This is a genomic window from Dietzia sp. MNB45 (assembly GCF_051994785.1).
Taxonomy (GTDB): domain Bacteria; phylum Actinomycetota; class Actinomycetes; order Mycobacteriales; family Mycobacteriaceae; genus Dietzia; species Dietzia kunjamensis.
Window position 1 is genome coordinate 112,974 of record NZ_CP163397.1, and the last position, 227,440, is coordinate 340,413.

Annotated in this window: 200 protein-coding genes, 1 tRNA gene, 6 pseudogenes and 2 other annotated features (2 of these 209 only partly in view); of the genes and pseudogenes, 123 read left to right on the forward strand and 84 right to left on the reverse strand. The window is 70.3% G+C overall.

What is annotated here, in order from left to right:
- The 3 genes and pseudogenes from AB5G72_RS00555 to AB5G72_RS00565 form a co-directional block, all read left to right on the forward strand.
- On the forward strand, positions 1-503 hold the 3' portion of the coding sequence (locus AB5G72_RS00555) for an arsenate reductase ArsC (RefSeq protein ID WP_096907160.1). 127 nt of this gene lie to the left of the window's left edge; the window shows 503 of its 630 coding nt (coding positions 128-630); the start codon falls outside the window, past its left edge; its stop codon occupies positions 501-503.
- Between the two features lie 46 nt (positions 504-549).
- Complete coding sequence (locus AB5G72_RS00560) at positions 550-1,740, forward strand: MFS transporter (protein ID WP_440220692.1); 1,191 nt, start codon at positions 550-552, stop codon at positions 1,738-1,740.
- Positions 1,727-2,284: pseudogene (locus tag AB5G72_RS00565) on the forward strand (FAD-dependent oxidoreductase); the annotation flags it as partial. The gene AB5G72_RS00560 and the pseudogene AB5G72_RS00565, both read left to right, overlap by 14 nt.
- 23 nt (positions 2,285-2,307) lie before the next feature.
- On the opposite strand, the gene AB5G72_RS00570 reads toward AB5G72_RS00565, so the two are convergent.
- Positions 2,308-3,590, reverse strand: a protein-coding gene (locus tag AB5G72_RS00570; RefSeq protein WP_440220693.1) for an IS3 family transposase whose coding sequence is annotated in 2 segments (ribosomal slippage) — positions 2,308-3,317 and positions 3,317-3,590 — 1,284 coding nt in all. Because the reading frame shifts where the segments join, the coding sequence is not laid out codon by codon here.
- Positions 3,187-3,321: a sequence feature (AL1L pseudoknot), on the reverse strand. It overlaps the preceding gene by 135 nt.
- A gap of 56 nt (positions 3,591-3,646) precedes the next feature.
- On the opposite strand from AB5G72_RS00570, the pseudogene AB5G72_RS00575 reads away from it, so the two are divergent.
- A pseudogene (locus AB5G72_RS00575) lies at positions 3,647-4,135 on the forward strand (pyridine nucleotide-disulfide oxidoreductase); the annotation flags it as partial.
- 140 nt (positions 4,136-4,275) lie between these two features.
- On the opposite strand, the gene AB5G72_RS00580 reads toward AB5G72_RS00575, so the two are convergent.
- The 5 genes from AB5G72_RS00580 to AB5G72_RS00600 all read right to left on the reverse strand — a co-directional run bounded on the left by AB5G72_RS00580 (position 4,276) and on the right by AB5G72_RS00600 (position 7,960).
- Positions 4,276-5,280, reverse strand: a complete 1,005-nt coding sequence (locus tag AB5G72_RS00580; protein WP_017838569.1) for an arsenic resistance protein — start codon at positions 5,278-5,280, stop codon at positions 4,276-4,278.
- Positions 5,281-5,382: 102 nt separating this feature from the next.
- Positions 5,383-5,979 carry a cadmium resistance transporter gene (locus AB5G72_RS00585; RefSeq protein WP_017838570.1) on the reverse strand — a complete coding sequence of 199 codons (597 nt, stop codon included), beginning with the start codon at positions 5,977-5,979 and terminating at the stop codon, positions 5,383-5,385.
- Positions 5,976-6,335: a Cd(II)/Pb(II)-sensing metalloregulatory transcriptional regulator CmtR gene (cmtR, locus tag AB5G72_RS00590; RefSeq protein ID WP_031265411.1), complete on the reverse strand. Its 360-nt coding sequence runs from the start codon at positions 6,333-6,335 to the stop codon at positions 5,976-5,978. The genes AB5G72_RS00585 and cmtR (AB5G72_RS00590) overlap by 4 nt, the downstream gene beginning before the upstream one ends.
- A gap of 108 nt (positions 6,336-6,443) precedes the next feature.
- Positions 6,444-7,298 (reverse strand): cytochrome c biogenesis CcdA family protein, encoded by an 855-nt coding sequence (locus tag AB5G72_RS00595; protein WP_371517683.1) that lies wholly within the window; start codon positions 7,296-7,298, stop codon positions 6,444-6,446.
- Between the two features lie 41 nt (positions 7,299-7,339).
- Complete coding sequence (locus AB5G72_RS00600) at positions 7,340-7,960, reverse strand: TlpA disulfide reductase family protein (protein WP_440220694.1); 621 nt, start codon at positions 7,958-7,960, stop codon at positions 7,340-7,342.
- Positions 7,961-8,266: 306 nt separating this feature from the next.
- On the opposite strand from AB5G72_RS00600, the gene cmtR (AB5G72_RS00605) reads away from it, so the two are divergent.
- From cmtR (AB5G72_RS00605) to AB5G72_RS00630, 6 genes are all read left to right on the forward strand, one after another.
- Positions 8,267-8,629: a Cd(II)/Pb(II)-sensing metalloregulatory transcriptional regulator CmtR gene (gene cmtR, locus AB5G72_RS00605; protein ID WP_063973160.1), complete on the forward strand. Its 363-nt coding sequence runs from the start codon at positions 8,267-8,269 to the stop codon at positions 8,627-8,629.
- The gene (locus AB5G72_RS00610) at positions 8,626-10,620 is read left to right on the forward strand and encodes a heavy metal translocating P-type ATPase (protein WP_031265412.1); all 1,995 of its coding nucleotides are present in this window, start codon (positions 8,626-8,628) and stop codon (positions 10,618-10,620) included. The genes cmtR (AB5G72_RS00605) and AB5G72_RS00610 overlap by 4 nt, the downstream gene beginning before the upstream one ends.
- A 208-nt stretch (positions 10,621-10,828) precedes the next feature.
- Entirely contained in the window at positions 10,829-11,206 is a 378-nt protein-coding gene (locus AB5G72_RS00615) for an ArsR/SmtB family transcription factor (protein ID WP_042330374.1), read from the forward strand.
- Positions 11,207-11,212: 6 nt separating this feature from the next.
- Entirely contained in the window at positions 11,213-12,154 is a 942-nt protein-coding gene (locus AB5G72_RS00620) for a cation diffusion facilitator family transporter (RefSeq protein ID WP_017838579.1), read from the forward strand.
- Positions 12,155-12,524: 370 nt separating this feature from the next.
- Positions 12,525-14,567 (forward strand): cytochrome c oxidase assembly protein, encoded by a 2,043-nt coding sequence (locus AB5G72_RS00625; protein WP_268099851.1) that lies wholly within the window; start codon positions 12,525-12,527, stop codon positions 14,565-14,567.
- 86 nt (positions 14,568-14,653) lie between these two features.
- Positions 14,654-15,295 carry a hypothetical protein gene (locus AB5G72_RS00630; RefSeq protein ID WP_017838581.1) on the forward strand — a complete coding sequence of 214 codons (642 nt, stop codon included), beginning with the start codon at positions 14,654-14,656 and terminating at the stop codon, positions 15,293-15,295.
- A gap of 60 nt (positions 15,296-15,355) precedes the next feature.
- On the opposite strand, the gene AB5G72_RS00635 is transcribed toward AB5G72_RS00630, so the two are convergent.
- Positions 15,356-16,051, reverse strand: a complete 696-nt coding sequence (locus tag AB5G72_RS00635) for a M23 family metallopeptidase (protein WP_440219921.1) — start codon at positions 16,049-16,051, stop codon at positions 15,356-15,358.
- 479 nt (positions 16,052-16,530) lie between these two features.
- Between AB5G72_RS00635 and AB5G72_RS00640 the strand changes: the two genes are divergently transcribed.
- Positions 16,531-17,301, forward strand: a complete 771-nt coding sequence (locus tag AB5G72_RS00640) for a M23 family metallopeptidase (protein ID WP_440219920.1) — start codon at positions 16,531-16,533, stop codon at positions 17,299-17,301.
- A gap of 761 nt (positions 17,302-18,062) precedes the next feature.
- Here the strand turns inward: AB5G72_RS00640 and AB5G72_RS00645 are convergent.
- Entirely contained in the window at positions 18,063-18,440 is a 378-nt protein-coding gene (locus AB5G72_RS00645; RefSeq protein WP_017838585.1) for a hypothetical protein, read from the reverse strand.
- A 446-nt stretch (positions 18,441-18,886) separates the two neighbouring features.
- Between AB5G72_RS00645 and AB5G72_RS00650 the strand changes: the two genes are divergently transcribed.
- From AB5G72_RS00650 to AB5G72_RS00665, 4 genes and pseudogenes are all read left to right on the forward strand, one after another.
- Positions 18,887-19,087, forward strand: a complete 201-nt coding sequence (locus tag AB5G72_RS00650; protein WP_017838586.1) for a hypothetical protein — start codon at positions 18,887-18,889, stop codon at positions 19,085-19,087.
- Between the two features lie 14 nt (positions 19,088-19,101).
- A complete protein-coding gene (locus AB5G72_RS00655) occupies positions 19,102-19,269 on the forward strand; it encodes a hypothetical protein (RefSeq protein WP_159981201.1) in 168 nt (55 codons plus the stop codon).
- Positions 19,266-19,541, forward strand: a pseudogene (locus tag AB5G72_RS00660) (SURF1 family cytochrome oxidase biogenesis protein); the annotation flags it as partial. The gene AB5G72_RS00655 and the pseudogene AB5G72_RS00660, both read left to right, overlap by 4 nt.
- A 142-nt stretch (positions 19,542-19,683) precedes the next feature.
- Positions 19,684-20,061 carry a hypothetical protein gene (locus AB5G72_RS00665; RefSeq protein WP_268092360.1) on the forward strand — a complete coding sequence of 126 codons (378 nt, stop codon included), beginning with the start codon at positions 19,684-19,686 and terminating at the stop codon, positions 20,059-20,061.
- 181 nt (positions 20,062-20,242) lie between these two features.
- Here the strand turns inward: AB5G72_RS00665 and AB5G72_RS00670 are convergent, their stop codons facing one another.
- The 6 genes from AB5G72_RS00670 to merA form a co-directional block, all read right to left on the reverse strand.
- Positions 20,243-20,890, reverse strand: coding sequence for a vitamin K epoxide reductase family protein (locus AB5G72_RS00670; protein WP_017838588.1), 648 nt, complete (start codon positions 20,888-20,890; stop codon positions 20,243-20,245).
- Positions 20,874-21,518, reverse strand: coding sequence for a DsbA family protein (locus tag AB5G72_RS00675; RefSeq protein ID WP_017838589.1), 645 nt, complete (start codon positions 21,516-21,518; stop codon positions 20,874-20,876). Before AB5G72_RS00675 ends, AB5G72_RS00670 begins: the two co-directional genes overlap by 17 nt.
- 114 nt (positions 21,519-21,632) lie before the next feature.
- Positions 21,633-22,871, reverse strand: coding sequence for a Dyp-type peroxidase (locus tag AB5G72_RS00680; protein ID WP_440219919.1), 1,239 nt, complete (start codon positions 22,869-22,871; stop codon positions 21,633-21,635).
- Positions 22,872-22,877: 6 nt separating this feature from the next.
- The gene (locus AB5G72_RS00685; protein ID WP_440220695.1) at positions 22,878-23,441 is read right to left on the reverse strand and encodes a copper chaperone PCu(A)C; all 564 of its coding nucleotides are present in this window, start codon (positions 23,439-23,441) and stop codon (positions 22,878-22,880) included.
- Positions 23,442-24,048: 607 nt separating this feature from the next.
- A complete protein-coding gene (gene lspA / locus AB5G72_RS00690; protein ID WP_440220696.1) occupies positions 24,049-24,612 on the reverse strand; it encodes a signal peptidase II in 564 nt (187 codons plus the stop codon).
- 81 nt (positions 24,613-24,693) lie between these two features.
- Positions 24,694-26,088, reverse strand: coding sequence for a mercury(II) reductase (gene merA, locus AB5G72_RS00695; protein ID WP_440220697.1), 1,395 nt, complete (start codon positions 26,086-26,088; stop codon positions 24,694-24,696).
- 92 nt (positions 26,089-26,180) lie between these two features.
- On the opposite strand from merA, the gene AB5G72_RS00700 reads away from it, so the two are divergent.
- Positions 26,181-26,570 (forward strand): heavy metal-responsive transcriptional regulator, encoded by a 390-nt coding sequence (locus tag AB5G72_RS00700; protein WP_440220698.1) that lies wholly within the window; start codon positions 26,181-26,183, stop codon positions 26,568-26,570.
- Between the two features lie 96 nt (positions 26,571-26,666).
- Here AB5G72_RS00700 and AB5G72_RS00705 read toward each other — a convergent pair whose 3' ends face one another.
- Both AB5G72_RS00705 and AB5G72_RS00710 read right to left on the reverse strand, forming a co-directional pair.
- Positions 26,667-27,041 carry a CueP family metal-binding protein gene (locus AB5G72_RS00705; RefSeq protein WP_083249563.1) on the reverse strand — a complete coding sequence of 125 codons (375 nt, stop codon included), beginning with the start codon at positions 27,039-27,041 and terminating at the stop codon, positions 26,667-26,669.
- Positions 27,038-27,304 carry a hypothetical protein gene (locus tag AB5G72_RS00710; RefSeq protein ID WP_069388921.1) on the reverse strand — a complete coding sequence of 89 codons (267 nt, stop codon included), beginning with the start codon at positions 27,302-27,304 and terminating at the stop codon, positions 27,038-27,040. The genes AB5G72_RS00705 and AB5G72_RS00710 overlap by 4 nt, the downstream gene beginning before the upstream one ends.
- Positions 27,305-28,100: 796 nt before the next feature.
- Here AB5G72_RS00710 and AB5G72_RS00715 point away from each other — a divergent pair.
- Together AB5G72_RS00715 and AB5G72_RS00720 are read left to right on the forward strand one after the other, a co-directional pair.
- A complete protein-coding gene (locus AB5G72_RS00715) occupies positions 28,101-29,336 on the forward strand; it encodes an ISL3 family transposase (protein WP_182611187.1) in 1,236 nt (411 codons plus the stop codon).
- A 285-nt stretch (positions 29,337-29,621) separates the two neighbouring features.
- Positions 29,622-29,906, forward strand: coding sequence for a ribbon-helix-helix protein, CopG family (locus tag AB5G72_RS00720; RefSeq protein WP_154829639.1), 285 nt, complete (start codon positions 29,622-29,624; stop codon positions 29,904-29,906).
- Positions 29,907-30,404: 498 nt separating this feature from the next.
- Here AB5G72_RS00720 and AB5G72_RS00725 read toward each other — a convergent pair whose 3' ends face one another.
- A complete protein-coding gene (locus AB5G72_RS00725) occupies positions 30,405-32,552 on the reverse strand; it encodes a heavy metal translocating P-type ATPase (protein WP_440220699.1) in 2,148 nt (715 codons plus the stop codon).
- Positions 32,553-33,064: 512 nt separating this feature from the next.
- Here AB5G72_RS00725 and AB5G72_RS00730 point away from each other — a divergent pair.
- The 12 genes and pseudogenes from AB5G72_RS00730 (at position 33,065) to AB5G72_RS00785 (ending at position 45,290) form a co-directional block, all read left to right on the forward strand.
- Complete coding sequence (locus AB5G72_RS00730; protein WP_440220700.1) at positions 33,065-34,585, forward strand: molybdopterin-dependent oxidoreductase; 1,521 nt, start codon at positions 33,065-33,067, stop codon at positions 34,583-34,585.
- A gap of 2 nt (positions 34,586-34,587) precedes the next feature.
- On the forward strand, positions 34,588-34,851 hold the full coding sequence (locus tag AB5G72_RS00735; RefSeq protein WP_154829636.1) for a hypothetical protein: 264 nt from the start codon (positions 34,588-34,590) through the stop codon (positions 34,849-34,851).
- Positions 34,852-34,896: 45 nt separating this feature from the next.
- Complete coding sequence (locus AB5G72_RS00740; protein WP_440220701.1) at positions 34,897-35,637, forward strand: Crp/Fnr family transcriptional regulator; 741 nt, start codon at positions 34,897-34,899, stop codon at positions 35,635-35,637.
- Between the two features lie 135 nt (positions 35,638-35,772).
- Positions 35,773-36,009 (forward strand): heavy-metal-associated domain-containing protein, encoded by a 237-nt coding sequence (locus AB5G72_RS00745; protein WP_154829634.1) that lies wholly within the window; start codon positions 35,773-35,775, stop codon positions 36,007-36,009.
- A gap of 48 nt (positions 36,010-36,057) precedes the next feature.
- A complete protein-coding gene (locus AB5G72_RS00750) occupies positions 36,058-37,980 on the forward strand; it encodes a heavy metal translocating P-type ATPase (protein ID WP_244294194.1) in 1,923 nt (640 codons plus the stop codon).
- A 683-nt stretch (positions 37,981-38,663) separates the two neighbouring features.
- Positions 38,664-39,710 (forward strand): oxygenase MpaB family protein, encoded by a 1,047-nt coding sequence (locus AB5G72_RS00755; protein WP_241504849.1) that lies wholly within the window; start codon positions 38,664-38,666, stop codon positions 39,708-39,710.
- Between the two features lie 561 nt (positions 39,711-40,271).
- Positions 40,272-40,451: pseudogene (locus tag AB5G72_RS00760) on the forward strand (TetR family transcriptional regulator); the annotation flags it as partial.
- A 295-nt stretch (positions 40,452-40,746) separates the two neighbouring features.
- A protein-coding gene (locus AB5G72_RS00765) for an IS3 family transposase (RefSeq protein ID WP_440220693.1) occupies positions 40,747-42,029 on the forward strand; the annotation gives its coding sequence in 2 pieces (ribosomal slippage) (positions 40,747-41,020 and positions 41,020-42,029; 1,284 coding nt in all).
- Positions 41,016-41,150 (forward strand) — a sequence feature (AL1L pseudoknot). It overlaps the preceding gene by 135 nt.
- Positions 42,030-42,670: 641 nt before the next feature.
- Positions 42,671-43,675: a dioxygenase family protein gene (locus AB5G72_RS00770; RefSeq protein ID WP_440220702.1), complete on the forward strand. Its 1,005-nt coding sequence runs from the start codon at positions 42,671-42,673 to the stop codon at positions 43,673-43,675.
- Between the two features lie 63 nt (positions 43,676-43,738).
- The gene (locus AB5G72_RS00775; protein ID WP_440220703.1) at positions 43,739-44,002 is read left to right on the forward strand and encodes a twin-arginine translocase TatA/TatE family subunit; all 264 of its coding nucleotides are present in this window, start codon (positions 43,739-43,741) and stop codon (positions 44,000-44,002) included.
- A gap of 26 nt (positions 44,003-44,028) precedes the next feature.
- Positions 44,029-44,808 (forward strand): twin-arginine translocase subunit TatC, encoded by a 780-nt coding sequence (gene tatC, locus AB5G72_RS00780; RefSeq protein WP_440220704.1) that lies wholly within the window; start codon positions 44,029-44,031, stop codon positions 44,806-44,808.
- Entirely contained in the window at positions 44,796-45,290 is a 495-nt protein-coding gene (locus AB5G72_RS00785; protein ID WP_440220705.1) for a preprotein translocase, read from the forward strand. The genes tatC and AB5G72_RS00785 overlap by 13 nt, the downstream gene beginning before the upstream one ends.
- Positions 45,291-45,405: 115 nt before the next feature.
- Here AB5G72_RS00785 and AB5G72_RS00790 read toward each other — a convergent pair whose 3' ends face one another.
- Entirely contained in the window at positions 45,406-46,215 is an 810-nt protein-coding gene (locus tag AB5G72_RS00790; protein WP_154829612.1) for a helix-turn-helix transcriptional regulator, read from the reverse strand.
- Here AB5G72_RS00790 and AB5G72_RS00795 point away from each other — a divergent pair.
- Positions 46,160-46,333, forward strand: a pseudogene (locus AB5G72_RS00795) (MBL fold metallo-hydrolase); the annotation flags it as partial. The gene AB5G72_RS00790 and the pseudogene AB5G72_RS00795 overlap by 56 nt on opposite strands.
- A 288-nt stretch (positions 46,334-46,621) precedes the next feature.
- Here AB5G72_RS00795 and AB5G72_RS00800 read toward each other — a convergent pair.
- Entirely contained in the window at positions 46,622-48,349 is a 1,728-nt protein-coding gene (locus AB5G72_RS00800) for an AMP-binding protein (protein ID WP_440220706.1), read from the reverse strand.
- Between the two features lie 175 nt (positions 48,350-48,524).
- Here AB5G72_RS00800 and AB5G72_RS00805 point away from each other — a divergent pair, with 175 nt between their 5' ends.
- Positions 48,525-49,379, forward strand: a complete 855-nt coding sequence (locus AB5G72_RS00805) for a tyrosine-protein phosphatase (RefSeq protein ID WP_440220707.1) — start codon at positions 48,525-48,527, stop codon at positions 49,377-49,379.
- A gap of 31 nt (positions 49,380-49,410) precedes the next feature.
- On the opposite strand, the gene AB5G72_RS00810 is transcribed toward AB5G72_RS00805, so the two are convergent.
- Positions 49,411-49,764, reverse strand: coding sequence for a hypothetical protein (locus AB5G72_RS00810; RefSeq protein WP_440220708.1), 354 nt, complete (start codon positions 49,762-49,764; stop codon positions 49,411-49,413).
- 252 nt (positions 49,765-50,016) lie between these two features.
- Between AB5G72_RS00810 and AB5G72_RS00815 the strand changes: the two genes are divergently transcribed.
- Positions 50,017-51,159: a DNA gyrase subunit A gene (locus AB5G72_RS00815; protein ID WP_440220709.1), complete on the forward strand. Its 1,143-nt coding sequence runs from the start codon at positions 50,017-50,019 to the stop codon at positions 51,157-51,159.
- A gap of 37 nt (positions 51,160-51,196) precedes the next feature.
- On the opposite strand, the gene AB5G72_RS00820 is transcribed toward AB5G72_RS00815, so the two are convergent.
- Both AB5G72_RS00820 and AB5G72_RS00825 read right to left on the reverse strand, forming a co-directional pair.
- On the reverse strand, positions 51,197-54,628 hold the full coding sequence (locus AB5G72_RS00820) for a UvrD-helicase domain-containing protein (protein WP_440220710.1): 3,432 nt from the start codon (positions 54,626-54,628) through the stop codon (positions 51,197-51,199).
- Positions 54,625-57,549, reverse strand: a complete 2,925-nt coding sequence (locus AB5G72_RS00825) for a PD-(D/E)XK nuclease family protein (protein ID WP_440220711.1) — start codon at positions 57,547-57,549, stop codon at positions 54,625-54,627. The genes AB5G72_RS00820 and AB5G72_RS00825 overlap by 4 nt, the downstream gene beginning before the upstream one ends.
- A gap of 136 nt (positions 57,550-57,685) precedes the next feature.
- Here AB5G72_RS00825 and AB5G72_RS00830 point away from each other — a divergent pair, with 136 nt between their 5' ends.
- Both AB5G72_RS00830 and AB5G72_RS00835 read left to right on the forward strand, forming a co-directional pair.
- Complete coding sequence (locus tag AB5G72_RS00830; RefSeq protein WP_440220712.1) at positions 57,686-58,357, forward strand: hypothetical protein; 672 nt, start codon at positions 57,686-57,688, stop codon at positions 58,355-58,357.
- Between the two features lie 60 nt (positions 58,358-58,417).
- Positions 58,418-58,491: transfer RNA gene (locus tag AB5G72_RS00835), tRNA-Asp, on the forward strand.
- Between the two features lie 55 nt (positions 58,492-58,546).
- Here the strand turns inward: AB5G72_RS00835 and AB5G72_RS00840 are convergent.
- Both AB5G72_RS00840 and AB5G72_RS00845 read right to left on the reverse strand, forming a co-directional pair.
- On the reverse strand, positions 58,547-59,404 hold the full coding sequence (locus AB5G72_RS00840; protein WP_440220713.1) for a T3SS (YopN, CesT) and YbjN peptide-binding chaperone 1: 858 nt from the start codon (positions 59,402-59,404) through the stop codon (positions 58,547-58,549).
- A 4-nt stretch (positions 59,405-59,408) separates the two neighbouring features.
- Complete coding sequence (locus tag AB5G72_RS00845) at positions 59,409-59,999, reverse strand: HD domain-containing protein (RefSeq protein ID WP_213185822.1); 591 nt, start codon at positions 59,997-59,999, stop codon at positions 59,409-59,411.
- 210 nt (positions 60,000-60,209) lie between these two features.
- Here AB5G72_RS00845 and AB5G72_RS00850 point away from each other — a divergent pair, with 210 nt between their 5' ends.
- From AB5G72_RS00850 to AB5G72_RS00860, 3 genes are read left to right on the forward strand one after another with little or no spacing between them, the layout of a single operon-like run.
- On the forward strand, positions 60,210-60,518 hold the full coding sequence (locus AB5G72_RS00850; RefSeq protein ID WP_313314338.1) for a hypothetical protein: 309 nt from the start codon (positions 60,210-60,212) through the stop codon (positions 60,516-60,518).
- Positions 60,515-61,492: a WXG100 family type VII secretion target gene (locus tag AB5G72_RS00855; protein ID WP_440220714.1), complete on the forward strand. Its 978-nt coding sequence runs from the start codon at positions 60,515-60,517 to the stop codon at positions 61,490-61,492. The genes AB5G72_RS00850 and AB5G72_RS00855 overlap by 4 nt, the downstream gene beginning before the upstream one ends.
- A gap of 7 nt (positions 61,493-61,499) precedes the next feature.
- Positions 61,500-61,727, forward strand: a complete 228-nt coding sequence (locus AB5G72_RS00860) for a hypothetical protein (RefSeq protein WP_007626596.1) — start codon at positions 61,500-61,502, stop codon at positions 61,725-61,727.
- A 9-nt stretch (positions 61,728-61,736) separates the two neighbouring features.
- Here the strand turns inward: AB5G72_RS00860 and AB5G72_RS00865 are convergent, their stop codons facing one another.
- A complete protein-coding gene (locus AB5G72_RS00865; protein ID WP_067715405.1) occupies positions 61,737-62,795 on the reverse strand; it encodes an NAD(P)-dependent alcohol dehydrogenase in 1,059 nt (352 codons plus the stop codon).
- 192 nt (positions 62,796-62,987) lie between these two features.
- Here AB5G72_RS00865 and AB5G72_RS00870 point away from each other — a divergent pair, with 192 nt between their 5' ends.
- Genes AB5G72_RS00870 through AB5G72_RS00880 form a run of 3 tightly spaced genes read left to right on the forward strand, consistent with a single transcriptional unit; the run spans position 62,988 to position 66,084 of the window.
- A complete protein-coding gene (locus AB5G72_RS00870) occupies positions 62,988-64,646 on the forward strand; it encodes an AMP-binding protein (protein ID WP_440220715.1) in 1,659 nt (552 codons plus the stop codon).
- Between the two features lie 13 nt (positions 64,647-64,659).
- Entirely contained in the window at positions 64,660-65,670 is a 1,011-nt protein-coding gene (locus tag AB5G72_RS00875) for an LLM class flavin-dependent oxidoreductase (protein ID WP_440220716.1), read from the forward strand.
- Between the two features lie 30 nt (positions 65,671-65,700).
- Positions 65,701-66,084, forward strand: coding sequence for a DoxX family protein (locus tag AB5G72_RS00880; protein ID WP_208636670.1), 384 nt, complete (start codon positions 65,701-65,703; stop codon positions 66,082-66,084).
- A gap of 42 nt (positions 66,085-66,126) precedes the next feature.
- On the opposite strand, the gene add is transcribed toward AB5G72_RS00880, so the two are convergent.
- Both add and AB5G72_RS00890 read right to left on the reverse strand, forming a co-directional pair.
- Positions 66,127-67,119: an adenosine deaminase gene (add, locus tag AB5G72_RS00885; RefSeq protein WP_440220717.1), complete on the reverse strand. Its 993-nt coding sequence runs from the start codon at positions 67,117-67,119 to the stop codon at positions 66,127-66,129.
- Positions 67,116-68,585: an alanine/glycine:cation symporter family protein gene (locus tag AB5G72_RS00890; protein ID WP_440220718.1), complete on the reverse strand. Its 1,470-nt coding sequence runs from the start codon at positions 68,583-68,585 to the stop codon at positions 67,116-67,118. Before AB5G72_RS00890 ends, add begins: the two co-directional genes overlap by 4 nt.
- Positions 68,586-68,640: 55 nt before the next feature.
- Between AB5G72_RS00890 and AB5G72_RS00895 the strand changes: the two genes are divergently transcribed.
- Positions 68,641-69,531, forward strand: coding sequence for a patatin-like phospholipase family protein (locus AB5G72_RS00895; RefSeq protein ID WP_259820540.1), 891 nt, complete (start codon positions 68,641-68,643; stop codon positions 69,529-69,531).
- A 57-nt stretch (positions 69,532-69,588) separates the two neighbouring features.
- Here AB5G72_RS00895 and AB5G72_RS00900 read toward each other — a convergent pair whose 3' ends face one another.
- Positions 69,589-69,738 carry a hypothetical protein gene (locus AB5G72_RS00900; RefSeq protein WP_172812132.1) on the reverse strand — a complete coding sequence of 50 codons (150 nt, stop codon included), beginning with the start codon at positions 69,736-69,738 and terminating at the stop codon, positions 69,589-69,591.
- A 237-nt stretch (positions 69,739-69,975) separates the two neighbouring features.
- On the opposite strand from AB5G72_RS00900, the gene AB5G72_RS00905 reads away from it, so the two are divergent.
- From AB5G72_RS00905 to AB5G72_RS00920, 4 genes are all read left to right on the forward strand, one after another.
- Positions 69,976-70,155, forward strand: a complete 180-nt coding sequence (locus tag AB5G72_RS00905; protein ID WP_185952000.1) for a hypothetical protein — start codon at positions 69,976-69,978, stop codon at positions 70,153-70,155.
- Between the two features lie 92 nt (positions 70,156-70,247).
- Positions 70,248-71,942 carry a nitrite/sulfite reductase gene (locus AB5G72_RS00910; RefSeq protein ID WP_067715396.1) on the forward strand — a complete coding sequence of 565 codons (1,695 nt, stop codon included), beginning with the start codon at positions 70,248-70,250 and terminating at the stop codon, positions 71,940-71,942.
- The gene (locus AB5G72_RS00915; protein ID WP_335672494.1) at positions 71,939-72,721 is read left to right on the forward strand and encodes a phosphoadenylyl-sulfate reductase; all 783 of its coding nucleotides are present in this window, start codon (positions 71,939-71,941) and stop codon (positions 72,719-72,721) included. The genes AB5G72_RS00910 and AB5G72_RS00915 overlap by 4 nt, the downstream gene beginning before the upstream one ends.
- Positions 72,718-73,584 (forward strand): NAD(P)-dependent oxidoreductase, encoded by an 867-nt coding sequence (locus tag AB5G72_RS00920; protein ID WP_440220719.1) that lies wholly within the window; start codon positions 72,718-72,720, stop codon positions 73,582-73,584. The genes AB5G72_RS00915 and AB5G72_RS00920 overlap by 4 nt, the downstream gene beginning before the upstream one ends.
- On the opposite strand, the gene AB5G72_RS00925 is transcribed toward AB5G72_RS00920, so the two are convergent.
- Entirely contained in the window at positions 73,581-74,366 is a 786-nt protein-coding gene (locus tag AB5G72_RS00925) for a lysophospholipid acyltransferase family protein (protein WP_440220720.1), read from the reverse strand. The genes AB5G72_RS00920 and AB5G72_RS00925 overlap by 4 nt on opposite strands.
- Before the next feature lie 81 nt (positions 74,367-74,447).
- On the opposite strand from AB5G72_RS00925, the gene AB5G72_RS00930 reads away from it, so the two are divergent.
- Together AB5G72_RS00930 and AB5G72_RS00935 are read left to right on the forward strand one after the other, a co-directional pair.
- On the forward strand, positions 74,448-75,140 hold the full coding sequence (locus AB5G72_RS00930; protein WP_253002931.1) for a sirohydrochlorin chelatase: 693 nt from the start codon (positions 74,448-74,450) through the stop codon (positions 75,138-75,140).
- Between the two features lie 142 nt (positions 75,141-75,282).
- Positions 75,283-75,627: a histone-like nucleoid-structuring protein Lsr2 gene (locus tag AB5G72_RS00935; RefSeq protein WP_440220721.1), complete on the forward strand. Its 345-nt coding sequence runs from the start codon at positions 75,283-75,285 to the stop codon at positions 75,625-75,627.
- A 286-nt stretch (positions 75,628-75,913) separates the two neighbouring features.
- Here the strand turns inward: AB5G72_RS00935 and AB5G72_RS00940 are convergent, their stop codons facing one another.
- Complete coding sequence (locus tag AB5G72_RS00940) at positions 75,914-76,105, reverse strand: hypothetical protein (RefSeq protein ID WP_167492353.1); 192 nt, start codon at positions 76,103-76,105, stop codon at positions 75,914-75,916.
- Between AB5G72_RS00940 and AB5G72_RS00945 the strand changes: the two genes are divergently transcribed.
- The 6 genes from AB5G72_RS00945 to thpR are packed head-to-tail and all read left to right on the forward strand — an operon-like array spanning position 76,077 to position 79,954.
- Positions 76,077-76,811 (forward strand): TetR/AcrR family transcriptional regulator, encoded by a 735-nt coding sequence (locus tag AB5G72_RS00945; RefSeq protein ID WP_440220722.1) that lies wholly within the window; start codon positions 76,077-76,079, stop codon positions 76,809-76,811. The two genes, AB5G72_RS00940 and AB5G72_RS00945, sit on opposite strands and share 29 nt — an antisense overlap.
- Complete coding sequence (locus AB5G72_RS00950) at positions 76,811-77,668, forward strand: thioesterase family protein (RefSeq protein ID WP_067715376.1); 858 nt, start codon at positions 76,811-76,813, stop codon at positions 77,666-77,668. The genes AB5G72_RS00945 and AB5G72_RS00950 overlap by 1 nt, the downstream gene beginning before the upstream one ends.
- A complete protein-coding gene (locus AB5G72_RS00955; RefSeq protein ID WP_440220723.1) occupies positions 77,665-78,516 on the forward strand; it encodes a maleylpyruvate isomerase family mycothiol-dependent enzyme in 852 nt (283 codons plus the stop codon). The genes AB5G72_RS00950 and AB5G72_RS00955 overlap by 4 nt, the downstream gene beginning before the upstream one ends.
- A 14-nt stretch (positions 78,517-78,530) precedes the next feature.
- The gene (locus tag AB5G72_RS00960; RefSeq protein WP_440220724.1) at positions 78,531-78,938 is read left to right on the forward strand and encodes a fluoride efflux transporter FluC; all 408 of its coding nucleotides are present in this window, start codon (positions 78,531-78,533) and stop codon (positions 78,936-78,938) included.
- Positions 78,925-79,311 (forward strand): fluoride efflux transporter CrcB, encoded by a 387-nt coding sequence (gene crcB / locus AB5G72_RS00965; RefSeq protein WP_182635187.1) that lies wholly within the window; start codon positions 78,925-78,927, stop codon positions 79,309-79,311. Before AB5G72_RS00960 ends, crcB begins: the two co-directional genes overlap by 14 nt.
- 52 nt (positions 79,312-79,363) lie before the next feature.
- Positions 79,364-79,954 (forward strand): RNA 2',3'-cyclic phosphodiesterase, encoded by a 591-nt coding sequence (gene thpR, locus AB5G72_RS00970; protein WP_440220725.1) that lies wholly within the window; start codon positions 79,364-79,366, stop codon positions 79,952-79,954.
- Between the two features lie 13 nt (positions 79,955-79,967).
- Here thpR and AB5G72_RS00975 read toward each other — a convergent pair whose 3' ends face one another.
- The gene (locus AB5G72_RS00975) at positions 79,968-80,633 is read right to left on the reverse strand and encodes a hypothetical protein (RefSeq protein WP_440220726.1); all 666 of its coding nucleotides are present in this window, start codon (positions 80,631-80,633) and stop codon (positions 79,968-79,970) included.
- A gap of 91 nt (positions 80,634-80,724) precedes the next feature.
- Here AB5G72_RS00975 and AB5G72_RS00980 point away from each other — a divergent pair, with 91 nt between their 5' ends.
- Positions 80,725-81,351: a nucleosidase gene (locus tag AB5G72_RS00980; protein ID WP_283468064.1), complete on the forward strand. Its 627-nt coding sequence runs from the start codon at positions 80,725-80,727 to the stop codon at positions 81,349-81,351.
- Positions 81,352-81,439: 88 nt separating this feature from the next.
- Positions 81,440-82,987 carry an HNH endonuclease signature motif containing protein gene (locus AB5G72_RS00985; RefSeq protein WP_440220727.1) on the forward strand — a complete coding sequence of 516 codons (1,548 nt, stop codon included), beginning with the start codon at positions 81,440-81,442 and terminating at the stop codon, positions 82,985-82,987.
- Positions 82,988-82,992: 5 nt separating this feature from the next.
- Here AB5G72_RS00985 and AB5G72_RS00990 read toward each other — a convergent pair whose 3' ends face one another.
- Together AB5G72_RS00990 and moaCB are read right to left on the reverse strand one after the other, a co-directional pair.
- Positions 82,993-83,445 (reverse strand): molybdenum cofactor biosynthesis protein MoaE, encoded by a 453-nt coding sequence (locus AB5G72_RS00990; protein ID WP_163375253.1) that lies wholly within the window; start codon positions 83,443-83,445, stop codon positions 82,993-82,995.
- Positions 83,442-84,497, reverse strand: a complete 1,056-nt coding sequence (moaCB, locus tag AB5G72_RS00995; protein WP_440220728.1) for a bifunctional molybdenum cofactor biosynthesis protein MoaC/MoaB — start codon at positions 84,495-84,497, stop codon at positions 83,442-83,444. The genes AB5G72_RS00990 and moaCB overlap by 4 nt, the downstream gene beginning before the upstream one ends.
- 85 nt (positions 84,498-84,582) lie before the next feature.
- On the opposite strand from moaCB, the gene AB5G72_RS01000 reads away from it, so the two are divergent.
- A complete protein-coding gene (locus tag AB5G72_RS01000) occupies positions 84,583-85,668 on the forward strand; it encodes an NADH:flavin oxidoreductase/NADH oxidase (RefSeq protein ID WP_069388761.1) in 1,086 nt (361 codons plus the stop codon).
- 7 nt (positions 85,669-85,675) lie between these two features.
- On the opposite strand, the gene AB5G72_RS01005 is transcribed toward AB5G72_RS01000, so the two are convergent.
- Complete coding sequence (locus AB5G72_RS01005; RefSeq protein WP_440220729.1) at positions 85,676-87,994, reverse strand: fatty acid desaturase; 2,319 nt, start codon at positions 87,992-87,994, stop codon at positions 85,676-85,678.
- A gap of 102 nt (positions 87,995-88,096) precedes the next feature.
- On the opposite strand from AB5G72_RS01005, the gene AB5G72_RS01010 reads away from it, so the two are divergent.
- From AB5G72_RS01010 to AB5G72_RS01025, 4 genes are all read left to right on the forward strand, one after another.
- A complete protein-coding gene (locus AB5G72_RS01010; RefSeq protein ID WP_440220730.1) occupies positions 88,097-89,125 on the forward strand; it encodes an AraC family transcriptional regulator ligand-binding domain-containing protein in 1,029 nt (342 codons plus the stop codon).
- Positions 89,122-89,742, forward strand: a complete 621-nt coding sequence (locus tag AB5G72_RS01015; RefSeq protein ID WP_440220731.1) for a class I SAM-dependent methyltransferase — start codon at positions 89,122-89,124, stop codon at positions 89,740-89,742. The genes AB5G72_RS01010 and AB5G72_RS01015 overlap by 4 nt, the downstream gene beginning before the upstream one ends.
- Complete coding sequence (locus AB5G72_RS01020; RefSeq protein ID WP_440220732.1) at positions 89,739-90,401, forward strand: TenA family protein; 663 nt, start codon at positions 89,739-89,741, stop codon at positions 90,399-90,401. Before AB5G72_RS01015 ends, AB5G72_RS01020 begins: the two co-directional genes overlap by 4 nt.
- 94 nt (positions 90,402-90,495) lie before the next feature.
- Entirely contained in the window at positions 90,496-90,651 is a 156-nt protein-coding gene (locus AB5G72_RS01025) for a DUF6131 family protein (RefSeq protein WP_096906278.1), read from the forward strand.
- 105 nt (positions 90,652-90,756) lie between these two features.
- Here the strand turns inward: AB5G72_RS01025 and AB5G72_RS01030 are convergent, their stop codons facing one another.
- Both AB5G72_RS01030 and AB5G72_RS01035 read right to left on the reverse strand, forming a co-directional pair.
- Positions 90,757-91,245: a BLUF domain-containing protein gene (locus AB5G72_RS01030; protein ID WP_440220733.1), complete on the reverse strand. Its 489-nt coding sequence runs from the start codon at positions 91,243-91,245 to the stop codon at positions 90,757-90,759.
- An 83-nt stretch (positions 91,246-91,328) separates the two neighbouring features.
- Positions 91,329-92,579, reverse strand: a complete 1,251-nt coding sequence (locus AB5G72_RS01035; RefSeq protein WP_440220734.1) for a molybdopterin molybdotransferase MoeA — start codon at positions 92,577-92,579, stop codon at positions 91,329-91,331.
- 139 nt (positions 92,580-92,718) lie between these two features.
- Between AB5G72_RS01035 and AB5G72_RS01040 the strand changes: the two genes are divergently transcribed.
- The 6 genes from AB5G72_RS01040 (at position 92,719) to AB5G72_RS01065 (ending at position 100,101) form a co-directional block, all read left to right on the forward strand.
- Entirely contained in the window at positions 92,719-94,122 is a 1,404-nt protein-coding gene (locus AB5G72_RS01040) for a uracil-xanthine permease family protein (RefSeq protein WP_440221532.1), read from the forward strand.
- A 68-nt stretch (positions 94,123-94,190) separates the two neighbouring features.
- A complete protein-coding gene (gene moaA / locus AB5G72_RS01045; RefSeq protein ID WP_440220735.1) occupies positions 94,191-95,246 on the forward strand; it encodes a GTP 3',8-cyclase MoaA in 1,056 nt (351 codons plus the stop codon).
- A gap of 31 nt (positions 95,247-95,277) precedes the next feature.
- Positions 95,278-95,541 (forward strand): MoaD/ThiS family protein, encoded by a 264-nt coding sequence (locus tag AB5G72_RS01050; RefSeq protein WP_227022118.1) that lies wholly within the window; start codon positions 95,278-95,280, stop codon positions 95,539-95,541.
- A 3-nt stretch (positions 95,542-95,544) separates the two neighbouring features.
- Entirely contained in the window at positions 95,545-96,354 is an 810-nt protein-coding gene (locus AB5G72_RS01055) for a molybdate ABC transporter substrate-binding protein (RefSeq protein ID WP_163375270.1), read from the forward strand.
- A 38-nt stretch (positions 96,355-96,392) separates the two neighbouring features.
- Entirely contained in the window at positions 96,393-99,053 is a 2,661-nt protein-coding gene (locus tag AB5G72_RS01060) for a multicopper oxidase domain-containing protein (protein ID WP_440220736.1), read from the forward strand.
- Positions 99,054-99,186: 133 nt separating this feature from the next.
- A complete protein-coding gene (locus AB5G72_RS01065) occupies positions 99,187-100,101 on the forward strand; it encodes a VOC family protein (protein ID WP_253002952.1) in 915 nt (304 codons plus the stop codon).
- 19 nt (positions 100,102-100,120) lie between these two features.
- On the opposite strand, the gene bluB is transcribed toward AB5G72_RS01065, so the two are convergent.
- The gene (gene bluB, locus AB5G72_RS01070; protein ID WP_132062249.1) at positions 100,121-100,729 is read right to left on the reverse strand and encodes a 5,6-dimethylbenzimidazole synthase; all 609 of its coding nucleotides are present in this window, start codon (positions 100,727-100,729) and stop codon (positions 100,121-100,123) included.
- A gap of 87 nt (positions 100,730-100,816) precedes the next feature.
- On the opposite strand from bluB, the gene AB5G72_RS01075 reads away from it, so the two are divergent.
- Positions 100,817-100,954 carry a hypothetical protein gene (locus AB5G72_RS01075; protein ID WP_167457859.1) on the forward strand — a complete coding sequence of 46 codons (138 nt, stop codon included), beginning with the start codon at positions 100,817-100,819 and terminating at the stop codon, positions 100,952-100,954.
- A 59-nt stretch (positions 100,955-101,013) separates the two neighbouring features.
- Here the strand turns inward: AB5G72_RS01075 and AB5G72_RS01080 are convergent, their stop codons facing one another.
- From AB5G72_RS01080 to AB5G72_RS01130, 11 genes are all read right to left on the reverse strand, one after another.
- Positions 101,014-101,994, reverse strand: a complete 981-nt coding sequence (locus AB5G72_RS01080; RefSeq protein ID WP_119193038.1) for a tellurite resistance/C4-dicarboxylate transporter family protein — start codon at positions 101,992-101,994, stop codon at positions 101,014-101,016.
- A gap of 58 nt (positions 101,995-102,052) precedes the next feature.
- Positions 102,053-102,874 carry a respiratory nitrate reductase subunit gamma gene (gene narI, locus AB5G72_RS01085; RefSeq protein ID WP_119193031.1) on the reverse strand — a complete coding sequence of 274 codons (822 nt, stop codon included), beginning with the start codon at positions 102,872-102,874 and terminating at the stop codon, positions 102,053-102,055.
- The gene (narJ, locus tag AB5G72_RS01090; protein ID WP_132062245.1) at positions 102,871-103,593 is read right to left on the reverse strand and encodes a nitrate reductase molybdenum cofactor assembly chaperone; all 723 of its coding nucleotides are present in this window, start codon (positions 103,591-103,593) and stop codon (positions 102,871-102,873) included. The genes narI and narJ overlap by 4 nt, the downstream gene beginning before the upstream one ends.
- 4 nt (positions 103,594-103,597) lie before the next feature.
- Entirely contained in the window at positions 103,598-105,253 is a 1,656-nt protein-coding gene (narH, locus tag AB5G72_RS01095) for a nitrate reductase subunit beta (RefSeq protein WP_067715004.1), read from the reverse strand.
- The gene (locus AB5G72_RS01100; protein WP_440220737.1) at positions 105,253-109,026 is read right to left on the reverse strand and encodes a nitrate reductase subunit alpha; all 3,774 of its coding nucleotides are present in this window, start codon (positions 109,024-109,026) and stop codon (positions 105,253-105,255) included. Before AB5G72_RS01100 ends, narH begins: the two co-directional genes overlap by 1 nt.
- Positions 109,023-109,931 carry an MFS transporter gene (locus AB5G72_RS01105; protein ID WP_440221533.1) on the reverse strand — a complete coding sequence of 303 codons (909 nt, stop codon included), beginning with the start codon at positions 109,929-109,931 and terminating at the stop codon, positions 109,023-109,025. Before AB5G72_RS01105 ends, AB5G72_RS01100 begins: the two co-directional genes overlap by 4 nt.
- 6 nt (positions 109,932-109,937) lie before the next feature.
- Positions 109,938-110,303: an MFS transporter gene (locus AB5G72_RS01110; RefSeq protein ID WP_440220738.1), complete on the reverse strand. Its 366-nt coding sequence runs from the start codon at positions 110,301-110,303 to the stop codon at positions 109,938-109,940.
- Positions 110,304-110,533: 230 nt separating this feature from the next.
- The gene (locus AB5G72_RS01115) at positions 110,534-111,811 is read right to left on the reverse strand and encodes a globin domain-containing protein (RefSeq protein WP_440220739.1); all 1,278 of its coding nucleotides are present in this window, start codon (positions 111,809-111,811) and stop codon (positions 110,534-110,536) included.
- An 87-nt stretch (positions 111,812-111,898) separates the two neighbouring features.
- The gene (locus AB5G72_RS01120; protein WP_120285249.1) at positions 111,899-112,363 is read right to left on the reverse strand and encodes an RrF2 family transcriptional regulator; all 465 of its coding nucleotides are present in this window, start codon (positions 112,361-112,363) and stop codon (positions 111,899-111,901) included.
- Between the two features lie 123 nt (positions 112,364-112,486).
- Positions 112,487-114,265 (reverse strand): NTP transferase domain-containing protein, encoded by a 1,779-nt coding sequence (locus AB5G72_RS01125; protein WP_440220740.1) that lies wholly within the window; start codon positions 114,263-114,265, stop codon positions 112,487-112,489.
- A complete protein-coding gene (locus tag AB5G72_RS01130) occupies positions 114,262-114,849 on the reverse strand; it encodes a TetR/AcrR family transcriptional regulator (RefSeq protein ID WP_253002960.1) in 588 nt (195 codons plus the stop codon). The genes AB5G72_RS01125 and AB5G72_RS01130 overlap by 4 nt, the downstream gene beginning before the upstream one ends.
- Before the next feature lie 80 nt (positions 114,850-114,929).
- Between AB5G72_RS01130 and AB5G72_RS01135 the strand changes: the two genes are divergently transcribed.
- Entirely contained in the window at positions 114,930-116,552 is a 1,623-nt protein-coding gene (locus AB5G72_RS01135) for an MFS transporter (protein ID WP_244294177.1), read from the forward strand.
- Here AB5G72_RS01135 and AB5G72_RS01140 read toward each other — a convergent pair.
- From AB5G72_RS01140 to cysK, 5 genes and pseudogenes are all read right to left on the reverse strand, one after another.
- Positions 116,530-116,849, reverse strand: a pseudogene (locus tag AB5G72_RS01140) (rhodanese-like domain-containing protein). The gene AB5G72_RS01135 and the pseudogene AB5G72_RS01140 sit on opposite strands and share 23 nt — an antisense overlap.
- 49 nt (positions 116,850-116,898) lie before the next feature.
- The gene (gene fdhD, locus AB5G72_RS01145; protein ID WP_154829495.1) at positions 116,899-117,720 is read right to left on the reverse strand and encodes a formate dehydrogenase accessory sulfurtransferase FdhD; all 822 of its coding nucleotides are present in this window, start codon (positions 117,718-117,720) and stop codon (positions 116,899-116,901) included.
- Entirely contained in the window at positions 117,668-118,990 is a 1,323-nt protein-coding gene (locus AB5G72_RS01150) for a glycosyltransferase 87 family protein (RefSeq protein ID WP_154829493.1), read from the reverse strand. Before AB5G72_RS01150 ends, fdhD begins: the two co-directional genes overlap by 53 nt.
- A gap of 92 nt (positions 118,991-119,082) precedes the next feature.
- Positions 119,083-119,691, reverse strand: coding sequence for a serine O-acetyltransferase EpsC (epsC, locus tag AB5G72_RS01155; RefSeq protein WP_253002963.1), 609 nt, complete (start codon positions 119,689-119,691; stop codon positions 119,083-119,085).
- The gene (gene cysK, locus AB5G72_RS01160) at positions 119,691-120,626 is read right to left on the reverse strand and encodes a cysteine synthase A (protein WP_440220741.1); all 936 of its coding nucleotides are present in this window, start codon (positions 120,624-120,626) and stop codon (positions 119,691-119,693) included. Before cysK ends, epsC begins: the two co-directional genes overlap by 1 nt.
- A 173-nt stretch (positions 120,627-120,799) precedes the next feature.
- On the opposite strand from cysK, the gene AB5G72_RS01165 reads away from it, so the two are divergent.
- Complete coding sequence (locus AB5G72_RS01165; RefSeq protein ID WP_440220742.1) at positions 120,800-122,608, forward strand: AMP-dependent synthetase/ligase; 1,809 nt, start codon at positions 120,800-120,802, stop codon at positions 122,606-122,608.
- 61 nt (positions 122,609-122,669) lie between these two features.
- Here the strand turns inward: AB5G72_RS01165 and AB5G72_RS01170 are convergent, their stop codons facing one another.
- On the reverse strand, positions 122,670-124,460 hold the full coding sequence (locus AB5G72_RS01170) for an AMP-dependent synthetase/ligase (protein WP_154829487.1): 1,791 nt from the start codon (positions 124,458-124,460) through the stop codon (positions 122,670-122,672).
- Positions 124,461-124,610: 150 nt separating this feature from the next.
- Between AB5G72_RS01170 and AB5G72_RS01175 the strand changes: the two genes are divergently transcribed.
- The 7 genes from AB5G72_RS01175 (at position 124,611) to AB5G72_RS01205 (ending at position 133,266) form a co-directional block, all read left to right on the forward strand.
- Positions 124,611-125,822, forward strand: coding sequence for a GAF domain-containing protein (locus AB5G72_RS01175; protein WP_082923828.1), 1,212 nt, complete (start codon positions 124,611-124,613; stop codon positions 125,820-125,822).
- 227 nt (positions 125,823-126,049) lie between these two features.
- The gene (mdo, locus tag AB5G72_RS01180) at positions 126,050-127,321 is read left to right on the forward strand and encodes an NDMA-dependent methanol dehydrogenase (RefSeq protein ID WP_067714967.1); all 1,272 of its coding nucleotides are present in this window, start codon (positions 126,050-126,052) and stop codon (positions 127,319-127,321) included.
- 121 nt (positions 127,322-127,442) lie between these two features.
- Positions 127,443-128,516, forward strand: coding sequence for a MadB family AAA-type ATPase (locus tag AB5G72_RS01185; protein WP_067714965.1), 1,074 nt, complete (start codon positions 127,443-127,445; stop codon positions 128,514-128,516).
- Positions 128,513-130,045, forward strand: a complete 1,533-nt coding sequence (locus AB5G72_RS01190; protein ID WP_440220743.1) for a VWA domain-containing protein — start codon at positions 128,513-128,515, stop codon at positions 130,043-130,045. The genes AB5G72_RS01185 and AB5G72_RS01190 overlap by 4 nt, the downstream gene beginning before the upstream one ends.
- Positions 130,046-130,070: 25 nt before the next feature.
- Positions 130,071-131,234, forward strand: coding sequence for an iron-containing alcohol dehydrogenase (locus AB5G72_RS01195; RefSeq protein ID WP_241727798.1), 1,164 nt, complete (start codon positions 130,071-130,073; stop codon positions 131,232-131,234).
- Complete coding sequence (locus tag AB5G72_RS01200; RefSeq protein WP_440220744.1) at positions 131,231-132,598, forward strand: GAF domain-containing sensor histidine kinase; 1,368 nt, start codon at positions 131,231-131,233, stop codon at positions 132,596-132,598. The genes AB5G72_RS01195 and AB5G72_RS01200 overlap by 4 nt, the downstream gene beginning before the upstream one ends.
- Positions 132,595-133,266 (forward strand): MadR family response regulator transcription factor, encoded by a 672-nt coding sequence (locus AB5G72_RS01205; RefSeq protein ID WP_440220745.1) that lies wholly within the window; start codon positions 132,595-132,597, stop codon positions 133,264-133,266. Before AB5G72_RS01200 ends, AB5G72_RS01205 begins: the two co-directional genes overlap by 4 nt.
- A gap of 60 nt (positions 133,267-133,326) precedes the next feature.
- Here AB5G72_RS01205 and mftM read toward each other — a convergent pair whose 3' ends face one another.
- Complete coding sequence (gene mftM / locus AB5G72_RS01210) at positions 133,327-134,160, reverse strand: mycofactocin oligosaccharide methyltransferase MftM (protein ID WP_182635368.1); 834 nt, start codon at positions 134,158-134,160, stop codon at positions 133,327-133,329.
- Positions 134,161-134,374: 214 nt separating this feature from the next.
- Between mftM and exaC the strand changes: the two genes are divergently transcribed.
- The 3 genes from exaC to AB5G72_RS01225 are packed head-to-tail and all read left to right on the forward strand — an operon-like array spanning position 134,375 to position 137,062.
- Positions 134,375-135,898 (forward strand): acetaldehyde dehydrogenase ExaC, encoded by a 1,524-nt coding sequence (exaC, locus tag AB5G72_RS01215; RefSeq protein WP_440220746.1) that lies wholly within the window; start codon positions 134,375-134,377, stop codon positions 135,896-135,898.
- The gene (locus AB5G72_RS01220) at positions 135,898-136,380 is read left to right on the forward strand and encodes a DUF779 domain-containing protein (RefSeq protein WP_194307384.1); all 483 of its coding nucleotides are present in this window, start codon (positions 135,898-135,900) and stop codon (positions 136,378-136,380) included. The genes exaC and AB5G72_RS01220 overlap by 1 nt, the downstream gene beginning before the upstream one ends.
- 46 nt (positions 136,381-136,426) lie before the next feature.
- Positions 136,427-137,062, forward strand: a complete 636-nt coding sequence (locus AB5G72_RS01225) for an HD domain-containing protein (RefSeq protein ID WP_096906265.1) — start codon at positions 136,427-136,429, stop codon at positions 137,060-137,062.
- Here AB5G72_RS01225 and AB5G72_RS01230 read toward each other — a convergent pair.
- Complete coding sequence (locus AB5G72_RS01230; protein WP_440220747.1) at positions 137,059-138,633, reverse strand: glutamate synthase-related protein; 1,575 nt, start codon at positions 138,631-138,633, stop codon at positions 137,059-137,061. The two genes, AB5G72_RS01225 and AB5G72_RS01230, sit on opposite strands and share 4 nt — an antisense overlap.
- 104 nt (positions 138,634-138,737) lie before the next feature.
- On the opposite strand from AB5G72_RS01230, the gene AB5G72_RS01235 reads away from it, so the two are divergent.
- Positions 138,738-139,382, forward strand: coding sequence for a maleylpyruvate isomerase family mycothiol-dependent enzyme (locus AB5G72_RS01235; RefSeq protein WP_440220748.1), 645 nt, complete (start codon positions 138,738-138,740; stop codon positions 139,380-139,382).
- A gap of 25 nt (positions 139,383-139,407) precedes the next feature.
- Here the strand turns inward: AB5G72_RS01235 and AB5G72_RS01240 are convergent, their stop codons facing one another.
- Entirely contained in the window at positions 139,408-140,529 is a 1,122-nt protein-coding gene (locus tag AB5G72_RS01240; RefSeq protein ID WP_440220749.1) for a glycerate kinase, read from the reverse strand.
- Positions 140,530-140,636: 107 nt separating this feature from the next.
- Positions 140,637-141,371 (reverse strand): hypothetical protein, encoded by a 735-nt coding sequence (locus AB5G72_RS01245; protein ID WP_317469862.1) that lies wholly within the window; start codon positions 141,369-141,371, stop codon positions 140,637-140,639.
- A 224-nt stretch (positions 141,372-141,595) separates the two neighbouring features.
- Between AB5G72_RS01245 and AB5G72_RS01250 the strand changes: the two genes are divergently transcribed.
- Positions 141,596-143,110, forward strand: a complete 1,515-nt coding sequence (locus AB5G72_RS01250; protein ID WP_440220750.1) for an AAA family ATPase — start codon at positions 141,596-141,598, stop codon at positions 143,108-143,110.
- Between the two features lie 51 nt (positions 143,111-143,161).
- Here AB5G72_RS01250 and AB5G72_RS01255 read toward each other — a convergent pair whose 3' ends face one another.
- Positions 143,162-144,313: a DUF4185 domain-containing protein gene (locus tag AB5G72_RS01255; RefSeq protein ID WP_069389262.1), complete on the reverse strand. Its 1,152-nt coding sequence runs from the start codon at positions 144,311-144,313 to the stop codon at positions 143,162-143,164.
- Positions 144,314-144,423: 110 nt separating this feature from the next.
- On the opposite strand from AB5G72_RS01255, the gene AB5G72_RS01260 reads away from it, so the two are divergent.
- A complete protein-coding gene (locus tag AB5G72_RS01260; protein WP_227022115.1) occupies positions 144,424-144,987 on the forward strand; it encodes a hypothetical protein in 564 nt (187 codons plus the stop codon).
- A 49-nt stretch (positions 144,988-145,036) separates the two neighbouring features.
- Here AB5G72_RS01260 and AB5G72_RS01265 read toward each other — a convergent pair whose 3' ends face one another.
- Entirely contained in the window at positions 145,037-146,323 is a 1,287-nt protein-coding gene (locus AB5G72_RS01265) for a DUF4921 family protein (RefSeq protein WP_440221534.1), read from the reverse strand.
- Positions 146,324-146,558: 235 nt separating this feature from the next.
- Here AB5G72_RS01265 and AB5G72_RS01270 point away from each other — a divergent pair, with 235 nt between their 5' ends.
- The 7 genes from AB5G72_RS01270 to AB5G72_RS01300 all read left to right on the forward strand — a co-directional run bounded on the left by AB5G72_RS01270 (position 146,559) and on the right by AB5G72_RS01300 (position 156,303).
- Positions 146,559-148,163: a hypothetical protein gene (locus AB5G72_RS01270; protein WP_440220751.1), complete on the forward strand. Its 1,605-nt coding sequence runs from the start codon at positions 146,559-146,561 to the stop codon at positions 148,161-148,163.
- Positions 148,164-148,426: 263 nt separating this feature from the next.
- Entirely contained in the window at positions 148,427-153,028 is a 4,602-nt protein-coding gene (gene gltB / locus AB5G72_RS01275) for a glutamate synthase large subunit (RefSeq protein ID WP_120285057.1), read from the forward strand.
- Entirely contained in the window at positions 153,021-154,493 is a 1,473-nt protein-coding gene (locus AB5G72_RS01280) for a glutamate synthase subunit beta (protein ID WP_440220753.1), read from the forward strand. Before gltB ends, AB5G72_RS01280 begins: the two co-directional genes overlap by 8 nt.
- An 88-nt stretch (positions 154,494-154,581) precedes the next feature.
- Positions 154,582-154,950, forward strand: coding sequence for a hypothetical protein (locus AB5G72_RS01285; protein WP_440220754.1), 369 nt, complete (start codon positions 154,582-154,584; stop codon positions 154,948-154,950).
- A gap of 25 nt (positions 154,951-154,975) precedes the next feature.
- Positions 154,976-155,275: an RNA-binding S4 domain-containing protein gene (locus tag AB5G72_RS01290; protein WP_235027950.1), complete on the forward strand. Its 300-nt coding sequence runs from the start codon at positions 154,976-154,978 to the stop codon at positions 155,273-155,275.
- Positions 155,275-155,829 carry a hypothetical protein gene (locus tag AB5G72_RS01295; protein ID WP_440220755.1) on the forward strand — a complete coding sequence of 185 codons (555 nt, stop codon included), beginning with the start codon at positions 155,275-155,277 and terminating at the stop codon, positions 155,827-155,829. Before AB5G72_RS01290 ends, AB5G72_RS01295 begins: the two co-directional genes overlap by 1 nt.
- Before the next feature lie 111 nt (positions 155,830-155,940).
- The gene (locus AB5G72_RS01300; RefSeq protein ID WP_253002981.1) at positions 155,941-156,303 is read left to right on the forward strand and encodes a hypothetical protein; all 363 of its coding nucleotides are present in this window, start codon (positions 155,941-155,943) and stop codon (positions 156,301-156,303) included.
- 64 nt (positions 156,304-156,367) lie between these two features.
- Here AB5G72_RS01300 and rraA read toward each other — a convergent pair whose 3' ends face one another.
- The gene (rraA, locus tag AB5G72_RS01305; RefSeq protein ID WP_120285049.1) at positions 156,368-156,850 is read right to left on the reverse strand and encodes a ribonuclease E activity regulator RraA; all 483 of its coding nucleotides are present in this window, start codon (positions 156,848-156,850) and stop codon (positions 156,368-156,370) included.
- 133 nt (positions 156,851-156,983) lie between these two features.
- On the opposite strand from rraA, the gene AB5G72_RS01310 reads away from it, so the two are divergent.
- The 3 genes from AB5G72_RS01310 to AB5G72_RS01320 all read left to right on the forward strand — a co-directional run bounded on the left by AB5G72_RS01310 (position 156,984) and on the right by AB5G72_RS01320 (position 160,864).
- Positions 156,984-158,150, forward strand: a complete 1,167-nt coding sequence (locus tag AB5G72_RS01310; RefSeq protein WP_120285047.1) for an amidohydrolase family protein — start codon at positions 156,984-156,986, stop codon at positions 158,148-158,150.
- Entirely contained in the window at positions 158,147-159,664 is a 1,518-nt protein-coding gene (locus AB5G72_RS01315) for a phospholipase D-like domain-containing protein (protein WP_440220756.1), read from the forward strand. The genes AB5G72_RS01310 and AB5G72_RS01315 overlap by 4 nt, the downstream gene beginning before the upstream one ends.
- A 141-nt stretch (positions 159,665-159,805) precedes the next feature.
- Complete coding sequence (locus AB5G72_RS01320; RefSeq protein ID WP_440220757.1) at positions 159,806-160,864, forward strand: hypothetical protein; 1,059 nt, start codon at positions 159,806-159,808, stop codon at positions 160,862-160,864.
- Between the two features lie 134 nt (positions 160,865-160,998).
- Here the strand turns inward: AB5G72_RS01320 and AB5G72_RS01325 are convergent, their stop codons facing one another.
- Positions 160,999-161,886 (reverse strand): oxidoreductase, encoded by an 888-nt coding sequence (locus AB5G72_RS01325; protein ID WP_440220758.1) that lies wholly within the window; start codon positions 161,884-161,886, stop codon positions 160,999-161,001.
- 55 nt (positions 161,887-161,941) lie between these two features.
- Positions 161,942-162,736, reverse strand: coding sequence for a MerR family transcriptional regulator (locus AB5G72_RS01330; RefSeq protein WP_182635727.1), 795 nt, complete (start codon positions 162,734-162,736; stop codon positions 161,942-161,944).
- A 136-nt stretch (positions 162,737-162,872) separates the two neighbouring features.
- On the opposite strand from AB5G72_RS01330, the gene AB5G72_RS01335 reads away from it, so the two are divergent.
- Positions 162,873-164,438, forward strand: a complete 1,566-nt coding sequence (locus tag AB5G72_RS01335; protein WP_440220759.1) for a succinic semialdehyde dehydrogenase — start codon at positions 162,873-162,875, stop codon at positions 164,436-164,438.
- A 232-nt stretch (positions 164,439-164,670) separates the two neighbouring features.
- On the opposite strand, the gene AB5G72_RS01340 is transcribed toward AB5G72_RS01335, so the two are convergent.
- Together AB5G72_RS01340 and AB5G72_RS01345 are read right to left on the reverse strand one after the other, a co-directional pair.
- Positions 164,671-165,330, reverse strand: coding sequence for a copper resistance CopC family protein (locus AB5G72_RS01340; protein ID WP_440220760.1), 660 nt, complete (start codon positions 165,328-165,330; stop codon positions 164,671-164,673).
- The gene (locus AB5G72_RS01345; protein ID WP_182659431.1) at positions 165,327-166,172 is read right to left on the reverse strand and encodes a DUF6474 family protein; all 846 of its coding nucleotides are present in this window, start codon (positions 166,170-166,172) and stop codon (positions 165,327-165,329) included. The genes AB5G72_RS01340 and AB5G72_RS01345 overlap by 4 nt, the downstream gene beginning before the upstream one ends.
- Before the next feature lie 111 nt (positions 166,173-166,283).
- Here AB5G72_RS01345 and AB5G72_RS01350 point away from each other — a divergent pair, with 111 nt between their 5' ends.
- The 3 genes from AB5G72_RS01350 (at position 166,284) to AB5G72_RS01360 (ending at position 169,747) form a co-directional block, all read left to right on the forward strand.
- Entirely contained in the window at positions 166,284-167,981 is a 1,698-nt protein-coding gene (locus AB5G72_RS01350) for a TM0106 family RecB-like putative nuclease (RefSeq protein WP_440220761.1), read from the forward strand.
- Between the two features lie 139 nt (positions 167,982-168,120).
- Positions 168,121-168,672: a hypothetical protein gene (locus AB5G72_RS01355; protein ID WP_440220762.1), complete on the forward strand. Its 552-nt coding sequence runs from the start codon at positions 168,121-168,123 to the stop codon at positions 168,670-168,672.
- Between the two features lie 325 nt (positions 168,673-168,997).
- Positions 168,998-169,747, forward strand: a complete 750-nt coding sequence (locus AB5G72_RS01360) for a hypothetical protein (protein ID WP_208636648.1) — start codon at positions 168,998-169,000, stop codon at positions 169,745-169,747.
- Between the two features lie 120 nt (positions 169,748-169,867).
- Here the strand turns inward: AB5G72_RS01360 and AB5G72_RS01365 are convergent, their stop codons facing one another.
- From AB5G72_RS01365 to AB5G72_RS01375, 3 genes are all read right to left on the reverse strand, one after another.
- Positions 169,868-170,635 (reverse strand): SDR family NAD(P)-dependent oxidoreductase, encoded by a 768-nt coding sequence (locus AB5G72_RS01365; RefSeq protein ID WP_440220763.1) that lies wholly within the window; start codon positions 170,633-170,635, stop codon positions 169,868-169,870.
- A 77-nt stretch (positions 170,636-170,712) separates the two neighbouring features.
- Positions 170,713-172,761 carry a neutral/alkaline non-lysosomal ceramidase N-terminal domain-containing protein gene (locus AB5G72_RS01370; protein ID WP_440220764.1) on the reverse strand — a complete coding sequence of 683 codons (2,049 nt, stop codon included), beginning with the start codon at positions 172,759-172,761 and terminating at the stop codon, positions 170,713-170,715.
- A gap of 199 nt (positions 172,762-172,960) precedes the next feature.
- Positions 172,961-173,563 (reverse strand): superoxide dismutase, encoded by a 603-nt coding sequence (locus AB5G72_RS01375; protein WP_119193492.1) that lies wholly within the window; start codon positions 173,561-173,563, stop codon positions 172,961-172,963.
- Between the two features lie 158 nt (positions 173,564-173,721).
- On the opposite strand from AB5G72_RS01375, the gene AB5G72_RS01380 reads away from it, so the two are divergent.
- A complete protein-coding gene (locus AB5G72_RS01380) occupies positions 173,722-174,168 on the forward strand; it encodes an NUDIX hydrolase (protein WP_407335466.1) in 447 nt (148 codons plus the stop codon).
- A gap of 10 nt (positions 174,169-174,178) precedes the next feature.
- On the opposite strand, the gene AB5G72_RS01385 is transcribed toward AB5G72_RS01380, so the two are convergent.
- A complete protein-coding gene (locus AB5G72_RS01385) occupies positions 174,179-174,382 on the reverse strand; it encodes a hypothetical protein (protein WP_253002992.1) in 204 nt (67 codons plus the stop codon).
- Between the two features lie 74 nt (positions 174,383-174,456).
- Here AB5G72_RS01385 and msrA point away from each other — a divergent pair, with 74 nt between their 5' ends.
- Positions 174,457-175,134, forward strand: coding sequence for a peptide-methionine (S)-S-oxide reductase MsrA (gene msrA, locus AB5G72_RS01390; protein ID WP_440220765.1), 678 nt, complete (start codon positions 174,457-174,459; stop codon positions 175,132-175,134).
- A 149-nt stretch (positions 175,135-175,283) separates the two neighbouring features.
- Here the strand turns inward: msrA and AB5G72_RS01395 are convergent, their stop codons facing one another.
- The gene (locus AB5G72_RS01395) at positions 175,284-175,487 is read right to left on the reverse strand and encodes a cold-shock protein (protein ID WP_007629661.1); all 204 of its coding nucleotides are present in this window, start codon (positions 175,485-175,487) and stop codon (positions 175,284-175,286) included.
- Between the two features lie 201 nt (positions 175,488-175,688).
- Positions 175,689-176,057: a DUF488 domain-containing protein gene (locus AB5G72_RS01400; protein ID WP_154829425.1), complete on the reverse strand. Its 369-nt coding sequence runs from the start codon at positions 176,055-176,057 to the stop codon at positions 175,689-175,691.
- Between the two features lie 60 nt (positions 176,058-176,117).
- On the opposite strand from AB5G72_RS01400, the gene AB5G72_RS01405 reads away from it, so the two are divergent.
- The 4 genes from AB5G72_RS01405 (at position 176,118) to AB5G72_RS01420 (ending at position 179,853) form a co-directional block, all read left to right on the forward strand.
- Positions 176,118-176,960, forward strand: a complete 843-nt coding sequence (locus AB5G72_RS01405; RefSeq protein ID WP_253002993.1) for a DUF4328 domain-containing protein — start codon at positions 176,118-176,120, stop codon at positions 176,958-176,960.
- Positions 176,961-176,963: 3 nt separating this feature from the next.
- Positions 176,964-177,794 (forward strand): glycerophosphodiester phosphodiesterase family protein, encoded by an 831-nt coding sequence (locus tag AB5G72_RS01410; RefSeq protein ID WP_440220766.1) that lies wholly within the window; start codon positions 176,964-176,966, stop codon positions 177,792-177,794.
- An 88-nt stretch (positions 177,795-177,882) separates the two neighbouring features.
- A complete protein-coding gene (locus AB5G72_RS01415; protein WP_371607083.1) occupies positions 177,883-178,794 on the forward strand; it encodes a DUF5926 family protein in 912 nt (303 codons plus the stop codon).
- A 165-nt stretch (positions 178,795-178,959) separates the two neighbouring features.
- Positions 178,960-179,853, forward strand: a complete 894-nt coding sequence (locus AB5G72_RS01420; RefSeq protein WP_440220767.1) for a hypothetical protein — start codon at positions 178,960-178,962, stop codon at positions 179,851-179,853.
- 10 nt (positions 179,854-179,863) lie between these two features.
- Here AB5G72_RS01420 and AB5G72_RS01425 read toward each other — a convergent pair whose 3' ends face one another.
- The 3 genes from AB5G72_RS01425 to AB5G72_RS01435 all read right to left on the reverse strand — a co-directional run bounded on the left by AB5G72_RS01425 (position 179,864) and on the right by AB5G72_RS01435 (position 183,102).
- Positions 179,864-181,345, reverse strand: a complete 1,482-nt coding sequence (locus tag AB5G72_RS01425) for an LCP family glycopolymer transferase (protein WP_440220768.1) — start codon at positions 181,343-181,345, stop codon at positions 179,864-179,866.
- A gap of 202 nt (positions 181,346-181,547) precedes the next feature.
- Positions 181,548-182,387, reverse strand: coding sequence for a CPBP family intramembrane glutamic endopeptidase (locus AB5G72_RS01430; protein ID WP_069389643.1), 840 nt, complete (start codon positions 182,385-182,387; stop codon positions 181,548-181,550).
- Positions 182,388-182,409: 22 nt separating this feature from the next.
- Positions 182,410-183,102, reverse strand: a complete 693-nt coding sequence (locus AB5G72_RS01435; RefSeq protein WP_440220769.1) for an APA family fibronectin-binding glycoprotein — start codon at positions 183,100-183,102, stop codon at positions 182,410-182,412.
- 67 nt (positions 183,103-183,169) lie between these two features.
- Here AB5G72_RS01435 and AB5G72_RS01440 point away from each other — a divergent pair, with 67 nt between their 5' ends.
- Genes AB5G72_RS01440 through AB5G72_RS01450 form a run of 3 tightly spaced genes read left to right on the forward strand, consistent with a single transcriptional unit; the run spans position 183,170 to position 185,291 of the window.
- Entirely contained in the window at positions 183,170-183,709 is a 540-nt protein-coding gene (locus AB5G72_RS01440) for a hypothetical protein (protein WP_440220770.1), read from the forward strand.
- A 20-nt stretch (positions 183,710-183,729) separates the two neighbouring features.
- Positions 183,730-184,662, forward strand: a complete 933-nt coding sequence (pheA, locus tag AB5G72_RS01445; protein ID WP_440220771.1) for a prephenate dehydratase — start codon at positions 183,730-183,732, stop codon at positions 184,660-184,662.
- On the forward strand, positions 184,659-185,291 hold the full coding sequence (locus tag AB5G72_RS01450; RefSeq protein WP_206474415.1) for a histidine phosphatase family protein: 633 nt from the start codon (positions 184,659-184,661) through the stop codon (positions 185,289-185,291). Before pheA ends, AB5G72_RS01450 begins: the two co-directional genes overlap by 4 nt.
- Positions 185,292-185,318: 27 nt before the next feature.
- On the opposite strand, the gene AB5G72_RS01455 is transcribed toward AB5G72_RS01450, so the two are convergent.
- Positions 185,319-185,669: a metallopeptidase family protein gene (locus AB5G72_RS01455; protein ID WP_067714854.1), complete on the reverse strand. Its 351-nt coding sequence runs from the start codon at positions 185,667-185,669 to the stop codon at positions 185,319-185,321.
- Complete coding sequence (locus AB5G72_RS01460) at positions 185,666-186,784, reverse strand: septum formation family protein (RefSeq protein WP_440220772.1); 1,119 nt, start codon at positions 186,782-186,784, stop codon at positions 185,666-185,668. The genes AB5G72_RS01455 and AB5G72_RS01460 overlap by 4 nt, the downstream gene beginning before the upstream one ends.
- Positions 186,785-186,831: 47 nt before the next feature.
- Between AB5G72_RS01460 and AB5G72_RS01465 the strand changes: the two genes are divergently transcribed.
- Positions 186,832-187,275, forward strand: coding sequence for an ankyrin repeat domain-containing protein (locus AB5G72_RS01465; RefSeq protein ID WP_067714851.1), 444 nt, complete (start codon positions 186,832-186,834; stop codon positions 187,273-187,275).
- Between the two features lie 60 nt (positions 187,276-187,335).
- Entirely contained in the window at positions 187,336-188,598 is a 1,263-nt protein-coding gene (gene serS / locus AB5G72_RS01470) for a serine--tRNA ligase (protein WP_440220773.1), read from the forward strand.
- Positions 188,599-188,676: 78 nt separating this feature from the next.
- Here the strand turns inward: serS and AB5G72_RS01475 are convergent, their stop codons facing one another.
- A complete protein-coding gene (locus tag AB5G72_RS01475) occupies positions 188,677-189,192 on the reverse strand; it encodes a PaaI family thioesterase (RefSeq protein ID WP_407335476.1) in 516 nt (171 codons plus the stop codon).
- 62 nt (positions 189,193-189,254) lie between these two features.
- Between AB5G72_RS01475 and AB5G72_RS01480 the strand changes: the two genes are divergently transcribed.
- Together AB5G72_RS01480 and AB5G72_RS01485 are read left to right on the forward strand one after the other, a co-directional pair.
- Positions 189,255-190,076: a lysophospholipid acyltransferase family protein gene (locus tag AB5G72_RS01480; RefSeq protein WP_440220774.1), complete on the forward strand. Its 822-nt coding sequence runs from the start codon at positions 189,255-189,257 to the stop codon at positions 190,074-190,076.
- Entirely contained in the window at positions 190,073-190,906 is an 834-nt protein-coding gene (locus tag AB5G72_RS01485; RefSeq protein ID WP_440220775.1) for an HAD family hydrolase, read from the forward strand. Before AB5G72_RS01480 ends, AB5G72_RS01485 begins: the two co-directional genes overlap by 4 nt.
- Before the next feature lie 180 nt (positions 190,907-191,086).
- Here AB5G72_RS01485 and AB5G72_RS01490 read toward each other — a convergent pair whose 3' ends face one another.
- A complete protein-coding gene (locus tag AB5G72_RS01490; RefSeq protein ID WP_440220776.1) occupies positions 191,087-193,264 on the reverse strand; it encodes an N-acetylmuramoyl-L-alanine amidase in 2,178 nt (725 codons plus the stop codon).
- 409 nt (positions 193,265-193,673) lie between these two features.
- On the opposite strand from AB5G72_RS01490, the gene glf reads away from it, so the two are divergent.
- On the forward strand, positions 193,674-194,876 hold the full coding sequence (glf, locus tag AB5G72_RS01495; protein WP_253003005.1) for a UDP-galactopyranose mutase: 1,203 nt from the start codon (positions 193,674-193,676) through the stop codon (positions 194,874-194,876).
- 79 nt (positions 194,877-194,955) lie between these two features.
- Here the strand turns inward: glf and AB5G72_RS01500 are convergent, their stop codons facing one another.
- On the reverse strand, positions 194,956-196,341 hold the full coding sequence (locus AB5G72_RS01500) for a hypothetical protein (protein WP_440220777.1): 1,386 nt from the start codon (positions 196,339-196,341) through the stop codon (positions 194,956-194,958).
- 64 nt (positions 196,342-196,405) lie between these two features.
- On the opposite strand from AB5G72_RS01500, the gene AB5G72_RS01505 reads away from it, so the two are divergent.
- Positions 196,406-197,854, forward strand: a complete 1,449-nt coding sequence (locus tag AB5G72_RS01505) for a DUF5129 domain-containing protein (RefSeq protein WP_440220778.1) — start codon at positions 196,406-196,408, stop codon at positions 197,852-197,854.
- Positions 197,855-197,875: 21 nt separating this feature from the next.
- Here AB5G72_RS01505 and AB5G72_RS01510 read toward each other — a convergent pair whose 3' ends face one another.
- Positions 197,876-198,610, reverse strand: a complete 735-nt coding sequence (locus tag AB5G72_RS01510; RefSeq protein ID WP_154829398.1) for a peptidylprolyl isomerase — start codon at positions 198,608-198,610, stop codon at positions 197,876-197,878.
- A 174-nt stretch (positions 198,611-198,784) separates the two neighbouring features.
- On the opposite strand from AB5G72_RS01510, the gene AB5G72_RS01515 reads away from it, so the two are divergent.
- From AB5G72_RS01515 to AB5G72_RS01565, 11 genes are all read left to right on the forward strand, one after another.
- The gene (locus AB5G72_RS01515; RefSeq protein ID WP_440220779.1) at positions 198,785-200,785 is read left to right on the forward strand and encodes a glycosyltransferase; all 2,001 of its coding nucleotides are present in this window, start codon (positions 198,785-198,787) and stop codon (positions 200,783-200,785) included.
- Positions 200,769-201,404, forward strand: coding sequence for a phosphatase PAP2 family protein (locus tag AB5G72_RS01520; protein ID WP_069388758.1), 636 nt, complete (start codon positions 200,769-200,771; stop codon positions 201,402-201,404). The genes AB5G72_RS01515 and AB5G72_RS01520 overlap by 17 nt, the downstream gene beginning before the upstream one ends.
- A complete protein-coding gene (locus tag AB5G72_RS01525; RefSeq protein WP_154829393.1) occupies positions 201,401-202,438 on the forward strand; it encodes a decaprenyl-phosphate phosphoribosyltransferase in 1,038 nt (345 codons plus the stop codon). The genes AB5G72_RS01520 and AB5G72_RS01525 overlap by 4 nt, the downstream gene beginning before the upstream one ends.
- 16 nt (positions 202,439-202,454) lie before the next feature.
- The gene (locus AB5G72_RS01530; protein WP_440220780.1) at positions 202,455-204,548 is read left to right on the forward strand and encodes an arabinosyltransferase; all 2,094 of its coding nucleotides are present in this window, start codon (positions 202,455-202,457) and stop codon (positions 204,546-204,548) included.
- A gap of 196 nt (positions 204,549-204,744) precedes the next feature.
- Positions 204,745-205,869 (forward strand): alpha/beta hydrolase, encoded by a 1,125-nt coding sequence (locus tag AB5G72_RS01535; RefSeq protein ID WP_440220781.1) that lies wholly within the window; start codon positions 204,745-204,747, stop codon positions 205,867-205,869.
- 240 nt (positions 205,870-206,109) lie between these two features.
- Positions 206,110-208,068, forward strand: a complete 1,959-nt coding sequence (locus AB5G72_RS01540) for an alpha/beta hydrolase-fold protein (protein WP_440220782.1) — start codon at positions 206,110-206,112, stop codon at positions 208,066-208,068.
- The gene (locus AB5G72_RS01545; protein ID WP_067714813.1) at positions 208,065-208,559 is read left to right on the forward strand and encodes a DUF732 domain-containing protein; all 495 of its coding nucleotides are present in this window, start codon (positions 208,065-208,067) and stop codon (positions 208,557-208,559) included. The genes AB5G72_RS01540 and AB5G72_RS01545 overlap by 4 nt, the downstream gene beginning before the upstream one ends.
- Positions 208,560-208,736: 177 nt before the next feature.
- A complete protein-coding gene (locus AB5G72_RS01550) occupies positions 208,737-209,702 on the forward strand; it encodes a cutinase family protein (RefSeq protein ID WP_440220783.1) in 966 nt (321 codons plus the stop codon).
- Between the two features lie 174 nt (positions 209,703-209,876).
- Positions 209,877-211,823, forward strand: a complete 1,947-nt coding sequence (fadD32, locus tag AB5G72_RS01555; protein ID WP_067714808.1) for a long-chain-fatty-acid--AMP ligase FadD32 — start codon at positions 209,877-209,879, stop codon at positions 211,821-211,823.
- A 91-nt stretch (positions 211,824-211,914) separates the two neighbouring features.
- On the forward strand, positions 211,915-216,981 hold the full coding sequence (gene pks13, locus AB5G72_RS01560; RefSeq protein WP_440220784.1) for a polyketide synthase Pks13: 5,067 nt from the start codon (positions 211,915-211,917) through the stop codon (positions 216,979-216,981).
- Positions 216,978-218,531, forward strand: coding sequence for an acyl-CoA carboxylase subunit beta (locus AB5G72_RS01565; RefSeq protein ID WP_154829383.1), 1,554 nt, complete (start codon positions 216,978-216,980; stop codon positions 218,529-218,531). Before pks13 ends, AB5G72_RS01565 begins: the two co-directional genes overlap by 4 nt.
- A gap of 27 nt (positions 218,532-218,558) precedes the next feature.
- On the opposite strand, the gene AB5G72_RS01570 is transcribed toward AB5G72_RS01565, so the two are convergent.
- The 4 genes from AB5G72_RS01570 to AB5G72_RS01585 form a co-directional block, all read right to left on the reverse strand.
- Positions 218,559-219,086, reverse strand: coding sequence for a copper chaperone PCu(A)C (locus tag AB5G72_RS01570; RefSeq protein WP_147368232.1), 528 nt, complete (start codon positions 219,084-219,086; stop codon positions 218,559-218,561).
- Between the two features lie 64 nt (positions 219,087-219,150).
- Positions 219,151-222,516: an arabinosyltransferase domain-containing protein gene (locus tag AB5G72_RS01575; RefSeq protein WP_440220785.1), complete on the reverse strand. Its 3,366-nt coding sequence runs from the start codon at positions 222,514-222,516 to the stop codon at positions 219,151-219,153.
- Between the two features lie 22 nt (positions 222,517-222,538).
- A complete protein-coding gene (locus AB5G72_RS01580) occupies positions 222,539-225,916 on the reverse strand; it encodes an arabinosyltransferase domain-containing protein (RefSeq protein ID WP_185951036.1) in 3,378 nt (1,125 codons plus the stop codon).
- 67 nt (positions 225,917-225,983) lie between these two features.
- A protein-coding gene (locus AB5G72_RS01585) for a galactan 5-O-arabinofuranosyltransferase (RefSeq protein WP_440220786.1) crosses the window boundary here: on the reverse strand, positions 225,984-227,440 show its 3' portion. The gene runs 490 nt beyond the window's last position; the window shows 1,457 of its 1,947 coding nt (coding positions 491-1,947); its start codon lies off the right edge, out of view; its stop codon occupies positions 225,984-225,986.

A 227,440-nucleotide genomic window follows, 5' to 3' on the forward strand; every position in this document is an offset into this window, starting at 1 on the left:
CGCTGGCTCGCACGGCGACGATCAAGCGGTACCTCGCGGCGCTCGCCCGAAATTTCGCCTCCGACAGGCTCCGTGCACTGGCGTTGTCGCAAGGGAAGATCCAGTCGGACGTCCCGCAGGTGTTGTTCGTGTGTGTCCACAATGCCGGCCGCTCCCAGATCGCCGCGGCACTCCTCAAGCACTACGCCGGTAGCGGCGTCGAGGTCCGGTCAGCTGGCTCACTCCCGGCCTCTGAGGTCGACCCTGTCGTGGTGGAGACCTTGGCATCGCGCGGAATCGACATGGCGGGGGCGTTCCCGAAGCCACTGACTGATGACGTGGTGCGGGCTGCCGACTACGTCATCACGATGGGGTGTGGGGATGCCTGCCCGGTGTATCCGGGCAAGAACTATCTGGACTGGGACCTTGTCGACCCCGCGGAGCAGACTCCGGAGATCACCCGCCAGATCGTCGACGACATCGACGATCGAGTCCGCGCCTGGTGGGCCACGGTTCACAGGTGACCCGCCGCAACCCGGTGGTCACACGTCGTGTCCGGCATCGGATCCAATGACGGAACGAGACGCGACACCGCCTGGGATCGACCGCCCCCGGGGCGGACTCGCGGCTCTGTGTATCGCGCAAACTACCAGCTGGGGCCTACTTTTCTACTCACTGCCCGCGGCTGTCGCGCCGATCTCCCAGGACACCGGCTGGAGTGGCACCGCCATCACCGGCGCACTGTCAGCTGGTCTCACAATCTCGGCAGTCGCCGGCCTCAAAGTCGGTTCCGTTCTGGATTCCCGAGGGCCACGCACGGTGATGACCCTCGGGGCGGTCATCGGTGTGGCTGCCCTGGCGCTGGTGGCGTGGTCTCCCAACCTGCCCATGTTCTATCTGGCCTGGCTCGTGGCGGGGTTCGCCCAATCGGCTGTCCTCTATCCACCCGCGTTCGCTGTCATCACCCGCTGGTACGGCCCGCGACGAGTCGGCCCCCTGATGACGCTGACACTCGTCGCCGGGCTTTCCTCCACCATCTTCGCCCCGCTCACTGCCTCCCTGATCGAGCAGTTCGGTTGGCGCACCAGCTACCTCATCATGGCCGGCATCCTCGCCGCCGTATCTGTGCCCCTGCACGCCTTCTTTCTCAACTCCACCTGGTCAGACACCGCCAGCGAGCCGACCGTGCAGCAGTCCCGAACCGAGATCCGCCAGGTCACCAGAACCCGCCAATTCCTCACCCTGCAAGTAGTGATGACGGCAGCCACGTTCACGCTATTCGCCGTCACGATCAACCTCATCCCACTGTTGCTGGAACGAGGAATCGACTACTCGACCGCAGCACTGGCCTTCGGACTGGTGGGCGCAGGACAAGTCATCGGCCGACTCGGCTACCCACCACTGACCCGAAGAACCACACCCCAACACCGCACACTGGTGATCCTCGGCGCCGGTGCACTCGGCCTGTGGGGACTGGCAACAACTCCCGGCTCGACCTGGCTGCTCATCGCTCTGGCCGTAGGTACAGGCGCGGCCCGCGGCTGTCACACCCTTCTCCAGGCCACCGCCGTCTCCGACCGGTGGGGCACCCAAAACTTCGGCGCCATCAACGCCCTATTCAACGCACCAATGACCGCCGTCACCGCACTCGCCCCCGTGTCCGGACCCCTATTGGCCAGCCTCATCGGTGGATACCCTGCAATGGCAGTCATCATGGCCGTCCTGCTCACCGTGGCCGCAGCACTAAGTGCCCGAACGTGAACAGGAGCTGACCACCATTTCGGACACAGACTGGACCCCGGAGCACCACGAGGCAATCATCATCGGCGGTGGGCAAGCAGGTCTGGCCACCGCCTACTACCTGCTGCGGTCAGGCGTGGACACCCTCGTTCTGGATAATCAACCCAACCCGGGTGGGGGCTGGTTACACGTCTGGCCGTCCCTGCGCCTGTTCTCCACCGCTGAGTTCTCCAATCTGCCGGGCTGGCCGATGCCCCCTTATGACGGGTTTCCACCGGCCTGCCATGTCGTGGACTATCTCGCTGCCTATGAACGGCGCTACCGGATTCCGGTCCAGCGTCCCGTCACGGTCAACGAGGTGATCTACGAGAAGGGCACCTACCACGTCTGGGCGGGCACGAAGTCGTGGACGACCGAGAACGTGGTCGCGGCCACCGGGACGTGGTCCGCCCCCTTTGTTCCCTCCCACCCAGGAACCTTCGCCGGCACGCAGTGGCATTCCGCCAACTACCCCGGTACAACTCCCTTTCGAAGTACCACAGTCGCGGTCGTGGGCGGCGTGAACCGCCCCAGGTTTTCCGCCGCGCCCTATGTGGGTTGCAGCTCTCGGTTGAGAGCGGCGTAGTAGCTCTGCTCGAACTCGATGGGCGGAACGTAGCCCAGGCTCGAGTGGAGCCGGTCATTGTTGTACCACTCGACCCATGCGGCGGTCGCGTACTCGACGTCGGCGAGCGTCTTGTACGGTCCGTCGTGGAAGATCGACGAGCGGATGCACTCGGCCTTGTATAGCCCGTTGATCGTCTCCATGAGGGCGTTATCGTAGGCGTCACCGACGCTGCCGATCGACGGTTCGATCCCCTCGAGGGCGAGGCGTTCGGTGAACGCTACAGATGTATATTGGCTGCCTGCGTCCGAGTGGCTGATCAGCGATTTCGGCTCGACCGGGTGTCCCTCGCGGTCGCGTTGCCACAGCGCCATCCGCAGCGGCGTCATCACCAGATCCGTGGCCATGGTGGTCGCCGCATTCCAGGCAACGATGCGCTGGGCGAACACGTCGACGATGAACGCGACGTAGGCGAAGCCGGCCCACGTTCGGACGTACGTGAAGTCAGCGACCCACACCCGGTCCGGGCGATCTGAGGTGAAGTCCCGGTCCAGCAGGTCCGGCGCCCGCACTGCGTCCGAATCTGGGGAGGTCGTGTACACCTTCTTTGCCCTAACCACCCCGGATAGGCCCAGCGTGCGCATCGCCCGGTCCACCGCGCCCGGACTCGCTGCGGGTAACCCGGCCCGGCGGACCTCGGCGAGCATTTTGCGGCGCCCGTACAGCCCGGCTGGCTGCATCTTCCGGCGCCCCTGCGCATCGGGCTTCCACACCAGCTGCCGTATGACGTCCTCCACCTCGGCGTCGCTGACGACCCTCGCTGCGATTGCCCGCCGGGGTGAGGTCCACATCCGATAGGTGCGTGCGGCGATCTGCAGACCTGCTTTGCGCAGGCCACGGCAGACCGACTCGACCGCATGACCCTCGGCTCTCATCTGATCGATGAATTCGCAGATCACCGGTTGCGGGGGTCGAGCTCCCCCGCGAAGAAAATCGAGGCCCGGCGCATGATCTCCAGGTCCTCGGTCAGCCGCCGGTTCTCTGCCTTGAGGCGCTTGATCTCGGCGCTCTCCTCGGTGCTGACGCCGGGGCGTGCGCCTGAGTCGATGTCGGCCTGCACAGCCCACCTGCGGACCGTCTCCTTGCCCAGCCCCAGACGGCGGCCGATCTGGTCGCAGCAGGCCGTCAGCGACGCGTACTCCCCGCGGTGCTCGGCCACCATCCGCAGTGCCCGCTCCTTGACCGCGGGATCGATTTTCTTCGGCATACAACCATCCTCCTCGACTCGAAAAGGAGGCGGCGGGAAACCTGGGGCGGTTCAGCGCGAACTCCGGCGCCCAGATCGCCGCAGAACTCACGAGCGTCGCCGAGGTGACCTGGTACACCCGTCAGCCACCACGCTGGATGCCCGACGAGGTCGACGGACGGGTGCTGTTCCGCCGCAACCGACTACGTGCCCTTGCCCTGCAGCGCGGCGAGCCCGACCCCGGGACAGACTCAGCCTTAGGAGACATCGTCGTCCTGCCAGAGGTGCGCCGCGCTCGGGACACCGGACGGCTGCAGGCCACGCCGATGTTCACCTCACTGGATGAGATCGACGCCGATCACCTGATTTGGTGCACGGGTTTTCGCTCCGCGATCGGGCCGATACGCCGGTTGCTCGACCACGGTCGACCAAAGCATCCGGGCCTCCATGTGGTCGGCTACGGCGACTGGACCGGTCCCGGAGCGGCAACGATCACCGGTGTGGGGCCCTATGCCAAACAGGCTGCCCGGAGAATCGCCGCATCAGTTGGCAGAACCGTGAAATAGGCGCAGCCACCACCAGAGTGATCTCCCTCGGGGGTGAGGGGAGTGCGAGCTATGCCGCCAGTTCGGCGGGGCTCGGATCCCTCCCGTTGGTTATTACGCGCCCTGGGCTGGTGTCGGTCCCCACAGGGCCTGTGCGGACATCAGGGCGGGTTGCCCTTGGGAGCTGGCGAAGTTGTTAGGGAGCGGGCTCCAGGGTGGTGTGGAATGAGGCGGGGTATGAGCCGGACGTAGGTGACCATGCCGACGAGTTCGACGAGGGTTTGGGTGACCACGACGACCGCGACCAGGGCAAATGGGTCGGGCAGGGCCAGGGCGAGGGGCAGTATGACCAGCGAGTTGCGGGTCGCCCCGGAGAAGACCAACGCCCGTGTCGACGGGGCATCCTGGCTGAAGACCCGGCCGGTGAGGATTCCCAAGGGGATCATCACGACCAGGAAGCCGACATAGACCGGGATGACCCGCAGCAGTGAGGACAGATCCGTCCGGACGGCGTCGACTTGCGAGGCAATCACGACGGCGAGGGTGGCCATCATCAGCGGCACCATCAGTGACTCCATCGCGTCCATGAGCTTCCGGGCGGAGGCGGACCGTGCGGCCAGGTACTGCGTGATGGCCGCCAGAACCAAGGGTGTGACGATCAATAACAGGAAGGCCTCAAGGAACGGGGCGACGTCCAAGACCTCGAACAGGCTGGGGCCCATAAATAGGCCCAGGTAGGCAGGCAGCAACAGCATCTGCACGAGCATCAGCAGCGGGGCCGCGGCCAGTAGCCGGTCGTGCGCGGAGCCAGCTAACCCGGAGAAGACGATGACGTAGTCGATGCACGGGGCAAGCAGCACCAGCAATACACCCAGCAGCAGGGCCTGGTCGTCAGCGACGAACCGGGAGAGCCCGTAGACCACGACCGGGACGATGGCGAAATTCAGCACCAACAGCCCGGCCAGGAACCGGCCGTCACGCAGCGCGCGACCGAGCCGGGTCAGCGGCACGCCCAGGAATGTGGCGTACAGCAGCACCATCAGTACCGGGTTGATTGCCTGCTCCAGACCCGGGGCGGCGGAAGGGGTGGCCAGCCCGAACACGGCACCGACCCCCAGGGCCACCAGGTACAGGGGTATCTGCCACCGCTCCAGCCACGTGATCATTGTTCGTCCTCCTCGGGACAGGGCCTTGCCTTCGGCCTCACGTCGCTGACGATCCTGGTCGGCAGTGGCAGTGAGAGTGGGCGGCGGGAGGGCCGGCCGTGATTAGAGTCCGAAGGCTCCGCCGCTGACCAGGATAAAGATGCCCAGGCCGATCAGGACAATGGGGAACAAGATGTGTTCCCAGCGTTCTAAAGCCTCGGCGACTGGCCGACGGGTGGCCACGAACTTGGCCAGGCCCACCAGGACCGAGACCAGAACCAGGAACACGACGCAGTAGGCCACCACGGCTCCCGGGCCGACGCTGAGGAAGACTGGGACGTAGACGCCGATGTTGTCCCCGCCGTTGGCGAAGGTCACCGCGGCCACGGTCCACACGGTCACGTTCTTACCTTCGATTTTGGCGTCGTCGTCGTCATCGTCCCCACGCCAGGCCTGCCACGCGGCCCATAGTCCCAGGCCTAATGGGATCAGCCCGAAGTACGGGATGGCCTCCGAGGGCAAAAACGTCCCGGCGCCCAAGGCCACGAGCACAGCGGCGCCGAGGATGCCTAGGAATCCAAGGTACTGGCCGACCAGGATGCGTGCGGTGGTGCCGCGTTGGCCTGCGCCGCGGGCGAAGAACAGTGAGAGGACGATGATGTCGTCGATATTGGTGGCGATGAACAGACCGATCGCCTGCAGGGCTGAGGACAGGATCACCCCTGCACCTCCGTGGCGTAACAACCCGGCACCGAACAGGCCGGGTCCAGGCAGGAGGCGTTTTCATTGACTGCGAGGGTGACCTCGACCAGGGAGGCCAACGCCCGCGCCAGGTGCGGATCAGCGATCTCGTACCGGGTCTGGCGGCCTTCGGGCACGGCGACCGCGATGCCACAGTCGCGCAGGCACGCTAGATGGTTCGACACGTTCGAACGCGTCAGTTCCAGATCGCGGGCCAGCTCCGCCGGGTAGGCCGTCCGCTCCAGCAGGGTCAGCAGTATCCGCGACCGGGTGGGGTCGGCCATCGCCCGCCCCAACCGGTTCATCACATCCACACAAGACGATATAGTCAGCATTCACTGAACTGTACAGTAGGCGCTGAACTGACTGGGCGTCTGAACAGGTTAGACATTTCTGGGCTCTGTGACTCGGGCGCTACCGCCCCGGAAGGGCCGCGCAGAAGGTTAAATCGGCAGCGTCGTGCCGGTGATTGCGAAGTCCCGTAGCCAACTGATGAACAGTGCCCACACGCCACTGAACAGTGCTATGCCCACTGCGATGAGTAGGAGGCCGCCGATGATCTGGATTCGTCGAGTGTTGCGTTGTAGCCAGCCGACGGTTCGGATTGCCCAGGTGGAGCTCCAGGCGACGAGGATGAATGGCAGCCCCAGCCCGAGGCAGTAGGCGACGATGAGCATGACACCGCGCGTGCCGCTGAAGCCGCTTCCGGCGGCGACGGACAGTGCGGCGGCGAGCGTTGGTCCGAGGCAGGGTGTCCAGCCGAGGGCGAACACTCCGCCCAGGAGAGGCGCGCCGACCCAGGTAGAGACAGCCTTCGGCTGGAATCGGGTATCTCGTTGCAGCACCGGTACGAAGCCGATGAAGACCAAACCCATGAGGATGGTGATGACCCCGCCGATGCGCTGGAGCAACTCCTCGTGTGGTGCGAGGTATTGAACCGTTCCGAGGACCATTGCGCTAAGCGAGACGAACACAACGGTGAACCCGCCAACGAAGAGCAGAGATGCCCCGACGACCCGGTAGCGCGAGCGTTGTCTGGCCTTCTTTTCCTCGAGAGTGATCGTTCGCGACTCGCTGTGGCGCTGTTCGGCCTGCGCCACGGTGACCGGTGGTCGCTCGGCGCCGACGACGCTAGCGAGGTAGGCGAGATAGCCGGGGATGAGCGGGACCACACATGGCGAGGCGAACGAGACCAGACCGGCTAGTAGGCAGGCGCCGAGGGCGAGCAGAAGGGGTCCGCTGGCCGCTGTCTGTTGGAACGCCGAACCGATACCCTGCGCGAGCACCAGGCCGTCCATCGGCGGCATGGCACCGGCGAAGACGAGGTCGGCAACATTCGTCACGGCGTGGCACTCTCCTCGTCGGCCACCAATTCGGCGATGACGTCCCGAAGTTGGTAATCGGTGACCGCCGCCAAATACACGGCGGCCACCCGGTGTTGCCGGTCAAGCACGAGGGTTGTCGGCACGATCGAGGTGGGAAAGCCGCGAAGTGCACCTACGGCCGCGTTGGACGGGTCCCAGATCGACGGGTAGGTAAGGCCGTTGTCGCGCACGAAGTCGACCGGCTTATCGCGATTGGGATCACGCACGTTGATCCCGAGCACGGTGGCGCCCTGGGATTCGAACTCCTCCTGAAGGCGCTGAAGATCGTCGACCTCGGTGCGGCAAGGCCCACACCATTGGCCCCACGTATTGAGGATCACCACCTCGCCCTTGTAGTCAGCGAGCCCGATGGTCTGGTCTGGGTCAAGCAGATCCGGCCCGGCGAGTTCGGCAACCGGTTTCCGTTCTTCCTCGGGGTAGTGGATCTCCAACTGTCCATCTGGACTGACGAACTCAAACGTGCCGCCCTGCGCGACCGCATCGGTGCCACTCCCACAACCTGTAAGGACTAGAGCGCTCGCACACAGAGCCCCCCACAGTCGCGCGCGGAAACCGATTGCTCGACTACTGCCCATGCTTTTCACTCCGGTCTGCGACGGGTCATTGCCCCCTCGGCTCCGAACCGGCGGTGCCGCACGGGGTGGCTCTCTCGAACACCAGTGACGTGACCGGCACTGGCGAGATGTTCCCGCTGTCCGATCGTGCCATAGCCACTATCCGCCCTGTTAAACGCCCCAGAACGGCGCGGCAAGCGGGTGGGTTCCGGGGGTAGGCCAGGTACACCTGTGCCCATTGACTGTGTTGGCCTTGCGGTTTCGTCGTCTTTAGATGCGTGGTCACACCGCCAGGGACAGTTCACTGAGTCCTGTACTATTCAGTGCATGCTGACTGTTGCTTCGCGTCAAGGTGTGATGAACCGACTCGGTCGTGCGATGGCCGACCCGACTCGTTCTCGAATTCTCATGAGGCTGCTGGATGGGCCCGTGTATCCCGCCGAGATTGCCCAGGAGCTGGGGTTGACGCGTTCAAATGTGTCGAATCATCTCGCCTGTCTCAGGGATTGCGGGATCGTCGTGGTTGAACTCGAGGGTCGGCAGAATCGGTACGAGATCGTCGATGCCCATCTGGCACGTGCGTTGAACGCCTTGGTCGAGACGACTCTTGCCGTTGACGAGAACGCGCCCTGTCTGGACATGCAGTGTCCGGTCGAGGGTTGCTGCAGTTCGGAAGGGGGTCGGCGGTGACAACGTCCGCGTGTGGTTGTGAGCCGGCCGGGCCAGTGGCCGGCCCTGACGAGTCCGCTTCGTGGTGGCGCAACGGTGCCGTCCTCATCCCGGTGTTCTCTGGCCTGACGCTCCTGCTGGGTGTGATCCTCGAGTGGCTCGCCAACGGCCCCGGGGCGGAGACTGCAGCGGCGTGGCTGTTCTGGACCGCTCTCCTTCTGGGCGCCTCGCAGTTTGTTCCAGGCGCGGTGCGGGGTCTGCTCGTCCGGGGTCGGTTGAGTATCGGGCTGCTGATGACGATCAGCGCCGCCGGTGCGGTCGGGCTCGGGTTCATCGAGGAGGCCGCCGCTCTGGCCTTCTTGTACTCCATCGTCGAGGCGCTGGAGGATCGGGCGATGGACAAGGCCCGCTCGGGCTTGCGGGCCCTGTTGGCGCTGATTCCCTCCAGTGCCACCGTCCTCGGCGCCACCGGGGGCACCCGCACCGTGCCCGTTGAGTCTCTGGAACGCGGCGATGTGCTGCGTCTGGTCGCCGGCGAACGTTTGGCCACCGACGGGATCGTTCGTGTCGGGCAGAGCAGCCTGGATGTCTCGGCGATCACGGGTGAATCCATTCCCGTCGAGGTCGGGCCCGGTGACGCGGTGTTGGCCGGCTCGATCAACACCTCCGGCGTCCTGGAGGTCGAGGCCACCGCCGCAGGGACAGACAATTCCTTGACCACAGTGGTCGAACTGGTTGAGCAGGCACAGACAGAGAAGGGGGAGCGGGCACGTATCGCCGACCGCCTGGCCCGCCCGCTGGTGCCGGGTGTTCTCATCCTGGCTGCTCTGGTCGCCCTGATCGGCTCGATCTTCGGAGATTCCGGACTGTGGATCGAGCGAGCACTGGTGGTACTGGTCGCCGCTTCGCCGTGCGCACTGGCGATCTCGGTGCCGATTACGGTCGTCTCCGCGATCGGTGCGGCCAGCAAGTTCGGGGTGATCATCAAATCCGGTGCCGCGTTCGAGCGCATGGGCTACCTCCGGCATGTGGCAGTGGACAAGACCGGCACCTTGACCCGAAACCAGCCCACCGTCACGCAGGTCCTCACCACTGGCAACGCTGCCCAGGACGAGGTCCTGAGCTGGGCGGCCGCTCTGGAAACCCACAGCACCCACCCGCTGGCCGCAGCGATCACCGCCGCAGCTACCGAGGTCCCCGCCGCATCGGCGGTCACCGAGTCCGCGGGCGCGGGAATCGCCGGCCTTATCGATGGCGCGCACATCGCCGTCGGCAGCCCGCGCTGGCTCGACCCAGGTCCTCTGGCAGATCACGTTCACGCGATGGAGGCCCGCGGCATCACCGTGGTGGTCGTCCACCGCGACGACCACCCGGTCGGGGCCATCGGGGTGCGCGACGAGCTGCGTCCAGAGGCCGGCGAGGCCATGACGTCGCTGGCGTCGAGGGGTATGGGCGTGACGATGCTTACCGGCGACAACGCCCGCACCGCTGATGCACTGGCCGTCGAGGCGGGGATCACCGACGTGCGTGCCGAGCTGCGTCCGCAGGACAAGGCGCAGGCAATCGCCGAGTTGCGTGCCGACGGCCGGGGGCCAGTGGCGATGATCGGCGACGGTGTCAACGACGCCCCCGCGCTCGCCTCGGCGGACATCGGAATCGCCATGGGGGCCACCGGCTCCGACGCAGCGGTCGAGTCGGCGGATGTCGCGTTCACCGGCGATGACTTGCGACTGATCCCGCGCGCCATAGACCACGCCCGCCGCGGTCGTCGCGTCATCAATCAGAACATCATCCTGTCCTTGGCGATCATCATCGTTCTGCTTCCACTGGCGATCACCGGAATTCTGGGACTCGCAGCGGTCGTCCTGGTCCACGAGGTCGCCGAAGTCTTCGTGATACTCAATGGCCTGCGTGCCGCACGCACCAGGCAGCTCGAGCGACCCTCGAGCCCAAGAACTGCCGACCGCGACGACAGCCGGCACATGCACCAGCTGGCACCGCTCCCTCATTGACACTGTGCCCGCGTGCCCCGCACCGCACACCGCCGGAAAAAAACGACGGCAACCATCACAACACTCGGTATCGACCGGACGGCCTTGCGCTGCGCCCCGGCATCGACGGGAGGGCATCAGCTGCCAGGCACGACTGAGCAAGAACAATGCGTACACCGATGGCCGAGACCCACCCGAACTTATCGACGGTTCGTGCTAACATCGCTCTATGGCGATCAATTATGGGGTGCCCGATTCAGTGACGTTCGAGGATCGAAACACCTATGCAGCGTTGTTCCATGCTCTGGCAGAACCAACTCGACTGGCGTTGTTGGAGCATCTGGTCAGTGGTGAGCATCGGGTTCGGGATCTGGTCGATCACATGCATCTGGCACAGTCCACGGTGAGCAAGCACCTGGCTTGCCTGCGGGATTGCGGGTTAGTCAGAATGCGGATCGAGGGGCGCTCCTCGTGGTTCTCGCTGGCTGAGCCGGCCCGGCTGGCGGACCTGGTGGAAGCCGCCGATGCGCTGTTGAGTGCGTCCGGGGTGTCGCCGTCGCTGCGCGATCACCAGGACCACCCCGACCTTGACCTCGGGCAGGAGTGAGTCGAGATGGGGCATAGCCACGGTCACGACCATGGAAGTACTTCTCCCCAGGCCGATCGCGGGACGCGTCGTCGGCTGCTGATCGCGTTCTGCATCACCGCGATCATCGTGGTGGCCCAAGCGGTGGGCAGCGTGGTCACTGGCAGTCTCGCGTTGTTGACCGACACCGCTCATGCATTGGCTGATGCGTCGGGATTGTTGGTTGCGGTCATAGCCGCGACGATGATGCTGCGTCCACCGAGCAGTAAACGGACCTGGGGATTCGCCCGGATCGAAGTCATCGCCGCACTAGGGCAAGCTGTCCTGCTGATCGTCGTCGGTAGCTATGCCGCGATCGAAGGCGTCCGCAGACTCTTCGAGCCGGCGGACGTGCCCGGTACCGAACTGCTGGTGTTCGGCGTGATCGGCCTGATCGCCAATATCGCCGCCATTGTGGTGCTGGCCTCCAGGCGAGGCGACAACTTCAACATGCGGGCGGCATTTCTGGAGGTGCTCAACGACGCTTTGGGGTCGGTGGGGGTGATCGTTGCGGCGATCGTCATCAACACCACCGGTTTCCAGCGAGCCGACACCATTGCCGCGCTGTTCATCGCCGCCTTGATCATCCCGCGCGCGTTCACGCTTCTGCGGCAGACGGTTCGGGTGCTGATGGAGTACGCGCCTACGGGGCTCGATCTGGATGAGGTTCGGGATCACATACTGGAGCTGGACCATGTTCGGGACGTGCACGACTTGCACGCATCCATGATTGGGACCGGCCTGCCGGTCATCTCCGCGCATGTCGTGATCGATGATCAGTGCTTCGAATCCGGTCACGCCCCGCAGATCCTGGAGGAGATCCTCACCTGCGTCAAGGAGCATTTCCCCGTCTCCATTGACCATGCCACCATTCAACTGGAGACTGCCGCCGTGCGTGACCGTGAATCTCCCGCAGTCCGACACGCTTGACCCGCTACGAGCCGGAGATGAACGGTTCACATTTCTGCACGATGGGTAGTGCGGGTCCGGCCAGCGGACTTGCTCGGCGCGGCGGCAGGAAAGGGATCGGCGGGCGCGGAGACGGCCACCAATGCGGGTGAAGGTACGACCCTGAAGGCCTCGGCAGGCTGGCCGACCCACGCGATCACCGCCCGAACCCGAGACTGTCTGATCAGCTGAGGCCCGGAGTCCGAGAGAGCGGCGGCCGAGTGGGCGCATGCGAGCAGGCCCGGTAGTCCGCCGGCAGGTGGACGGCCCGCATGAAACGTCGCCGGTCACGGGGGTGCGCAGAGCAGGCGCGAATCGGACCCCGGGATACCCGCTTCCTACGATAGGGATCATGTCGCCGTCGTCGAAGGCACCCTCGTCCAAAGCTTCCGCCACCGCCAGACCGCTGCGTACCCGCGGTGTGGTGCCGGTCGTGGTGCTGCTCGCGGTCGTGGCGGCAGGTGTGGTGGTCCCGCTCTCGCGAATGTCCACGGACCTGGCACTCGAGCTCCTCGGCGTCCCGAACCCGGGCCTGCTCACCACCGCCGGGCTCCCGGCGGTCCGCGCGATCGCCGAGCTGCTGGCATCGGTGGCGGTGGGAATGGCGCTGTTCGCCGCGTTCTTCACCCCGCCGCAGAAAGACAAGACCCTCGACGTGGACGGCTACCGCGCACAGCAGATCTCCTCGTGGATCAACATCGCGTGGGCGATCGCGGCGGCCCTGCTCATCCCGCTGACCCTGTCGGATGTGTCCGGGCGCACGCTCTGGCAGTCCCTGCCGCCGGACCAGTGGATCGTGGCGATCACTCAGATCGAGGTGGCGTCCTCGTGGCGCTGGGCCGCGATCATTGCACTGGTCGCCGGGATCGGGCAGCGGCTCACCGTGAGCTGGCGCTGGTCGGTCATCTGGCTGGGGGTCACGGTGCTCTCGCTCCTGCCCGTTGCCGCGACGGGCCACGCCTCGGGCGGCACCGCCCACGACATCGCCGCCAACTCGCTGATTATCCACCTGTTCGCTGCCGCGTTCTACGTCGGTGGGCTCGTCGCGGTGATCGCCCACGCGATGCGTGGCGGGGGCCGGGTAGCGCTTTCATTGCGCCGCTATTCGGTGGTGGCCACGGTGGCGATCGTCGCGCTCGGGCTGACCGGGATCATCAACGGGCTGGTCCGTCTGCACCCCGCCGACCTGTTGTCTTCGACCTACGGGCTGCTGATTGTGGCCAAAGCGTTGTGCCTGGCACTGTTGGCGGTGTTCGGGCTGGCGGTGCGCCGGCGCATCATCAACCGCATCGAGGGAACGTCGGCCAACGCCCCGGTGGACCGCGGCACGCTGCTGCGCATCGGACTGGTCGAAACGGTGATCATGGCGGGCACCCTGGGTCTGTCGGTCTCGCTCGGCCGCACCCCGCCCCCGGCACCGCTCTATGTGCCCACCCGGCAGGAGTCGCTGCTGGGTTTTGAGTTGCCGGGGCCGTTCTCCTTCGAGACGGTGTTCGGTCTGTGGCGCTTCGACCTGGTGCTGGGTCTGGCCTCGGTGATCCTGCTCGGGCTCTACGTGTGGGGGCTGATCACCCTGCGCCGACGCGGCGACTCCTGGCCGGTGGGACGAACCGTGGCGTGGGTGCTCGGGTGCGTGCTGCTGTTCCTGACCACCAGCTCCGGTATGGGGATGTACATGATGGCCGACTTCGCCAGCCACATGGTCGGGCACATGCTCATCTCGATGCTCGTTCCGGTCCTGCTCGCCCTAGGCGGGCCGCTGACACTGGCACTGCGGGCGCTCCCGGCGGCGGGCCGCGGCAACCCGCCGGGACCACGCGAGTGGATCGTGGAGTTCATCAACAACCCGCTCTCCCGATTCCTCACCCACCCGATCGTCGCCTCGGTGCAGTTCGTGGCCGGGTTCTACCTGATCTACTTCGGAGGGTTCTACGAGACGCTGGCCTCCGAGCACCTGGGCCACATGTTCATGAACGTGCACTTCCTCATCAGCGGCTACCTGTTCTACTGGGTGATCATCGGCGTGGACGCGGCGCCGCGGCACTTCTCGCCCTTCTACAAGCTCATGGTGCTGCTCGGTTCGCTACCGTTCCACGCCTTCTTCGGCATCGTGCTCATGAACTACAAGACCGTGCTGGCCGAGAGCTGGTACTCGGGGATCGGGCTGCCCTGGGTCCCGGATCTGCTGCAGAGCCAGCAGGTCGGCGGCGGGGTGGCGTGGGCGGCGGGGGAGATCCCGCTGTTCATCGTCATGCTCGCCCTGGCCTGGCAGTGGTTCCAGACGGACATGCGTGAGGCGCGGAGGGGGGAGCGGCAGGCCGAGCGGGACGACGACGCCGAGCTCAAGGCCTATAACGACATGCTCCGCGAGATGTCCCAGACCGACCGGAAGTAGGGGACAAGCGGACCCTCGTCGTCGAGGATGGTTCCCTCACACCCCCTTGTTCGTCCCCCAGGCACGTCGGCGATAGGAGCGAGCCCGTGAACGAGATGGCCGCCCGCCGCAACATCCCCAACCCCACCAACCGGCGGGTGCGACAACCCGGTGGTCTCCACCTCAGTGGCGAGCAACCCCGCTACCAGGACCACGACACCGATCACGGCGAGGGGAAACAGAGAATGGGCGACGAACTGAGTCACAGCGCACGTAATCAGGCCGAGTTCACACGCTCGCACTGGCGGGCGATGCGAGAATTCGTGCTCGTCGGCCTCACCGCCATCATCGCGGGCGGCCTTGTCGCCGCGGTCACCGGTCCCACCGGTTTCGATGAGGGTTCCTGGGTGGCGGCCTACCTGGTGCTAGTTGCGGGGGTGGCCCAGGTAGGGCTGGGCGTCGGACAGGCACTGCTTACTGGCGGCACACTGTTCGGTCGCCTGCGTGTTGTCCAGCTTCTCGCCTACAACTTGGCCAACAGTGCGGTACTCGGTGGCACCCTGACCGGCTCCGTGATCGTGGTGGCCGCGGGCGGTGTGCTGTTGCTGATATCGCTCACGTTGTTCCTGGCCACTGTGCGTCACGCGCGCCCGCGTACGTGGTATCTCGTGCTCTACCGGATTGTCATTGCCAGCCTCGCAGTGAGTGTGCCGGTGGGCGTCGTCTTGTCAGTTGTTCGTCACAGTTAGAAGCCCAGTGTGGGGGAGCCAGGGCCTTGTCGGCCAGCCTGCGCCGTCAGAGTTCCGGCGTCATAGGGCGCTGCTGCTTGACCCCGAGTTGACCATGATGCCCCGTTCTGCCAGCCATGCCGACGGATCGACAGCCCGCGAGCCGCCGTCGGCCCATACCTCGAAGTGCACGTGTGGGCCGGTGGAGAAGCCGCGGTTGCCCATCACGCCGATTTGCTGACCAGCGACGACAGTGTCACCGACCTGAACGGTATTGCTCTCATTGTGGCCGTAGACGGTCATGAAGCCGTCCGGCGACATGATCCGAATCCAGATGCCGAAACCGGAGGCCGGGCCTGAATCGATGACGATTCCGTCGGTCGCGGCGAACAGCGGTGTGCCGATGGCGTTGGCGACATCGAGACCCGAATGGGACGTGCCCCATCGGGGGCCGAAGGAGGACGTTGAGATGCCCACTGCCGGGAGGGCCACAATGGGACGCCGCGCCTGCTCCTCGGCAATCTCACGCTCGTAGTTGAGTTCGGTGCCCCTCTGCAGACTGGCGACGAAACCCGCGGCGGTGGGTCCCGGCTCGCCTGACACGTTCGCGTCATCGGAGGTGAGGGGGAGCGGAGCCGAGGGGGTCGCGGCTTGGGCATCTTTGGAGTGTGCGTCATCGGTGCTACCGGCCGGGGGCTCGTCGGTCGCGAGGAGGACGATCTGCTGATCACTGGTGGGCGCCGCCGCGGCAATAGAGGCACCCGCGGCCAGGGCCACGACCGCGGCGATACTGCGGTGGTTGTTCGGTGAAGGCCGGCGATGGGCTCCGCGGCGGCGCCGCGGGGGGCTGGTCGACTGAGAGGCGTGCTTCGGTCCTGCTCGCTTCTCCACTGCTACCGAATCCCGTCGTCGTCTAACCGTAATCGTTTCGTGACCTGACCCCGGTTAAAGGTAGTGGCTGACCAACCGGGTCGCAAGGCAGATGCACGGCCGAGACGACCGTCACAGAGAGGACCAGTGAGGTGACAGCTCCGCCAGGGTTAGGCGCTGGCTGAGCTTCCGAGGTGGAGACGACTTCTCCCCGACCGGGAGTCGATCTGGGCGCACTGGGGCTGGCGATGATCACGAATTACGCGCTGAGGGGTGACACGATCGATACCGAGTTGTTATATTGGGTCGTGTTGCCGACGAAATCGGTCACCCGCATCGCATAGACGTCGCGGGAACACATCACCCCGAACGATGGAGACAGCCCCATGATCGACTCCACCCGGACCGTGACCGTCGCAGAGCTCACCGAGCGTTTGGGCGTGCGCAGCGCGACTTTGGCCGGCGGCCGCCATCGTGTGGCCAGCGAAACCGCGACGGTGTCGCGGTTTGTTGGTAGCGCCGTCGTCGGCGTAGCCCTCTCGGGCGGCCTTGGTCTGGCTTTCGCGCCAGCCGCCGCCGCTCAACCCGTCGCGATCGATCAGGCCCAGGTCGTCGAGGCGATCCAGGCCGCGGCCGAGCAGTTCGGCATCGGCCCCGCCGAGATCCAGAGGATCGGGGAGCAGTTCGGCCTCGCCCCAAGTGAGGTCCGGCAGTACGCCGCCGGGCTCGGGCTCGGTTCCCTCGGCGACAGCGCCGGTAGCCCGCAGATCGGCGGCGCACATGCCCCTACGGAGGCCGTGATCACCTCGGGGTTCGGCTCGCGTTGGGGCAGCTTCCATAACGGCACTGATTTCGGTGCGCCGATTGGTACGCCGCTCTACGCCGCCAAGAGCGGCGTTGTCGAAGCCGCTGGCCCCGCCGCCGGGTACGGCATCTGGATCCGCATCCGCACAGATGACGGCGAACTGCTGGAATATGGCCACAACGACCAGAACTACGTCAGCGTCGGCCAGCGGGTCAACGCCGGTGAAGTGATCGGAACCGTCGGCAACCGCGGAGACTCCACCGGCCCCCACCTGCACTTTCGCGTACAGACCGCCGCCGGTCAGTGGGTCGACCCGGTGCCGTGGCTCGCGGCCCAAGGAGTCCTCGTCTAGCACCGTCCACTTCGGGCGTGCCGACCGCCTCCCCGCGGGGGAGCGCGTGCTGGTGTTCGCCAATTTCCGGGCCGGCGTTGCAACCCCGCGCGGTAGTGCATTTCTTCGGGGAATCCCCGACTTACTAGATCTCAAACAAGCCCCTGCAGGTCACGGCGTTGCGCCCACTCCGAAATGACTCCAGAACCGGAGAATTCTCCGGAACGCTGGCAGGAGTGGTTCCTGGTTTCCGGCCGCGTGCGCGACGTGGAAGCGTGTCCCGGCTGGGAGCGAAAACCGGGGTTCCGCGGACCGTCTTGATATCGCGGTCATTGAGCTGAGTCGTACGGGATTCGATCAGCAGGCCGGTGACCGGACCAGATGCTTACCGCCTCCACCGGCGGCGTCGAGTTGGTTGCGGTGCTCCTCACGCAGATGCTGCCGGGCTCGCTCGTGCTGCAGGAGTTGTGGGCCGACGGGACTCCGTACGCGCCGGGCGTGCGGTACCTCAACGGGCTACCCGGTACGTCGAGGTCGTCCTGCCGTACACGTCGGGCCTGGCCCCCGGTTCGATGGCGACCAACGTGGTGGTCCAGGACGGCTGCGAGCAGAACCTCTCCGAGCACGTTGCCGTGGCCGATCCCCGCGCCCCCGACTACGTCCTGAACGCTCTCGACCCCGGCAACCCGCGTCAGCCGCGGTGCGAGGCGAGCGCCCCGATTCACGATCCGCGGGAATCTTCCTCCCGATGTTCACCCCACCGCGAAAGGCCGGGGTCTTTGTCAATTTGCTTTTGGCCCCGTTTCGCGAGTGGTCAGGATCTGACGAAGGCCCGCCACGAAGTACACGACGAGCACGATCAGCATGATCCCGCTGACGATTACCGCAGCAGGCCGCTCTGCATCTCCGGCGAACAACGCGCCGAGGTCGGCAAGCGGCATGAGAGATCCCAGTGCCCCGAGCACGGCGATGACGAGCGCTGCGATCATCACCCCTCGGCTGGCGTTCGGGACGCGGCTCGCGATGAACGCCGCGATGAGCAGCAGCACACCGATAAACGCCGGTATCAGCGAGGTGGCACTCTCCATCCCGGTGGTGAAGTAGGCGATGAGTCCGGTGGCGGTGAGGATGCCGCCCGTCCACGTGGTCAATGCGATCATTGCTGATCTCCTAGGTCGGTATCTGATTGCAGCTAGGCTGGCACGCCCGTTGCTCTGCGAGCAGTCATCGGCTCCAACGACGCCTAATCAGGCTACGGTCCCGGACGCTGCTGGGGGCGAGACTCCAGGGCGCTCTTCAAGTGTCCCATTCGGTCATGAGTCCCGCGTTTCTGCTTGGGGGGTTAGGTGACACGGGCAGAGTCGACACGAATTGCTAGACCTCAACATGCCCGTGCAGGGCACAGCGTTGCGAACACCCCGGAATGGCTTCAGAACCACCGAATTCTGCGGAACGCCGGTCAACCGGAAGGTGCTGGCGGCCCAGTAGGTAGGCGCCCAGCGCAGCCACGCCGGGCCCGTAACACACCGGGGCTCTGGCCTCGGCCGGGAACGCAGCGGTAGTCACTACTCCGCATGAACATGCGCGCCGCTGGGCGCGGTGCTCGATGGCGAGCATGTTCGATCGGCGGGAGGTCGAAAACCTGACGACGCTGATCACGGACCACCAGGGCACCGGACAGGTCGTAAATGAGGTGCGCGCCCCCCGGTCAGCCCAGTTTTCCGACAGGCCCGTGCAGCCGGCTCCCGTCGCCGTGGTGATGCGCAGGGTGATCGGACAGCCGGCACGATTACTGTTTGGCAGGTGAAACGGTTCTCTCGCATGCTCAAGCCGGGATGGTTGATCACCCTTCTGTTCATCAGCCTCTTCGCCTACCTGTGCTTCACGATGCTTGCCCCCTGGCAGTTGAACAAGTACGAGGATCTCAAGGCACGCAATGCCAGCTCGTTGAGAGCAGCGTGGCAGGGCCGGTTCCGTTGGACGAAGTGATCCGGCGGGAGGGATCTCTCGGTGATTCCGAGTGGCATCTGGTTACTGCGCGCGGAAGTTACCTGCCCATGGAGGATGTCCTGTTGCGGATGCAGTCCGTCGACGGTGAACTCGTGTACCAGGCACTTCGTGCATTCCGCACCGACAGTGGTGACTCCCTGCTCGTCAACCGCGGATGGGTCCGCGTCGGCGACGACAACGCGGTCCCGGACTTCCCGTCCGCGCCGACGGGCCAGCTGACCATCATCGCCCGCCTCAGGATCCCGATGGATGCTCCCGCCCAACCCATCGTTCTGCACGATTGGAACATGGTGCGCAACATCGACCCCCCCCGTCATCGGGGACCTCCTCGGCACCGACTTGTCGCCCTATTATCTCCAGCTCGCCGGTGGGCAGCCCGGGTCTTTGGAACCGATGCCAGTGCCGTCCACCGAGTCGGGTCCGTACTTGTCGTACGGACTGCAGTGGATGGCCTTCGGGGTCCTCGCTCCCATCGGCCTGGGCTACTTCGTGTGGAGCGAGATACGTCAGCGCCGTCGTCTGGACGACGAGGACAACGATGCCGCCGCGGCGCGGCCACGCAAGGGCGGGAACCGGGCAGCAGGTCCCGGGCAGGACACCACAGCGTCGCAGGCCCCGTCGGGCCCTCCCGCGGCCACGGTTGGAGACGATGGTCCATCGGACGAGGCCGCGGACTCAGACCGGCTCGTAGCGGCGGCCATGCGTGATCGCTACGGTGACCGGTTCGCATCCGAGTATCGACGCAGCTCGCGTGGAGGCAACCGCGCCTGATCGTCTGCGACAGCAGTCGATAGCTGTACGAGGAGTTGGACAGCGGGCGGGGGACCGGGTCCGAGAGCCATCCGGCGTGCGCTGCTTTGATCTGGGAGCGCCTGCGCAGACTGCGGTGTGCCGCCCCCGAGTGAGCCGAGGACTGACTCGCGGAACGCGATCTGCTGTTCGGCGAGCGTTTCTAGACGAGGGTGGTCCAGTAGTCCCAGAAGCGGTGCGTGATGAGCAGCAGGACAAGTAGGTACCAGGCGGTAAGTATCGCGCCCCGGTATTCGGTAACTACGGCGATGAGGCGCGCAAGACCCGCCGAATCGCTGCGGCGTAGTGGCTGAAGATTGCACAGGGTGCAGTACCAGAAGATCGGTATGGTCACCGCCCAGACGATCATGCAGTACGGGCACAGGGCACCGATGCTGTACAAGCTTTGGTAGATGAGCCAGTGGATGAACACCACCGCGAAGGTGACGCCTACTTGGATGCTGGCCCACAGCCAGCGCTGAAATGCTCCCCCCGCCAGGAGCGCAGCACCCAGGGCCGTGGTGGCGGCGAATCCGGCGATGCCGATGATCGGATTGGGGATGCCAAAGGCCTCGGCCTGCGCGGTGGTCATCACCGACCCGCAGGACAGGACAGGGTTGATGCTGCAGGACGGGACGTAGCCCGGGTTCTCGATCAGCGCGATCTTCTCCACCAGCAGCACTACCGCCGCGACCAGGCCGATGAGCCCACCAACGATCAGCACCACCGCGAGCCTGCGGTGGGGGTACTGATCCGGGCCGGCGTTGGTGGAGTGTGCGACCGGGGTGGCTGAGCTATTCGAGGGCAGCATTGATGCTGTTCTCGAGATCGGTGACGCTGGTCGGCTCGAGGCGCTCCCCGTCCAGGAAGAAGGTCGGCGTGCCACTGACCCCGAGGCTCTGACCGTCCTGCTTGCTCTGCTCGATGCGCTCGAGGGTGGCCGGGTCGTTGTATGCGCTCTCGAAGCGCTCCATATCTAACCCCAGTTCCTCGGCATAGCCGAAAAATGTGTCCATTTGCGGGGTTTGTTGGTGGCCCCACTGCTCGGGAGTGTCAAACAACTTGCGGTACATGGCCTCGAACCGGCCTTGCTCGGCGGCGGCCTCGGCGGCCAGGGCCGCCGCCATAGAGTTGTCGTGCAGGGGCATGTGGCGCACCACGAACGTCACCCGGTCTCCGTACTGCTCGCGGAGGTCCTCAATTGTCGGATAGAGCGCGATGCAGGCTTCGCATTCGAAATCGAGGAACTCAACGAAGACGGCGTCACCGCCCTCAGACAGTCGGGGACTGTCCTCACGCACCAACACTCCGGTGCCCGGACTGTCATCAGGACGTGCCTGCTCGGAGCCGGAATCGTTCCCGGCAGCCAGTAAGGCCACCACCAGGACGACCAGCGCAGCCGTGATCAGCGCTAGCGAGAGCTTCAGATTCTTACTCAACAGATTGTCCGCTTTCTAACTCATGCGTGCCCCGACGTGATCACTGGATGATAATCGGGCAGCCGTTGCTTCGGCGGTGAGGCGGTGACCATGACCCCCGGTGGTTGCGTGCGGCTATCCCTCCAATGCGCTCTCTCCGACGTAGCCGCCCTCGTGGCACCCCGGTGGGATCGCGAACACGGCGGAGCCGATCGGAACCGTCCAGGTGTTGAGCATGTCCTGCTCTGCCAGTCGCTGCTGGATCGGCACGAACTGGCGTACCGGGTCGGCCTGGTAGGAAGCGAACAACAGACCGGAGTTGCTGATCTGGCCGGACTCCGGGACATCGTCATAGTTGTACGGTCGTCGCAGGATCGTCTCGGCCCGGACCCGTGGCCGGGCCCGGGCGATGTGTGGCTCGGTGGGGATGACGGTCAACCCGGTGCGGTCCATTGCCTCGAAATCAGCGGGGTCGTGTTCTGTAGTACCGGTCAGTGGCGCGCCCGAGTCGAGTTTCCGTCCGATCGAGAGCTCACGGGAGCTCCGTTCGATCTCCTCCCAGGTGTCCATCGTCATCCGGATACGGCGCAGCACCAGGGAGGTGCCGCCCCGCATCCATCGCCGGTCGGCGCCATCGGAATAGAGCAACTGGTCGTAGTCGGCATCGGCCGGTGAGGGATTGGCGGTGCCGTCAATCTGACCGAAGAGGTTGCGTTGTGTCTGCCCGGACGGGTCGGTGCCCACGGCACGGCGGAACCCTCGCTGCGCCCACCGCTGAGTGACCGCGTCGCGAACACCTGAGGACAGAATTCGGGCCGAGTGTGCGACGGTGAGCGGGTCGTCGGCACAGACCTGCAACAGCAGATCGCCGCCGGACCACCGGTCCTCGAGCCGGTCGATCTGTGGGAAGTCCGGCAGCGGCTGCAACCACTCCGGGGTGCGGCGGCCAAGCCCGACCTTGCCGAGCAGCTCCGTGCCGAAACCGATGGTGACCGTCAACCGGGACGGTCCTTCAGCCAACTCGTGTTGCAGGTCGGCGAGACCGCCGCGCCCCTGCGTGAGCCGGGCCGCGTCCTGGGTCCAGGCTCGCAGTACGCCGATGAGGTCGGTGCCGCGAACACCCTCTCGCAGATCGAATGCCACATACGCCGCATGCGCCTGCGGCGCCGTGGTGACGCCGGACTGACGGTCACCATAGAAGGGCTCGGTGGCCGCGCCGACGGCCCGGGAGTTGGCCACCGCGTCGCGATCAGGGGTCCGAGCAGTGGCGGTACGCTCACCAACTCCCCACCCCGCCGCACCTCCGGCGACGGCGGCCCCGCCGACCAGGAAGGATCTGCGATTCAACGCCGAGCGATGGTTTTGGTCGCCCATGTCCCGTCACTCCCCGCCCTGGTACTGCTCATTGCCCCCCTCGAACGACCGTGCCGAGGCGACGATCTCGCTCGTATCGCCGTTCTCCAATGTGAGGGTCACGGTGACTTCCTGGCCCGTGCGGATCGCTTCGTGCACTCCCATCAGCATGATGTGATTCCCGCCAGGCTCGAACACAAGCTCTCCGCCCGCCGGGATGACAAAGCCGCCCTCTCGCGCCCGCATCATCGAGCCACCCGCCGCCCCCGAGACGGTCTCATGCAACTCGGCCTCACCGGAAACCGCGGAGGTCACCTCGACCAGGCGGACATCCTCATCGGATTGATTCCGCACGATCCCAAACACCGGTGCCATCGCGCCACCGTCGCCGTGCGCGTTCGAATCACCGGAACCGGGGTCACCAGTGACCTCGCCGTGGTCAGTACCCCCATTGACGTCAGTGGCCTTGACCCACGCATCCTCCACCACAAGGGGCGCCGCGCCAGCGGTCGCGGCTGCGGTCGTCTCCGTCCCGGTCTCGGTGTTCTCCGAGGTGCACCCGGCCAGGCCCAGGGCGACCGCGGCGATCACCGCGACGAAGGGAGTCCTACGCATAGCTCACTCACATCCATCTAGCTCCACGCACTTGAACCGCGACCGCCCCTGTTGTCCAAACGGAGCGTCGCACCGGCGTGGAAAAGTTACGGCGCAGTTCGGACTGCAACGGCTAGCCAAGAGTCTATAATGTGGCGCTTCGGTCCGGCCCACCGGTCGTGGCGTGCGGTGGAAGAGACAGAGCCGGGCCGCATCGGCCGGGTACGGCCGCGTCGTCACCTAGTCGGACAGGTACGACCGAACTAGAGGCGAGCGCGACGTCATCGACTGGCTGCCGACCAAGCGGGCTCGCGCTCTGCGGGCAGGGGATAGACCTGCCGGGTCAGCCGCTGCCAGGCATCTGCCGCAGAATATCGGTGCAACTCGGACTCTCTGTCGCGGAAGGCGCGCAGGTCCTGACATCGCGCGTCGTGATCGTCGCTGACCCGCCACCAGATCTCACCCCACCTCCCGACTGATCCGGGCGCGCACCGCTCAGGCCGCGCAAGCGGTGGAACCGGTGCTCTGATGGTGGCGCTAGGAGCGCACCCCGACAGCGGCCACCAGGCCGAACAAATATAGAGCCAACGCTGCTACGGCCACCTCAGTGGTCATGAGGTCCCCTGGCTTGCCGGGCCGAAGCTGCTGGCATCTCCAAGGCCTCGGCCTTGTCGCGACCGGTGAGGGTGGCCACGATCAGCACCACGGCGCCACCGGTGATGAAGACATCGGCGAGGTTGAAAGTAGGGAACCAACCGGTGTGCAGGTAGTCAGTCACCACCCCGTCGGGGGCGCGATCGATGAAGTTGGCCACAGCTCCGCCCAAGACCAGGGCCAACGCCAGTCGTACTGTGCGCGTTGCTGTGCCGGTGGCCCGCCAGGTGAAGAGCGCCAGCGCACCGATGATGAGTCCAGTGATGCCGAGAACGACGCCGGCGGGAAGGCCAGCGCCGAGGCTGAACGCCACCCCGGAGTTGAAACCCAGGCGCAGCTGCATTGGTCCCAGATCCACCGTGTGGCCGTCGGCCAGTGCTCCGCCCGCCCAAGCCTTAGCTCCGAGGTCCGCCGCGGCCAGCAGCATGACGGAGACGACCAGAACAGTTCGCGCCAGGGCACCTTGTTCGCTTTGTCGGGGTGGTTCAGTAGCGGGATTAACGTCCTTCGACATGGCATCATCCTCCTCGACTCGAAACCGAGACGGCAAGATACCTCGAACGCGAATGACCAAGCCCCCACGTGGAGGCGGTGTTCAGGCGCAGCAGGAGGTGGGTAGTTCGGTGTGGAAGGTGCCTGCGACCAGGCGCAGGACTTCAGAAGTGGTCAAATACGGGGCCCAGATGTCGGCAATCTGGCGGGTGGTCATCCGGGCTGTGATGGCGTAGGTGGCCGCGAGCATGATTTCTCCGGCGTGGTCTCCGATGGCGCTGAGTCCGAGGATTCTTCCGGTTTCTGTTTCGGCGACCATTTTGATCGCCCCGCGGGTGTCCTGGTCGACTAAGGCGCGCGGCAGGTCCTCGAAGCTCATCACCCGGGATTGGCATCGGTGCCCGGCGGCCCGGGCTGCGGCTTCGGTGAGCCCGGCGGTGGCCAGTTGGGGGCGGGAGAAGATCACCGCTGGCAGTCCGGTGTAGTCGACGACCTCGCCTGGGCCCTGCGGATCGGTGCGAAGGGCATTGGCGGCGGCGGCTTTTCCGGTGGCAGCAGCGACGTAGACGAACTGGGGTGCCGAGGTGGCGTCACCGGCGGCGAAGACGCGCCGGTTGGTGGTGCGTTGATGCTCGTCGACAAGGATGAATCCGTCCGGGTCGGTGGTGATTCCTGCGGCTGGCAGGTTGAGGCGGTCTGTGGAAGGGAGACGCCCGGTGGCCACCAGTAGACGCTCTGCGCAGAGGTTGCGGCCCGAAGCGGTGCGGACTGTGACCTGTGCGTTCTGCCGGTCGACAGAGGTGGCGTGCTCCTCGACCACCGTGATCCCGTCCTGGGCCAGGGCCTGGCGAAGGATGGCGACCATTTCCGGCTCGGCAGCAGGGGTGATCCTGCCGATGATGGTCACCCGGGTGCCCAGATGGGCGAAGAGTTGGGCCTGTTCGATACCGACGTAGCCACCGCCGATGACGATCATGGAGTCGGGCAGTTCAGTTAATTCCATGGCGGTGGTCGAGGTCAGATGCTCCACCTCGTCCAGCCCGGTTACCTCCTTCGGTAGTGCCGGTTCTGCTCCGGTGGCCAGTACCACCGAACCGGCCGCCACCGGATCCCCATCGATCACCAGAGTGTCGGGATCGAGGAAGGAAGCCTCCCCACGGCGGATTTCGAAGCCATGGGCGTTCGCGACGTCGGCGTACTTGGTCTCTCGCAGTCGAGTGACCAGCTGGTCCTTCTGCTTGACCAGCGCTCCCAGATCAACGTCCCGGGCGAGGGTGGGGACCCCGGGGAAGGGATTGGTCAGTGCGGCCTGGCGGGTGCCGGCAGCGGCCAGCAGCGTCTTGGACGGGACGCACCCGATGTTCACGCAGGTGCCGCCGATGGTGCCGTGCTCGATCACCAGCACCGTCCTGCCGGCCTGGCGAGCGGTGATAGCGGCCGCCATGGCTGCCCCGCCGGAGCCCACCACCGCCAAATCGAATTCGAAACCCGGTTCCATCAGATGGCCCCTCTCTTTCTTCGCTCATTAGGATGGACCTTCCAGCGCACTGGAAGGTCAACCCAGGCGGTCTCGAAGGAGCGGTAATTTCAATGAGGATCGGCGAACTGGCTGCCACGGCGGGCACCTCTCCGAAAACCCTTCGCTTTTACGAATCCGTGGGCCTTCTCCCGCCCCCACAACGAACCCTCAACGGTTACCGTGACTACCCCGAGCACGTCATCTCCCGGCTCGATTTCATCCGGCGGGGCCAGAGCGCGGGACTATCGCTTGCCCGCATCGGTGAGATCCTCCGGATTCGCGATGACGGACAGGCACCTTGCGCTCACGTCGACACGCTCCTGGTGACTCGACTGGACGAGATCGACCAGCAGATAGCCGACCTCTTGCAGCTGCGTCAGGCAGTCGCCCAGCTCCAGTCCGCCAATCGCACAGTGGACCCTGCGACCTGCCAAGCCGAGACGATCTGCCGCTACCTCTGACTGTCGGTGCTGTGGCCCATTCGGGACGCACCTGGCTTCCCTGCCGGCCGGTGGCCACGACCCGGCAGGGGGTGTTGATGCGGGCAGTGGGGGTTGTCAGGTGAGTCTCATGGTGGTCAGGCAGGTGAGGTCCAGGTCCCCGGTGGCGATCGGAACAGTGGCCGATTTGTCGTCGCAATCAATGGTGAGCGTGGCAGTGATGTCTCGCGGTAGCCAGAATCCGAGGAAGCCGTTGTCATAGGTGGTGCGTGGTTCGTCGATGAGGGTGTCTCCGGTGGCGGTATCGGTGACGGTGACCTGCACCTGGTGCGGATGGGCGGGGCCGGGCAGGTGCGGCAGTATCTCTGGGGCCGCCCACCAGGCATATAGCCCGGATGCCGCGGGTAGCGTGGTCAGGTCTCCGAGCGGGTGGGTGGTGGAACTCAGAGCCGCGATCGTGGCCGCCGGGCCGAGGGGGTCAGGGGCGGTCATGCCAGTAAGCCTGATAATCCGTCGGTGGCGTCGAGGTAGCCGACATCGCGCAAGGCCGCCTCGAGAATCCGGACATATGGAAGGCGCAGTTCAGCAGCCATGCCGTTGAGGGTCGTTCGGGCCGGCAGGCCGCGCAGGCCGTGGGTGCGCCACAGGTGCAGATTCTGGCGGGTGATCCCGATTCGGCGGGCCAGCTCGGCCTCACTGACGCCGTAGGCGCGCTTGTGGGCGTCGATGAGCTCGACCAGGTGAGGAGTCTCCATAGCTCCGAGTGTCCAGGTGCGCCACAGGTATCGTCAAGGGATAGTTAACGCTTGCGACAAGTTCTAGTGGGAGGTCTGCGTATCTGCCTCGTGCGTATTCGCGGCCACCGGCGGGGGATCGGCAAAGAACTCATCGATCATCGCCGGTAGTGGACCCACCCAGAGCTATCCGGCAGCAGCGGAAGACCTGAAGGGCCGTTTCATCTGCTGAATCGGTGATGCATCTAATGAGACTGCCTGGAAACCTGTGCAGGTCATCGACGTTTCGGAGACCGCCATTCGACCGTCTCCAGATGCGGTGTCCGAGCCATGAGCCGGCGTTGACGCTATCCGTGAGCGGGCGACATCGCAGGTCGGGGCTGGCATTGGAGCTGTGCACGAGAGGGAGGCTGAAGGGCCGAGGATGATTCGTCCGATGCAATACGCAGACTTCCACTTTACATAACATAAGTTATCGGCGCGTTGAAAGCGCAGTTCAGGGGGTGTTCCTGGCGCTCCAAAACCGTGATACGGTTTTGGAGTGATCTACGCGTCCGCACGCCGGCACGGCATCGCAGACACGGAGATCCGGGCGGTTATCGGGCTCTTCGCATCTGAGCGTGGGTGAGGACGACACGCCGGTGAGGCGGTAGGGAGACGAGAGGGTCGAGGCCCTGAAGGATTGGAAGTACCACTACATCCGATCCTGAAAGGGCCTCGACCCATGTCTGAGCCTATCGGGTGCTGCCGGTCTGCCACCGGAACCGCACCTGCGCCCCGTTGTGTCCGCTGCGATCTTCTCGTCGGGCTCGACGACGTGTACGTCCTTGATGCGCGTCTGCGTGGCGAGCACCTGGAGGTGACCGTCGAATCCGAGCCGGGACCGGTCGGATGCCCGGACTGCGGCGCCGCCGGGGTGGGGCATGGACGGCAGGTGGTGCGTCTGGTCGACATCCCCGCGTTCGGCCGCCCCGTCACGATCATCTGGCGCAAACGCCGCTTCGTCTGCCCAGGCGGGGCGTGCGAACGTGTGACGTTCGTGGAGAACCTGCCTGGGCTTGCCTCGCCGCGGCATGCCACCACGGCCCGCGTCGTGGAGTGGGCAGTGGGACAGCTGCGCCGGGAGCACGCCACCGTCAGCGGACTGGCTCGTCAGCTCGGTACCGCGTGGCACACGGTGTGGACGCCGGTCAAGGCTGCATTGGAGGCGTTGGCCGATGATCCGGCCCGCTTCGACGGCGTCCGCACCCTCGGCGTCGATGAACACATCTGGCACCATGTCTCCCGGCGTAAGCGCGGCCCCAAGGAACTGACCGGGATGGTCGACCTCACCCGCGACGGGGACGGCAAAGTACAGGCCAGGCTGCTCGACCTCGTGCCAGGCCGCTCCGGGGTGGTGTTCGCAGACTGGCTCACCGCGCGGGGCAAGGGTTTCACCAGCGGCGTCGAGATCGCCGCGTTGGATCCGTTCCACGGCTACAAGCGAGCGATCGATGACGAACTCGAGGATGCCACCGCTGTTCTCGACGCTTTCCACGTGGTCAAGCTCGCCCTTGGCGCCGTGGACGAGGTCCGCCGGAGGTTGCAGCAGCAGATCTGCGGTCACCGCGGACGTAAAGGCGACCCGCTTTACGGGATCCGCACCATCATCCGCTGCGACCCCGACAGGCTCACCGAGCGCCAGTGGCGGCGGTTCGACGAGGCCCTGGCCGCCGACCCCCGACACGAGGAACTGTTCATCGCCTGGCAAGTCGCCCACGAACTCCGACAGGCCTACCACCACAAAGACCTGCCTGCCGGGCGCAGCGCTGCGGAGAAGGTACTCGCGACCTTGCCATCCTGCCCGATCCCGGAAATCGCCCGACTAGGACGAACGCTCCGCAAGTGGAAGGCCGCCTTCCTCGCGTACTGGACCACCGGCCGCTCCAACAACGGAGGAACCGAAGCGATCAATGGCCTCATCGAACTCCACCGGCGCCTGGCCCGCGGCTACCGCAACCGCGACAACTATCGCCTGCGGATGCTCCTCATCGCCGGCGGGCTACGGACCTGACCCCACGCTCAGATGCGAAGAGCCGGTTATCGAGCACCCGATCGTCCGCTATCGGCTGGCGCCTCGCGCAGAGCCGGACGCGCAGCTGGTGCGGATGATTGGAGACCCGGCCGGTGGGCCGCTGGTCGAGGTGGTCGCAGACCGGGTTCATGCCGATGAGCTGCACGTGTTCCACGCGATGCTGCTGACGTCGGCGGTGGCGCGTGAAGTACTCGAGGCCACCGGAGGATTGCTCGACTTGTCCGACGGCGTTAGTCGCCGTCAGCGAACACAACGGGAGGGATCATGAGTAACGCCAGAGACCGTGAAGCGCGCTACGAGCGGCTAGCTGATCTCGTAGAAGCTGGCGACTACGAGGTGGTCGACCGTTCTGTCGAGGTGCGTCCGGACTACCAGCCCGGCAGACCACGCCGCGGGGACGCGACCGAGGAGACCCGGCCCCTAGCAGTCCGGCTGACCGAGGCCGATCGCGATCGTTTGGCGGAGTACGCCGAGCGGACAGGGCAGCCGATGAGTGCGGTCATCCGAGCGGCCATTGACGAGTACCTCAGTAACCATCCAGCCGCCTAAATCTGCGAGGCGATCGACCTGAACGCAATCGCTTTCCCATCCGCGCATCTTGTTGCAAGAGCTGATCGCTAGGCCTCTCACGTTCCAACAGCGAGCTTGAGAGCCGGCCACCTGCGCCGGAGGGGATCGGACTCGGGGCGGACGGTGGTCTCGCGTGTCCAAGGAAATGGGACGCAGTGTTCGATCCGCGTTCCGCGGGTGTCGCACGTGGCCCTCATTAGGACACTTCTTCTGTGCTGCACGACCATGCAACATCGGCATGAGCGGGTATAGACCGCCGACCTGCACCAATCCTTGACCGGGGGCTGGGGCGCGGGGCGTCGCGTTAGGCGATCATCAAACGAGACGCCGTCTGGAGGCTTGAGCAACTCGCCCGGGTTGTCGGACAAGATGTCAGTCGATGGCGGCGAGGAGGTCGGCGCAGGCCTTCTTGCAGTGGCGGCCGATATCAGGGCCACCACTGCGGTAGTGCTCAGCCGGAGGCCGGTGGACATGTTGTCAGGTGTTTTCCTGTCGATTCGGGGTCGAGACTGTGGCCGTTTGGGGGCGTAGGTCCAGCCGGCGCAGCAGCTGAGCGTTCGCCGCGACGACGACCGTGGACAGGGACATCAGGATCGCGCCGACGGACATCGGCATTACCAGGCCGATGGGTGCCAGGATGCCCGCCGCCAGCGGGACGGCGAGCAGGTTGTAGCCGCCGGCCCACCACAGGTTTTGGACCATCTTGCGGTACGCGGCGTCCGAGAGTGCGCGTACACCGACGACCGCGCGGGGGTCGTCGGATGCCAGCACCACGCCGGCCGAGGCGATTGCCACATCTGTGCCGGCACCGATGGCGATGCCGACGTCGGCCTGGGCCAGGGCCGGTGCGTCGTTTACGCCGTCGCCGACCATGGCGACCGCGCGTCCCTCGTCTTGGAGCTGTGCGACCTTTGCCGCTTTGTCCTCGGGCCGGACGCCCGCGAAGTAGCGGTCGAGGCCCAGTTCGGCGGAGACCGAGGCGGCCACGGCGTCGGGATCACCGGTGATCATCGCGACCTCCAGCCCGTTGGCGTGCAGGGCTTCGATCGCGGCCTTCGACTCGGGGCGCACTTCGTCGACCAGTCGGAGCGCACCGGCGACCGTGCCGTCGACCAAAATGTGCAGGATGATCGCACCGTCAAGCCGCCACTTCTCGGCGATATCGAGCTCCTGACCACCCTGCTGTTGCAGCAGGTAAGGTCCACCGACCTGGACGGTCCGGCTGTCTACGGTGGCTTCGACGCCCACCGCCGGTGAGGAACTGAAATCGGTGGCAGGCCGGATCTCGAGGTCGCGGTCTCGGGCGGCGGCAACGATGGCCTTAGCCAGCGGATGCTCTGAATCGGATTCCGCAGCCGCCGCCAGGGCCAGTAGCTGATCTTCGTCCCATGGTCTGTGGGCTTCGACGGCGGTGACGGCGGGAGTGCCCTTGGTCAGGGTGCCGGTCTTGTCGAACAGGACCGCGTCGACGGTGCGCATGCCCTCCAATGCCAGGCGGTCCTTGATGAGCACGCCTCTGCGGGCGGCGCGCTCGGTGGCGATCGAGACCACCAGTGGGATCGCCAGACCTAGGGCATGGGGACAGGCGATCACCAGGACCGTGATCACGCGGACGACGGCCTGATCCGGGGTGCCGACCAGAAGCCACACCACCGCGGTGAGCAGTGCCGCCCCGAGTGCGAACCAGAACAGCAAGGCGGCCGCACGGTCGGCGATGCGCTGTGCGCGGGAGGAGGAGTTCAGGGCGTCATCGACGAGTTTCTGGATCCCGGCCAGGGCGGTGTCGTCGCCGACGGCACTGATCCGCACCCGCATGCCGGAGTCGGTGGCCACGGTGCCGGCAACCACAGTGTCGCCCTCGCTACGGCGGACCGTGCGGGACTCGCCGGTGATCATCGACTCGTCGATGCTGGCCGTGCCCTGCGCGACCACGCCATCCGCCGGAACACTTCCTCCGGGGCGGACGATCACCACGTCCCCGACCTGCAGATCTGCAGGCGAGACCGTGACGATCGAATCGCCCTCAACCCGCTCAGCCTCGTCGGGCAGGAGGGCTGCCAGGGAGTCCAGGGCCGAGCTGGTCTGGGCGAGTGAGCGCATCTCCACCCAGTGGCCCAGCAGCATGATGACGATCAGCAGCGCCAGCTCCCACCAGAACTCCAGCTCGTGACCGAGCAGCCCGATGGTCGAGCCCCAGGAGGCGACGAAGGCGACTGTGATGCCGAGACTGATCAGCAGCATCATTCCCGGCTGCCGAGCCTTGATCTCGTCGTACCCGCCGGTGAGGAAGGGCTTTCCTCCCCAGATGTACATGATGGTGCCCAGGATCGGGGCGACCCACCGTCCCCAGCCGGTTACCTCGTACCCGAATAGCATCCCGAACATCGGGGAGAACGCGACGGTCGGGATGCCCAGCGCGAGCATGACCCAGAACAAGCGCCGGAACACCTGCACATGGCCCCCGTGGTCGTGGCCGGCGTGCCCGTCGTGGGCGCCGTGACCGTGATGGGCGTGACCGCCGGGCACACCTTGGGCATAGACCGTGTGTTTGCCCTGGCCGTGATGGGCGGCTGCAACCTCACCGCTAAGCCCGCGACGATCAGGATGGTCGTGGGGTTTGCTCATCGGTCCGTCTCCCTTTCCGCGTCACCGAGGGGCCCGATTCGCATGGGGGAAGTCGGCGTCGAACAGCACGCGCAGGACTCCTGGACCGCGATGAGCGGAGGTATCTGAGCTCGATCAGATGTCATCGTGTTCCCCGTCCTCGATGTGCTTGATCTTCGGCGTTCACTTGTCGCTAACGATACCCCCTGGGGGTATCTCCCCGTGTCGAACTCGATCTCGAGGGTGTGCATTGATCGGATAGTGACGGTGTTGTTGAGAAGCCCACCGTCCGCGAGTGCGAATGTGTGTCCAGATAGATGCTGTAAGGCAATGACGTGATCGCCGACCTCGCGCCGCGCGCCCGCCATGCGAGGTGGCCCGGGCTTCGGCGGGGCCGGAGAGATGGCGACCGATCTTGCCCGAATCGGGTGGCGCTGGACCGGGCGTTTGTTAACGGTGTGCCGTATATGGTCAACGTCGTCAGGGACGTAGAGGCCATATACCCCCGGTTGGACCTTTGGAGTGTGAACGGAATGATCAACCCCGACTTCCCCCTGTGGCTGCGTGCCTCCCACCTGATCAACTTCATACTGATCGGCATGCTGCTGCGGTCGGGTTGGGAGATCTTGTCCTCGATGCCGCGGCTGTGGTGGCGCAACGACTGCAAGCCGGGAACCGAGTGGCTACGGTTCACCCGTCGCAGGCTGCCGAAGGAGGAGGGCGTCTACACCTCCCTGATGGACGAGAAGTCGCTGTCTCCGCTCATCGGGCTGCCGGGCCGGGAGAACATCGGGCTCGGACGACACTGGCACGGCCTATCGGTGATGTTGTGGGTCCTCAACGGCCTGATCTACGTGGTGTTGCTGTTCGCCACGGGACTGTGGCAGCGCATTATCCCCACCTCTTGGGACGTGTTCCCCGAGGCGTGGGAGTCCATCAAGATGTACCTCGGTCTTCGGGCCCCGGCGATCGAGCACTTCGACCCGTACGACGCCGCGCAGATGCTCGCCTATACCGTGGTGATCTTCGTCCTCGCCCCGCTGCTCATCCTCACGGGCGTCGCCATGGCGCCAGCGGTGCGCTCGCGGTTCCCCTGGTACTTCAAGCTCTGGGGCGGCCACCAGGGAGCCCGGTCGCTGCACTTCATCCTGATGGTTCTGATCACGGCGTTCATCATCATGCACGTCGGCCTGGTGTTCCTCGTGCACGCCGAACACAACCTCGTGCACATGGTGTTCGGCACTACCGACACCTCCCGCGCCGCCCAGGCCTTCACCATCACCATCGCGACCATCGTCGCGGTGGTGGTGTTCTGGATCGCGCTGAGCTACTGGTCACTGGCCGACCGGGCCCGGGCGCAGCGGTTCACCGCCGGCGTCACCGAGATCGGGCGGCGGATCTTCCTCAACAGGCTGCGGCCGCGGATGGGCCGACAGTCGACTTATACCGACGAGGACATCTCGGAGTTTCACTGGACCAACGGCCTACCGCCCACCGACGACGAGTCGCCCCAGTGGGTGGCGGCCCGCGACGACGACTGGGACGGCTACACCGTGATGGTCGGCGACGACACCACCGGCGCCGAGAAGGTCCTCACCCTGGACGATCTACGAGCCCTGCCCCGGACCTCCTACGTGGCGATCCACACGTGCATGCAGGGCTGGTCGGCCACCTCCCGCTGGACCGGTGTGCGGCTACGAGACCTCCTGGACGAACTCGGCCCCAGGCCCGAGGGCGGCAATTACGTGCTCATCGACTCGTACGGGCTGGCCCAGAAGATGTACGACAACCGACCGCGCGAGCCCTTCTACGCGGTGATCGATGTGGAGACCGCGTACGAGGACGACACGATCCTGGCGTACGAGCGCAACGGCCACCCACTCGAGACGCACCTCGGCGCCCCGGCTCGCCTGCGGGTCGAGTCCAACCACGGCTACAAGCACGTCAAGTGGGTGCGCTCGATCCGGTGGATCGCCGACTACGCGGAGTACGGTGATGGCCGGGGCGGGACCCGCGAGGATTCCGCGCTTCAGGCGTTCAACGGAAGGATTTGACCGTGCCCGAGATCGTGTCGTGTCGCTTCGAGGTCAGCGGCGTCCGCACCGACAGAGACGTCAAGAAGGCACTGCAGGCGCTCTACGACATCTTCGCCGAGCACGGCTTGGGTCAGGCCACCTTCGAACTGACAGGGACCGACCACGCCCAGCTGTACGTCAAGCACCCGGACACGGTCCGCCCGGACCCGGCGATCATCGATGAGGCCCTCGCCCGCGTGGGTGACTTCCGGGTGGTCTCGTCCCGGATTCACCCCTCGGACTGAGTCGGCCGAACGGCCGAGACGTCGTCGAACGGAAAGAGTCCTGGGATGTCCCGAAACCCGGTCCGGCGCAACTGCTCCCACCCGCACTCGTGCTCGGATGAGGTCCGGATGCGGGTGCTGGCTGGTTCCCCGCTGACCCGGGAACTCTCGCCCGATGACCGGCGCGATGTGAACGGGCACCTCACCGCGTGGTCCTGGGCGGAGGGGGATCCGCTGGTGCTCGCCGGGGATGAACTCTCCGGCTCGTACCTCGTGGTCTCGGGTCGGGTGCGCGTCACCCGTGACACCGTCGATGGACGCGAGATCACGGTCGACATCGCCGCCCCGGGGGATACCGTGGGGCCACTGCGCACCGAGCCCGCCGTGGCCACCGAATCCGCCTGGGCGATGGAGACCACCTGCGCACTGTTCCTGCCCGCCGACTCCCTCGCGGAAGTGGTCGGTGACCACCCGCGCCTCGCCCTGGCACTGATGTGGATGCAGCAGGAGCGGCTCACGCAGGCACGCGACAGCGAGATCGCGCGCGCCACTCAGTCGGTGGACAGGCGGGTCGCCTCGGCGCTGCTGTACCTCGACCGGAAGTTCGGCAGTCCCCAGCGGGACGGCTCGAGACTGCTCCAGGTCCGGCTCCGGCGCGACGACATCGCCGGGCTCGCCGGCTCCACCGTGGAGTCCGCTTCGCGAGCGATGGCGGCTCTGAAGAGGGCAGGGGTCATCGACTCCGGCCGCGAGTGGGTCTCGGTCCTCGACCCCATCGCACTCGACAGGCTGACCGCAGGCGAATAGCTGCTCATCGCTGATTTCGCGGTAATTGACCGGCGTCAAGGAAGGTTCCTCCGTCCGCTCCTAGGGTCAGATGTGCACGTAAGGAACGTGCCCGGTTCCCACAGGAACGGTCATCGGAGAGGAGCTCGGATCACCATGAGTGTCCGCGAGCAGATCAAGAGCATCGTCCTGCGTTCGGATGAGTTCTCATGCCCGTCGTGTATCGCGAAGATCGAGAACAAGCTGAACGGACTGGACGGAGTCGAGTCCGCGGAGGTCAAGTTCGCCTCCGGACGAGTACTGGTCGACTACGACCCCGCGAAGGTCTCCGTACGCGACCTGGTCGCCGCGGTCGCCGAGGTCGGCTACGCGGTCAAGCCGTCGGCGTTCTGACGCGACCGCACCGACCGCACTTCGACACGCGAGGGAGACAGGGCAATGCTGAAATCATGGAAGACCTGGGGCGTGGTGGCGGCCTCCGGCCTGCTCATCATCGCCTCCTGGCTCGTCGGCCGACTCACCTCGGCCGACGCCGCGGCGGACGGATTGATGATCGCCGCCGCGCTGGTGGCCGGCTACCGGATCGCCGTCTCGGCGGTCCAGGCCCTGCGGATCCGGATGATCTCGATCGACCTCCTGGTCGTGGTCGCCGCCGTCGGGGCCATGTTCATCGACAACTACTGGGAGTCGGCAGCGGTCACCTTCCTGTTCGCCCTCGGCAAAGCCCTAGAGAGGGCAACTCTCAACCGCACCCGCCGGGCCCTGTCCGACCTCGTCGACTCCGCGCCCGAGACCGCCACCGTCCTGCGTGACGGGGAGCCGGAGATCGTCGAGGTATGGGAACTCGAACCCGGCGACATCGTGCTGGTGCGCAACGGCGAGCAGGTTCCTGTCGACGGCCGCGTGATCTCGGGCAACGGCGGCGTGGACGAGGCGACCATCACCGGCGAATCCGTTCCGGCCGAGAAGTCCGAGGACTCCGAGGTGTTCGCCGGCACCTGGTTACGGTCGGGAGTCCTGCGCGTGGAGGCCGTCGGCATCGGCGACGACACCACCCTCGCCCGGATCGTCCACCGTGTCGAGGACGCCCAAGACGACAAGGCCCGCACCCAGACCTTCATGGAACGGTTCTCGACCTGGTACACCCCCGCCGTGATGATCTCGGCCCTGGTCGTTGGCCTGCTTCCCTGGTCGCTGGTCGCCACCATGAGCAACATCGAGCTCGCGCTCACCCTTCTGGTGATCGGCTGCCCCGGCGCCCTGGTGATCTCGATCCCCGTGTCGATCGTCGCCGGGATCGGCCGCTCCGCCAAGGACGGCGTCCTGATCAAGGGCGGCGAATACCTCGAACGGTCGGCGAAGGTGGACGCCGTCGTCGTGGACAAGACCGGCACCCTCACCAACGGTCGCCCGGTCCTGACCGACGTGGACGTGCTCGACGACGACTACTCGCGCGAGCAGGTGCTGGTGCTGGCCGCGCGCGCCGAGACCGCCTCCGAGCACCCGCTCGCCGAGGCGATCATCACCGGCGCCCGGGACGCCGGCCTGGAGGTCGGGATGGTCGAGGCCGCCGAACCGGTGGCGGGCAAGGGCATCCGCGCCGAGGTGGCAGGACAGATGGTCGCGGTCGGGTCGGCAGCCCTGCTCGATCACCGTCCCGACAATGCGCGCATCCTCGAGCTCAACGAACAGGGCAAGACCGCGATGTTCGTCGGGGTCGACGGGCGGGCAGTCGGGATCGTCGCTGTAGCCGACACCATCCGTGACGACGCGCCGGCCGCGATCCAGGCCCTGCACGACGCCGGGATCCGGGTCGTTATGGCGACCGGCGACGCCGAGCGGGTGGCCCGCAACGTCGGCGCCGAACTCGGAGTCGACGAGATCCGTGCTGAACTCATGCCGGAGGACAAGGTCGAGATCGTGCGCGAGCTGCAGTCCCGCGGCCACACCGTCGCCATGGTCGGTGACGGGGTCAACGACACCCCGGCGCTGGCGCTGGCCGACATCGGGGTGGCGATGGGGGCCGCCGGCTCACCCGCCGCGATCGAGACCGCAGACATCGCGCTGATGGCCGACAGGCTCCCGCGACTGCCCTACGCGCTGGGCCTGGCCAAGCGGACCGTCCGGACCATGCGACTGAACATCGCCATCGCCCTGGTCACCGTGGTCGCATTGCTGGCCGGACTGTTCGCCGGGGGCGTGACCATGTCGATCGGGATGCTGGTCCACGAGGTATCCGTCCTTGCGGTGATCGCCATCGCGATGCTCCTCCTGCGGCCAACCCTCGAGAAGGGAGTCGAGGCCCCGCGAGAAGAGGGGGAACTCGACCTCGTAACCGGGGGCCGAGACGCGATCCGAGTGTGATCGGACCCTGTTGCAGGAAGCGTCCGGCAGACGACGAAGGCCGCCCGCGGCGACGCGGGCGGCCTTCGTTCGGATGAGTTGTACCGGTGTGGAGGGACTCGATCCCCCGACCTCGCGTGCGCTCTAACCAGCTGCGTTACGCCAGCATGCCCTGCCAGTCAGGCGATGGAGGAGAAGGTCGTCGGTTCGATTCCGACAGGGGGGCTCATATCGTGCGGGTCGGGCGAATGTGTGGGCAACTCGGGGAGTAGTCGAGTTCGCGTGATCGGCATCGTTTGATGGGAAAGTCCGTTATCGGCGTTAACGCTATAGACGTAAAGGCAAGGTATTCAGCGCTGTTGACCTGCATGGACACGATGCTCGCTCTTATTTGGCGAGGGTTTCGCGATGGTTAGTGAGTTGTCCGCGGGCGTCGGGCCAAGTCGGCGGGGTCTGGGGGCTGTCGAGCGCCCGGGCGGTGGGGCTGGGGTCGATTTGGCCCAGCGCCGCCAGGGGTTGTCGGTGTCGGCGGTCGATGGTGGTGTTCCAGATGCGGTGACGGTGACCGATGTGGTTGCGCAATCCCCGCTGGTTGCTGTTGGGGCTCGCAGTCGGTGTTGTCATGGTCTACGCGTGACTCAGACCACTGGACAATGTTAGGGTGAATGTCAATTAGCCTTACAAAGCCGTAGGAGGTGTCCAGAGTGACTACGCGCTACCTTCGGAAGGACGAGGGCTTTTTCGCCCCGGATTCGGTGGCCCGACGAGTGTGGTCGTATCCGACGTCGGCCCTGTTCGGATTCATCCGGTCGGTGACGATCGAACATCTCGATCCGGATCTGACCGCAGCCGTTGACCACAGCGGGCAGGTCGTCCAGCGACCGGCGGTGCGTTATGACCGCACGGTCCAATACTTCGCCACTGTGCTCTTCGGGGACGCTGAGACCGTCATCAAGTCGTCGGATGTGCTGATGAAGGTGCACGCGCGCGCCCACGGCCCGAATCCGGTGACCGGCGGCGAGTACGACTCCAATCGCCCGTCCTCGCAATTGTGGATTCATATGACGGCCTGGCACTCGATTCTCTACGTCTACGAGAAGTACGGTCCGGGCAAGCTCAGCCGGTCCGACGAGAACGAGTACTGGCGCGAGTGCGCGATCGCGGCGCAGTTCCAGCCGATCGAGATCGATGACGTCCCGCGCACCCGAGGCGAGGTGCAGAAGTACTTCGACGACTGGCGCGACCGGCTTGCTTCCTCCGAGGCTGCGATGTACAACATCGACTTCATCCTCGACGGGATGCGTACCGTTTTCACCGCTCTGCCCGCACCGATGCGGTTGGTGTTGGGGCCCTTCGTCAGGGCCGGCGTCGTGGCAACCTATCCGCGGTGGATGCGGTCGATGATGGGCGTGCGGCAGTCGCCTGTTACCGATGCGCTTGCGTCGGCGGCAATCCGACCGGCGATGGCGGCACTCGCCCGGGGCCCCCGCGCGCAGGTCTGGTTCCTCAACCGCATCGCGCCGCGGGGCGGGCCGGTTCTCGAGGGCTATCTCAGGGGGGTGGACGCAGAATCGTCGAGTGTCTACACGCCGCAGGAGGCGCGTAAGAAGTTCGGTGACCCCCGCAGTCCGCTCGAGCAATACTCTGACCTGCTCGCCGCCCGGCAGCAGGGTTCCGCTCCCGCGCCGTACGAGCACAATCATCGGGACGACCTACTGGAGTTCGCCACACCAAAGGCGCAGGCAAGCTGATAGGCGGCGACTCAAGGCGTAGCGGTGTGTGGCGGATCTCCCTGGCGCAACGTTCTGCGGTCGGTTGACCCTGAGAGCTCCACTCGTCCAGGCCGGCTCTACCTTCAGAGTCTCGCGACGACGTGGTGCGCTTTGCGCAATGCCGTGAAAACGGCGTGACGCACGAGCAGCTTGCCGTAGACGCCAAATAGTTGATGGACCGTCGTAGCGGCCGGGTTTGGGGCACCGCTATCACCATCGTCGGGTCAGGGTTGGGGGCCTCGGGCTGGGGTTCCCGTGCGGCAGCTCCGGGCGTCGGGTGATCGCCGACTTCTATTGGCTTTTGCTTGACGCACGCATCGGCGCTTGTGATACTGATCACCACATAACAGTTGTTATGTGGTTCCGCCTCCGCGATGCTAGCCCAGGGGTGTCCTGCGTCACAACCATGAGGTGCAGGTGGTGGTCGGGGCGCCATGCGGGCGGGTGGCCCATGCTGGAGGATGAGGGTGGTTCGATGCTCGGTGTCTGCGGGTCTCGATCGCCATAGGGTGAGTTCTTTCGACGATGAGGATGCGGTTGATGGTGGCTCGTACGCCGGGTGGGGTGAAGGGGCAGGACGCGCGTCGGGTGATCGCTCGAGCGGCGTGTGATCTGGTCGCCGACGGCGGGCTGGATCATGTCTCGCTTCGCCGGGTGGCCAGTCAGCTCGGTGTGACGACCGGTTATGTCACCCACTACTACCTCGACAAAGAGGACTTGCTTGAGGCGGCGTTGCGCGCGGCTCTCGATGAGTTGACCCCACCCGAGCAGGGCTGGTCGACGAATCTTCAGGAGTGGATCGATTCGGCCGTGGCGATACTTCCCAGCAACGGTGGTTCGCAACGATTCTGGCGCGTACTGACTGCGTTCCAGGCCGCCAGTCTCAACAGCGAGCGACTGTCCGGGGTGCTCATCAGCTACGCGAAGAGCAGCTTGTCCAACCTCACCGAACATCTCGCAGTGAACCGCCCCAGGTTTCCCGCCGCCTCCTTTTCGAGTCGAGGAGGATGGTTGTATGCCGAAGAAAATCGATCCCGCGGTCAAGGAGCGGGCACTGCGGATGGTGGCCGAGCACCGCGGGGAGTACGCGTCGCTGACGGCCTGCTGCGACCAGATCGGCCGCCGTCTGGGGCTGGGCAAGGAGACGGTCCGCAGGTGGGCTGTGCAGGCCGACATCGACTCAGGCGCACGCCCCGGCGTCAGCACCGAGGAGAGCGCCGAGATCAAGCGCCTCAAGGCAGAGAACCGGCGGCTGACCGAGGACCTGGAGATCATGCGCCGGGCCTCGATTTTCTTCGCGGGGGAGCTCGACCCCCGCAACCGGTGATCTGCGAATTCATCGATCAGATGAGAGCCGAGGGTCATGCGGTCGAGTCGGTCTGCCGTGGCCTGCGCAAAGCAGGTCTGCAGATCGCCGCACGCACCTATCGGATGTGGACCTCACCCCGGCGGGCAATCGCAGCGAGGGTCGTCAGCGACGCCGAGGTGGAGGACGTCATACGGCAGCTGGTGTGGAAGCCCGATGCGCAGGGGCGCCGGAAGATGCAGCCAGCCGGGCTGTACGGGCGCCGCAAAATGCTCGCCGAGGTCCGCCGGGCCGGGTTACCCGCAGCGAGTCCGGGCGCGGTGGACCGGGCGATGCGCACGCTGGGCCTATCCGGGGTGGTTAGGGCAAAGAAGGTGTACACGACCTCCCCAGATTCGGACGCAGTGCGGGCGCCGGACCTGCTGGACCGGGACTTCACCTCAGATCGCCCGGACCGGGTGTGGGTCGCTGACTTCACGTACGTCCGAACGTGGGCCGGCTTCGCCTACGTCGCGTTCATCGTCGACGTGTTCGCCCAGCGCATCGTTGCCTGGAATGCGGCGACCACCATGGCCACGGATCTGGTGATGACGCCGCTGCGGATGGCGCTGTGGCAACGCGACCGCGAGGGACACCCGGTCGAGCCGAAATCGCTGATCAGCCACTCGGACGCAGGCAGCCAATATACATCTGTAGCGTTCACCGAACGCCTCGCCCTCGAGGGGATCGAACCGTCGATCGGCAGCGTCGGTGACGCCTACGATAACGCCCTCATGGAGACGATCAACGGGCTATACAAGGCCGAGTGCATCCGCTCGTCGATCTTCCACGACGGACCGTACAAGACGCTCGCCGACGTCGAGTACGCGACCGCCGCATGGGTCGAGTGGTACAACAATGACCGGCTCCACTCGAGCCTGGGCTACGTTCCGCCCATCGAGTTCGAGCAGAGCTACTACGCCGCTCTCAACCGAGAGCTGCAACCCACATAGGGCGCGGCGGAAAACCTGGGGCGGTTCAGCGTCAGAAGTAAACGGCGCTTGTTCGTCGCGTGAGCCCACCTGTTGCGCGACGAAGCTGGTGCCACGCTCTTACGCGACACCGAAGTCGCGGTCCTTGCGTCGTGATGCCGCCGTCGGAAATTCCCGCTACGGCAAGGACGATGAGGGTTCGAGTACGCGTCAGTGAGTGCCGGTATCGAGACCATAGGGTTCTTTCGGCTTTACATAAGACCTGTTTACCGGCGGGCACGCAGGAGCTCGTGTTCTGCGCAGTCCGGCTGGTCTTGATGGAATCGTGAATGGCGCCGGTGGCTTCTCTGGGGCGGTTGGCCGTGTGGATCTGGGTGGCATTCGGGAGTGCTGGTAGATGGGCAGCCCGGTTCAGCGCAGTTTGCGCAGTGGCGGCTAGCGATCGTGCGAAGTGTCGGCCCGCCGTGCCGGGGTCGGCGGCGGAGGAGCGCCTTCCCCGCGAGGCGAGTCGGGCGTTCGCTGTGAGACCACCTGATTCTGAGCGCTTTCGCGAGTAGTGGCGTACTCCCACCAGACCTACAGTGCGCGTACAGGCAGTTGCCAGGAACTGCCGTCAGATTGGTGCTCACACCCCCGACGCCTACGAGCTAGGAGCAAGCACCATGAACCACGTCCCTGAAGTTGACCGGACCCCGGACGGGCCGGCGTACGAGGGCCGTCTGCTGGCCCGCCCAGACGATGAATTGGTCGATCAGGGCGCGGGTTTCGACGCCAAGACTTTGGTCACCCGCCGACGGATGCTGGGCCTGGTCGGAGCGGGAGTCGGCGCGGTCACTCTCGCCGCCTGCTATCCGGGCAGTTCCAGTTCGAGCAGCGCCGGCTCGGTGTCTGGTTCGACGACCACCTCTGCCTCCGGGTCCTCGATTGCTGAGATTCCCGAGGAGACCAACGGCCCGTACCCGGCTGATGGCACCAACGGTGTCAACGTGTTGCAAGAGTCCGGAATCGTGCGCAGTGATCTGACCTCCAGCCTCGACGGTGGAACGACCGTTGAGGGCGTGCCGTTCGAGTTGACGTTCGTCGTCACTGACATGGCCAACGGCAACGTCCCCTTCGAGGGTGCGGCGGTCTACGCGTGGCAGTGTGACGCCCAGGGCCTGTACTCGATGTACTCCCAGGGCGCTGAGGACGAAACGTACCTACGCGGCATCCAGGTCGCTGACACCAATGGCGAGTTGACCTTCAAGACCATCGTTCCGGGCTGCTACGCAGGCCGATGGACCCACATCCACTTCGAGGTCTACCCCGACGAGCAGTCCGCGACCGAGGTGGCCAACGTCATCGCGACATCCCAGCTGGCCTTCCCCCCGGACATGCTCACTGACGTCTACGCACTCGATGCGTATGCCGGTTCTGCCGAGAATCTCGCCGGTGTGGGCACCGCGATCTCTGATGACGGCATCTTCGCCGACGGCGACTGGAACCTTCAGGTGCCAACCATCACCGGTGACATCACGTCCGGGTACGTCGGCAGATTGGCCGTCGGCGTCGACACCACGACCGAAGCCACCGGCGGCGGTGGTGGTGGCGGGATGCCGCCCGGTGGTGGTGGTGGGATGCCGCCCGGTGGCGGTACGCCACCTAACGGTGGCCCGCCGAGCAACTGATTACCCCGCCACCACGGTGGCACACCCTGCTCGATCTGACCCCTAATCTCTAGGAGAAACACCATGCTGCAAAATCTCACGGGCTGGCACGCCCTGGTCATCCTCGCCATTATGCTTCTGGTCTTCGGGGCGTCGAAACTGCCGGCGCTGGCTAAGAGCGTCGGGCAGTCGATGCGGATCCTCAAAGACGAAGTCCGCGAGGGGACCGACGCGGACACAGCGCCAACTGCCAGCACCGTGGCCCCGGCAGTGGCCGGGGCCACGGATCATCAGGCCGCACCGGTCACGGGCCGCCCGGAGTTGAACCCGGTCAGCAGGGCATCGTGACTGCCGCTACCGCCGCACGGGGAACGATGCTTCTCTCCGACCATGTCCGAGAAATGCGCAACCGCGCCATTCGCGCGGCGGTGGCATTGCTCGTCGGCATCGTCGCCGGCTATCTGCTCTCTGACCAGATCCTTGACGTGCTGCGAGCCCCCATCGATGAGATCGCCCGGTATCGGCAGGCGAGCCTGAACTACGACACGGTGACCGGGGCGTTCGACCTTAAGCTCAAAATCGCCCTCTTCACCGGCGTGCTGCTGGCAAGCCCGGTGTGGCTCGTCGAGTTGTTCAGGTTCGCGGTGCCCGGGATGACCGCGAGGGAGAAAAAGTACACCGTCGGATTCGCGCTAAGCGCGATCCCCCTGTTCGCCACCGGAGTCGCGTTCGGATTCCTGCTGTTCCCGCAAATGGTGCGGCTCCTGGCCGGATTGTCCTCCAACGAGGATGCCACCATTTTGACCGCGACCTACTACGTGGACTTCGTGATGAAGATCGTGCTGGCGACCGGAGTGGCATTCGTGCTGCCCGTCTTTGTCGTCCTGCTCAACTTCCTCGATCTGGTCTCGGCGAAGACCATCCGAGGCGGCTGGCGCCTCATCGTCGTCGGTATCGCGCTGTTCAGCGCACTGGTGACCCCTGCCGCCGACGTGCTGTCGATGTTCCTGGTCGCGGTCCCCATGACCATTCTGTTCGCCGGCGCACTGGCGATCACCCAACTACGGGACAGCCGGGCGGACCGCCGAGCTGTCACCGCTGAGGTCGCCGACCTTTCGGCGGAAAGGCAGGGATCTGCACCATGTTCGGTCTGACGTTCGAGAAGCTGCTATTGCTCGCGATCATCGCCGGGGTCATCCTCGGTCCACACAATCTGCCGATCTACGCGCAGAAGCTCGCCGAGACCGTCCGCGCGCTGCGGGCCTTCATCGACATGACCCGCACAACGGCCGAGAAAGAGATGGGGATACCCCTGCAGCGCGCCGACTGGCAATCGCTGAACCTGCGGCAATATGACCCTCGTCTGATCGTGCGCGAGGCGCTCGATGAAGCTGACAGCACTGCGACCTCGCCTGTGGCGGGCACGGAGAGTAGTCGCGAGGTAGAGCGCGCCGAGACTGGAGCCGACCTGGCTGAGCAGGCAAGTCGCGTGCGCCCGGGGCAGAAGTTCATCACCACCGGGTCGGCAGCCCACCCAGTTCGCCTGCCCATCGACTCGCTGCCCCTCGATGACCCCCGCCGGATCGCCGCATACGGCACAAACTTAGTGGACGAGCCTGAACACGTCGAAGTCTGACCCCGGCCCATGATTTCACGAACTTGACCGTAAAGCTACTTCACACGCACGACCCTAGGTGCATTGTCAGACGAGACGGCACCTGAACCCGAAAATCGGGAGGTGGTCGGTTCGGTTACCGTCGCGCCACTGACGGTGCAATGCCATATCGCTGCTTATATGCCGCCGCGAACCGGCTTGCTGACGAAAATCCCCAACGTGCCGCAACGTCACCGACTGTCAATAGCGGATTGGTGGTGAGGTCCGCATGAGCCCGCTGCAGCCGAATTACCAGCAAGTGCTGGGTAGGAGACCGGCCGACCCAACGCTGAAAGCCTTCTTGTAGCCGCCGCGAACTCGTACCGGCAAGCGCGGCCATGTCTGCAGCGGTCCAAGCCCGCGCTGGGTCATCGTGAAGCGCCTCGATCACCCGCCGAATCATTCGCGGCCGGGCATTGGCACCGATCCCGCCCTCAAGGCAACTCGCTTCGACGAGGCCCACTGCTACCGCGCTTGCAAGCTGGCGGCGTACGAGCTCGCTGTCGAGAAACAAGTCGGAATCGTGCACGTTAGCGGCGAGGCTAACGACCAAGTGATGCCAAGCCTTGGCTCGCCCTGCATTCAGGGACATCTGTTCCGGCAACAGCGTACGCACGTTGATCCGGTCTGTCCCTAAGATTTGTTCCGCTTCAACTTCCAACCATGAACTGTCGAACTTCACTCCGATCACCGTGCAGGTTGCGTCCCAATGACTGATCAGGGAGGGCGTGTCGGCCGAGAAGACCGTGCCTTGGCCGACTGCTGAGGTGATCGACCCGAAGCGGCCTCGACTCTCAAAGTGCCCGGTGAGTGGCATGTTCACCTCGTACGCGCCTGGGTAGTCGCACTCGGGGCCGGGCGCCACCGGGCGCTCGTACTCGGACTTCCCGACGATCATCACCTCCATCCGCGATCGGATCCTCACGCTCCCCGCGGAGACCCTCGTGCACACCGGTCACGGCGACGGCACGAAGGTCGGGGACGAATCCCCGCACCTCGAGGAATGGATCAGGCGCGGGCACTGACGGTCCGGTGGTGTCCCGCGGGTGTGAGGCAGGCTCTGCGGGACGGTTAGTGGAGGCTATGCCGTAGACCGATTGGATTCGCAAGAGGAGAGGGCTCGGCACCGTCCACTTCACAAAACGTTCAGTTCTCGGCGTGCAGACGGTGCGGCGGAGTGAGGCTTGCCTCGCCCACCGCCGGCGCGGGAGCGTCACCGAATGTCGACACCCGCGGCGCGGGGCAGGGAAAGGCCGCGATCGGCTCGCCACCGCGCACGGACGCCGCGCGCAGGATCCGCCGGGCTCTCATCGTCACACCCCCACGGGCCGGCGTCCGTGGAGCTCGTACTCGGTGAGCAGGGCCTCGCGGTCGGCGTCGGTGAGCGGCCGGTAGACGTCGTCGTCGCCCGCCGCGCCGCCACGCAGGTAGACCTCGCCGGGCTCGATCCAGGACTCGCGTCGCAGGCTGGGCTTGGAGATCTTCCGCGTGGCGGTGACCGGCATCTCGGTCATGACGCGCACGAACCGCGGCGCCCACTTGGTGCCCATGTCGGGCTGGGTGCGGCAGAACTCGGAGAACGCGTCGGCGTCGAACTCCACACCGGGTTCGAGCTGGATGGCGGCCATGACCTGGTCGCCGGTGCGCGGGTCCGGGACCGGGTAGACGGCCACGACGAGCACGCCGGGGAACCGGTCGAGGATGCGCTCGACGGGCCCGGCGGAGAAGTTCTCGCTGTCCACGCGGATCCTGTCACCGGAGCGGCCGGCGAAGTAGAAGTACCCGTCCGCGTCGCGGTAGCCGAGGTCACCGGTGTGGAAGACCTCGCCGACGTTGCGTTCGGCGGTGGCCTCGGGGTTGCGGTAGTAGCCCTCGAACAGCTTTGCGCCGGTGACGTTGCAGATCTCGCCGATCGCCTCGCCGGCGTTGACCAGGCCGCCGTTGGCATCGAACTCGGCCCTGGGGCATTCGTTCTCATCCGCGTCGAGGATCGCGACGTCCATGTAGGCGCCGGCCACGCCGAGCGCGCCGGGCGGGGTGTCCTCGGTGTGGCTGATCACCACGCCGCCCTCGCTGCTGCCGTACGACTCGAGCGGGGTCACACCGAAGCGGCGCTCGAACTCGGTCCGGTCGTGGACGGAGGCCTCGGTGCCGAAGACGACCCGCAGGCGCGTCTGCTTCTCCTCGGGCACCTCTGGCTGGGCGAGGATGTACGACAGTGACCGGCCGACGTAGTTGAAGTAGCTGGCGTTAAACCGCAGCACGTCGGGCAGGAACCCCGAGGCGGAGAACTTGCGGCGCATCGCGAAGGTGCAGCCGACGTACGCCGACGGGGCGAACGCGGCGAAGAGGGCGTTGCCGTGGAACAGCGGCATCGCGCTGTAGGCCACGTCGTCGCGGACGAGGCCCCGGTAGTTGATGGTGCCCATCATGGCCATGCGGCCGGTCGAGCACATGACGGCCTTGGGGGCGCCGGTCGAGCCGGAGGTGAACAGCAGGGCCAGCAGGGTGTGGGGGTCGCGGGCGCTCTCCGGGTGCAGTCGGGGCTCGGCGCCGGCGTGATCGGCGAGCAGGCCGCGCCACTTGTCGGAGTCGATGTCGAACTGCGCGGCGACGCCGGTGTCGAGGCCCTCGAGCAGGGCGGTGCCGTCCGAGTCGGTGACGATCACGTCGCAGTCCACGCCCCGGATGTCGGAGGCGAGTTCGGCGCCGCGCCGGGTGGGGTTGATGCCGACGATGGTCACGCCCGCGAGCGCGGCACCGCACAGGACGAACAGGTACTCGGGCACGTTCTCCAGGAGGATGCCGACGTGGAGGTGTCGGTAGGGGTCGGGCCGGTCCGCGTACGAGTCGGAGTGCTCCTCCGCCCAGCCGCGCAGGATCTCCGCGCGGACGGCGGCCTCGGCCACGAACTCGCGCCAGGTCCACGCGGAGTCCTCGAACAGCAGTCCCGGGTGGTCGTCGGTGGAACGTTCGATGAGGATGTCGCCGAACGTGGCGTGCTGCATGTCGTGCCCGGGATTGAACGCTGCTGTGGTCATGAGATCGGACAATAGGCGACCGGGCCCTGTCGCACAGGCGAAACAGCCAGCAACTTTGACAGGTGTCAGCCTCGGTGGTCACCGGCCCACCCGGTGGGCGTGTCCGGCCGGCATCGGGTAGGAACGAGGCGACGGCGCGCCACGTGGGCGCGCGGGGATCGAACAGGGGCGTGGGATGGTCGGCGAACACGGCGGGAACGTCGACGTGGACGAGGGTGCCGTCCGGGGATCCGACGACGACGAGGTCTGTCTCGACCGGGACGGGTTCGTCGTCAGCGATGTCCGACTCACCAGCGTCCACAATTTCCGGGACATGGCCGGCCCGGGCTACGCACTCCGTCCGTCCGGGTCGATGGCCCGCGGTCTCGTCTACCGGTCCACGACTCTCGCGGTGGGCGACGACGACCTCGCGGTGCTCGAGAAACTCGGCGTCTCGACCGTCGTCGACCTGCGCACCGAGGCCGAGATCGACAAGCAGCCCGACGTCGTCCCCGCCGGGGCGGAGTACCTGCCGATCGACGTGCTGGGCGGGCACACCTCGGCGGCGACCCTCAGTGCGTCCGGCCTGGCCGGGGCCGAGGAGGCGCGGCGCGAGATGGCCATGACCTACGAGCGGTTCGTGGTGGGTGATCACGAGCGGCGGGCGTTCGGTCGGGCCGTCCACGCCCTGGCCGTGTCGTCGGGCCCGGCGATCGTGCACTGCACGGCGGGCAAGGACCGCACCGGGTGGGTCTCGGCGCTGGTGCAGTTGGTCGCCGGTGTCCGGGAGGAGGATGTGATCGCGGACTACCTGCTCACGCGGGAGATGTCCGCGGACTTCGTCTCCTCCATCCGTACCTACGTGCAGACGGAGATGCCCGACAAGCTCGAGGCGATAGGGGTCCTCATCGGCGTCGAGGAGGCCAACCTCCGCCGATCCCTGGACGCGCTGGCGCGCGAGTTCGGTGACGCGCGGCGATACCTCGTGGAGGGCGCCGGGGTGGAGGAGGCGGTTGTCGACGAGTTGTCCGCGCGGTTCAGGCGGGGCTGACCAGGATAGGGATAGCTCAGGCGGCGGTGGTTCAGGCGGCGATGACCAGCGCGCCGACAACGCCGCCGAACCCGATCGCCTGGAGCGTAACCGCGATCGTCCGCCCGAGTTCGGTGCGGGCCGCCGCGTGGACCCGGGGGCCGGCCAGCGTGACCGCGAAGACCATGATGATGGCCGCGACCGCGGTGAGCGAGCCGGCCAGTCTGGACGCCACCCCGTAGACCGCGGCGATGCCGATCAGGCCGCCCGCCAGCGCGGCGATGATCGTCGTCAGTGGCGCCGGGAGGACGGTGGCGTGGGTGACGTCGGGCATGGTGTCGACGTCCGAGTGCGCCGTGCCGGTGTCGTCCGGCTGACGTTCCTCGAGCATCAGGGTTTTGCGCATGCCTCGGACCCTACGCACTGATCCCGTCGTGGACCTCGGTCAATCCTGAGGGTTCGATCGTCCCGCCATCGGCACTGGTCAGAGCGCCCCCCGCGTGCGGAGAGATGGGTCACATGTGGCCTGCCGCAGGCGCTTCCGGAGGTCTCCGCATAGTGCTGGTCCTGGAACCGCCACGGGAGCGCGGGCGGGCGTAGGATTCCCGCGGATCTGAGGGGGCGAATGTGTGGTTCGTCGACGAGAAGGGGGGTTGTCGTGGGCGCTGCGCGTGCCGTCGGAGGATGGTTCGAACCCGGTGACGACATCGGGCGGTCCTGGGACGAGGCGGAGGCGATCCTCCGGGCCTGCGAGGACCTCGACGGGGTGATGGCGGCCATCCGGGACGCAGAGTCGCCGGTCGAGGCACGCCGGGCGCTCAAGCTGGGCTTCGGTTTCACCGGCCGGCAGGCCGCGCTGCTCCTCACCCTGCCGGTCATGGCGTTCACCCGCTCGGAACGCAGGCGGATGGACGAGGGCCGCCGCGCCCGGATGGACCTGTTGGCGGACGTCACCGGCTTCCTGCCCGCCATCCCCGACGAGCCGTCTCCGCCCCCACCGGCCCCGCTGCGGACCGTGCCTCCGGTCGCCGAGGAGGACTGGGTCGCCGGTGGCGGGTGGAGCGAGGAGTTCGACGGCGCTCTCGCGCGCATCAGTTCCGCGATGGGGGAGTCCCGGACCGCCCCCGATCCCGCGCCTCATCCGGATCCGCCGGCGTCGGGTGCCGGCGGCCGGTCGGTTGGTGGTCGGCGGTCGATGGCGGGGCAGGACGACGCCTCGGCGGTGCTCGACGAGCAGATCGGCGAACTGACCGACGCACTCGCGGACCTCCTCCGGGCGGCCCCGGTCGCCGCCGGTGACGGCCCACACCCAGCCGACGATCCCCGGCGGTCCGCGAGTCCGTCGGGCGCTCTACTGGACAGGTGCGGCGTCGACGACACCACCGGAATCCGCACCTTGTTGTGGCACCTGCGCAGGACGGGGCTCGATTCGATGGAGGGGTTGTTCCCGTTCGCGGAGCCTCTCACCGTGGCCCAGGGGTTCGGGGTGCAGGCGTCGAGGTTCGAGCAGGCGATGGGGGCCGGCACCCTGGGATCCGAGCCGGGTGGTGACGCGACGTGGGCGGGTCGGTTGTGGCCGTTCGCCGAGCGCAGCGGGTTCGGCTACGCGGTGTCGTACCGTGCTGGTCGCGACGCCGGCTCGGTGTGGGCGTACGGCGGGGGTCAGCCCCTTCACCGGATGTGGGATTCGGTCGTGGATCTGCTGGTCGAGCTCTACCAGGCCTTCACGGTGGGCGCTCCGTGCGACTCGGCACTCGCCGCGGTCGCGGACGGCCGCGTGGTGTGGAGCAACCTGGGCTGACGTCGTCGGGGCGCCGCCCCCGCGGGGGGGCGTGCCGTCAGCCCAGGTCGCGGGCCACCACCGTCGGGCGGATCCCGCGGCAGAAGACCAGCTCGATCCTCCGCACCGTCTTTCCGGTGGTGCCACCGAGCAGCTCGGCGTAGGCGCACAGTTGGAGCAGGTACTCGTCGACGGTGTCCACCGTGACGGCGACGTCGGTCTTGTAGTCCACGATCGTCAACGAGCCGTCGGCTTCCTCCATCACGAGGTCGACGACCCCGTCCACCGCGACCGTCGTCCCATCCGTGGTGCTCAGCGGCCCCGCCACGGGTAGCTCGGCCCAGTGGGTGCGAGTCGCCGCCCGCCGGACGGGCTCGGAGGTCAGTGCGGTCCTCGCGACGGAGACCATCTCTGCGACGGCCTCCGGGTTGCGGCTCCCACGCAGCCCACCTCCCAGCCCGAGGGCGATTAGCTGGTCTGCCGCCCACCGCTCCCAGCCCGCGATCGCGGAGACGGGGTCGGCTGTCGGCCCGACCAGCCGGTTCAGGTTCGTGTGCTCGGCCAGGTGGTGCACGGCGGTGCCGACATCCGGTCCGGAGGCCAGCGGGGTGCCCCGCGGGGCGGGTGGCAACTCGTCCGGTCGCGCCGGGGTCGGGTCGAACCGGTCGCGCAACGCGGCGGCGAGCCGCTCGGGAAGCGGTCGCGGCTCCGCCACCTCGTCCTGGCGCTCGCCCGTACTCGCGTCGGCGGTCCTGCCGGCCACCTCCGTGTGCACGATCCGGGTCGCGGACCAGCCGGCGCGCTCGGCGGATCTCGCCGAGATCTCCCGGCTGCGCTCACTCCACTCGGCCGCGTCGGGCACGTCCACGGCCGGTGTCGCCGCGGCCTCGAGCAGGTCCTGCCCGTACTCGGCCAGAGGGGGTGCATCGGCTTCCTCGACCACCGACCCGAAGAGGGAGCCCCACAGTTTGCGGGGGGTCTTCTTCTGGGTGAGGACGTAGCCGTGTCCTGACACGGCCAGGCGGGATTCGGCACGGGTGGCGGCCACGTAGAGCAGGCGGACCCGCTCGGCCAGCGAGTGCGCGCCCTCGCGTTCGGAGGCTCGGCCGAACGCGGGGTCCCGCACGATCGTGGAGAACGAGGCCGCAGGTCGTGGCGGGTCGTCGTCGGTCCACAGGAGCCGGGCCCGGTCGGCGGGCCACTTCCGGCTCATCCCGGCGACGATGACCATCGGGTACTCCAACCCCTTGGAGGCGTGGATGGTGGTGATGCGGACCGCGTCCACCCCGATCTCGGGGATCGCGGCCTCGGGGACCCGGGCGTCCTCCGCGGTCAACGCCAGCGCCCAGTCTGCATAATCGCGCAGGTCGGCGCGCGCGGGGTCGGCGGCGGACTCCTCCCATTGCCAGGCGTGCTCGATGACGAATCGGATCCGGCGCCACAGGTCGCGCTGGCGGGGCGAGTCGGCGACGGCCTCGAAGACCATGCGGTCGCGGACGAGTTTCTCGAGTAGCTCGCCGGGGCGTCGGGTGTCCCGGGACAGGGCCGAGAGGTACCCCATCGCCTCGGCGACGGGCGACCCCGCGAGGTCGGCGGGAGCCGGGGCACCGGGCGCCCAGGAGCCCCCGGCGGCGCGCCAGCGCAGCAGGTCGTCGTCACCGCAGCCGAACAACGGTGAGCGCAGCGCGCCCACCAGGGAGGCCTCGTCTGCGCTGTTGGCCACGGCGCGGACCGCGAGCAGGAGGTCGCGGATCTCGGGTGTCCCGTAGACGATCGACGAGGCCTCGGTGCGGTAGTCGATCCCGGCGTGGTCGAGGCAGGTCTCGAGCATGGGGAGCGATCCGCGCGAGGGCAGGAGGATGGCGATGTCCCCGAGTCGCAGTGGGGTCTGTTGCCGTTCCTTGGACTCGTGGGTCCACCCCTCGCGGATCGCCGTGGCGATCACCCGGGTGACATCAGCAGCCTCGGTCCAGTGTCGCCGGTGGTCCTCGCTCGCATCCGGCGGGCAGTGCGGGGGCGCGTCGTCGGTGCGGAAGACGAAGGGACGGGGCCCGTGGGCGGGGTCGTACGGCGGTCGGTCGGGGGCGGGTTCGAGGTCCCGATACTCGGGCTGGACGCCGTCGGTCGCGGTGAGCACCTCGGAGAACACCTCGTTGACCCAGTCGAGGACCGGGCGTGAACAGCGGAAGTTGGTGCTCAGCCGCTCGATCTCGACACCGGCCTCGTCGCGGCCCCGAGCGCGGAGGTAGGTGGCGATGTCCGCGCGACGGAACCGGTAGATGGACTGCTTGGGGTCTCCGACGGTGAACAGTCGGCCGGGCTCGGGCCCGGACCCGTCGGCTGCGGCCGTGAGCAACTCGGCGATGTCCAGCTGGATGGGATCGGTGTCCTGGAACTCGTCGATGAGGATCCGCCGGTAGCGCGCCCGGACGCGTTCGCGGACGGTCGGGTTCTGCAGCAACTCGCGGGCCAGGACGAGTTGGTCGTGGAACTGCAGTGTGCCGTGACGGCGACGGTCGGCGGCGTGTCGGAGCACCACCGGGACGAGGGCGTCGAGAACCACCGCGATGCGGGGGCGCCAGTGCGCTTCGAGGATCCCACCGCAGAGGCCGGGGAGCTTCCTGATGTCCTCCTTGATGGAGTCGAGCGCTTCCTTGCCTCCCCAGCTGGCTCCCTTTCCGCCGCGTCCGACCCCGATCGGATTCGCGAGAAGCTCGACCCACGTCGGTGAGGCTGCCGGATCGGCGGTCGAGGCCTCGAGGTTCTCGAGCCAGGTCTGGTGCTTGCCGAGCGTCGCGTACATCAGGTCCGTCTCGTCCTGGCAGGCGTCCCGCCACCCGACGATCGATCCCACCGTGGCGACGATCTCGGCCAGGTCCGGTGTCCCGGGCAGTTCGGCGGCACCGGTGTACTGCGGTTCGGTGGGCAGGCGGTCCCAGTCGCGATGCAGTGCCTCGACGACTTCCCGGAAGGCGTGGGTGCTCACGCCGGCGTCGAGCATGTCGTCCACGGCTCGTGCGAGGTTGCCTGTCCGGGCGGCGGTCGGGCCGCTGCCGAACAGGACGGTGGCGCACTCCTGCCACAAGGCCTCCACGGCGGTCGCCTCGGCGGTGTCCTGTTGGGCGGTGACCCTCGGCGGGATCCCCGCTTCGAGGGGATTCTCGGAGAGCAGACGCAGGGCGAAGGAGTGGAGGGTGCCGATGGCGGCGGTGTCGAGCCCCGCGAGGGCGACGTCGGCGCGGTCATCACCGTCGGCACGTTTGTCGACCAGCGTCACCCGGAGCCGGTCGCGGAGTTCGGCGGCCGCTTTCTCGGTGAACGTGATCGCCGCGATCTCCTCGACGGGCACTGCGTCCTCCAAGAGGAGCGCACCGAGGCGGCTGACCAGTGCGTGGGTCTTGCCGGTGCCGGCCCCGGCCTCGACGAACAGGGTCGCCGAGGTGTCCGCGGCGACGCGGGCGCGGGCGGACCGGTCTGGCAGCTGGCTCATGCGGACGTCTCCGATTCGATCTCGGTCGGGTCGGCGGCGAGGAGGCCGTCGAACGCGGGGTGGGACGCGATCGGATCCTGTCGGGAGAGCTGCTCCCAGGTGCGGTCGAGTTCCACACCGCCTATGAGGTTCGCGAGGTCGCGGGAGGAGCCTCGCCCGCCCTTGAGCGGGAACCATCCCCGTTGGAGGGCGTCCACCAGATTGCCCACGTCCTCGCGGACCCTGTCCATCACCTCGACGGTGACGCCGAGCGAGATCCGCTCGAACTCCCCGCGCTCGGTGCAGTACCAGTACCGCACCTCGCGGACCGGCAGATCGCCGGCCGTCTCTGCTGCGGCGGCGTAGAGCGGCAGCTGGAATCGCGTGCCGGAGATGGTGGGATCGTCCTCTGTCGGCCGGTCGTCCTGTCCGGGAGGCTTGCCGGTCTTGTAGTCCGTGACCCGCAGTGCGCCCGCCCGCTCGTCGAGCCGGTCGATGGACCCGGCGAGGAACACCGATGTCGTCCCCCGGGAGGTGGTCACCTCGAACGGGATCTCGACGACCGGGCCGTCGGCGTCCTGTCGCCCGAATCCGAGCTCGGTCGCTGCCGGGCGCCACCCGGTCTCGAAGTCCGCCTCGTCCTCGGCGAACCACCGGTCGAGTTCGGCTGCGAGCAGGATCTCGCGCCGACGCCACAGTGAGGCGACGAGGCCGGGCGAGGTCGCGATCGCGGCCTCGCATTCACTGCGCAGCGCTCTCATGAGCAGGTCGCGGTCGGGTCCGGACCCGGTCTCGAGTCGATCGGAGATGTAGCGCTGGAGGATCCTGTGCACGAGATCGCCGTAGTCGCGCAGGTCCATCTCGATGTCCGCAGCCGGGTCGTCGAGTGTCCGGACCCGGAGCACCGTCGAGAGGAAGAACAGGTAGGGGCTCTGGGCCCAGTCCTCGAGTCTCGTGGGTGAGAGCGGGTGGTCGAGGACGGTGAGCAGGTCGGCGGCCGACGAGACGTCACCGGTGAACCGCGTGAACCGGCCGCGCCGACGGTCCTGACGCATCTCGTGGGCGCGGGCGATCAATTCAGGGGTCCCGGTCCGGGGCTGCCACCCGTTGGCGGAGAGTTCCCGGATCCGCAGTTCAGCGGGTGTGGCCGGATCGGAGCCGAGCGCGGCCGGCGGGGTCAGCACCCCCTCGACGAACGAGGGCACCGCGGTGACGGCCGGGCATCCGGCGACGTCCACCAGCCACGTGGTGGCGCGAACCGGCTTCCCGGCGAGACGGGTCAGGGTGGGCAGTAGCCAGCGGGACGGGATCCGGTTGCCGCCGCCTCGCATGGACCCGCGGGGCAACGAACACAGGCGGTGCTCGGATCCGGCTGCCAGCGCGAGCTGGAGGACCCGGTACCGCTCATCGAGTAGTTCGGACGAATCGGGCTCGACCGCGCCTTCGGGCACGAGCGGGTCGGGTTTGTGCAACACGGGGAGCAGGCCCTCCGCCATCCCCACTACGCAGACGGTGTCCAGGTCGCGGCCCACGGCATCGTCGATCGGACCCAGGGCGACCCCGGCGCCCTCCTCGCCCACCCGGTCGACGATCCCGTCCAGCCGCGTGGCGACCGCACCGACCACTCGATCCCGGGTGATCGCGGGCGCGATCGCGTCCAGATCGCCGAGGGAACCGATCACCGCGAGGACCGCCGCCCGGTCGGGGCTCTGGCGGAACAGAGACGACACCAGGCCGGTCACGGCGTCTGCGGCGGCCGTCCAGGTGCGCGCGGCGTCGACGGCGGCGAGCCCGGAACGAACGGTCGCGATCAGGCGCAGCACGGCCGCCGCCGCGGCCCGGTCGGTCTCGGAGAGGGCCTCCGGTTCAGCCCGCAGGTGTTCCCCCAGTCGGTCCCAGTCGCCGGCGCCGATGACGGGGAAGCGCGTCCGGGTGAGGATCTCCAACCGCCGGGACGAGACGGCGGCACCCTCGTCGTCGAACACCACGATCGCCCCTTCGGCGACGATCGAGAGGAGATCGGCGCGCGGCATACGGTCGGCGTCCAGGCCGAGCAGCCGCACGAGCGTGCGACCGGCACCGGAGCGACCCAACCCCGCGTCGGAGGGACCGTGGACGGCGATCCCGGCCTCGCCGAACGCGCGGTGGAGCAGCCGCAGGTAGGGGTCCGGTGACGGGTAGTAGACACCGATCCGGTGGCCGGGGACCCCGTCCGCCAGGCGCGAACGGACGAAACGGACCACCGCACGCACCTCGTCATCGGAGTCCGACGCGTGGAGCACGTGCGTGCCGGTGACGGCGTTCCCGGTGCCGGGTTCGGCAGCGGAGGCGAGGTGGTCCGATCCGGTACCGGGCAGGGGAGAAATGCCCAGCTGGTCCAGCGCTGCCCGCAGCCTGCGCTCGGCCTGCGTCCCGCGCAGCGGCGCGGCCAACACGATCCGGCCCAGCTCGTCCAGGCGCTCCAACGCGACGCTCACGGCCTCGAACTGCGTGTAGTACGCGGCCCCCGTCATCGCATGGGCCTCGTCGGCCAGCCGGAGGACCTCCGAGTGCAGGCGGGTCTGGGCGGTGACCGACCCGGGCTCAACGGTCCCCAGCCGCAGGCAGGCCTGGGCCACGGCCTGCCCTGTGACGGGCTCGGAGGCCACCGACTCGAGATGCCCGGGGTCGGCGTCCAACGCCTTCTCGACGGCGGCGGCCAGGAGCGGGAACGGGAGCGCCGCCCTCGGTGCCTGGGCGGGGGCCGAGAGTTCGCTGATCACCTGGGAGGCGGTCCGGACCGTCACGTTAACCGCCCCGCCGTCGAGCGCCAGCGCCCGTACCAGGTCCCTGGCCGCACCGAACGAGGGCACGAGGACGGTGATCCGGCCGAGAGGGTCGGTGCCGCGGAGGCGGCGGACCTCGGCGACGAGGGCGCTGGGATGAGCCTGGGATCCGGTCACACCGCCATGGTGCCGCACGGGTCCGACAATCCCGGGGTGGACGGTCTCTTATCGCCGCTGACGGAATCGGATCCTGCTGCTACCGTCCGGTCAGACCGGCACATTCGGGGAAGCGCGAAGCGAGGGGGCACCGCCGATGTCGTACGGCTGGGACAACGGGGCGCAGGGCTCACATCCACCGCAGGGACGGCCGGGGCCCGGGTACGGGCCCGAGCCACAGCGCGGGGGCTCGGGCGCGGTGATCGCCGTCATCGCGGTTCTGGCGGTCCTGGCACTGGCCCTCCTCGGCGCGATTGCCTACCTCGTCCTCCGCCCGGGCGGCGGTGCCGGCGACGGGTCCGGTCAGGTGGCGGCGTCCTCGTTGTCGTCCTCGCCGGCGGCGACCTCGCAGCCTCCGGTGACGGAGACCGCGTTCACCACCGCGCCGGAGCGCGAGACCGTCACCGTCACCCGCGAGGCCCCTCTGCCCCGCACCCCACGCAGTGCCGGGTACCCCGCCGGCGCGGACTCCTCCGGATGGGTCGACAACGCGCAGTCACGGTGCAACGCCGGGGATCCGGCGACAATGATCGGCCGCACCACCCAGGCCTCGTTCTCCATCTGCGTCAACCCGGACAACGGCCGCTTCTATTACCGCGGTTCGGCCGGCGGGGCCGGGGTGGAGGTGGACGATCCCGCGGTCTCCGGTGGCTCGGCGATGGTGGCCAACAACGACGTCCTCTATTCGATCGACTCGTCGGGCATGCGGATCTACCAGGGCGGCGATCTGATCTCGAGCCAGCCAATGGTGTCCTTCTGGGCCGACTGACGGGGTGGTCGAGAGCGAGCTCGCGGGGTCCGCTACTCTCCTATCCCGTGCCACGAGCACGGCCCTGTGGCGCAGTTGGTTAGCGCGCCGCCCTGTCACGGCGGAGGTCGCGGGTTCGAGTCCCGTCAGGGTCGCCGGAGAGAGCCGGTGCATTCAGTTCATCGAATGCACCGGCTCTCGTCTGTGCTGCTACCGCGGCCCCAGCCTCGCGGCGATCGCGTCCCGCGTCGAGGAGAACGTGAACAGGAAGTGTTCGAGCGCTACCTGGGCGTGGCGGGGGAGCAGCGGGGCGACCGGCACGGTGGTCCGCTGCAGGACGTGCCGGCCGTCGAGGATCCACGACATGCGGTCGTCGTCGAGATTGAGTCGAGCCAGCTCGAGCGCCGCGTCGGACCTGGAGCGCACTCCCCGCACGACCCACGCCCAGATGCGTGCGTACGGGTCGTCCTCGGCGAACGAGACGTGCATCCGGTGGCCGACGTGGTCGAAGACGATGGCCCCGTGGTCGTCGACCACGCAGGCCCGTCCCGTGACTCTCTCGACGATCGCCTCGAACCGTTCCCGGGCGTCCTCGTGGTCGGCCACCTCCACCGCCACGTCGATGGGGTTCGGGTGGTCGGCGGGGTCGTTGCCGATGGGGATCGAGTCCCAGCGGAGTAGACGCAGCGGTCCGGTGTGCCGCCCGACCGTGCCCTGGCAGCGCAGGGTCAGCAGTTGGGGGTGCGGTACCCCGAGCCGGTCGCGGCAGGCATCGACGACCGCCCGGGCGATGGTGGCGGGCGCGGTGGGGGCGGTGTGGGCGATGATCTCCTCCACGAGGGGGTGACCGGCGAGGCGCACGGTCACCCAGGCGCGCTCGCCGCCGGGCGCGAGGTGGACGACGCACCGCCCCCGCGTTCCGGACGCGTCGGACGGAGCGGTGAACTCCATCGCGCCGACCGCCTCCGACCTGCGCAGATGGCCGGCCAGGGTGGTCTCGAAACCGTCCCAGGGGTCCTCCGCCGGACGCAGCGGCGCGCTGCCCGGGCCGGAGAGCTGGTCGCGCACGGCGTCATCCCACCGGGGCGAGGGCGGCCACGTCGTCGACCGCCCGGCGGAGTTCGCGCGAGGCGGTGCAGTCACCGAGCCGTTCGGCGACGGCGTCGGCGATCGCGCGGTAGAACCACAGTTTCTCCTCCGGCCCGGCGTTGAACAGGCCCCACATGTCACCGCCCAGCCGCTCGTGCGCGGTGACCATCGAGCGCAGGTTGTGGATCTTGTCGGCGGCCGAGATGAGCAGGCACTCGTGGGAGTCCTCGGCCAGTCGCGCGAGGTAGCCCTCCTTGCGCACCCGCCACGGCGGGGTCTCCTCGCCGGCGGTCTTCTCCTCCGACACGCCGCGAACGAGTTCCGTGACCCGCTCGCCGAACTCGGCGGTCATGTCGTCGGCCGAGTACACCGATGGCGGCACGTCCTCCAGGACGTCGTGCAGGAGCGCCGCGACCGCCACGTCCTCGTCGTCGGTGAAGTCGGAAACGATCAGCGCCACCGCGACCGGGTGGGCGATGTAGGGCGTCGGGTCGTCCTTGCGGGTCTGGCCGGCGTGGCAGCGGGCGGCGACCGCGAGCGCGCGGTCGAGGGTGGGGGTCCAGGTGAGCGACATGGTGCACTCCTCGAGGGAGAGGTCCCGACGCCGGGCGACGCCGCCGGGTCGTGGGTGGAACCGGCGGTGACCGGTGTCCCTTCCACACTCCCGAGTACACACCACGGGTACGACACGGGGGAACCGATCGGCGTGGGGCGCGCGTCGTACGTGGTGAGGACGCCACGGGGGCGTCCCGGTAGTAGACCGGAACGACGACGAGGAGGGTTCGTGCCCGACGGGACTATCAGGGCGGATGCCGGGAAGATCGCGAGCGCGGTCTCGGTGTTCCGCGACTGCGGGGAGGCGGCCGCGGAGGTGACGTTTCCCGAGGTCGCGGCGCGGCTGGGCGGCGGTCTTCCGGGCGGGTCGGCGATCGAGCAGGCGGTGGACCGGGCGTGCGGTGCGGCAGCGGTGTGCGCCGAGAGAATCGCGGGTCGGCTCGGGGGCCTGGCCGACTTCGCGGCCGAGGCGCACCGGTTCCTCGAGGCCGAGGATGAGGACTTCGCGGCTCTCCTCGCAGCGGTGGCCCGGCGGTGAGCTGGACAGTCGCGGACATTCGTCGTTGGGACGTGTCCGCGTTGGCGGGGGCCGGCGGCGAGGTCGGCCGGCAGCACTCGGTGGCGCAGGGCATCCGGAGGGACCTGGTCGACGGTGCGGTGGAGCTGGATGATGGCTGGGACGGGGCGGCCGCTGACGCCGTCCTCGACACCGTGGAACGTGAGAAGTCGCACGTCAGCACGCTGGCTGACGGACTCGAGGATCTGGCTGATGCTCTCCGGAGCTCGCACGCTGCTCTGGGGCCGGCAGTTCAGACGGTTCGAGATCGGATCGCCGATGCCGGGGCAGCCGGACTCGAGGTGAGCGAATCGTCGGTGCGTCCGTTGTCGGGTCGCGACGACATCGATCAATCGACGGTCGATGAGCGTGCGGAGGCGATCAGCTCCGCGGTCGACACCGTTCGCTCCCTCGATGAGCACTACGGGCGCGAGATCGACCAGATCGCCGCTCGGCTGCACGCCGCGATCCCACCCGAGGTCGATCGGTCGCCGATCCCGGGCCCGGACGACCCGTGGCCGGGTCGCGGTGTGGACGCGATGACGGGGGCCGCGTCACGGGGTTACCCGGACGTCGCCGATGAACTCGATCCACTGACGCGGGGGAGACACACGCTCAACCCGGCCCCGGATGACTTCGGCAGAGCCGCGGCGACAGGACTGCGGGGACTCGGTAGGGTCGCCGGTCCGGTCGGTGGCGGGCTTACGGTGTACGACGGCGTGAAGGCCCACGCCCAGGGGAAGACGTCGACCGGCGAGGCCGTCGCGGAGACCCTCGGGGCTCTGGGTGGCGGCGCGCTCGGAGGCGCCGCAGCCGGCGCCGTCGCAGGAACGATGTTCGGTCCCCTCGGCACGTTCATCGGCGCCGGCATAGGTGCGGCCGTCGGGACGTACCTGGGACAGCAGGCGGGCGATATGGCTCACGACCGGTACCGGGCCCACACGGCAGAGAGGTGACACGACCATGAGGTATGGGCAGAGATGGGACGACCCGTCGGAACGCGACCCGCACCCCTACGAACACCCCGCCCTGGAACCGGAACCCGGATTCTGGGACGGCAAGTGGGAAGAGTTCAAGCGGCGGTTCATCCAGATGGCCTGGGAGGATCACTACAGCCGGACCGTCCTCATCCTTTCGACGGTGGGATTCGTGGCGACATTCATCTGGATGTGGTTCACCGGTGAAACCTGACGCCCACCCCTAGAACGTCTTGGCGTCGATCACGAACCGGTACCGGACGTCCGAGCTCACAACACGGTCGTACGCCTCGTTGATCTTGTCTGCCGAGATGAGCTCGATGTCGGCCGTGATCCCGTGCTCGGCGCAGAAGTCGAGCATCTCCTGGGTCTCCGGGATCCCCCCGATCATGGATCCGGTCAGGATCCTGCGCCCAGCGGCGACGGACCCTGCCCGCACCGACATCGGCTCGGTCGGGATGCCGATGTTGACCAGCGCCCCGCGCGGCTTGAGCGTGGCGAGGAACCGGTCCATCGGCAGGCTCGCGGAGACGGTGTTGAGGATGACGTCGAAGGTGCCGCGGAGCTCCCGGAGGGTGGCCTTGCCCTCGTCGCCGGCGGTCGCGTAGTGCTCCACGGCGCCGTACTTCAGCGAGTCGTCCCGCTTGGAGGTGGTCTGCGACAGGACCGTGACCTCGGCACCCATCGCCACCGCGAGTTTCACCCCGACGTGTCCGAGTCCGCCCATGCCGATCACCGCGACCTTGGTGCCCGGGCCGACATTCCACTGCTTCAGCGGCGAGAACATGGTGATCCCCGCGCACAGCAGCGGCGCCGCCGCGGCCGGGTCGAGCCCGTCCGGTACGGACACCACCATCGGCTCCTCGACCACGATGTGGGTCGAGTAGCCGCCGTTCGTCACCGGGCCCTCGGGGTCGCCCTCGGGCAGCGGGGAGCCGTAGGTCGCGACCGACCCGCGCTCACACTCCTGTTCCTGGCCGGCCTGGCAGGAGGCGCACTCGTGGCAGGCGCCGACCAGGCACCCGACGCCCACGCGGTCGCCCACCGCGTGCCGGGTGACCTCGGAACCGACCTCCCGGACGATGCCGACGATCTCGTGCCCGGGCGCCACGGGGTAGGTGGTCTTCCCCCACTCGCCGCGCACGTGGTGGATGTCGGAGTGACAGATGCCGGCGTACTCGATCTCGATGAGCACGTCGTCCGGGCCGGTGTCCCGACGCCGGATCGTGGTCTTCTCCAGGGGTGCGTCCGGTGCGGTGGCGGCGACGGCGGCGACGTCCATGTGTGGTCTCCCGTTGATCGAGTCGGATTCGTGGTGCGAACTGTCCAGTCGGAGTGCTCGCCACAGTAGAGGCGCGCGCGTTCCGCTGCAGAAAACCGAGTGCCGGGGCGGTTCCCGTCCGCGATTCCCTAACGCATGTCAGCGCCGTGGCTATGATCCAGATCACACCGCCTCCCGTGAAGGAATTCCCACATGGCCGACACCGTCCGTGAGCAACTCCGCCGCCACGCCGACTCCGATTCCGTCGCGATCCGCTACGACGACACCTCGATCACCTGGCGTGACTACCTGGCGGGCGCCGACGCCCGGGCCGGCGCCGTCACGGGGATGTTGGATCCCGCGCGGCCGCTCCACGTGGCCACGCTCCTGGAGAACACCCCGGAGATGCTCTTTGCGTTGGCGGCGGGCGCGGCGGGCGGGTACGTCACCGTCGGGCTCAACGCGACCCGCCGGGGGGAGGGGCTGGCCCGTGACATCCGCAAGGCGGAGTGCCAGGTCATCCTCACCGACTCCGAGCTCAAGCCGCTGCTGGACGGCCTCGACCTGGGCGAGGTCAGCGTGATCGACACCGATTCCGACGAGTGGGCGGCGCTGGTGGCGTCGTCGTCCGCCCCCCAGGACCCGCCGCCGGTGGAGGCCATGGACCCGTTCATGCTCATCTTCACCTCGGGCACGTCGGGTGATCCGAAGGCGGTGCAGGTCGGCAACTTCACGGTGACGATGTCCGGAGAGAACCTCGCGCCGTCGTTCGGTCTGACCTCCGAGGACGTGCTGTACCTGTCCATGCCGTTGTTCCACTCCAACGCCATCATGAGCGGCTTCTCCCCGGCGATCGCGGCGGGCGCCACCATGGCGCTGGCCCGCCGGTTCAGTGCGACCCGGTTCGGGGACGACATCCGCCGCTACGGCGTGACCTACATGAACTACGTGGGCAAGCCGCTGGCCTACATCCTCGACACCCCGCCCCGCCCCGACGACGCCCAGACCACGCTCCGCGCCGCGTTCGGCAACGAGGCCGCGGCCAAGGACATCCCCGCCTTCGCGCAGCGGTTCGGGTGCGAGGTCCGCGACGCCTACGGCTCCACCGAGCTCGCGGTGATCATCGTGCGGACCGAGAACTCGCCGCTGGCGTCGATCGGGGAACCGTTCCCGGGGGTCGCCGTGTACGACCCCGCGACCGGGGAGGAGTGTCCCCGGGCGGTGTTCGACGACGACGGCGCCGTGACCAACCTCGATGAGTGTGTGGGCGAACTCGTCAACACCGAGGGGGCGGGGTTCTTCGCCGGCTACTACAACGACGACACGTCGACCTCCGACCGCATGAGGGACGGGATGTACTGGTCGGGCGATCTGGCCTACCGCGACGCGGACGGCTTCGTCTACCTGGCCGGGCGCAGCGGGGACTGGCTGCGCGTCGACGGCGAGAACATGGCCACGGGCATCGTCGAGGAGATCCTGCTGCGCAACCCGGCGGTCTCGCGGGTCGCCGTCTACGGTCTGCCCGATCCACGCGGGGTGGGTGACCAGCTCGCCGCGGCGATCGTCCCCCGCCACGACTCGGAGCTGGAGCCGGCCGCCTTCGAGCAGTTCCTCGCCTCGCAGCCGGACCTGTCGCCCAAGGCGTGGCCGCGCTGGGTCCGGATCTCCGTGGCCCTGCCCACCACGGCGACCAACAAGATCCTCAAGCGGGAGCTCATCAGGCAGGGCGTGGGGGCTGCCGGCGCGGACGGCTCGGGGGCAGGCGGCACAGGGTCTGACGGCACAGGGGCAGGCGGTGCGCCGGCGGACACCTGGTGGGAGCGCGACGAGCGGGGCACCGCGTACACCGAGCTGGCCGGGGCGCGGGTGTAGTGGTCGCGGTCTGATGGTCTACGTCGTCACGCGGTTCGACTTCCGGGCACCCGGCGCCGGGCCGGAGGAGCGCCGGGACCGCTACCGCGCGGCCCTCGACATGGCCCGCTACGCCGAGGAGACCGGCCACGACGCGGTCAACCTCTCCGAACACCACGCCTCGGAGGACGGCTATCTGCCGTCCCCGCTCATCGCGGCGTCGGCGGTCGCGGCCGTGACCAGCCGCGTCCCCATCACGGTGTGGGCGCTCATCGCGCCGCTGTACGACCCGGTCCGTCTCGCCGAGGACATCTCGGTCCTCGACCACCTCGCCTCGGGCCGGGTCAGCTTCACCTTCGGGCTGGGCTACCGCCCGGTCGAGTACGCGCTGCACTCACGCGAGTGGAGAACCCGGGGCGCCCGTCTCGACGCCCAGCTGGAGACCATCCTGGCCGCCTGGCGAGGCGAGCCGGTCGGCGACGACCCGGCGGACGGCTCCCCGCGGTCCTCGCCCACGCCGAGGCCGTTCTCCGACCCCCACCCCCTCATCTTCCTCGGCGGTGGCAGGGCGGCCGCCCGGCGGGCCGGGCGACTCGGCATGCACTTCCAGCCGCAGGTCGACGATCCCGAGCTCACCGCGCTGTACCGGGCGGAATGCCTCGCCCACGGGCATCGGCCCGGCCTCGTCGTCGAACCCGTTCCCGGCCCCGCGACGGTGTTCTGCGCCGAGGACCCCGACCAGTTCTGGGCGCGGTACGGCCACCACCTCCTCGCCGACGCCCTCGGGTACCGCGCCTGGCAGACCGGCGCCGGCGACGCCGGCGGCACCCGCAACTCCTTCGTGCACTCCGACGCCCGCACCGTCGACGAACTGCGCGACGAGGGTGTCTACGTGGTGGCGACCCCCGACCAGCTGGTACGACTCGTGCGTGACGGCGACCTGGGGCTCATCACCACCCACCCGCTGTGCGGGGGGATCCCGATCGAGGCGGGCTGGGAGTCGCTCCGCCTGCTCGGCGAGCGGGTCCTGCCCGAGGTCCGGTGAGCGGCCCGCCGCACCCGTAGTCTCGGGCGAATGAGCAACGCGACCACCCGCGGCACCGTCCGCTACTGGGCCATGCCCGCCGCCCTCGGCACGATGGGGGCGCTGCACTTCGTGGCGCCCCGGCCGTTCGACGGACTCATCCCGCCGGAGCTGCCGGGCAGTCGGCGCGCGTGGACCTACGGCTCGGGCGTCGTGGAGGTGGCGGTCGCCGGACTGCTGGCCGCGCCCGCCACCCGGAAGGTGGGCGGCGCGGTCGCGACCGCACTGTTCATCGGCGTCTTCCCGGGAAACCTGCAGATGGTCCGCGCCTGGCGTCGCAAGCCCGTGTGGCCGTACCAGGTGATCGCGTGGGGCCGGCTCCCGCTCCAGGTGCCGATGATCCTCGCCGCCGACAGCATCCGCCGCGGCGCCTGACCCCACCCGGGCGCATGACCCCACCCGGGGTCCGCCCCGCGCTCAGTCGAGGCGCCAGGCCTCGATCCGGGCGAGCGCGTCCCGCTTGACGTCGTCCGGGGCGAAGGACGCCTCGATCGACGCCCGCGCCACCCCGACCAGCCGCGCCACCGACACGCCCATCCGTTCGTGGGCGGCCACGTACTCGTCGACTACGTCCACGCCGAACAGCAGCGGGTCGTCGGCGCCGAGTGAGCAGCGCACCCCGGCCTCGAGCAGCCGCGGCAGCGGGTGCTCCTCCAGCGAGGGGTACACGTCCAGCACGACGTTCGAGGTGGGGCACACGTCGAGGCAGGTCCCGCGCTCGGCCAGCAGCTCCAGCACCCGGGGGTCCTCCACCGCGCGGACGCCGTGCTGGATCCGGTCCACGCCCAGCTCGATCGCGGAGCGCACCTCGTCCGGGCCGGCGAGTTCGCCGGCATGGGGCACCACCCCGAGCCCGGCGTCGCGGGCGATCGCGAACGCCCCGGCCGCGTCGGCCACGGGGTTGCCGCGCTCGTCGGCGACCAGGCCCACCGCGACCACGCCACGGTCGGCGAACCGCGCGGCCAGCCGGGCGGCCTCCAGTGCGTGCCCGGGGCCGGCGCCACGGTCGATGCTCACGATGGACCCGGTCCACACGCCGTGACGACGCCCGGCGTCGGCCGCGGCCGGGAGAATGAACTCGAGCGCCTCCTCCGCCGAGCCGAACGCCACCGCCTTCTCGGGGATCGACGCGAACTCCAGCGCCACGACGCCCTGCGCGGCGGCGTCGGCGACCACCTCGTCCAGTAGTCGCCCGACCCGCTCCGGGGTGTGCAGCAGGTCGATGAGCAGGCCGTACGCGCCGAGGAACGCGGTGAAGTCCGCATACTCCACGAGGGGCGGCGCCTCGATGCCGTCCTCCGCGCACCACTGCCTCAGGGTGGCCTCGCGCATCGCCGCCTCGAGGTGCACGTGCAGGTGCGCCTTGGGCAGCGCGGTGAAGCGGTCGCGGGCGCTCGTGCCGGGGGTCATTCCTCGGCCTTGACCTCGCGGGCCTCGTCGGCGACGTGCTGGTGGGTCATGGGGTCGGTGCCGTCCCACGAGGAGACGTTCCGCGCCTTGGGCAGGTCGTCGCGGTGGAACACCGGGTTGTGGCCCTTGGCCCGCTGCTTCAGGTAGTGCTGCAGGAGCGCCACCGCGAGACCGCCGAGCGGGATGATCGCGATGAGGTTGATGGTGGCCATGACGCCCATGAACAGGTCGGCGAGGTTCCAGATGAGGTCGACCGAGCCCAGGCTGCCACCGAGGACGGCGAGCACCACGAGGATGCGGAAGGTCCGCAGTGCGGCGGGGTTGCCGCGCAGGAAGGTGATGTTGGCCTCGCCGTAGTACGAGTTGCCCAGGATGGAGGAGAACGCGAGGAAGAAGATGACCACCATGAGGAAGGGCACGCCCCAGTCGCCGACCGAGGCGGCCAGCGAGTCCTGGGTGAGCGTGATGCCCTCGCGGTCACCGCCGAACTCCGGGTTGGCCAGAAGGATGATGAAGGCGGTGGCCGAACACACGATGATGGTGTCGAAGTAGACGCCGAGCGCCTGGACGAGGCCCTGCTTGACGGGGTGGGAGACCGATGCGGTGGCGGCGGCGTTGGGCACCGAGCCCATGCCGGCCTCGTTGGAGAACAGTCCGCGGCGCATGCCCTGCATGATGGCCGCGCCGACCGCGGCGCCGGCGACCTCGCGGAGCCCGAGCGCGTGGCCGACGATGAGGGAGATCATCCCCGGGACCTCGGTGATGTTGAGGGCGACGACGACGAGGGCGACGACGATGTACGCCACGGCCATCACGGGGACCAGGATCTCGGTGACCGCGGACAACCGGCGGACGCCACCGAAGATTACGGCGCCCACGAGGAGGGCGAGGGCGATGCCGATGATCAGGCCCGGGGTGAAGCCCTCGAGGGAGAACTGGTTGCGGACGGACTGCGCGATCGAGTTGGCCTGGACGGCGTTGAACACGAACCCGTAGGTGACGGTGATGATCACGGCGAAGGCGATGGCCAGCGGCTTCCAGCCCAGCCCGTCGCGGATGTAGTAGGCCGGCCCGCCCACGTAGGAGTCCTTGCCCTTGACCTTGTACAGTTGCGCCAGGGTGGACTCGACGAACGCGGTGGCGCCGCCGACGATCGCGAGGAGCCACATCCAGAACACCGCGCCCGGTCCGCCGACCGTGATCGCGATCGCGACGCCGGCGACGTTCCCGGTACCCACGCGGGAGGCGGCGGAGATGGTGAAGGCCCGGAAGGCGGAGATGCCTTTCCTGCCCTCGTCGATGTCCGACGGCTTCTCGAAGATCGCCCTGATCATCTCCGGGAACATCCGAATCTGGACGATGAGGGTGGTGATGGAGAAGTAGAGGCCTGCGCCCACGAGTAGCGCGATCACCCCGTACCAGTAGACGTCGTTGATGGACACGATGAAGTCGGTGACTGCGCTCACACGGTGACGGTATCGGATCGCGGCGTCCGGGTCGATGCGACCTACCCTGGTAACCGTGACCGAGTTAGCGCCCACAGCTCCGGACGTCGCCCTGCTCTTCGAGGGCGGCGGTATGCGGGCGGTGCACACCGCGGGCGTCGTGGAGACGTTGATCGAGGCGGGCATCCACACCGGGTTGGTCGCGGGGATCTCGGCGGGTGCCTCCCACCTGGCCAATTACGTGTCGCGCGACGCGGTCCGGGCCCGCAAGAGTTTCGTGGAGATGGCCGCGGATCCGAACTTCGGCGACTGGCGCAGCTTCGCCCGCGGCAAGGGCCTGTTCAACGCCGAGTACATCTACGAGCAGGCCGGACTGCCGGACGAGGTGCTCCCGTACGACTTCGAGACGTTCGACGCCAGCGGTACCGAGGCGCGGATCGGGACGTTCCGCTGCTCCGACGGCGAGACCGTCTTCTGGGGCGAGGATGACATCACGTCGATGAGCGACCTCATGAGGATGGTCCGGTCGTCGTCGACGATGCCGGTGTGGATGCCGCCCGTGCTCATCGACGGCGAGTACTACGTCGACGGGGCGCTGGGTCACGACGGCGGGATCCCGCTGTCGGCGGCTCGCGACGCGGGATACGACAAATTCCTGGTGGTGCTCACCCAGCCGCACGGGTATCGGAAGATCCCGCCACGACGGCTGACGCCGTTCTACCGCTCCTACTTCCGCCGGTTCCCGGCGGTGGGGGAGGCGCTGATGCACCGCTGGGCCCTCTACAACGAGACCCTCGACGAGATCGAGGCGTTGGAGGAGTCGGGCGAAGCACTGGTCTTCCGCCCGCACCGGGTGATGATCCGCAGCTACGAGCGGCGCGTCGACCGTCTCGCCGAGGCGTATGTCCTCGGGCGGGAGCAGGCCAGGCGTGAGGTCGACACCTGGCTCGACTTCTGCGGGATGTAAAGCTTCCGAAATCGCGACACGCCCCGGTGGCGGACCACCGGGGCGTGTCGAATCAGATCAGGAGCCGAACAGCTCCGCGCCACCACTGAGGGTGCCGAGTACGTAGGCCGGGAGGCGCAGCAGGCCGTCGATGGCCGCCGAACCGAACGGCGCGGGGATTAGCTCGGCCGAGCCCGCTGCAAGTCCTGCCCAGAAATCAGAGAACATGGTGTGTCCTTTCGATGTGGTACCCACCAGCTGTGGGCTATGTCTCAGACAGTACGGTCGGTCGCGGGGCCGACGCCACCGCCGAATCGTGACCTTTCCGCTCCTTAACTAATTGCCTAACCGTTATGCTGCACGGTTCCCACTTTATGAGGAAATGCCTAGGCTGACGGCGGGGCGTCTGGGGTGCGGATCCACCACAGGGATGGGTCGTCAGATCAGCTCCGGAAGGAGTGCATCATGGGAAGTCTCGTAGAGCTCGCCGGGTCGTCGATGGCGGCGGCCGGCAGCCTCGTCCAGGACTCCGGCTCGACGCTCGTCGATTCGGCAACGTTCCTCCCGTTCCACATCGTCCAGATCCTCTGGGGGACCCTGTTCGGCATCGCCGGGGACCTCGGTTCGACCTTGCCGATGGCGTGAACTCGACGTCACCTGAGTGACGACGGGTGGGCGGGGGTCGGTTAGGTCACCCTGGATAGACAGACCAGTCTGTCCTGACTATTGTCGCGGGCATGACCGATACTGCAGCCGCCCCCCGCCCTGCTCGTCCCGCGCGGGCGCCCAAGCCGCAGGGGCAGTGGAAGATCGACGGCAAGCTGACGCTGAACCATAACGAGGAGTTCAAGCTCACCGACGACGCGCTCAACGTGCGCCAGCGGATCCTGGACACGTACTCCAAGGAGGGCTTCGCCTCGATCCCGTCGGACGACCTCTCCGGCCGTATGCGCTGGTGGGGCCTGTACACCCAGCGTAGGCAGGGCCTCGACGGCTCCCGCACCTCCAAGCTGGAGGCCGACGAGCTGCAGGACGAGTACTTCATGATGCGCGTCCGTACCGACGGCGGCGCGGTCACCACCGACCAGCTGCGCGTGCTCGCGGGGATCTCGACCGACTTCGCCCGCGGCACCGCCGACATCTCCGACCGGCAGAACATCCAGTACCACTGGATCGCCATCGAGGACGTCCCCACCGTCTGGCAGCGGCTCGAGGACGTGGGCATCGACACCGTCGAGGCCTGCGGCGACTGCCCGCGCGTCATCCTCGGCAGCCCGGTGGCGGGCGTCGCCGAGAACGAGATCCTCGACCCCACCCCGGTGATCGCCGAGATCAAGGCCAAGTACATCGGCACCCCCGAGTTCTCCAACCTGCCGCGCAAGTTCAAGTCCGCCATCACCGGCCACCCCAGCCTGGACGTGGTCCACGAGATCAACGACATCTCGCTGGTGGGCGTCGAGCATCCCGAGCTCGGTCCCGGTTACGACCTGTGGGTGGGCGGCGGCCTGTCCACGAACCCGCAGCTCGCGACCCGCATCGGCGTGTTCGTCCGCCAGGAGGAGGCCGCCGAGGTCTGGGCCGCCGTCGTGGGCATCTTCCGCGACTACGGCTACCGCCGCATGCGCACGCGCGCCCGGCTCAAGTTCCTCATCAAGGACTGGGGCGCCGAGAAGTTCCGCCAGGTCATGCAGGACGAGTACCTGGGCCGCGAGCTGCCGGACGGCCCGGCACCCCGCCGCGGTGTCGGCTCGGGTGACCACGTGGGCGTCTTCGAGCAGAAGGACGGCCGCTACTACGTGGGCGCCGCCCCGACCGTCGGCCGCGTGGGCGGCGAGAAGCTGGCGCAGGTCGCCGACCTCGCCGAGGCGGCGGGATCGAAGCGCGTCCGCTTCACCCCGCACCAGAAGCTGCTCGTGCTGGACGTCGAGCCGGACAAGGTCGACCAGCTGGTCGACGGACTGGCCGAGATCGGCATGTACGCCCGCCCGAGCTCGTTCCGCCGCGCCACCATGGCGTGCACCGGCATCGAGTTCTGCAAGCTCGCGTTCGTCGACACCAAGGACACGGCCACCGCGCTGGTCGACGAGCTGGAGCGGCGCTTCGCCGACGACGCGCCCCTGCGCACGCCGCTGTCGATCCACCTCAACGGCTGCCCCAACAGCTGCGCCCGGATCCAGACCGCCGACATCGGGCTCAAGGGCCAGCTGCTCGACGGCGACACCCCCGGATTCCAGGTCCACCTGGGTGGCGGGCTGGCCTCCCAGGACCAGGAGTCGGGTGGGCTCGGGCGCACGGTCCGCGGTCTCCGCGTGCCGTCGGCAGAGCTGCCCAACTACGTCGAGCGCGTGATTCGCAAGTACATGGACACCGGTGCCGGCGGCGAGACCTTCGCCGAGTGGGCGCACCGGGTGGACGAGGAGGCCCTCGTATGACAGCTGTAGCCCTGGAACTGCTGCCCCGCAGCACGGTCCTGACCCCCGGCCCCGGCCGGAAGCGCACCACCTCCGAGCTCAAGGCGATCGCCGAGGAGGCCGGCCGTCGCTTCGACGACCGCGGCCTTTACGGCAACCACTCCGAGATCGACCCCGCCGAGGTCCTGGCCTGGGCGGGCGAGACCTTCGGTGACGCGCTCGCGGTGGCCTGCTCCATGGCCAACACGGTCGTGCCGGAGATGACCGCACCCCACGCCCCCGGCGTGGACGTGCTGTTCCTCGACACGAGCTACCACTTCTCCGAGACCGTCGGCGTCCGCGACGCGCTCGCGGCCACCCCCGGCCTCAACGTGGTGGATGTGCGCAGCCCTGCGACCCGCGAGGAGCACGAGGCCGCCCTCGGCCCGCGCCCCTTCGAGACCGACCCCGAGATGTGCTGCCGTCTGCGCAAGGTGGAGCCCCTCGATGCGGCCCTGTCCGGCTACGAGGCGTGGATCACCGGCCTGCGCCGCGTGGACACCGACCACCGGGCCGGCGCGGCCATGGTCGAGTGGGACGAGAAGCACTCCATGGTCAAGATCAACCCGCTGGTCGCGTGGACCCTCGAGCGCGTCCACGACTACGCGGCCGAGCACGGGTGCCTGCTCAACCCGCTGCTCGACGACGGCTACCCGTCGATCGGCTGCGAGCCGTGCACGCGCCGCGTCGAGGCCGGAGCGGATCCCCGCTCGGGCCGCTGGGCGGGATCGTCCAAGACCGAGTGCGGCATCCACCTGTGACCAGTGCGCTCTCGGCGCCGCCCGCCGGCCCGGCACCGACGCCGGCGCTGGACGGGCTCCCGCTCACCGTCGGCCTCGCCGGTCGCGAGGTGCTGCTCGTCGGGGCCGGGCCCGTCTCGGCCCGCCGGGCGGAGACCTTCCTCGAGGCCGGCGCGGTCCTGAAGGTGGTGGCCCCGCGCGTCGACCCGGCCATGGCCGACCTCGCGGAGCGGGCATCCGACCGCCTCGTCGTCGTCACCAGGTCGTTCACCCCATCCGACCTGGACAGTCCCTGGATGGTGCACGTCGCCACCGGCGACCCCCATGTCGACGCGGAGATCGCCGCCCAGTGCGAGCAGCGCCGCATCTGGTGTGTCACCGCGGGAGACGCCGGGCTCGGCTCGGCGAGGGTGCCCGCGCGCACGGCCGTCGCGACGCCCGCCGGCCTCGTGCGCATCGCGGTCGACTCCGGCGACCCCCGGCGGTCGGTGCGCGTGGGACGCCACGTGGCGCGCTCGCTGGCCACCGCACCCGCGGGCCTGCGCGCGCGTCGCCGCCCGGCCACCGGGTGGGTCGCGCTCGTGGGTGGCTCCGGCGACGGCGACCTGCTCACCGTGCGCGCCCGACGCCTCGTCCACGCCGCGGACGTCCTGGTCACCGACGGCGCGGCCGACGCCGCGCTACTGACGGAGCTCGACGACGACGTCGAGGTGCTCGAGACCGGACCCGGCCTGCCCGCCGCCCGCGTCGCCGAACTGGTGGCGGCGCGGTACGCCGCGGGACACGGGGTCGTGCGGATCGCGGCGGCGGCCACCCTGGCCGCGCGGGCCCGCGAACTCGACGCCGTCGGGGTGGAGTTCGAGGTCGTCCCCGGCGTGGTCTAACCCCAGGCGGCGGTGAGGGCGTCGTCGATCCCGTCCCGCACCGCGCCACGCACCTCGTCGATCGCCGGCGGGGCCCCCGGGTCCTCCCATACGATCGGCCGGCCCGCGGCCAGCACCGGGCGTCGCGGTGGTGTCCTGGCGTGCTCCCGCCCGTGGTAGACGATCCCGACCGGTAGGACCGCCACCCGGCCGCCCTCCACGCGGACCCCGCGGACCATCTGGCCCACCCCCTTCTTGACCGAGTCGAGACGGAGCGTGCGCAGGTCGTCGGCCGAGGAGTTTGTCCCCTCGACGAACGTCAGGACCACGCCGCCCGAGGTGAGACGATCCACGCAGAGACCGATGAGCCGGGCCGCCGCCGCATCGTGCACCTCGCGTGCCGTGCCCTGGTAGTTCTTGGCCCGGAACACCGGGACCGTCCCCGTGTACTCGAAGACCGGGCGCAGCGGGCCCCGGAAGAGCGGATCCTTGGTCAGGCCCGTGCCGCTCGACAGGAACCGGACCCGCTTGTCGAACACGCCCGAGGCCAGGACGAACGGGTCGTGCTTGGACGGGTGGTTGGCGGCGACGACGATCCCCACCCCGGCGTTGTGGAGACGGTGCAGCTCGGCCACGGTCTCCGACGCGATCCGCAGCCGGGGGGCATAGACGGCCCCGACGAGGGCCAGCAGCGGGTGGGTGAAGCCGTCGCGCCGACGCCCCGGGCCGTAGAAGTCGTACACGGCCTCCCAGTTGGCCACGGTCACCTCTGGCCGCGCACCCCGTCTGCCGCCTGCGTTCATCCCCCCAGTGTCGCCGAGCGGGTGCCGCCCCGCACCCGGATTGCGGCATGCTCGAAGGGTGAACGCTCCCGGGATGACGTCATGAGCCCCCGCCTCCTGCTGGTCGCCCACGGCACCCGGGCGGCGGCGGGCCGCCGCGTGCTGGGTCGGGTCCTGCTGGAAGCGCGTAAGCGGCTGCCCGGCGTGGACTGCCGACTCTCCTGGGTGGACGTCCAGTCACCCGGCCCGGGCCGGATACTCGCCGACGGCGCACCGACGGTCGTGGTCCCGGCTTTTCTCGCCCGCGGTTACCACGTCACCCACGACGTCGGACAGGCCTGCCGCGACGCCCCCGGCCCGGTCGTCCAGACGCCGCACCTCGGTGCGGAACCGGAGGTCGTGCGGGCGCTGATGCAGCGGCTCGCCGAGGCCGGCGCGGTGGGCGCGTTCGGCGCGGACGCCGTGGTCCTGGGCGCGGCGGGGAGTAAGAACGCGTCGTCGATCGCGGAGACGAGGGCGCTCGCCGACAGGCTCTCCGACCTCATGGGCGTGCCGGTGACCTCGGGTTTCGCCTCCGCGGCGGTCCCGACCGTCGCCGAGGCGGTCGAACAGTTCCGCACCGGGGGGCGACGTCGGGTGGCGGTCGCGACCCACCTTCTCGCCCCCGGTTTCTTCGCCGATCGAATGGCCGCGGCAGGCGGGGATATCGTCTCTCCGCCACTCGGCGCACACCCGGAGATCGTCGATCTCATCGTGCGGAGATATCGCGAGAATTCCGACTCTTTCGGCCACTGAACAACTGTGGAATATCCCTGTAAAGTTCAGCACTGAAAACATTGTCGAGAAGCGCTATCCAAAACAAACGTGTGCGTATGTCGACTTCCCTGTGCATAATATCTTCATATAGAGAACAGAGCCGGCCAAGGGAGAAGAACACATGGCACAGCAGTTCCAGGTGCAGTACATCGACGACCTCGACGGAACGGATCTCGGCAGCGTCGCCAATACGATCACGTTCGCATTCGACGGTAAGGAATACACGATCGACCTCAGCGACGAGAATGCTGAGAAATTCCGCGAGGTAATGGCTCCGTACGTGGAGAACGGCCATCGTGTCTCGTCCAGTGGCAAGGCCAAGCCTGCACGCCGGGCCGCGGCCAAGTCGTCGTCGTCGGGCGATACCAAGGCGATTCGCGAATGGGCCCGCAGCAACGGTTACGAGGTCTCCGACCGCGGCCGAATTCCGTCCGACATCATGGACGCGTACGCCGCGGCCAACTGATACGGACACCGGTCTGTACGACCAACACACGGACGCGGACCAACCCTGTCGCCACTCGACGAGGCGGCGAGCTGGAATCGCGCACAAAGTAAGGCCCGTAGTCCCCGCGAGGGGCTGCGGGCCTTTCTTTTCGCACGCTGACCTTTTCGCACGCTGACCGCTCGGGGCCCGCCGACTCTCTCGAGTTGCCCGGCCCGGCGCCGAATTCCCTTGTCCTGGTTCAGCCGGGTCGTGCGTCCGGAACGGACCGAATACGGCGCGCAGCCATGCGTGGATCGGAACACCGTCACAGCAGGTGGGACACCGTTGCCACGGCGTGCTCGGCGGCGCCGGCCCGGCGCGGGGCGCGGGCGTGATGGCGGTGCCACGACATCGGCATCACGGCGTCCGCCGCGACACGCCACGCCGCTATGACGCCGATGTCGTCGTCGTCGTCGTACCCTGCCGGGGTGACCCCTTCCTCGCCGCGCGCGGCCACCCGCGCCTCGACCCAGGCCGCGACCCGCGCCCCACACCACGCCCAGTACGACGAGGCGCTGCGCCGGGGGATCCTCGACGAGGCCACGCGACGGCTCCGGGACGCGGCGCCGGAGACGCTGGGACTGCGGCCGCTCGCCGCCTCCCAGGGCACCTCCACCACGGCGATCTACACGATGTTCGGCGGCAAGTCCGGCCTGCTCGCGGCCGTCGCGCACGAGGCCGACCGGCAACTGGCGGCCGCCCTGCGCGAGTCGCTGCGGCACGACAGCGTCGAGGGCGACATGCGGTCGCTGTGCCGCGCGTACCGGCGGTGGGCACTGGAGAACCAGGGCCTGTACGGGCTGGTCGTGGGCGAGCCGGTGCGGTCGCCGCGAGCCGGGATCGCCGGGGCCGGGGACGGCAGGGGTGGGGACAGCACCGTCGACGCGCTGTGGCGCGAACCGCTGCTCGAGGTGGTCGACGCGGCCGTCGACGAGGGCGTGTTCCGGTCGGCCGACGTGCACGAGACCGCCACCACGATCTGGGCGTCGCTGCACGGGGTCGTGTCGCTGGAGCTGAGTGTGTGGCGGTCCTCGCCCAGCGCCGAGCAGTACTTCGAGACGCAGCTCGCGGCGATCCTGCGGTCGTGGGCGGCGGGGTCGGCGGGCGGTTCGGCCGGGTTCGGCGCGTACGCCGGCGCCACCGGCACGGACGGGGTGGCCTGATGAGCGAACGCGCCTTCTTCACCCTGGACGACAGCGGGGCGTACCTGCCCACCCGGTACGCCCGCAGCGCCTGGTCGGACAGTATGGTCAACGGCCCGGCCGTCGTGGTGGCGGCCGCCCGGTCGCTCGAGCACGAGTTCGGTGCCGAGGAGTTCCAACCCGCCCGCCTCACGGTGGACCTGTTCGCGCCGGTGCGCAACGAACCCCTGGTCGTCCAGACCGAGGAGATCCGCAGCGGCAACCGCATCCGCGTGGCCGACGCGCGGCTGATCCAGGGGGGCAAGGCCGTCGCCCGCGCCACGTTCGTCCAGCTGCGCCGCGGTGAGCAGCCACCGGGGACGGTGTGGCGGTCCGGCCGGGAGCTCGCGGCGCCGGCCGACGCGGATCCGGGGGAGACCGGGCCGGGGACCAACGTGTTCTTCGGCAGCGGCCAGCCCGGCCCCTCGTGGGACCGCGACATGGGCGTGCACCAGAACGACCAGCGGAAGCGCTTCTGGATCCACCCGCTGGACGTGGTGGAGGGCGAGCCGGCCTCCCCGTTCCAGCGGGCCGTGATCGTGTCCGAGTCCACGAGCCTCATGACGCACTGGGGCGACGAGGGGATCGGCTTCATCAACGCCGACCTCACCGTGGCGCTGGCCCGGCTGCCCCGGTCGGGGGACATCGGGATCGAGGCCGACGAGCACGTCAGTGCGGACGGCGTGGCCGTGGGCACGGCCTCGCTGTTCGACCGCGACGGCATCTTCGGCACCGGCACCGTGGTGGCGGTGTCGAACGCGGGGCGACAGATCGACTTCACCCGCCGCCGGGCGGACGGCAACGACCGCCCCGGGTCCGACGAGGCGACCCGCGTATGACCTCCCGGCTCGCCTACTCCAGGATGCTCGACGCGCTCGAGGCGCAGGTCGGGTTGGTGCGGTACGCCCTGTCCGGGGACGGGCTCGGGACCGGTGCGGACGTCACCGCCCCGGTGGCCTCGTGCCCGGGCTGGTCCGTGCACGACCTGGTGGTCCACCTGGGCGCGGTCAACTGGTGGGGCGCCGCCACGGTCCGCGAGGCCACGCCCGACACCCGGACCGGGGGCAGGGGAGCGGTCATGGAGTCCGCGCCGCCGGTGACCGAGGGCGCCGCCGCGCTCGCCGACTGGTACTCCGGTCTCACCGCCGAGATGATGACGACGTTCACCGACACGGCCCCCGACGCCCTGGTCTGGACCTTCTCCGGCCCGGGCCGCGCCGACTTCTGGCCGCGGCGCCAGCTCCACGAGACCCTCGTCCACCGCTGGGACGTCGAGAACGCCCTGCACGGTGCCGCCGCGACGACGCCCGTGCCGGAGGACGTCGCCGTCGACACGATCGACGAGTTCTGTACCGTCATGCGCCCGCACATGGCCGCCCACGTCGCGCCGCTCGCGGTGACGATCCGCCTCCGCGGCGTCCCCCACGCCCCGGAGGGCCCGGCCGCGGTGGGCCTCGCCGCGGGCGCCGAGCCGGTCGGGGCGGGCGCCCTCGGCGCGCTGGAGTGGGAGCTGCCCGGTACGGACGGTGCGGGCCCCGACTCCACGGGCGCGGTCGAGGTGGCGGGGCCGCCGGAGACCCTCTCCCTGCTGCTGTGGGGCCGCGTCGGCGCCGACGCCGCGGGCCTGGAGATCACCGGTCATCGCAACGGCCTCGACGCCGCCCTGGAGGCCGGACTGTCCACGTGAGGTTCCCCGCCGCGATGGTCACTCTCACTTCGATGGCCGTCGTCGCCGCCGGCGGGGCGGCTGGCACGTTCGCGCGGGTCGTCGTCTCCGAGTTGGCGCCGCCGGCCCTCACCGTGACGCTCGCGATCAACGTCGTGGGCGCGTTCGCACTGGGGGTCGTCCTCACCGTGCTGCCCGAGGGCGGGGCGTGGCGACGAGAGGGACGACGACAACGACGACGACATCACGCCCGGTTACTGCTCGGCCCCGGTTTCTGCGGGGGGTTCACCACCTACTCGCTCATCGCCCTGCAGGTCTCGACCCTGGCGCGGGCGGGTGATGGGGTCGGCGCGATGGTCTATCCCGCGGCGACGCTCGTGCTGGGCGGTGTGGCCACCGTGCTCGGGATGGCGCTGGGATCGCTGGGTCATGACGGTGGGTGACGCCGTGATGGCGGTGTGGGTCGCGCTCGGCGGGGGCGTGGGCGCGGCCCTGCGCTACGGCGTGGGCCTGGCGGTCGCCGCGCGGTGGCATGGCCGGTTTCCGCTGGGCACGTTCCTCGTCAACGTGTCGGGTTCGTTCGCACTGGGCCTGGTCATGGGGCTGCTGGCCGGACCCACGGGAAGCGGCGGGACGGTGGCCGTGCTGCTGGGCACGGGGGCACTCGGCGGCTACACGACGTTCTCCACGGCCAGTTATGACACCGTTCGCCTGGCCCGCGACGGCCGGTTCCTCACCGCGGTGGCGTACGGGGTGGGGACGATGACAGCCACGGTGGCCGCCGCCGCTCTGGGGTGGTGGCTCGCGGGCTCGTGATGGATCACGACTCGGGCTTGTGGACCACCGGCGCATGGTCCACGGTGGGGTGATGGGGCATCGGATGTTCGTCGCGGTCGTACCGCCCGACGAGGTTCGCGAGGAACTGGAGCGGTTCCTCGAGCCGCGGCCGGGCCTGGCGTGGACCAACCCCGCCCAGTGGCACCTCACCCTGACGTTCTGTCCCGACGTTGACGACTGGCGCCTCGACGAGCTGACCGAGCGTGTGGAGGCGGTCGCCCGGAAGCACGAGCCGTTCACGCTACGACTGGCCGGCGCGGGGGCGTTCCCGTCCGTCGAGCGGGCCAAGGTGTTGTGGGCGGGGATCGACCAGCCCGAGGGGCGGCCGCTCCACGCGCTCGCCGCGGGCGCCCGTTCGGCCGTCAACGCCGCGGGCTGCGCCCCGGACGGCGCCCGGTTCCGTCCCCACCTCACGCTCGCCCGGCTCGGCGGCCGTGACGATGCGACCGCCTGGCTGCGGGTGCTCGACACCTTCACGAGCAGCCGGTGGGAGGTCTCCGAGATCGCACTCGTCGACTCGTTCCTCGGCGAGGGGCCGCGGGGCCGGGCCCGCCACGAGGTCGTCGCCCGATTGCCGCTGGGTGCGGGCGAGCGACGCTGGTGGGACCCGCCCGTGGGGTGAATCGGGCAGCCGGTCAGAGCATCGCGCACTGGCCTTCGCGCCCGCCGCCGACCTGGTTCCCGCCACCTGTCGGGGTCTGGGCGTTGGCCTCGCACTCGAGATCGCCGCCGATCGTGTTGCCCTCGAACCGCTGCGAATCGGTGTTCTCCTCCGACTCCAGGTCGCCACCGATGCGGACGTTCTCCACGATCGCCTCGCGACCGCGGTCCAGCTCGATCGACCCGGCTACCTCGCCGCCGGATACCAGGACGAAGGCGTGCCCCTCGGCCTCGATGTCCCCGGTGACGCGGATGGTGGTCGCCTCGAGTCGACCGCCGCCGAGGACGTCGATGTCGCCGGTGACGGTGAGGTCGGACAGTACGCACGTCTGCCCGTCGCGGACGGTGACATCGCCGGTGACGTCCTGCCCGGAGACTTCGGTGTCGCAGTTGGCGCGGTCGAAGTCGGTGGCCTGGTCCCGGCGGTCGCCGGCGGGTTGCTCGGTGGCCGGGGAGCTGACCTCGACGGGGGCACTGACCGTGGCCGTGACGGTCTCGGGCGCCTGCGCGTCCTCGGTGCCGTTCGAGCAGCCGGCGGCGGCGAGCAGTGCCGCGGCGGGCAGGGCGAGCAGGGCGCGGCGCCGGTCGGCGGTCGCTGTAGTGACGGGTGCTGTGGTGACGGGCGCGGCATGGACGGACATCGCGGACGACCTCTTCCCTCGGGGTGGTTCGACTCCACCGTAGGCCCGGCGGCGGACTCGGGTGGGCCCCGCGACGGCTACCGTATGGCGCGTGGAACTCATCGGGACCGTCGATCCGGCTCACCCTCTCGTCGTCGTCGCGCTGGAGCAGGAGGCACGGCACTTCGTCACCGACTTCCCGGTGCTCGTCACCGGCGTCGGCAAGGTGCGCGCGGCCGTGGCCGTCGCGCACGCGCTCGGTGGCGGGGCACGGCCGCGTGAGCTGGTCAACGTGGGCACCGCGGGCGGGTTGCACCCGGGCATGGAGGGCACGCACGAGATCGCGACCGTGTTCCAGCACGACTTCGACGACCCCGCCCTGCACGCCGTCACCGGCCGGCACGACGGCCCGCCGCTGGCGCTGTCCGCCACGCGCGCGGTGACCCCCGAGCACGCCGCCGCGCCGTCGGGGCCCGGGGGATCGGCTGCGCCAGTGCTCGCGACCGGCGACAGTTTCGTCGCGGGCGGCCCGGTGCGGGACCGCCTGGCCGGGATCGCCGACCTGGTGGACATGGAGGGGTATGCGGTGGCCGCGGCGGGCGCGATGTTGGGCGTGCCCACGCGACTGGTCAAGCACGTCTCGGATGCCGCCGACGAGTCCGCGGGCACCACGTGGGTCGAGGGTGTCGACGCCTGCGCGCGGATCCTGGCGCAGTGGGTGGGTACCAGGTTGGGATGAGTGATCGAAAATGATCGAACCCTTGTGCTAGTGCGCCGGTGCGGGTATTGTCGAATGTAGGTTCGATGCCGGTGGCGGAGGGGGTGGAATGGTGACGACGACGAGTGCACTGTTCGCCGTACCCGAACCCCTCGGCATGGTCGACATGGAGGCCGTCAGCGAGGCGGCCCGCGCCGCGACGCTGGCGCAGAACCGCGCCGGGGCCACACGGCTGGAGGCGGCACATGTCCTGGTCGAACAGTTCGCCCGGGCCGAGCAGGCACAGGCGGAGCAGGCCGACGAGGCCGGCGCCGGTTCGCGCCGACCCGCGTACGCCCGGCTGGATCCGCAGGCCCGGGCCCGCGATCACCTCGTGGCGGCGTGTCAGCTCACGTGCTGGCACGCCGCGCGGTTGGTGACGGCCGGGACGCAGATCCACCGGCGGCTGCCCCGTCTGCGATCCACGGTCGACCGCGGGCTACTGCCCGAGCAATTGGCGGTCGATATCGCGTGTCGCCTGGCGGAGGTGTCCGACGCGATCGTGTCGATCGTGGAGGACGAGGTGGTCGCGCGCTTCACGGACGATCTCGACGGTGGCGACCGGCCGACCCGCAACGCAGTGGACTCGGCGATCGATGACGCCGTGGAGCGACACGACCCGGCTGCCGCGCAGGACGCCGCCGCAGCGGCGGCCGCCACCCGCTCGGTCCGTTTCCGCGGCGACCGGAACGGCATGGCCACGATGTGGGCCAAGCTCACCGCCGCCGATGCCGAGCTCCTCCGTCGTCGCATCGAGACCGATGCGTCGGCCGCCTCGGCGGACGGACTGGACGGTTCCCTGGATCAGCTCCGCGCCGACGCCCTCGCCGCGCTCGCCGTCTATCCGCCTGCTGGTGACCCGTCCACGACCAGCCCCGGCCCCGGCTCAGGCTCCGGCTCCGACCCGGCCCCTGCGTCCGAGCACGACGGCATCGCACTCGGCGACATCAGGCTCGGGGCGGACCTCCCCCGGCCCACGCTGGGCAACGCCGCGCGGGCCGGTCAGCCGATCCGCATCAGCGTGATCGCCTCCGCGGCCCGGGGCCTGCCCAACCGTGTCGAGTTCGTCCACGGCACCTACAGCAGCGTCGAATGGCTCTGCACGGAACTGCTCGAGGGCGACGACGCGAGCGTGCGGTTCGAGCTCATCGACCCCGCCCCCGGCGTGCTCGACTCCCCGGAACACGCCCTGCGGTACGTGATCACCCCCGCGATGGCCGAGCGAATCCGCATGCGCGACGGCACCTGCCGCCACCCCGGGTGCTCGGTTCCCGCCGAGGCCTGCGACGTGGACCATGTGATCGCGTTCAACACGAAGGACCCCGAGCTCGGCGGGCCGACCACCGAGTGGAACCTCGTCTGCCTGTGCCGCAAACACCACCGGGAGAAGACGTTCGGAACCAATGCCTACCGGTCCGGGCCGTTGGGTGAACTCGTCATCATCACCGACACCGGACACGAACACCGCACCAGACCCAAGGGCCCCTTGGCCCGTGCCCGTGACGCCATCTGGGAACGCGAGTGGAACGCCTTCGCCGACCGCATCGTCGCCGACGACGGCACACTCATCAATCCGCCGGGTCAGGACAGGTACCGACCCCGCAGACGGCCGGCCTGACCAACTCAGCAGTCGCCGACGCCCACCCATTCGGAGACGCCGTCGGTGAAGCGCTGCCGCTTCCAGATGGGCACCCCGTGCTTGAGACGCTCGATGAGCTCCGAACACGCCGCGAACGCCTCGGCCCGATGCGGAGCCACAGCGACCACCACCACCGCGACCTCGCCCACCGGCAGCACGCCCACGCGGTGGACGGCGGAGACGCGGACCGTGCGCCCGGAATCGGCCGCCGAGGTGTGCTCGACCGCGACCTCGTCGCAGAGCCGGGCGAGCGTGTCCCGGGCCGTGGGGTGAGCCGAATACTCGATGTCGTGGACCTCGCGGCCCCCGTCGTGGTCGCGCACGACGCCGGAGAACGTCACCATCGCCCCGTCGGCGCTGGTCCACACGGCCTTCTCGACCTCGCGCGGGTCGATCTCCCGGTCGGTGATGTCCACCAGCGGACTGGAGACGCTCATCGGTGTCCTCCTCCGTGGGCGTGGACGTCGAGCAGGTGCTCGAGCAGGTCGTCGAGGACCGCCAACCCGTCGCGGACTCCGCCCGTCGAGCCCGGCAGGTTCGCAACCAGGGTACGTCCGGCGAAGCCCGCGAGCCCGCGGCTCATCGCCGCCGTCGGCGTGGCCGCCAGGCCGCGGGCCCGCATCGCCTCGGCGACCCCCGGCAGCTCCAGCTCCAGGTGCGGCGCGGTGGCCTCCGGCGTGCGGTCGTCCGGGGCGACCCCGGTGCCGCCGGTGGTGAACAGGACCGCGGGGGAGCGGCGGACGTGCTCGGTGACGGCCGTGGCGATGTCGGCGTCGGCCACCACGTGCACCTCGACCGGCGAGAAACCGCGCTCGAGGAGCCAACCCTCGATGGCGGGGCCGGTGGTGTCCTCGCGGTGGCCGTGCGCGGCGGCGGTGGAGGAGACGACGACGACACCACTTCGGCCGGAATCGAGCGCGGCGGGCCCGGTGTTCGCGCGCGTCACCTCGTCGTCGTCGTTCCCGGTCGTCTCCTCGGATTCTCGCGTCCAGTCACCGCGTTTGCCGCCCGTCTTGGCGGCGAGGCGGACCCCGTCCATGGTGGCGAGCGGGTCGACGGCCTTGACCATGTCGTGCAGCGTCAGCCCGGCCACGGAGACGGCGGTCAGGGCTTCCATCTCGACACCCGTCCTGCCCGTCGTCTTGGCGGTGGCCTTCACGTGGATCTCGCCGGCCTCGTCGTCGAGGTCGAAGTGCACCTTGACCGAGTTCAGCGGGATCTGGTGGCACAGCGGGATGAGCTCGGAGGTCTTCTTGGCCGCGCCGATCCCGGCCAGGCGGGCGGTGGCCAGGACGTCGGCTTTGCCCAGCGAGTCTCCTGCGACCATGGTCACGACGTCGGGGCGCGTGCGGAAGACCCCCTCGGCGGTGGCGGTCCGGGTGGTGACGGCCTTGTCGCCGACGTCGACCATGCGCACGCGGCCCTCGGCGTCGAGGTGGGTGAGCTGCGGCTCGGGTGATGAGCCCTGTCCGGTCGGCGCGTCAGTCATGCCGTTCACGGTAGTCGGCCGGGTGCGGCGGGCTCCGGGGGTGCGGCGAGGCGGGGCGTCACGGGATGCGGGTTTAATCGCGGACATGGCGATGCTCTTCGAACCGATCCGTATCCGCGACCTCGAGATCCGGAACCGGGTGTGGCTCTCGCCGATGTGCCAGTACTCGTGCGAGGACCGTGACGGGGTGCCCACGCCGTGGCATCTCGTGCACCTGGGCGCGCGGGCGCAGGGCGGGTTCGGCCTGATCCTCGCGGAGGCCTCGGCGGTGGTGCCGGAGGGGCGGATCAGTCCCGAGGACGCCGGGCTGTGGAACGACACGCAGCGCGATGCGTGGGCGCCCATCGTGGACTTCGTGCACTCCCAGGGGGCGGCGATCGGCATCCAACTGGCGCACGCCGGGCGGAAGGCGTCGGCGTACCGGGCGTGGCCCGGATACCCGGTCGGCTCACTTCCGCCCGAGGAGGGTGCGTGGACGACGGTCGCGCCCTCGGCGATCGGGTTCGGTGACATGACCACACCGGAGGCGCTGGACGTCGACGGGATCCGCGCGGTGGTGACCGCGTTCGCTGACGCCGCCCGCCGCGCCGACCACGCCGGGTTCGACGTCGTGGAGATCCACGCCGCCCACGGGTACCTCATCCACGAGTTTCTCTCGCCGCTGTCCAACGAGCGGGACGACTCCTACGGCGGTTCGCGCGACAACCGGGCCCGGCTGCTGCTGGAGATCTGCGACGCGGTGCGGCAGGTGTGGCCGGAAGGTAAGCCACTGTTCGTCCGAATTTCGGCCACGGATTGGGTGCCCGGCGGCTGGACCCCGGAGGATTCGCGCTGGTTGGCGGGCCGGCTCGCCGAGCACGGGGTCGACCTGGTGGACGTCTCCTCGGCCGCCAACACCCCCGACCGGCCGCCGGTCGAACTGGAGCAGGGCTACCAGGTGCCGCTGACCGAGGAGGTGCGCGCGTCGGGTGCAGTCCTGGCGGGCGCCGTGGGGCTCATCAGTGACCCGGAGTACGCCGAACAGCTGCTGGTCGACGAGCGCGCTGACGTGGTGTTCCTCGGGCGCGCCGCACTGCGCGAGCCCGCCTGGCCACAGCGCGCGGCTGCCGAACTCGGCCTGGACTGGCGGCGGGCCCCGTACCCGCCGCAGTACACGCGCGGGAAGTGGTGACGGCCGACTAGAGATCCAGCTCGACGTCCGAGCAGGCCAGCGCGGTGCAGACGGTGACGCGCTCCTGCGCGACGGCGCCGGGTGCACGGTCGGCGGCCTCCGCGCGGATGGTGCCGCTGAGCTTGGGCGTCACACACGCTTTGCACAGCCCGCGCTGGCAGCCGGTGGGGACGGCGATCCCGGCGCGGCCGGCCGCCTCAAGCAGAGTGGTGGCGCCGTCGATCTCCACCGCCGTGCCGGTGCGGCGGAAACGGACGGTGTAGCGACTGCCGTCGTCGTCGGGCCGGTCCAGTTCGGGCGCGGTGAACGACTCGGCGTGGAAATGCTCTTCCGGCTGGCCCAGGTCGCGCAGCCACCCGCGGGTGAGGTCGATGAGCGCGGCCGGGGCACACACGTAGGTCTCGCGATCGGCGGCGTCGGGAACCACGCGCTGCAGGAGCTCTGGGCCGAGTCGGCCGGTGACCAGGTCCTCGCGCGCGGACGGTGCATCGGTGAACAGGTGCAGGGTGATGCCGGAGTCGCGGGCGAGCTCGCGGAGTTCGGACTCGAAGATGATCGAGCGGTCGTCGCGGTTGACGTACAGGAGCGTCGCGTCGGGGCGGGTACCGGTGGCTCCGTCGGGCTGGCCGCGGCGCGCGTCGCGGGCGATGCGGCGCAACAGACTGATGATCGGGGTGATCCCCACCCCGCCGGCGATGTGCAGGGATTTCGCACCCGGCGAGGGCGTCGGGAAGTCGCCCGAGGACTGCGGCACGCCGACCAGTGTCACGTGGTCGCCCGCGCGCAACGAGTCGTTGAGCCGGGTGGACACCCGCCCGCCCTCGACGCGCTTGACGCAGATCTCCATGGCGCCCCCGGCATCCGCCTCCGCGTCCGAACTGTCGCGGACCAGGCTGTACTGGCGGACCGACTCCTCGCCGCCCTGACCATCGCCGCCGTGATCGCCTCCGCCGGCGACCCGGAGCGACACGTACGCCCCGGCATCCCACCCGATGTCCTCCCAGCCGCGCGGGCGGGCCAACCGCACCGACACGGCCTGGCCGTCGGCGGCGGGCGTCGCGGACAGGACCCTGACCGGCACGTTGTGGAAGCGCGGCTTGTCCAGGTACGGCGACTCGGGCAGGGGCCTGTAGGACAGCCCGGCGCGCACGCGGCGCACGAGCGAGGCGGGGTCGCGCAGCAGCGCCGACGGGCGGCCGAACTCGCGCTCGCCGAACGGCACCGACAGGCCGGTGAGCGTCTTGGCGATCAGCGGCACGGTCTCCAGCAGCGGGGTCTCGTGGTACGGAAGCCCGTACTTGGCAGCGATGGCCCGAACCTCCGGGGCGATCCTGCGCTGCATCGACGGTGGCAGATCGGGAAACAGGTGGTGCTCGACGTGGGTGTCGAGGCCGCCGTAGAAGATCCGCAGGTCGGGGCGATCGGCGAACGGCACCTCCTCCTCCAGGACCCGCGCGAGGGCGTCGTCCATCTGCGTGCTGGGCAGGAAGTTGCGGGTCGCCCGGATCTGTCGCTCGTAGTACTGGTCGGCGGTCTCGTCGGGGCCGGGGTCGGTGAACAGCTCCAGCTCGCCGGCGTGGTGCTCGATGAACACGAGGAACAACACGGCCATGTAGCCGGTGACGCCGCCGGAGTAGTTGGCCAGCAGGGTGGGCAGCGGCTTCCACCCCGAGCGGAACGGTTCGTCGATGAAGCGACGCCTCAGGTCGCGTCCGGCGATCCGGGCGGGCGAGCGCAGGGTGTAGGAGCTGAGGAACGGCCGGCCGGAGACCTTGCGGGCGATGTTGGCCAGGAAGAACGGAGCCGCTGCCGGGGCCGCGGCCGCCAGCGCCGAGATGAGCGCCACCTGACCGAGGTGGTGGCCGTACCAGTCCTGTCCGGCGCTGCCGCGGAAGATGCTGTAGCCGAGGTCGTGGTCCTTGCCGACGATGTTCGTGTTGGGGTGGTGGCCCACGTGATGCATCGTCTTCCAGTGGTCGACGTCCACGTTGAAGTCCCACTCGTAACGGTCGGAGTGATAGTCGCCGTTGCCGGGCAGGTGGTCGTAGCTGCCGTGGACGATGTTGTGCCCGAGCTCGGAGAACTGCATGAGCCGGTACATCATCTCCAGCGCCGTGGCCCGCCGGATCGCCCGCGGCCCGCCCTCGCGCAGCAACTCGCGGCGACGGGCGTCGATCGCCCGGCCGTAGGCGGTGACGTTGCGGATGTGCGCCAGGTCGTCCTCGCCGACGGCGGCCTTGGCCCGCGCGTACAGCGCCCGGATCTCGTCGGCGAGGCCGGTGTGGCCGGCTGACTGGGCGGTTCCTGCGCGTGCGGCGAGAGTCATGACTGTGACGCTAGCCACCCGACGCGGGCGCGGGAAGGTCGCAAACGGGCGCGGATTTGGCATTTTCGGACATCTGCCGCCCGGTGTTGTTACGGTCGGCCGATGGACTCCTCGCCGGTGTGGGCGGTGCCGCGGGGCACCGAGGGCGTCCGCATCATGGTGGAGGGCGGGCTGGCCCACGGGATGACGACGACGGAGTGCCTGGCCGGCACGGGCCTCGATCCCGGCGACCTCCACGACGAGACCGCGCAGATCTGGGCGCACCAGGAGTTCACGGTGATCCGCACCCTGCTCGCGCGCCTCGGAGACCGGCCCGGGCTGGGAGCGGGCGTCGGTGCCCACTCCACCATCGGACGGACCGGCGTCATCGGCTTCATGATGCTCGCGGGCCCCACCGTGCGGGCGGCGATCGATCGCGCGATCCCCTATCTCGCCTTGTCCCCGACCCACGTGCAGTTCTCTCTCGAGGTGGACGGCCCGGACGGCGGGGCGGTCCTGGTCGCCGCCGACGACCAGATCCCCGCCGACGTGCGCACCTTCGTCGTGGAGCGGGACCTGGCAGGGTTGGCCGCGGCGTTCCGCGGTGCCCGGATCGACCTGGGGCCGGTCTCGCTCGAGACGACCCTCGGCCCGGAGAGCGCGGCGCTGGTCGGGCACGCGTGGAGCCTGGCGCCGGACACGGTCACGCCGCACGCCGCGCGCAACCGGTTGACCGTCTCGCGACAGGCCCTCGAGGCCGAGCTGCCGCAGGGCGACGAGAACACGGCGCGAGTGTTCGAGCGGCAGTGCCGCGAGCTCCTCGCCGACAGGCTCGCGCGGGTCGGCGTGGCCGGCCAGGTGCGCAGCCGGCTCCGGCACGAGCGCGGAACCTGGCCGTCGATGGCGGACGTGGCAGCGGAACTGCACGTCGATGTCCGCACACTGCGACGCCACCTCGCAGCGGAAGGGACCTCGTATCGGACGCTGGTCGACGAGGTGCGGCATCAGCGGGCGCTCGAGCTGCTGGTGCACGACGTCCCGGTGGCCGAGGTGGCCTCCGAGCTGGGCTACTCCGAGACCGCGACCTTCTCCCGCAGTTTCCGCCGGTGGGAGGGTGCACAGCCGAGTCGCCGACGGGGGAGGTCGTCGTGACCGGGGAGGTCCGAGCGGCGTACTCGAGCCGCGCACAGGAGTACATCGACCACCTCGGTTCCATCGCGTCGGTCCACCCCTCGGACCTCGAGCTGGTCGCGCGCTGGGCGGATCAGCTCGACGGGCCGCTGATCGATGCAGGCTGCGGCCCAGGGCACTGGACGGGCCACCTGGCGGCCCGGGGCGTCGACGTGCGCGGAGTCGACCAGGTACCGGAGTTCGTGAGTCACGCCCGCCGAGCTCATCCCGGGTGTCGATTCGAGGTGGGTGACCTCGACGCGTTACCCCGGCCGCCCGGCGAGGTCGCCGGGATTCTCGCCTGGTACTCGCTCATCCACCACGAGCCGGCCACCGTGCGACCGACGCTCGTGCGGATGGCGCGGTGTCTGCGCCCCGGTTGCGGACTACTGCTCGGGTTCTTCCACGGCGCGGAGGTCGAACGGTTCGATCACGCCGTGGCCGGGGCCTACCGCTGGCCGGTTGAGGCCCTGTCGGAGGAGTTGCGGATGGCAGACTTCGAGGTGATCGAGACCTACACGCGGACCGGGCCGGGAGCTCGACCTCACGGCGCGATCGTCGCCCGCCTGACGTCCGCCCACGACGGGAGAGCCGAGTGACCCTGTTCGAGACCCTGAAAGACCGCTGCCGTCCAGAGTGGGAGGCCTATACCGAACACGAGTTCGTCACCGAGCTCGGGCAGGGCACCCTGCCGCTCGCGGTGTTCCAGGACTACCTGGTGCAGGATTTCCACTTCCTGGTGCAGTTCGCGCGGGCCAACGCCCTGGCGGCGTTCAAGAGCCGGACGCTGGCCGACATCACCGCCGCCCACCAGGCCACCGGCGCGATCCTCGCGGAGACCGAGCTACACCTGCGGCTCACCGAACGCTGGGGAATCCCGCGTGCCGATCTCGAGGCCGCCGCCGAGAAGCAGGCCACCGTCGCCTACACCCGGTACGTGCTGGACTCCGGCATGGCGGGGGACCGGCTCGACCTGCATGTGGCGCTGGCCCCGTGCACGATCGGTTACGCCGAGATCGGCGCGCACCTGGCGCCCCGGCTCGCCGAGCACGACGGCGAGCACCCGTACGGCGAATGGATCTCCGAGTACTCGGGCGAGGAGTTCACCGCCGCCGCCGGCGCCGCGATCGAGCAGCTCGACGTGCTGTCCGACGGCGGGCTCACCGACCGCCGCTTCGACGAGCTCACCGAGGTGTTCCGCACGGCCACCCGGCTGGAGATCGACTTCTGGCAGCAGGCGCTCGACAGCACGGGATGAGGCGCGGGCGTGACCGGGCGCGATCGGTCGCGGACTCTGTGGGACGTGGGTACGCTCAGTCGTTCCCCAAAAATTACGGTGAAAGGACGACTTCATGATCATTCTTGGCGCAATTCTCTTGATCCTCGGATTCCTCTTGGACATCCCCATCCTCTGGACGATCGGTCTCGTGCTCATCGCGATCGGCGTCATCCTCGTCATCCTCGGTGCGGCAGGCCGCGCGGTCGGTGGACGTAAACACTGGTTCTGACACGCCGGGTCACATCTGACCCGGAGTGAGCACGAGCGTCCGGCGCACAGTCCGCTTGTAGCGGGTGCGTCGGACGCTCTTCATTTTCACGTCTGCTGAGCCGGGTCAGGACGCGGCGGAGTGTTCCTTCACCTTGAACCAGGTCGACACGTCGTCGGCCGCCCGTCGCACCGTGCCCCCGTCCGCACCGGCGGCGAGGTCGTTGAAACTGTCGCGCTCGTCGGGCAGGCCGGCTGGCTCGTGGGCCCCGGGCGTCCCGAATCCCATCCGCCAATCGGGGAAGCTGCGTTCGACGGTCGTCTCGGTGAGGATCACGCGGAGGTGGTGGTGCCGCTCATCGGCGATGATGTCGTCCAGGAGGGCATCGATCTCGGCCGGTGGGCCCTCGAGGAACTGGATGAAGCAGTCGTCCCGGAAGAGCAGGATGCCGGTGATCCCCACGAGACGATTGCGGTGCCTGGCAGTGCGCAGGATCGACTCGAAGTCCTCGGGCACCATCTGCCTGGTCGGCGTACTCGTGTACACGAGGTACTTGAGAAGGCCCTCGTCCGGCACCGCGGTCTGCTCCGCGGTCGGCTCGGCGTCGGAACGCATCGGGACCCCCGTTCTCGCCTGCGGCGAAGTACGACGTGCGCAGGCTGGTCAACGCACCTTCCCCCGGACTGTACGGCGTGCCCCTACAGCGGCAGGACGTCGACCTCGGCGCCGGACTCCAGTGAGGTGACGTCGGCGGGGATCTCGATCAACACGTCCGCCCGGGCCATCGAGGCCACGAGGTGCGAGCCGGGGCCCGAGACCGGATCGACGGTGGGCAGGCCGTCGCCGTCCGCGGCCAGCGCCGCCCGCAGGTACTGCACCCGCCCGGCAGGCGAGGTGACGTCGCGGGACAGGCGGGCGCGGACGGGGCGGACCGGCGCGCGGCCGACGGCCTCGAGGATGACCGGCCGCAGGAGCACGACGAACGACACCATCGCACTCACGGGGTTGCCCGGCAGGCACACCACGGGAGTGTCACGCCAGCGCGAGAGCCCCTGCGGGCCGCCGGGCTGCATGGCGATGGGCGCGAAGCGGGCGCCCTCGCGATCGGCGAGCACCTGGCGCACGACCTCGGCGTCGCCCATCGACACCGCGCCGACGGTCACCACGAGGTCGGCGTCGCCGGCGGCCTCGTCGAGAGTCGAGGTGAACGCCGCGCGGTCATCGCCGCTGATGAGCGTCGTGGTGACCTCGCAGCCGCAGGCCTTGAGCGCGGCGGCCAGGGTGATCGAGTTGGACTCCCAGATCTGGCCGGGCGCGAGCGGCCGCCCCGGCGCCACCAGCTCGGAACCGGTCGCCACCACCCCGACCCGCGGCCGCGGCCGCACATCGAGTCCCGACTCCCCGAGCGAGGCCGCCGCCGCCAGGTGCCGCGCCTGTAGCCGCACCCCGGCGTCGATCACCACGTCGCCGGCCCGGACATCGTCCCCCGGGCGACGGATGAACTCGCCCCGCGACCGCGGCGCATGCACCAGGACGACAGTGGGGTCGGTCTCGCTCACGGTCGTGTCCTCGATGGGCACCACACAATCGGCACCCCGGGGGACGGGCGCTCCGGTCATGATCTTGCAGGCCTCGTCGTCGTCGACATCGGGTCCCGGCCCGTCACCGGCGTGCACCGCCCCGACCACCGTCAGCCGCGCCGGCGAGTCGGGTCCCGCCCCGGCCACGTCAGCGGAGCGCACCGCGTACCCGTCCATCTGCGAGTTCACGAACAACGGCAGGTCGACCGACGCCCGCAACGCCGCCGAGAGCACCGAGTCGGAGCACGCCGCGAGCGGCAGGTGCGTACTGCGGGCGGCCCGCTCGAGGACCGGCTCCAGGTGCGCACGCAGGAGCTCGCGGTACTCGGCGGGGGACGGGCGGCTCGGCCTGTCGGGCAGGGAGGTCATGTCACCACCGTAACCGCGTTGTACTGTGCCTACGGTCCGCGCGAGTGCGGCCGGACGCAGCGAGAGTGGGGAAGAAGTGGGTCTCTGGTCGGTACACGGCGACGGCAAGAACATCAGACCCGGCGAGGTGGTCGCCCCCATGGAGCGGTTGAGCTGGCCGCGGACCATCGGGATCGGCGCCCAGCACGTGGTGTCGATGTTCGGCGCGACATTCGTCTTCCCCATCATCATGGGGCTCAACCCGCAGCTGGCGATCCTCTTCTCCGGCGTGTGCACCCTCCTGTTCCTCGCGGTGGTCAAGGGGCAGGTCCCCAGCTACCTCGGCACCTCGGTGGCGTTCGTCGGCGCGGTCGCCGCGATCCGCGCGCAGGGCGGCACCAGCGCCGAGGTGACCGGCGCCATGCTCGTCGCCGGCGCGACGCTGCTGGTGGTGGGCCTCATCGTGCACGTCGTGGGCGGCCGCGTGGTCACCGCGATCCTGCCGCCCGTGGTGACCGGCGCCGTGGTGATGCTGCTCGGCTTCAACCTGGCGCCGGTGGTGGCCGAGACATATTGGCCGCAGGACCAGTGGGTCGCACTGGCGGTGATGGTCGTGCTGATCGGAATGACCGTGGGGCTCAAGGGCTTCGCCGGGCGGATCGCGATCTTCCTGTCCCTGGTCTTCGGCTACGTCCTGTCCTGGGTGCTCGACCTGGTCACCGGGCCCATCACCTCGTTCAACGCCACCGCCGGTGAGGTGACCGAGCACCTGCGCGTGGACTGGTCGGGAGTGTGGGACGCGCCGTGGATCGGGCTGCCGCCGATGACCGACGAGGCCGCCGGCGTGGTGGGTATCCACGCGCCCGACTTCTCGCTGGCGTTCGTGCTGCTCGTGGTGCCGGGCGTCATCGCGCTCATCGCCGAGAACGCCGGGCACGTCAAGGCGATCGGCGAGATCACCCGAACCGAGACCGACGGCCTGATGGGCCGCGCCCTGGCCGCCGACGGCGCGGGAACCGTGCTGGCGACCTCGTTCGGTGGATCGGCGACGACGACGTACGCCGAGAACATCGGCGTGATGGCCGCGACCAAGGTGTACTCGACGGCCGCGTACGTGGTGGCCGCGCTGACCGCGATCGTGCTGGGGTGTTCCCCCAAGCTGGGGGCCGTGATCTCCGCGACCCCGGGCGGCGTGCTCGGCGGCATCACGGTGGTGCTCTACGGCATGATCGGCCTGCTCGGCGCCAAGATCTGGAAGGAGAACCGGGTCGACTTCGGCAACCCGCTCAACCTGGTGCCGGTGGCGGCGGGTGTGGTGATCGCGGTCGGCGACACGACCCTGCTCATCACCGACGACTTCCAGCTCGGCGGCATCGCGCTGGGCACCCTCGTGGTGGTCCTGGGCTACCACCTGGGACGGGCGATCGCGCCGCAGCTGCGGGGCCAGGCCGAGCGCGACGAGATCCACGAGCTCACGCTGCTGGGGCCGAACCCGGACGTCCCCGCCCCGGACGTCCCCACCCCACAGGGGCGCGCCGCGGACGGGGACACGGCGGGTAGGTGACCGGACGGGGGGTCGCGCGCCGCCTGACGGTGCCCCCTACACTCGGAGCCACGCGACCGCGGAGGGAGGTGGGCGCCGTGACCGAACCGGACACCCGCAGCGCCTCCACGCGCCCCGCCACCCCGCTGCTCGTCGACTCCTTCGGCCGCGTCGCCCGCGACCTGCGCGTCTCACTGACCGAGAAGTGCTCGCTGCGCTGCACCTACTGCATGCCCGAGGAAGGGCTGCCGCCCATCCCGGACGCCGCGCGGATGACCGCTGACGAGGTGATCCGGCTGGTCGCCCTGGCGCACCGCGAGCTGGGCGTGCACGAGGTCCGCTTCACCGGGGGCGAACCCCTCATGCGGGCCGACCTCGAGCGCATCATCGCCGGCACGCGGGCCGAGTGCCCCGACCTGCCGATCGCGATGACCTCCAACGGCGTGGGGCTCGAACACCGGGTCGGCGCGCTGGTCGAGGCCGGTCTGGACCGGATCAACATCTCCCTGGACACCGTCAACCGCCTCGAGTTCGCCCAACTCACCCGCAGGGACCGGCTGCCGTCCGTCCTGCGGGGCGTCCGGGCCGCGGTCGAGGCCGGCCTGGACCCGGTGAAGGTCAACGCGGTGCCCCTGCGGGCGACCCTGCCCGGAGCGCCCGACCTGCTGGAGTGGGCCCTGGCGGAGGGCGTGCAACTGCGGTTCATCGAGGAGATGCCGCTCGACGCCGACAACACGTGGTCGCGCGCGGAGATGGTGACCGCGCAGGACGTGCTGGACTCCCTCGGCACCCGCTTCGACCTCGTTCCCGCCGGGCGCGAGGACCCGTCCGCGCCGGCCGAGATGTGGCGGGTCGCAGGACGCACCGTGGGAGGTGCGCCCGCGACGGTCGGGGTGATCGCGACCGTCACCCGGAACTTCTGCTCCGCCTGCGACCGGACCCGCCTCACCGCCGAGGGGACCGTGCGGTCGTGTCTGTTCAGCGACGACGAGACGGACGTCCTCGGGGTGCTGAGGTCGGGCGCGCCCGACCACGAGATCGCCGAGGTCTGGCGCGGCGCGATGTGGGGCAAGCAGGCAGGACACGGCATCGGCGGCACCGCCTTCCACAGGCCGCGGCGGTCGATGGGCGCCATAGGTGGTTGACGTGTCAGTGCCGGAGGATAGGGTTGACGTCGTGAGCAGGACACCGAGAGTGATCACCGTGGGGTACTACGCGGCCGCCGAGGACGCCGCGGGTACCGCCCGCGAACGGCTGCACACACAGGCCACGACCGTCGGGGAGTTGGCGCGGGAGGTCTGCGAGCGACACGGCGAGCCGCTGGCCAGCATCGTGACCGTGTCGTCGTTCCTCGTGGGTGAGGAGACGACCCGGGACCCCCACGCCTCGATCGACGGTGTCTCCGAGGTGGACGTACTGCCTCCCTTCGCCGGAGGCTGATCGGTGAACCGGGGCCGGGCTGTCAGCGCGTTCGCTCTCGCCCTGGCGTGCTCGGGAACCGTCGCGTGCGCCGAGCCGGAGCCCGACTCCCCCGTCATGACCCTCGGGGTCGCCGCCTCGCCGTCCCTGTCCGAGGCGTTCACCGAGATGGTCGACGTCTTCGAGGACGAGCACCCCGGGGTCCGGGTGAGCCTGGAACTGGGCCGCTCCGACACGATCGCCGAGGGGATGCCCGCCCGCGACGACATCAACGTCTTCGCCTCCGCGGACGAGGGCTCCATGCAGTGGCTCGTCGATACGGGAGTGGCGGTCGAACCGGTGGTGTTCGCGCGCAACCACGTCGTCGTCGCGGTCCCGTCCGGCAACCCGCGCCAGGTCACCGGCCTCCGCGACCTGGAACGGCCCGACCTGCGGGTGGGGCTGTGCGAGCTGGACGTCCCCTGCGGTCGCGCGGCGGAGTCGCTGTTGGCCGTGGCGGGCGTGGCCACCCCGCCGGGGGTCCCCCGTGATCCGAGTTCGCGCGCGCTCGCGGCCCGCCTGGCGGACCATGAACTCGACGTGGGCATCGTCTACCGCACCGATGTCGCCGCGTCCCACGGCTGGGTCGCGCTGGCCGAGGTCGACCAGCGCGACTGGGAGCTGGCGCAGGACGCCGGCACGACGCGGTACACGGTGGCCAGGATCCCGGGTGCCGAGGACGGACCGGACGCCGGGGCCGAGCGCGCGGCCGCGAGCGAGTTCCTCGAGTTGGTGACGTCGGACCGCGGCCGTCGCGCCCTCGAGAACGCCGGGCTGGCGCCGTTGCCGCAGTAGGCGTCTGCGCGGTTCGGGGCGGCCCTAGACTCGGCGGTATGGACACCGCGGCACCCCGGACCCCGTCCCGGCGGAAGGGGTCGTGGCACCGCCGGGCGACCCGGCCCGTGCAGCTGTGGATGATCGCCCTCGTGCTGCTGGGTGTGGTCCACCGGTGGGTGCCCGCCGCGACGTGGACGATCATCCACGTCTTCACCCTCGGCCTGCTCACCAACTCGATCCTCGTGTGGGGCCAGCACTTCACCGAGACCCTGCTGCACCGGCGACCCCCGGAGGCGTCACGCGCGCTCCAGGTGCGCAGGATCATGCTGCTCAACGCCGGGATCGTGGTCCTGGTCGTGGGCATGATCGGGTCGTGGCCGATCCCGATCGTCACCGGCGCCACGGTCGTGGGCGGCGCGGTGGCCTGGTACGTCGTGGACCTGATCGGGCAGCTGCGGGCGGCGGAACCGACCCGGTTCCGGCCGATCGTCCGGTACTACGCCGTGGCGGCCGCGTTCCTGCCCGCCGGGGCGGTGGCCGGTGCCTTCATGGGGGTCGGCGTCCCGGGGGAGTGGGCCGTCCGCCTGCACGCGTTCCACCTCGCGGTCAACGTCCTGGGGTTCGTCGGGATCACCGTCCTGACCACCCTGGTGACCTTCTGGGCGACGGTACTGCGCACCCCCATGGCCGCCGGCCAGGACGCGGCGGCGGTCCGGTCCCTGGGGGTGATGTCGGTCGCGGTGGTGGTGGCCGCGGCGGGCTCGCTCGCGGGCGTGACGCCGGTGACCGCCACGGCACTGGGCGTGTACCTGTTGGCCGTGCTGTGGCACCTGGTCCACCTCGTCCGCACCGCGCGCACGGCGCCGCCGCGGGAGTTCGCCTCGATGAGTATCGCGTGTGGGCTGGTGTGGTTGCCGGTGTCGTTGGGGTGGGCGACGTGGCTCGTCGCGACCGGCAGGATCGGCGAACTGGGACAGGTGACGACCCCGCTGCTCGCCGGTGCGGCCGCCCAGATCCTCTTCGGGGCGATGAGCTTCCTCATGCCCACCGTGATGCGGGGTGGTCCGGCGGCGGTGCGGGCGGGGATGGTGGAGATGAACCGCCTGGTCGCCTTCCGCCTCGTCCTGGTCAACGCCGGCCTGGTCGTCTTCCTCGTGCCCGGTGGGACCAGTTGGACCCGGGTCGTCGGCTCCACGCTGGCGTTCGGAGGGTTCGCGCTGTTCCTGCCGGTGATGATCCGCGCCGTCCGCGCGCAGTTGGCCGTCATCCGGGGCGCGGCCGCGGCCCGCGAGGCCGGGGAGAAGCCCGCCCGCGTCACCCCGGGCACGTCCCAGCCGGAGATCGCGCCCGGCCGTCGGCGGAATCTGGTCGGCGCGCTGTCCGCCGCGCTGGTGGTGGTCCTCGCCACGGGGGCCGCGCTCGCCGCCGACCCGTCCTCGCCACTCCGCCGCACCGGTCAGGCCGCGTCGGTCACCCCGACCGGGAACACGACGACCGTGGAGGTCACGGCGGTGGGGATGAGGTTCGAACCGAACACGGTGACGGTCCCCGCCGGCGACCGGCTGGTGATCGAACTGACGAACGACGACGACACGACCGTGCACGACCTGTACCTGACCAACGGGGCCGGCTCGGGCAGGGTCGACCCGGGCGGAACCGCCACGGTGGACGCCGGCGTGGTCGGGCGTTCCCTCGAGGGATGGTGCACGATCGCCGGGCACAGGGCGATGGGCATGACCTTCCAGGTCCGGGTCGAGGGCGGTGATCCCGCCGCCGGGCACGACGCCCATGGTGGGGCCGGGGGCGCCGCGGGCATCGCCCCCGCCGAGGCGATCGACGTGCTGGCCCCGCCCTCCGACGAGTTCGTGACCCGCGACCCGGCCCTCGCGCCCGCCCCGACGGGCCGCGAACACCGGATCACCCTCACGGTCGAGGAGACCACCGGCGAACTCGCGCCCGGGGTGGTGCGGCCCGTGTGGACCTACAACGGCGGGCTGCCGGCCCCGACCCTCCGCGGCACGGTGGGTGACACGTTCATCGTCACCCTCCGCAACGAGGGGACCATCGGACACTCGATCGATTTCCACGCCGGCGACGTCGGTCCCGACGAGGTGATGCGGACGATCCCGCCGGGCGAAGAGCTGGAGTATCGGTTCACCGTGACTCGGGCCGGCGCCTGGCTCTACCACTGTGCGACCGCGCCCATGAGCGGCCACGTCGCCGCGGGGATGTTCGGCGCGCTCATCGTGGACCCGCCGGGCCTGACCGAGGTGGACCGCGAGTACGCCCTGGTCCAGTCCGAGTCGTACCTCGGTGCCGAGGACGAGCCGTTCGACTCCGGCAAGATCGCGGCCGGGCAGCCCGACCTGGTGATGTTCAACGGGCACGCGACCCAGTACCGGCGGGACCCGCTGACCGCCCGGGTCGGCGAGACCGTGCGCGTGTGGGTGGTGGCGGCCGGACCGAGTGACGGGACGAGCTTTCACGTGGTGGGCTCACAGTTCGACACCGTGTACAAGGAGGGCGCCTACCTGCTGCGGGACGGGCGGGACGCCTTCGGCGGTGGGAACGGGGGCGCACAGGCGCTCGACCTGGCCCCGTCGCAGGGCGGGTTCGTGGAGATGACCTTCGTCGAGCCCGGGCGCTACACGTTCGTGGACCACTCTTTCGCCGACGCCGAGAAGGGCGCGGCGGGCTTCCTCGACGTCACTGAGTAGACGCCGCGGAGTAGGCGCCCCGGCCGGCGGTCCCGCGGGGGTGGGTGACGCATCGCGGAATAGGCGAGCGGGTGGGCCGGTTGATATAGATGACATATCACGCAACCGCGATGCCGAGAGCAAGGAGGGCACCATGCCCGTCTACGTCCAGAACCCCGATCCCCGCAGCCTGGCCGAGCGCCCGGCCGACGACCTGCTCGCGGCGGACACGCGCATGGGCGCGGTCGAACTCCTGGTCCGGGACCTGGACTCGATGATCGCGTTCTACGCCGACGGCGTGGCCCTGGACGTGCTCGAGCAGACCGGCGAGACCGCCGTGCTCGGCCGGGCGGGTCGACCGATCGTGCGGATGCGCCGCATGCCCGAGCTGCCGCCGCGCAGGCAGGGGCAGGCCGGACTGTTCCACACCGCGGTGCTGTTCGACGACGAGCCGTCGCTGGCCGCGGCCGTCGCCTCGGTCGCCCGGCATGCGCCGAGATCCTTCACCGGCAGCGCCGATCACCTCTACAGTCAGGCGTTCTACTTCGACGACCCCGAGGGCAACGGTGTCGAGCTGTACACCGACCGGCCCCGCGACACCTGGGCCACCGAGCCCCACGGGTTGCTGAAGGTGGCCACCAACCCGCTGGACCCCAACGCCTTCCTGCGCACGCACCTCACCCCGCCGGTCGCCGGTTCGTCGATCGGGACGTCCGCGGCACTGGGGCACGTCCACCTCCAGGTCGGCGACATCGGGACAGCCCGCGACTTCTACGTCGACGCCCTCGGCTTCGAGGTGATGAGCGACGTCGGTTCGGCACTGTTCATCGCCGCCGGCGGGTACCACCATCACATCGCGGTCAACACCTGGGGCACGGCCGGCGCCGGCCCGCGCGCGGCGGCCCTGGGCCTGGGCCGGGTGAACATCGAGCTGCCCACCGCGGACGATGTCGACGCACTCCGGCAGCGACTGACCGACCACCGGATCGAGACACGTCACGACGGTGCGGTCCTGCGATTCGACGACCCGTGGGGGACCGTCATCGAGGTCGGGGTCGAGCGGGCCTGACCCCGGTCCCCCGGCGTGGTCAGACCCAGTCGACGGACAGCGGGGAACGACGTCCCCACCCGACGGTCTGTAACAGTGGTTCGTCCAGCTCGAGGGCAGGGTACCCGAGGCACAGGTAGGCCAGAGGGCGTGCGCCCGGCGGAAGCCGCACGCTGTCGGAGAGATGGCCGGGTTCCACGAGACTCACCCATCCCATACCGAGGCCTTCCGCCGTCACCGCCAGCCACAACAGGGTGATCGCGGCGACCACGCTGTACTCGGTCGCCGCCGGGACGCTGGTGGTCCCGAGGATCGGACCCGGCGGCGGCACATGGCTGACCACCAGGCCCACGGGCGCCTGGAGGATGCCCTCCAGGCGGAGCGAGTCGTACAGTTCGCGGCGTTCGCCGCCGAACCGTTCGGCCTCGGCGGCGCGGACCGCGCGGAAGCCGGAGTGGATGGATTCCCGTACGGCGCGGTCCTCGACCACCGTGACGTGCCACGGCTGGCTCAGTCCGACACTCGGCGCGACCGCGAAGACCTCGAGCAGTCGCTCGATGGTCTCCCGCGCGACCGGTGTCGGGTGGAAGTGACGATGGTCGCGGCGGGTCGCCAGGATGCGCCACAGGGCGTCGCCGTCACTTCTCATATCCGTACTCCTCGGACTCCACTCTCGGCCGGTCGCGGTAGGGGCCCACCGACTCTAGACTGGCGCCCCCGGACATGGAGGTACACGATGGCATTCCTACGCAATGCACTGAGGAGCGGGATCGCGCTCAAGGCCGTACAGGTGGTCAAGCGCGAGGCCTCGAAGCCCGAGAACCAGCGCAAGGCCCGCGAGTTCGCGGAGAAGATGCGCAACCGCCGGCGCTGACGGTTCGACCCGTCCCGCCCCTGACGGCGGGGCGGGTTCGGCACCGCCACTCCGGCCCGTCATGTCGGGACCCGCGTGACCCGCGGGAGTCTGGATCGGATCATGCCGACGAGCGCGATGAGCCAGGCCGCGACCGCGACCCACATCCACGTCTCGCCGATCCAGGCGACGATCGGCAGGTCGTCGGCCCGCCCGAGGTACATCCCCGCGACGGCGTACATGCCGAGCGGGAAGACGATCGACCACCAGGTGGGTTCGAATCGGAACGGCACCCTCTTGATCCCGTGACGCCACACCCCCACCGCCACCAGGGCCGGGATGAGCCAGGTGGCGAAGCACCAGAACACCACGACCAGGCCCGCGACGAGTCCTCGCACGGCGTCGACCATCGGGGCGCTGGCCATCTCCACGATCCGTGCGCCGGCGACGACGGTGATCGCCACCGCCCCCATCGAGACCCAGTACGGGGGATCGAGCTCCCGCGGATCCAGCGGGTAGAGCATGAGCCGGAGCGAGACGAACACCGCGCACGCCACGTAGAGGACGACGCCGACCGACCAGGACGCCACGGCCACGATCGCGAGGGCGTCGCGGGCCGACTCGACGTGGGGCTCCAGGGTCGCCGCGGCGACGGCCACCGACTGGCTGGCGACGACCCAGATGAACCAGGTGCCGTTGGCCTCCGCGACCACGGGGCGCTCGTCGCGGGACAGGACCGCGACCCAGGGGACCGTGTAGCCGAGCACGATCCAGACGGCCGCGCCGACGCAGAGGAGCGCCACGGACGCCACGAGCAGGTGCCGCCCCGCGAGCGCCACCGCGAGAACGTTCGTCCCCGCGACGAACGTGAAGAAGAGGAACGCGGTGCGGGAGTCATGCAGGTCGGCGACGACCTCGGCGCGGAAGGCGATCAGCCGCCACAGGGTGAGGAGCACGAGGATCCCGTACTCGATCGCGGTGAGCACGATCAGGATCACGGACACCGTCTCCCAGCCCCGCTGCCCGGCTCCCACGGCGACGATCCCCGTCGCCATGACCATGGCGAAGTACCCCGGAGACAGTCGCGCGGGCGTCGGGAGGCTGCGTGACCGGGTCACCTCAGTGACGTGGTACGCGGCTCGATCCGGACCGGGCCCGCCCGGCGCCGATCTCGCGGCTCACGTCGCCGACGTCCTCGCGCATCCAGCCCCGGCGGTACGGGCGGTTGCCGAACTGGCCTGCCGGACGCGACCGGTACACGACGTAGGGACGCCACAGGTAGCCGATCGGCGCGGAGAACACGTGGACCAGGCGGGTGAACGGCCAGATGGCGAACAGCAGGAACGCCACGATCGCGTGCAGCTTGAACGACATGGGCGCGGACAGCATCAGTGCCGGATCGGGCTGGAACCAGAAGATGCCTCGGAACCACACCGACAGCTCCTCGCGGTAGTCGTAGTGGCTGAGGATGTTGCCGACGATGGTGTTGGCCATGCCCAGGAAGATCGTCGCGGCCAGGAAGACGTACATGACCTTGTCGTTGACGGTCGTGGCGGAGAAGACCGGCCCGACCGTGCGGCGACGGTAGATGAGGATCACGAGTCCGACCACGGTGCAGAAGCCGGCGATCGCCCCGGTGATCACCGCGATCCAGTGGTAGGCGTCGTTGCTGATGCCCACGGCCTCGGTCCACGACTTGGGGATGACCAGGCCGATGATGTGGCCGCCGACCACGAAGAGGATGCCGAAGTGGAACAGCGGGCTGCCCCAGCGGAGCAGGCGCGACTCGTAGAGCTGACTGGAACGGGTGGTCCACCCGAACTTGTCGTAGCGGTACCGCCACCAGTGGCCCACGACGAAGATCGCCAGGCACACGTACGGCAGGATCACCCAGAGGAAGATGTCCGGGATCGTCACCTCGGCTGCAGTCGTTCCGATCATGGCCGGGCCCCGCTTTCCAGGTAGGACGAGGAGGTGAACGCCTCCAGGCCGACTTCCTCGTCGGGCGGCCCCTGGGCGACGAGTCTGCTGACGGCGTCGCGGTCGTGCCCGCCGATAGCCGGGAGGGTGGCCGAGACGGTCTCCAGCGCGCCGGTCCAGGGCGAGCCGCGGTCGGCCAACGAGATCCGCAGCAACTCGAGACCGGCGCGGTGCTGGACGAGCAGCGCACGGCAGCCGTCGAGATCGCACTGCGCACCGAACTCGAGGACCACGCCGAGGTGGTCGGGGAGCTCCCCGGCCCCGAGTTCGGCACCGGCCGCCTTGTACGTCTCGATGAAGTCGACGAGTGCGGTGCCGCGCTTGCGGGTGTCCCCGTACCGGTAGTAGGTCAGGTAGAGGCAGCAGCGGCGCCGCATGTCGAACGTCTCCACGTACTCCGACTGCAGGTCGTCGAGGGGGGTCGACTCCAGGTGGTCCACCAGACCCAGCAGTGGCCGCGCGACGGCGCCCCGCTCTTCGGCCAGTTCGCGGACGAGCGGGAGCCGGCCGATCAGCTCGGCGGTCGGGTAGTCGATCAGCAGTGAGACGGCCTGGTAGAGCGCGGGGTCGCCGGGCGCCCCGCGGCCCACCGCCGGCCCGCTGCCGGGGCCCACCGCCCGACGCACCCGCGCGAACAGGTCGCTGCCGAAGCCGGTTCCGGCCAGGAATTGTGCACCCATCGCGTCAGTCCTTGCTTCCGGGGAACAGGCCGCCCGTGCCGAGACCGTCCCAGTTGAGGAGGTTGACCCTTCTGGACTTGTCGCCCGGGGAGGCGATGGTGTCCGAGGTCTGCCTCTGCTTGAGGGCGTGGAAGCTCTCGACGGCGATCGGCAGGGCCTGGTCGCCCGAGCCCTCACCGAACGGCCCGGACTCGCCCATCATCCCGGGCCCGCCCTCGTAGTCGAGGCTGCACTCGGTGGCCAGTTCCTCCAGCGAGTGGGCCTGTTCCTGGTGGGCGGTGGGGATCACGTAGCGCTCGTCGTAGTGGGCCAGGGCCAGGAGTCGGTACATGTCGTAGACGTCCTCCTCGGTCATCCCGACGGCGTCGCAGATCTCCGCACGGGGTTCGCGGCCGAGGTTGATGTCACGCATGTAGGTGCGCATCGCGGCCAGTCGGTTGAGCACCACCTGGATGGCGTCCACGTCACCCGCGGTGAACAGCTCCGCGAGGTACTCCATGGGAATGCGCATGGTGTCGATGGCGCCGAAGAGGGTGTCGGCGTCCTCGCCGTCACCACCGTCCGCGGCGACCCGGTCGACGATGGGCGACAGCGGCGGGACGTACCAGACCATCGGCATGGTGCGGTACTCCGGATGCAGCGGCAGGGCCACCTCGAACCGGGAGATGAGCTGCCAGATCGGCGACCGCTGGGCGCCCTCGATCCAGTCGTCCGGGATGCCGGCCTCGCGGGCCGCGGCGACCACCTCGGGATCGTTCGGGTCGAGGAAGCACGAGCGCTGCGCGGCGAGCAGTTTGTGCTCGTCCGGCTCGGAGGCCGCCTCGAGCACCCTGTCGGCGTCGTAGAGGATGAGTCCGATGTACCGCAGGCGTCCCACGCACGTCTCCGAGCACACGGTGGGGATGCCCACCTCGACGCGGGGGAAGCAGAACGTACATTTCTCGGCCTTGCCCGTGCGGTGGTTGAAGTACACCTTCTTGTACGGGCATCCGGTCACGCACTGGCGCCAGCCGCGGCAGCGGTCCTGGTCCACCAGGACGATGCCGTCCTCGACCCGCTTGTACATCGCGCCCGACGGGCAGGAGGACACGCACGACGGGTTGAGGCAGTGCTCGCAGATGCGCGGCAGGTAGAACATGAAGGTCTCGGAGAACTCCGCCTTGATCTCCTCGCTCACCTTGGCCAGGATCGGGTCGTCCTTCAGGTGGGTGGGGGAACCGCCCAGGTCGTCGTCCCAGTTGGCGGACCACGAGATCTTCATCGGCTTGCCGCTGATGAGCGAGTAGGGCCGGGCTACCGGCGTGTGCTCCTGCAGGGGCGAGGACACGAGCGTGTCGTAGTCGTACGTCCACGGCTCGTAGTAGTCGTCGATCGACGGCATCGTGGGGCTGGAGAAGATCTGGAGCAGCTTCTTCATCCGCCCGCCGGCCTTGAGCCTGAGCTGGCCGTTCTTGCCGAGTTCCCAGCCGCCCTTCCACCGCTCCTGGTCCTCGTACGTCCGGGGATACCCCTGCCCGGGTCGGGTCTCGACGTTGTTCCACCACATGTACTCGGTGCCGGACCGGTTGGTCCACGCCTGCTTGCAGGTCACCGAGCAGGTGTGGCAGCCGATGCACTTGTCCAGGTTCATCACCATGGACATCTGGGCCATGACGCGCATCAGTACTGCACCTCCTGGGAGCGACGGCGGATGACCGTCACCTCGTCACGTTGGTTTCCGGTGGGGCCGATGTAGTTGAACGCGTAACTGAAGTGCGCGTACCCGCCGATGAGATGGCTCGGTTTGATGAGGATGCGGGTTGCCGAGTTGTGGATACCGCCGCGCTTGCCCGACGCCTCCGCGATCGGCACGTCGACCACGCGGTCCTGCGCGTGGTGCATGTAGACCGTTCCGGCCGGCATGCGGTGGGAGACGATGGCGCGGGCGACGACGACGCCGTTGCGGTTGACCGCCTCGATCCAGTCGTTGTCCACGACGCCGATGAGCTCGGCGTCCTCCTTGCTGATCCAGATGGTCGGCCCGCCGCGGGACAGGCTGAGCATGAGGAGGTTGTCCTGGTACTCCGAGTGGATCGACCACTTGTTGTGCGGGGTGAGGTAGCGGACGGTCAGCGCCGCGCCGCCGGACCCGTCATCCGAGCCGAGGACGGGCTCGCCGTAGAGCTGGTGCATGTTGAGCGGCGGCCGGTACACCGGCAGTTGCTCGCCCATCTCGGCCATCCAGTCGTGGTCCATGAAGAACTGCATCCGCCCGGTGAGCGTGTGCCACGGCTTGAGCCGCTCGACGTTGATGACGAACGCGCTGTACCGCCGGCCGCCGTGCTCGGACCCCGACCACTCGGGGGACGTGATGACCGGCTGGGGCCGGGACTGGGTGTCCGCGAAGGTGATGCGCTTGCCCTCCTCGCCCCGCGACAGGTCCGCCAGCTCGCGGCCGGTCCGGGCCTCGAGCTGCTCGAACCCCTGCGTCGCCAGCCGTCCGTTGGTCGTCCCGGACAGGGTGAGGATCGCCTCGCACATCCGGATGTCGGTGTCGAGCCGCGGTCGACCCTTCCCGACGCCCTTGCGGGTCTCGCCGTTGGCCTTGAGCAGGACCCCGATCTCCTTGTCGGGTTTGAGCATGAGTCCCTTGACGGGCATGCCGACCTTCTCCGCGAGCGGGCCGAGCGACCCGAACTTCTCCCCGAGTAGGCGGTAGTCGCGCTCGACCGCGGTGATCTTGGGGAAGTTCTTCCCCGGGACGGGCTCACACGAGCCGTCCTTCCAGTCCGAGACCGTGCCGCCCGGGTTGGCGAGCGCGTCCGGGGTGTCGTGCCCCAGGGGCGTCGCCACCACATCGGTCCGGATGTCGGGGTGACCGTGGCTGAGCTCGGAGACCTTCTCGGCGAGGAGGCGGAACGTCTCGAAGTCCGTCTTGGTCTCCCACGGCGGGTTGATGGCGGCGTTGAACGAGTGCACGAAGGGGTGCATGTCCGTCGACGACAGGTCGTGCTTCTCGTACCAGGTGGCCGCGGGGAACACCAGGTCGGAGAACAGGGTCGTGGACGTCATCCGGAAGTCGAGGGTGGTGAGCAGGTCCAGCTTGCCGTCCTCGGCGTCCTCCCGCCACACCATGTCCCGCCCGCGGTGGCCCTCGGGGGCCTGGTCGGCGCGCAGTGACGAGTCGGTGCCCAGCAGGTGCTGGAGGAAGTACTCGTCACCCTTGGCCGACGACCCGAGCAGGTTGGAGCGCCACACGGTGAGCACCTTGGGCGCGTTGCCGGGGCCGTCCGGGTCCTCGGCGGCGAACCGCAGTGACCCGTCCTTGATCCGGCCCACCACGTGATCGGCCGCCGGCACCCCGGCGTCGGCGGCCTCCGCGCCCAGGTCCAGCGGGTTGGCGTCGAAGGTCGGGTAGGACGGCATCCAGCCCAGCCGGGCCGACATCGCGACGAGGTCCGGGGTGCTCATGCCGGCGAAGCGGTTTTCGCCGGTGGCGGCGGTCAGGACGTCGGCCCCGTAGGAGTCGTACTTCCACTGTCCGGTGTGCAGGTAGAAGAAGGCGGTGGCGATCATCTGCCGGGGCGGGCGCGACCAGTCCAGGCCCATTCCCACTTGCTGGAACCCGGTCAGCGGCCGGACCTTCTCCTGCCCGACGTAGTGGGCCCAGCCGCCACCGTTGACACCCTGCGTCCCGGTGAGGATGGTCAGCGCCAGGAAGGCCCGGTAGATGACGTCGGAGTGGAACCAGTGATTGGTGCCGGCGCCCATGAGGATCATGGACCGGCCGCCGGACTCGAGGGCGTTGCGGGCGAACTCGCGACCGATCCGTTCGGCCTGGGCGGCCGGCACGCCGGTGTGCTGCTCCTGCCATGCCGGGGTGTAGGGCTCGAGGTCGTCGTAACCGCTCGGCCAGCTGCCCGGCAGGCCCTGGCGGGCCACGCCGAACTGCGCCATCATCAGGTCCAGGACGGTGGTGACGCGCAGGTCCTCGCCGTCGTCACCCCTCACCGTCCGGTAGGGCACCCCGCGGGTGATGGTCCCGGCGTCGCCACGCACGGTGTCGAAGCGCGGCAGGACGATCTCGGCGGTGCCCTCCAGGGTGTCGAGCAGGCTCAACGCGGGGTCGATGTCACCCAGGTCGAGGTTCCAGTTCCCGGCGCCCTGCTCGCCGAACCGGTCGCCCAGGGTGCCGTTCGGCACCACCGGGCGCCCGGTCACGGCGTCCATGAGGACGGTCTTGTTCGCGGCGTTCTCACCCGGGGCCGCTTCGAGCACGCCGTCGGCGAGCATGTCCGCCGTGACGAACTTGTGCGGGACCACCGACCCGTCCCCGCGCGTGCGGAGGGTGATGAGGAACGGCAGATCCGTGTACTTCTTGGCGTACGACTCGAACTCCGGCGTGGACCGGCGGGCGTAGAACTCGGTGAGGACGACGTGCACCATCGCCATGGCGAGGGCGCCGTCGGTGCCGGGGTGCGGGTGCAGCCACTCGTCGGCGAACTTGGTGTTGTCCGCGTAGTCGGGGGAGACCACCACCACCTTCTGGCCCCGGTAGCGGGCCTCGGTCATGAAGTGGGCGTCCGGGGTGCGCGTGACGGGGACGTTGGAGCCCCACATGATGAGGTAGGACGAGTTGAACCAGTCCGCGGACTCTGGGACGTCGGTCTGGTCGCCGAACACCTGGGGCGAGGCCACGGGCAGGTCCGCGTACCAGTCGTAGAACGACAGCATGGAGCCGCCGAACAACTCGATGAAGCGGGAGCCGGCGCCGAACGAGGCCATGGACATCGCCGGGATGGGCGAGAACCCGGCGACCCGGTCCGGGCCGGAGGTCTTGGCCGTGTAGACGTGGGCGGCGGCGGCGATCTCCATCGCGTCCTCCCACCGGCAGCGCACCAGTCCGCCGTGGCCGCGGGCCCGCTTGTAGTAGGCGGTCTTCTCATGGTCCTCGACGATCGAGGCCCACGCGTCCACCGGGTCGGAGTGCTCCGCGCGGGCCGCGCGCCACAGCTCCATCAACCGGCCACGGATGTAGGGGTAGCGCACGCGGGTGGGGGAGTAGGTGTACCAGGAGAAGGCGGCGCCGCGCGGGCAGCCGCGGGGCTCGTAACCGGGCATGTCGTCGCCGATGTCCGGGTAGTCGGTCTGCTGCGACTCCCAGGTGATGATCCCCTCCTTGACGTACACCTTCCACGAGCACGAGCCCGTGCAGTTGACGCCGTGCGTGGAGCGGACGACCTTGTCGTGACTCCAGCGGTCGCGGTAGAACACGTCCGACTCCCGCCCGCCGGAGTGCGTGACGGTCCGCAGGTCGTCGGAGGCCTCCCCCCGGCGGAAGAACCGGCCGGCCCGCAGCAGGGCATCGGAGGCGGGGCCGTCCATCCGACCGGACCCGGTGCCGCGGCCCTCCGGCGTCGGCGAGGCGGGGCGGGGGGAGTCGATGCTGGTCATGCCGGGGTCCTTTCCGTGGCGGCGGGCTCACTGCGACGGGTACGGAGGAACCACAGCCAGGTGAGGGCGGCGGTGGCGATCGAGAGGACGAAGAGCAGGAGCAGCCCGACGCGGTAGTTGCCGTGGGCGGTCCAGAAGTAGCCGAGCAGCAGCGGGGGGACGAAGCCGCCGAGGCCTCCGACGGCACCGACGATGCCGGTGACCGACCCGACCGCGGTGGGCTCGACCAGTTCGGCCACCAGGGCGAACACGGCGCCGGAGGCGGTGCCCAGCGACGCGGCCATGAACAGGAAGACCGCCGTCCCGACGGGGTAGAAGGTGCCGGCATCCGCGCTGACGAGCGGCATGCGCTCCGTCGCGGCGGCGGCCATCAACCCGGTGACGGTGTAGCTCACGATGAGCACCCAGGCGCCGGGGAACCTGTCGGCCAGCGCGCCGCCGAGGGGTCGGGAGGCCACCGCGATCACCACGAACACGGCGGTCCGCAGGGCCGCGTCCTCCGTCTCCAACTCGTAGAAGTTGTGCAGGTACGTGGGCAGATAGACGGAGAACGCCACGAACCCGCCGAAGCCCATCGCGTAGAGCCAGGCCAGTTTGAGGGTGACGGGACGGGCGAGGGTCCTGGCCGCCTTGACCACCCAGTTTCCCTGGGCGGGCGTCCAGGTCGGCGAGTTCTTCAGGAGCATCCGGGCGACGACCGCGTACACGGCCAGCAGGATCGCGACCAGGACGAACGGCGCCTGGTCGCCGAACGCCTCGCGGAGCCGCAGGGTCGTGAACGCGGCGATGGCCGTGCCGCCCATTCCGGCGCCGAAGATGCCGATCGCCGTGCCGCGCCGGTTCGGCGGGAACCAGGAGTTGACGGTGGGGACGCCGACGGCGAACGAGGTGCCGCCGATGCCCAGGAAGAATCAGCCGATGAGCAGGACGGTCAGGCTGTTGTCGACGAACCCGACGAACAGGGTGGGGAGGATCGTCAGCGCGGCGATCAGCGGGAACATCGTGCGGCCGCCGAGGCGGTCGGTGAGCGCGCCGACGGGGATCCGGCCGAGTGACCCGACCACGACCGGCAACGCCACGACGAGCGATTGTTGGAACGACGTCAGTCCCAACTGGTCCTTGTATGTCGCGCCCAGCGGTCCCATCAGGGCCCACGCCCAGAAGGTGAGAAGGAATCCCGAGAAGCACAGGGCCAGTGCGAGGTTCGCTTTCCCCGGGTCGGGGACGACAGGGGGCCCCGCATCGCGGGTCGCGGAATCTGGTGCTGAGGACACCATGGGTCCTTTCGCGTCGGCTCTCGCTGCGTCGGATCTGTGTTTTGTCTCGCTGCGCCGGGCCAGTTCGAGGGGGAACCGCCCGGGCCCCCAGTGTCTGCCAGATCGCGGCGAGCGTCCGCGAGTTCGTCCACACGCCCACGAGTTGTTATAGGTCAAATACACTCCGCGACGCGCCTTTCGGGGCTGCGCGTGGGCCCGGACGGAGGCCATCCGGGCCCACGCCGGCGGGACTACACCAGCCAGTCGTTCGGGGCGAACAGCTCCGCGTGGAGCCGCTCGGCGGGCACGCCGGCCTCGAGGAACTGCGGGCGCAGTGACTGGAGGAAGCCGGTCGACCCGCAGAGGAAGACGTGCGCCCCCTCGGGGAGTTCGACGGTCGCCAGGTCCATGAATCCCCGGTGGACCGCGCCCGGGCCGGCGACGGTGTCCGCCCCCTGCTCGTACCAGGTGTGGACCTCGGCGTCGGCGAGCAGCGAGGACTCGCCCGCGACCTCCTCGGCGAGGACGTGGTCGGCCGGCGAGCGGTCGGCGTGCAGGACGAGCACGCGACGGGTGTCCTCCGTCGCCGACAGGTGGGCGACCATCCCGAGCATCGGGGTGATGCCGATCCCGGCCGAGCAGAGGACCACGGGCGCGGCGTCCTGGTCCCGGCCGATCCCGGCGGCGTCCAGGACGAGGTCGCCGAACGGGAGGGTGACCTGGATCGTGGTGCCGACCTCGGCGTGGGCGTGCAGCCAGCCCGAGACCTCGCCGGCGGGGCAGCCGAGCCCGCCCCGGACCTCGGCGTCGACCCGGCGGACGCCGATGCGCCACGTGCCGTCGCCCGGTGCCGTCGACAGGGAGTACTGACGCAGCTGGCGCGCGCCGTCGGGCAGGACCACGCCGACGGAGGTGTACTGGCCCGGACGGAAGTCGGGCAGCGGCTCGCCGTCCGGACCACCGAGGGTGATCACGGTGACCGAGTCCGTCACGTCCTCCCGGGAGATCACGGTGGCGGTGCGGAAGACGTCCCCCGGTTCCACCTGCGCCTCGACGTAGAGGGCCTTCTCGAAGTCCACCAGGACGGCGGCCATGATCCAGTAGACCTCGTCCCACGCCGCCGCGACCTCCGGGGTGATCGCCTCGCCCAGGACCTCCACGATCGCGCCGAAGAGGTAGTCGTGGACCACCTGGTATTGGTCGGGGGTGATGCCGAGGCTCGCGTGCTTGTGCCCGATCCGGGAGAGCATGTCGACCGGGCTGCGGCCGTCCACCAGCAGGGAGGCGAACGTCGCGATCGACGCCGCGAGCGCGCGCTGCTGGGCGCCCAGCTTCTGGTTGCCGCGGTTGAAGGTGTCGCGGAGGAGTTCGGGATTGTCGGCGAACATCGTCCGGTAGAAGACGGGCGTGATCTCGTCGATGTGGGCGCCGATGACCGGCAGGGTCGCGCGGACGACGGCGGCGTGCTCCTCGGACAGCTCGCGGGGGTGCGCGAGGATCGACTCCAGGGTGGTGAGCGACGTGGTCATGGGGATCTCCTTCTCGGGGCGTGACGGGGTGGCCCGGGCACCGTGGGGGCCGGACTGTGGGGTGGGGGTGTTGCGGGGTGGGGGTGGTCAGGACCCCGGGCCGGGGTCCGGCCGTGGGGCGGTGGCGAGGCTGAGTGACACCTGGCGGGTGGGTGCCCGGACGATGCCCTCGACGGTGAGGGGGTCGAGGGCGGCGAAGAACGCCTCGCGGGCGTCGACGAGGGCTCGTCGCAGACCGCAGTTGCCCGCGAGCGGGCAGGGCGTCGGACCCTCACACTGGACGACCTCGCCGGGGCCCTCCAGTTCGCGCAGCAATGACCCGACCGACTCGTGTCGGCCCGCCTCGGTGATGACGAGCCCCCCGCCCCGGCCGCGCCGGGACTCGGCGAGGCCGAGGTCGACGAGCCGGGAGACGATCTTGGCCACGTGGGAGGTCGAGGCGTTCACCGACTCCGCGATCGCCGCGGCGGTCATGCGGTCGCCGCGCTCATCGGCGACGGCGAGGCGCATGAGAGCGCGGAGCGCGAGATCGGAGGACCGGGACAGCTGCACAACGCCGAGCGTGCCATATTGCGAGCTGGCCGGGCGCATTTGATGCCGGTGATCTCAAATACCTTCTGAACTGGTCATTTGGGGCCGCCCTCCGACCTGCGGGAACGCCCCGCCGCGGGCCGGTCAGATCCAGTCGATGATCTCCACGAGGTCGTCGGCCCCGGCGTCGGCGTCGGGGCCCCCGCCCTCGGGCACCACGGCCAGGGCGGGCGCGCCCGCCAGATCCGCCAGGTGCGCGGTGCGCACGCGGTCGGCAAGGTGCCAGCCGCCGGCGCCGTCCGGTCGGGCGGGCAGGATCCGCGAGCGGCCCGGGGTGGCCAGGTCGTCCAGCCCGGGGACGCGCCCCGACGCGGGCGTGCGCTGGCGTCCGGTGAGGGCGTCGACCAGCGCCCGGCCCGTGGTCGCCGCCGCGGACACCGCCGCCAGCGGATTACCCGGTAGTCCCAGCAGGACTCGACCGTCGGCGAGGACGGCCACGAGTTGCGACCCTCCCGGGCGGACACGGACCCCGTCGAGGACGATCCGCGCGCCCGCGCGCGCCAGGGCCGGGCGCAGCAGATCGGCCACGCCGCGGCCGGTGGCGCCCACCAGCACCACGACGTCGCCGGCCGCCGCGTCCGCGGACCCGGGGCCGCCGCCGAGCAGCGCGTCGACCGCGTCCGGGGTGTCCGCGCAGTGCCCGGGCGGGCCGACGCCGGCGAACCCCGCCCGCGCCAGGACCCCGCCGAGCAGCGGGCCCACAGTGTCGCGGATCCGGCCCGGCGGAAGCGGCGCGGGCGTGTCGGCGGGCAGGACCTCGTCACCGGTCGTGACCACCGCCGCGCGTACCGGCCCCCGGACCCGTGCGGCCGTCACCCCCGCGGACAGGGCCGCGGAGGCCAGCGCCGCGTCGAGCACCGCCCCCGCCGGGGCCAGTTCGTGACCGACCGGCCAGTCCTCGCCGACGGGGCGGAGGTCGTTCACCCCGTCGCCCCCCGGCAGTGCGGTGACCACCGGGGGGCCGGTGCGGGCCGGGGTCACCGTCACCAGTTCGTGCCGCAGCACGCGATCGCAGCCGGCGGGGGCCAGGGCGCCGGTCGCGATGGGCGCCGCCGTGCCGGGGGTCAGCGTCGCCGACGAGCCGTCCCCGGCGCGGCGGGCGGCGCCGGTCAGTCGCCACGGGCCGGGCCCGGCCAGCGCGTAACCGTCCATCGCCGACACCGGCCCCCGCGGCATCGGGTCCGCGGCGACCAGCGGTGAGGCGAGTACCGCGCCGACGGCTGCCAGGGGCGGGCGCACGTCCGCCGGCAGCGGGGTGAGCCCGGCGCGCAGGACCGCCCCCACCTGTGGGAGCGCGACCGGTCCGTGTCCGGCCAGGTCGGCCCACGTGTCCACGTCGCGTGCGGGGTCGCCGACGGGGACGCGGACGACCTCCTCGTCGTCGTACAGGGCCCGTACCGGTCGCCCGCCCACGCCGCCGTCGGCCTCCAGGGCGGCCAGGCGCGCGGCGAGGGCGCGGCGGTCCCACGCGGCGAGGAGGTACTGGTCGTGCCCGGCGACGTCGACGGCGAGTGCCGCGCCGGGGGCGTGGGTGGTGGCGGCGGGCCGGAGCGCGGCGAGGAGGGCGCGGAGGGTGGCGGCGTCGAGGTCCGGCAGGTCACAGGCGACGACGACGACGAGGTCGACCGACGGCGGGAGCGCCCGCAGTCCCGCGGCGATCCCGGCGACGGGTCCCGAGTGGGGCGGATCCTCGCGGGTGTCGCCCCCGGGGCCCACGGTGCGGACGGGGCCCGCCACCGCCCGGGCGGCGCCGAGCACCGCCTCGACCATCGGCCGACCCGCCACCGCCAGTCGCGCCTTGTCGACCCCGCCGAGGCGACTCGCGCGACCCCCGGTGAGGACGACCGCGCCGACGGTGGTCACGTCTCACCGGCCGTCCGGCCGCGGAGGAAGTCGTCGACCAGGCGTTCCACGTCCCGCGGTGTGAAGGGTCGCAGGCCGATCATGCGGGCGAGGACGACGGGACCGGCCAACTGGGCCACGGCGAGGTCGCGGTCGCCTGGGACGAGGGTGCCGTCGGTCTCGGCGGCGGACAGGACCTCGTGCAGAGGGGCGGCATAGGAGTCCACCACGCTCCGGCGGAGCCTGCCCACCTCGTCGTCATCGGAGGCGGACCGGCCCATCGCCAGCCAGCCGATCATCGACTGCTGCATCGGCGCGTTCTGGATGAGCGTGGTGATCGACGTGCAGAGGTGGACGAGGCGGTCGCGCACCGGGAGGTCGGCCGACGGCGACTCCGGGGTGGGCAGCAGCCGCTGGAACGCCGCCGCGATGAGGGAATCGGTCGAGGGGAAATTCCGGTACAACGTGGTCCGGGCGACTCCCGATGCCCGCGTGACCGCCTCCACGGTCACCGCGGCCGCCCCGCCTGAGAGCAGGAGCGACGACGCCGCGTCGAGCAACTTGCCGCGGGATCGGGCGCGGCGGGGGTCGGTGGTGGAGGTCATGTATCCCATTGTGGCCCGCCACACGGGCGGTCGTGCGTTACGGTGTCGGACAGGAAGCGATACCGCCGGTATCGTTTTCCGTGACGACCCCGGGAGGGCCCGTGCTCGAACTGTCCCCAGGACGGCGCCGCTGGCTGCTGTTCATCAACATCGTCGCGGTGTCCCTGGTGGTGGCCACCATGTCCGCGCTCTACACCTCGCTGCCCGACATCGCCGTGGCGATCGGGGCCACCCAGGCCGAGCTCACCTGGATCGTGGACTCGTACACGCTCGCGCTGGCCGCTCTCGTCCTCACCGCCGGGGCTCTCGGCGACCGCTTCGGACGCCGCGCGACTCTCATCGTCGGGTTGGCGCTGTTCACCGTGTCCTCGGTACTGCCGCTGTGGCTCGACTCTCCGCTGTGGCTCATCCTCCTGCGGGCGATCGCGGGGATCGGGGCCGCGTTCGTCATGCCGTCCACCCTGTCGCTGCTCACCGCCAGCTTCCCGCCGGAGCGGCGCGGTACGGCCGTGGGGACCTGGGCCGGGTTCGCGGGGGTCGGCGGCATCGTGGGCCTTCTCGGATCCGGACTGATGCTGCAGGTGTGGTCCTGGAAATCGATCTTCATCGTGAACTCCGCGGTGGGCGTCCTGGTGCTGATCGCCGCGTTCACGATCGCCGAGTCCGTCGCCTCGAGGCACGGCAGACCGGACGTCGCCGGGTCGGTGCTCTCCGCCCTCGCCGTGGGAGGCGTGGTGTTCGGGCTCATCGAGGGGACGCACGCCGGTTTCGCCCAACCCCTCGTGGTCATCGCGCTCGTCACCTCCGCGCTCAGCATCGTCGGCTTCGTCCTCGTCGAGCTGCGCGCCCCCGACCCGCTGCTCGACGTCCGCTACTTCCGGCGCCGCGGGTTCTCCGCCGGGTCGATCTCCGTCGCGATGCAGTTCCTCACGATCTTCGGGTTCTTCCTGCTCATCGTGCAGTACCTCCAGCTGGTCAAGGGGTACGACGCGCTCGGTGCCGCGATGGCATTGGCGCCGATGGTGGTGCCCGTGTTGGTCCTGTCACTACTCGCGCCGAAGCTCACCCGTGCCGTCGGGCTGCGGGTCATGTCTGTCGTGGGCGTCGGTGCGATCGCGGTCGGTATGGTCCTGCTCTCGCGGCTCGGCGTCGACTCCGGGTACTGGGACGTCCTGTGGCCCCTGTTCATCGCCGCCTCCGGACTGGGACTGTCGACCGCGCCCGCGACCTCGGCGATCGTGTCGGACATCCCCATCGACGAGCAGGGGGTCGCGGCCGCCGTCAACGACGCCATGCGCGAGATCGGGGCCGCCATCGGCATCGCGATCGGCGGCAGTATCCTCGCCGGCCGGTACGCCGCCGACATCACCGGGCTGCTGCCGTCGGTGCCCGAGGCCGGCCGTGCCGCGGTGGAGGGTTCCTTCGCCGGTGCCGTCGAGTTCGGGGCGGCGGCCGGACCGGCTGCCCGGCCGGTGGTGGACGCGGCCGCGGAGGTCTTCACCGCCGGCCTCTCCGATGCCCTGCTCGCGCTCGGCCTCGTCGCGGCCGGTGCCGCGCTGCTCCTGCTGTTCATCGCGCCGGGCCGCGGGTATGTCGCGGCCGGGGACGCCGACCCCGAACCCGGCGCCGTCCCGGCCCCGGACGCGGGCCCGGGTTACACCGTGACCGGATCGCAGGGGGTCACGACGCGTCCGGACCGGTGACCACGGGTCGTCTGCTCGCGGCCCAGGCCCTGGTCCCTCCGTCGACGCTGACGGCCGGAATGCCCCGGGCCTCCAGCGCCCGGCAGGCGGCCCTGCTGCGATTGCCGGACGCGCAGATCACGAAGACGGTGGTCCCCTTGGGCGCGACATCCGGGGCGGAAGCGACGTCGCCCAGGGGATCAGGCGCGCGCCGGGGACGTGGCCCGCGATGTACTCGTGGGGCTCGCGGACATCGATGAGCGGGGCGCCCTCCTGGTGGTGGGAGGCGAAGGTGTCTATGTCAGTCGTGGAAGCCATGCCTGAAAAATACCCTGGCGGGTATTTAGTTCGCCAGGGTTGGGGTGAGTCAGTCGCGGATGCGTTCGGGGTGGGTGTAGATGGTGGCGCGGTCGACCCGGCTGAAGGCGGCCAGGGTCACGCCGGTTTCCGCGGCGAGGTCCACCGCCAGCGATGACGGCGCGCTCACCGCGGACAGGAGCGGGATCCCCGCCATCGACGCCTTCTGCACGAGCTCGAACGAGGCCCGGCCGGAGACCTGCAGGATGGCCCCGCGCAGCGGCAATCGCCCCTCGCGCAACGCCCAGCCGACCACCTTGTCCACCGCGTTGTGTCGCCCCACGTCCTCACGCAGGCACAGCAGTTCTCCGGTGGCAGTGAACAACCCCGCCGCGTGGACGCCCCCCGTCTTGTCGAAGACCCGCTGGTGCTCGCGGAGTCGGTCGGGCAGGGACAGCAGGACCGCGGGATCGATGAGCGGCTCCGCCGGCTCGGCCGGGAAGTGGGTCGAGCGCCGGACCTCGTCGATCGAGTCCACGCCGCACACGCCGCAGGCGCTGCTCATGGTGGACGCCCGCGCGGAGCGGGGCTCCGGGATGTCCGGTGACAGGGTCACGGTGAGGGTGTTGTAGTCCTGTTCGGTCCGTCCGCTGACGGTGGTGCAGTAGCAGATCTCGGGCAGGTGCTCGCGGTTCCAGACGGCGCCCTCGGAGACCAGGTGGCCCGCCGCCAGGTCCATGTCGTCGCCCGGCGTCCGCATGGTCACGACGAACGGCTGGCCGCCGACCCTGATCTCGAGTGGTTCCTCGACGGCGAGCGTCGCCACCTCTCGCCTGACGTCACCCGCGGCGACGATCCTGCGCGCCGGGTGACGAGTCGTCCGCCGTCCCATAGTCGCGCAGCCTAGCGCCGTCCGGGCCGGCGCGTAGGAGCAGGAGGGCGGCGAGCCCCACCGCGGCCAACCAGGTCAGCGGGTAGGCGTTGGTGATCACGGTGTAGATGACCGGCGGGATGTCGCCGCCGAGCATGAACAGGCCCATCGCCACCCAGCGGTCGTCCGGGAAGTTCGGGTCGGGGAAGCTCTGCACCCAGTTGGCGGTGGCCGCCCAGAGCAGCGCCGGCAGCAGCCAGAGATACCAGCGCCGGGCGGCGATCGCGTAGTGCACGGTCAGCACGAGTAGCGGGACGAACCACACCCAGTGGTGGCCCCAGGAGAACGGCGAGACCATGGTCATCGTCAGTCCGGCCAACGTCAGGGCGAGGAGCTGGTGTCCGGCGCGATGGGCCAGCGCGGCGACGCCCAGGCCGACGGCCGCCACCACAGCGGCCCCGAGCAGCCACGCCCAGGTGGGCGCCATCTCCGTGCCGGCGAGACGGGCCATGGCACCCCGCAGGGACTGGTTGGCCAACATGGCGTCGTGCCCGATCCGCTGGGACTCGAACAGGGTCCCCGACCAGTAGCCCGCGGCGTCGCGGGGGATCAGCACGAAGCCGAGGGCGACGGTGCCGCCGAACGCCGCCCCGGAGACGACGGCCATCCGCCAGCGTCCGGTGAGGACCCAGTGCGCCCAGAAGAACGCCGGGGTGAGTTTGATGCCCGCGGCCAGGCCCGAACCGATCCCCGCCCACCGGCGGCCCGACCTCCAGGCGAGGTGGTCGGCCAGGACCAGGACCAGGAGGAGGATGTTGATCTGGCCCAACCACACGGTGGTCCGCACCGGCTCGGTGGACAGGGCGATGAGCGCGAGACACAGCGAGACCTGGGCGGTGACGCGGTCCGGGCGGTAGTCCAGCGCGCGCAGACACATCCGGACCGCGAGGTAGAGCAGGACGAGGGTCAGCGCGAGCCACGCCGCCTCCATGAGCCGCGGGGTCACCAGGTCAAGAGGGGTGAACAGCAGGGCGGAGAACGGCGGGTAGGTGAACGGCATCTCCGGGTAGAAGCGCCCGGAGTCGTCACCCGTGAGCAGTCCGTCGTACAACGGGATCGAGTTCAGGACGGCGCTGCCGCCCCAGCGGTAGACGTTGACGTCGAGGAAGTTCCCGGTGATGCCCCACCACGGGGTCCGCTCGTCGGGCGCCCGCAGGACCATGACGACCGAGGCGAGGGCCAGCAGCGCCAGCGGGGCGCGCAGCCAGTAGGTGGTGGGAAGCGTCCGCACAGCCGGAGAGCCTAGTCCGTCGACGAGAAGACCGTTCCGCACGCCGTCACTCGGACGATGCGGGGGGAACGGTCTTCTCGATGGGATCTGGCTCAGATGTAGATGGCCGGGTCGATGTAGAACTGCGCGTCGCGCAGTTCCTCCTTGGTGGACCTCGCCGGCCGTGCCTCGCCCGGGATGCCCACGACGATCGAGTCGGCGGGGGCGCTCTTGACGACGACGGCATTGGCGCCGACCGAGGAGTCGTTGCCGATCTCGACGGGACCCAGGATCTTCGCGCCGGCGCCCACGGTCACGCGGTCGCCGAGCGTGGGATGACGCTTGGTCTGCTTGAGAGAGACCCCGCCCAGGGTGACGCTGTGGTAGAGCATGCAGTCGTCGCCGATCTCAGCTGTCTCACCGATGACGACGCCCATCCCGTGGTCGATGAAGAATCGTCGGCCGATGGTGGCGCCGGGATGGATCTCGATCCCCGTGAGGAACCGTGAGAACTGGGACAGGACGCGCCCGGCGGTCCGACCGAACCCGCCCGCGTTCCACAGGCGGTGGGACAGACGGTGGATCCAGATCGCGTGCAGGCCGGAGTAGACGACGGCGTTCTCGACGTCGCCCCGGGCGGCGGGGTCATGGGCGCGCGCCGCGGCGAGGTCCTCGCGCAGCGTGCGCCAGAACCCCACCGGGCGATCGGTCGTCGGCGTCATCAGTCGCGGTAGTCCTCGAACAGCATCGTGGAGACGTAGCGCTCACCGTAGTCGCACACGATGACGACGATGGTCTTGCCGGCGTTCTCGGGGCGCTTGGCGATTTCGAGGGCGGCCCACACGTTGGCGCCGGAGGAGATGCCCGCGAGGATGCCCTCCTCCTTGCCGAGCCGCTTGGCGATCTCCAGCGAGTCCTCGAGGGTCACGTCGATGACCTCGTCGTAGATCTCGCGGTCGAGGATCTCGGGCACGAAGTTGGCGCCCAGGCCCTGGATCTTGTGCGGTCCGGCCTTGCCCTCGGTCAGCAGCGGCGAGTCCTTGGGCTCGACGGCGACGATGTGCAGGTCCGACTTCTGCGAGCGCAGGTAGTTGCCCGCGCCGGAGATGGTGCCGCCGGTGCCGATGCCGGCCACGAACACGTCGATGTCGCCGTCCGTGTCCTCCCAGATCTCGGGGCCGGTGGTGCGGCGGTGGACGTCCGCGTTGGCGGGATTGGCGAACTGGCGCGCCAGGACGGCGTTCTCACGCGTCGCGGCGATCTCCTCGGCCTTGGCCACCGCACCCTTCATGCCCTCGGAGCCCGGCGTGAGGATGAGCTCGGCACCGTAGGCGCGCATCACGGCGCGGCGCTCGACCGACATGGTGTCGGGCATGACGATGACGGCCTTGAAACCGCGGGCCGCCGCGACCATGGACAGCGCGATACCGGTGTTGCCGGACGTGCCCTCGACGATCGTGCCACCGGGCTTGAGGCCGCCCGACGCCACCGCGTCGTCGATGATCGCCGCGCCGATGCGGTCCTTCACGCTCGCGGCCGGGTTGGCGGACTCGAGCTTGGCCAGGACGGTGGCCTGCAGTCCCTCGGTCAGGGAGTTGAGACGGACCAGCGGGGTCTTGCCGATGGTCTCAGAGATGTCGGAGTAGATCTGCGCCATGGTGTGTTCCGTTCTGAAGAATGAACAGGTCTGTCTATTCGCGAGTGTACGCGATAGGTCGAGATGGCACGAGGGTGTGGCCAGGGAATGGTCCCCTGATTGCCACGAGCGCCCGTCGGGCCGATAATCGACTGCGCTCCATTTTCATCGTCGCCCGAAAGGCCGCCTCCGGCATGCGCGAGATCACCGTCCCCGCCCAGCGAAACTTCATACGTTCCGACCTGATCCCGGTGGTGGCGCGAGGGCGCGCCGCCACGGCGCCGCGGGCGGTCCCGTTCGACCATCACGTCGACGGCCGGTGGCGATCCGTCTCCAACGCCGAACTCGTCGAGCGCGTGGACAGGATCGCGGCCGGACTCATCGCGGCCGGCGTCGAGCCCGGGGACAGGGTGGCGCTCATGGCCGGAACCCGCCTCGAATGGGTGCTGGTCGATCTCGCCGTCTGGACCGCCGGAGCCATCACCGTGCCGATCTACCCGTCATCCTCGGCGGGGCAACTCGAATGGATTCTCGCCGATTCCGCGGCGAAGGTTCTCGTGGCCGAGAACGATGAACACGTCGTCGTCGTCGGAGACACGACCGTCCCCGACACCTGCACCCGGATCCTCTACCTCGACGACGGCGGGCTCGAGGCCCTCGAGGCCGACGGCGAGTCCGTCGAGGCCGAGACCCTGGACGCCGCGGTGGCCACTCTCGAGCTCGACACCCCCGCCTCGATCATCTACACCTCCGGCACCACCGGACGGCCCAAAGGTTGCGTGATCACCCACCGCAACCTCCTGTCGGAGTGTCACGCGCTGCTCGACCACCCCATCGGGTCGATGGCGCAGCAGGGCAAGAAGGTCCTGATGTTCCTGCCACTGGCCCACGTGCTCGCCCGCGCCGTGACCTACACGGTCTACCTCGGTGACGCGACCGTCGGCTTCTGGGACGACACCTCCACCATCCTCCCGCGCTTCGCCGATTTCCGGCCGCACATGATTCTCGGGGTCCCCCGCGTCTTCGAGAAGGTGCGCGACGGGATCGCCACGAAGGCCGCCGCCAAGGGCGCGGTTCAGAGGCGGATCTTCGAGCGCGCCGAAGCGGTCGCCATCGAGGACAGCCGTCTGCGCGGCAACGACGGACTGGACGACGCGCGCCGGCCCTCGCTCCTGCACGCCGCCCGGTACAAGGCTCTCGACCTGCTCGTGTACAGGGCCATCCGCGCGGCGCTCGGCGGTCGCTGTGAGTACGCCATTTCCGGCGGAGGCGCCCTGCCTGACCGCATCTCGCACTTCTTCCGCGGAGCCGGCGTGCCCGTCTACGAGGGCTACGGGCTCACCGAGAGCACCGCCGCCGCGACCGTGAACGGCCCCGGTTGCCAGCGCATCGGCACCGTCGGGCGACCCGTGGCCGGGACGAGCGTCCGGATCGCCGACAGTGGTGAGGTGGAACTGGCCGGCGAGCTGATCTTCGACCGCTACTGGAACAACGAGGAGGCGACCGCCGAGGCCGTCCGCGACGGCTGGTTCGCCACCGGTGACCTCGGCTCGCTCGACGCGGACGGCTACCTGACGATCACCGGTCGCGCCAAGGAGATCATCGTCACCGCTGGCGGTAAGAACGTCTCGCCGGGGCAGATCGAGGACGCGATCCGGGCGCATCGACTCGTCGGCCACGCGGTCCTCATCGGTGAGGCCCGTAAGTTCGTCTCCGCGCTGATCACGGTGGACGAGGTCGAGCTCGAGAACTGGGCGGCGGAGAACGATCGCAGCGGCCGGCCGGTCGAGGACCTGGTCACCGACCCCGCGCTGCGCGCCGAGATCCAGGCCGCCGTTGACGATGCCAATCGGCAGGTCTCGCACGCCGAGGGCGTCAAGAAGTTCGTCGTACTGCCCCGCGACTTCACTGAGGACTCGGGCGAGTTGACGGCGACCCTCAAGGTCAAGCGGCACGTGGTCGCGGAGCACTACGCCGGGCAGATCGAGGGCATGTACGCCTGATCGGGCGGATGTGGGAGCGCCCGGACCCCGTCCGGGCCCGGGCGCTCTCGCGATCGGTGGATCAGGCGTCGGTGTACAGCGACTCGATCTCGCTGCCGAAGCGGTCGTGCACGATGTTGCGCTTGAGCTTGAGCGTCGGGGTGAGCTCGCCGCTCTCCACCGTGAACTCGGCTGCGAGGATCTTGAATTTGCGGATGGACTCCGCGCGGGAGACCGACTTGTTGGCCCGGTCCACGGCGTCCTGGATCGCGCCCACCAGGTCGCCGTCCCGGAGCAGGTCCTCCACCTCGCCGGTCTTGCCGTGCTTGTCGCGCCACGCCGGGAAAGTCTCCTGGTCGATGGTGACCAGCGCGGCGATGTAGTTGCGGTTGTCGCCCACGACGACGGCCTGGCTGATCAGGGGGTCGGACGAGAGCAGGTCCTCGATCTGCGAAGGCGAGACGTTCTTGCCGCCGGCAGTGACGATAAGGTCCTTCTTGCGGCCCGTGATGGACAGGTAGCCGTCGGAGTCCAGCTCGCCGATGTCACCGGTGTGGTACCACTCGCCGGTCCAGGAGTCCTCGTTGGCCTGCGGATTCTGCCAGTAGCCCTTGAACAGGGTCTTGGCCTTCGCCAGGACCTCGCCGTCATCGGCGATCTGGATGGTCACACCCGGGATCGGGCGACCGACGGTGCCGATCTTGGCCCGGTTGGTCGGGTTGACGGTGAGCACGCCCGAGGACTCGGTCAGGCCGTAGCCCTCGAGGAGGTCGAAGCCCGCACCCCGGTAGAAGTGGCCCAGGCGGGCGCCCAGGGGGCCGCCACCGGAGATGATGCGGTTGCACTCGCCGCCGAGGGCGTCGTGCAGCTTGGAGTAGACGAGCTTGGAGAAGAGCTTCTGCTTGAGCGCCAGGCCGGCGGACGGCTTGCCCCCGCCCTCGATGGCCTTGGAGTAGTCGATGGCGGTCTGCACGGCGGCCTTGAAGATCTTTGCCTTGGCGCCACCGGCGGCCTCGGCCTTGCCCGCGGCGGAGTTGTACACCTTCTCCAGCACGCGCGGCACCGACACGAGGAACGTCGGGTGGATCTCCGCCAGCCGCTCGACGACCTTGGTCGTGTCGGGCTCGTGGGCCACGGCGACGCGCTTGTAGAAGCACGCCACCTCCAGGATGCGGGCCAGGACGTGGGCCAGCGGCAGGAAGATCAGGGTGCGGCTGTTGGGTACGAACGCGTCCTGGAGCTGCTCCTCCACGGCCACCACGACGCCGCCGAACCCGCCGTGCAGGATCTCGCAGCCCTTGGGGTTGCCGGTCGTGCCGGAGGTGTAGATGATCGCGCAGGGGTCCTCGTGACCCATCGCCAGCGAGGCCTGCTCGAGTTCCTCGTCGGAGACGGCCGCGCCGGCCTCGGTGAGCTGGGCGACGAGATCGTTCTCGATGACGAGGATGTCGCCCTGCCACTCGGTCTCCGCGGTGAGCACCTCGCGCAGGTCGAGGTCCTCGACCACTGCGACGGTCGCCCCGGAGTCCGTCAGGATCCAGTTGCACTGCGCCGACGACGAGGTCTCGTAGATCGGCACCGTCACCGCGCCCACGGACCAGGCCGCCCAGGCGATCAGCGACCACTCGTAGCGGGTGTGGCTCATGATCGCGAGGCGATCGCCCGGCTTGACGCCACGGGCGATGAAGCCCTTGGCCACGCCCTTGACCTCCTCCAGGTACTGGGCGCAGGTGACCTCTTTCCAGTCGCTACCGACGCGGCGCAGCACTGCGACGTCGTTCGGGGCCTCCTCCGCGTTCTTGAACACCAGTCTGGCCAGGTTCGGAACGGGAAAGGGCTTCGAGGCGGGAGGGGTGGCGAACTCGGTCGTCATCGCGATCCTTAGGTCATGTGTGGCCTGTATCACTGTCAAGTGTAGAGGGTTGCTCGCCATCCGTGTTCAGCACGGTCTATTTAGATCCGTTCATGAGGGGCGCGTCAGGTTCGTGATCCTCGTTACTGTGATATGGGTTACACTAGCGTCATGTTCGGGGGTACGGGACCCGCGGCGAGCCTGCTGGTGGCCGAGTCGTGGGAGCGCAGCAGGCACCGGGGGATCGACCCCACGGTGGTCGCGCCGTCGGTCGAACTGGAGGGTCCGGACCTCTCCCGCCACGTGGCGCAGCACCGGATGGCGTCGGTCCTCCCGGTGGTCGAGTCCGTCCTCGTCCCGGGGGTGGTCTCCAGCGGGCACATCGTCGCTGTCGCGGACGAGCGGGGACGACTGCTGCGGGTGATCGGTGACCGCGGGGTCAGGTCCCGCGCGGAGTCCATGGCGTTCATCCCCGGCGCGGTCTGGACGGACGAGGCGGTCGGGGCCAACGCGCCGGGGCTCGCGCTGAGGCACGACACCGAGGTGCGGGTCCGCGGATCCGAGCACTATCTTGAGATGGCCCACGAATGGAGTTGTGCGGCGGCACCGGTCCACGACCCCGCCACGGGTGAACTGATCGGGCTCATCGACGTCACCGGCCCGAGCAGCGCCACCTCGGACCAGATGCTCGCGCTGATACGGGCGACGGTGATGCTCGCCGAGGGCGAGCTGCGCACGGCCGCCGGCCTCGTCGTCCCCCGGCGAGGCGGGGTCGACCACCCCCTCGGAGGGCGTGTGAGGCTGCGGGTGCTCGGTGCGGGGGCCGGCGTCCTCGACGGGGACGGCCCGGGAGGCGCGGGGCGTGCCCTGACCGGCAGGCATGCCGAGATCTGTGTCCTGCTCGACGCGAATCCGGAGGGGTTGACGGGAGGGGCGCTCGCGGAACTGCTCGCCGACGACAGACTCGACGAGGTCAGCGTCCGCGCCGAGGTCTCCCGCCTCCGGCGGGTGTTCGGGCCGGATGTGGTGGCCTCGAGGCCCTACCGCCTGGCCCCGGGCGCTCTGGTCACCGACGTCCGAGAGGTCACGGACGCACTCGATTCCGGGGACGTGATGAAGGCGGTGGCCTCCTATCCGGGACCTATCCTGCCGGCCTCGGACGCTCCCGGGGTGGCCGACCTGCGGCTCGAGCTCCACTCGATGGTGCGGGCCGCGGTCCTGTCCGCTGATCGGCTCCCCGTCCTCAGGGCCTGGGTCGCCGGCGCCGGGCGGGAGGACCTCGCCGCGTGGCGGAGCCTGGCCCGGTCCCGGTACGCGGACGCCTCCACCGTCGCGGCGGCCGAGGCGCGGTGTCGCGTCCTCGATCAGCGCTTCGGGGCGTGAGGGGCGCGGGGATCGCGACGGCGACGGTGGCCTGAATGTCGGGGACGAATCGGCCCGGGCCCGTCCGTTCGGGTAGGTGCGGCGGTGCCATCCGGGTTGTCCGTGTGTGCCGGGTGGACAGAACACCGCAGTAGCTGTTCCGGACAGGGCGGCCGCCGGGCAAGAGTGATCGGTGTCACATTCACCGCCCCGCCGAAGGTGGGGGTCGCTCGAGCAGGAGGCGCACGATGGCGATCGAACTGAATCAGATCTGGGACATGCCGATCAAGGAGTTCCACCCTCTCCCCAAGGCTCTGCTGGGTGTCGGAGCACACGACATCCTCGGCGTGGAGGCCAAGAAGCTGGGGATGACCCGGGTTCTCATCATGACCACCGGACTACGCGGGTCGGGGATCATCGAGGAGCTCAAGGGCAAGATCGAGTATCAGGGGCTCGACGTCGTGGTCTTCGACAAGGTCGAGTCCAACCCGAAGGACTACAACGTCATGGACGCCGCGGCCCTCTACAACTCGGAGAAGTGCGACGGCATCATCTCGGTGGGCGGTGGCTCCAGCCACGACGCCGCCAAGGGCGCGCGCGTGGTGATCGCCCACGACGGCCGCGACATCAACGAGTTCCAGGGCTTCTCCAAGTCCACCAACTTCGAGAACCCGCCGCACATCGCGGTGTCCACCACTGCGGGGACCGGTGCGGAGACCTCGTGGGCCTACGTGATCACCGACACCTCGGACATGGACCACCCGCACAAGTGGGTCGCGTTCGACGACGCCAGCCTGGTCTCGCTGGCGATGGACGACCCGCTCCTCTACTACTCCTGCCCCCAGCACTTCACCGCCTACTGCGGCTTCGACGTCCTCGCGCACTGTTCGGAGCCGTACGTCTCGCGGCTCGACTTCGCCCCGTCGCTGGGCAATGCGTTGTACGCGACCAAACTCGTGGCGGACAACCTCACGACGGCCGTGTACGACCCCCGCAACCTCGAGGCGCGGACCGGGATGATGAACGCGCAGTACATCGCGACGCAGGCGTTCAACTCGGGCGGCCTGGGCATGATCCACTCGATGTCCCACGCGATCAGCGCCTACTACGACACGCACCACGGTCTGAACAACGCGATCGCCCTGCCCCGGGTGTGGGAGTACAACCTGCCGTCCCGCTACCAGCGCTACGCCGAACTCGCGCCGCAGATGGGCGTGGACACCCGCAACATGACGACCGTCCAGGCCGCCGACGCCGCGGTGGAGGCCGCCATCCGGTTGTCCAAGGACGTCGGTATCCCCGACAACTTCAGTCAGATCACGCCCGGGCTGTACGAGAAGAACCAGATGGACACGGGCAAGTACAAGGGCAAGGGCGACAGGATCGATACCTCGGCGGAGAACATCCGCAGGATCGCCGAACACATGATGGGGGACGCGTGCACCCCGGGTAACCCGCGTGAGTCCACGGTCGAGTCACTGATCCCGATGGTCGAACACGCGATGACCGGTTCGTACTGACCGTCTCGCACCGGCAGGTCGCACTAACCCCACCAGGTCCTCCCCGGGGGCGGGCGAGCGGATCCGTCCCGCGCGCCCCCCGGGGGGACACCACCATCCAGAACACGGGAAGGGCCCGACCATGGACGTCATCGACGATCGCCCCGACGAGGTGGGTCCCGCGGACGCGGTGATCGACGTGGAGGTCCTGCAGGAGGCGCTCCGCGGGACGGGCTACATCATCGACCGGGAACTCGCGACGGTCGTGCACCTGGCGACGGTCCTCGACAGGCCGCTGCTGCTGGAGGGGCCGGCCGGTGTGGGCAAGACCGAGCTGGCCAAGTCGCTCGCCTCCGCGTTCGGTCGGCGGCTAGTCCGGCTGCAGTGCTACGAGGGACTCGACGACGCCCGGGCACTGTACGAGTGGGACTACGCCAAGCAGTTGCTCCACGTCCAGATGCTCCGGGATCGGATCACGGTGGAACTGCAGGTGCACGAGGATCTCGCCGCCGCCTCTGCCGCGCTGGCGGAGATGGAGGTGGGGATCCACGGTGAGGACTTCCTGGTCACTCGGCCGCTGCTCGAGGCGATCATGTCCGAGGACCCGGTGGTCCTGCTCATCGACGAGATCGACCGGACGGAGGAGTCGCTCGAGGCGATGCTGCTCGAGGTGCTCGCGGAGAAACAGGTGACGATCCCGGAGCTCGGCACCTACCGCGCACGCACCACCCCCTGGGTGATCCTCACCTCGAACGACACCCGGGAGCTGTCGAGTGCGCTCAAGCGCCGGTGCCTGCACTTCCACGTGGACTTCCCGGACGCCGCACGGGAGACGGAGATCGTCCGATCCCGCGCACCGGAGGTTCCGGAGACCGTGGCGGCCGATGTGGTGGAGAAGGCGCGGCGACTGCGCGAGATGCCGCTGCGCAAGCCTCCGTCGATCTCCGAGGTGGTGGACGCGGCCCGCGCCGCGTCGGTGTGGGGAGGAGACGGTCCGGAGCTCGGCTGGGTCCTGTCCGCCGCCCTTCTGAAGTACCGGTCCGACGACGATGTCGCCCGCGGCGTGCTCGGCGGTGGGGGCGCCCCCGGAGAGGAGCCGGCAGGGAACGGGCGGGACATGAGGGCGGCCGCCGATGCGACCGGGGCGTCGACCTCCGCCGCGTTCGGGGCCGGTCGGGCCCGCAGCGGGGCCGGGCGCGGGACCGGACGGCGATGACGACCGGGACGGCGTCCCGCCTCTCGCCCTCGGATGTCCTTGACATCGCCTCCGTGGCGTTCGGCCGACTCCTCAGGGAGCGCGAGGTGGCGGTCTCCCCGGCCGAGGTGGTGGAGCTGCGGACAGTCCTCGCGATGGTCGGGACGTCCCGGCCCGAGGCCCTGCGGGCGGCGCTCCGTGCGGTGACGGTCAAGTACCAGCGGGAGAACCGGGGATTCGACGCGGTGTTCGACCGCTTCTTCCTGGGCGTGCTGACCACCCGTACCGAGGACGCCGGAGGGGCCCACGGCGGCGCCCCGCAGGTGGGCGGACTGCCCGACGAACTGGAGCTGGACACGGACGAGTCCTCGCCCTCCACCCCGTCGGACCTGGACCCGGCCGAGATCGGGGATCTGGTCGAGGGAGACGAGACGAGCCGGCGGAACGAGGACATGCACTACGACGACTCAGACTTCTCGACCGCGACCGGGGAGGAGGAGTTCGCGGTCCAGGAGGGGGCGGAGCGGTGGCAGTCCTCGGTCACCTACGAGATCGAGGTGGACCGCGCGTCATCGGACCATGTCGGCGAGATGGGGTCCTCCGCGATCTCGGTGTCCGGTGAGGAGTCGTTGGAATGGGCGGACGCGCTCGACGTCCTGCGGACCCTCGACGGCTACGACGCCCGTCAAGTGTATGCGGCGCACGGTGACGACGGCGGGGATCTGAGAGGCGAGCAGGCGGGGATGTTCGTCGACGCGGTGGTCGCGTTCCTGAAGAGCCTCCCGGAGGACGCCACCGACGGACGTGTCGACGACGACGAGGTCCGCGGTGGCCGGGAGGTGACCGACAGCGCCGACCTCGAACGCGCGTCTCACGAGGTGATGCGCCGCATCCGTGGCGCCCCCCGCCGACGATCGCGACCGTTCGCCCGCGGACTGCTCGATTCTCGCTCCACGTTGCGTCGGGCGTGGGGGACGGACGGCGAGGCGTTCACCATCATGAACCGGACCCGCGTCCCCGGTCCGCTCAAGCTGCTGATCCTGGTCGACGTGTCGCTCTCGGTCCGGCCCGTCACCGGCTTCGTCCTGCGGCTGGCCCAGAGCCTGCACCAGAAGGTCAACCGGTGTTCGGTCGTCGCCTTTGTCGACCGACCCGTCGACGTGACGGACCACCTCCTGTCGTCGTCCGGCGAGAACGCGCTGGCGACCGTCCTGTCCGCACCCGGACTGGATCTCGAGGCGAGCAGCGACTACGGCCGGATGTTCGCCGAGCTGCTCGACCGCCACGGCGACCTGATCGACGCCCGGACCTCGGTCCTCATCGTGGGTGACGGGCGGAGCAACGGGCTCGATCCGCGGGAGGACCTGGTGGGCCGCATCAGCAGGCGGGCCCACCGGATGGCGTGGATCACCCCGGAGGCCCGGAGGTACTGGAACCGGCCCACGTGCGGACTGAGCGCGTATGCGCGATACCTGGACGGGGTGGTGACCGCGCGTGACCCCGCGGAACTGTCCGAACGGGCAGGTCTGCTGGGAAGCTCGCTCGCCTGAGATGCCCCGGGCCTATCGTGAGGTCATGTCGTCGGAAGGCCGGGTGGCGAAGTTCCACGCGCCGGAGATCCTCTTCGGCTTTGGAGCCCTGCCCGAGGCCGCGACCGCCGCCATGGGGCTGGGCGCACGTCGCCCCCTCGTCGTCACCGATCCGTGGCTCGAACTCACCCCGTGGCCGGGCACGGTCGTCGAGGGGCTGAGGGCACAGGGTGCCGAGCCGGTCGTGTGGTCCGACGTCCGCCCCAACCCGCGCGCGTCCCAGATCCTCGAGGGCGCGCAGACCTATCACTCCTCGGGGTGCGACGTGATCGTGGCGGTGGGCGGCGGCTCGGTGATCGACGCCGCCAAGGGGGTCGCGCTCGTCGTCTCCAACGGCGGGCACGTCCTCGAGTACGAGGGGGTCGACCGTGTCCGGCTGCCGCTGCCCCCGGTGGTGGCCGTGCCGACGACGGCGGGCAGTGGAGCCGACGTCTCGCAGTTCTGCGTGGTCAACGACTCGGACCGCCGGACCAAGGTGACCATCGTGAGTCGGTCGCTGGTGCCGGACGTGACGGTCATCGACCCGAGTGCCCATGCGACCGTCCCCGAGGACGTGGGGGCGGCGACCGCGATCGACGTGCTCTCGCACGGGGTGGAGGCGTACTTCTCGCGCGCGGCGGGCCCGCTGACGGACTCCCACGCCCTGCGGTCCGTGGAGCTGTGCGCGCGGTCGCTCGACAGGCTCGCGGCCGGCGAGCGGCTCAGTCACGTGCAGCTGGAGGACATGGCGCTGGCGTCGCTCGAGGCGGGGATGGCGTTCAGCAACGCCGTGCTGGGGGCGGTCCACGCGATGAGCCACCCGGTGGGCGGGCGGTACGACTCGTCCCACGGCCAGATCAACGGGGTCCTGCTGTCCCATGTCGTCCGACACAACGGGGTGGTGATGCCTCCGGACCGCATGGCCGACCTGGCGCGCGCGGCCGGCGTCACGGTCGGTTCCCGGGGCGGTCAGGTGACGGACCGGGTCGCGGACCGCTTCCGGGACCTCTCCGCGTCGGTCGGGATCCCGTCGGGACTCTCGCTCCTGGGAGTCCGGGGCGAGGACATCCCCACGTTGGCCGCGCACGCGCTCGACGATCTCTGCATGGCCACGAATCCGCGTCCCGTCACCCTCGAGGACGTCGAACGACTCTATCGGGAGGCGTCATGACCGAGGGGCCCACGGACCTGGACTCCCTCCTCGGCCTGCGGTCGGTCAAAAGGAGTTTCTTCGACCAGTACCGTGCGGCCGAATCGCGGTTGCGACGGTCCATGCACGCACTCGATCGCGTCTCCGGGGCGCTGGTGCGGACCGCCGAGGGGCCCGAGGAGTTGATGCTGTCCGTCCTCAGGGTCGCGTACGACCAGCTCGACGCCCAGTGGGCGCTGGTGGCCCTCCGGGACGGTCAGCTCCCGTCCGTCGAACCACGGCACGTCCTCGTGGACCCCGAGGGGCGCTTCGTGGCGTTCGAGGGGCGGGATCTCGCGCCTGTGCCGGACGGTCTGCCCAAGGGCGTGGTCAACGTCCTGCTCGCGGTGCTCCGGGGCGGCCGCTCCGCCGAGGTGGCCGAGGCCGGCGGCCCCGACGCGGTGACCGTGCCGCTGGTCCTGCACGGCGGGGTGATCGGCGGGCTGGCGTCGTGGCGCCACCCCGGGAGACCGGCCGATGACATCGACACCGTGGTCCTGCGGATCCTCGCCGCGCAGGCGGCCGTGGCCCTGCACAACTCCGTCCTGTTCCGGGACAAGGAGACGCTGCTCGCCCAGGCGGAGGAGGCGTACGAGGAGGCCCGGGGGCACGTGGTGGAGCTGTCCCGGCGGAACTCCGAACTCGAGATCGCCCACCGGGAGCTCGACGCCGCGCATCGCCAGCGGATCCTCGACGTGGAACGGTCGCGGATGGCCCGGGAACTCCACGACAGCGTGTCCCAGCTCGTCCTCGGCGCGGGGATGCATCTCCAACTCGGCCTCGACGCGGTGGGACGGGCCGAGCAGCAGCGGCCGCTGCTCGAGAAGGCGGTGCACCTGACCGACCAGGCCGTCGAACAGTTGCGGTCCGTGATCTACGCCCTCCGCACGATCGACGACGGTGACGGGAGCCTGAGTCGGCTGATCGAGGATCTCTGTCGTCTCCACGTCCCGTCGAGCATGTCCAACGAGGTCAGGGTCCTCGGCAGCGAGTTCCCCACGACCCACGAGATCGAGCACGAGTTGCTCCGGATCGCCGGTGAGGCGCTCGCGAACGCCGCGAGACACTCGCGGGGGGACGGCGTGGTGGTGACCCTGGACTTCAGTGACGAGGCCGTGGGCCTGACCGTGGAGGACGACGGCGAGGGCCGGCCGGAGGACCTGCGCCACCTGCTCGAAGCGGCCCGGACCGGGTCCCCCGACGAGCGCCACGGGCTGGTCAACATGAGGGAGAGGGCGGAACTGGTGGGGGGCGTGATGAGCATCGCGGAGTCCGAGCTGGGCGGGGTGGCGATCACGGTGGTGGCGCCCCGCGTCGACGGTGCGGACCGGCGGCCGGTCCGATGACCCCGTCGGCGGCCGGCCCCATGACCCCACCGGCGACGATCCGCACCGTCCTGGTGGACGATCACTCGGTCCTCCGAGAAGGGCTGCGGCTGATGCTGCAGCGGGAACCCGATATCGAGGTGGTCGGGGAGGCGTCGACCGCGGACTCGGCGCTGGAGGTCATCACCTCGACCCGCCCGGACGTCGCGGTGATCGACCTCAAACTAGGGAGCGGCTCGGAACTCGACGGGCTGCGGGTCTGTGCAGCGGTCCGGGACCTGTTCCCCGGCGTCGCCCCGCTGGTGCTCACCACCTTCCTCGACAAGGCGATAGTCGTGCGTGCGGTCCGGGCCGGAGCACGTGGGTACGTGGTCAAGAACGTGGATGTCACCGAGCTGGTGACCGCCGTCCGGTCGGTGTCGGCGGGGCAGAGCGCCTTCGACACCCGGACCGCGTCGATGGTGCTCGACGCTCTCAAGGGCGGGGGCTCGGCGTCCGAGGCCCTGTCGGCCCGGGAGATCGAGGTCCTGACGCTGCTGGCGGAGGGGATGTCGAACAAGGAGATCGGTCAGGCCCTGTTCATCTCGGCCACCACCGCCAAGTTCCACATCAGCAACATCCTGCGCAAACTCAAGGTCTCCCGGCGTGCCGAGGCGGTGTACGTGGCCAGTCGGCAGGGGTTGCTCTGACCGGCGACGGGCGGGGGTGTGAGGCGAGCGGGGCTGGAGAAGAGCGGGTGGCGGGAGGGCTCACGTGTCCACCACGAGCCATCCCCCGTGGTGTTCGTCGACCTTCGTCCGGATACCGGCCGACCGGCCGTGTCCGACCGTCGCGATCCGGGCGGCCAGGCTCGTCAGTGTGGGGATGTCGAAGGTCCGGACATGCCCGTACTGTGCCACCGCCACCGCCTCGAAGGGGACGGCGATCACCAGGCGGCGTCGCGCCAGACGGAGGGCTTCGCGGACCACGTCCCAGCCGGCGTCCTCGTCGAGGTGCTCGAGGACGTGGACGAGGTAGACGGTGTCCGCGGTGTCCGTCGCCAAGGGGGTCGTCCGCGCGTCGAGACAGACGGGGGTCGGCAGGATGTCACCGGCCGGTGCGCAGGTCCGGAGCAGCCTGAGGACGGTGGGGTCCAGATCTGCCGCGATGGTCCCGGCCCCCTCCCGTGAGAGCCGCAGGGACAGGAACCCGAAGCAACACCCGATCTCCAGCGCCGAGTCGCCGACCAACTCCGCCACCGCCCGGTCGTGGACCGGGGAGAACGGACAGTGGCCGTTTGTCAGTGCTGCGATCGAGGACCGGTAGTAGTCGGACCAGCACTCCTGCCAGCTCCCGTCCCGGGAGGTCACGAGCGCGGTCACGGCCCGGTGGAACTCGTCCACGGTGTGGAGGACCCCGGTGTCGAGCAGGTCGCGGGACATGGCCGGGATCACCGCCTCGCTCACCTCGTCGTGGCTGAGGTCGTGCCCGATCCGTACCCGATGGGCGTCGGCCACGACGGTGAACGCCCCGAAGCGTCGGCCCGGTCCGCCCCGGATCGCGGAAATCTCTCGGGTCGCCCCGGGTCTCGCGGTGGTCTCCATGGGGGCTGACGGTAGGGCGGTCGGGACGTCCGCGGCGAGGGGATGCGGTGGATTCCGGCAGGTCGAACGGGTGGGGGCCTGTCCGGTCGGGCAGTGCCCGCACGGAGTCGGACGGAATCGTCCGTCGTGCAACGTTGCTGCAACCCTGCCGCAATTAGTGTCCTACATCACAGCGACGGCCACGGGGGTCGCGCGGAGGAGAAGGAGGGGCACGATGCCCGTTTTCGCACAGCCCGGCGCCGATGGTTCGGTGATGTCCTACGAGAGCCGCTACGAGCACTACATCGGCGGCGAGTGGGTGGCACCCGTCAAGGGCGAGTATTTCGAGAACGTCACCCCGATCACCGGTCAGGTCTTCTGCGAGGTCGGCCGCGGCACCTCCGAGGATATCGAGGCGGCCCTGGACGCCGCGTGGGCCGCCGCCCCGGCCTGGAACGCCACCTCCGCCGCCGAGCGCTCGCTGGTCCTGCTCCGGATCGCCGACCGCATGGAGGAGAACCTCGAGGCCATCGCCCTGGCCGAATCGTGGGACAACGGCAAGCCGATCCGCGAGTGTCTGGCGGCCGACATCCCGCTGGCGATCGATCACTTCCGCTACTTCGCCGGGTGTATCCGCGCGCAGGAGGGCGGGATCTCGCAGATCGACGAGGACACGGTGGCGTACCACTTCCACGAGCCGCTCGGCGTGGTCGGCCAGATCATCCCGTGGAACTTCCCGATCCTGATGGCGGTGTGGAAGCTCGCCCCGGCACTGGCCGCGGGCAACTGCGTGGTGCTCAAGCCGGCCGAGCAGACCCCGGCGTCGATCCTGTTCCTGCTGTCGGTGATCGGTGACCTCATCCCGCCCGGCGTGCTCAACGTGGTCAACGGCTTCGGCACCGAGGCGGGCAAGCCCCTGGCCTCCAACCCGAGGATCCGCAAGGTCGCCTTCACCGGCGAGACCACCACCGGGCGCCTGATCATGCAGTACGCCTCGGAGAACCTCATCCCGGTGACACTCGAGTTGGGCGGCAAGAGCCCCAACATCTTCTTCGAGGACGTCATGGACGCCGACGACGATTTCCGTCAGGCCGCGCTCGAGGGCTTCGCGATGTTCGGCCTCAACCAGGGCGAGGTGTGCACCTGCCCCTCGCGCGCGCTGGTCCAGAGGTCGGTCTTCGACGAGTTCTCCGAGCTCGCGATCGAGCGCACCAACAAGATCACCCAGGGCAACCCCCTGGACACCGACACCATGCTCGGTGCTCAGGCCTCCAACGACCAGCTGGAGAAGATCCTGTCCTACATCGACATCGGCAAGCAGGAGGGCGCGGACGTGCTCACCGGTGGCGGGCGGGCGGAACTCGGCGGCGACCTCGCGGGCGGCTTCTACGTGCAGCCCACGGTGTTCCGCGGCCACAACAAGATGCGGCTGTTCCAGGAGGAGATCTTCGGTCCGGTGCTCAGCTTGAGCTCGTTCACCGACTTCGACGACGCCATGACCATCGCCAACGACACCCTCTACGGACTCGGTGCCGGCGTGTGGTCGCGCAACGGCACCACCGCCTACCGGGCCGGCCGCACCATCCAGGCCGGCCGCGTGTGGACCAACACCTACCACCAGTACCCGGCGCACGCGGCGTTCGGCGGCTACAAGCAGTCCGGCATCGGCCGCGAGAACCACCGCATGATGCTCGACCACTACCAGCAGACCAAGTGCCTGCTCGTGAGCTACTCGGGCAAGCCGCAGGGCTTCTTCTGATGGACGACGTGTGCGGGCTGCCCTCGGGCGGGAGCGTGCGCATCGCCGCGCGGGCGCTCCCGCCGGAGGGCGCGCCCGCCGACCTGCCGCCGCGCCTCGTGGCGACCGAGCCGGCCGTCGAACTCATCCGCGAGCTCGTCGGCCGGCACGGCCCGGTGATGTTCCACCAGTCCGGCGGGTGCTGCGACGGCTCGGCGCCCATGTGCTACCCCGACGGCGAGTTCCGTGTGGGGCAGCGCGACGTGTTGGTGGGGGAGCTGGACCTGGCCCCCGGGGTCCGCGTGTGGATCTCGGGCTCCCAGTTCGAGACGTGGAAACACACGCAGTTGGTGCTGGACGCGATCCCGGGACGCGGCTCGGGGTTCAGCCTCGAGAACCCCACCGGCAAGCGGTTCCTGTCCAGGGCCCGAACGTTCGACACCGCCGAGCTCGCCGCACTCGAGGAGTTCCCGCCGAGGCTGGGCTCGGAGCTGGAGGAGTAACCCGATCCGGCGCGGATCAGCGGGGTTTCGGCGGTAGAGTCCGACCATGGACACGGATCGCACGGCCTCCGCTGACCCCCTCGACGCCCCCGTCGGGTTCCTCACCCCCGAGCTGCGGGCTGACCTGCTGAGACGCTGGAACGAGCCACAGCGGCGGTACCACAACGAGACGCACCTGCGGGCCGTGCTCCGGGCCGTGGACGCGCTCGAGGCGGACGGGGAGACCTTCGACGCCACGGCGGTCCGGCTGGCCGCGTGGCTGCACGCCGCGGTGTTCGACCCCGCGGGCGCGGAGAACAACGAGAAGTCGGCGGCGCTGGCCGAGGAACTGCTCGACCCGGCCGCGCCCGTCGAGGAGGTCGCGCGCCTCGTCCGCCTCATGGGCGGGCACCGGATCGAGCCCGGAGACCTCGACGGGGCCGTCCTCTCGGACGCCGATCTGGCCGTGCTGGGTGCCGACCCGGAGACCTACGATACCTACGCCGCGGACGTGCGGCACGAGTTCGCCCACGTCCCGGGCGAGAGGTTCGTCGCCGGGCGGATCGCCGCGCTCGAGGGACTGCTCGAGCGCAGGTCCGTGTTCCTCACCCGCGCGGGTCGCGACATGTGGGAGAAGCAAGCCCACGCCAACCTCAACCGCGAGCTGGGCCTGCTGCGCGCGGGGGCCGCCGGGGGCGACTAGTCCGGTTCGACGCCCGGCGGGGTGATCGCCGCGGTGTGCTCGGCGACGCCGGCGGCGACCATGATCTCGGTGACGGCCCGCGCGTCGTCCGGTCCGGGCAGCCCCCAGCCGTCCCCGTAGCCGTAGATCTCGGCGAGCGTGTGCGAGTCCCGGGTGCCGCGGGCGAGTTCGACGTCGGTGGGCCCGATCAGGCCGGGGTGGGGGACGCCGACGGCGCCGGCGACCTTGACGAGCTCGCGGCGTAGCGACCGGATGTAGTTGGAGCAGCGTTCGGCCATCGCGGTGGGCTCCACCCCGCGCACCAGCCACGGGTTCTGGGTGGCGACACCGGTGGGGCAGCCGCCGGTGTGGCACTTCTGCGCCTGGATGCACCCCACCGACAGCATGGCCTCCCGCGCGACGTTGATCATGTCCACGCCCAGTGCGAGCGCGACCACGGCGTTCTCCGGGATGCCGAGCTTGCCGGCGCCGATGAACACGACGTCATCGGTGAGTCCCGCCTCGGCGAAGATCGAGTACACGCGCGGGAAGCCGAGGCGGAAGGGCAGGGACACCGCGTCGGTGAACACGAGCGGACCGGCGCCGGTGCCGCCCTCCCCGCCGTCGATCGTGATGAAGTCGACGCCGCGGTCGCGCGGGACCATCGCGGTGGCGAGTTCCTCCCAGAAGGTCATGTCGCCGATGGCCGACTTGATGCCGACGGGCAGGCCGGTGCGGTCGGCGATGTCCTCGATGAGGTCGAGCATCGAGTCGACGTCGCTGAACGCGGTGTGCCGGGAGGGGCTCGCGCAGTCCTCGCCCATCGGGATCCCGCGGATCGCGGCGATCTCCTCGCTGATCTTGGCCGCGGGGAGGAGTCCGCCCAGGCCGGGTTTGGCGCCCTGGGAGAGCTTGATCTCGATCGCCCGGATCGGGTGCTTCTCGGTGAGCGCGACCAGCTTGTCGATGTCGAACCGTCCCCGGTCGTCGCGGACCCCGAAGTAGGCGGTGCCGATCTGGAAGATGAGGTCCGCGCCGTTCTGGTGGTAGGGGCTCAGGCCGCCCTCACCCGTGTTGTGGAGGGCTCCCGAGAGGGCGGCACCCCGACCCAGGGCCTCGACCGCGGGCGCGGAGAGCGAGCCGTAGCTCATCGCCGAGATGTTGACCAAAGAGTCCGGCCGGAACGCGCGGGCCCGGCCGCGGGCGGCGCCGAGCACCTTGGCGGGCGGGAGCGGGAGCTGCTGTCCGGAATGGGGGAGCGCGGACAGGGTGACGTCACTGAAGGTGCGCTGTTTGATGATCGGGTAGCCCTCGAGGAACTCGATATCGTTGTCCGTACCGAACCCGAACGTGGTTCCCCGGGACTCGGCGGACTCGTAGATCCAGTCGCGCTGATCCCGGGTGAACGGCCGTTCCTCGTCGTTGCTGGCGACGATGTACTGCCGCAGCTCGGGTCCGATGGCGGTCAGCGCCATGCGGGCGTGTCCGAGGACGGGGAACGTCCGCAGGATCGGGAACCTGGTCTGCCGCAGGTCCGTGGCCGCGACCGCGGCCAGGGCGGCCAGGGGCGCGCCGAGGAGCCATCTGCGCATGTCGACCTCCAGTCGGGGGCGGGGACGGTTCCATCATGGACCACACCGCCGGGCGGGGCCGCGTGGTTCGATGAGACCACCCCAACCGCGACGGAGGAGTTCTCATGGGCCGCACCCGTGCCGACCGGGACCGACTGTGGGCGGCGATCCACGTGGAACGCGCGGCCTTGGCCGACGAGCTGGGGGCATTGCGCGACGCGGAGTGGCGCACCGGGTCGCTGTGCACCCGGTGGAGCGTGGAGGAGGTCCTCGCCCATCTGACGGCGGTCGCCCGGACGGGCCGGGTCCGGTGGGTCCGCAGCATCGTGGGTGCGGGGTTCGACACCGACCGGCACAACCGGCGCAGGATGCGGGAGCAGCTCCGCGACAGCCCCGGCAGGACGCTGGAGAACTTCGTCGACTCGTCGTCGCTCCGCGTGTCACCCTTCGGGGACCCCGCGGCGTGGCTCGGCGAGACGATCGTGCACGCGGAGGACATCCGCCGGCCCCTCGGCCTGACCCGCGCCTACCCCGTCGATCCCCTGACCGGGGTCGCGCGGTTCTATGCGTCGCAGGACTTCGCGGTGAACAGTGCGAGGCTCGTGAAGGGACTGCGCCTACGGGCGACCGACGGGCCGTTCGAGGCCGGCGCAGGTCCGGAGGTGGAGGGGCCGACGCTGGCGCTGGTGATGGCCATGGCGGGCCGGCCGGTGTTCCTCGACGAGCTGTCCGGCGGGGGAGTGGACGAACTGCGCCGGCGTATCGGCTGACCGCACCGCTGGTGACAACGCCGCCTCAGGGCAGGATGCGGGAGACGACCTCGGCGGCGACCTCCTCGAGCAGCGGGCCCGCGTTGGCGATGGAACGGGCCAGGTCGGGTTCCCGTTCGGTGAGTGCGGCCGCCGCCGCGAACCCGGCCTCGGCGACCCGGTCGGCCCCCAGATCCAGGCGGCCACACACCGCGACCACCGGGACGGCGTGGGACCGGCACAGGGCCGCCACTCCCATCGGGGTCTTGCCGTGCATGGTCTGGTCGTCGAGTCGGCCCTCGCCCGTGATCACCAGGTCGGCGGCGGACAGGACGTCCTCGAGACCGGTGAGGGTGCCGAGCACCTCGAACCCCGGGTCGAGGGAGGCGCCGAGCAGCTCACGGGCGATGAAGCCGACCCCGCCGGCGGCGCCGGAGCCGGGCGCATCCGGGTCGACGTCGAGTCCCTGTGCGCGCAGGACCCGCACCAGGCGGGTCAGGCCGGCCTCGAGCTCGTCGAGTTGCTCCGGGGTCGCGCCCTTCTGCGGGCCGTAGACGCGGGCCGCGCCCAGCGGACCGAGCAGCGGGTTGTCCACGTCGCAGGCGACGAGGATGCGGGCGGCGCGGACGGCCGGGTCGAGGCCGTCGAGGTCGATCCGGTCGAGGTTGACCAGCGCGCCGCCGCCGTCGGGCAGCTCCGTGCCGGAGGAGTCCAGGAAACGCGCACCGAGAGCGGCGAGCATCCCGGCGCCGCCGTCGGTGGACGCGCTGCCGCCGATGCCCAGGTGGATGTTGCCGCGGCCGGATCGCAGCGCGGCCAGCATCACCTCGCCGACCCCGCGGCTGGACGCCTCCAGGGGGCGGGCCTCGCCGCCGGGCAGTCGCAGCAGGCCGCAGGCGTCCGCCATCTCCACGAACGCGGTGTCGGGGTCGATGGCGGCGAACGAGGTCTCGACCGGCTCGCCGGTGGGCCCCGATGCCGTGACGGGCACGGTCCGGGCGCCGCCGGCGACCATCACCTCGAGACTGCCGCCCCCACCGTCGGCGACCGGGCGTTCCAGCACATCGGTGTCGGGGTGCGCCCGACGGGCGCCCTCGGCCGCGTGGTGGCACGCCTCGACAGCGGTGAGGGAGCCCTTGAAGGCCCCGCAGGCCACGACGATCGTCACACCTGCATCATCCCCCATGAGTGTCGGCGGACACACGACGGCCCGGGATCGTGAGGGGGAGGGTCACGATCCCGGGCCGGGAAGGCGCGTCGTGGACGCGGGGGTTATCAGCCCAGCGAGCCGAAGTTCAGTCCGGCGTCGGCCTCGACCTCGGCGCCGGCGTCGACGGTGGTGCCGTCGCCGTCCTCGGCGCCCGAGCTCAGGCCGGCGAGCGAGCCGCTCAGCGACCCGGTCTCGGCTGCGGTCTCGTCGGCGGGGGCCTCGTCGGTGGTCTCGTCGCTGCTGCCGAGCGAACCGCTGGTGGCCGGGGCCTCCTCGGTCACCGCGGCGGTCGTGACGCCGTCGGTGTCATCGGTGGTCTCGTCGCTGCTGCCCAGCGAGCCGAGGTCCAGCGAGCCGCTGTCGGCGTCGGCGTCGGTCGCATCCTCGTCGGCGGAGCCGGTGGCCGACCCGGTCGCGGTCTCGGTCTCGTCCTCGGCGGAACCGGAGTTGCCGTCGATCAGCGCGCTGCCGGTGTTCGGCGAGACGCCGAGGCTACCCAGCTCGACGGAGCCCGGGTTGGGGGTCTCGGCATCGAGGTTGAGGTTGAACGCCAGGCTGCCCAGGTCGAGGTTGAGGTCGGTGCCCAGGGCGCCCTCGAGGCTGCCACCGTCGCCCGCGAGCTCGGCGAGGCTGCCGCTGTCACCTGCGAGGTCCTCGAGGCTGGCGGTGGGGTCGGTGGGGGCCTCGGTCTGCGCGGCGGCCAGGCCGGGGAACGCGATGGCGGCACCGAGTCCGAACGCGCCGACGGCGGCGATCTTCGCGGTGGTGCGGTTGGTGGTCTTCCGGTGAGTGTTCGTCATAGAGCACGTCTCCGATCTACATCGACCCCGATGTCTCTCATCGCGGGCACCCCGGTCGGAAGCGAGGTGCGTCGGCGACCCTACAAGCGGCCTGCGAGAGCGCAAGGGGTCCGAATCGTGAGGGCGCGTTGATGTAACACTCCGGTCACTCGCGTGTCCCCGGGGGGTCGGGCGGGTCCGTCGGAGGCGCCACGGGCGGCGTCGTGCCTGCCTAGGCTGGGTCCATGACCGTGTCCGGAGCATCCGATCCCGCGACGCCGGGCCCTCCGGGCCTCGTGGAGACCCACAGTGCGCTCATCATCCTCTGGGGTGACCAGGCTCACAAAGTGCGCAAGCCACTGGATCTCGGCTTCCTCGACAACACCACCGTCGAGGCGCGGGCGGAGCAGAGCCGCCGTGAGGTCGAGCTCAACAGTCGACTGGCCCCGGACGTCTACACCGGCGTGCTGGAGGTGAGGGGCCCCGACGGCGAGGTGATCGATCACGTCGTGCGGATGCGTCGCCTCCCCGCGCACCGGAGCCTCGCCGCGCTGGTGCGGTCGCGGCAGGAGGGCTCGACCGGGGACGGCGATCCGGACATCGTGGCCGGCATCCGCGAGGTGGCCCGGCAGATCGACCACCTCCACGCCGCCAGCCCCCGCTCGGAGGAGATCGACGCCGCGGGCTCCCCCGCCGCGGTGGCGCGGTTGTGGGCGGAGTCCCTCGACCACCTGCGCGGACTCGACGTGGGTAGGGACGCCCCGGAGATCGTCGACGACATCGCGGCCCTGGCGTCGGGCTACCTGCGGGGGCGGGCCCCGCTGCTGCGGTCCCGCGTGGCGGCCGGCCGGGTCGTCGACGGCCACGGGGACCTCCTCGCCGCCGACGTCTACCTCACCGACGACGGACCGCGGGTGATCGACTGCCTCGAGTTCGACGACCGGCTCCGGTTCGGCGACGCGATGCTTGACATCGCATTCCTGGCGATGGATCTCGACGCCGCGGGGGCGCGGGACCTCGCCGTCGTCCTCCTCGAGGCCTACCGCGATTTCTCCGGCGATGACGCGCCGCCCTCGCTGGTCCACCACTACATCGCCTACCGTGCCCTGGTCCGCTCCAAGGTGACCGCCATCCGCGCCGAGCAGGCCGACGACGGGGCCGCCGGCGGCGAGGCCCGCCGGGCGCTGGTGTTGGCGGACCGGGCGGTCGACTCACTGCTGCGGTGCCGTGTCCGTCTGGTGCTGGTGGGCGGGGTGTCCGGGTCCGGTAAGTCCACGCTGGCCGCGCCGCTGGCAGAGGCGCTGTCGGCGGACCTGCTGCGTTCCGACGTGGTCCGCGGGGAGATCGCGGGCGCCGCCGCCGACCGGTATTCGGACGCGGCGATCGACGCGGTCTACGCGGAGATGCTCGCCCGCGCCGCCGGGCTGCTCGCGCAGGGGCGAACGGTGGTGCTGGACGCCACCTGGCTGGAGCCACGGCGCCGCGCGGAGGCCGAGACCGTGGCCGCGGACGCGCACGCCGAGCTGGTGGAGATCGCGTGCACCGCGCCCCGCGACGAGCTGGTTCGGCGGATCACCGCGCGGGCGGCCGCGGGCGCCGACCCGTCCGAGGCCACGGTGGAGGTCCTGGACTCCCAGCTGGTGGCGACGGCGCCGTGGCCGGACGCGATCGCGGTGGACACCGCCTGGCTCGACGTGCGCGACCGCGCCGCCGTGCACCCGTGGGCCGAACGCGAGCTGGGGCCGCTGCCCTGGGCGTGAGCCGTCAGTGCTCCTGGTGCACCGGGCCCCCGGTTGAGCCGCGATCCTGGCTCAGCCGCGCGGCGGCCGCGGGATCGAGCCGACGAACTGCATGGACCGGTACGGCCACCCGGCGGGCCCGGCGGCCGAGTCGTGGGTGTTCCACTGGCTCACCACGAAATGCCACTCCTCCGGCGTGGACCCCGGCACCGGGCAGCCGCAATAGAGCTGGGCGACCCGCGCGGGCCCGGCCCCGGGGTCGGAACCGTCCGACTCGTCGCCCCACGCACTCCCGTGCAGGAGCGTGGTGTGCGTGGTGACCGAGCGGTCGAGCAGGTCGGCCCCGATGTGCGGGAACGTCAGACAGTCGATGCGGTAGTGCTCGGCATCGAAGTAGGTGAGGGTCCAGAAGTCCTCGCACCGACGCAGGTACATCTCGCCGATCCGGCCGGGCAGCACGATGGTCGTGGGATTGCCCCAGCCCCAGGCGCCCTTCCGGAAGCCCCAGGTCTGCCACCTGCGGAGGTCGGGATCCGCGAGGTGCTCCTCACGCACCCGCATGAGGATGACGCCCTTGTCCCGTTGGAACCCTGTGGACAGGACGTAGACGAACCCGTCCCCGCCGAGCTCCCACGTCCAGAGTTGGCGATGGCCGCCCTCGAGGAGGGGCGAGAACTCCGCCCCCGTGGGCTCCCAGGTCCGGCCGTCGTCGGTCGACCGGTGGATCCGGGTGCGGGTGACGGTGCCCAGGCCGTCGTTGACCATGACGTGCAGGTACATGGTGTCTCCGATGGTGAGCACGTCGCTCGGGAGGACGGTCGAGCAACCGCGGCCGTGCACATAGTCGATCAGCTGGGCGGCGTAGTCCCGCGGGCCCGGGCCGGCGGCGTCCGTCCACTCGAGCCCCTCGGACAGGTCGACGGTGTCGGAGAACAATCCGGCGGGGGAGCGCCAGTCCGGGTTTCCGGGTCCGGGACGCTCGTCCGTGGTGGGGGCACACTGCTCGATACCCGGGTGCGGACGCCCCACATGGGGGGCGCCCATCCCGGCGCCGGCGAAGGTGTCGCCGAACACCGCGAGCAGGCGCCCGGACGGGGTCCGGGTCAGGATGCCCAGATCCGTCCCTTCCATCCCGAAGACCGTGGTGATCCCGGGTCCGGTGAGGTCCCGGACCTTGCGGGTGGCCGATGTGCGGGACGCAGTGGGCGGCGGCGGATCCGTCATGGGGCCGACGCTACCGCGCAACCGGTCGGGCGGCACCAGACTCGTTGTCAGGTCACAATTCTGGCGAAGCGGGCCCCACGCCCCGAACCGCGGGGCGTATGGTCATCGGCGTGACCCATCCCTTCGCACGGGCCGGGCGGGAGCTCGTCCCCGGCCACTGGCTCGGCCCCGCAGCCGTTCTGGCGCTCGGGTGTGCCACGGCGTGGACGCTCATCGGGTTCGGACACGGCGCGCCGTTGGCGGCCGTGGTGCTCGTCGCGGCACTGGTGCTGGCCCTGTGGAACTCCCCGCTGCGCGCCTCCGGTCACGAGCCACTCCAGACCGTGCGGTCCGTCGCCGACGCGGGTCGCGCCGTGGTGGTGCTGTGGAGGCCGGGGTGCCCTTATTCGTCGGCGCTGCGTCGCCGGGCCGCCCGTGAGGGACTCGACGTCCACTGGGTCAATATCTGGCGGGACGAGGACGCCTATCAACTGTGTTGCAGCATCAACGGCGGCTCGGAGGAGACGCCCACCGCGATGCTGCTCGACGCGGGTCTCGCCGCGCCGGTGGTGATCCCGGCCTCCGTCCCGGGCATCCGTGAGGCCACCGCCGCCCCCGCGCGGGGCGTCATCCACACGCGTGTCGTCTCACGCGCCTCCGGCCGCGTCCGCGGCCTCGGCGTCCGCGGCCACTGACCCGCCCTCCCGCAGGCCGGGCGTGGCCACCACCTCGTCGTCGTCGTCCTCACCGCCCGTACCGAAGTGCCCCCCGCACGTCCCCGCACTCGGTGCCCACCGCCATGTGGGCGATCCGGCCCTGCGCGCGGAGCTCTGCCAGGCGCGGTACCACCCGGTCACGCAAGCCCCACGGGTCGATCGTGTTGACGTAGACGCCGGTCGCGCCCTCGAAACCGGCGGGTGTCGAGATGCGCCACTTCAGCACGATCCGCCACGGCATGGCCGCGACACCCCGTTCAGGCGGGCGGGTGTGCCACTCCTCGTTACACGGCACCAGCCGACCCGTCGCCGCGTGGCAGGCGTGCAGCAGATCCGAGACGCCGCGCAGCTCGGCCGCCGAATGCTCCCACGGCGCGCTCGCCGCCGACCGCGAGTAGACCACCAGCGCGGGGTAGCGGTGCCCCACGCCCACCACCGCGACCGCGTGCTCGTTTTCCGCCAGCACCAACCCCTCGGCCGCGGCGTGGTCCACACCGAGCCGGTTGTAGAGGTCGGGGTCGCCGCCCAGCGCGGCCGCCTCGCGGGCGGTCTTGGCGGGGGTCTCGTCGATCGCCACCAGCTGTTTGTGCAGGTGCGCGAACGAGGCGCCCGCGGGCGCGAGCCAGTTCTGGAACACCGACACGTACCGCGCGTGTGCGTTGTCGCGGTACAGGCCTCGCATCGCGCGGACCGTGAAGGCGGTGAACTGCTCGTGCTCGGCGGGGGTCAGGTCGCCCGACGCGGCGTGGCGGTCGCTGGCGGTGGCGCCGTCGGTGAGATGACGGCGTGCCACCACCACGTCGTGACAGCCGCCGAAGAAGCTCTCCGAGTGCGTGGCCAGTTCGGCCGGGCCCATGGCGTCCACGGCCGACGGGTCGCCCTGCGCTGCGGCGATGCGGGCGCGGACCAGCGCGCGGACGTGCTCGGCGCCAGACGGGGTCGCGAGATACGCGGACTGGTGGGTGGCCGCGCGGGCCGGGATGCGGTAACCGTGCACGGCCTTCCAGTAGTCCAGTGAGACGATCTCGAAGAGATTGCCGAACAGCCGGAACTCCGGGGTCGTGGCATCGAGCTCGTCGGCGGACACCTCCTCGAGCACCCGCCAGGTGTCGCCGTCGCGGATTACGCGCGCCTTCTCCGGGGTGGTCTCGCGCAGCCGGGTCACACAGAACGGGCAGTGCGCCTCCGCGGCGGACGGGTCCACCGCGGTGACCCGCCCGGGGGGGTGGTCGATGGGCCGGTGCGCCCGACCGGGCACGGTCCACACCTCGGTGCCCGTGAACGGATTGGTCTGCTTGACCGTGCCGTCCGACATGCGGCGAAGCGGCGGGACCGGGGACGACAGGGTGTGGGGCGCAGTGGTCACCCATCGAGCGTAGGTGGCCGCGGGCCGCTGACGAGGTCAAATATATGTCGTTTCACCGGTAGTAATGTGATCTAGGTAACAGTATTCTGAGTTTACGCGATGTTTAGGTCAGGTAAGGGGATCGGTGCCAGCGATCCGCTGCATCCTCCGGCCGAAGCAAGGGACACCGAGAGAAGGATCGACTATGTCTTCGAAACGCGCACGACATCTGAGGGCGGCGGCGCTCACCAGCGCAGCGCTGCTCGCTGCCGCCGGTTCGCCGGCGATCGCAGGTGCCCAGACCGGGTCGCTCAACGGCGAGCTCGGTCTGAACCTCGAACTGCTGCTCGGTTCGGCCGGGTCGGGTGAGGGCGGATCGCTCGACGGAGGCATACCGAGCGGCTCGCTGGATCCCGGCTCGCTGGAGCCGCTGTCCGCCGGTTCCGATACCGGCTCGGATGATCTCTCGGGGCCCGGTTCGGTGGACCCCGGATCCGTGCCGTCGGGGTCGTCCCCGGACACCGGATCGCTCAACCCGGGATCGCTCGACCCCGGTTCGCTGGACCCCGGCTCCCTGGACCCAGCCTCGCTGCAGCCGTTGTCCGCGGGGTCCGATGCCGGGTCGGATGACGTGGGCTCTGACGAAGGGTCGCTGGAGGAGGGGTCCCTGGATGCGGGTTCCCTGGCTCCGTTGTCGGCGGGCTCGGATGCCGGCTCGGACGACGGGTCGTTGGACCCCGGTTCCGCCGAGGGCGGATCGCTCGTGGCCGTGACTCTGCTCCTGGCGCTCGGATCGTCCGGTTCCGAGGCGGGTGATGGCTCGCTGGCGCCGTTGTCGGCCGGTTCTGAGGGCGGGTCGGAGGATCTGGGATCGGATGACGGGTCGTTGGAGGGGTCGCTGGATGCGGGTTCGCTGGCGCCGTTGTCGGCCGGTTCTGAGGGCGGGTCGGACAACGAGCCCGGGGAGGGGTCGGTCGACCTCGGTTCACTCGCGCCCGGATCCCTTGCTCTGGGCTCCCTGCCTCTCGCATCGGTGGGAGGATCGCTGGAGCCGTTGTCGTCGGGTTCCGATGGCGGGTCGGATGACATGGGTTCGGACGACGGGTCGTTGGAGGGCTCGCTTGACGGTGGTTCGCTAGCGCCGTTGATGACGGGGTCTGCTGCCGGGTCCGATGACATGGGTTCGGATGACGGGTCGGTGGAGGGGTCCCTGGCGCCGTTGTCGTCCGGTTCTGATGCCGGTTCGGGCAACGGGACGGGGGAGGGTTCGCTCGACGGCTCGTTGGAGGGCTCCCTCGACGGGGGTTCCCTCGCACCGTTGTCGGCCGGGTCCGATGAAGGGTCGCTGGAGGAAGGCTCGTCTGAGGGCTCCCTGCCGATGGGATCTCTCGAACCGGGATCGGCCACCGGCTCCCTCGCTCCTCTCGGGTCCCTCACGGCGTCGCTGGCCCCACTCGGGTCCGCAGGATCGGCTGTGGGGTCACTGCCGCTGCTGCTGCCTGTCGCGCTCATCGGCGGTTCCGTGGCTGCTGCACCGATGATCCTGCAGGTGGGCGCGGACATGGGGCTCGCGCTTCCGCCGCTGCCGGGCCTCCCCGCTCCGGTCGCGGCAGCGCCGGCGGTCGCCGCGCCGCCGGTTGCGCCCGGGCCCCCGACGCCGAACGGGCGTGGGGGCGAGCCGGGTGTCGCCGGAGTCGGAGGCGCCGCGGTGGGCGTCAATGCCGCCATCGTGATGACCGGCTCGCTGGGTGATTACGAAGTGGCGCTGCCGGACGGTGTCACGTTGCCACCAATGCCGTTCATTCGGTGAGTTATCTGAGAGAAGGCCCGCCCCGAGAGCATTTGCCCGGGGCGGGTCTTCCGCCATCTCGGGCGGGCGTGAGGCGCGTACCCTGAGAGAAATCTCACAAGGTGGACTCGGGTTCCCATGTCAGGGGCCACAGTTTGACTTTCCCGATTTGTGTGCTGCGCCCCTTCTGCCCATATTATTTCCGAGCCAGAGCACTTCGGTCCTCTGAGTACGGGTGCTCCAGACACCACGGAGTCCGCCCGTCGACAAGCGAAGGCGAATACATGATGACGACTCCCGGCCCCAAGAGCCTGTACCGCCCTGAATACGAACACGACTCGTGTGGCGTCGCGTTCGTTGTGGATATGTACGGACGCAAGTCCCGGGACATCGTCGAGAAGGCGATCGCCGCACTGGTGAACCTCGAGCACCGCGGCGCCGTTGGCGCCGAGGCCAACACCGGTGACGGCACGGGCTTGTTGATCCAGGTACCGGACTTGTTCCTCCGCGAAGTGATGCGTGAGGAGCAGGACGTAGAACTGCCTGAGGCCGGTGCATATGCCACCGGCCTTTGTTTTCTCCCCCAGTCCCGCATGCTCGCGATGGACGCCATGCGGATGGTGGAGCGGATCGCCGCCGAACAGGGCGTGTCCGTGATCGGGTGGCGTGAGGTCCCGGTCGACGACTCCACGGTCGGCGCGATCTCACGCGACGCGCAGCCCAGCATCCACCAGATCTTCGTCAAGGCCGCCGGCCCCGGAGGGGCGCTGCTCACGGAGCTGGACCTCGAGCGCAAGTGCTTCGTGGTGCGCAAGCGCTGCGAGCACGAGCTGGGCTCCAAGGGGCCCGGCAAGGGTGACCTCGGCTCGGAGACCGTGTATTTCCCGTCCCTGAGCCCTCGGACCTTCGTCTACAAGGGCATGCTCACCGAGAAGCAGCTCCCGGAGTTCTACCTGGATCTCCAGGACGAGCGTGTGGAGTCCGCCCTGGGCATCGTCCACTCCCGCTTCTCCACCAACACGTTCCCGGCATGGCCGCTGGCGCATCCCTTCCGCTACGTCGCCCACAACGGTGAGATCAACACCGCCCGCGGTAACGAGAACTGGATGCGGGCCCGCGAGTCACTCATGTCCAGCGAGCACATCGAGGACCTGTCGGCGGCACTGCCCATCTGCACCCCGGGCGGCTCCGACACCGCGCGCTTCGACGAGGCGCTGGAACTGCTGACGCTGGCAGGGCGCACCCTGCCCCACGCCGTGCTCATGATGGTCCCCGAGGCGTGGGAGCGCCACGAGACGATGGACCCGGCCAAGCGGGCGTTCTACGAGTACCACGCCTCCCTCATGGAGGCATGGGACGGACCGGCGTCGATCACGTTCACCGACGGCACCGTGATCGGCGCCGTGCTCGACCGCAACGGTCTGCGCCCGTCCCGGATCTGGGTCACCGACGACGGGCTCGTCGTCATGGCCTCCGAAGTCGGCGTCCTCGACATCCCCCAGGACAAGGTCGTCACCAAGACCCGCCTGCGCCCGGGCCGGATGTTCCTGGTCGATACCGCCCAGGGGCGGATCATCGACGACGAGGAGATCAAGACCGAGCTGGCCGCCGAGCACCCGTACCAGCAGTGGCTCGACGAGGGCATGGTCCGACTCGGGGATCTCCCGCAGGTCGACCACCCGTACATGCCGCACGAGCGTGTCGTGCTGAGACAGCGGGTCTTCGGATTCACCGAGGAGGAGCTCCGGATCCTCGTCTCGCCGATGGCCGGGGCGGGTGCGGAGGCGATCGGATCGATGGGCACCGACACGCCGCTGCCGGTCCTGTCGGAGCGCTCACGGATGCTGTTCGACTACTTCGCGCAGCGCTTCGCCCAGGTCACCAACCCGCCGCTGGACGCGATCCGCGAGGAGCTCGTCACCAGCTACGGTGTGACGCTCGGCCCCGAGGGCGATCTCATCCACCCGGGCCCGGAGTCGTGCCGCCAGATCCGCCTGGACAACCCGATCCTCGGCAACGACGAGCTGTCGACGCTGATGGCGGCCGGCGAGACCCGTCCCGGTCTGCGATCGGTGGTCGTCCGCGGCCTGTACAACGTCGCTCACGGCGGCCGCGGCCTGCGCATCGCCCTGGAACGGATCCGTCGCGAGATCTCCCACGCCATCGAGGATGGTGCCACGATCATCGTGCTGTCGGATCGTGAGTCGGATGAGCGCAACGCGCCGATTCCGTCGCTGCTCCTCACCTCGGCCGTGCACCACCACCTCGTCCGCGAGAAGACCCGTACCCGGGTCAGCCTCGTGGTCGAATCCGGAGACGCCCGCGAGGTCCACCACATGGCGGTCCTCTTCGGGTACGGCGCCGAGGCGATCAACCCGTACATGGCGTTCGAGTCCATCGACGAGCTCGTCAAGACCGGTCACCTCACCGGGGTGGACACCCCCGCGGCCTGCGCCAATTACCGCAAGGCCGCCGCGAAGGGCGTGCTCAAGGTGATGTCCAAGATGGGCATCTCGACCCTGGCCTCGTACACGGGTGCGCAGCTCTTCGACATCACGGGGCTCTCGCAGGAGTTGTGCGACGAGTACTTCACCGGCTCGATCAGCCCCATCGACGGCATCGGGCTCGACGAGATCGCCGAGGACGTGGCCCGTCGCCACCGCTTCGCGTTCCTGCCGCGGCCGGAGGAGGCCGCGCACCGCGAGCTCGAGATCGGCGGGGAGTACCAGTGGCGCCGGGAAGGCGAGTACCACCTGTTCAACCCGGACACGGTGTTCAAGCTCCAGCACTCCACGCGCTCCGGTCGCTACGAGATCTTCAAGGAGTACACCCAGCTCGTCGACGACCAGTCGGAACGTCTGGCCACCCTCCGCGGCCTGTTCGAGCTGAAGGGGACCCGTCCCCCGGTGCCGATCGAGGAGGTCGAGCCCGTCTCGGAGATCGTCAAGCGGTTCTCCACGGGCGCGATGAGCTACGGCTCCATCTCGGCCGAGGCCCACGAGACGCTGGCGATCGCCATGAACCGTCTCCACGCCCGGTCCAACTCGGGCGAGGGCGGCGAGTCGATCGACCGCTTCAGCCCCGACCCCAACGGTGACTGGCGCCGGTCGGCCATCAAGCAGGTGGCCTCAGGCCGGTTCGGTGTGACCAGCAACTACCTGGCCAACTGCACCGATATCCAGATCAAGATGGCCCAGGGCGCCAAGCCGGGCGAGGGCGGCCAGCTCCCGCCGGGGAAGGTCTACCCGTGGGTCGCCGAGGTTCGTGGCTCGACCCCGGGCGTCGGGCTGATCTCGCCGCCGCCGCACCACGACATCTACTCGATCGAGGACCTGGCGCAGCTCATCTACGATCTGAAGAACGCCAACCCCGAGGCCCGGATCCACGTCAAGCTCGTGGCCGAGCAGGGTGTGGGCACCGTCGCGACGGGTGTGTCCAAGACGCACGCCGACGTGGTGCTCATCTCCGGCCACGACGGTGGCACCGGCGCGTCTCCGCTGACCTCGCTCAAGCATGCGGGCGGCCCGTGGGAGCTGGGTCTCGCCGAGACCCAGCAGACCCTGCTGGTCAACGGCCTGCGGGATCGGATTGTCGTCCAGGTCGACGGGCAGCTCAAGACCGGGCGCGACGTCATCGTCGCGGCGCTGCTCGGCGGCGAGGAGTTCGGATTCGCGACGGCTCCGCTCGTGGTGGCCGGCTGCGTGATGATGCGCGTGTGCCATCTCGACACCTGCCCCGTCGGTGTCGCCACCCAGAACCCGATCCTGCGCGAGCGGTTCAACGGCAAGGCCGAGTACGTGGTGAACTTCATGGAGTTCATCGCCGAGGAGGTGCGCGAGTACCTCGCCGAGCTCGGGTTCCGTTCGCTGGACGAGGCGATCGGACACTCCGAATGCCTCGACAAGTCGCGGGCGTTCGCCCACAACAAGCGGGTCGCGAAGCTCGACCTGGCGCCGATCTTCGCCCAGGCGGAGTCCCCGTTCATGCACCAGGACCTGCGGAACACCAAGTCGCAGGACCACAAGCTCGAGGGCGTCATCGACCGCCGGCTCATCGAGGACAGCCGCTCGGTGATCGCTGATCCCGCGACGGGGCCGTTCGCGGGCAGCTACCCGATCTGCAACGTGAACCGCTCGGTGGGCACCATGCTCAGTCACGAGATCTCCAAGGCGCACGGTGGTGCCGGGCTCCCGGAGGGATCGATCGACCTGAGCTTCACGGGGTCCGCCGGCAACTCGCTCGGGGCGTTCCTCGCCTCCGGCGTGACCGTGCGGGTGTTCGGTGACGCCAACGACTACGTGGGCAAGGGACTGTCCGGGGGACGCATCGTCGTCCGCCCGGCGGAGGACGCCGCCCCCGATTTCGCGGCCGAGAACAACATCATCGCCGGCAACGTGATCTGCTACGGCGCCACCGCCGGCGAGGTATTCCTCCGCGGCATCGTGGGCGAGCGCTTCTGCGTGCGCAACTCGGGCGTCACCGCGGTGGTGGAGGGCGTGGGCGACCACGCCTGTGAGTACATGACGGGTGGACGCGTCGTCGTGCTGGGGGAGACGGGACGCAACGTCGCGGCCGGCATGTCCGGTGGCGTCGCCTACTTCTACGACCCGCAGGGCGTCCTGCCCGAGAACCTCAACGTGGAGCTCGTCGACACCGACGAGCTGACCAGCGAGGACGTGGAATTCCTCCGCGGCATCGTGGAGCGCCACGTGGAGGAGACCGATTCGGCCCGGGGCCGGGAGATCCTCGGTGGTTGGGCCCAGAACGTGAATCATTTCGCCAAGGTCATGCCGCGCGACTACAAGCGCGTGCTGCTGGCCATCGAGCAGGCGGAGAAGGACGGACGCAACGTGGACGAGGCGATCATGGAGGCCGCAAATGGCTGACCCGAAGGGCTTTCTCAAGCACACCGAGCGGGAGCTGCCCGAACGCCGCCCCGTCGACCTGCGCATCATGGACTGGAAGGAGGTCTACGAGTCGACGACCATCCCGGAGGATCACCTGAAGACCCAGGCCTCCCGCTGCATGAGCTGCGGTGTGCCGTTCTGCCACCAGGGGTGTCCGCTGGGCAACATCATTCCCGAGTGGAATGACCTGGTGCACCGCGGGAAGTGGGACGCGGCGGTCGACCGTCTGCACGCGACCAACAACTTCCCTGAGTTCACCGGCCGGCTCTGCCCCGCGCCGTGTGAGGGCTCCTGCGTCCTGGGGATCAACCAGCCGCCCGTGACGATCAAGCAGATCGAGGTGGAGATCGCCGAGGCCGCGTGGGCCGACGGCGGCATGGCACCGGTGATCCCGTCGTTCCGTACGGGTCAGACCGTCGCGGTCGTGGGTTCGGGCCCGGCGGGTCTGGCCGCCGCGCAGCAGCTCACGCGCGCCGGACACTCCGTCACGGTGTTCGAGCGTGATGACCGCATCGGTGGACTCATGCGCTACGGGATCCCCGAGTTCAAAATGGAGAAGGCGGTCCTCGACCGGCGTCTCGCGCAGATGGAGGCCGAGGGAACGGTCTTCCGTTCCGGGGTCAACGTCGGCGAGGACATCACGGCGTCGCAGCTGCGGGAGCAGTTCGACGCGGTGGTGCTGAGCGGCGGCGCCACCATGAGGCGGGACCTGCCCGTGCCCGGCCGTGAGCTGGAGGGCATCCATCAGGCCATGGACTACCTGCCCCTGGCCAACAAGGCCGCGGTCGGCGACCCGGTGGTGGATGCCGACGGGTTGCCCGCCATCCACGCGCGGGACAAGCACGTCATCATCATCGGTGGCGGCGACACCGGCGCGGACTGCCTCGGCACGGCGACCCGTCAGGGGGCCAGGTCGGTCAAGAGTTTCGAGATCATGCCCCGCCCGCCGGCGACGCGTGCGGCCTCGACCCCGTGGCCGATGTACCCGCTGATGTTCCGCACGGCCTCCGCCCACGAGGAGAACGGTGAGCGCGTCTACGGCGTGTCCACCGCCGAGTTCGTGGGGGAGAACGGGCACGTCACCGCCCTCAAGGGTTCCGAGGTGAGGATGGTGGACGGGCGCTTCGAGCCCGTTCCCGGTACGGACTTCGAGTACCCGGCGGATCTGGTGCTGTTGGCGATGGGCTTCACGGGTGCCCAGAAGGCCGGACTCTGTTCCGACCTGGGGGTGGACTTCACCGACCGCGGAAACGTGGACCGTGACGGCACTTACGCGACCAATGTCGACGGCGTGTTCGTGGCCGGCGACATGGGCCGCGGGCAGTCGCTCATCGTGTGGGCCATCGCGGAGGGGCGCGCCGCCGCCGCCTCGGTGGATCGCTTCCTCATGGGGGAGACGGCGCTGCCGGAGCCGGTCCGACCGACGGACGTGGCACAGCGCTGAGATCCGCCGTGGCGCCTGACCTTAATGGAACCTAAGATCAGGTCTATTCTGATAGCAGGCCGCCCGGCCTCCGTCTCGGAAGGCATCCATGGTCCGCCGTCGCCCCGCCAGCATGATCGCCGCGCTCTGCGCTGCGGTCGTCCTGGCCGGGGCGCCGGTGGCCTCGGCCCAGCTGCCGGGACCGGGCGCCCAGCTCTCGGGACCGGGCGGCCGGGCCGTGGTGACGGACCTGCCCGTGCTGAGCGAGTTGCCACCATTGCCGTCCAGGGGCGAGTCCCCCGACGTGGACGAGCAGGAGGTCGACGACGCCTCGGGCATGTCGGGCGTTCAGATCATCGCGCTGGCGTTGGCCGCTGCGGCACTGGTGGCCGGCGGGACGGGGCTGGCCCTGGTGACGCGACGCGGCCGCGGGGACCTGCCCGGCGAGCAGCCCGCGAGGACGGGTCCGCCCGTGTGACGGCGCGCCCGATAGGCTCGGGCGTATGAGCCGCCACATCGCAGGACGAGGACGGACCGGCCGGGCGACACCCCCGCCGGCCGGTCCACCCGTCGACGACGTCGAATGCGACCTGAGCAGCAAGCTGACGCTCGGGCAGTTCCTCAAGCTGGCATCACTGCTCGATTCGGGTGCCGAGGCCAAGGACGCGGTCGCCTCCGGCGCCGTGAGCGTCAACGACGAGGTGGACACCCGTCGCGGTCGCGGTCTGGTCGACGGCGACGTGGTGGAGATCGGGGGCCGCGCAGCCCGGGTGGTCGCGCGCGACGGACGGGGAGAGGCCTGATGACGGACGAGGCGCGGCGAACGATCCAGGCTCCGGTCGTGCTGCACGATGGTGACCCCGGCGCCAGGCGTTACGCCGCCTGGCTCGCCGAGGAGTTCGACACCCGGGCCACCCATCACGACACCGTGGACCCGGCCGAACTCGTCGTCGCCGGGACGGTCGTCCTCGTCACCGGGATGCGGGCGGCCGGCGGGCTGGGTGGTTCGGCGTTCATCCGCGACAACTGGGAGGCGCTCGTCGAGGCCGGGCGCCGGGTCGCCGTCGTCATGGTGGGCCCGACTCCGGTCACCGATGACGCCCGGATCGAGCTCATGTCGAGTGAGTTCTCGGGCGATCAGCTCCGCGATCTCAAGCTCTTCCAGTTGCGGGGCGTGGTCACCCCGGACCAGCTGGGATTCCGGCAGCGGCTGGGCGTGAAGACCGCTCTCGCGGCGCTGCGTCGCAAATCCGAGCGCACCCCGGAGGAGGAGTCCATGCTCGAGTTGGGTGGGCTGGACCTCACCGACCGGGTCTCACTCGGGCCCCTGCTGCGCTGGATCCGCCGCGAGGCCTGATCGGCCGAGCGGGCCGGAAAGCCGCGTCGCGCGCCACACTGGTGTGACCCCCGATACCATCTCCTGGGTGAGACCCCGCCGTGGGGCGGGGCGACGACCCGGAGGATCCCGATGCGCACGACCACCCTCGCAGCGACCGTCTCGGCACTCGCCGCCGCCACCCTGCTGACCGGAGCCGGAACGGCGGCGGCAGACGAGCCGGACGAGTCCGCGGATATGGGAACGATTCGCAGCGTGCTCCTCGCTCCCAACGTGGGGGAGGCGCTCGGCAGCATCGGCTACGGGTCGCTCGGGACCGGCTCGCTGATGGACCTGCTCACCGGGCTCATCAACGCCGGTTCGGTCATCCTGTCGGTGGAGCTGCCCAACGCGACGGGTTCCTACGCGCCCGGGTCCCTGGGCAGCTACGGGCCCGAGGCCTCGATCGGCGACGTGCTCACCATCCCGGTCGCGAGCCTCGGGGGAGCCTCCTGAGCGACCCCGCCCGCGGGCACACCCCGCGGGCGCTCGGGCGGGTGCGACGAACGACCCGGACGGGTCAGCGCACCACGATCCCGTCGGAGTCGGCGTAGAGCGTGTCACCGGGGACGAAGTCGACCCCGCCGAAGCTCACGGTCACGTCGCGTTCGCCGTCGCCGGTCTTGCTGGACTTGCGCGGGTTCGTGCCCAGGGCCTTACAACCGAAGTCCATGCCGCCCACGACCGCCGAGTCTCGGATGGCGCCGTTGACCACGACCCCGGCCCAGCCGTTGGAACGGCCGAGCTCGGCGATGAGGTCGCCCACCAGCGCGGTGTGGAGGCTGCCGCCGCCGTCGATCACCAGGACCCGGCCCTCGCCGGGCTCGCCGAGCACGCTCTTGAGCAGTGCGTTGTCCTGGAAGCACCGGACGGTCGAGACGGGACCGAAGAACTCCGTCCGGCCACCGAGGTCGCGGAACTGGGTGTCACAGCTGCGGACGTCCTCGCCGATCTCGTCGACGAGGTCCGCGGTGGGGACGAATCCGGCGGGGGTGTCGGTCATGCGGGGCCTCCTGGGACGTGGTCTGGTCATGGCAACGCTATCCGGCCGCGCTCCCGCGGGGGAGCCCGCCGTGGGGGACAATAGCGGGTGAAGGGTGCCCCGCCATCGTCCGAGAACCAGGAAGGAGCCACCCGTGGCCCAGTACGAACTCCTGATCCACGCCCGGCGCGCGGTCGTCGACGATCGCATCCAGCAGGCGGCGGTCACGGTGGACGGGGGAGTGATCTCGTCGGTGCGGACGGGGTCGGAGGCGCGGGACATCGGTCTGGCGGGCGACCACACGATCGCCCTCGGTGATGACGTGGTCCTCATGCCGGGACTCGTCGACCCGCACGTCAGTACCGAGGACGTCGCGGTGGGCACGCGTTCGGCGGCTCAGGGCGGGATCACCTCGGTGATCGACTACGGAACCGACGGCGACCCGGTCGCGATCACCCCCGAGGACGTGGACCGCTGGCGGCAGGACGTCTCCGGCGAGTCCACGGTGGACGTCGGACTGTGGGGCGCGGCGGTTCCGGGGAATCTCGGCGGGCTCGGGACGTTGCTGGATCGTGGCGTGTTCGGGGTGTCGGCGGTGGCCGCCGGCAAGGGCGTCGCCGGTGCGCCGACCCTGGACTCCGCACAGGTGGTGGCGGCCGCCGAGGAGGTCGCGGAGGCCGGCGGGCTGTTCGCGGTGGATGCCGGGGTGGACGATCTGCCCGGGCTTCTCGAGGTCTGCCGGCGCACGGGTGGCCGGTTGCACGTCCGGGCGGTGTCCGACCACGAGGAACTGCCCCTGCTGCGCGAGGCCAGGGCGGACGGGCTGGCCGTGACCGCCTCCACCAGCCCGCACATGCTGGCGCTGGTCTCCGAGGTCACCCACGGCGGCGCTGCGGTCGCGCGGCTCGACCCGCCGATCCGGGACGCCGCCAACCGCGAGTTGCTGTGGGAGGCGTTGCGCGACGGCACGATCGACGCCGTGGCCTCGGCCCGCCTCGGGCTGTCGGTCGTGTGGACCGAGGCCCGTCGCCGGGGATTCGATCTCGCTGACGTCGCCGGGTGGATGGCCACGCGCACCGCCGGGGTCGTGGGCCTGCGGGACCGCGGTGAGATCCGGGTCGGCCTGCGCGCGGACCTCGCCGCGGTCGCCGATGACGACGCGTTCGTCGTCCTGCCCGGGACCCGTGAGCTGGGCTCTGCGGACTCGGTGTACGCCCAGCGTGCCCTGGCGGGCGTGGTGCGGTGGACGATGCGGGGCGGAACGGTGATCGACCCCCGTGCCCTCGCCCTCGGGACTGTCCTGACCCGACAGACGAAGTGAACCCCACAGTGGTGGGTCTCGACCTGTCCTTCCCGGCAGGGGTCACCTCGGGCCTGCTCATCACCGAGTACGTCATCAAGATCCTCGCGCTGGGGATGGTCCCCGAGAACCGGCAGCCGTCGTCGTCGCAGGCGTGGCTGCTCGCGATCCTCTTCATCCCGGTGGTGGGCGTGCCGTTGTTCCTCCTGTTGGGCAATCCCTACATCACCGGGCGACGGCACCTCATCCAGGCCGAGGCGAACCATCTCTATGCCAGGGCGCTCGAGAAGCGGCCCACCGTTCCCGACGGAGTTCACGTGGGGCCCGGGGTGCGGACCATCCTGGAGATGAACCGGACCCTCACCGCGATCCCGGCCATGTCCGGGGACTTCGTCGGCCTGCATTCGGACTACACCCGGTCGGTGGCGGCGATGACCGAGGCGGTCCGTGCCGCCCGGGACCACGTGCACATCGAGTTCTACGCGCAGTCGTGGGACTCCGAGACCGACGAGTTCTTCACCGCCGCGGTCGAGGCCGCCGAGCGGGGGGTCGTGGTCCGGGTGCTGGTCGATCACCTCGGGTCACTGCGCTACCGGGGGTTCACGAAACTGCGGAAGCGGCTGCGGCGGACCCCGGTGGAGTTCCATCTGATGCTGCCGGTGAACCCGTTCCGCGGCCGGTTCAGGCGTCCGGACCTGCGCAATCACCGCAAGATGCTCATCGTGGACGGGGTGCACGGGTTCATCGGGTCGCAGAATCTCATCGAGCGCCACTACGGCAGTTCGCGCAACGCCCGGCTCGGCCGTGAGTGGGTCGATCTGATGATGGAGGTCCGCGGGGAGATCGTCCAGGCGATGGACAGCGTGTTCGCGGTGGACTGGTATTCCGAGTCCGGTGAGGTGATCGGCACGCTGGAGGACGTGGCGCAGGGCGCGCCACTGGCGCCCGGACGCAAGGGCGGGGATCCCACGGCGGGCGACCCGGTGAGCGCGTTCCAGCTGGTCCCGTCCGGGCCGGGGTACAGGACGCAGCCGGGCCTGAGGATGTTCACCCAGCTCATCGGCCAGGCACGTGAGCGGGTGCGGATCGTCAGCCCGTACTTCGTGCCGGACGACGCTCTCCTGCACGCCATCACGTCGGCGTCGTTCCGCGGGGTGGGGGTGGAGTTGTTCGTCCCCGAACACGCCGACCAGTTCCTCGTCCACCACGCCCAGCGGTCCTACTACCGCGCGCTGCTTGAGGCCGGGGTGGTGATCCACCGCTTCCGCTCCCCGGCGGTCCTGCACACCAAGACGGTGCTGATCGACGACTACGCCGGGATCGTGGGCTCGAGCAACATGGACCAGCGCTCGTTCAACCTCAACTTCGAGATCAGTCTGCTGGTCCTGGGCGGCGAGGCGGTCGCGGAGCTCAACGACGTGGTGGACTCCTACCTCGAGGACTGCACCACGTTGGGCATCGAGACGTGGATGAGCCGCCCGTGGCCGGGGCGGTACGTCGACAACGTCGCACGTCTCACCTCCGCGCTGCAGTAGGCCGGGTCCGGCGGCGGATCGGGTCCGGCGGCGGATCGGGTCCGGCCGGACAGCCGGCGCTACGGGCGGGCGGCACCGCAGTAGTACGCTCAGCGTGCGCGGGTCGCACAGGCCCGCCCCTGCGACGAGAGGCTGTGCCCGATGCCCCAGACCCGTGGTTCCGGAGTCCGGACCAGGCGCCTCGGCGCCGCCGTCACGACCGCCGTGGTGGCGGCGGTCGCGGTCCCCGCCGTGGCGTACGCGCAGGAGGACTCGGGGTCGGGGTCAGCGCTGCCCGCCGAGACGGGCAACAGCAGTGTGGACCAGCTGGTCGGCCAGTTGCCCGAGGAGATCGTCATCGGCGGTGGGGCGCTCGGGTCCGAGGGGCTGCGCGAGACGGGCAGCGCCCCGGTGGCGGACGCCGGACTGTCCCTGGGGCAGACCCTCGGTTCGGTGGCGCCGCTCGAAGCACTGGGGTCGGCCGGCGGGTCCGCGGCGGCGTCCGTGGCGTCCTCGGGGAGCCTGCCGGGCTCCGTCTACGCCAATCCGACCGGGTCGATCGGGTCGGGCACCATCGGGCTGGGATCGATCGCGATTCCCGAGTACATCTTCCCCGTGTTGAGCCTGCAGTTCGCTGGTGGTTTCTTCACGGCGTTGGGGGAGCGGCAGGAGGCCGGCGAGCTCTACCCGCACGAGCTGGACTTCTGGCACGGTCTGGTCGAGGGTTCGGCCGAGGGCGGCGCGCTGCTCGCCGACGCCGCGGACGCCGCCGGCACCGAGCTGCCCGGCGCGCTGGCGGGGAGTATCGAGGCCGTCCAGATCGCCGCGCTGCAGGATCCGTACGAGGACAACGAGCGCCGTCGTGCCGAGGCCGAGGCGGCGGCCGCCGACGGTGGGCAGGACGCGACGGACGAGGTCGACGACGACGAGGCCGACGAGACCGACACCTCCCCGGTCGGCGCGAACGGTCCCGCCGGGGACACGCAGGGCGGAACCGGCGGAGTGGGCGCGACCCTCGGCGCCGCGGCCGCGCCTGCCGCCACCGCGACGACCGTGGGGAACGCCACCGCCGGACCCGGCGAGCAGTCGGCCCCCGCCGAGCTGTCTGCCCCCGCGGAGCTGGCCATGACCGGCGTGGGGACCACCGCGCTGGTCGGCGTCGCCGCCGGGACGATTCTGCTGGGCGGGTTGCTGCTGGCCTTCGCCCGCCGGCGCGCGTAGGGGCCCGGCCTCGTCGTCGTCCCCTCCACGCGGGCCCGGGCAGATCGTTGCGGGGCCACTCGGAAGGCCACTCGGAAGGCCGGGCGGTAGGCCGCGCCGCCAGCGGTTACCCGCGGGCGGTCATCCCTGCCCACTCACCCCTGCGCGCTCATCTCCCGGCAGCGGTCCCACAGCGCGGCGGCGACCTCGCGGTCGTGCGAGGCCTTGGTGGAGTTCACGGTCGTCGGGTACCCGGTGAGCTCGCCGGGGCCGTCGGGGCCGATGTACGCGCCGCCGGGGACGGACTCCACGGTCGCGGCGTAGAGCTGCGGCAGGGCCCCACGCTCGGCCGGCTGCACGAGGAACGGGATCTTCTCCACGCCCTTCATCAGCAGGTCCTGCACGCGACTGCCGCTGCGGTACTGCAGATTGGTCGCCGAGTACCCGGGGTGCGCGGCCACCGCCCTCAACGGCGACCCCGCGGCCTCGAGGCGACGCTGCTGCTCGTAGGCGAGCATGACGCAGGCCAGCTTGGACGCGGCGTACACCGGCATCGGGGCGTAGCGGCGACGGGTCCAGTCCAGATCGTCGGGGTCCACCGTGCCGAAGCGGTGCATCATCGACCCCAGCCACACCACCCGGTCGGTGAGCGCCGGCGCGACGTGCTGGGTGAGCGCGAAGTGGCCGAGGACGTTGACACCGAACTGCATCTCGTGGCTCTGCGCGGTGCGCGACCGCGGGATGTTCATCAGCCCCGCGTTGTTGATGAGCACGTCGGGCGAGCGGCCCGCGAGCAGCTCGCCTGCCGCGTGCACGGAGTCGAGGTCGGCCAGGTCCAGCTCCACGACCTCGGCGCGCTCCGGGTTCGCGAGTGTCGCGCGGGCCGTCTCGGCGCGGCCCGTGTCACGGCAGGCCATTACCACCCGGGCGCCCGCGTCGGTCAACGCCCGGGTGGTCTGCAGGCCCAGCCCGCTGTTCGCGCCGGTGACCACGAAGGTCCGGCCGGTCTGGTCGGGGATGTCGGTAGTGGTCCATCGGCTCATGCGGGCCAGGGTACGTCCGCCGTCCGACATCGCCCACCGGCTCATGCGGGGTGGCTCACTCCCAGGTGGCGGTGTCGGGATCGACACCGTGCGCGCGGGCGTTGGCCTCGACGGCGGCGACCAGCCACTGAGTCAGGCCCGGCTCGTGCGCGTCGTACGTCTCGGCGAAGCGTGGGTCCTCGACGTACATCCGCGCCAGGCAGACCTGCATCGCATGCGTGCAGTCGTAGAACCGCCCGATCGATGCGCGGTGGCGCTCGGCCAGCTCCGCGGCCTCCGACGCCCCCGGGTCCATGCCGGCACGCTTGGCGGCGGCGAGGTCGACGTTGAGCGCGTCGCCCTCGGCCTTGACCTGCTTCCAGTCCTCCCTGGACATGCGCGCCGTGCGTTCCTGCGACTGCGCCCACTGCGGGGTGTCGCCCCAGCGGTGCTCGGCCTCCTCCTGGTACTCCTCCTTCCAGTCCGTGCCGAAGATCTCGGCCCTGTCCTGAGGGGTCAGTGGTGCGTTCATATCGATCGCCTCCTTCATGCGGTCGACTGCGGAGACCATCTCCTGCAGGTGCGAGATGCGTCCGACCAGCAGCTCCCGCTGGCGGGTCAGGTGAGCCAGGGCGTCGGCCTCCGGGTCATCGAGCAGGTCCCCGATCTCCGCGAGCGGGAAGCCCAGCTCGCGGTAGACCAGGATCCGGTGGAGGCGGGCGACGTCGTCGTCGTCATACACCCGGTAGTCCGACCACGTCCTGCCGCTTGCCGGCGCCAACCCGATCCGGTCCCAGTGGTGCAGGGTCCGGACGCTCACCCCGACCAGCGCGGCGACCGCTCCCACGGTGAGCCCGTCTCTCGTCGTCATGTCTCCAGCATCTCTCACATCCACGAGCGTGGGGCCTGACGCGATGTCAGGGTCAAGCCCGGGTTTCCGCGACCGGCGTGCGAAGAACGGTGGCAGGCGGTACCGCTCTTCCTTACCCGCCGGTAACCTCGGTGCCATGAGCCGACCCGCGCCCCATGTGTACGACCGTCTCCGCGGCCTCGTCGCGATCCCCGAATTCCGGGCCGATCCCTCGAGCCGCCCGTCGGCGATGATCACCGAGGTCTTCACCGGTGACCCGCTCGCGGAGATCCCCGCCGGCACCGCCGACGATGTCACCGCCGCCGTCGAGCGGGCCCGGGCCGCGCAGGTCGCGTGGGCCGAACGAGACGTCGCCGACCGGGTCGCCGTCATCACCCGCTTCGCCAAGCAGATCATGCGGAACCGCCGCGAACTCATGGACATCGTGCAGGCAGAGACCGGCAAGAGCCGCGCCTCCGCACAGGAGGAGGTGCTGGACTGCCTCATCACCGCGCGTCACTACGCCCGGACCGCGCCCGGGCTGCTCGCCCCCAAGCGCGTCCAGGGCATGCTGCCGGGACTGACCAAGGCCGTGGTGCGCCGCCAGCCCAAGGGCGTCGTAGGCGTGATCGCCCCGTGGAACTACCCGCTCAACCTCGCCGCCACCGACGCGCTCGCCGCCCTGCTCGCGGGCAACGCCGTGGTGATCAAGCCCGCCTCCATCACGCCGTTCTGTGCCCTCGCCGCCGCCGACATGCTCTACCGGGCGGGCCTGCCGCGCGACCTGTTCCAGGTGGTGCCCGGTTCGGGCGGGACCGTCGGCGGCGCGATCGTGGAGAACGTCGACTACCTCATGTTCACCGGCTCCACCGCGACCGGCCGCACGCTGGGCCGCCAGTGCGGCGAGCGCCTGATCGGCTTCTCGGCCGAACTCGGCGGGAAGAACGCCATGATTGTGACCGAGGGTGCCGACCTCGACGAGGTGGCCGAGGTCGCCACGCGCGCGTTCTTCTCCAACTCGGGTCAGCTGTGCATCTCGGTCGAGCGGGTCTACGTGGAGCGCTCGGTCGCGCCGCAGCTCATCGAGAAGCTCACCGCGCGTGTGCAGTCCATGAGCGTGGGGCCCGGCTACGACTTCGAGGCCGAGATGGGCAGCCTCATCTCCCGTGACCAGCTGGACACCGTCTCCGCACACGTCGACGACGCGGTGGCCAAGGGCGCGCGCGTCCTCGCCGGCGGACGCGCCCGGCCGGACCTGGGACCGCTGTTCTACGAGCCCACCCTGCTCACCGACGTGCCCTCCGGCGCGACCTGCTACGGCGAGGAGACCTTCGGCCCGGTCGTCTCGATCTACCCGGTCGACTCGGTCGAGGAGGCGATCGCCGAGGCCAACGACACCGAGTACGGGCTCAACTCGTCGGTGTTCGCGGGGTCCGACTCCGAGGGCGAGCAGATCGCGGCGCGCCTGCGGACCGGCACCGTCAACGTCGGCGAGGGCTACGTCGCGGGCTGGGGCTCCGTCGCGGGCCCGATGGGCGGCATGGGCGCCTCCGGTGTGGGCCGACGCCACGGCGACGAGGGACTGCTCAAGTACACCGAGGCGCAGACGATCGCCACTCAGCGCGTCGTGCACATGGGCGGGCCGTCGTTCCTGCCCCGCACGCGGTGGCAGCAGTTGCTCGCGCCCGCCACCGACGCCATGCGCTTCCTGCCGGGGCGGTAGGCGGGCGGCCGGCGCGGGCGGGTGGCCGGCGCGGGCGGTGTCCGGCCGCCCCGGCCCGCCTCGTGGTGCTGCCGCTCGCCCTCCCGATACAGCCGCGTCCGGGCATGGCGTCTCGCGCGCCCCGAGGGGCAGGCCAGACGCCATGCCCGGACGCGGCTGTGGCTGACGTGTACAGGCGCGGGAGCGAGACGCCGGACGGGGGAGCGGCTGCACCGCTTTGCGGGCCCGCCCGTCAGTTACCGCGGCGCAGCAGGACGAACGCGCCGCCGATGAGCAGGATCGCCAGACCGCCGACGACCCAGATCGCGGGATTGATGCCGGTGTCCTCACCCGAGGTCTCATCGGCGACGTCCGCCTCGTCGCCGGCCCCGGTGTCGGACCCGCCAGCCGGGGTGGCGTCTCCGCTGGCCGTGGGCTGCGATCCGGACTCTGCGCCTGCCTGCGAGCCGGACTCGCCGCCGGACTGTGCGCCTGCCTCCGCGCCGGCGGCTCCCTCGGCCCCGCCCGCCACGGTGAAGACCGACGACCCGCTCACCACGTGACCGTCGGACGAGGTCACCCGGTATCCGACGATGTAGGGGCCGGGCTCGAGTTCATCGACGTCGACAGTGACGGTCTCGCCCGCCACCGAGGGGTCGCCCACGACCCGGTCGGCCCGGTTCTCCCCGGCGGTCACGGCGACGGAGGCGAAGCTCTGGTTGATCTCCTCGTTGAAGGTCAACACGATCTCGTCGGGCGGGGTGTCCAGCTCGGACCCGTCCTCCGGATCGATGGAGACCAATACGGAGTGGGCGACGGCGACCGGGGCGAGCACCACCGCGGGCGCGGCCGCGCCGCCGACCAGGGCGGCAGCGACCGCCACGGACGCCACGCGCCCCCGCAGTGCCGTCACGCCTTGACGCCCAGGCGGGCGAAGATGTCCTTGTTGATGCGGTCGAGCTCGCCCGAGATCGACGAGTGGATCTCGCGCCGCTGCGCGGTGGGCGTGGTCTCGGCGGTCTCGACCGCGGTCCGCAGGTCGGTGAGCCGGGTCCGGGTGGAGGCGATGAAGTCCTTGACCTCCCGCTCGCTCCCGCGGCTCGTGTCGAGCTGGTCGAGGGTCTGCTCGAGGCGGACGATCCGCACGCCGAGGGCGGCGCCGGGACCGGTGGCGTTGATGCCGGCGGCCTCGAGGTCCACGCCTCCGGGGCCGGAGGGCTTGCCGGCCGATCCCTGCACGTTGGAGACGGCCTTGTAGACCATCGGCAGCAGCACCGGGGTGGCGACCTTGGCCATGCTCAGCCACCGCTGCAGGTCATCCTTGTTGAGCTTGGTGCCCTCGAGCTTCTTGAGTTCCATCTCGGCGAGCTGGTACTCGTGCTTGCGGCCGGCGGAGTCGATCTTCTCGGCGAGCTTGCGGTCCTTGGCCAGCAGCTTGGCCTCGCGCTTGATGGTGGCGCGCTCCTGCTTGGCGTGGACCTTCTCGTTCTTGCGGTTCCGCTTGGCGGATCTGCGGTCGAGCTTGTCACGCTTCTCGGCCCGCTTCTCGGCGCGCCTCGCCTTGCGGTCGGCGTTCTTGCGCTCGAGCTTGGCGCGTTCCTTGGCCTCGGCCAGTTCCACGCGGTGCGCCTCCTTGGCCTTCTTCCGCGTCTCCTTGGCCGCGAGCTTGGCCTCCTTCATGGCCGTGGACTTGAGCGCCGAAGCATGGGCGCGGAGTTCGGCACGCTTGTCGCGGTAGGTCGTCAGCTTGCCCATGGGCGTCGATCCTTCTCTCGTCGCGGACATCAGGTCTCCAGCCTAGGCGAATCGGCCCGCACTGAGGACCGGACCGTCGTGTGGGCCGCGGCTGGGCCATGATGGACGGCGATGGAGGACGCCGGCAGCACCACGTACCGCGCCCCCGATGCGGCGGTGGTGGGGCCGGCCTCGGGGGCCAGATGTCTGCACCGCGTGGCCCGGGAGCGTGATGCGCGACCGGGGTGGTGGCGGACGGCGCCGCTCGACGAGGGCGTGCGTCTGCGGGCGATGGCGGCGGCCGATCGGCGCGCGGGCCTGCGGGAGCGCGCGTTGCGGGACGCGCGCCCCGACGCCGTGGTGGTGGACGTGGTGGGGGATCACTGGACCGATCTGCCGGGGGACGTACCGGGCGACGACGACGAGAGCGCGACACTCCGGGCCCTGGCCGACGGGGCGACGCTGGTGTGGGGCGCGGCTCTTCCCGCCGATCCGCACGAGGGCCGGGCGGGCCTCCGGTGCACCCTGGCGGCCGTGCCCGGCGGCGGGTACGCGCCGGTGCTGGTGGTCAATCACAAGGTGGTCGATCCGCGGCGGGGGAGGAGCGCGTCGACGGCGACGGTGACCCGCTTGCTCGACTGGTCCCCTGCGCCCGACCCCGCTCTCCGGGTGCGGCGTCACCCCGCGGATCTGGACCGGCTCGTCCACGCGTGGCGGCTGCTCGCCGCCGTGGGGCACGCGGCGGAGTCCCCGGTGGGCGCGGTGCTGGGGCTGGGCTCGGCGCGCGCGGTGGTGCACGACCTGGGGCCGGTGCTCGACGCCGCAGACCGCACCCACGCCACGCGGCTGGCGGTGGTGCGCGGTGAGCTCGACACCGAACCCAGCCGGATCGGCGAATGCCGCACCTGCCCCTGGTGGGAGGGCTGGGACGATCGGGACGGGCCCGTCGAGGGCTGCCGTGACCGGCTCGTCGTGGCCGATGACGTCAGTCTCGTCGTCGGCGGCGGACAGGTCGGGTCGCTGAGGGCCCGGGGGATCCGGACCGTGGCGGAGCTGGCGGAGGCCGGACCGGACCGGCCCACGGACTGGAACGGCGAGCCGTTCTCGGACGCGGTCCTGCGGGCGAGGGCACACCGCGACGGCGAGGTCGTGGTGCCCAAAGTGGCGCGGCCGAGCATCCCGCGGGCGGACATCGAGGTGGACGTCGACCTGGAGAGCCACCTCGACGACGGCGCCTATCTGTGGGGGACCCTGCTCACACTGAGGGACGGGCGGCCCCTGGAGGCCGAGGGGTACAGGCCGTTCGCCACCTGGGCGCGGTTGCCGGATCCGGACGAGGGGCGTTCGTTCGCGGAGTTCTGGCGCTGGCTGACAGGCATCCGCGACCGGGCGGCCGGGCAGGGGCGGTCGTTCCGGGCCTACTGCTATTCACGATCCGCGGAGAACGGGTGGCTGCTCTCGTCGGCCGGCAGGTTCGGTCCGGAGGGCACCGTCGCCGTCGTCAAGGGGGTCCCGTCCGTCGCCGAGGTCCGGCGCTTCATCTCCTCCCCGCTCTGGGTGGACGTCCACGAGGCGATCACCACCCAGTTCGTCTCCACCTCGGGCCTCGGGCTGAAGGTGGTCGCCCCGGCCGCGGGGTTCACGTGGCGGGATCCCGAGGCCGGCGGCGAGGCCTCGCTCGGCTGGTACCGCGACGCGCAGGCGGCGCGGGGCGTCGAGCGGGACACTGGCCGCGACCGCATCCTCACCTACAACGAGGACGACGTGCAGGCCACCCGGGCCGTGCGTGAGTGGATCTCCCGCTCGAGCTGGGGCGGCCACCAGCTCTGAACGTATGTCTACTTCGGCGTTGGACCCCTCATGCGCGGGCATTTCGCGGTGGCCGCGCAGTGTGTTCTCGGCGGAATGATTAGAATTGTTAAATATCGCCGGAGTGCCGGCGCATCCCTCCCGAAAGGAACATTGACCCATGACGAGTCACATCCGCGCCGCTGCAGCCCTCGCCGTCTCTGCTCTCGCCCTGACCGGCGGAGTGGGTCTGGCACACGCTCAGTCCTCCGCCCTCGGCTCGGCCGAGGAGGGGACGGGGGAGGTCGGCCCCGGATCGATCGACACCTCGGGCTCCGCATTGCTCGGCGAGCCGACCTTCGGCAGCCTCGCCCCGGTCGTGTCGCAGGGCGTGGGCTCGGTCAACGCGGCAGCGGGTTCCGACGCCGTGAGTCCCGCGCCGGGTACCGGCTCCGTGGACACCACCGGTTCCCTCCTCGGCGAGCCCACCTCAGGCTCCCTGGTGCCGGCCGTGGCGTCGGTCGGTGACGCACTGGGCTCCGATGGGGGTCCGGCAATCGTCATCGGCTCCGATGGCGGTACGGATTCGCTTGGTGGATCCGGTTCGCTCGGGCCGGTGCTGCTGGTCGGCGGCTCCGCCGCTGTCATCGGGGCGGGAATCTACTTCGCGCCGCAGATCGAGCAGGCTCTGACGGACGCGGGAATCGTGCTGCCGCCATTGCCGGTTATCTGATCGCAGTCGGCGAGGTCCAGCGGGGCCCGCTTCCCGTGCCACGAGGCCCGCACCCTGGATCGAAGGGGGCGGGCCTCGGGGCTCCCCGCGCGGGTGCCCCGGGGCGACGCTGGGGCATGGGTGGCCACACGGCAAGGGGTCGAGCGCCTTTCAGAACCCCTTACTAACTAAGATTTAACTGAGTTCTCACCGTTCATCGCCTGAATTCGTGGCTAGGGTGGGGAACGGACGGATGAACCTCGGTCTCGTAACGCTGTTCTCACGTCTCACAGACCCCAACCCCGGCCTCTGCGCCTGGGAGCCCCTTTCCACACGAGGAGACGCAATGACGTTCACCACCCGCAAGGCCGCTGCGGTCGCGGCCGCCGCTGCCCTGGCCATCTCGGGCGCCACCGGCGTCGCCAACGCGCAGGACGAGTCCTCCGGCAGCATCGACCTCGGCAGCCTCGTCGGCGGCTCCACAGAGGGCAGCACCGAGTCGGCGGGCAGCGGTGAGTCCGCCGGGAACGGGTCGGTCCCCGAGGACCTGGGTTCCCTCATCCTGGACGGCAATGCGACCGGAAACGGCTCCCTCGATACCGAGGGTTCCCTGATCGGCGAGCCGACCACCGGCTCGCTCTCGGGCTCCTTGTCCGAGGCGATCGCCTCCTCCGGCGTCAACTCGCTCAGCCCGGCACCCGGCACGGGCTCCATCACCACCACTGATTCGCTTCTGGGGGAGCCCACCACCGGTTCGCTGGCCCCGATCTACGCTCCTATCGCGGGCTCGCTCGGCATCGGCGAGGGAGCCACCACCGTTCTCGGTTCGATGGAGGGATCCCTCGGTGCCGGCTCGCTCCCCGGCGGCACCGGCTCGCTCGTTCCCGCCACCCTGGGGCTGGGTTCCGTCGCCGCCATCGGTGCGGGCATCTACTTCGCGCCGGAGATCCACGCCGCGCTCACCGCCGCCGGCATCGCCCTCCCGCCGCTGCCGCCGCTGCCGTGGGCGCCGGCAGGTGCCGCTCCGGCCCCCGCGGCTCCGGCGCCCGCCCCCGCTCCGGCCCCCGGCCCCGCGATCGACAACGGTCGCGGCTGACCCTGTGCGCACCGCCTGACCCAGGCACAGCACCGAGGCCCGCCCCCTTCGCAGGGGGCGGGCCTCAGTCGTCGTACCGGCGCACGGGGCCGGACGCTATGTCCGGTCCCGGGCGGGCAGTTAGCGCGGCGCCATGCGCAGGGCGCCGTCCATGCGGAAGCTCTCGCCGTTGAGGTAGTCCTGCTCGACGATTGCGTTCGCCAGCTGCGCGTAGTCGGACGGCCGGCCGAGGCGCGACGGGAACGGGATCGCGGCCTCGAGGGACTTCTGGAACTCCTCGGTCAGGCCCTTGAGCATCGGGGTCTCGATGGTGCCCGGGGCGATGGTGTTGACGCGGATACCGAACTGCGCGAGGTCGCGCGCGGCGCAGATGCCCATCGAGTACACGCCGCCCTTCGAGGCGGCGTAGGCGATCTGGCCGACCTGGCCCTCGTAGGCGGCGACGGAGGCGGTGTTGATGATGACGCCGCGCTGGCCGTCCTCGTCGACCGTGTCCTGGGTGGACATGGCCTCGGCGGCGAGCCGCAGCACGTTGAACGTGCCCACGAGGTTCACCGAGATGCAGGTCTGGAACAGGTCGAGCGCGTGCACGCCCTTCTTGGAGACGATGCGTGCGGCCGGGGCGATGCCGGCGCAGTTGACCACCACGCGCAGTGGCGCGGCCTCGGTGGCCTTGGCGATGGCGGCCTTGACGTCGTCCTCGTTGGTGACGTCGGCGGCGATGAGGGTGATGCCCTCATCGATGCCCTGCTCGACGGCCTTGTCGATGGACTGCTGGAGGTCGAGGCCGAACACGACCGCGCCCTTCTCGGCGAACGAGCGCGCGGTGGCGTTGCCCAGGCCGGAGGCGGCGCCGGTGACGATGACGGAAGCACCCTTGATGTCCACGGGCGATGTCCTTTCTGTAGACGACGCGTGCACTAGGAAGTGCAAGCATTAACGTCCCCAGTGTCCCAGACCCGCTGTCAGCGCACGTCGAAGGCCGGGCTCTCCCCCCTTACGGGGAACAGTCGCCCGTCGATCCCGCGGCCCGACGCCGTGTAGACCACGCGGTATGCGCCGGCCGGGGTGCCGGGCGGGATGTCCCAGGTGATGAGGGCGCCGGTGACGGTCAGCAGGCCCTCGAAGACGATCATCGTGGACCAGTCGCCGTCGTCGTGCACCCGCACCCACCGGTCGCCCTCCCGCCGCTCGATCGCGAGGTAGGTGTCTCCGCGGCGCAGGTCGGAGTTGGGGTGGGTGCCACAGAACCGCACGACGACCCGCTGCCCGACGCGATACTCCGCGAGCGGCGGGTCCAGGACGTCGCCGAAGTTGCGCAGCGGAGCCGGTGTGTCGACGAGCGGGTTGCCCAGGGGGGAGACGGGGATCTGCCCGGTGAGGTCCCGCTCGGAGGTGCCGGGGTCCAGCGGGGTCCCCGCCCGCATCGAGCGGGCCAGGTCGGCGGCGACCTGCTGGATCGCCGGCAGGGTCCACGGGCCGAACGCCGTCGCGCCGCCCTCGTAGTTCTGCGCCGAGTACTCCTCGGGCGTGGTGACGTAGTGCCCGTAGGCGTTGGAGTACCCCTGGACGGTGACGTGGTCCTCGCGCACCCCCAGTTCCGCCGCCAGGGTCCGGCGCAGGCGCAGGCCCGCCACGACGGTCGGTTCGAACCCCAGGGTGAACAGGTGGTGCGTTCCCAGTCGGACCAGGTGGAACGGGTACACGCGCTGGATCGCGTGGGGGACCAGGCCCACCGGGAGCAGGACGTCCTTGGCGCCGTGCGCCTCGCGGAGCCAGGCGGGGATCACCACGTCGGTGATCGCGGCGACGACGGGGTTGCCGCCGCGGTCGCCCTCGGCGAACGGCAGCTCGTCCCCGCCGCCGCCGTCCTCCTGGCTGCCCGACGCGAATGACGCGCCGAGGGCCGCCACCGCCGTCCGGTGGGTGCGCCCGTCGCCGGTGAACTCGGGCCGCACCTCGACGGCCGACATGTCCACCCAGCGGTGCCGGACGTCGATCCCGTTGCCGAGCGGCCGGACCCCCTTGTCCACCTGGTCGCGCGCGGCCGCGAACTGTCGCTCGCCGATGATCCGGGTGTTGAGCCACTCGTCGGGCGTCGGTCCCCGGCCGGGGGCCAGGTCGAGGTTGGGGCTCACGTCGCCCGGGTTGGTCTGCGCGAACGCGGTGACCAGCTCCGGCGTGCGGCCGTCGAGGTAGTCCTGCCCGGCCACCTCCCGCTCCCAGTGCCATGCGGCGAAGCCCTTGTTGTCGGAGGACGCGATCGTGTTGTGGGAGGTCATCGAGGTGGCGTGGACGCCGAACCAGTTGAGCACGCCCACGAGCCGGCCGTCGCGGGTGATCTGCAACGACTGCGACCGCGGGTCGATCCCCGCCGGGAACTGCGCCCGCTCCTCGGGGGTGTCGCGGTCGAACGACCCGCGGGAACGCTGGACGCCGGCGTCGTGCAGCGCGCCGGTGGTGACCCCGACGCTCGACGGCGCGAGGTCCTGGTGCGCCATCCGTGCGGCGTCGACGATCCCCGCCACGTTGGCCTCGAACGTCACCGGCCGGAAGCCCAGCATCGACAGGTCGACCATCGGATGGCCGGATGTCCCGCCGGGTGCCACGTGGGTGTGCGTGGCGGTGATGACCACGTTGCCCTCGTGGTAGGTGTCGCCGAACTCGGCGGCCAACCGGCGCAGCACCTCCTGCTGGATCGACTGGAAGACGAGCCCGATCTCGGCGGTGACGTGGAGGAACCGGGGTGACGACGGCGAGTCGGCAAAGACGAAGGCGCGGGCCCGCTGCCGCAGATGCAGCCCGACGGACTGCTGCTCGGTGTCCGCGTACCCGTTCATGCCCGCGCCCAGCGGCTCTCCGGTCATGTCCCCGATGCCCCGGCCGACGTACATGGCCGTGGACTGGCCCTGTGCCACGGCTGGCAGGAGCGACTGCAACGCGGCGACCCCGCCGAGTGCGGCGGCCCCGCCCAGGACGGTGCGGCGGCTGACGGTGGTCAGGTTGTCGTACATCGTCTCTCCCCGGGTGCGCGTACCGCGGTGATTCGCATCATCGCATCGCGGCTGACGCTACCCAAGTGGACGCTCGTCCGGGGTGTCCTCTGCGTGCCGGACGGACGAGCCGGGCGACAAACGAGCAGCGGCCCGGGCGGGGAGGTCCCCACCCGGGCCGCTGCGAGCTCTGCTGAGCCGTGAGGCGCTAGGCCGGTGTTCAGCCCTTGGCCTCGGCGTAGCGCTGGGCGACGTCCGCCCAGTTGATGACGTTCCACCAGGCCTTGACGTAGTCCGGCTTGACGTTCTTGTACTGCAGGTAGAAGGCGTGCTCCCACATGTCCAGCATGAGCAGCGGGGTGATGTTGATCGAGATGTTGCCCTGCTGGTCCGTGAGCTGCTGGATGATCAGGCGCTGCCCGATGTGGTCCCAGCCCAGGACGGCCCAGCCCGAACCCTGCAGGGTCGTGGCGGCGGCGTTGAAGTGGGCCTGGAACTTGTCGAACGACCCGAACTCGGCGTCGATCGCGGCGGCCAGCTCGCCCTCGGGCTTGTCGCCACCGTTCGGCGACATGTTCTTCCAGAACACGGAGTGGTTGGTATGGCCACCGAGGTGGAAGGCCAGGTTCTTGCTCAGCAGCGGGGCCTTGGCGGCGATGCTGCCGTCCTCGCGGGCCTCGGCGAGCTGCTCGATGGCGTCGTTCGCGCCCTTGACGTAGGTCGCGTGGTGCTTGGAGTGGTGCAGCTCCATGATCTCGCCGGAGATGTGCGGCTCGAGAGCGCCGTAGTCGTAGTCGAGATCGGGAAGAACGTACTCGGCCATAGTGGAGTGTCCTTTCAGTTGGGTGGCGGGCTGCGCACGGGATTCCCCGTGGCGCCCGTCACGACGTCCACCTCCACCATAGTGATCCGTCCACCGGTGCGTCGTCCTGCGCGACCGCGGGCGGCCGGCGAAGCCGATGGCCTGCCATGATCGGGGTCGTGGATCACTCTGATATGGCCCCGGTCGGCGGCGTCATCTCCGTGTCGGCCGTCGTGCTCACCCGACCCGACGGCGCGGTGGCGACCGTCCGCAAGGCGGGCACCGACCGGTTCATGTTGCCCGGCGGCAAATGGGAGGCCGGGGAGTCGCCCAGGGAGTGCGCCGTACGGGAGATCGACGAGGAACTGGGGGTGGTCATCGCCCCCGATCGGCTCACCCTTCTGGGGCGATTCGACACCGCGACCGCCAACGAGCCCGGGTTCTCCCTGGTCTCCGAGGTCTTCGCCGCCGAGGTGGACGGCGCGCAGCGGCACCGGGCCGAGATCGCGGAACTCCGCTGGGTCGCGGTCGCGGAGATGGCCCACATCGCGACGCTGCCGGAGGACTCCTGCGCGCCGTGGGCCCCGCTGCTGGTGCGTGTCGCCCGCACCTGCCTGTCAGGATGAACGTGCCTGGTCAGATCACCAGGAGTACGACGAGTACGACCAGGAGCGCCAGGGCGACGGCGACACTCACGTGGAGGTTGCGGCGACGGACGTGATCGCTGCAGCCGGACCCCTCGAAGGGCTGCGGCGGCTCGCCGTCGAGGATGGCGCGCAGGCGCTGCGCGGCGGGCTGTGTAGCGGTCACGTCGAGCTCCCCCTCGGTCGAACTGGTCACCACCCTAGCGCTGACTATGGCATTGGTCACATCACGTCCGGATCACGAACGGGCCGGAGGGTTACCCTGGCGGCATGGGCTGGCTACAAGACGCGATCAGACACTCCGCCATGCGTACCGCGACCACGGTCGTCGACGCCGAGGCGGCGCTCCCGGGCCGCGCTGACCCGGTGCCGGTGGCGCCGGCGAACATCGTCACCGGAAACCCGATGGTCCCGCCGTTCCCGGAGGGCCACGAGACGATAGTGCTCGGGATGGGGTGTTTCTGGGGCGCGGAGAAGATCCTGTGGCAGCTCGACGGGGTCTGGACCACCGCCGCCGGGTATGCCGGCGGGTGGACGCCGAACCCCACCTACGATGAGACCTGCACCGGGGCGAGCGGCCACACCGAGGCCGTGCTTGTGGTCTTCGATCCGCAGGTGCTGCCGGTGGAGAAGCTGCTGGCCACGTTCTTCGAGTGGCACGACCCCACGCAGGGGATGCGCCAGGGCAACGACATGGGCACGCAGTACCGCTCGGCCGTCTTCACCACCACGCCGGAGCAGCTGGAGGTGGCCCGTCGCATCGCCGAGGGGTACCAGAAGGAGCTCGACGCGGCCGGTTACGGCCCGCTGACCACCGAGATCGGCGAGCTGGGGGAGGTCCGGTCCGGCACTTTCTACTACGCCGAGGACTACCACCAGCAGTACCTGGTGAAGAACCCGGGCGGCTACGACTGCCACGTCCGCAGCGGCGTCGCCTGCCCCATCTGACCGGGGGCTCCCGCGTCTGGCCGGGCGCGGGAGCGGATGGCCGGACCGAGGGTCAGACGGAGCGGACATGCGAAAGGGCCCGGCAGGATCTCTCCTGCCGGGCCCTCTCGTGGAGTCTGAAGGACGTCAGATCACTCTGACGTCACAGATCACATCGGGGTGATGTTCTCCGCCTGCAGGCCCTTGGCGCCCTGCGCGACGTCGAAGGAGACCTGCTGGTTCTCCTCGAGCGAACGGTAGCCCGAGCCCTGGATGGCGGAGAAGTGGGCGAAGACGTCGGCCGAGCCGTCGTCGGGGGCGATGAAGCCGAAGCCCTTGTCAGCGTTGAACCACTTAACGGTGCCGGTAGCCATATTGGCGTCCTTTCGAGAGTCGGTACCCCGCTTGTCGGGGTCCCGGGTGCTGCAGCAGAGAGCGTGCTGTGTGTTTCCCTGCGGTGCCGCACTGCCCTCTCTCGAGGACGGTGGATCTACAGAAATACAACGAACGATTTCAACTACTGAGGAAGACCATACACACGCCCTTGCGATCCGTCACCCCTGATGTGACGACGGCTACATGTGCTGCCTGATCTCGTCCGCCAGGACGAGGGCGTGGTTGTGCTCGGTGTCCCTGGCCGCATAGGCCAGAACCAGGTCGCCGCGGGCCGCCAGCGTCGCCAGGCGGGCCACCTCCCCGGCGGCGGGCTCGCGTGACAACTCCTCCCGATACCTCTCCGCGAAGTGCTCGAAGTCCAGTTCACCGCGGTGGAACTCGCGGCGCAGGTCGGCGGACGGGGCCACGTCCCTGCACCAGTCGTCGTGATCGAGGGACTCCTTGCGTACGCCCCGCGGCCACAGCCGGTCCACGAGGACGACGTGGGCCCCCGCCGGGTCGGCCTCTCCCGAGACGAGGTCGTGGACGCGCACGCAGTAGACGGACATGGACCCAGGCTCCGGCACAGCGCCGTCCGACGCCACCCGGGCTGTGCCAGCATGGTCGCCATGACCACACCGCGGCGGCAGGGGCAGTGGCGCTGGGTCGCGCACCCGCCGTGGCGACCCCCCACGCCCGTGACGCGGCCGCCCGCCCCGCGGCACCGCACCGGGCCGGCGTGGCGCGACCGCACCCCGTCCTACCCCGGCACCCCGCGGTGGGGACTGCCGCCGGTCGCGATCCCGCGCCGGCTCGAGCAGCCGACAGGACCCGCACCCGCCCGGTTCGCCACCGCCGCCCCCGGGATCATGCGGGCGGCCGGCGCCTGGTTCCTCGCCACCGCCGTGGCCCACGGACTGCGCTACGCCGCCCTGGTCTGGTACGCCGACCGGCTCGCGCCGTGGTGGCTCGAGGCCCTCACCACCGCCCTGGTCTGGGTGACGGGGATCGTCGCGATCGCCGTGGGGATCGCCGCAGCCGTCACGGCGACGGCCTGGCTGGTGGAGATGCGGCGACGGGCGTACGCACCGGTTCGGGACCCCCGGTCACGGGCGGGCCTGTGGGTGGGTGCCCTCCTCGTCGTCGTCAACTTCTTCCGCCTGCCCGTCTACCTCGAGGAACTGCGCCGGGCGTCGACCCGCGCCCCGTCCCGATCGGACCTCCGGCGGTGGTGGGCGGCCTGGGCCGTCAACGTCCTGGCGGTCGCGGTCGCCCTGTGGCGCGGCAGCGGGGAGGGCCCCCAGGCCGCCGCGGACACCGTGCTGCTCACCGCCCTCGCCGCACTCGCCGCGGCGTGGGCGGTCCGGGAGACCCGGGGCGTCATGAGGAGTTTCAGTGACCCTTCCCCGCGGTTCACCCGCAGGTTCATCGCGGCGGGGATCCTGGAAGCGTCAGCAACCCGGAAGGATTGAGACGTGACGGTCCCCGCGACCACCCACCTGCCCTCGCCCGTCTCCACCCGCAGCGGGGTCGTCGCACACCGCGGCGCCTCCGCGGAATTCCCCGAACTCACCCGGGTCGCATACCAGCAGGCCCTCGAGCAGGGCGCCGAAGCGCTCGAGGTGGACGTCCGCCTCACCTCCGACGGCGTGCCCGTCCTGCTCCACGACCCCCGCACCACCCGCGTCTCCGACAGGGATCTCTGGGTCCACGCCAGCACCCTCGAGCAGATCTCCGCGCTCGACGTGGGGTCGTGGCACCCCGTGCACCGCGCCCCCGAAACGGTGCTCACACTGCGCAGTTTCCTCGTCATGGCCGAGGCGTACCCGGACGTCCGGTTGTTCCTCGAGACCAAGCACCCGGTGCCGTCCGGCGGTCGGGTCGAGACGGTCCTGCACGACGAGCTGAAGTACTTCGGTCTCGACCGGGCCACGTCGTTCGCCGATTCCCGCGCGGTGATGATGAGCTTCTCCGTCGCGGCCGTGCGGCGTTTCCGGCGGCTCGCCCCGGACGTGCCGACGGTGCAGCTGCGCGAGCGTCGGAACGTCGTCAAGTCGTGGCCGGCCGAGGGGTTCGGTGCCCAGCTGATGGGACCGAGCATCGGGACGTTGCGGGCGCGGCCGTGGCTGGTCGAGTACTGGCGGTCGCGGGGGATGGGCACCTACTGCTGGACCGTCGACGACCCCGCCGACCTGCTGCTGTGCCGCGACCTCGGCGTGGACTGGGTCGGCACCAACGTCCCCTCGCGCGCGCTGACCGTCCTCGACGGCGGCGCGCCCCGGACCGAGGGGCCCGCGGGCGCCTGACGGGCGGGTCGGCCGAGCCCGGGCCCGAGTCCGGGTTCGAGTCCGACGCCTACGCGGGCGGTCGGCGGGGGCGCACCGTATCGTGGTGATCGTGGGTAGACGCAATCGGAACAACGAGCCCAAGGCCGGCGGCAACCGCCAGGCCAAGATCGCCGCGCGCGCGGCCGAGCGTGAGGAACTGAGCGTCGAGCCGCGGCCGTTCGCCGGGTTCGCCGGGGAATGCGACATGGTGGCGATGCGCGAGTTCGTGCCGTCGGCCACCGCGCGCCTCACCACGGTCGACGGTGGGCGGGAGGTCACGCTGGCGACCGTCCTGCCCGGCGCCATCGCGGGCCTGGTCCGCGACGAGGAGCTAGGCGGCCAGGCCATGGTCGGCCTGCAGGTGCAGGTCCACGGGCCGGACCCGGCAGCCGATCTCGCGTACGCGGTCGACTGGGCGACCCGCGCCGGTGGCGGGGAGACCCTCACCTCGTCGCACCCGACCGACTCCACCCCGGCACTGGCCGACGTCGTGGTCGCCGATGCGCCGCTGGAGATCGTCGTCCACGACGACTTCTCGTGGTGGGTCGCCGACGGCGTGGACGTGGGGCCCGAGATCGAGCAGGCGATCCGCAACGCCAACGAGGTCATGATGCCCTCGGCGCGCGTCTCCGCCGACGGCATCGAGGCCGCCTGGTGGGTCGACGCCGGCGAGAAGGCACACATCCGCTGGGTGCGGCCGGAGAACGAGGACGACCTGTTCGAGGCGCTCGCCCGCGTGCACGCCGCCGGCGCGCTCCATCTGGGTGAGGGGTCCCGCTTCGCCGGGTCGTTCCGCACGCACGGGGTCCTGGTGCCGGTGTTCGACCTGGACCGCGAGATGCACCACCAGGAATGGGCGCCGGGTCTGCAGGCGCTCGACGCCGCGCTGCGCGACGCGCTCGCCGACGACACGCCCCTCACCTCGGACGAGCGGTCCTCCCGCGACGGTCTGCGCGCCCGTCAGGTGACCCTGCGCTAGACGGCGGCTCCCCGCTAGCACCACGCGCCCGGCCCCCGCGGTATGAACCCCCGGCCGGGCGCGGCGGCCTCTAGGATCCACTCCGTTGGCGACCGCGGTCGCCCGTGACGCGATGACCCGTCACGCGATGAGTCGACGCGGAGTGGAGTGAGGGGGTGGGGCGGCGTGGCCGACCGGCCGAGGACGGGCGACGACGACGAGGCCCCCCGGCTCCCGGAGGTGACGGTTCCGCCGTGGTTGCGGACCGGGCCGACCCCCGATCACGCGATGCCCGGCGTCCCCGCGGCGGGCCGGTCGGCCGGCGGGGCCGGTGGCTCGGATGCCGCGCGGGCCGGGTCGGGTGAGCGCGAACCGTCCGCCGATGCGCCGCCCCCCACCCGCATCACCCTCGGCGCCGTCGGCGACGCACACGCCCCGGCGACGAGCGAACTGCGCTCCCCTGCGGGACCGGCCGGCAGCGGCAGCACCAGGCGCGAGGCGGACGACCTGTCCACCCTCTCGCTCGGGGCCCCGCCCGCGGACCGGGGCCGACCCGATGACGAACCGCCGCCGGCCCCCGCGGTGCTCGATCGGCGCCCGGCACGGATCGCCCTGCTGGCGGCCGCCGGGGTCGCGGTGCTGGGTGGGTCCGCGGTCCTCGGGTTCGTCGTCACCCGCGGGGCCGTCGGCCCTGCGGACGAGCGGGATACCGGGTGCGTGGAGGTGGCCGAACCCGGCCGGGTGGTGGGGTCCGGGCCGGGCTCGCTCGAGACGCCGGCCGGGGCGGTGCTGGCCTTCGATCACGCCTACTACGTGGAGCGTTCGGCCGAGAAGGCCTTCGAGGCGGTCGCCCCCTCCAGCCGGATGACCGAGGAGCAGCTGCGCGTCGAGGGGGTCGAGCGGGTCCCTGAGGGCACCACTCACTGCGTGGACGTACGCGAACTGTCACCGACCCTGCTGGAGGTGGACCTCACCGAGTACCCGCCGGGGGCCGACCCGGTGCTGATCCGGCAGCGTGTCCGGGTGGCCGAGAACCCCGGCGGCACGTGGGGGATCGTCTCCATCACCCCGGCCGGCTGAGCTCCGCCGCTCACGGCCCGGTGTCGAGGAACTCCGGTAACGGGGTCCGCCCGGAGGCCACCGCGTCGAAGAACCCGGTCGTCGTGGGGCCCCACACGAGGTAGGAGCCCACGGACCCGGAGGCCATCCCGTCGTGGGGCGCGGTCACGGTGAGCGGGTCACCACTGAGTCGACGCATCACCATGGCGAGGTTCCAGATGTGGTCGCCGGTGTCCACGGTGACCGCTTCCGACGCCGAGTTCACCAGGGGCACGGCCGTGAACGGATTGAACAGGTTCCCGGGCGAGAGCGTCTTGCGCATGAGCGCGCCGAGGAACTGTCGCTGGTTGCGGACGCGCTGCAGGTCCTGCTCGGCGAAGCCGTAACGGGTGCGCACGAAGCCCAGCGCTTGCGGGCCGGCGAGCGTCTGGCACCCGGCGGCGAGGTCGAGTCCGGCGAGCGGATCGTTGATCGGCTCGTCGAGGCAGATGTCCACGCCGCCGACCGCGTCGACGATCCCGGCGAAACCGCCGAACCCGATCTCCGCGTAGTGGTCGATCCGCACCCCGGACTGCTGCTCCAGGGTCTGCGCCAACAGGGGTGGACCGCCGAAGGTGTAGGCCGCGTTGAGCTTGTTCTCGCCGTAACCGGGGATGTCGACCAGCAGGTCGCGGGGTAGGGAGATGAGCATGGTCCGATCCCCGCCGCGGGGGGTGTAGACGAGCATCATCGTGTCGGTGCGCTTGCCGCCGGCGTCCGACTCGGACCCGGTCGACAACTGGGCCTGCTGCTCGGCGGTCAATCCCTCGCGGGAGTCGGTGCCCACCAGCAGGGTGACGGTGCCGGGCGTGTTGCCGCCTCGCCCCGGGTAGTCGGTCAGCGCGTCGATCCGCTGCAGTTTCGAATCCGCCCACAGCACGCTCACCACCCCGAGCGTGAGCACGACGACCAGCACCAGTCCGAGGATCCGCAGGGGCCCGATCCGGCGCCGCGGGGTGCGGCGGCTGCGGGGGCCGCGCGGCGTCCCCGCCGCCCCGCGCGGGGGGCGACGGTCGGGTCGCCGGCCGCGGCGGTCGACGGGCCCCCGGTAGGGGTCGCGCGAGCCGGCCCGTGCACCGGCGGGCTGCCGCGGGTCCCGGGGATCGCGTCCGGCACGCGGGTCGCGGGGGTCGCGTCCGGCGCGCGGGTCGCGGGGGTCGCGTCCTGCACGTGGGTCGCGGCGGTCCCGGGCGGCGTAGCGGGCCCGCTCCTCCGGGGACAGCGGCTCCGGTTGCTGGCGTGGCTGATAGCCGGTGCGACCCACCGGACGCTCGCGGCCCGCGTCTCGAGGGCCCGCGTCGCGAGGGCCCGCGGCGCGGGGGTCCCGCCGGGCGCCCCGATCGCCCCGGTCGGGCCTGGCCGACGGGTCCCGCGGCGCGCCGGGGTCGGCGTAGCCACGGCGTTCGCGCGCGCGTCGCCGGAGCTCGGCGGCCTCCTCCGGGGTGAGGTGCCGGCGCCTGGAGTCGTCGGTCATGGGATCGGACTCTACTTGGCCGGTGCCGCGGTCGGCGGGTCCCACGGCCCCGGCGGGACACGCGTCACAACCGCGGGGGCCGCCCCTCTGCGCCGGGGTGCGCTGCCCCTATGTACGCGATTCGGCCAGGTGCGCTGCCCGAATGGACCAATCGGGACGCGCAACCTTAAGCGGTACGGGGCGCGGAGCGGCGGCCGGGCGGTCACAGCCACGACAGGTGCGGGGCGAGCAGCGCGTAGCCGAGGAACGCGACCACGTCGAGCAGCGTGTGCGCCAGCACGAGCGGCCACAACCGGCGGGTCCGCATCCACCACAACGCGAACACCACACCCATCGCCAGGTTCCCGAGCCCGCCGCCGAACCCCTGGTAGAGGTGGTACGACCCGCGCAGCAGGGCGCTGGCCGCCAGGGCCAGTGCGGGCGGCACCCCCAGCTGGCGCAGCCGGATGAGCAGGTACCCCACCACGAGGATCTCCTCGGCGGCGCCGTTGCCGGCAGCGGACAGCACCAGCACGACGGGCCGCCACCACGTCTCGCCCAGACCCGATGCCGACACCTGCAGATTGACGCCCGCGGCGACCGCGCCGAGGTACAACGCCAGCCCGGGGACGCCGATGACAGCGGTCAGCGCGAGCCCCCACGCGATCTGACGGCCCGGACGGTCGCGCACGAGCCCGACGGCCCGCGCGCCGAGCCCGGAATGGGCGAGCAACACCAGCGGCAGCAGCGCCCACGCCAGCAGTCGCAGGACCCCGAGCGCCTGGTAGGCCAGGTCGAGCCACGAGTGCTCCGAGCGTGAGACGTTGAGGGCGGCGGTCTGCTCCCCGAGGTCCGCGGGTGCGAGAAGCGCGGAGACCAGGTCGAGGACGGCGTAGGCGCCGGACAGGCCGAAGGTGACGGCCAGGACGACGACGAGCTCGGCCACCAGTAGCCGGCGGACACGGGGGTCTGTGACCGGGTCGAACCGGGCCGCATACCGGGCGAACGCCTCGCGGGGCGAGAGGGCTGCGCGGACCCGTCCCGCGCCGGAGGCCGGTGGCATCGACCCGCTCACCTCCACGGGGTCACTCGGGGAGCCGGACGTGGTCGACGACCCGGTCCATCCACCGGACGCCGGGAGCGGACTGCTGCGCGGTGGTCACGTACGCCACCCACCACCGGCTGTCCTCGGAACCGAATACGGCGGTGTACACCAACCCGCCGGAGTCCTGGTCGGGGATGCCGTCCGGGACCACCACGTAGGAGATCGCGGCGCCCGTGCCCGCCTCGTTGTCCACGGGGACCACCCGTTGTTCGTCACGGGTCCCGGACACGCCCAGGACGTACAACTGGATGGTCTCCGCGAGCGCGGTCGCGGCCCCCTGGTCATCGGTGATCGCGGCGGCGGCGATCCCGGCGTCCAGCGGACCGGCGAGGATGCGGGTGTCCAGGGCCCGGCCGGTGCCGACCGGCCTCAGCTGCACACTGCCGAACTCCGGGTCGTCGATCACACGCCAGCCGACCGGCACCTGCAGCTCGAGCCCGGAGCCCTCGTCGACGTAGTAGGTGCCGGCCAGGGTCGAGTCCCGGGGCAGCACCGACGCGGGGTTCGTGGCCACGGCGGCGACGAGCAACGCGGCCAGCAACCCCAGTGCCACGTGGACGGTGCGCGGCCCGCGCTTCTCCTCGGGCGTGAGGTGGGAGGCGTCCGGGGCGTCGTCCGGCGCGGGGGTGTAGTCGGCCGCGTACTCGGGCACGGGGGAGTCGTCGGTACCCATCGGGGAGAGCGTAGCAACGTGCGGGGGGTGGTCCTGAGGTCATCGCGCGGGGTGTAGACCTGAGGCCATGACGGTGTCGCTCGAACTGCTCGGTCGCGGGCCCTCCCGGCCGGATCTGCTGGACGACCTCGTGGTGGACGAGGCGTCGATGGTGTCGGCCCTGGCGCGCTGGTCGGCGCCCGCCCCGGTCGAGGTGGAACCCTCGGCCGCCACCGGCCTGCCCGCGCTCGACGCGGTGGCCGGGGTGCTCGCCGCGGGAACCCCCGCGGTCGTCGACGTGGCCCCCGGGCTGGCCGGCCCCGGGCCCGCCGCCGACCACCTCGCGGACCTGCTGGCCGTGGCCGCGCACTCCGGGGTCGGGTTCGGTTCCGGGCTGGTGCCCCGCTGCGCCGACGCCGATCAGGTGTGGGCGATCCTGGCCGGCGCCGTGGCCGCCATGACCGGGGCGGACGTCCGCGCGGCGCTCGCCGGACCGGACCCGGCCCGGATCCTGGGCCTGTCGAGGTCGGCCCGGGAGGCGATCCGCGACGTGGTCACGTGCGCCCTCGTGCCCGACGGGCGGGTCGATGCCGTCTCGGAGGACCTCGCGTCGGCGGACGGTCCCTGACGCTGGCTAGTCTTGTCGTCGTGGTCACCGTCGCCTACCTGGGCCCGCCCGGCACCTTCACCGATGCCGCCCTGCACCGACTGCGCGCAGACGCGCGCACCTCGGCGCTGCTCGCCGATGCCGAGGCGGTCCCCGCCGGCACCCCCGACGAGGCGTTGGCCATGGTCCGCGTCGGCACCGCCGACTACGCGTGCGTCCCGTTCGAGAACTCCGTCGACGGGACCGTCAACCCCACCAGCGACGCGCTCGCGGTGGGGGACCGGCTACAGATCTTCGCCGAGACCGAACTCGACGTGGTGTTCTCCATCCTCGTGCGGCCCGGTACCGCCGCCGACGACGTCCGCGTCCTGCGGACCCACCCCGTCGCCGCCGCGCAGGTCCGCCGCTGGGTGGGGACGAACCTGCCCCGGGCCCACATTGAGACCACCTCCTCCACCGCGGCCGGCGCCGAGGAGGTCGCCGCCGGCACCGCCGACGCCACCGCCGCGCCCGGCCGGGCCGGCGAGATCAACGGACTGGTCCCGCTCGCCGAGAACGTCGCCGACATCGGCGGGGCGCGCACCCGGTTCGTGCTGGTCGGACGGCCCGCCGCGCCGCCGCCGCGCACCGGCAGCGACCGCACCTGCGTGATCTTCGGGCTGCCCCACGAGCCCAACTCGCTGGTCCAGGCGCTCACCGAGCTGTCGATCCGCGACATCGATCTCACCCGCATCGGTTCCCGGCCCACCCGCGTCGAGCGGTTCACCTACCTGTTCCACGTGGACCTCGTCGGGCACATCGACGACCCCGCGGTGGCGGAGGCGCTCGTCGCACTGCGCCACCGGACCGCCGACCTGCGCTACCTCGGGTCGTGGCCCGTCGCCGGCGGGGGCGACGCGGGTTCGCCCCCGCCGGACCGCGCCGAGGAGATCGACTGGCTCGCGCGCCTGCGACGCGGGGAGGACGCGGGGTGAGCGCCCGCCTCCACCTGGTCCGCCACGGGCAGACCCCGTCCAACGTCGCCGGCGCCCTCGACACCGCCCTGCCCGGCGCGCCGCTCACCGACCTCGGGCGCGATCAGGCACGGCTGGTGGGCGGGGAGCTGGCCGGCTCGGGAATCAGGCCGTCCGTCGTTCTCAGCTCCGAGGCCGCCCGCGCCCGCGAGACCGCCGGGCTCATCGCCGGGGAGATGGGCCTGCCCACCCAGGCCGTGCCCGGCGTCCACGAGGTGCAGGCCGGCCGCTACGAGATGCGGACCGGTGCCGAGGCGCTCCTGGCCTACAACCGGGTGGTGCGTGACTGGTTGGAGCTCGGCGATCTCGACTCCCGGCTCCCCGACGGTGAGAGTGCCCTGGACGTGCAGGACCGGGCGATGCCGCTGATCACCGAGCTGCGCGAGTCCTATCTCGACAACGCCGTGGACGTGGTGTTGGTGGTGCACGGCACGCTCATGCGGATGCTCGCCGTGTTCGCCGGCGCCGTCCCCTCGCAGTGGGCGCTGGACAACCGGATCCCCAACTGCGGGGTCATCGAGCTCGCGCCGGACGGCGGCGGCTGGGCGTGCGAGCGGTGGGGCGACCACCTGGGGCGACCGGGGTACTGACGGCGGCGGGCTCAGCCCCGATCGGGCTCAGCCCCAGCCGAGCGCGTGGAGCGTCTCCTCGTCGATCCCGAAGTGGTGCGCGATCTCGTGGATCACCGTCACCGCCACCTCGTGGACCAGCTCCTCCTCGGTGGAGCAGAACGCGCACAGTGCGCCCCGGTAGATCGTGATGGTGTCCGGGAGGAACCCCGAGTAGGTGGTGTCGCGCTCGGTCAGCGCCACCCCCTCGTACAGGCCCAGCAGGTCGGGCTCGTCCGGGTGGCGGTCGGCGATGAGCACGACGACGTTGTCCATCGCCTCGAACAGCGCGTCGGGCACCGAGTCCAACGCGTCGTCCACCAGTTCCTCGAATCGCGTCTCGGTGACGCGGAGGCTCACGGCGTCCCGCCGGGCACCGGTACCGACACCGTGCCCTGGCCCGTGTCGGTCGGCGCTCCGGGGACGCCTCCCGGCGGCTGACCCGGCGGCGGGATCTGCGTGGTGGTGGGAGCGACCGGGGTGGCTCCGTCGACCAGCACGCCCTGGCGCGCCGACCCCCGCAGTACCGCGAACGGGCCGGGTTCCGCGGCCTTCATCAACCCGCAGTTGACGGTCCGGCTACCCGTCTGCCACGAGACCTCCGAGATCGGGTTGACCAGCGTCGAGATGAGGGTCGTCCGCCGCAGCGCCTCGGCGTCACCGAGGTAGGCGACACCGGCCTCCCGGCAGGCGTCGGCCGTGAGCTCGGACTGCTGGCGGGGGTCCGGCGGGACCGGCCCCTCCGGGAACACACCGGAGACGTCCACGTCGGCGACGATCTCGATCGAGTGGTCCTCCGAACAGGGCGTGGTCGCGCCGGGAAGGCCCTCGTCGGTGAAGCCCAGACAGGTACCCGGGTCCCACCGACGGTGCTGGTCGGCCTCGGCGAACGTGCCCGTCGACAGGGCGGAGCGCCCGTCGAGTTCGGCGGCGGCGACACCGCACAGCACGCTGCGGTCGCCCTTGTCCCAGCCCTCCTCGGACGGCGGCACGACGAGCCCGGTGAAGCGGCCGTCGGGGTCGACCTCGCGCCCGTCGGCGTACCTGGAGATCAGCGGGAGGCAGCGCTCGGTCCCCACCGGCGCCAGCTCGGCGCTGACCGGCAGCGGCGCGCCCTCCCCGAAGCCAGGCACCTGCGACAGGTCGATCCGGGCCGCCACCTCGAACCGGTGCGGCTCGGCGCAGTCCACCGTGTCGAACGAGGTGACGCGGTCCGCGGCGTCGAGCGACCAGGTCAGGCAGGTACCCGGCGCGGCCTCGGCGTACGCGGGCCCCGACAGGGTGCGCGGGTCGACCTGCGGGACGACCGCCGCGATGCGCTCGGCGCGGGAGGAATTGGGATCGTTGATCGCCGACGCCATGAGCGCACCGGTGACCGCCCCGCCGGACAGGATGGCGAGGAGGGAGGCCATGACCGCGCCCCGTGTGCGGAGCAGCGATCGACCACGGCGCGACGATCGGGTGGAAGTGGTCATCGCCTTCCATGATGCCGCAATCGCGCGGTCCCGATAGGATCCACTGCATGAGCGGACAGAACCACGACGAGCCGGCCGGTGCGGACGGCGACGTGCGTTCGCCGCGGGACGGGGTGGACCCGGAGGTCCTCGAGTTCGCACAGATGCTGTTCCAGCTGGCCCGCGACGGCGAGACCGAGCGGCTCGCGGCGTATGTCGACGCCGGGGTGAGCCCGGACCTCACCAACGAGCGGGGCGACGCCCTGCTGATGCTCGCCGCCTACAACGGGCACCCGGACACCGTCCGCGCCCTGCTCCAACGCGGCGCCGAGGTGGACCGCGCCAACGACCGGGGCCAGACGCCGCTGGCGGGAGCGGTGTTCAAGGGGTACGGCGAGGTCGTCCGCGCGCTCTTCGAGGCCGGTGCGGACCCCTACGGCGGGACACCCACCGCGGTCGACACCGCGCGCATGTTCGAGAAGGACGCCTTCCTCGAGCTGTTCGGCGTCTGATCCACCCGCGGCCACGGTCGCGGCTCGGGCCGGCCGGGTGGGGCCGCTAGGCTGAGGTGCGTGATCGATCTCAAGCTGCTCCGCGAGAACCCCGACGTCGTCCGCGACTCCCAGCGCACCCGTGGTGAGGACCCGTCGCTGGTCGACCAGCTGCTCACCGCCGACGAGGCCCGCAGGTCCTCGATCGCGGCCGCGGACGGGGCCCGCGCCGAACAGAAGGCCCACGGCAAGAAGGTCGGACAGGCCTCGCCCGACGAGCGTCCCGCGCTGCTCGAGGCCGCGGGTGCGTTGAAGCAGGCGGTCAAGGACGCCGAGGAGGCCGAGAAGACCGCCGCGGCGGAAGTCGAGCGACTCCAGCGGCTGCTGTCCAACGTCGTCGAGGAGGGCACGCCCGCCGGCGGCGAGGACGACTTCGTGGAGATCGAGCGTGTCGGCGAGATCCCGACCTTCGACTTCGAGCCGAAGGACCACCTCGAGCTCGGCGAGAGCCTGGGGCTGCTCGACATGGAGCGCGGAGCGAAGGTCTCCGGCGCGCGTTTCTACTTCCTCACCGGCTACGGCGCCCTGCTGCAGCTGGGCATGCTGCAGCTGGCGGCGCAGAAGGCGACCGCCAACGGCTTCACGATGATGATCCCGCCCGTTCTGGTGCGACCGGAGATCATGCAGGGCACCGGGTTCCTCGGCGCGCACGCCGACGAGGTCTACAAGCTCGACGCCGACGACCTCTACCTGGTCGGCACGTCCGAGGTCGCGCTCGCGGGGTACCACCAGGGCGAGATCCTCGACCTGTCGGACGGGTCGAAGCGGTACTGCGGTTGGTCCTCCTGCTTCCGCCGCGAGGCCGGGAGCCACGGCAAGGACACCCGCGGCATCATCCGCGTCCACCAGTTCGACAAGGTGGAGATGTTCTCGTGGTGCAAGCCCGAGGAGGCGCACGCCGAGCACGAGCGACTGCTCGGCTTCGAGAAGGAGATGCTCGAGGCGATGGGCCTGCCGTACCGCGTCATCGACATCGCGGGTGGCGACCTCGGCTCCTCGGCGGCCCGGAAGTACGACTGCGAGGCGTGGGTCCCCACCCAGGGCACCTACCGCGAGCTCACCTCGACCTCCAACTGCACGACGTTCCAGGCCCGCCGCCTGGGTGTACGGTACCGCGATGACGAGGGTCGGACGCAGACCGCCGCCACCCTCAACGGCACCCTCGCCACGACGCGGTGGCTGGTGGCGATCCTCGAGAACCACCAGCAGGCCGACGGCTCCGTCGTGGTGCCGGAGGCGCTGCGGCCGTTCGTCGGCAAGGACGTGCTCGAGCCGATCCGCTGACCACGAACCGCGGGTGGTCGCCGGGGTGTCCGGGGACGACGACGAGGTCGTCGGACGCCTCGCGGGCCGCCGCCCGGGTCACGGGCGGAACAGCATCATCACGCCGCTCGCGCTGGCGCACGTCCGGCCGTCGGTGTCGGTGACCCGGACCTGCACCACGCACGTCGACCGGCCCGCGTGCTCGACCTCCGCGCGGATCGTGGCGGGCGTGCGCTCCAACCGGAGCGCCCGGATGTACCGCACGGTGAGGTCGAGGGTGCTGTAGCCGACGCCCTCCTCCACGACCGTCGCCGTCGCGTAGCCGAGCGCCGTGTCCACCCACCCGGAGACGATCCCGCCGTGGACCGTCCCGCCGTTGTTCAGCGCCCACTCCGCGGGCTCGGCCGTCATGGTCACCGTGCCCACCTCGGCCGCGGACAAGCGGACGCCGAGCGTGTGCGCGCCGGGGGAGAGGTGTCGCTCGCCGTCGATGATGAGGCGCAGCGCTTCCAGACCCGCGTGCACGCTGCGCTCGGCCGCATCCGGCAGGGCAGGCCAGGAGTAGTGGCGGCCGCGTGCCACCGGGTCGACCGAATCGAAGGGGGCGTCATCCACCCCGCCGAACCTACCGGCAGGGGCGGGCACCAGTGTCGGTGCGGGCGGCTACGCTGGTGGCCGTGGAGCTGCTCTATACGGGGATCATCGGGTTCGCCCGCACAATGTTCAAGGTCCAGGGCCTGGACCTCACGATTCGCGGGGAGCGCAACTTCCCCGAGGTCGGTGGGGCGGTGGTGGTGATGAACCACACCGGGTACCTCGACTTCGTCTACGGCGGCATCCCGGCGCGCGTGCACAAGCGGTTCATCCGCTACATGGCCAAGGTCGAGGTGTTCGACCACAAGGTGTCCGGGCCGATCATGCGCGAGCTCAAGCACATCCCCGTCGACCGGACGGCGGGCAAGGCGTCCTTCGACGAGGCCGTCGCCCGTCTCCGGGCCGGCGAGCTGGTCGGCGTGTTCCCCGAGGCCACCATCAGCCGCAGCTTCGAGGTCAAGGGCTTCAAGTCGGGTGCGGTGCGGATGGCACTGGCGGCCGACGTCCCCATCATCACCGTGACCCTGTGGGGATCGCAGCGGGTATGGACCAAGGGCTTGCCCAAGAAGCTGCTGCGCCCCAAGGTGCCGATCATGATGGAGGTCGGCGAACCGATGGCGGCCTACGAGCCGATCGAGGAGTGCACCGAGGAACTGCGCTCGCGCATGCAGGCCACCCTCGAGCGTCTCCAACAGGAGTACGCGGAGCGCTACGGCGCCTACCCGGCCGGCGCCAACTGGGTGCCCGCCCGCCTCGGCGGTTCCGCCCCCACGTTGGAGGAGGCCACCGCCCTGGACGAGGCCGAGCACGCCGAGCGCATGCGACGCCGTGCCCAGAAGGCAGTCGACCCGGATGCCGATGCCGGTGACGAGCCGGAGGGACCGGCGGGCCCGGACGCTCCGTGACCCGTTCCCGACCGCTGCTCGTCGCCTCCGACGTCGACGGGACCCTGATCGACAACGATCACCTCGTCCCGGCCGCGAACCGGGCCGTCGTGGCGGACCTCGTCTCGGACGGGGCCACGTTCGTCCTGGCCACCGGACGCCCGCCGCGCTGGCTGCCCCAGGTGGTCGACCAGTTGCCCGTGGCGCCCCTGGCGGTCTGCGCCAACGGAGCCGTCATCATGGACACCGACAGCGGCGAGTTCCTGGCCACGAGTCTCCTCTATCCCGGGACGCTCGCCGCGATCGACGAGGTGCTGCGCAGGCTGCTGCCCGGCAGCGGGATCGCGGCCGAGCGCCTGGGTGCCGACGCCGCGGATGCCGACTTCGTGGCCAGCCCGGACTACGAACACGCCTGGATCCATCCCGCGCACCTCGAGGTGGGTCACGACGAGGTCCTCTCCGAGCCGGTGCTCAAACTGCTCGCGCGGGTCCCCGGTATGCCGAGCGCCGACATGGTGGCGGCACTGCGCGGGGAGGTGGACCACCTGGCGGATCTCACCTACTCGACCACCGACGGGCTGATCGAGTTCGCGGCCCGCGGGGTGACCAAGGCGAGCGGGCTGTCCCGGATCGCGGCGGGGACGGCGGCGGGCGCGGCCGTCCCGTCCGCGGCGGTTCCGGTCACCGTCGCGTTCGGCGACATGCCCAACGATCTGGAGATGCTGCGCTGGGCGGATCACGGGGTCGCGATGGGCAACGCGATCCCCTCCGTGCACGCGGCCGCCGACGAGGTCACGCTCACCAACGACGAAGCCGGGATCGCGCACGTCCTACGGCGTTGGTGGGGCTGAGCGCCTGACCCGACCGGGGCCCTGTCGAAATGGGTCGAAATGGGATGCGGACCGGTCCCCACCACTTCCCCGGTGTGCACGCCGCCCCGGGTGGGGGAGGGGTGCACACCTGGTGGGACCCGGTCCGCACGATGTGGTCGGCCGGCGCGCGCCCGGTGATCGCGCGGCGCCGGCCGAGGATCAGGGGTTCGGTTCGACCGTGAGCTCCCGCGTCGCCGGGTCGTAGACCAGCGTGCCGCCGACGAAGCGCTGGGCGACCGTTCCGTCGGCGCGCTCGGCCTCCGCGGAGACCGGCAGTCCGAGCGGACCGTGCTCGAAGCCCTGGGCGGCCCACGCGTCACCGATCACGCCCCACACGGGGTGCGTGCCCGTCTCGGGGGAGGAGTACAGCGCGCCGTTCTCGTGCTTGACCAGGGAGACGTCGCCGAAGCGCTGGACTCCGGACAGTGCCTTGCCGAGCGGGCCGGACAGCTTCTGGGCGAGGCCGGAGAAGTCGCGGCTGAGTACGTTCTGCGCCGAGCCCGCGTCGAGGCCGATGGCGTCCTGCACCGACCCCGCGTCGAGCGGGATGTCCGACAGCGACTTGCCGCCGGTGAGGATCCGGGTCAGGGTCGCGGGATCGAGCTTGCCGCCGGTGAGGACGGTCCGCAGTGCGGAGGTCACGGCCTCCTGGACGCTTCCCTGGGTGATGACCGACGGGAGATCCGCGCTACCGGTGCCACCACCCGTGCCACCGCCGTCACCACCCGTGCCACCGCCGCCACCGGTGCCACCGCCCGTGCCCGGGCTGGGGCTCGGCTGGGTCGGGGCCGGGGCGCCGCCCCCGCCGCTCTTGGCGTAGGAGGCCGCGATGTCGCGGATCTGGCCCATCTTGGCGTACCCGGAGTTGCCCGGGCAGGACGTGAGGCCGACGTCGCGGTGGGCGAAGATGTTGGGCAGCCGGACGGCGGTCCCGTACGAGTACTTGGTGTACGAGGTGCCCTCGGAGTAGTGGGTGTCGGTGCCCTTGGGGTCGACGCCGGCGACGGAGAGGCGCCAGCCGATGATCTCGCCGACCTTGCGGACGGTGGCGTCCGACGGGGAGACGGTCGAGTAGTCGCCCATCATCGAGATGCCCCAGGTGTTGCCGTTGAAGCCGCCGGCGTGGGCGCCCTGGACGTTGCGGCTGAGTCCTCCGTGGCGGCCCTCGAAGGCCTGGCCGTACTTGTCGACCAGCACGTTGTATCCGACGTCGCACCAGCCGAGCGTGCGTGCGTGGTACGTGTAGATGCCGCGCATGACGCTGGCCGACCCCTCGCGGGAGTAGTTGTTGCTGCCCGCCGTGTGGTGCACGACCGCCGCGGCGAGGGTGGGGTCGTAGCTCGCGCTGCGGCAGCGGATCGACTCGTCGGCGCCCCAGCCGGAGCGGGAGATGATCGACGGCTGCCTGGCCGCGATGTCCCCGTGCGCGCCGCTGCCGCCGGAGGCGGTGATGTCGGCGAACGCCTCGGGATCGGGCGTCGGGGTGTCGTCGGGGGAGAGCAGGACGGCCTTGACCGAGGCGGGTTCGATCGAATCGGCGCTGCCCGAGCCGGCGTCGAGGCCCGAGGTCTCGGCCACGGGCTTGATGTCCGCGTAGCGGGTCGGCACCGGCGGGGTGCCGGCGGCGGCTGGCCGGGCCGGCTCGGACGTCGGGCCGGCGGGAGCAGAAGTCCGGGGAGCGGCGGGTTCGGCCGCGCGGGTGGCTGCGACGTCCGCGTCAGCGGGGGCGGAATCAGCGGCGCCGGTATCAGCGGCGGCGGGAGCGGCGTCTTCGGTGGGCTTCGCGGGGGCCGGGGCGGCCTCGTCGTCGGGGACGGTGACCTCGGGCGCGTCGGCCAGCGAGGTGTCGGCGAGGTCGATCCCGGAGAGCGTGATCTGGACGGCGGTGGTGTCGGTACCCAGGTAGACGGGCTCGGTGCCGCCGGTGCCGGTGACGCTCTCGCCCTTGCCGTCGGTGGACTCGGCCTCGTACCAGGGGCCCCACGAGCCGTCGGGGTTCTGGGCGCGCAGGGTGGCGACGGCGGCCGGGTTGCGCCCCTTCCACGTGACGCCGGCCATCGAGAACGGTGTGTCCGAGGTGACCTGGCGGACCGTGGTGCCGCCGGAGGCGATGTCGGTCTCCACGCCGACGGCGGGGGGCGCCTCGGCCAGCGGGACCTCGGTCTCGGCGGTGGGCAGGGCGCTGCCCGCGGTGGTGGCGATGTCGTCGCCGGACTGGACGACCTGGTCCGCCCCGTACACGGCGAGGGGCGTGACGACGGACGCCGCGACCGCCACCGCCAGGGCGAGGGTCCGGCGTCGACCACTGATGTACAGGGGGCGGCGTCGTGTTCTCAAGGGCTTCTCCAGATCAGATGTCTGTGTCCCGAAGCTGCTCACCTGCGGGGCACAACTGCCCGGAGGCCGCACCGGAGCGCGACCACTGGGACGAATGTGACGAACGGGGTCAATGTTATCCAAGAAACTCGTGAAACCAAGTGATAAAGACGTGAATATTGAGACTACAGGGATGTAGTTTCGAACCGGCGTACGACGGCGCCGACGCCCCACCTGCACCGTGGGCCACCGCGGTCGGCTCGAGAACTCGCCCACCTCGTCGTCGTCGGCGTGCCCTGAACCCACCCCCGACCCGCCGGATACCCTGGGACCCGCACCCGCGCCGACCGGCGCGCGGTCAGGCGAGCGGCCCCGGGCGCACTACTCCCGGACGGCCCGCCGCGACGGACGACGGAAAGGCCCGACGGTTATGGCAGGCGAACGGCAGTGGGACACCTACGACCTCATCGTGGTGGGGTCGGGCTTCTACGGCCTGACCGTCGCCGAGCGGGCGGCGACGGAGCTCGGCAAGCGCGTCCTGGTGCTCGATCGGCGCCACCACATCGGCGGCAACGCCTACTCCGAGGCCGAGCCGGAGACCGGCATCGAGATCCACAAGTACGGCGCGCACTTGTTCCACACCTCCAACGAGCGGGTGTGGGAGTACGTCAACCGCTTCACCGACTTCACCGGCTACCAGCACCGCGTGTTCGCCATGCACAAGGGCACGGCCTACCAGTTCCCCATGGGGCTGGGTCTCATCAACCAGTTCTTCGGCCGCTACTACTCGCCCGACGAGGCCCGCGCGCTCATCGCCGAGCAGGCCGCCGAGTTCTCCGCCGAGGACGCGGCCAACTTCGAGGAGAAGGCCATCTCCCTGATCGGCCGCCCGCTGTACGAGGCGTTCATCAAGGACTACACGGCCAAGCAGTGGCAGACCGACCCCAAGAACCTGCCGGCTGGCAACATCACCCGCCTGCCCGTCCGGTACACGTTCGACAACCGCTACTTCAACGACACCCACGAGGGCCTGCCCGTCGACGGTTACACCGCGTGGCTGGAGAACATGGCGGCCGACGAGCGGATCGACGTGGTGCTCGACACCGACTGGTTCGACGTCCGCGAGGCCGTGCGCGCCGCGAGCCCCGACGCGCCGGTGGTCTACACCGGCCCGCTGGACCGGTACTTCGACTACGCCGACGGCGAGCTGGGCTGGCGCACCCTGGACTTCGAGACCGAGGTGCTGCCCACCGGCGATTTCCAGGGCACCCCGGTGATGAACTACAACGACGCGGAATACGACTACACCCGCATCCACGAGTTCCGCCACTTCCACCCGGAGCGCAAGAACTACCCCACCGACAAGACGGTGATCATGCGCGAGTACAGCCGCTTCGCCGAGCGCGACGACGAGCCGTACTACCCGATCAACGAGTCCACTGACCGTGAGCGGCTGGCCGCCTACCGCGAGCGGGCCAAGGCCGAGACCGCCGCCAACAAGGTGCTGTTCGGCGGACGCCTGGGCACCTATCAGTACCTCGATATGCACATGGCGATCGCGTCGGCGCTGACGATGTTCGACAACACCCTGGCGCCGCACCTGCGCGACGGCGCCGCGCTGGCCGAAGGCTGAGCCTGCTCGCCGCGGCGCTGGGCCCGCACCGCGTGCCTGACCCCCAGAATCCGCTACTCGGAATCGGGATCCGCTACTCCTATCGGGATAGCGGATCCCCAGTCGGGGTAGCGGATTCGGCGGTGGTGCGGCCGGCCGGGGCGACGAGCCCGCGCACGACCGCGTCGCGCTGGGCGATGTGCACCAGCGTGGGCTTGGCCTCGCCGAGGTGCTCGAGCACCGGGGTGACCGAGGTCCAGAAGCGGCTCAGCGAGCTCAGCCCCTCGTTCTCGGCCAGGGCCTGGGCGCGCTCGGCGCGGGTGTCGTCGGCCCGGGTCGGGTGGAGGGCCGCGCGCTTGCCCTCGATCCGGTCGTCCTTGCGCTGGGAGATCACGTAGCCCAGCGCGAACGCCACACTCCGTGGCATCCGACCGGACAGCAGGACCTGCGCCTCCGGGTAGTCGTCGAGGACCTGCTCGACCGCGCCGGACAACTCCTCGACGAGCCGCGCGAAGGCCCGGCGGTCGATCTGTCGCCCGCTCGCGCCCGGGTACCACCGTCCGGCGGGGAGCGTCCATGGGACCAGGGTCTGGGCTGCTCCCGGGCCGGTGTCGCCCGTGCGGTCACCGTTCGTGCCGGTGGCGGGTCCGCCGTCGGTGGGGCCGACGACGACGACGAGGTCCGCCGCCTCCCGCAGTGGATGGCCCGCGTCCACCTCGGGCACCGGACCGCCCCCGTCCAGCTGGAGTGAGAGCCAGACCCTCTGCACGGAGGTCCGGTCGGCCCGCGCCGCGGTCGCCGACCCGGCGGGAAGGGTGACCATCGACAGTTCGGCTCCGGGTTGGCTGCGGCGGGACCGCCACCGGCGCTCGGCCCACATGTCGTCGCCGTCGTCGAAGTACACCGTCCGCACGCCCGTGTCGCCGCCGGGCAGGCGACGCCTGCGGGCCTCGACCGGCAGTTCGGCGAGGTGGGTGCGCTCGCGCAGGAGGACGTCGTATCCGACCGCCAGTGCCGCCGGGAACGCGAGGTTGGGGGCCAGGACGAAACCGGTCGCGTCGTCGTCGTCGTTCATCGCCCGCTCGAGCTCGTCGGAGACGTGGTCGACCTCGCGGCGCAGGTCCACCACCTCGTTCGCGGTGCCGAACCAGCCGGTGGCCGAGCGGAAGCCGAGGCTGCGGGCATTGGCCACGTCCACCGCGGCGCGCATCCGGTCCGCGCTCTCGGCCGGCAGCAGGCGCAGGTAGTACAGGGTGCCGTTGTGGGCGAGCAGCCATGCCCGCAGGGCCATCGCCACGACGAGCACGACGAGGGTGCCGATGAACCAGCCCAGCCGGGACGGGGACGTGCAGGCTTCGGACCACAGGTCCGGCACGGAGGAGATCGTGCACGAGGCGTCTCGGGTGATGAGGTCCTCCGCGACGAGGCCGCCGAACGCGGTCGTCAGGGCGACGGTGAGGGCGATGAGCGTTTCCAGGATGAACACCCGGTCGAGACTATCGCCGACCGGTGTCGCCGCCACCGACCACCTGCGGCACTAGGCTCGGGGCATGACACGGACGACGATCGCCCCGGCCCTGCGCCTGCTCGTGGTGCTCGCCGGCGCCGCGGCACTGGCGCTCCTCCTGTTCCCGCTCACGCCGGTCCGCGCGCAGGCGCCGGCTCCCGCCCCCGCGCCGGCCCCCGCGCAGGCCCCGGCGCAGGCGGTCGAGGTCGGCATCACCGACCGGGCCGGGGTGCTCTCACCCGGGGACCAGGATCTGCTCCGCACCGAAACCGGGCGCATCGCGTTCCCGCCGCAGGTGGCGCACGTCGAATACCTGGTCTTCGACGACGACGGCGACAACCTCAACGACACCACCGAGCGCTTCGCCCAGGCCGAGCGACCGGACCTGGTGGCGGAGGACAGGGAGAAGTGGGCGCCGGGGACCCTGATCGTGGCCAACGACACGGAGGCGCGTGACGTCGGCATCTACTGCGGTGACGACGTGTGCGCCGCGCTCGACCTCTTCGAGGGCGGTCACCTCGACGGGTCACTCGAGGCGATGAAGGACCCGATGCGGCGTGAGAACCACGCGGTCGGGCTGCTGGCGGGTGCGCAGGCGGCGGCCGATCCCACGGTGCAGGCGCCGGAGCCGGAGCCCGCGCCGGCGTGGCTGCCGTGGGCGTTCGCCGGGGCGGGGGTGGTCGTCGCGGGCGCGGTCGGCGCCGGGGTCGCGGCGAGCCGCAAGAAGAAGGCGACGACGGCGAGAGAGCGCTACGACCGGGTCTCCCGCGAATACGGACGGGTCGCGGGGGAGCTCAACGGGCTGGACATCCGCGCCAACTCGCTCACCTCGCCGTTGGCCGATGACGAGCTGCGCTCCCAGTGGGAGGACGTGCGCGGCCGGTTCCTCGCGCTGGACGAGGTCATGGGCCGGATCGGTGACCTGCGGCCCGACTCGACAGACGCCGAGTTCCGGGCCAAGGCCGGTGACATCGACACCGCCCACACCACTGTCGACCAGATGATCACGGCGGAACAGAACATCGACCAGCTCTTCCGCATGGAGCAGGGGGACGCCGACGTGCGCCGCCGCCAGCTCGGCGAGCTGCACGAGGACATGCTCGCCGCCGCTCTGGGGACGAAGGACGAGCGGCTGGCCGCCGAGGCCCGGGCCCTGGACGCCCGCGCCGACGAGCTGGCCCGGGATACGCAGGCCCCCGACTTCATGGGCCGCTACGCCCGGCTCGTCGTGGACTACCGGCTCGTCGTGGAGGCGATCCGGGCCCGCGAGATGGCGGATGTCGAGGCGGCGGATGACGCGGGCGACCGCCACGCGCCCCGGCTGTACGACCGCGACTGGCGGGCCGGCTACGGCTACAACGGCTTCGTCCCGTACTACGTGGTCTCCAGCTGGCACGCGCACGACGTGCAGGCGGCGCAATCCGCGAGTTCGACCAACACGGGCTACTCCAACGCGTCGTTCTCGGGCGGCGGCGGCTCCAGCGGGTACTAGAGCCGCCCGGCCCGGGCGGGCTCAGCCCTCGACGATCTCCACGGACTCGATCGTGTGCAGCGTCTGCGGGCGGCCCTGCGGGCTGCCGTCGTCCTCTATCGCGGTGACGGCGTCCATCCCGTCGGTGACGGTGCCGAAGAGGCTGTAGTCCGGCGGCAGCGAGACGCCGGAATCGCCGGTGACGATGAAGAACTGGGAGCCGTTGGTGTCCGGTCCGGCGTTGGCCATGGCCATCGACCCGATCTCGTACTCGCCGGACTCGGGCAGCTCGTCGGCGAACTCGTATCCCGGGCCGCCGCTGCCGGTGCCCTGCGGGTCGCCGCCCTGGATCATGAAGCCGGGGATGACACGGTGGAAGGTGATGCCCTCGTAGTACTTGTTGCGGGCCAGGAACACGAAGTTGTTCACCGTCTCCGGGGCCTTCTCCTCGAGCAGGTCCACGGTGACGGGGCCGGCGTCGGTGCTGATGACGGCGGAGTAATCGACGCCGTCGGTCAGACACATCGGCGGGGCCGAGTCGAACGAGGTGGTGCGCTCCGCTGCGCCCTCGGCGGGCGGACACTCGGCCGCGCCCCCGGACCCGCCGGACTCGCGGCCCTCGGACTGCGACGCCGCGGTCGCCCCAGTGGTCGCCGCGTCGTCGGACGGGGCGTCATCGGAGCCACACCCGGCGAGCGCGAGGGGCGTGGCGAGGGCGAGCACCCCCAGGGCGGTGCGGACGGTCGGGCGGCGGCGGGCGGATCCGGTGAGGTGCATGGGACGAACCTACTTCTTCCGCTGGCCCGGGTGGGCCCCGGCGCGTGCTGGACTGGGCATCACGGCCCCGACGGGTACGATCGACCCGGCTTTCCTGCCCGCCGTGCGGGCAGGGCGAGGCGCAGCAAGGCTGATGAGGGCGGCCCCCGGCCGTCGGGACGGGGACTGGCACACATGGAACACCACGGCCACCACGAACTGATCGACGAGATCGAGCGGTCGGTCGTCGCGCTCTCCGCTCCACGTGGCCGGGAATGCCTCCAACGCATCATCCTTCCGCGGGCCGGTGAACCGCTCGACGTGCGCTCGCTCTACCTTGCCGAGGCGCCCACCAACGTCCGGCGCGCGCACTCCTCCGCCCGGACCTCGCTGTGGATCGGGGCCGACTCCGAGGTCTCGTTCGCCACCTACTTCAACGCGTTCGCCGCGGCGTACTGGCGGCGTTGGTCCGTCCTCGGCGAGGTCGTCCTCCGGTTGACGGTGCGCGGTTCCGGTCGCGTGGACCTGTACCGCTCCAAGATCGACGGCTCGCGTATCGCTGTCACCGGTGACGTCGTCGGTGAACCGGGCCGCGCCGACCAGGTGACGACGGTCGAGTTCGTCTGCGACCTGGGCCCGTTCGAGGACGGCGGCTGGATCTGGTTCGACCTCACCTCCGACACGGACGTGGAATTGCTCGCCGGCGGGTGGTACTCCTCGGTCGACGCGCCGTCCACGCGTCCCGACGCCCGCCCGGACGGCACGCCCGACCCGGCGGTGCAGGTGCCCAACGACCGGCGGGTCACCGTCGGCATCCCCACGTTCAACCGGCCCGGCGACGCGGTGGCCGCGCTGCGGGCACTGACCTCCGATCCCGAGGTCGACGCCGTGATCGACGCCGTCCTCATGCCCGACCAGGGCGACCGCAAGGTCCGCGACGAGCCCGGCTTCGCGGAGGCGGCCGAGTTCCTCGGGGACCGACTGCACATCTTCGACCAGCCCAACCTCGGCGGCTCGGGCGGCTACAGCCGCATCATGTACGAGGCGCGCAGGCTGACCGATTCCCCGTACATCCTGTACATGGACGACGACATCGAGATCGAGCCCGACTCGATCCTGCGGGCCCTGGCATTCGGACGCTTCTCCACGGTCCCGATGCTGGTCGGCGGGCAGATGCTCAACCTGCAGGAACGCAGCCACCTGCACACCATGGGCGAGGTGGTGGGCGCCCACGACTTCATGTGGACCGCCGCCCCGCACGCGGACTACGACTACGACTTCTCGCGCTACCAGCTGACGGACCGCGAGAACCCCAAGCCGCTGCACCGCCGCATCGACGTGGACTACAACGGCTGGTGGATGTGCCTCATCCCGCGCGTGGTCGCCGAGAAGATCGGGCAGCCGCTCCCGCTGTTCATCAAGTGGGACGACGCCGAATACGGGCTGCGCGCCCGGCAGGCCGGCCATCCCACCGCCACCATGCCCGGCGTGGCGATCTGGCACATGGCGTGGTCGGACAAGGACGACGCGATCGACTGGCAGGCCTACTTCCACCTCCGCAACCGCCTGGTGGTGGCGTCGATGTACCACGACGGCGACCACAGGGGCATCATGCAGTCCAGCCTCAAGGCGCTGGTCAAGCACCTGGTGTGCCTCGAGTACTCGACGGTCGCCATCCAGATCGAGGCCATCCGGGACTTCCTGAGGGGGCCGGAGGCCCTGTACGAACTGCTGCCCACCGCGCTGCCCAAGGTGCGCGCGATGCGGGCGGAGTTCCCCGACGCGGTGGTCATCCCGTCGGCGGTCGACCTGCCCGCACCGTCGGGTGGCCCGGCGGGCATCCACTCCGAGCCGAGGGGCCCGGTCCGCAAGGCGGTGGCGCTGGCGCGGGGCCTTGCCCACACCCTGAGCAGGGACGACAAGACGCACCACGAGGTGCCGCAGGCGAACTTCCCGCCGATCGAGGCCCGCTGGTACTCGCTCAGCAGGGTCGACGGCGCGACCGTCACCACCGCCGACGGTCGCGGGGTCGTCTACCGCAAGCGCGACCGCGACCTCGCCGCCGCCCTGTTCAAGGAGTCGGCCGCCGTGCACCGTGAGCTGTTCCGCCGATTCCCGGAGATGCGCCGCCGCTACCGCGACGCCCACGCCGATCTCGTGACCAAGGAGGCCTGGGGCCGTGTCTTCGAATCCTGATCCGGTGGTGTCCGATCCCGCCGTGGAGATCCCCGTACCGACCGGCGAGGTCCGGTTGCTGGCGGCGATCCAGCGTCAGCTGTTGGCCGTGCCCGGTTCCCGGGAGGCGGCCGTGACGCTATCGCATGTCGGCGAGCACGCGCTGGGATGGATGGCGGTCGCGGCAACGGGAATGGCCGTCGATCCGGCCCGCCGCGGTCGGTGGGCGATGGTCGGCCTCGGCAGCGTCGGCGCCCATGCCACCTCCGTCGTCGTCAAGCGCGTCATCCGTCGGCGGCGCCCGGACCACCCCGCGGTGACCGTCGGCGTCGGTACCCCCTCCAAGCTCAGTTTCCCGTCGTCCCACGCCACGTCGACCACCGCGTTCGCGCTGCTCGCGGGGTCGGTGGTCGGGGTCCCGGTGGCGCCGGCGCTCGTGCCGGTCATGCTGGCGTCCAGGTTGGTGCTGGGAGTCCACTACCCTTCGGATGTGTTCGCCGGAGCCGCGGTCGGCGCGGGCTGCGCTGCGCTCACCCGCGCCGTGTGGCCCTCGGCCGCCGTCCAGAGCGTGCTGCCCGAGACACTGCGCGACGGCGCGGCGGGCCCAGGCGTCACCCAGAACCGCGAGGAGAAGCGATGACCGATCAGTCCGGAGCGCCGGTGACCCGGGGCGGGGCAGACCACCACCTCCTCGGCGCCGAACCGCATACCGCCAACGAGATCGACGACATCGCCGAGGCGGAGGAGGATGCCAAGGGCGCGCCGCCCAAGAACCTCCTCGACGGCATGGTCAAGGCGCTCCGGCCGCGTCAGTGGGTCAAGAACGTCCTCGTCATCGCCGCGCCCGCGGCGGCCGGGTCCCAGACCCTCACCGACGGCAGCGTCCTGTTCTCGGTGTTCATCGCGTTCGTGGCGTTCTGCATGGCCGCCTCGAGCGTGTACCTCATCAACGACGCGTTGGACGTCGAGGCCGACCGCGCCCACCCGACCAAGCGGTTCCGCCCCATCGCGGCGGGCGTCCTGCCCGTGGGGTTGGCGTACGGCATGGCGGTGGTGCTCATCATCGCGTCGATCGCCATCTCGGTGCTGCTGGCGCACCCGGCCCTGGCGATCGTCGTGGCCGTGTACATCGTCCTGCAGCTCATGTACTGCTTCGGGCTCAAGCACCAGCCGGTGCTCGACATCGCATTCGTCTCCTCCGGCTTCCTGCTGCGCGCGGTCGCCGGTGGCGCGGCCGCCGAGGTCGAGATCTCGCAGTGGTTCCTGCTGGTCATGGCGTTCGGTTCGCTGTTCATGGCCGCCGGCAAGCGCTACGCCGAGCTGAGCCTGCACCTGAAGACCGGCGCCAAGATCCGCAAGGCGTTGGAGAGCTACACCCCCACCTACCTGCGGTTCGTCTGGACGCTCTCGGCGACGGTGCTCGTGCTCTGCTACGCCCTGTGGGCGTACGACCGCGGCTCCGACCCGACGCAGCCGAACGGGGCGGCGATCTGGCTGCAGATCTCGATCGTGCCGTTCACCATCGCCGTCCTGCGCTACGCGGTCGACGTCGACGCCGCGCAGGCCGGCGAGCCCGAGGACATCGCCCTCGGCGACCGCGTCCTGCAGGTCCTCGCGGCGCTGTGGGTCCTCACCGTCGTGATGGGCGTCTACATCGTCCCGTCGATCGCCTGAGTCCGGCGGACGGACGATGTCGCAGGTGACGGCGGCGCGCCGGTTCGTGCGCACCGGGACGGTCTTCTGGACCGGGGTCGTGGTGGTGGTGGCGGTCTTCTTCGCCGGCGCCTGGCAGCGCCGGTGGATCGCCGACGACGGCCTCATCGTCCTGCGCACCGTCCGCAACCTCATCGCCGGCAACGGCCCGGTGTTCAACGCGGGGGAGCGGGTCGAGTCCAACACCTCCACGCTGTGGACGTACCTCATCTACGGCGTCCACGAGATCGTCGGGTACCGGCTCGAACTGGTCGTTCTGGGCGTGGCGCTCACGCTGAGCATGCTCGCGGTGGTGTTCGCGATGCTGGGCACCCACGTGATGTACCGCGGCACCGGCCGCGCACCCGCCGGTGGGCCGATGGTGCTGCTGCCATTCGGCGTGCTGGTCTACGTGATGCTGCCCCCGGCCCGCGACTTCGCCACCTCGGGTCTCGAGACGGGCCTGGTCATCTGTTGGATCGGCGCCATGTGGCTGGGGTTGCAGCTGTGGGCGCGGGCGCCCCATCGTGAGGGCAGGTTCGGCCTGCCCACCCCGGGCACGGCCGCGATCGCCTTCCTCGCCGGGCTCGGCCCCCTGGTCCGCCCCGAGATGGCGCTGGCCGCAGCGGCGTTCCTGGCGCTGATGGCCGTCGCCCACCAGTCGTGGCGTCACCTCGGGTGGTTGGTGGTGATCGCCGGCACGGTCCCGGTGGTCTACCAGGTCTGGCGGATGTCGTTCTACGCACTGCCGTACCCGCTCACGGCCGTGGCCAAGGACGCCGGCGGGTCGAAGTGGGACAAGGGCGCCGAGTACCTGTGGAACCTGCTGTCGCCGTACGTCCTGCTGGTGCCGCTGGCCGCCGTGCTCGTCGCGGGACTGGTCGCCCTCTGGGCCCGCCTCGCCCCCCGCAGCGACAATCCGCTACTCCCGCTCCGGATCCGCTATCCGGATTCGGCTAGCGGATCCCGAGGGACGGTAGCGGATTCGCGGGGAGGCGACGGCGACGGCGGCGTCGGCGACGGCGGCGTCGGCGATGGTGGCGGCGACGGTGGGGGCGCCGACGACCACGACGACGACGAGGGCGGTCGCCTGCCGCGGCTGCGCCGCCGGGCCCGCTCCACCCCGGTCGTCACGATCGTGTTCCTCGTGGTGGCACTGGTGATGCTGCTCTACGTCATCCGCGTCGGCGGCGACTTCATGCACGGCCGCGTGCTGCTGCCGTCTCTGTTCCTCCTGCTCCTGCCGGTCTCGGTGGTGCCCCTCCCCGTCGGTCCCGCCAGCGGGTCCGCGGAGGCCTCGGTGCGCCGGGTGGCGGTCCCGGCGATCGCGGCCGCGTGGCTCGTCGTCGTCGGCTGGGCGGTGACCGTCCAGGTCACCGAGAACCCGTTCCGGGAGGAACCGGAGTCGATTACGTCGGCGGGGATCGTCGACGAGCGCCAGTTCTACATCCAGCGGACCGGGCACAGGCACCCGTTGCTCGCCGAGGACTATCTGGACTTCCCCCGGATGCGGGCCCTGGTGAACGACGTCACCCGGAACCGGACCGGCGCGGTATTCCTCCCGGTGCCGGGGTTCCAGGACCGGTGGGACGTGGTGTCCTACGACCGACCGATGCCCGGGTTGGCACCGTTCGAGCTGCCGGAGGAGCCCCTCAAGACGGTGGTGTTCCTCAACCTCGGCATGACCAGCATGAACCTGCCGCTCGACGTGGACGTCTACGACACCGTCGGGCTCGCCTCGCCGCTGGCCGCGCACACGGACCGTATGGAGGACGGCCGGATCGGGCACGACAAGTTCCTGCCGTACGACTGGGTGCTCGCGCGCACCGGAGTCGTGGAGGACCCGGTCAACTTCCCGCGGTGGATCGACGTCAACTGGGTGAACCAGGCCGAGGTCGCGCTCCAGTGTCCCGCCACGCAGGCACTCATCGAGTCCTACACGGCCCCGTTGACCCTCGAGAGGCGTTGGTCCAACGTGGTGAATGCATTCTCATACGCCGAGTACAGGATCAACAGAATCCCTGCGTACGAGGTCCAGAGGTGCGGGCTGCCGATGCCGGAGGAAGTGGAGAAGTATCAGGGCACTCGGTAGTGTTGCGCACGCTGTTGTCTCGAAACGGTAACAGTCGGGGGTCGAAATGGTCCCCGACCTGTAACACCTGCCCCAAAGTGCGCGACAGTATCGATGAACTCGATGTCGCAGTTCCGGTCCTCCCCCTGGTGGGGCCGGTCCGATGAACGTCACCGATGCCCTCCCGGGCACCAGGAACGAACAAAGGAACACACGAATGTCCCATTCCACCCTCCGGCGCAGGTTCGCCGCCGGGCTCACCGCACTGGCGACGGCCGCAGGGCTCGTCGTCGGCGCCCCGGCCCTGGCCGGTGCCCAGGCGACCGAGCAGGGCTCGTCGGCCAGCCTCGGGTCCGCGGGCTCGGCTGCCGCGCCGCCCGCCGCCCCCGCGTTCCGGCCGGCCGGTGGTGACGAGAACCCGGTGGGTTTCCGTAACTGGCTGCGTCCCGGCTGCCAGTGGGACCCGGTCGCCTCCTGGGTCCAGCTGTGCAACGTCTACTCGCCGGCCATGAAGCGGGACATCAAGGTCCAGGTCCAGCCGGCCCGCTTCGGCGGCAACGCCGGTCTGTACCTGCTCGACGGGCTGCGCGCCCGTGACGACTGGAACGCGTGGACCCACGACGCCCAGGCCCAGCGCATCTTCCTGCAGGACAACATCACCCTGGTCATGCCCGTCGGCGGCCAGGTGTCCTTCTACTCCGACTGGGAGCGGCCCATCAACCTGGGCGGCAAGCTGCTCGAGTACAAGTACGAGACGTTCCTGACCGAGGAGCTCCCCGGCTACCTGCAGGCCCACTTCGGCGTGGCCCCGAACAACAACGCCGTCGCAGGCCTGTCGATGGGCGGCTCCGCGGCCGCGACGCTCGCCGCCAAGCACCCCGACCAGTTCAAGCAGGTCTCGGTGTTCTCCGGCTACATGAACCCCACGGCCCCGGGCATGTACACCATGATCCCGCTGGCGATGTTCGACCAGTGCAAGTGCGACCCGTTCGCCATGTGGGGTCTGCCGGGCTCGCCGAAGTGGGGCGAGCACGACCCGCTGCTCAACGCCGCCAAGCTGCGCGACATCCCGATGTACGTGACCGCCGGGTCCGCCATCCCGGGCCGGTACGACCAGCCCTCCAGCCTGCAGTCCGTGTTCAACACGTTCAACGGCATCATCCTCGAGGGCCTGTCCCGCGGCTCGACGCTGGCGTTCCAGAACACCATGAACGCCGCGCCGAACAAGGCCACGTTCGAGTACCGCACCACCGGCATCCACGGCTGGGGTTACTGGAACGACGACCTCATCGCGGCCCGCTCGGCGCAGATCCTCGACGTGATGGACGCCCACGCGTGGTGATCGCGCAGAGTTAGCCGACGAATCGGACTCCCGTCAGCGAGTCCTCACCCGTCACACCGGGGCCCCGCGCGTAGATTCTCGTGCGGGGCCCCGGTCGCATCTGACCACCGGGTTCGGCCGCGGGAGGGGAACCCGCGGGCGCACCACGGACCCGGGCTCCGGATACATGTGGCGCGGGTCGTTCTGACGCGCGCCCACTAACTATTCGGCGAGACGACGCGGCAAGGAAGAGAACAACACATGGCGACCCCCAGCTCAGACGCGAGCCCCCGGCACCGGTGGGCGTCCCTCCTCGCGGCTCCCCTCGTGGCGTCCGTGGTGGGTTCCGGTCTCGTCCTCCCGCCCGTCGCGGCGGCACAGGAGACGCCGTCCCGGCCGACCCCGGGGCAGACGAGCCCGGCGGAGAGCCCGGCGCGGTCGACCCCCGCGGAGAGTCCCGCCACTGCGCCCGAGGCGCCGACCCTGCGCGTGCCGTCGACGCCGCCGTCCGGTGTCCGGCTCGACAAGGTCGAGTGGAAGTCCGCCAACCGGGTGGCACTCTGGGTCCGGTCACCGGCCATGGAGCAGGCGATCCAGGTGCAGCTCATGCTCCCGGCCCAGTGGAACGCCGACCCCGAGCGCACCTACCCGTCCCTGCTCCTGCTCGACGGGCTGCGGGCCCGCGACGACGCGAGCGGCTGGACGCTCGAGACCAAGATCTCGCAGTTCTTCGACGCCAAGAACGCCGTCATCGTCCTGCCGATCGGTGGAGAGTCGAGCTTCTACACGGACTGGGTCTCCGACGCCAAGGGCTCGGCGTACCAGTGGGAGACGTTCCTCATGCAGGAACTGCCGCCGCTGCTGGCCCGCGACTGGCGGGTGGGTGACAAGCACGGCGTCGCCGGACTGTCCATGGGCGGAACGGCCGCGATGATGCTGGCCCAGCGTTACCCGGATCACTTCGACTTCGCCGCCAGCTACTCGGGCTTCCTCGACACCACCAGCTTCGGGATGCCCGAGGCGGTCAAGGTGGCGATGCAGGACGCCGGCGGCTACCCGGCCGAGAGCATGTGGGGCCCGCTCGGGTCCCGGCGCTGGCAGGAACAGGACCCGAAGCTCCACACCGAGAAGATGCGCGGGCAGAGCGTCTACGTCTCCGCCGGCAGCGGCAACACCGGGCCCTGGGACCAGCCGTCCGGCCTGCCGGACATCCCGACCAACTTCCCCGGCTACGGCCTCGAGCTGCTCTCGCGGATGACCACGCAGACCTTCGTCAACCGGGCCCGCGCCGCCGGGGTCGAGGTCACCGCCAATTTCCGCCCGTCCGGCACGCACACCTGGCCGTACTGGCAGTTCGAGATGACCCAGGCATGGCCGCAGTTCGCGACGGCGGTGGGGATCGAGAACGTCGAGAAGCCGTGCGCGGCGAGTGGCGACATCGCACGCCTCGCCGAGCGGCAGCCCGGCCTGGGGCCGTGCCTGACCGGCGAGTACGACGTCCGCGGCGGCAAGGCCACCGACTTCCGCTTCGGCCGCGCCTTCTGGTCGCAGGGGACCGGGGCCCACTCGGTCCTCGGCGCGATCGGCGCGGCCTACCAGGCCGAAGGCGGCCCCGACGGGGTGCTCGGGCTGCCGACCTCGGGCGAGACCACCACCCCGGACGGCCGCGGCCGGTTCTCCACCTTCCAGAACGGCGTCATCTACTGGTCGCCCAACACCGGGTCGCACGCCGTCCGCGGTGGCATCCGGGCGATGTGGCAGGAGCGCGGCGCCGAGCGCGGCGAGCTCGGGTACCCGACCACAGACGAGATCACCAACCCCAACAAGCCGGGTGTCGTCCAGGGCTTCCAGGGCGGGACCGTCTACTGGTCCGAGGAGACGGGCCCGAAGGTCGTCGAGGGCAAGATCCTCGAGACCTATCGCGAGGCCGGCGCCGAGAACTCCGAGCTGGGTTACCCGACCACCGACGAGATCGCCCTGAGCACCCGGGACGGCGCGTTCAGCCGGTTCCAGGGCGGGTACATCTACTGGTCCCCGCGCACCGGGGCCCACGTGATCCCCCGTGGGCCGGTGTTCGACGCCTGGGGCACGGTCGACTACGAACGCGGGCGGCTCGGCTACCCGACCGGCCCGCTGCGCACCACGCGGGACGGTCAGGAGATGGAGTTCGAGGGCGGCCGCATCACCGTGAGCGGTGGCCGGGCGGAGATCTCGTCGTGAGAACCCGGTTGGCGACGCTGACCGCCGCGCTGCTCGTCGGCGGTGGGATGCTCACCGCCTGCGGCGGAGGGGACTCGACGGTCTCCGGCGTGCCCGACTCCGAGACGTTGGCCCCGCCCCCGGGCGGCAGCGGATCACCCGGGGTGTCGCGCGTTCCCGCGACGGAGGATTCCGGCCGCTATACGGAGGCGCCCGCACCCGTCGATCCGGACGCCTCCGGGTACACCGCCCCGGCCGTCGGCGCGCGGGAGCGCGGGTATCTCGCGGCGCTGGAGAGCGAGGGCATCGACACCGCGGACCTCTCCGACTCGCTCGTCGCCGCCGGCAACACCATCTGCCGCATCCGGACGACCGGGGGCGCCGCCGACGAGACGACGACGATCGCCGATGCGGTCGCCGGTCAGATCTCGGCGGGCGGGTACTCGGATCGCGAGGTCGACGAGCTCTCCCGCGTCGTGGTGGACGCCTCGGCGGGCCAGCTCTGTCCGTAGTCCGACGAATGCACACAGCGCCGCGGCGCCCGGTCCGGCAGGACCCGGCCCGCGTCGCCCCGGGGTGAGACGGGACACCCTTCGGGTGCTCCCGGAACCCGCAGCGCCACCGGGGCGTTGACCGGTCGTCGGCCACCCGTCCCAGTCGAGCGGGGAGGCCGGGAAGGAGTTCGTATCGTGGCTCGCGGAATGCGTCGTGGGAGAGGCCGTCGTCTCGGGTGCTCGTTGGGGGCACTCGTGCTGGTGGTCCTGCTGGTGCTGGGCATCGGATGGTGGATCGGGAATCGTGGGCTGCCCACGGGTCCCGACGGGCCCCTGCCCGGCCCGGGGGAGCCGGAGCTGACCCAGCCCGCGGACTGTCCGGACGTGGAGATGGTCGCCGTGCCGGGGACCTGGGAGAGCAGCCCCACCGACGACCCGTACAACCCGGGTTTCCTACCCAACGCCCTGCTGAGGACGATCACCGACCCGCTGAGCGAGCAATACCCGAACGACCGGCTCGAGGTGTTCACCGTTCCCTACGTGGCCCAGTTCAGGAACCCGCAGGCGCCCAACGAGATCCCCTACGACCAGAGCCGGGCGGAGGGCACCGAGCGGGCCCGCGCCGAGCTCGCCGCCACGCACGAACGGTGCCCGTACACGTCGTTCGTCCTCTTGGGCTTCTCCCAGGGTGCGGTGATCGCGGGTGACCTCACCAGCGAGATCGGTACGGGCAACGGGCCGGTGCCCGCCGACCTGGTCCGGGGATCGGTCCTCATCGCCGACGGCCGCCGCGTGCCGGGCCAGGGGCAGTCGCCGGGGTTGTCCCCCGGAAACGGGCAGGGGATGGAGATCTCCCTGCAGCCGGCCACCGGACTCACCCAGCTCATCGCCGGCGCCACCATGACCGGGCCCCGCCCGGGTGGGTTCGGCGAACTCGGCGACAGGACCGCCCAGATCTGCGACTCCCGTGACCTGATCTGCAACGCCCCGCTCAACGTGGTGGACGGCGCCGCCCGGTTCCAGGAGTTCGTCGCCAACAACGCGATCCACGCCATGTACGCGACCAATCCGGACGTGATCGAGGGGACGACGGTCCCGGAGTGGACGATCGGGCACGTGCGTGAGCTCGTCGACGCCGCCCCGGAGATCGCCCACGGGTGACCCGTCCACGCCTCCCGAGGGCTCGGCCTGCGACACGCCTGACGAGCCGGATGATTCGGAGTTCGGATGCGCTCTGGGGCACGCTGTAGGATCGACCAAGCTTGTCGTCAGTGCACCCGGCATTTCCGTGGTCGACGACGTCGACCAACGTAAGACGGATCGGAACGGAGCAACGTGGAGTTCGAGCAGTACCACGACGCCGGTGGGGCGATCGTCATCCCTGATCGCACCACCCTTGTCGACTTCGTCGAAGCCAATGTCTCCGCCGCCCGCGAGGATCCTGCCGAGGACGGGCTGATCTACCGCTACATCGACTACTCGTCCTCCCGTGACGGCGAGGTGCACGAACTCTCGTGGTCGCAGTTCGGTGACCGGCTCTACGCCATCGCCGCCCGCCTCCAGCAGGTCGCGAAGCCGGGGGACCGGGTCGCGATCCTCGCGCCGCAGGGACTCGACTACATCGTGTCGTTCTTCGCGGCCATCCACGCCGGGCTCATCGCGGTGCCCCTGTTCGACCCGGACGAGCCCGGTCACCACGACCGCCTCCACGCGGTCCTGGCGGACTGCGCGCCCGCGGTCATCCTCACCTCCACCGAATCTGCGGCCGGGGTCCGGACGTTGTTCCGCTCCCTGCCGGCGCGCGAGCGTCCGCGCACCGTCGCCGTCGACGCCATCCCCGCGGAGCTCGGCTCGGGGTGGACCAGACCGGATCTCGGCGCCGACGACATCGCCTACCTGCAGTACACCTCCGGCTCGACCCGCGTGCCGGCCGGTGTGGAGATCACCCACCGCAACGTGGTCACCAACGTCATGCAGCTGTTCGACGGGCTCGGGCTGACCCGCGCGTCGCGCGGGGTCACCTGGCTGCCGCTGTTCCACGACATGGGCCTGCTGACGGTGATCCTGCCCGCGATGGGCGGGGCCACCATCACGGTGATGAGCCCCCGCGCGTTCGTGCAACGCCCGGGTCGCTGGGTCTCGCAGCTGGGCGCGATGTCGGACGGCGACGGCGTGTTCGCGGCCGCGCCCAACTTCGCGTTCGAGCACGCCGCCCGCCGGGGGCTGCCGAGGGACGGCGAGACCCTCGACCTGTCCGGCGTGACCAGCATCATCAACGGCTCGGAGCCGGTCACCCCGGCCTCCATGCGTGCCTTCAACGAGGCCTTCGCGCCCTACGGGCTCGCACCGACCGTCATCAAGCCGTCCTACGGGATGGCCGAGGCGACCCTGTTCGTCTCCTCGCCGCGCCGCGACGACGAGGCGATCGTCATCCACGTGGACCGGTCGGACCTCAACAAGGGCGTCATGACCGTCCTCGACCCGGCGCAGGTGGAGGGCAACGAGGACGCGATCCCGCAGGTCGCCTGTGGGTACGTCGCACCGAGCCAGTGGGCCACCATCGTCGAGGCGAACATCGACGAGGCCACGGGTGAGCACGACGGCACCGGGCGGGAGCTGCCCGAGGGGCGCGTCGGCGAGATCTGGCTGTACGGCACCAACGTCGGTCGCGCCTACTGGGGGCGCCCCGAGGAGTCGGACGCCACCTTCGGCAACCGGCTCGTCGAGTGCCTCGAGGAGGGGTCCCGCACGGTCCGGGAGTTCGGGACCGTGCCCTCCGACGCGCGATGGCTGCGCACCGGCGACTACGGCGCCTACGTGGACGGTCAGCTGTACATCACCGGCCGCGTCAAGGACCTGGTGATCGTCGCCGGCCGCAACCACTACCCGCAGGACCTCGAGAACACGGCGCAGGGCGCCTCCGATGCGCTGCGCCCCGGATTCGTCGCCGCGTTCTCGGTGCCGGCCAACCAGCTGCCGATGGAGGCGCGTAACGGCGCGGAGATCGCCGCCGATGACTCCTCGGAGACGCTCGTCGTGGTCGGCGAGCGCGCACCCGGCGCCGGCAAGGCCGACCCGGGCCCCATCGCGGACGCGGTCCGCACGGCGATCTCGGCTCGTCACGGCGTCACCGCCCAGGACGTGCTGCTGGTCCCCGCCGGATCCATCCCCCGCACGTCCAGCGGCAAGATCGCGCGGCGCGCGTGCAAGGCGGCCTACGTGGACGGCACCCTGCGCGGGGGCCATCAGCAGACCGCCTTCCCGGACCTGCCGGCGCAGTAGCGTCCGCCCGGCCGGGCCGGTTCAAGCACCACGGGTGCCCCGCCGCGACGGGACACACCGGACGACACCCGAGGAAAGGCGAGCCAGGACGATGGCACAGAGCGAGATGACGGTAGTAGAGCTCCGCGAATGGATGCGGGGCTGGGTCTGCCGGGCCACCGGGCTCGACATCTCCAAGGTCACCGACGACCGCTCGCTGGAGGAGTACGGGCTGTCGTCCCGCGACGCCGTGTCCCTGTCCGCGGATCTCGAGGACCTCGTCGGTCGGCCGCTCGACGCGACCGTCGCCTACCAGCACCCCACCATCGCCTCGCTGGCCGAGTACGTCGTCAACGGACCGGTCGAATCCGAGGCGCCCACCGATTTCCACACGTTCCGTGACCGCGGCGCGGGCATGGAGTTCGACGTGGCCGTGATCGGGTTCGCCACCCGCTTCCCCGGCGGCGCCGACACCCCGGAGGCGACCTGGGAGCTACTCGCCTCCGGTCGGGACGCCACCACCCCCCGCCCGGCGACCCGCTGGTCCGAGTGGTCCGGCGACGCCTACGTCCAGCAGGTGCTGTCCGAGGCGCCCGATCGTGGCGGCTGGCTCGACGACGCCGAGGTCCGCGACTTCGACGCCGAGTTCTTCGGCATGAGCCCCCGCGAGGCCGAGATGGTCGACCCGCAGCAGCGGCTCGCACTCGAGCTCACCTGGGAGGCCCTGGAGAACGCCCACCTGCCGGCCAGTGACCTCAAGGGCCACGAGGTCGGCGTCTTCATGGGATCGTCCTCCAGCGACTACCAGGTGTTCCTCACCTCGGACTCCGCTGCGGCCTCCCCGTACGCGGTCACCGGCGCCTCCAACTCGATCATCTCGAACCGGGTCTCGTACACGTTCGACTTCCGCGGCCCGTCCATGACGTTGGACACCGCCTGCTCGACGTCCCTGGTGGCGATCCACGAGGCCGTCAACTCGCTGCGACTGCACGAATCGGACCTGGTCGTCGCCGGCGGTGTCAACATGATGCTCGCGCCCGCCGCGACCATGGGCTTCGCCAAGACCGGTGCCGCGCTCAGCCCCGACGGGCGGATCAAGGCGTTCTCGTCCGATGCCAACGGCATCTGCCGGTCGGAGGGCGGGGGAGTGTTCATCCTGAAGCGCCTGTCGGAGGCCGAACGGGACGGCAACGACATCCTCGCCGTCATCAAGGGGTCCGCCGTGAACTCGGACGGTCGCTCCAACGGTATGACCGCACCCAACCCCGACGCCCAGGTCGCCGTCCTGCGCCAGGCGTACGCCGACGCCGGCGTCGACCCGCGCGAGGTCGACTACATCGAGGCGCACGGCACCGGCACCATCCTCGGGGACCCCATCGAGGCCACCGCCCTGGGCCAGGTGCTCGGCCGCGGCCGCGAGGCCGACCGCCCCACGCTGCTCGGTTCGGCCAAGACCAACTTCGGCCACATGGAGTCCGCCGCCGGCGCCGCCGGCCTCGCCAAGATCATCCTCGGGATGACCAACGACGCCCTGCCGCCGACGATCAACTTCGCGGGCCCCAACCCGTACATCGACTTCGACGCCGCGCGACTGAGCGTGGTCACCGAGACCACCGGGTGGCCGCGCTACAGCGGGCGCGCCCTGGCCGGCATCTCCGGGTTCGGGTTCGGTGGCACCAACGCGCACGTCGTGGTGGCCGAGTACCAGCCGGCGCCGGTGCGCGCGCCGGAGGAGACCACGGTCGAGGACTCCGTCTCCGACGTCCGGGCCGGCGAGGTCGCCACCCCTGACGCCCCTGCCGCCGAAGCCCAGGCCCCCGAGGCCCCGGCCGCCGCGACCCCGGCCGCCGCGGACGACATCGCACGCTGCGTGGCCGAGGCCGTGGAGCGCAACGCCGACGAGCTGGCCACCACCGGCACCTCCGTGCCCGGCGCCCCCGCGACCGTGCTCGTCGTCTCCGGTTCCCTGCCGTCGCGCCGCAAGTCCACGGCCGGTCAGATCGCGGACTGGCTCGAGGCGCAGGACGACTCGGTCGACCTGGGCGCCGTCGCCCGCACCCTCGCCACCCGCAACCACGGTCGCTCCCGCGGCGCCGTCGTGGGCCACACCCGCGACGAGCTCGTGGCGGGCCTGCGCGCGCTGGCCGCCGGCGACCCCGGGCCGGGCGTGTTCAGCGCCGACGCCCCCGCCGGCACCGGTGACGTGTGGGTGTTCTCCGGCTTCGGGTCCCAGCACCGCAAGATGGCCAAGGAGCTGTACCTGTCCAACCCGCTGTTCGCCTCGTGCCTGGACGCGGTGGACGAGCTCATCGACTTCGAGGCCGGCTACCGGATCGCGGAGTTGATCCTCGATGACTCACAGACGTACGAGCTGGAGAACTCCCAGGTCGGGATCTTCGCCATCCAGGTGGCACTGGTCGACACCCTGCGCGCGCTCGGAGCCAAGCCCGAGGCCGTGATCGGGCATTCGATGGGCGAGGTGGCCGCCGCGTACGCGACCGGAGGCCTCGGCCTCGAGGACGCCGTCCGCGTGATCTGCGTGCGCTCGCGTCTCATGGGCGACGCCGAGGGGCAGGTCTCGGAGGAGGAGGCCGGCGCGATGGCGCTGGTCGAGTACTCGGCCGAGGAGATCGCGCAGATCATCGCCGACAACCCGCAGTTCGCCTCCATCGAGCCCGCCGTCTACGCCGCGCCCACCCACACCACGGTCGGCGGCCGTGCCAAGCCCGTCGCCGACTTCGTCGCGTGGGTCGAGGAGCAGGGCAAGTTCGCCCGCCAGCTGCAGGTCCGCGGCGCCGGGCACACCTCGGACGTGGACATGCTCCTGGGCGAGCTGGCCGCGGAGATCGCGGGTCTCGAGCCGCGCGAGCTCACCTCCGGCCTGTTCTCCTCGGTCGATCGCGAGACCTTCTACCGCGCCGGTCACGAGCCGGTCCACGCGGAGGAGTACTGGGTCAAGGGCATGCGGCACTCCGTGTGGTTCACCCACGCCGTGCGCAAGGCCGTCGAGGCCGGGTACGTCACGTTCCTCGAGCTCGCGCCCAACCCGGTGGCGGCGATGTCGGTGGCCGCGACCTGCTTCGACGCGGGGCTCATGGAGCCGAACCTCCTCCACACGCTCAAGCGCAAGGAGTCCGAGGCCGACACACTCCTGCACGCCGTCGCGCAGCTGTACGTGCACGGTCACACCATCGACGTGCCCAGCGTCGTGGAGATGATCCACGGCTACGTCACGGGCCCCGGCCGGTACGCGCCGGTGCCGGGGACTGCGTGGAAGCGCCGCACCCTGTGGCCCAAGGTCACCGCCGGGGGCGGGTCGGGCGAGGGCCGGATGCCGGGCTCGCACGTCGCGCTGCCCGACGGTCGACACGCGTGGCAGGTCCGTGCCGAGGTGGTGCCCAGCGTCGACGCGCTGATGACCGCCGCCGCGGCGTCGGTGCTCGAGGGCGCGAGCCTCACCGCCGTGAACCGGCCCGGCGTGCTGCCGGCCGCCGGTTCCGTGACCACCACCATGACCCCGCACCCGGGTGGCGCGTCGGTGCAGGTCCACGCCCGCGCCGGCGACGCCACCGCGGCGTTCGTGTTGGTCGCCGAGTGCGCCGTGACCGGCGGCGCCCCCATCGCCCCGGACTCCGCGCCCGAGCAGCACTACGTGTCGAGCGAGTCCGACGCGCCGGTGGTCGACGACGAGGACGACGACGACGAGGTCGACACCCGCTGGAACCCCGACTCCGGCGAAGCGATCGGTGACCGCCTGGCCCGGATCATCGGCTCCTCGATGGGATACAGCCCCGACGACCTGCCGAGGGAGCTACCGCTGCTCGATCTCGGCCTGGATTCGCTCATGGCGGTGCGGATCAAGAACCGTGTCGAGCACGAGTTCGCCATCCCGCCGCTCGAGTTGCAGGCGATGCGCGACGCGTCGCTCGACGATGTCGCGGACATGGTGCGGTTCGCCGTCGAGAACCCGGATCAGGTCGGCGACCTGGCGGCCCAGCAGGCCCGCGGTGAGGGCGCCGTCGACGTGGCCGCGCTGCGCGGCGACGCGCCGGCGTCCGAGGAGGGCTCCGGCGGCGATGACGCCGCGGTCGCCATCGCGCCCCGCGACGACACCGAGCGCATGGCGTTCGGCGCCTGGGCCGTGGTCACCGGCGCCGCGGCGCCCGGCGTGACGGGCCCGCTGCCCCCGGTCGACGAGCCGACCCGGGTCGCTCTCGCCGAGCGGCTCTCCGCCCGTTCGGGTGGCGATATCACCGCCGCACAGGTCGCCGGTGCCACGACGATCGCCGAAGTCGCGGACCTGCTCCGGCCGTTCACCGAGGTCGCGGTGGAGGGCAACATCCGCGTGCTGGCCGAGGGGTCGAGCGAGGCCACCCCGCTGTTCCTCTTCCACGCCGCCGGCGGGTCGTCGTTCGTCTACGAGCCGTTGGTCGACCGACTCGGCGCGGACACCCCGGTGTACGGCGTCGAGCGCGTCGAGGGGCCGCTGGAGGAGCGGGCCGCGAGCTACCTGGACCGCATCCGCGAGATCGCGGCCGGCCGCCCGCTCGCCGTGGGGGGCTGGTCCTTCGGCGGCGCGCTGGCCGTGGAGGTGGCCCGGCAACTGCGGGCCGCTGGCGACGAGGTCGCGCTGGTGGTCCTGCTGGACACCGTGCAGCCGTCGGAGCCGATCCCGGACACCCTCGACGAGGCCGAGGCCCGGTGGCGTCGGTACTCGGAGTTCGCCAAGCGCACCTACGGGTTGGACGTGGAGGTCCCGCGGGACTTCCTGGCCGAGCACGGTGAGGACGGCGTGTTGGACATGCTGCTCGGGGCGCTGGGTGCCGAGGCCAATGCCATGGGCGGCGGTGTCATCGAGCACCAGCGGGCCAGCTTCGTCGACAACCGGATCCTGCAGAGCGCGGACCTGTCCACCTGGGCCGGTGTCGGCGCCGAGGTGCCGTTCGTGTTGTACCGCGCGGAGCGGATGCACGACGGGGCGATCGAGCTCGAGCCCCGCTACGCACACATCGACCCGGACGGCGGCTGGGCCCGCATCGTCGGTGACCTGGAGGTCGTCCAGCTCGACGGGGACCACCTCGCGATGGTCGACGAACCGGTGGTCGGTACCGTCGGTAAGCATCTGGCGCGTCGGCTCACCGAGCTCGACGCGGGTGTACGGAAGGGGACAGACGCGTGACGGCGAAGACCACCGCGGAGAAGCTCGCGGAACTGCGGGTCAAGACCGAGCAGGCCAAGGACCCGGGCAGCGAGCGGGCGAAGGCCCGCCGCGACGCCGCGGGGCACACCCCGCCGCGGGAGCGGATCGCACTACTGCTCGACGCGGGCAGTTTCGTGGAGATGGGCCAGCTGGCCAAGGCGCCCGGTAGCCCGGACAACCCGTTCGGTGACGGCGTGGTCACCGGCCGCGGCACCATCGACGGTCGCCCGGTGGCCGTGTACGCGCACGACAACACGGTGTTCGGCGGGTCGGTAGGGGAGGGCTTCGGCAAGAAGGTCTGCGCGATCATGGACTTCGCGATCAAGATCGGGTGCCCCATCATCGGCATCAACGACTCCGGTGGTGCCCGTGTCCAGGACGCCGTGACCTCGCTGGCCTACTACTCCGAGATCTCCAAGCGCCAGTACCCGGCGTCGGGCTACGTCCCCCAGATCTCGATCATGCTGGGCAAGTGCGCCGGCGGCGCCGTCTACGCTCCCGTCACCACCGACTTCGTCGTGGCTGTCCAGGACCAGGCGTACATGTTCGTCACCGGCCCGGACGTCATCAAGCAGGTCACGGGCGAGGAGATCTCCATGGAGGATCTCGGTTCGGCCCTGCAGCAGGCCAAGAACGGCAACGTCAACCACGTGGCCGTGAGCGAGAACGACGCGTTCATGTACGTGCGCAACCTGCTGAGCTTTCTGCCGTCCTCGGCGGCGGAGAAGGCCCCCCGGATCAACCCGGGGCTCGAGCCGGTGCGCACCGAGTCGGATCTGCACCTCGACACAATCATCCCGGACTCGGACAACGCCGCGTACGACATGCACGATGTGCTGCTGCGGATGTTCGACGACGGCGAGTTCGTGGAGACCTCCGGCCAGTTCGCGTCCAACATCATCACGGGATTCGCCCGTGTCGACGGTGAGTCCGTCGGCGTCATCGCCAACCAGCCGCTTCACCTGTCCGGTTCGCTGGACATCGACGCCTCGGAGAAGGCGACGCGGCACATGATGCTGTGTGACGCCTACTCGATCCCGCTGGTCTACGTGGTGGACACCCCCGGCTATCTCCCGGGCGTCCAGCAGGAGAAACTCGGCATCATCCACCGCGGCGCCAAGATGGGATACGCCGTGGCCGCGACCTCGGTGCCCAAGGTGACCTTCGTGGTGCGCAAGGCCTACGGCGGCGCGTACGCCGTGATGGGGTCCAAGAACCTGGGTGGCGACCTCAACTTCGCCTGGCCCACCGCGCGCATCGCGGTGATGGGTGCCGAGGGCGCGGTCGACCTGCTGCAGCGTCGGCAGATCGAGGAGGCGGGCCCCGAGGAGGGTCCCAAGCTCCGCAAGCAGCTCATCGACATGTACAACGAGTTCATCGCGACCCCGTACACCGCCGCCGAGCGCGGGTACATCGACGCCGTGATCGAGCCGTCGCAGACCCGCCTGGTGCTGCGCGGTGCGCTGAACCAGCTGCGGGACAAGATCAGCAACGAGCCGCCGCGTAAGCACCCCATCGCGCCCATGTGACCGCCGCGGGCGGGGTCGACTGGGCGGCTACTCGGACTGGTTCGGACAGGCGTCGACGGCCACCTGGAGGGTGATGTCCCCCGCCCGCTCGAAGGTGAAGGTGACCGGGATCGACTTCCCCGGCTCGGCGCTGTCGTCGAGACCGAACATGAAGGACCTGAACGGTCGGTCGGGTGCGTCGGCGTCCTCGACGTTCTCCACCGGTTGACCGGCGGCGATCGACGACTCGGGGGCGATCTCGAGGGCACCCGCGGGGGCGTCGATCTCGACCCGCTCCGCGGCGGGGCTGGTGATCTCCGAGAGAGTCTCCGCCTCGGTGGAGCTGTCGTTGACCGCGGTGAAGCTCAGCTGAGCGGGTGCGTCCACCTGCAGCGAACAGTCGATCGCGTAGGCGGGTGCGATGAAGACGTTCTCGACCGAGGTCTGACCGTCCGTCTCTCCTCCGCCGCGGTTGGTCGAATCCGGTTCCGGGTCGTCGGACGAGCATGCGGTCGACACCCCGAGGGCGAGGACCATCGCGGCCGAAGCGGCGTACCGGGTCATTGAGATGCTCATGGCCGACACGGTACCCACGGTGGGCGTGTCGGCACACCACATTCTCCCGGTACCGCGGTGCGGCCTACTCCGGGTCGGTCACCAGGATCGGCCCCTCGGGCTGCCACCAGCCCCAACGGGTCTCGTTCCCGGTGGTCACCTCCGCGGGCGCCGGCGGGTCCTCCTGATAGGTGCCCAGCGGCGTGTACGCCTCGATCGAACCCCAGTCACGGTTCCAGTCGTGGCGCAGGTACGACGGGATCGTCCGGGCACGCTGGGCGGTCTCGATCCACCCGAGCGGCCCACCGGCCTCGTAGGACATCCACGTACTGGTGGCGCTCACGGCGAGCGGACGGTCGGGCAGGATCCGGAACTCCGGCAACTCCGCCACACCCGCGTAGTGCTCGAACGGCCGCTGGCACGGGAACTGCAGGCTCACCGCCCAGTCGAGCAGGACGGGCGACTCCGACCCGACCATCTCCTGGACCGTCACGAGCTCGGGTGCGCGCGGCGGGGTGATGGCGGTCCACTGTTCGGGGGTGAGGTCGTTGTCGTCGACCCGGACCCGCATGACATCGGCGTCGGCGGGGGCGTCCTGCATGTCCACACGCAGGTTGCGCCACGTCGGCGCGGGACCGATGTCGAACGGCACCACCGGCTCGCCCACCGTGTCGACCCCGGCGTCGCCGGACCGGCCGAACTCGACCACGACCTCCTGGCCGTACTCGTAGAGCCCGTCGGCGTCGTACCGGCCGATCCGGCCGGCCGCCGAGATCACCAGGAGCGGGTGTGACTCGCGGTTCTCGGGCAGGCGGTACCAGCCGGTCTCCAGGCTCGCCTCACGCTGCGGGCCCACGAAGAACGACCCGAGGACCGGGGTGGTGGCGGGGTCGAGCCCGAACGGCAGGGCCACCGTGGACTCGTTCACGCCCTCCGCCCCGCGGCCGCCGGCCGTGCCGGCGCTCTCCCCGGTGCTTACCGACGGGCCGCCGCCGGGCTCGGAGGTGGTGTTGGCGGCGCCGGGGTCGGCCACCACCGCGTCGGCCGACAGGTCCGGGGCGACACCGTCCGGGGTGAACGCGGTGTTCTCCCCGGCCTCGATGGCGGCGGCCCGGTCCCGCGGGTCGATCGACCCGTCGGGCAGGGGGGTGGCGTCGAGCGGGTCCAGCATGCCGGCGTTCGCGTCGGGCTCGACCAGGACGCGGTCGGCGAGCATGCAGGGGTTGCCTGCGAGCGCGGACACGTTCCCGGCGGCGATGGTGTAGGCCGGGTACTGCTTGTGGATCCCCTTGGCGAACGAGGCGAACGAGAAGACCACCAGCAGTCCCGCGACCACCGCGATGGGGGCGGCGGCGAAGGTCCGCACCCGGCGACGACCCGCCGAGGTGCGGGGCGCGTGCTCACCGGTGTAGTCACGGCGGAGGTGCTGCCAGCCGGCGAAGGCGAACGTGAGCACGGCCAGGGCGAGCAGCACGGTGGCGGCGTCGATGCCGCGGACGCTGGGTGCCTTGTCCCACCACGGGATGCCGTAACTGGAGACGTACCACCAACCGTTGGGGCCTGCGAAGGCGAGCGCGACCACCACGAGGATGACGCCCAGGAACAACGTGCGGTTGCGGGCCGTCCGGACGGCGGACGCGGAGATCGCGAGGGCGCCCAACGCGGCGATCGCCCCGCCGATGCCGGCGTACACACCGAAGTGGTGGGTCCACTTGGTGGGCGAGAACATCATGAAGAAGGCGGTGCCCACGACCACGCCGACCAGGCGCCAGACCGGTCCCGAGGCTGCGCCGGGCACCCTGCCGCGGCGCAGCATGGTGCCGATCACCAGCGCCAGGCACAGCAGCACGAGCAGGACCGGCAGGCGGCGGGCGAGGGACCCGTCCACCGTGGGGATCATCAGGTAGTAGTAGCGGACGAATTCCTCGAACCAGTTGAGGTTGGGGCCGATCTCGCCGCGGACGCGGATGGCCTCGAGGACGGCGGCGAGGTTCTGGACGCCGAAGACGACGATGAGCACCATGGTGCCGGAGGCCAGCACCGGGGCGATCAGGGCGAGGTACGAGCCGATCCGGCGGCCGCGCACGACCACGGTGCGGACGACCGCCCGCAGCCCCATGATGAGGGCGGCGACGGCCATGAGGCCGGTGGGGCCGGTGGCCAGTGAGAACGAGGCGATGATCACCGCGATCGCGAACGGGAGCATCCGGCGCGTGGCTATCGCCCGTTCGACGGAGACCCAGGTGAGCAGGGCCCCCAGCGCGATGACGGGCTCGGGCCGCAGGCCGTTGTTGAACGCCATCCAGAACGCGAGGAACACGGCGGCGGCGCTCCAGAGCACCACCGGGGTGGTGCGGGCGGCCCGGCCGAGGCGGGGCAGCACCTCGCGGCTGATGACCAGCCAGCAGAGGATGGCCGCGACGAGCGCGGGCAGGCGCATCCACGGGCTGGCGGTGGAGACCTGTGCGAACAGCGTGAGCAGGTCGTAGTAGGGAGAACCGAAGGGCGACTCGGGGACCCCGTACCAGCGGTAGTAGTTGGCCATGTACCCGGCCGGGTCGGCGGCGCGGGCCATCGTGAGGATGTAGCCGTCGTCGGAGGTGTTGCCGCCGATGAAGTGCCAGATGCCGAGTGTGCCGATCACGACGACGTCGGGCGGCCGGATCTTGAACCAGCCGCGCGGCAGGAAGCGGCGGGCGCGCCGGCCGTCGGTCTGGTCGAGTGCGTGCAGGGCCCACAGGGCGACCGCGGTGGCCAGCAGGCCGATCACGATGGCGGCCCACTTGAGGGCGGTGGGGTCGGTGGTGAACCGGGAGTCGACCTCCACGGTGGCGCCGAGACCGTCGGGCACGGCTGTGTCCGAGGGCAGGTCGGTGTAGACGCCCACCACCATCGGGCGCAGGTCCTCGGCGTCCACCCTGCGGGTGGACGCGGGATCGTCCATCCCCTCGAACGCCGCCTCCACGTAGGTGGGGGCCGCGACCACGCTGAGCCGGGTGCAGTCGCCGGCCTCCACGCGGTCTCGCGGTGCGGAGACGATCACCCGGTTGCGCGAGATCACGTCGACCGTCTCGGCGGAGGCGCGCACGAACAGTGCGCGGTCGCCGGCCTCCTCGCCGCCGGCGGGCGCGGTGGCGAGCAGGATGCCCCCGTCCGCCGGGAGATCCGCGACCAGGGTGCACGGTGCGGTGGCGGTGAACCGCTGCGGCGAGTGCGCCATGAGCGGGGAGGTGACCGAGTCGACGGACCCGTTCTGCGGCCACTGCACGGTCGAGGTCGTCTGCTCGACCGGCAGGAACGGCAGGGAGAGGAAGCACAGGGTCCCCAGGAGCCCGCTGACTATCGAGATGAGACGGAGTCGCTTGACGCGGGAGTCGGCGGCGACCGAGCCGGCCACCGGGCCGGTGGCCGGGGCGGTTTCCGGGGACGGGGCCGGCGAGGAGTCTGACACGACGACCGATTCTAGGCGACGATCACTTCATCGGACCCGGCGTGGTCCAGCCCCACCGCAACTCGCTGCCGCGGACCAGTTCGGCCGGACTCGCCTGCGGGTCCAGAGGTTCGAACCGCTGGAGCGAACCCCAGTCCCTCGACCAGTCGTGGTCGAGGTAGGTGGGGACCGTGATCGCCTCGACCGTCTGGGTGGTCCACAGCAGGGGTCCGCCGCCGCCGGCGCTCTGCCACCAGTTCGCGGCGGAGGAGGATTCCCGGTCGGCGAGGATGCGGTATCGGGGGATCTCCGCCACGCCACCGTTGTGCACGAACGGTCGCTGGCACGGGAACGCCAGTGCCACCACCCAGTCGACGAGCACCGGGTCGGTGTGGCCGACGACCTCGTCGAGGGTGCGCAGGCGCGGGTTCCGTGGTGGGGTCACAGCGAGCCACTGGTCGGGATCGAGGTTGCCGTCGGTGGCGACCACGCGGACGACCTCGGCCTCGGCGGGGATCGACTCGAGCGGGATGCGCAGGTTGCGCCAGGCGGGGGCCGGCCCGATGTCGATGGGGGACATGGACCCCATGACCTCGAAATCGGTGGGTCCGGCGGGGCCGACCCGGCCGGGGCGTCCGTACTCGATCCGCAGGTCGCCGCTCCCGATCCGGCCGGCGGCGGCCATGACGAGTAGCGGCCGGTTGGGGCTGCGGGCGGGGAGTTGGTACCAGGCGCTGGTGAGTTCGGCGGCGACCTGCGGCCCGCGCCGGTACGAGCCGAGGACGGGAGTGGTGTCCGGGTCGAGGCCGAAGGGCAGGGCCACGGTGGAGCCGTTGACGGTCACGGCGCCGCGGCCACCGGTGGTGCCGGCGTCCACGCCGTCGCCGGGGTCGCGCTCACCGGTCTCGGACGTCGCCAGGGAGCCGGAGGCCTCGGTGCTGTCGACGGTGATGGAGTCCGGCAGACCGTTGGGGGCGAAGCCGTTGACCACGCCGGCTCCGAGGGAGATCTCCGGCCCGGCCCCGATGGCGCCGAGCAGGCCGTCGTTGGAGTCCTCCTCGACCAGCACCGAGTCGGCCAGTGCGCAGGGTTCGCCGGCCAGGGCGCGCATGTTGCCGCGCCCGACCGTGTAGGCCGGGGTCTGGGCGAACACGGCGATGACCGCGGAGGACAGTTCGAAGATCACCACGGAGAACGCGACGACCGTCAGCGGGGCGCCGCCGATCCCGGCGCGGCGGCGCGGGCGGGCCGTGTCCCCGGAGCCGCCGTCCCGCCGTCGCGACGCGGGGGTGTCGGCGTGCGTGCGCAGGAAGGGCACCGCCTGTCTGATGCGGACGCGGAGGGCGGCGCCGGGGTCGTCGGGCAGGATCCCGGAGTGGATGAGCCCGGCGATGAGCAGACACACGAATCCGCCGACGAACGCGACGTACTGGATCTGCACCCCGCCGATCGCGGGGAAGGAGTCCGAGAAGGGGATGCCGTAGTCGGAGACGTACCACCAGGTGTTGTCGGTGGCGGTGGAGAGTCCGACGACGAGGCACAGCGCCGCCCACACCAGCCAGCGGTTCCGGCTCAGCGACACCGTCGAGGAGCGCAGCGCGATCACGGCCAGCACCGCCAGCGCCCCCGCCAGTCCGGCGAACACCCCGAAGTGGTGGGTCCACTTGGTGGGCGTGAACACCAGGAACAGCAACGATCCCGCGATCACGCCGATCAGCCGGCGGGACGGCCCCGCGGCAGCGCCGGGGATCCGCCCACGCCGCAGCATCACGGCCGAGACGAGCACGAGGCACATGAGCATGAGCAGGACGGGGAAGCGTCGGGCGACCCCGCCGTCGGCGGAGACCCCGAACAGTGCCTCCCAGCGTTCCTTCTCCCCGTACCAGGGCAGACTCGGACCGAGCTCGGTGCGGATGCGGGTGGCCTCGAGGACCGCGGCCAGGGTCTGGTCGGCGAACACGGTGTAGAGCAGTGCGAGGCCCACCGCCAGCACGGGTCCGAGGATCGCCGCCCATCCGACCACCTGCGCGCGGCGGCGCACCATGCGGACGAACTCGCGTGCGCCGGCGGCCAGCGCCGCCACGCACATCAGCCCGGTCGGGCCGGCACCGAGGGAGAACGCGGCCACACCGATCGCCGCGACGCCCGGCACGAGGCGGCGGGTGGCGATGGACCGCTCCACCAGCGACCAGGTGAGCAGGGCGCCCAGCGCGATCACGGGCTCGGGCCGCAGCCCGTTGTTGAACGCCATCCAGAACGCGAGGAACAGGGCGGCCCCCGTCCAGCGCGGGCCGCGCCAGGTGCGCGCGAGTCGACCCAACCGGGGCACGACCTCCCGACTGATGATGAGCCACGCGAGGATGCCGCACACCAGGGTGGGCAGGCGCATCCAGGGACTGGCCGTGGACACCTCGGCGAACACCCGCAGGATCTCGTAGTACCACCCCACCGGGGACTCGGGGGAGCCGAGCCAGCGGTAGTAGTTGGCCATGTATCCGCTGGGCCCGGCGGAGCGGGCCATGGTCAGCAGGTAGCCGTCGTCGGAGGTGTTGGCGCCCACGAGGTGCCAGAAACCCAGGACGCCGATCACCACGCCGTCGACCCCGGACAGTCGCGACCAGGACCGGGGCACGAACCGTCGACCCGAGCGGCCGTCGATGCCGTCGAGGCGGTGCAGGAACACCACGGACGCGAGGGTGGCAAGGACGCCGATCACCATCAGCACCAGCTTGAGCAGTGTGGGGCTGGACGAGTAGCGGGAGTCGACGGTCACCTCCACCGTCGACTCACCGAGCCCGTCGGGTGCGGTCGCGGCCGTGAGGTCGGTGAAGACGCCGGTGACCTGCGGCCGCATGCTTCCGGGCACGGCGGCGCGCACGGCGTCGTCGGCGTCGTCGGGGGCCCGTTCGAGGCCGGTGAACTCGGCGGTGAGGATCCCGGTCTCGGCGCGCACGTGCAGCGTCTCGCACGCGGGGTCGCGCAGGGTCGACAACGGCACGGACAGCAGCGTGATGTTGCGGACCGCGACCTCGATGACGGGATCGCCCGCGGCGTCCCGGACGCGTTGGACGACCAGCCCTTCAGAGATCCGCCCGGGGGCGTCCTGCGGGAGGGTCGAGAACACGATCGTGTTCTCCGGAACCTGTGCCAGCGGCGCGCAGGGGGCGGTGATCGTCAGGTCGAGCGGCCGCCCGGAGACCAGGGGCGCGGTGACCGGGGCGTAGTCGGGCCCGGCCGTCCACTGCACACGGGTGGTGTCCTGGTTGACCGGCAGTATCCCGGCGAGGACGGCGAGGAACGCACCGAGGAACCCGGCGATGATCGCCCACCGGCGGTGGCGGTCCATTCCGGGATAGGGGTGCAGTCCGAGGGGACGCTCGCGGTCGGTGTCGCGCACCTCGTCGTCGTCACCCCCTGGCACGGTCCCTGCTCCCGGGTCGTCACCGGACCCGCGGCCGTCACCCGCTCCCCGCGTCGTCACCACGTGATCACCGCACCACGATCACGGCGAACGGGCCCACGTCGTGGACCTCGAAGTGGGGGCCCTCGACGGCCTCGGCGGGGATGGTGACGCCGAATCGTCGCACGTTGGGGTCGTTGGGGTAGGTGTCCTCGGCCAGGCGCAGTGCGTATCCGTCGCCCGACCGGCGGGTGACGATCGCGTCGGGGCCGCGCCACGGGGTCTCGTCCATCATGGCGCGCAGCTCGGCGCCGCTGGTGGCGTCCTCCCACCGGAGCATGGCCTCGTTGCGGTCGGCGTACCGCCCCAGGGGGTTGGCGTAGTGGGAGGTTACGGCCTGGTAGGCCAGGTACGGGTGGTAGGCGAGGAAGGCATCGGCGGTGCTGACGACGACGATGTCGGTCCGCCTGCGGCCGGGGAACGCCTCCCGGATGGTCTCGTCGACCTCGGCGTAGTGGGACTCGGGCCCGGGTGGGTAGCGGTCCGCCCGCTCTCCGTGACCGTCGGTGTCGGTGTAGGCCAGCCGGATCTCCTCGTGCAGGTGATCGGGGATGCCCTGAGCGTGGGCGAGTGCGGCCAGTGAGGCCAGGACCCCCACCACCGCGGTGGCCCGGCGACGCCGGTCGGCCGCCTCCGCAGCGGGCCGGTCGGTGCCGTTCTGGCGCCCGGCGAGGCGCACGGCGAGGCCGGCGACATCGGTGATCGCGAAGACGCCCGCCACCACGAGCAGACCGATGAGCACCGGTTCGAGGCGGAAACCGAGCATGGTGGTGCCCAGGACGGTGATCGCCATCGAGGCCAGGCACCACAGGTAGACGGCCACCACGCCCAGGCCCAGCGCCTGAGCGCGGCGCGAGGTCCACGCTCGGGCGACGATCCAGACCAGACCGGCCAGACACACCCAGCCCGTGAGGCCGCCGGCGGTCATGGGCAGCGGCAGGCGGGCGCCGGCGTCGGGCAGGTAGTGCATCGCCGTCCCGGAGTCGGCCGGGGTTCCGCGCAGGGCGGCGAGCAGATAGGGCGCCCACACGATGAGCGCGATCGCGATGGAGCCGAACCCGATCGCCGCGAGCCGGGCCGCGGGCAGCCAGAGCGGGAAGGGCCCGCAGCCGGCACGGCGATGCGCGACCGCGGCGCCGACGGTCGCGACCAGCGCCATGAGCACGACGGTGCCCGCCGCCAGGCCCGTGTAGAGCGTGTACATGCTGGCCGAGACGCCCAGGAACAGGGTGGTGGCCAGGGCCGCGCCGCGACCGGCGTGCCGCGCCGTGGGGTTGACGGCGTGCCACGCGAGGATGAGCACCGGCGGGAGGAACAGCGCCACGATCGCGCCGTAGGGCTCGGGGCTGCCGTAGGCGAGCATGATCGAGGTCGAGGCCAGTCCCACCGCCGCCCCGAGGTCGGTGCGCAACAGGCGGGTCCACAGCACGGTGACCAGCGCCGCGGCGATCGCGAGCGAGAGGATGGACCACGGCTTGTACGCCG

What these genes read in the sequence shown, in the direction of transcription:
- AB5G72_RS00560 (WP_440220692.1), top strand. Translation starts at nt 550, where the DNA reads ATGACGGAACGAGACGCGACACCGCCTGGGATCGACCGCCCCCGGGGC.
- AB5G72_RS00580 (WP_017838569.1), bottom strand. Translation starts at nt 5,280, where the DNA reads ATGATCACGTGGCTGGAGCGGTGGCAGATACCCCTGTACCTGGTGGCC.
- cmtR (WP_031265411.1), bottom strand. Translation starts at nt 6,335, where the DNA reads ATGCTGACTATATCGTCTTGTGTGGATGTGATGAACCGGTTGGGGCGG.
- AB5G72_RS00595 (WP_371517683.1), bottom strand. Translation starts at nt 7,298, where the DNA reads ATGGACGGCCTGGTGCTCGCGCAGGGTATCGGTTCGGCGTTCCAACAG.
- AB5G72_RS00600 (WP_440220694.1), bottom strand. Translation starts at nt 7,960, where the DNA reads ATGGGCAGTAGTCGAGCAATCGGTTTCCGCGCGCGACTGTGGGGGGCT.
- cmtR (WP_063973160.1), top strand. Translation starts at nt 8,267, where the DNA reads ATGCTGACTGTTGCTTCGCGTCAAGGTGTGATGAACCGACTCGGTCGT.
- AB5G72_RS00615 (WP_042330374.1), top strand. Translation starts at nt 10,829, where the DNA reads ATGGCGATCAATTATGGGGTGCCCGATTCAGTGACGTTCGAGGATCGA.
- AB5G72_RS00620 (WP_017838579.1), top strand. Translation starts at nt 11,213, where the DNA reads ATGGGGCATAGCCACGGTCACGACCATGGAAGTACTTCTCCCCAGGCC.
- AB5G72_RS00625 (WP_268099851.1), top strand. Translation starts at nt 12,525, where the DNA reads ATGTCGCCGTCGTCGAAGGCACCCTCGTCCAAAGCTTCCGCCACCGCC.
- AB5G72_RS00640 (WP_440219920.1), top strand. Translation starts at nt 16,531, where the DNA reads ATGATCGACTCCACCCGGACCGTGACCGTCGCAGAGCTCACCGAGCGT.
- AB5G72_RS00645 (WP_017838585.1), bottom strand. Translation starts at nt 18,440, where the DNA reads ATGATCGCATTGACCACGTGGACGGGCGGCATCCTCACCGCCACCGGA.
- AB5G72_RS00650 (WP_017838586.1), top strand. Translation starts at nt 18,887, where the DNA reads ATGGCGAGCATGTTCGATCGGCGGGAGGTCGAAAACCTGACGACGCTG.
- AB5G72_RS00655 (WP_159981201.1), top strand. Translation starts at nt 19,102, where the DNA reads ATGCTCAAGCCGGGATGGTTGATCACCCTTCTGTTCATCAGCCTCTTC.
- AB5G72_RS00665 (WP_268092360.1), top strand. Translation starts at nt 19,684, where the DNA reads ATGCCAGTGCCGTCCACCGAGTCGGGTCCGTACTTGTCGTACGGACTG.
- AB5G72_RS00670 (WP_017838588.1), bottom strand. Translation starts at nt 20,890, where the DNA reads ATGCTGCCCTCGAATAGCTCAGCCACCCCGGTCGCACACTCCACCAAC.
- AB5G72_RS00680 (WP_440219919.1), bottom strand. Translation starts at nt 22,871, where the DNA reads ATGGGCGACCAAAACCATCGCTCGGCGTTGAATCGCAGATCCTTCCTG.
- lspA (WP_440220696.1), bottom strand. Translation starts at nt 24,612, where the DNA reads ATGTCGAAGGACGTTAATCCCGCTACTGAACCACCCCGACAAAGCGAA.
- merA (WP_440220697.1), bottom strand. Translation starts at nt 26,088, where the DNA reads ATGGAACCGGGTTTCGAATTCGATTTGGCGGTGGTGGGCTCCGGCGGG.
- AB5G72_RS00700 (WP_440220698.1), top strand. Translation starts at nt 26,181, where the DNA reads ATGAGGATCGGCGAACTGGCTGCCACGGCGGGCACCTCTCCGAAAACC.
- AB5G72_RS00705 (WP_083249563.1), bottom strand. Translation starts at nt 27,041, where the DNA reads ATGACCGCCCCTGACCCCCTCGGCCCGGCGGCCACGATCGCGGCTCTG.
- AB5G72_RS00710 (WP_069388921.1), bottom strand. Translation starts at nt 27,304, where the DNA reads ATGGAGACTCCTCACCTGGTCGAGCTCATCGACGCCCACAAGCGCGCC.
- AB5G72_RS00720 (WP_154829639.1), top strand. Translation starts at nt 29,622, where the DNA reads ATGAGTAACGCCAGAGACCGTGAAGCGCGCTACGAGCGGCTAGCTGAT.
- AB5G72_RS00725 (WP_440220699.1), bottom strand. Translation starts at nt 32,552, where the DNA reads ATGAGCAAACCCCACGACCATCCTGATCGTCGCGGGCTTAGCGGTGAG.
- AB5G72_RS00730 (WP_440220700.1), top strand. Translation starts at nt 33,065, where the DNA reads ATGATCAACCCCGACTTCCCCCTGTGGCTGCGTGCCTCCCACCTGATC.
- AB5G72_RS00740 (WP_440220701.1), top strand. Translation starts at nt 34,897, where the DNA reads ATGTCCCGAAACCCGGTCCGGCGCAACTGCTCCCACCCGCACTCGTGC.
- AB5G72_RS00745 (WP_154829634.1), top strand. Translation starts at nt 35,773, where the DNA reads ATGAGTGTCCGCGAGCAGATCAAGAGCATCGTCCTGCGTTCGGATGAG.
- AB5G72_RS00770 (WP_440220702.1), top strand. Translation starts at nt 42,671, where the DNA reads ATGAACCACGTCCCTGAAGTTGACCGGACCCCGGACGGGCCGGCGTAC.
- AB5G72_RS00775 (WP_440220703.1), top strand. Translation starts at nt 43,739, where the DNA reads ATGCTGCAAAATCTCACGGGCTGGCACGCCCTGGTCATCCTCGCCATT.
- tatC (WP_440220704.1), top strand. Translation starts at nt 44,029, where the DNA reads ATGCTTCTCTCCGACCATGTCCGAGAAATGCGCAACCGCGCCATTCGC.
- AB5G72_RS00785 (WP_440220705.1), top strand. Translation starts at nt 44,796, where the DNA reads ATGTTCGGTCTGACGTTCGAGAAGCTGCTATTGCTCGCGATCATCGCC.
- AB5G72_RS00790 (WP_154829612.1), bottom strand. Translation starts at nt 46,215, where the DNA reads ATGGAGGTGATGATCGTCGGGAAGTCCGAGTACGAGCGCCCGGTGGCG.
- AB5G72_RS00800 (WP_440220706.1), bottom strand. Translation starts at nt 48,349, where the DNA reads ATGACCACAGCAGCGTTCAATCCCGGGCACGACATGCAGCACGCCACG.
- AB5G72_RS00805 (WP_440220707.1), top strand. Translation starts at nt 48,525, where the DNA reads ATGGTCGGCGAACACGGCGGGAACGTCGACGTGGACGAGGGTGCCGTC.
- AB5G72_RS00810 (WP_440220708.1), bottom strand. Translation starts at nt 49,764, where the DNA reads ATGCGCAAAACCCTGATGCTCGAGGAACGTCAGCCGGACGACACCGGC.
- AB5G72_RS00820 (WP_440220710.1), bottom strand. Translation starts at nt 54,628, where the DNA reads ATGAGCCAGCTGCCAGACCGGTCCGCCCGCGCCCGCGTCGCCGCGGAC.
- AB5G72_RS00830 (WP_440220712.1), top strand. Translation starts at nt 57,686, where the DNA reads ATGTCGTACGGCTGGGACAACGGGGCGCAGGGCTCACATCCACCGCAG.
- AB5G72_RS00845 (WP_213185822.1), bottom strand. Translation starts at nt 59,999, where the DNA reads ATGTCGCTCACCTGGACCCCCACCCTCGACCGCGCGCTCGCGGTCGCC.
- AB5G72_RS00860 (WP_007626596.1), top strand. Translation starts at nt 61,500, where the DNA reads ATGAGGTATGGGCAGAGATGGGACGACCCGTCGGAACGCGACCCGCAC.
- AB5G72_RS00865 (WP_067715405.1), bottom strand. Translation starts at nt 62,795, where the DNA reads ATGGACGTCGCCGCCGTCGCCGCCACCGCACCGGACGCACCCCTGGAG.
- AB5G72_RS00870 (WP_440220715.1), top strand. Translation starts at nt 62,988, where the DNA reads ATGGCCGACACCGTCCGTGAGCAACTCCGCCGCCACGCCGACTCCGAT.
- AB5G72_RS00875 (WP_440220716.1), top strand. Translation starts at nt 64,660, where the DNA reads ATGGTCTACGTCGTCACGCGGTTCGACTTCCGGGCACCCGGCGCCGGG.
- AB5G72_RS00880 (WP_208636670.1), top strand. Translation starts at nt 65,701, where the DNA reads ATGAGCAACGCGACCACCCGCGGCACCGTCCGCTACTGGGCCATGCCC.
- add (WP_440220717.1), bottom strand. Translation starts at nt 67,119, where the DNA reads ATGACCCCCGGCACGAGCGCCCGCGACCGCTTCACCGCGCTGCCCAAG.
- AB5G72_RS00900 (WP_172812132.1), bottom strand. Translation starts at nt 69,738, where the DNA reads ATGTTCTCTGATTTCTGGGCAGGACTTGCAGCGGGCTCGGCCGAGCTA.
- AB5G72_RS00905 (WP_185952000.1), top strand. Translation starts at nt 69,976, where the DNA reads ATGGGAAGTCTCGTAGAGCTCGCCGGGTCGTCGATGGCGGCGGCCGGC.
- AB5G72_RS00910 (WP_067715396.1), top strand. Translation starts at nt 70,248, where the DNA reads ATGACCGATACTGCAGCCGCCCCCCGCCCTGCTCGTCCCGCGCGGGCG.
- AB5G72_RS00915 (WP_335672494.1), top strand. Translation starts at nt 71,939, where the DNA reads ATGACAGCTGTAGCCCTGGAACTGCTGCCCCGCAGCACGGTCCTGACC.
- AB5G72_RS00925 (WP_440220720.1), bottom strand. Translation starts at nt 74,366, where the DNA reads ATGAACGCAGGCGGCAGACGGGGTGCGCGGCCAGAGGTGACCGTGGCC.
- AB5G72_RS00930 (WP_253002931.1), top strand. Translation starts at nt 74,448, where the DNA reads ATGAGCCCCCGCCTCCTGCTGGTCGCCCACGGCACCCGGGCGGCGGCG.
- AB5G72_RS00935 (WP_440220721.1), top strand. Translation starts at nt 75,283, where the DNA reads ATGGCACAGCAGTTCCAGGTGCAGTACATCGACGACCTCGACGGAACG.
- AB5G72_RS00950 (WP_067715376.1), top strand. Translation starts at nt 76,811, where the DNA reads ATGAGCGAACGCGCCTTCTTCACCCTGGACGACAGCGGGGCGTACCTG.
- AB5G72_RS00955 (WP_440220723.1), top strand. Translation starts at nt 77,665, where the DNA reads ATGACCTCCCGGCTCGCCTACTCCAGGATGCTCGACGCGCTCGAGGCG.
- AB5G72_RS00960 (WP_440220724.1), top strand. Translation starts at nt 78,531, where the DNA reads ATGGTCACTCTCACTTCGATGGCCGTCGTCGCCGCCGGCGGGGCGGCT.
- crcB (WP_182635187.1), top strand. Translation starts at nt 78,925, where the DNA reads ATGACGGTGGGTGACGCCGTGATGGCGGTGTGGGTCGCGCTCGGCGGG.
- thpR (WP_440220725.1), top strand. Translation starts at nt 79,364, where the DNA reads ATGGGGCATCGGATGTTCGTCGCGGTCGTACCGCCCGACGAGGTTCGC.
- AB5G72_RS00975 (WP_440220726.1), bottom strand. Translation starts at nt 80,633, where the DNA reads ATGTCCGTCCATGCCGCGCCCGTCACCACAGCACCCGTCACTACAGCG.
- AB5G72_RS00985 (WP_440220727.1), top strand. Translation starts at nt 81,440, where the DNA reads ATGGTGACGACGACGAGTGCACTGTTCGCCGTACCCGAACCCCTCGGC.
- AB5G72_RS00990 (WP_163375253.1), bottom strand. Translation starts at nt 83,445, where the DNA reads ATGAGCGTCTCCAGTCCGCTGGTGGACATCACCGACCGGGAGATCGAC.
- moaCB (WP_440220728.1), bottom strand. Translation starts at nt 84,497, where the DNA reads ATGACTGACGCGCCGACCGGACAGGGCTCATCACCCGAGCCGCAGCTC.
- AB5G72_RS01000 (WP_069388761.1), top strand. Translation starts at nt 84,583, where the DNA reads ATGGCGATGCTCTTCGAACCGATCCGTATCCGCGACCTCGAGATCCGG.
- AB5G72_RS01005 (WP_440220729.1), bottom strand. Translation starts at nt 87,994, where the DNA reads ATGACTCTCGCCGCACGCGCAGGAACCGCCCAGTCAGCCGGCCACACC.
- AB5G72_RS01010 (WP_440220730.1), top strand. Translation starts at nt 88,097, where the DNA reads ATGGACTCCTCGCCGGTGTGGGCGGTGCCGCGGGGCACCGAGGGCGTC.
- AB5G72_RS01025 (WP_096906278.1), top strand. Translation starts at nt 90,496, where the DNA reads ATGATCATTCTTGGCGCAATTCTCTTGATCCTCGGATTCCTCTTGGAC.
- AB5G72_RS01030 (WP_440220733.1), bottom strand. Translation starts at nt 91,245, where the DNA reads ATGCGTTCCGACGCCGAGCCGACCGCGGAGCAGACCGCGGTGCCGGAC.
- AB5G72_RS01035 (WP_440220734.1), bottom strand. Translation starts at nt 92,579, where the DNA reads ATGACCTCCCTGCCCGACAGGCCGAGCCGCCCGTCCCCCGCCGAGTAC.
- AB5G72_RS01040 (WP_440221532.1), top strand. Translation starts at nt 92,719, where the DNA reads ATGGAGCGGTTGAGCTGGCCGCGGACCATCGGGATCGGCGCCCAGCAC.
- AB5G72_RS01060 (WP_440220736.1), top strand. Translation starts at nt 96,393, where the DNA reads ATGGACACCGCGGCACCCCGGACCCCGTCCCGGCGGAAGGGGTCGTGG.
- AB5G72_RS01065 (WP_253002952.1), top strand. Translation starts at nt 99,187, where the DNA reads ATGCCCGTCTACGTCCAGAACCCCGATCCCCGCAGCCTGGCCGAGCGC.
- bluB (WP_132062249.1), bottom strand. Translation starts at nt 100,729, where the DNA reads ATGAGAAGTGACGGCGACGCCCTGTGGCGCATCCTGGCGACCCGCCGC.
- AB5G72_RS01075 (WP_167457859.1), top strand. Translation starts at nt 100,817, where the DNA reads ATGGCATTCCTACGCAATGCACTGAGGAGCGGGATCGCGCTCAAGGCC.
- AB5G72_RS01080 (WP_119193038.1), bottom strand. Translation starts at nt 101,994, where the DNA reads ATGGTCATGGCGACGGGGATCGTCGCCGTGGGAGCCGGGCAGCGGGGC.
- narI (WP_119193031.1), bottom strand. Translation starts at nt 102,874, where the DNA reads ATGATCGGAACGACTGCAGCCGAGGTGACGATCCCGGACATCTTCCTC.
- narJ (WP_132062245.1), bottom strand. Translation starts at nt 103,593, where the DNA reads ATGGGTGCACAATTCCTGGCCGGAACCGGCTTCGGCAGCGACCTGTTC.
- narH (WP_067715004.1), bottom strand. Translation starts at nt 105,253, where the DNA reads ATGCGCGTCATGGCCCAGATGTCCATGGTGATGAACCTGGACAAGTGC.
- AB5G72_RS01100 (WP_440220737.1), bottom strand. Translation starts at nt 109,026, where the DNA reads ATGACCAGCATCGACTCCCCCCGCCCCGCCTCGCCGACGCCGGAGGGC.
- AB5G72_RS01110 (WP_440220738.1), bottom strand. Translation starts at nt 110,303, where the DNA reads ATGGTGTCCTCAGCACCAGATTCCGCGACCCGCGATGCGGGGCCCCCT.
- AB5G72_RS01115 (WP_440220739.1), bottom strand. Translation starts at nt 111,811, where the DNA reads ATGACCACGTCGCTCACCACCCTGGAGTCGATCCTCGCGCACCCCCGC.
- AB5G72_RS01130 (WP_253002960.1), bottom strand. Translation starts at nt 114,849, where the DNA reads ATGACCTCCACCACCGACCCCCGCCGCGCCCGATCCCGCGGCAAGTTG.
- fdhD (WP_154829495.1), bottom strand. Translation starts at nt 117,720, where the DNA reads ATGGGACGGCGGACGACTCGTCACCCGGCGCGCAGGATCGTCGCCGCG.
- epsC (WP_253002963.1), bottom strand. Translation starts at nt 119,691, where the DNA reads ATGACGCCGACGACCGATCGCCCGGTGGGGTTCTGGCGCACGCTGCGC.
- cysK (WP_440220741.1), bottom strand. Translation starts at nt 120,626, where the DNA reads ATGGCGCAGATCTACTCCGACATCTCTGAGACCATCGGCAAGACCCCG.
- AB5G72_RS01165 (WP_440220742.1), top strand. Translation starts at nt 120,800, where the DNA reads ATGCGCGAGATCACCGTCCCCGCCCAGCGAAACTTCATACGTTCCGAC.
- AB5G72_RS01170 (WP_154829487.1), bottom strand. Translation starts at nt 124,460, where the DNA reads ATGACGACCGAGTTCGCCACCCCTCCCGCCTCGAAGCCCTTTCCCGTT.
- AB5G72_RS01175 (WP_082923828.1), top strand. Translation starts at nt 124,611, where the DNA reads ATGTTCGGGGGTACGGGACCCGCGGCGAGCCTGCTGGTGGCCGAGTCG.
- mdo (WP_067714967.1), top strand. Translation starts at nt 126,050, where the DNA reads ATGGCGATCGAACTGAATCAGATCTGGGACATGCCGATCAAGGAGTTC.
- AB5G72_RS01185 (WP_067714965.1), top strand. Translation starts at nt 127,443, where the DNA reads ATGGACGTCATCGACGATCGCCCCGACGAGGTGGGTCCCGCGGACGCG.
- AB5G72_RS01190 (WP_440220743.1), top strand. Translation starts at nt 128,513, where the DNA reads ATGACGACCGGGACGGCGTCCCGCCTCTCGCCCTCGGATGTCCTTGAC.
- AB5G72_RS01195 (WP_241727798.1), top strand. Translation starts at nt 130,071, where the DNA reads ATGTCGTCGGAAGGCCGGGTGGCGAAGTTCCACGCGCCGGAGATCCTC.
- AB5G72_RS01200 (WP_440220744.1), top strand. Translation starts at nt 131,231, where the DNA reads ATGACCGAGGGGCCCACGGACCTGGACTCCCTCCTCGGCCTGCGGTCG.
- AB5G72_RS01205 (WP_440220745.1), top strand. Translation starts at nt 132,595, where the DNA reads ATGACCCCGTCGGCGGCCGGCCCCATGACCCCACCGGCGACGATCCGC.
- mftM (WP_182635368.1), bottom strand. Translation starts at nt 134,160, where the DNA reads ATGGAGACCACCGCGAGACCCGGGGCGACCCGAGAGATTTCCGCGATC.
- exaC (WP_440220746.1), top strand. Translation starts at nt 134,375, where the DNA reads ATGCCCGTTTTCGCACAGCCCGGCGCCGATGGTTCGGTGATGTCCTAC.
- AB5G72_RS01220 (WP_194307384.1), top strand. Translation starts at nt 135,898, where the DNA reads ATGGACGACGTGTGCGGGCTGCCCTCGGGCGGGAGCGTGCGCATCGCC.
- AB5G72_RS01225 (WP_096906265.1), top strand. Translation starts at nt 136,427, where the DNA reads ATGGACACGGATCGCACGGCCTCCGCTGACCCCCTCGACGCCCCCGTC.
- AB5G72_RS01230 (WP_440220747.1), bottom strand. Translation starts at nt 138,633, where the DNA reads ATGCGCAGATGGCTCCTCGGCGCGCCCCTGGCCGCCCTGGCCGCGGTC.
- AB5G72_RS01235 (WP_440220748.1), top strand. Translation starts at nt 138,738, where the DNA reads ATGGGCCGCACCCGTGCCGACCGGGACCGACTGTGGGCGGCGATCCAC.
- AB5G72_RS01245 (WP_317469862.1), bottom strand. Translation starts at nt 141,371, where the DNA reads ATGACGAACACTCACCGGAAGACCACCAACCGCACCACCGCGAAGATC.
- AB5G72_RS01250 (WP_440220750.1), top strand. Translation starts at nt 141,596, where the DNA reads ATGACCGTGTCCGGAGCATCCGATCCCGCGACGCCGGGCCCTCCGGGC.
- AB5G72_RS01255 (WP_069389262.1), bottom strand. Translation starts at nt 144,313, where the DNA reads ATGACGGATCCGCCGCCGCCCACTGCGTCCCGCACATCGGCCACCCGC.
- AB5G72_RS01265 (WP_440221534.1), bottom strand. Translation starts at nt 146,323, where the DNA reads ATGTCGGACGGCACGGTCAAGCAGACCAATCCGTTCACGGGCACCGAG.
- AB5G72_RS01270 (WP_440220751.1), top strand. Translation starts at nt 146,559, where the DNA reads ATGTCTTCGAAACGCGCACGACATCTGAGGGCGGCGGCGCTCACCAGC.
- gltB (WP_120285057.1), top strand. Translation starts at nt 148,427, where the DNA reads ATGATGACGACTCCCGGCCCCAAGAGCCTGTACCGCCCTGAATACGAA.
- AB5G72_RS01280 (WP_440220753.1), top strand. Translation starts at nt 153,021, where the DNA reads ATGGCTGACCCGAAGGGCTTTCTCAAGCACACCGAGCGGGAGCTGCCC.
- AB5G72_RS01285 (WP_440220754.1), top strand. Translation starts at nt 154,582, where the DNA reads ATGGTCCGCCGTCGCCCCGCCAGCATGATCGCCGCGCTCTGCGCTGCG.
- AB5G72_RS01290 (WP_235027950.1), top strand. Translation starts at nt 154,976, where the DNA reads ATGAGCCGCCACATCGCAGGACGAGGACGGACCGGCCGGGCGACACCC.
- AB5G72_RS01295 (WP_440220755.1), top strand. Translation starts at nt 155,275, where the DNA reads ATGACGGACGAGGCGCGGCGAACGATCCAGGCTCCGGTCGTGCTGCAC.
- AB5G72_RS01300 (WP_253002981.1), top strand. Translation starts at nt 155,941, where the DNA reads ATGCGCACGACCACCCTCGCAGCGACCGTCTCGGCACTCGCCGCCGCC.
- rraA (WP_120285049.1), bottom strand. Translation starts at nt 156,850, where the DNA reads ATGACCGACACCCCCGCCGGATTCGTCCCCACCGCGGACCTCGTCGAC.
- AB5G72_RS01320 (WP_440220757.1), top strand. Translation starts at nt 159,806, where the DNA reads ATGCCCCAGACCCGTGGTTCCGGAGTCCGGACCAGGCGCCTCGGCGCC.
- AB5G72_RS01325 (WP_440220758.1), bottom strand. Translation starts at nt 161,886, where the DNA reads ATGAGCCGATGGACCACTACCGACATCCCCGACCAGACCGGCCGGACC.
- AB5G72_RS01330 (WP_182635727.1), bottom strand. Translation starts at nt 162,736, where the DNA reads ATGACGACGAGAGACGGGCTCACCGTGGGAGCGGTCGCCGCGCTGGTC.
- AB5G72_RS01335 (WP_440220759.1), top strand. Translation starts at nt 162,873, where the DNA reads ATGAGCCGACCCGCGCCCCATGTGTACGACCGTCTCCGCGGCCTCGTC.
- AB5G72_RS01345 (WP_182659431.1), bottom strand. Translation starts at nt 166,172, where the DNA reads ATGGGCAAGCTGACGACCTACCGCGACAAGCGTGCCGAACTCCGCGCC.
- AB5G72_RS01350 (WP_440220761.1), top strand. Translation starts at nt 166,284, where the DNA reads ATGGAGGACGCCGGCAGCACCACGTACCGCGCCCCCGATGCGGCGGTG.
- AB5G72_RS01355 (WP_440220762.1), top strand. Translation starts at nt 168,121, where the DNA reads ATGACGAGTCACATCCGCGCCGCTGCAGCCCTCGCCGTCTCTGCTCTC.
- AB5G72_RS01360 (WP_208636648.1), top strand. Translation starts at nt 168,998, where the DNA reads ATGACGTTCACCACCCGCAAGGCCGCTGCGGTCGCGGCCGCCGCTGCC.
- AB5G72_RS01370 (WP_440220764.1), bottom strand. Translation starts at nt 172,761, where the DNA reads ATGTACGACAACCTGACCACCGTCAGCCGCCGCACCGTCCTGGGCGGG.
- AB5G72_RS01375 (WP_119193492.1), bottom strand. Translation starts at nt 173,563, where the DNA reads ATGGCCGAGTACGTTCTTCCCGATCTCGACTACGACTACGGCGCTCTC.
- msrA (WP_440220765.1), top strand. Translation starts at nt 174,457, where the DNA reads ATGGGCTGGCTACAAGACGCGATCAGACACTCCGCCATGCGTACCGCG.
- AB5G72_RS01395 (WP_007629661.1), bottom strand. Translation starts at nt 175,487, where the DNA reads ATGGCTACCGGCACCGTTAAGTGGTTCAACGCTGACAAGGGCTTCGGC.
- AB5G72_RS01400 (WP_154829425.1), bottom strand. Translation starts at nt 176,057, where the DNA reads ATGTCCGTCTACTGCGTGCGCGTCCACGACCTCGTCTCGGGAGAGGCC.
- AB5G72_RS01405 (WP_253002993.1), top strand. Translation starts at nt 176,118, where the DNA reads ATGACCACACCGCGGCGGCAGGGGCAGTGGCGCTGGGTCGCGCACCCG.
- AB5G72_RS01425 (WP_440220768.1), bottom strand. Translation starts at nt 181,345, where the DNA reads ATGACCGACGACTCCAGGCGCCGGCACCTCACCCCGGAGGAGGCCGCC.
- AB5G72_RS01430 (WP_069389643.1), bottom strand. Translation starts at nt 182,387, where the DNA reads ATGCCACCGGCCTCCGGCGCGGGACGGGTCCGCGCAGCCCTCTCGCCC.
- AB5G72_RS01435 (WP_440220769.1), bottom strand. Translation starts at nt 183,102, where the DNA reads ATGGGTACCGACGACTCCCCCGTGCCCGAGTACGCGGCCGACTACACC.
- AB5G72_RS01440 (WP_440220770.1), top strand. Translation starts at nt 183,170, where the DNA reads ATGACGGTGTCGCTCGAACTGCTCGGTCGCGGGCCCTCCCGGCCGGAT.
- AB5G72_RS01460 (WP_440220772.1), bottom strand. Translation starts at nt 186,784, where the DNA reads ATGACCACTTCCACCCGATCGTCGCGCCGTGGTCGATCGCTGCTCCGC.
- AB5G72_RS01465 (WP_067714851.1), top strand. Translation starts at nt 186,832, where the DNA reads ATGAGCGGACAGAACCACGACGAGCCGGCCGGTGCGGACGGCGACGTG.
- glf (WP_253003005.1), top strand. Translation starts at nt 193,674, where the DNA reads ATGGCAGGCGAACGGCAGTGGGACACCTACGACCTCATCGTGGTGGGG.
- AB5G72_RS01505 (WP_440220778.1), top strand. Translation starts at nt 196,406, where the DNA reads ATGACACGGACGACGATCGCCCCGGCCCTGCGCCTGCTCGTGGTGCTC.
- AB5G72_RS01510 (WP_154829398.1), bottom strand. Translation starts at nt 198,610, where the DNA reads ATGCACCTCACCGGATCCGCCCGCCGCCGCCCGACCGTCCGCACCGCC.
- AB5G72_RS01515 (WP_440220779.1), top strand. Translation starts at nt 198,785, where the DNA reads ATGGAACACCACGGCCACCACGAACTGATCGACGAGATCGAGCGGTCG.
- AB5G72_RS01525 (WP_154829393.1), top strand. Translation starts at nt 201,401, where the DNA reads ATGACCGATCAGTCCGGAGCGCCGGTGACCCGGGGCGGGGCAGACCAC.
- AB5G72_RS01530 (WP_440220780.1), top strand. Translation starts at nt 202,455, where the DNA reads ATGTCGCAGGTGACGGCGGCGCGCCGGTTCGTGCGCACCGGGACGGTC.
- AB5G72_RS01535 (WP_440220781.1), top strand. Translation starts at nt 204,745, where the DNA reads ATGTCCCATTCCACCCTCCGGCGCAGGTTCGCCGCCGGGCTCACCGCA.
- AB5G72_RS01540 (WP_440220782.1), top strand. Translation starts at nt 206,110, where the DNA reads ATGGCGACCCCCAGCTCAGACGCGAGCCCCCGGCACCGGTGGGCGTCC.
- pks13 (WP_440220784.1), top strand. Translation starts at nt 211,915, where the DNA reads ATGGCACAGAGCGAGATGACGGTAGTAGAGCTCCGCGAATGGATGCGG.
- AB5G72_RS01570 (WP_147368232.1), bottom strand. Translation starts at nt 219,086, where the DNA reads ATGAGCATCTCAATGACCCGGTACGCCGCTTCGGCCGCGATGGTCCTC.